Source organism: Empedobacter brevis NBRC 14943 = ATCC 43319, assembly GCF_000382425.1.
GTDB lineage: Bacteria > Bacteroidota > Bacteroidia > Flavobacteriales > Weeksellaceae > Empedobacter > Empedobacter brevis.
Genome location: NZ_KB908291.1, coordinates 230,685 through 461,370, shown reverse-complemented (window position 1 = coordinate 461,370; position 230,686 = coordinate 230,685). Strand labels below are relative to the sequence as shown.

Sequence of the window (230,686 nt, the reverse complement as noted above, 5' to 3'; positions counted from 1 at the left end):
ATATTCAGGATTTGCTTATTTTTAGCATCTTTGTTTGCATAAAAATCTTGAATTTTTTTTATCGTTTCGGGTTTCATTTCCCCTTCATCTGACTGTAATGCTTCGTCATAAAAATTATTAAGTAGAGTAAAAACAGTTTTGTCATTTCTGTCTGTTTTAGTATTTGTTTTTAATTCTTTAATGTAATTTATATAAGCTTCAGATTTTTGAGCAAATAAATTCGATGATGCTAGTAAGAAGAAAATAATTATTAAATTTTTCATATAAAATCTGTATTGGTTTTAATATCGAAGCAAAAGTCGGTTGTATTTACTAATTTAACAATAATAGGCTGTTGTAACAAAAAAAAGAGAAACTTTCTATTTCTCCTTTAAAGTATTATTTTAGTAATGTGATGTTAGCTAGCGTTATGTTTTTATTAATCTTGTTTTTGTTGTTTGCATAATTAATCGTTTCCCCTTATTTGTTTTTTCATATTTCTCCGTTCTGTAAAATTCAATAGTAAAGTCTTGCATATTTAATGTTTCGAGTATGGCCTTTGCCATTTGCCTAACATCTTGCCATTCTGAACTCGTTTCCAAGAGAAAGTCGTCCCAAAAATCAGGCGATTTATCACCACTTCGTTTTTCAAAATACCTGTCCAATTCTTTAAGTTTCTCAACTTGTGAACTCGTCAAAAGTCCACTTTTTAAATACTCGTGATATTCAAGGGTAAAATATGTATCAAAGTCAATTGCCATTTCATCGCAAGTTGCTCCAATGCCAATTATTTCTGTCTGTCGCTCTGCCTGACTTGAAAGAGTCACCAGGTTCTTTATAAGTTCACCAAATTTCCAGCGAATTAAATTGTCATCATTCGTAAGGTCGGTGTCTCCATAATTGAATGTTGGGTCAAACTGCATATATTCTTATTATAAGGTGTGTCTGTAATATGTCTCACAAAATACAGTAAATTAAAGTTTTGTAAAAAAAACTATAATTGTATTTTGTAAAGTCTCTTGCTAATATAATTAATTGTTTCATTATAGATTAAATAATTTTATGCATAGCAAAACCATTTAAAAAACGTTAGATTGAAATGTAACACCCTTTTATTTATTTTTGTTGTTCTTATATCGTTTAAAATGCTGCATAACGGGCTACGACTTGGTTATAGTGGAGGATAAGGAAGTCTTTCAATTAAGCACTTTGCCCCGCATTTCTCTAAACCGATGTTATATGACGGCTTTCTTTTGTTCGTATTTTTCAGCCCAATTTAATTCGTTTGGTAAGTCAATGTCTGAAAATTCGATATGAATTACTCTTCTTTTTTTGTTATTAGTTGTTTTGCTTGAACTATGTAAAATCAATGGTTTCATAATCATTATTCCTCCTTTTTCAACATTACAAGTTACTTCTTTTTCGGTTTCCCAATCTATTGTTTCCGGTCTGTAAATTTTCTTTAAATGTGATTTTTCGACAACTCTTAAAGCTCCGTTATTTTCGTCTGTTTCATCTAAATGAATTCTAATCGTAAAAATATTTTCCAAAATTTCGATAGGAGGTTGAACTGCAAATTGATTTTGTTTGGTCGTCCAAGGTGAAAAGTTTTCAAGTTCAATTTTTTGGTCAACAGAAATTGTCAAATCTTGATGATATGAAACGTACCAGTTTGAAGTTTCAGGTTTATCGAAGTAAATGCTTTTTACAACGAAGTAGTTTTGTCCGAAAAGTTTTTCAATTATTTCGTTCAGTTTTGGGTTGAAAATCAGTTTTTGAGTTTCGGGAATTTCCTTCAAAAATTGACGAATTGCAAAAAGGTCAGCGGATTTTCGGAATGTGTCTTTTGAAGTTTCAACTTGGTTTATGGTTTCTATTATTTTTTCAACTTCTTCGTCTGAATAGATGTTGTTAATCGTCGTAAATCCAAGATTTTCAATTTCACTTTTATGCGTATTCATAGCGTTCATTTTTTTCGGTGCGTGGGTTTGTGCGATGGCTTTTAAGCTGTCATATAACATTGTTTTTCACGAAACTAGGATACAAGTTTTGTAAAAAAACTATAATTGTATTTTGTAAAGTTTCTTGCTAATATAATTAATTGTTTCATTATAGATTAAATAATTTTATGCATAGCAAAACCATTCAAAAAATGTTAGATTGAAGTGCGTTCGTATTGCTTAAAATAGTTTATCAAATGTTTTCCCGTTGAATGTATAAACACCACCTTCTGCCATTCCAAAAAGCAAATTGTTTTTGTTGTCTTTATAAATCGTCCAAATCATCGGGTTAGATAGTTTGTCACTGTTTGAATAGTTTGTCAGGGCTTTACCGTCGTATTTCCAGGCTCCCGTATATACATCTCCAAACCAAATATTATCTTCTGCATCTTCTTCAATGGCAAAAGGGTGTTCCAATGTGCCCGGTTGTGATCGATCTCCTCTTCCTGTGCTTGCCGGGTGGATTACATTATTCTTTTCAGAAAAATTAAGGATTGAATTGCCTTCCATCAGCAAAACGCCAATTCCATTATTTCCTATCCAGATTCGTCCTTTTGAATCGGCTAATACGCTTCTTATATGCAAACGCTGATTCTCTTTCAGGTTTAATTTATCATGGTCAAAGATTGTTACCATTTTACCGTCATAGTTGAATAGTGCAGCATAAGTCGCTATCCAGACGTTACCGTCTTTATCTTTTGAGATACCGGTTACGCCATACGTATTATCAGCATTTTTATTTTTGGGTTTTGGGAAAATTAAATAGTGCCTATTCATACCGTCAAAACGATTTATTCCGTCTTCTTCCCACGCATAAAACCATAAATCGCCATTGGTTGCCTTCCAATCAACTATCGGGTTGTTGTTTTTGGATGGATAATGCGTAAACGTTCCGTTGTCGTATACACTTATTCCATTTGCGGTTCCAAACCAGATTTTTCCATTCTTGTCTTCCTGGATGGAACGGATTTGATTGTCGGATAAACCATCATTTGTTGTAAAGTATTCAAATGATTTTCCATCGTAAACACTTACGCCTTCGTTATGACTCCCCAACCAATAATTGCCTTTACTGTCCTGAAAGATAGCGCGTATTGCCGACGTAAATTTTAAGGTGTCGGTTTTTAAAGAAAGGACCGATTCGGTGTTCTTAACCTCTTTTTCGGTTGGTTTCTTTTCAACACAAGAAAGGTTCAGTGTTACGACCAGTAGTAGGTAAATCATTTTCAATTTCCTGTTCATTTCGGGTTGCTTTATAATGACGCATAACGGACCGCGGTTTGGCGAGCTTCTCACTTTGTCCCACGGTTTAAACCGTGGGTTAAAGGGTAAAGGGCAATAGCTTTTTAGTGTGTACTAAATGTATGAAAAAAGTTAATGTGACCGGCATGGGCGACAAAAAAAGGAGAAATGAAAAATTTCTCCTTTTTTTGTTGTTTTGGTAAATCCTAGTTAACTGTTCGGACAGGTTTCTTTTATTATGATATACTATTAGAAATAAGTTTTTTTAAATCAAAGTAACCTCTTTCGATAGAAGTGAATCTCCAACCATACCAAAAATTTTCAGGTTCTGATAATTCATTATTTTCGAGCAAATCATTTAATTTATCATTTAATTCAAATTTTTCTTTACTTGAATAATGACGTCCTATTCCGAAATAAAGATTTGGTTTATCACAATCGTTACACTCAATAATTGCTACAAATTTTTTATTTTCAATATTAAACTGAATACCTAAATTTATAATGTTTTGATCAATTTTAAAACTATCTCTTACAATCTGTTGATTTGGAAAATCTAATTGAAGCATTTCTTTCCATTCTATAAAAAGGTTTTTAATAATTTCCTTTTTGTAATTGCTTTTCAATTGTTGAATTTGATTTAGTATGCTGTTTAATTCGTCTTCTTTTTCAGATAGAATTTCAATTGATTCTTCAAGATTACTATCTTCAATTCCTAATTCTTGTTTTATAAATTCTTGTAATTTCATGTTCATTGGTTGATTAATTGTTCTTAAACTAAATATTCCTTCCAAGTGGTCAATGTATTGTTCAACAGCACTGTATAAGTAAATATTGTTTTTATTTATATGAGGCAATATTTCATATTTTAGCCAAGGATATATATTATCCCTGTATGATAAAGAGCGGAATCTGTTTGAGATTTTTTTTTTGTAAGAAAAATTGTTTTTATCAACCCAAGACTCACTGGATGGATTTCTTGTGAACTTTGGTGTATATACAACGTAAATTTCTTCTAGTTTTCTATTATAAATGTTTTTTAAAGTTTCAATATATCTTGCTAACTGTCCTCCATGTGAATTATTTTGGTCTGGTGCTTTGTCAGTAACTTTGTTCTCTATTACTACAACGTATTTATTGTCAAAAATTGGAATGTCGATACGTCCACAAGAATCAACTTTCTTAACTTCGGGTTTTTCAGTAGTCAAATCAAAAAGACAAACATCATTTAAAAATTTTTCTAAAAAAACGAATTTAGAATTTTCTTGATAACGTAAAAATTTTGCAAAAATTCGGCTATGAGCATTTTCATCTGCGTGTAGCTCATCAATCAAATTAATATGGTAAGGTAATTTAGCTAATTCTTCTTTATAGATGTGTCCAAAATTCTTTGTAAGTCTTATTAAAAAAGAAATTCCTTTTCTTCTCTTTTGCTCCAAAGAGTTGCTAAGATTTATAATTTCTTTAAATTGTTGTAATTCCAATTTTTTAGATTTCTAAAGTTGATGTGTATATTGTATGAAAGCTAACGGTTTAGGAATTTATGAAGTGGTAGATTAGAAGCGCAAATGTTGAAATTGACACTATTGTTCCACTTTAGCAAAACCTTTGTTAGGCGAATTTTCGGCTATTGCTTTCGTATTCTTAATCCTTGTTCTTGTAATTTTAAAAGTTTACAGATTTCGGACATATTTTTTCCTTGAGAAGAACAAAACTCAATCAAATCGTATTCAATTAAACGTTGAATATTTTCTGCATTATCCGAAATAGATTTAATTTTATGAAATAGCTCCTCCTTTATATTCTCAACATTTAAATTTTCTTCATTTCCACAGATAACTTTATGAACCAACCAATTTCTTTGCTTTAAAAAATCGTTTAGTGAATCTTGTAATGATGAACTATATAGTTGCTCTTTGATTGCAATTTTAATGGCATGACCGAAAGTGTAACTCTGGTTTTGTTTTAAAAACTCGTCAGCTCGTTCTTTTGTTTCGGCGGGATTCATTTTAAGAGTGATTGAATGGCTTAAAGCTTGTTCGGCCATTTGAGTTTTTAATAAAGCTTCTCCGAGAAAACAATACAAATTTATTTCGATATCGTTAGCTGGTATTTTTATAACATTGTCTTTCATATACTTTTCGTATTCGTAAAATTTCTCCTAATGTGCCGCTGGCTTTAAGAAATGGAGGGGATTTTGTTACTGATGTTTACAAATATACCGAAAAGGATTTAAGAAAATTTTGAAAAATGACACAGACTTTTTGTTCTCTATCGTTCCATTAATAAGCGGCGCCAACCATTTCTTAAAATAGCTGTTAGTGGTGGTTTTTTAACACCACCCATATTCTTCACATAACTTTTCTATCAGATCATTTAGGTCAAATAAATTGAATGCGCTTATTTGAAATCCATATGTTTTTAAAAAGGTCTCAATACTTTGTGTTGTTTGTTCAAAAAACTTTGCAAGAAGATCTACTATACCATTAAATTGATTATTTATTGCAGTTATTGCTATTCCAATAGCTGCGGCAAATCCATAGAGAAGTACCCTTAAAATTGTTTTACAAGCTAGACATCTAGAATATCGATTAAATCCATTTCTTGTTTTTTTTAAGAAATTACGAACTAAAGTACTGATTGAGCGAGACAATTGATTTAATTTTAAAAAATCCATTCTAGCTAATATTGATAATTTTAATCCTTGAAGAACTCCTAAAGGATTATCTCTTAGCTCTTGTAAATCACGAAGTTCTGCTTCTGAAAAATAACTTTCTAAAATTTCACGTGTTTCTTGAATTTCTAAATTTGTAATTCCTTTCATGTTTATTACCTATAAGTTCAGATTCGAGAGTTTTTTTATAACCGTTAACGAGCTGCGACTTGGCGATAGTGTCGGATTAGAAAGCCAAAGCTTTCAACCTTGCACTAACCTAAGCAACAGCCTTTTATTGTTTACTAAATTTATGAAAAAAGGAAGTATAAAAAGCTGTTGCGACTAAAATGCAAGAACTTTCTATTATTACCTTAATCCGCCATTTTGCAAAACCACTGTTGGCAGCAGTAGTTATTAAAATGGTAAATTGTCTTCTTCTTCGATTTTAGTTTTTACTAAAGTTATGAATTCAGGATTCCACTCTTCTTTTGTATAAATTTTCAGCTTTGAATCAGAATTAAAAATATCTTCGGAATAGGTTAGTTCATATAATTGTGAGTTTTTTTCCATTAACCACGTTTGTTTATCATCGAGAGGAAAATTGTCATTAGATTCTATAAAACCTCGAGCTTTGATTAAATCAAGAAATTCATCTTTATTAGTGAAAAAGACTCTGTATGGAATTTTTAACATATCTTTTATTTGTTCCATTGCTGGATGATTACTAAGTAATATCTCATTAATTGCGCTTTCAGAACCTCTTTTTTCCTCTGTAAGAAATGTTACAAGTTGGTTTAGAGTTTTAGCTGTGTTTTCTATTCCTTTAATTATATGAATCTCTTTACTCCTTGTTTGTTCTTGCAAAAACCTTTGAAATAGACCAGCCCACTGTTCTTTTAAAAACATTGTTATGTCTGAAGAAGTTTCAAAGCCGTGAATTGTATTATTGTTTGGCAATGATTCTACAAATTCTATAAACTGATGAATTTTAATATTATCGGCGTATGTATATTTTGTAGTTTCATTTTCTTTATTTTTTAAATAAAATTGATATTCATTATAAACACCTTTTTCTATAAAGATATAAACTTGCTTATTTAAATCAAATGCAGTTTTTAATTCCATTTGTGAAACAGAATGTTTTTCAATTTTACTTTCAGAACCATATCTGCCTCCAATTATAGAAACTAATATATCAACATTGTTTATTTCTTTATAGCAATATTCTTCTAATCTATCTTCTTTACCATAAGCAATGCTTCCTTGTTCGTTCAAAACAGGTTCATAACCTTGTTCACGAATAAATCTATCTATATCTGTTCTGATATGCCTTAAATCATAGTATGTTGAACTTACAAAAATTCTTGGTTTTGCCATTTATCGAAATTTTATTTTTTAGTCAACCTATTTTAGGACGACACGTTTTTTACTATTGTCACTAACACCTAAATATACGATAGTTTTTATACTGAGTATCATTTTCGCTTTTTTTGTTAAAATTAGCGTATGTTATTGTTTTTAGCGTAATCTCAATTGTGTGTTTTGTTAAAATTTATTGCTAATATAGTTAATTGTTTTATTATCATTAAATAATTTTTATGGATAGCGAAATCATTCTAAAAACGTTAGATTGAAATGCAACGACCTTTTATTCTGTTGTTCTTGTAACGTTTAAAATGGTTCATAACGGGCTACGACTTGGTGATAGTGAAGAGTTTGGAAGCTAAAATTTTCAATTTCTCCTTTAAATTGTTATTTTTCCAATACGTTGTTAGAGGTCCTTTTTTTTTAACTTTTTTAGCTATTTTTTTTAGGATCTTAATTTGTTTATTGTCTGTCAGATGATACTCTTTTAAAAAAAGAAAATAATTGTCTAGGTAGCTTGACTTTTTGGGACTAGTTAAAACCTGCTCCAATTTCTCATTATTTGTTATCTGAAAGTCATAACCATAGTTATTAAGGAACATTAAAATTGTCAAATGAAAAAAATGAAGTCTGTCCCAACGTTTTCTTTCTTCGTTTGGTGATAAACTGTCAAAGAATAGAAACAGTCTATTTATTTTAGGAGCAATATTATTAATGTCGTCCAAATACTCCGAAAACGATTTTACTCCTGTTTCTGTAATTAAGCTATCTGCAAATAGGTCGAATTCATTTCTGAAAAAATGATCGTCGGTTTTGTTTCCATTCGCATTAAGTCCTTCGATAAATGTTAGATCACAAAACATTCTTGAAAAGACATTTAGAAACTTTACAAACTCTAAATCAGCTTTCCCTGCGATAGTTGTATCAAGAAAAATCATTTCTTTCTGAATTTTCTTTGTCCACGCAAAAATCGCCAAATGTCTATACACAAATGAATCAAAATAATAGTGCTTATTTAAATAGTCGACATTAACTTCTAACCATTTTTCTTGATGCTTGTTGGAAAAGTTCCACATTCTGTGATTAAAGTCTTCACAAGCTGTCAATAGATGGACTTTGTATTTGGCAAGTACTTCTTTTATTTTTTTCCGTTGGTCAAATTTATGCTCTGTGTCAAGTTTAGAACGTAAAACTTTTGTTTCTATATAATTTTTTGTCAGAAGAGTCAGAAAGAAAACTATAATTGTTGTAACTGTACTAATTAATATCGGGAGAATTTTTTCATTAGTTAGAAAGTTGATAATACTTAGTAATATCATATCATTTGATGCTTGGTTAGGGTTCTTATTTTAAGTTAACCGTCATGAAACTAGTATACAAAAGTTTCGTAAAAAACTATAGCTGTATTTTATTAAAATTTATTGCTAATATAGTTAATTGTTTAATTATACTTTAAATAATTTTTACGGATAGCGAAACCATACTAAGAAACATTAGATTGAAATGCAACGTTTTTTTTGTTGTTCTTGTATCGTTTAAAATGCTACATAACGGAATGGGGTTTGGTAGTGGCGGAAATTGAAGCGAAAAGTTTCAATTTAGCGACACGGTAAGCAAAAGCCAATTCATTGAATAAATTTAAGAATAAAAGTCAATGTAATTGGCTTTTTGCGGTATAGAAAGCCGAAACTTTCAATTATCACTTAACTCGCCATTGCGCCAAACCCTTGTTAGGCACAGTTATAATTTATTCATGTCAATTTCGTAACCTGAATTTCTTAGCTCCTTAGCAATTTTAAGGTGCCACGCTTCATCTTCGTCCATTTTTACATAAACAACACCAGATATATCATTTGGCGTTTCAATTTCTCCTTTAACCAACGCACAAACATTCTCCCGGCCAATTTTACCAATCAAAAATCCATGCTCAAAAACAACATTTTGCCTTGCTCTGCTTTTATAATTTGGGTTTTCTTCTGCTTTCGCACCAATATCGCAGTTTGTGTATAGGATAATACCGAAACCAACATTTGAATAAGCTTCTATTTTCTCAATAACCGTTCTACTTCCACTTGCTTGTTCATGAAGAATTATTGACTTTAATCCTAACTTTTCAATAAATCGGGCTGTCTTAGTCTTTGCTTCATCGTCATGACCGTGAACAATAAAAACCTGTGATTTATCAAGTGTAATTGATTTTTCAGAAACATCCGATTTTTCTTGAATCGGCGATTTTAATAAATCTGTTTTTGCTCTTAATTTTTTCAGGTTGTCAAGTTTGGAATTGACTTTATTCTTGAATTTTGTAAGTTCTTCTGCGGGAGATGGATTTCTTCCGCCAATAATCCCAAAGAAAAAAGAACCAGCATCATCATATCGTTTTTTGTATTCGTTATATTCTTTATTGAAGGCATGCTTTAAGTATTCGGAATTGTAGTCATGCCAATTTGAGAAATCTTCTCGGTTTTTCTGGAAAGCCTCTTGAGTAGTGATTTGTCGATCATATAGTTCTTCCCCAATCTCAATTCTTTTGTCAAGTATTTCATTGAATTCCTCTTTAGAAGTAGTTAATTCAGTCGGAGTTTGGTCAACTGCTACCAATTGTTGTTTTTTTGCCATTTAAGTTATTTATGTATAATTGTGCCTAACACCCAAATATCCGAAAGTTTTTAAATTGAGTAACATTTTCGAATATTTTGTTACGGGTTACAGTTATTGTGCGAATATAATGGATATTTCTTAAAATAGGCAATAAATAACTGGTGTGCAGTAAAATAGATTGAATCTAAAATAACGTTTGTTGTGTTGTCGTGTCGTGGTTGGGTGGTGATAAAAAAGCCCATGGTTTAAACCATGGACAAAATATGTAACTCACGGGTTTATGTTGAAGGAGCCGGATGTTTGCGTGAGGGATAGCAGTGGCATCCTTTTGCGAAATGCAGTGGAGCAAAAGATACAGCGGATAGCCCGACCCGAAGGGACACGCCCAAAATAGGATGGTTGTTCCCCATCCTCAACCTGTGTTGGGCGTAACAAGTACTTTTTCAACACAGGTTTTGGGGTGGTTTCTTTGGTGTTTAAATGGTGTGTACCACTTCTTCGAGTTGAAACCGGTTTTTGGGCAGGTTGTCGGGATGTGCCCAGTCGCTGCGGTCTGCATATCCCACTGTTACGGCAAATAACGGGGCATAGCCGTCTTGCTGCAGGATGTGCTGGTAGGCTTTTCTGTCAATGCCTTCCATGGGTGTGGCGTCGAGTCCCATACTGGCGCAGGCGCTTAAAAAGAAGCCTAAAGAAAGGTACACCTGACTTTCCATCCATGATTTTACGGCATAGGGACCGTTCGATTTCACCAGCGGCTCATAGAAACCTGTTACCCAGGCTTCGGGAAGCACGGAAAGGTTGCGTTTTTCGAAATGGGTAATATCGTTCATGACGCTGAATACGACCAGGAGACGGACGTTGTTAATGGACTGTTCGTTCATATAGGAGTGGGAAGCCAGTTCTTTTTTTACGGCTTTGTCCGTGACAAACGTAAATTTCCACGGCTGGCTGTTGATAGAAGAGGGGCTTAACCGCAGGATTTCTTTTAACTCGTCGATTTGTTCGTTTGTCACCTGTTTTGTGGTGTCGTATTTTTTGGTCGCATACCTGGTTTTGGCAAGGTCTGAAAATTTCATATGGGTCGTTTTTAAATTAAACTATACTTTTTACTGTTGCAAAACTAAGTATAGTGATTTACCTTTGCAATAACGGTCAAAAATGATAGTTACAGATGTATAGTATAGACGACAAGCAGTATCCGTGCTGCACAAGCCTGACAATGAAATATATAGGCGGTAAATGGAAGGCGGTAATTCTGATTCATTTAATCGAAAAAAAACGGTACAGCGAATTGCGTAAGGCCTGCAAGGTGATTACGGAACGGACGCTGAGCCTGCAATTGAAAGAAATGGAACAGGACGGTTTGGTGAAACGTACGGTTCATACGAGCAAACCGCCGCTGAAAGTGGATTATGAGCTGACGCCGTTTGGCAAAACGCTGATTCCTGTACTGAATGCTATTGCGGAATGGGGGACGGAAACGGCGGAAAAGAACGAGAAGATAAAAAAAACGGAGAACTAAATCCGGCGGTTCTACTTTTTGTGTTGGGCAAAATACACGAAATGATAGTCGATGGATGTGTTCCAGTACGCGGTGTTGTGGTTGCCGGGCATGGCCATAAATGTTGCCGGAATGTGCAGCCTGTCGGTCAGTGCTTTTAAGCGGAGTGAGGCGGGGTATAAAATGTCGTCTGTTCCGCAATCGAAAATAAAGGGTTTATTGAAACCGGGTGTTTCCTGCAGTAAGGTTGAAATGCTGTAACGGTTCCAGTCTGTGGCGGCGGGGTTTCCGATGTGTTTTATCAAATCGTCTGTCATTCTGCTGGTCTGCCAGAAATGCTGACTGGCGTGCTGAAAGGCCGGATAATCTATTTCCAGCGCGCCGCTTGTGGCACCTGCCGTGTTAAAATAACCGGGATGTAAAATAAAATACCGCAACGCGCCATAGCCGCCCATGCTTAAACCGCTTATAAAAATATTTTTTTCGTCAATGTGAAAGGCCTGATGGACTTTCGGGACGAGTTCTTTAAAGAAAAAATCTTCGTAACGAACGCCTTTGTTTTGCGGGCTGTTGATGTAAAACGAGGTAAAACCATCGGGCGTTACAATAATGCAGTTGTAGTCGTCTGCGCGTTTTTGCAGGTCGGTTGTTTTTGACCACTGGCGGTAGTTTTCGCTGTATCCGTGAAGGAGGTACACGAGCGGATATTTTTCTGCCGGGTGGTAGGTTTTGGGTTTGAAAACAAAAACGGTGTCGGGACTCGTTAAATAGTCCGATTTTAGTACCCATTTTTCCTGTGCCTGCAACATCATGCTGCTGATAAGTCCGATTGCGATAAGGCATAACTTCTTCATATGTTGTATTTTTGTTGGTGTAAAATTCTGCAAGCATTTTGTCCTGTGCAATACCGAACAAAATTGTGAGTGGTTTAAAAAGACGATGATGCGTAAAGAAAATTCAACCAATACGATAAATGAACAGTTCCTGTTCCGGGTTTGTGAATTAAATTCGGCCATTGCGATGATTAGCGGACGCTGGAAATCACAGATTGTGTACTCTATTTCGCAGGGGAATAACCGTTTTCATTTGCTGAAAAAGGCCTTGCCGAATATTGCTGAACAGGTTTTAGGGCGACAGCTTAAAGAGCTGGAAACGCACGCTATACTGGTAAAAAAGGAACTTCCCGAAACGGTGCCTGCCGGCATTGAATATGTGCTGACCAACAAGGGACATGATTTGGTACCGATTCTGAAACAGCTTTGCGAATGGGGCAAAACCTATGCCGACGGCAAAGAGATTTCGGCTGACACAGTCTGATTAACGGACAGGAGGGAAGAGATACACAACGTAAAACTCCTTTCGTGCGCATGAGAATATGTTCAGGCGCGGATCAAAATTTCATCTACCAGTCCGAGTTCTTTCGCCACCGGGGCTGTCATCCAGTAATCACGGTCCGAAAGCTGCCTGATTTTTTCGATAGCGTTACCCGAATGGCCGGCAATGATTTGAAACAATTCGTTCTGCACGTTTAACACCTCCTGCAGGCTGATTTCCATATCTCTTGCGGTTCCCTGCGTACCGCCGGACGCCTGGTGAATCATCACTCTCGAATGTTTCAGCACCGCACGTTTCCCCTTAGCGCCCGCACAAAGTAATACCGCCGCCATAGACGCCGCCCATCCCGTGCAAATGGTGGCAACATCCGGACTGATATACTGCATGGTGTCGTAAATCCCTAATCCCGCATAAACAGCGCCTCCGCCTGAGTTGATGTAAATGGAAATGTCTCTTTTGGCATCGAGCGATTGCAGAAAGAGCAGCTGTGCCTGTATAATGTTGGCTACCTGGTCGTCTACAGCCTGGCCCAGGAAAATAATCCGGTCCATCATCAAACGCGAGAAAACGTCCATTTGCGCCACGTTCAGCGTTCTTTCCTCCATGATATAAGGTGTCATGGATTGGGTGATGTATTTTTCGGTGTTCACGGAATTTATGCCATGTTCCAGTCGTGCGTATTTGGTAAATTCGTGGTGGATGTTTTTCATCGTATATAAGTTAAAAAATGAGACAAAAGAAGGGCTGTTTCTTTTTTTTGAAAAGAAAGCAGAGGTGTCAATAAGAAGCACATCATGTGTTACAAAAACAGCTTCAGTATGCGGTTTTTCAGCGTATTTTTAGCATGGGGACAAAAGAGTTCATCATGCACCTCGTTTATTTCCTGCCGCAGTTCTCTTCTGCCTGCTTCCAGGATGAGATCAACCGCTTTTTTCTGATGTGCTATTTCCGATGCAAAATCGGCATCCAGAATAGTGTAGGCTTCCGCCAATGCTTTTTCCTCCGGCTGTAAAGCATCCGGACAGAAAAGCAGCTTTTCAATCAGGGCTGTTTTATTCAAAGAAACTCTCATAACGCAACGCATTTTGTTTCACGGTTTCCCGGATTTTTTCCAAACATTTGTATTTCTGTACTGCTGTTGAGTGGTGAGACGAAAAACCGAATTCCTCTTTTATCCGCTCAACATTCCGGTTGTCATAATAAAAACGCTGCAACAGTTTCATGCATTTTTCGCCTGCCGAATGCAACAGTTGCAAAAGGCGGTTATCGTCAACTGAAAGTACCGGCTCCTCGCTGACATCAGTCGTATCCTTCCGGAATTTAGACGCGTCGCCAACCTGCTTAAACCAAAGGTTCTTGCAGATACCAAACAAATACGCCGCTTCGTTTACAGGGCCTTCCCAGTCCTTTTTTTCGTACAGAATCACCAGGCCTTCCTGAAAAATATCTTTCGCATCTTCCAGCGTGCCGCCCCTTTTTGAAATAAAGGCTGCCACTTTCGGAAAATAAGCGTTGTACCATTGTGTAATGCGTTCCTTTCGTTCCATTTTGACACCTGTTTTCTTATACGTACTAAATTTAGGAATATAATCACCTTATCCGGTGCTATTTTTTTTAGCAATCGAATTTTTTGACGGATTCGAAACATAAAAAGTGCGGTACTGCTTTATGCTGACAGGAGGGGAGTCGGGCGTATCCCTTGCCTTTTAATCCCCCCGGTTTAAACCGGAGGCGAAAACGCAAAGGGTCGGGAGAACTTCGTTCGCAATTTTCATCAAAAGCAACATTTAGTTGCTTTTTTTTCACTTGTACTACAAGTCCTCGCTCGTTCCTCGCTGTGGGCTTTCCACTGCTATCCCTTACGCGGATTCTGGTTCATGGTTAAACACTACTTCGTTATAGATGCTATTCAATAATAGTATATTTACAAAAAGGTCGTTGCAATGCAACGACCTTTTTGTTTGTTATCATTTAATTGTGATTACGGTTTAAGTTTTGAGTTTTCACTTACTCCGCGTTTTGCAAAACTTTTGTTAGCGGTTTGTTATTCTCTATTTATTTCGTCCACAACTTCTTTAATTACTTTAATTGCCTTATCGTATTCAGTCTTGAAAAACTCTCTACGTGGGTCAACTCTATAAGCATCTAGTCTTAAATGAATTTCTTTTTCAGCCTTTATACAATCTTTTACATTCCATTCTTGCGATTTGTAAAATTTGTCAGGAACACTAGTTTTTGAAAGTTGTCTAACTCGTTCATCAACGTCATATCTTGTCAGTCCAATTTTGAAGATATTTTTTTCCATTATTGGATTTCTAAGAATGTATATGAAACCTGCATTCTTGTCTTTATATAATTCAGTTTCTTTTTCAACAATTAAATCGTCTTCTTTTGCTTCAAACCAGCTTAAACTTTGGTTTACCCAAGTCCTTCCGTGAATTGGATTTCCTTTTTTGTCCAACCCAATTTCATCAATAGCAATTTTTTTCCAATAACCACCACTTTGAACTTTAAAAAGGTCGTCTCGTAATTTGATTTTGTCTGGAGAAAAAACATTGTTTACGTCAATTGAATAAAGTGATTTAGTCGCTGATTTATAACCGAAAACGTTATTAAATTTTCTTTTAGTTAATGGACTACTAATTTGTTTTTTAAATTGTGTGTCTAATACTTCTTCAACTATTGCATCCTCTTTTGAATTAAAAAAATAAGGCAAATACAAGGATAATTTTATTACTTCAAAAATCGCATTAAAGCCTTCCACCTTTTGTTTACTACTTTCATAGGTTCTCTTCAAATCTTCGGATATAAAACTTCCTTTTCCATCCAAAAACCCGTCAATTTCATCTGTAACAACGTTAAACATTAGGTTAGTTTCTTCTGCTATATATCTTGCATCAATTGTCATTGTTTCCAAGTCAATTCTACTGGCAACTAAAACTTTTATATACTTTTTGTCGTTATCAAGATATTCATATTCAATCTCATTAGTTTTAAGGGTTTCTTTTATCTCATCAATAAGTTTCGTTTTGTTTGAGTTTTGTGTGTCAAATTTTAATGAACTTTTATCTAAAAAAATTTCAGAAGTCTTTTTCTTGCCTGTAATCATTAGAACTGTTATTTCATTATCTCTTCTGATGATTGAAACGCCTGCAATAATATATTCTTCATCCTCGTCATTTTTGAATTTAATTTCTTCAAGGTCTTTTCCAACGTTGAAGTTGTAAATAATGTCAGGTGTTATATTCTCATCAATTAGAGTTTTGTTGTCTTCAAATTCTTTGGAAGTTATATAGTCAATGAAGTCAAAAAACGATATCAAATAATTCTCTTCTTCTATAAGTTCAAAATAAATTTCGGGTTTCCTGTAATTGAAAAATGCCTCCATAATATTGAACATTACAGGCATACTTCTTAAACCGTATTTCCAAGCTCTATTATTAAACTCTTTCAAATAGTGACGAAGTGAATTTTCTGTAATTAGATCGCAGTTTGATAAATATTGGGCTTCTAATGATTTGATGACTTTTTCCCAACATTTTTTTATAAACTCTTGATGTTTTTTATCGTTTCCAAATCTTTCCTCCAATTTTTCAATGGTTTCAAAATAAGCTTTTGAACCACTAGGAGGTAGCACACCATCAAATATATTTTGTCGTCTTTCGATATTACTTTTCATTGGATTGTCTTATAGTGACGCCTGACGTTCGAGTGCTTTGTAAAGTGGCTGTAAATTGAAGATGAAAAGTTTCAATTTAGCGACACATTAAGCAAAAGCCAATTAATTTAATAAATTTAAGAAAAAAAGTCAATGTAGTTGGCTTTTTGCGATATAGAAAGCCTAAACTTTCAATTTAGTACTTAATCCGCCATTGCGTCAAACCTTTATTATGTGCAGTTATATATCATGAACATCAGTTATTTCAAAGTCATGAATGCCGTCTTCATCTATTAAAAAATTAAAATAAACTTTAAATTCGGCATCTTCTGAACCAATAAATGGAAATTTATCATCACCTGGATCGCGTACAGAATTATATCCATAACCTTGTATTTCACCACTAACTTCTAAAATTCCACTTATTATTGCATTTTCTTCTAATACTTCAATTTCAACTTCACTACAATTTCCCCAATGAAATTCATTGATTTCTGCATACCCCCCCATATTAATCAAATGACTTTCTTCAAAATATTTATCTAAATCAACTCTCTCAATGTAGTTTGAAATATTATCTGCTACTTTATCAATATAATTATCCCATAAAATATTATGTACATAGTCTTCGTTGATATTCTCTTTTTCAAGCCAAGAAATGAATTTTTGTTTGTTTTCTTCTTGTTGTTTTTCAAAATAACTGTTATGAATTTTGTGAATTTCTTTGAAGCTATTAATAAGAATTATTTTAGAACATTCCTTTTGGAGCTCAGGATGAATTATAAAAGTTTCATCTACTTGTTTTTGCCCAAAGTCATTAACATTTTGAGTTAATAAATAGCAATTTTCAAGTCTATTTTCATTTATGTGAGTTATGTAAGTCTGCCATATCAAAGCATCTTTTATTTCTGTTTTCTTTTCTGTAAATGGTTTTAATCTTTTTATTGCCTTTTCTAATACTATCGGTAAGAAATCATTATTAATTGGTAATATATGGAAAGAACTCAACTTTGATAAGTTTTCAAAAAAACTCTCTAATTGTTTTATCAAATTTTGTTTATCAGGAACAGGAAATCTATGAAAATCTAAAATTTGCTTACTGCTATTTATGTTTATGTTTTTAATATCAATTATTATTTTGTCTAAATTTTTCTCATAATTATGTAATAGCTCTTTTATTACAACTTCTGAAATAAAAATATTTACTCGCTTAAGTCTACATGCATTCAAAACCTCCTTTTTAAAAATTTCTTTAAAAAATGGATCTGTAAATAAAATGGATGTATCAATAAAAATGTTCATTGGATGTTACGGAGATTTGTATAATTGCCTATAACACTCAAATATACGAAAGTTTTTATATCGAGTAACATTTTAGAATAATTTCTCTCAAGAGAGAAATATTAAGACGTTTTTATTGTCTGCTTTTTATAAAGTAGTAAGAAATACAAGCAGAATGCCTATGCTGACGAAGGAAGGGGAAAAACAAGAAAGAATAATAACAAATGGCATCTAATTCTAGTAAAAAATCAAAAATTAAACGTTTATCAAGTAGTTGATTATCAATTTTAAATTTATATTTACGATAACCAAAATAAATCACTACTTAATGAAAAGATTATTATTACTGTTTATGGTATGCCTGTTAGCAGGTTGTACTCATGATGAATTTAATGAACCCATAAAAGATTCTGCAATGCCTGATGAAATTGTGCATCGTACCCTTTCGTTTGATGAATTTTATATTACCTTTTCCGGTAATGAATCGCTTTTAGGTAAGCAAATACAAGCCCTTGCCCAAACTAGAAATGGGAAGCTAAATAAATCAACCACTGAATCAGGTGGTACATCTGACGATGATGTAGAAATTATGGTCGATTACTATCATGATGCTGTTCATGGCAATGAAACCTATTCATTTGTAACCAAAGAATTTAAAACAAAAGGCGATTATTTAGAGAAATTTGTTGTAACCATAGAAAATGGTGTCAATAAATCAGGATATTTACGGTATTACCCGGAAGGTGACAAAATTGAAGAGCTTTTTACCGGAAGAGTAGAACTTACAAATGCCTCGCAAACCATTCGTTTTAGTAACTACTTTGTGAAAGGGGTTCGCGACGAAAGAACTACCTATGGCGTACAGAAAGACTGTACTATGGTATTTACATTCGGTTATACCAGATGCTCTCATAGTGGCAATCATGAATACGGAGAATCATGCAACAGAGGGCTGATAAACGACGCTTATTTATATGTATTAACTCGCGTTTTCTGTACAACCACAATAACCAGCGATATCCAGGAAATGCCTAACCAGATTATTGATATAAATCCCGGCAGAACCGGCGGGGGTGGCGGGACATCATCTTCTACCATAAAGTTCGAGAATTTTGTAAACATACTCAACACAGCAACCAAAAGCTGGTTATTGGAGAATTACGATATAAAACTGATTGTTTCAGGTTACCTGGTACAACAAAACTTTTCGGAAGAAAGCAAACAAACGGCTACCGCCTTATTAAATTTTATAGTTAATGATAATGTCCTGAAAACCAATAATAATAAATTAACAGAACATATAGTTCGCAGCAGCCTGATGGGTAGTGAATTTAGTGCTCAGCAGTTTATGACGTTTTGGAATAATTTAACCCAACAGGAAAAAATGATTTTACAAAATTATGCTAACAATGGGTTATCAGTAAATAATAGTTCCTTAACACCATCAACAACAACTTTTCTCTCTTCGTTTTTAAGTTTTAGTGTGCAAAACCAAAATATATCATTTAGTGACCTTTGGTTTAATCGGAATGAAAACATTGATTACGTAATTTCTGATTATAATAATAATACGATAGGTAACTATGATAACACTATATATCAAATAGTTAACATTCAACAAGATTGGACTAATGTTGGTCCTGTTATTTCTCCATCATCTTTTATTGGCTGGGGATATGGAAATTTAAAACAAGATTGTATGGTTTATTGTAAAGAGCAATTAAAGAATGTAGGCTTCCAGATTTCTAATTATTTTGCGAATGGGCAAACTTTTCAAGTTTATAAGGAAAGCGAGGGCGTTAATTTTGATGAATTAAAAAAAGGAATAAGTTATTTGAACTATGCTCTTTCAAATGGAATTCCAGTAATTGTAGGAGTAGATTTAAAGTCAGGACAATCAACTAATCCTAATACAGATGGTACCACGGACCATTTTATTGTAATTGTTGGAATGGGTCAAGATTCTTCAGGAAAATTCCTGAGATTTTATGATAACGCAACCAGTAATCAAAGTAGTGGAACACATGTAGACAATAAACTATATTATAATCCATCCTCTGGAAAATTGATTGGTTACAGTAAAGCTAGCTATGCTAAAGGCAAGTCATATACATTAACAATGATTAGAAAAAGTAAGTCGCTATGAAATTAATTTTTTTATCTTTTTTTCTTTTAATACTCAGCTGCAAAAGTATTAAAGAATACGAATATATAGCAGACATAAATGACAGTAAGTACATAGATTTTCTTGAACAAAGTGGAGAAAACGCCTATACAAATATAGTATTGAAAAATGGAAAATATTATTTGTACAAACCGTGTGATTTAGGGTATCGACAGTTCATATCTTTGGACAAAGACAAAGTCACTATCGAAACAGCAGAAACTGTTGAATATCGTATTCATCATGTAAATAGTTATAATAACGTGACAGTGTATGATGTGTATGATGACTTTGGAAAAGGAAAACTTTTAATGAAGACTCTTGATAATGACAAGACTATTTTTAAACTGGAATATGAAAACGTTACATCTTACTTTTTAATGACTTCCTTTTCTTCAGCTCAAAATTACACATTGATAATTCACAATTGTAAAGAAAAGAAAGCAGAAATGATTTTTGATGATATTGATTTGGAAAACATTTGGAACAATGGTTTCGAACAAAAATAACAGCCGATAATTATTGAGTCAACATCGGTTACCGACCGCAAAAAATTGTCGAGTATTCTTGCAAACGATTCATTTGAGAATAAAATCACCTTTTTTATTGTTGAAAAAAAAGATGATTATTACTTAATTAGAAGTGCCGATTATCGATTTAGACTTGAAGAGCATGATGAAAGTTTTTGGGAGAGATAAATTTCCTAAAACCAATTATTTTGGTGCAACAGGACATATTGATATTTTTGATGGTATTAAATGTAAAGTAAGCTGTCATTTTCAAGACGCCTTAGAAATTCATTTTTGGGAATTAAATTAAATGTTTAATATGAAAAAATTATACACCTTTATAATATTGTTAATTAATACTTTAGCTTTTTCTCAAGAGAATGATATCTACTGTGCTATTTTTGAAAACCCTAAAAACTTTGAATATTTAAATTTCTACAACCAGGACACGAAAAAAAATATGGATAAATTCAGGGTAATGGATTCTATATTTCTTATACGTGGCAAAGAGTTTAAATATGACGAGCAGACCCATTTTTCTGACAAATTAGGCGATAGCATTATTTCAGCAGATTCCTATCCCGGAGCTTTGTGTTATGGAACTCATATAAAAAAAATGAGTCTGCTTTTTACAGAGACAGAACGAGATTCATTATATTTCAGAGCCTTAAAAGCTGAAAAAAATACCGTTAATATAGTTAGCCCAAAAGTCGAAATGATTTCTACCATTCCTGAAAATAACTGGTATTTTTTAGTATCAAACATTATTTATACTACAGATAATAAAACAGCATTTGTAACGGTTTATACCCGTAATAACAGTGAAATGTGGGGAGACAGGTTTTACGGAATTTCATTTTTCATAATGACTTTGAAACATGGAAAATGGAAACAAACACATGCAGATGAGCAAGGTAATTTATAGAATAGTGCGAATAAAAAGTCAAGGGATTTTCCTTGCCTGCCTTTTATTATCAATTATTTACAGAGGATATTATAATTCCATTTTTGGAAATTAAACTAGCTGTATTATGAAAAAAATATGCAGTGAAATATCAATTTACAATTACATAGATACCTGAATATTATGAAAAATCTTGTTTTTATTTTAGTGTTCCTGCAACTATCATCTCACTGTTTAGATGGTAAAATTCTAAATGAATTTACTCAATCAAAAGAGGTGGAGTATTTTAACATTAAGCAATTTATTTTTATCGAAAATGGGTATTTAGATTATTTTGAAAATATAAAACAACAAAAAGCAATAATTATAATTTCCAAAGACAAAGTGACAGACAAAAAATATTTTGAAATATATAAAATCACTAAAGAGAAAGATAATGTAAAAAAAGTTTTTATTCGATATCAACATTTAAATGCCTATTTCATTTTAGAGTGTACACCGGACAGTTTGTTAAATATCGAGTCCGGGCAATCGTAACCTGTAACCAAACTAGTAGAATTTATAAATAATTTAATTAGTTTAAAAACCTGAAAAGATGAAAAAAATTAAACGAGTACAATGGTTAACTGTTCTGATTTTTATTTTGGGAACATTCTTTTCCTGTAGTGATACAGATATGACGGATATGGATTTATCAGCTGCGAATGATGAGTTTATGGTAAGCAAAACAACAGCAGAAAGCATTGCAAAGGGCCTGGTTTTAATTAATACAAGAGAAAACTTAACCAATAGACCTCTGAAAAGCGCTGCAATAAAACAGCAAAAAGAAATAGAATCTATTTTAGAGGTTCCGGACGAAAAAAAGAAAGCGGCTTATTTTATTATCAATTATAAAGAAGGAGGATTTGTTATTTTAGCCGGAGACAAACGCTCAGAACCTGTTTTGGCCTTTTCTGAAACGAATCGGTTTGATATTGATAATGACTACTTTCCGACAGGTTTGGTCAGTTGGCTGTATAGTTCCAAAGAGAATATCGAAAAAATCCGAAAGGAGAATCCTAAAAGTACGGTACAAATTGAGAATCAATGGAAAAACTTACAAGAAGGAGGCGCTGATGTTGTTTCCTATCGTATAATACCTCCGGAAGAGCCAGATTGTACACCGTATACCATACAAAAAGGTCCTTTTCTTCAAACAACCTGGGGGCAGGGGTGTGGATACAATTCACAAACCCCATCAATGTCTTGTGGTCCTTGCAGCCATGCCTGGACAGGTTGTGTTGCTACTGCTATGGCGCAGGTCATGAAGTACCATCAGTATCCGGCAAGTTACAGTTGGTCGGCTATGCCCGATTCGTATGGTACAGCTACGACTTCCGCATTAATGAGTGCTATCGGTGTTGCTGTTAATATGTCCTATGAATGCAACGGCTCGGGAGCTGATACGCAAGATGAAGTAGCGTCTTCTTTTAGGAACGATTTTGGCTACAGTTCTGCTACATATTCCGGTTATAACTATCAGACGGTTAAAAATGAATTGAATGCTAACCGGCCGGTTATCCTCAGAGGTGGCAGAAAATCGGGCTGGTGGATTTTTTCACAATACAAAGACGGCCATGCATGGGTATGCGACGGTTACCTAAACTATACTGACCCTTGCTGGGGTTCTATGTTAAAATACAATATGAATTGGGGATGGGACGGTACTTATAACGGCTGGTATAGTTTTAATAACTTTAATCCCGGAGAGCATACCTTCAATTATAAAACAGGTATGGTATATAATATTAAACCTTAAAATAAACATTATGAAACACTTACTTTTTTTCTTAACCTACATGATTATTACAGCTTGTCAGTCAGATGATAATAATGAGCAATTTATTGTAGACACAGCTATTAATATCGCTGTAAAAGATAATGACGGGAATGATTTGCTTAACCCAAATAATTCAAATGCTTTGAATCAAAATGAATTTCAAATCATTTATGAAATTGATGGTAAACAAACAGTGGTGAATGATAAAAACCTTAATTATCCGAACGGCTTTTTTGTTTATCCGCATGAAAAAGAATATAGAATAAGAATATTTCCTAACACCACTAAAAACAGTTCAAATCCAATAACCTATGTGAAATGGAATAAAACAGACACCGATACCATAAGGTGTGAAATTAACAGAAGCGGAAATACTGAAGTTTGTAAAAAAGTTTGGCTAAATAATAAACTGGTATGGGAAGCTTATGATACAGAAAGATTTTTTGAAATCATAAAATAAAGAATTCAGAAAATAGTATACTTATAAAAAGGTCGTTGCAATGCAACGACCTTTTGTTTGTTTATATTTAATTGTGGTTTAAGTATTGAGTTTGCTTGTTTACTCGCTATTTCATCAATACAATATTATAGTAGTTTTTTTTCAACTGTAATTAACCAACCGTCTCGAGTAGCTAAAAGTATTAATTCTTGCATATCTTCAAAACTTGGAATTCTAGCTTGTCCTCTAGCAGCTTGAAGTGTATTATCAGGTTTTCTCCAAATAAACCTATAGCCATTTTCAGTACTTCCATCATCATAAACGTATTCGCACCATTGGAAACACAGTTTCCATTCACCTGAAGTTCCATTTGATACTTCGTTAAGAATATTTACTCTCGCCATTTTTTATTTCTTTGGTTTCGGTGTCGATTTAGAAGGTTTTAATGATGGTGTATTTCCGGGTGTTCCTTTGTTGTCACGCTGACGTTGGTCTGGTTTCCCAGTTGACTCTGCAATTCTTTTTGGTCCTGGTTTAAGTGCCATAATGTTAATTTTTAATGATTAATTATTTAATTTACGTTCTGTCATTTCAATATTTGGTTTAACTATAAACTCTTAGAAGTTTCGTTTAATTTTCATAAACGGATATATTTTGAGAGTTTTCACAATAACCAATATAAAAAAATCCTTCACTATATTTTATCTCTTTTTGCACATCTAAAATGTTTTAACCAAACGAAGATATTTATAAATTCTACAAAGATTTAATTTAGTTATTGACATAACAATTTAAAATCCTTTTTTTTCGGTTTCTACACATTGATGACGCACAACACCCAAATATCCGAAAGCTTTTAAATTGAGTAATATTTTCGAATATTTTGTTAAAATTAGCGTATTTTGTTACGTGTTATAGTTATTGTGTAAATATAATGGATATTTCTTAAACTATACAATAAATAACTGGTGTGCAGTAAAATAGATTGAATCTAAAATAGGTTTTACAGAGTTATACTCCCTTGTTTATCTGGCAGCCAAGGGGTACAGGCTGACCTTCCAAATCTTTAAATACCTGCTGTAACCGTTCCAATACACTTTTGGTGCGGTTTTCCCAATGTGACAATATGTGGCTAACGGAAAAAGCATTGGCGGTAGTTAAAACTTTAACCACCATTTTTAGCAGGACTTAGTAAAATTATTTTTTCATATATATAATCTCTTTTACAGAGCAATAGAAATTAATCCTATTAACTGTTTTATAAAAATAGTTCTATTTCAGAATAAGCCTGATAATCTATGGATAAAAAGCACAATCTACGCTGTGTGTTTAAGATGCGTTTTTAAAGATTTTAAGTAGCACTTTTAGTAAAGTACAATCATAACAAATCACTGTATGGAGAATTATTATTAAAAAAAATGGTGGTTTTATATATTTTTGGTTTCTTTGAAAAAACACTACCCATGCAAAAACATAACTACGTAACACGTAAAACAGCTGTCGTACTTTCTTTATTATTTTCCGCCTTATTTTTTTCCTGTAATGAAGACGATTGCTATGAACCATCGAAAGAGATTATTTTTGAATTTGTCAACAGCAATAACGAAAACTTAATCGAAAACGGTAGTATAAATGCTTCCAACATTGCTATAAACAAAATAGTAAATGCGAATTATCATGTTGGCATCAACGGAAACAAGGTGGTAAACAATAGGGTAGTCTTACACCCAGCCATTAGCAGGTACGACGGTACTCAGGAATTTATGTTTATAACCAATCTAAAGCTTTTTAACTTTCATATTGCTTCCTCTAAAGTCGCCAACTGCAATGCGTATACGATTAACGACATCACTTTCGACAGCGTTAATTCTACGAAATACGAAGAGTATTACAAAATAACATTATAATGGTAAAAAGGTCGTTGCAATGCAACGACCTTTTTGTTTGTTTTTGTTCCTGTTTGTAAATTGGTAATAATAGGAGGGAAGGGTTTGCAAAATTTGAATTAAACCGCTATTTCGCTAATACCTTGTTAGCAGAAGTTATTTTACAAGTTCTGAAATCATAGTATCCTGCCTTTCATTAATTAAAGCAGGATTCCAATCAATTTGCTTTGTGAAAATTTTTCCACTTGGAAATATATCTATTCTGCCATTAAAATATCTATTCTTTTTTTCTGAAAAATCTAAGTTACTAAGTAAAGAATTCTTCTTTTTACTTATCAATATTAAATTACCTAATTTGTGGGTCAATTTCTCTCGATCTTCTTCATTAAATATTTTTTTCCATTCACTAGTTTCAACAGGATTTTGAGGTAAAATATGCTCTACACTTATTGTTTTATAGTTTGAAAGGTGAACAGTATTATCACCTAACAAATATTCATACTTCAAAAGTATATATCTTGTAAATCTCCTTCCATAGATGTCATCTCTAAGTATAGATTCCAAAGATTCTTTATTGACAGTAAAAAGCTTGCTGTTATTTAAAACTTCATCTGGAGTATTACTCAACTCGATGATTTTAAGTATCGAATTCATGTTATCAATCCTTTGTGTTGGAGTAAATTGCAGGATCCAATCAGAACTAAACTTGTAATCAACCTTTTTTAAAAATTCAAATAATTTATTATCTCCAAATTTTTTGAAATATAAAAGTACTGATGGAATCCAATCGCCAGATGGAAGTCCAATATCCATTATTGTTAGAAGATTTTTATATTCATTTGAAAGATTATCTGAGGTATTCAATTTAATGATTATATCATAAATATTTTTATACTCATTAACTAAATCAATAGTTTCTTTACCTTTCTTAAGAAATTCTTTTTTATAAATATTATCTTCAAATTCATCTAACAAATTTAGTCTGGCTTTTTCTTTGACAATTATTGTTCTAATAAATGATAAAAATCTATCAAAATCGTTTCCTAATTCTCCTTCAATTTCTTCCCATTTTTTTGCATATTTTTCTCTTTCTTTTTCATCTGAAATTTCTCCAATATTTATTGACTTTAAAATATCTGCACTTGTTAAAGGAATTCCTCTGTTATTTAAGATAGTGAACATTCTAAATGCATCTTCACGGTTTTCTGTGGAAACATATATGAAAATTAGTTTTAACCCTAGAAATACACCGAAGTCCTCAATTTCCTTTTCACTTTTTTCCTTAAAAAAAGTTTTCATAGTTTCTATAGCATTTGCCATATGTGAGATAGAAACATTTTTACTATCGATTAACGAAAGAATATCCTTTTTTAAAGTTCCTCCTTTCTCAAGTATATAATTTTTAATAAAATGATCTACATTATCTCTTATTTTGTATTCAATTCTAATACGTTCAGGAATCCCTTTATACTTGTTTTCTTTTTGGAAAATTCTATCTTGACATGCATCTTTCAAATCTTGATTGTTCGAAGAATCTCTTAAAACAGACATTAATATAAAGAAAGTTGTTAATCTTTGTTGACCATCTAATACTTCAAATTCATTAAATTTAGTTTCAGTAGTTTTCTTTAAAACAAGTGAACCTAAAAAATATTCGCTTTCCGATTTGTTTAAGTAGGCGAACCATAAATCATCTAGTAAATCTTGAATATTATCAGTATCCCATACGTATGATCTTTGATATTCTGGGATTAAAAACCAAAAATCTGAGAATATAAAATTTAACTCTTTTTTTTCTGCAATAATTTTGTTTTCTTTCATAAAAATGGTTAGTGTTCTTTGTTTTTATAATTTTTGCTAACGATTCGGGGATTTACGAATTGGTGGATATTGAAGCGAAAAGTTTCAATTTAGACTTAATCCTCCATTGCGTCAAACTCTTGTTAGGTGTGTTATTCTATAATTGCTGGTATTTCTAAATATGAAGTCCACGTGTTGTTTTTAATTATATCTTCTAACATAAGTTGATTATCCAACTTCATCTCATGCCAACGATTATGCCACGACTCCCATGCATGCCATGAATAGCCTTTGTATAATTTACGGCTAGAATAACTAAGTGAATACTTAGAAATTTCACAAAACTCTGTTTCATATTCAGTTCCTTTGATAAGAATAATTGAAGCAATTTCGATTAGCCAGTCTGCGAGGTGTTCGTATTGTACCCATGCATTATCTTCTCTAGTAAAATCTCGCTTCTTTTTCAAAAGTGTAAAAAGAGTTTCTATGAATTTTTTGTCTCTACTGTCAATGCCCATACTTGCAGCTTGTAATAGAATTGTTGTTAGTGATATTCTTAATTTTAAAAACTCATCAGTATAACTATGAGTTTCTGCCATAATATCTTTCAAATCTTCAACAGTATCAATTAGTTTTTTTGCTTTGTCATATTGCAAGTCAATATTGTCAAAAAAACTATCTGTCTTTGTGTTTTGAATAACTTTTATGCCATAAGTCATTGAATAAAATTTCTCAATCACATCAGGTATTTCATCTCTGGTTATATAATATATTTCTGTTCTTCGGAAAGACTCGTTTTTGGAGTTTTTAACCTCATTAAGAATAGAGTTTAAATTGAAGTCACCCAACGAATAACCCAAAATTGCTACTGTTGTTTCTTGGAGAAGCGTAAAAAATTTCCTAGAAAAATAATTGTTTGAATTTTGAAAGTTATAATAGTCATTAATAGTCAGAATTAAACTTTCAGGTCTGTTTGTACAACCGTGAATGTGATAGATATTTTGTCCTGAATTAAGTCTAGGAATAATACTTCCTTCAATTACTACTCGACTCGTAAACGGAATCACAAAGTCAGAAAATATTGTGTCGTAATTAGTAGTTACAATATTTATGTTTGGATGAGCCGAAAAAAAGTTTTGTAAATGTTTTAGTTTGTTTTTGTCAATTGTTTTTTCATTTATCCTTCCTTTGATAATTTTTGCTATTTCCTCCTTAATGTTTTTTCTTTTTTTAAGATACTCACCTTCAATAATCTGAGCACAAATCGTAAGGTCATAAATTGCTTCTTTTACTTTTCCCGAAGAGTCCGAATTAAATAATTGATTAAGTAGTTTGTCGTTTTTGTCGATAGCTTTTGTACAGTCTACTAAAAGCTCAAGCCAATTTGGGGCTTCTCCATTTGTAATGTATTTACTAAAACCCGTTCCAACAAATAGTGTTAGAGAATTTGTATGTAAAGATGTTGATATGTCTAAATAATCACTCATGTATTTTTGCTTTCAATCTAATATAATCGGATTTTCGTTTATAATAGCGCCTAACGGTTCGGCAGATTGACTAAGTTACATAAAAAAGCCAATGCTCACAGCATCGGCGGCAAAATATTACAAAAAGTTCAAATTATAACTTCTCCTCACATTTCGCCAAACCGATATTAGCAACAGTAATTATTCTATAGGTTGGCTAAAATTATTTTTAATATTCGGGCTAATTTCTATCCATTCATTTAAAATTATAAGACAACTTTGTAATAATTTATAATTTCTCGAGTTTTCTGGGCTAAAAGTTCCATTAAACTTTCCACCATGAAATAAATTATTTCTTACATCAGAAATATGCAGCCTTAATTTATTAACAATAGGAGTGCTCTGATCTAAATTTCTATCACTCCAAATTATACCATTTTCATTTATCGCTTGGATTTTGGGAGGGTTTTCAATAAGATAATTGACAGATTCTTGTAAAATTTCATTTTTTGTAGGATCAAATATACTTGAAATTGAAACTACATAAGCATCCCAGTTTCGTGTTATTCTATCATTTCCATTTATAAAATCTGAAGCTTTAAGAGCATATTCAAATCTTGAAAAACTAATAAAAAATTCTTGAATTAACTTTCTACCATTTTCATTAAAGGCTTGATTAAATTGTTCGATAAATTGAGTAGTATGCATTTTTTAAAGTTCTGTGATGTAATATTTCCCACAACACCCAACTATCCGAAAGTTTTTAAATTGAGTAACCTTTTCGAATATTTTGTTACGTGTTATAGCTGTTGTGCGAATATAATGGATATTTCTTAAATTATGCAATAAATAACTGGTGCGCAGTAAAATAGATTGAATCTAAAATAGGGTATACCGTGTTATTTTCCCTTGTTGAGCTGGCAGCGAAAAAGGGGTACAGGCTGACACCTTCCAAAATCGTTAAAATACCTGCTGTAACCGCTCCAATATACTTTTGTGGTGCGGTTTTTCTCAATGTGACGATATGTGGCTAACGGAAAAAGTATTGGCGGTGGTTAAAGTCTCAACCACCATTTTTCGTATTTTTCTTTCATTATAATATTTGCGGCTTCTTCTGCAGAAACGTTTTTCGTGATGTTCATATAATAAAAGCTCTTGTATATTTCTATTCCAAACTTTGCCATTCCGACAAAAATAAGGATTGCTAAAAGATGTTTTAATTTGATGGTTGTGTTTAAAAAATTTTTCATGGTATGTATTTAACAAAAATTATTAGCATTTTTTTTCTTCCGGGTTAATTGTTATCTACCATTCACGGCCGTAAATATTTCCAACGGAATCGGGGTTAATGGTTCTGAATTTAAAGAACTTTCTACCCTTTTTAGTGTCTTTTGGTTCTAAAAGCACCACAAAATCCAGTTTGGTACTTGTCAGTAGCTGATCAAAATTTCCTGAAATGTCTTTTGTGAGGTAATTGGGTAGTGTCTTTAAATGAACTTGGGTTAATTTGTCTTCAAATTCGACAAATGCGGTATCTTTTTTCCCGTTATCAAGTACGTGTATAACAGAAATAAAATAAGAGGTGTCTTGTAAGGTTAATGATTTTGAATGAAGATTGTAAACCAAATCGCTTTGCTTTTTTTGGAGTTTGGTACAGGATGCCAGGCATCCGAGGAGAATACAGCCAACAACAAGATGTAGTAGAATGATTTTTTTCATACGATTTAGGTGTAAGAGGTTATAGCTCAAATATATGTTTTTTCTCTTTATGTAGAGATATTTATATGAATTCTTTTCTAAGAAACGGGTGAGGGCACGAGTCTGAAAGTTCAACTGTATGAGGTTATTCTTTTTTATGGATTGTTCTCTGCTTCATCTGCGGGCTAACTTTTATCTCCCGCTGATGTCGCGGATTCTCGCTGATTTTTTCTTTATTCGCTGCGGGCTTTTTATTTCTCACAGAAAACAGAGACTTTCACAGCGCTAAAAATAGCTTCTTCCGTTAGCGCGAACTTCCAAATTTAAACCGTGTTGCGTGAGGGATAGGAGTGGAAAGCCCACAGCGAAGTGTAACGTAGTGAGGACTTGTAACGGATAGCCCGACCCGCAGGGGCACGCCCCAAAAAACATTGGTTAGAGAGATTTCTGACGTAAAAGTAGTGTTGTATATGAATTTATTTCACCATGGTGTGTAACCTTTTTATGGATGTGGCGTCTTATATTGAAAATACACTCTATTATGAAAAACAAAGTGCTGGCTGCGGCCTTTTTGATGTTCTCCTCGTTCGTATTCGCTCAAAACATCGCTTCAACTGAAGTCGATTTGGTCTATAATCAGAAAAAGGAACGTTTTAAGTCGGTTAAGAAAATTGTTGAAACGGTAAAAGACCGGACGATTGTTGCCCTGGGGGAAGGGACGCACGGAACGAAGGAATTTAATGTTATACGAAGTGAAATTGCAAAGGAGTTGATGACAAAACATAATGTTAGGCTTCTTGCTTTTGAAAGTGCTTTTGGGGATTCTTATTTTTTGAATAAGGGGATAAATTCTGAACAGGATATGAAACAGGTGATGAAGGACTATCTTTTATCGATTTGGCAGACAAAGGAATTTGAGGATTTGTTTTTATGGATTAGGGCGTATAACAAAAAGCATGATGACAAAATTGTGGTGACGGGTTTTGATATTAATTTCCTGACAAACAGTGCGGTTATTTTAGAGAACAATGCGCTGAAAAGTAACGGGGCGTATTCTTCTTTGGTTGACAATCTGAAAAACAAAGCGGGTGTTTTGGACCATGCCTGGACGCAGTCTAACAATCCATCGTACAGTCTGGATATGAAAAGCCTGATTAAAAATGGGGTAGAGGGGTATGATATTGTGAAAAAAATTGACAGTCTTTTTGCGGATAAACTGGACAGGGATGCGGTGTTGGCGCTTAAAAACCTGAAGTTGGGTTTTGAGAATTTTTATCGTGCCAGTAAAGAGGATTATACTTTTGACCGCGATGCGGCAATGGCTGAAAATATTATGAACATAGAAAGTGCTTACAACAAAAAAATGGTTGTGATTGCGCATAACGGGCATATTTCTTTGCAGCCAACTTTAATTACGGGTATGGGTGGTTTTTTAAAGAAAAAATACGGTGCTGCTTATTACGCCCTGGCAACATTTTCGTCTATGGGATCGTACAGTGCCATGACCGATAATGTGGATACGAAAAACAACTTGTTTAAACCGTATACTTTTCCTGCTGTTTTAGAGAATTCGTGGGAATTGAAAATGAGTCAGTCTGCTTTCGATAATTATTTTGTGGATTTTGAAACGGATAAAAGCAACCGGTATAATGAAGCATTGCGAATGCGTTTTATCGGGTATAATCCTGTTGTTGCCGGAAAAGAAACCTATACTATTGTGGAGCCTATACAGTTAAATAAATGTTTTGACGGGTTTGTTTTTATTAAATCGTCGAATGCTGCTGAGCATTTTTAAGATACTAACAAAAGCTTCTCAATTACGAGAAGCTTTTTTTGTAATTATTCTATTTTGTTAGTGCGGGCTTACGAGCTTGTGTGAGCAACGGAAAGCATTTATTTTCTTTTGTCAGTTGATAAAATGGCATAACCATAATTGTCTGACCATCCTGATTGTAACGGAAGTAATTTTCTGGTATGGGCTTCTCTTAACATGCCTACTTTTTCTAAAACACTTACAGAACCAATATTATCAATTGCACAACCGGCTTCTATTCGATGAAGTTTCAATTCTTCAAAACCGAAATCTAATATTTTATTTAAACTTTCTGTTGCATAGCCTTTGTTCCAAAATTTATAATGGAGTTGAAACCAGACTTCAGCGTTTTTATAATGTTCTTTTCCCAAATTCATTCCTATCAATCCGATAAACTGATTTTCATTCAGCAAATGGACAGCAAATGTAAATTGTTTGGCTTTATCTTTCTTATTTTCAATAATCCATTTTTCAACTGTTTCCTTTGTTTCCTCAATGGTTTCCGGAACTTTTGAAGTGTTAAACCGGGCTGTTTCTTCTAAAGATTGTAATGCGAAAATATCTTCAATATCCTTTTCTGAGACAGGGTTTAAATTTAATCTTTCTGTTTGTAAATTCATATTCATTTTTATTAATGCTCTATCCGCGATTTTTATAACAGGTTACCTAACGAAAAAATTTTACAAAGCCGTAAACTAAATCGAATTGAGCTTTGCTTTTAAACCAAACGCAGCCGTACAATAAAACTAACTTACAAAAATTTAAGAGAATGAAAAAATAGTGACGGCTAAAGGATACTTTTAGGAATACAAACAGAAAAGCTGTGCAGTAACCGGACGTCATGAGTCTTCCGAGCCCGTGCAGTTTCATCTATCCGATTATCCATTTATATTTTTTTAGTATTTATAATGGACACGAGCAAAACACTTGTGCCAGCAGGAAGGAACTTCGTTTTTGTACAAAATAGTAAATAAAAAAACTGGAAAAATCTAGGCGGTATATTTAATATACAGTAATTGATTAGAATTTACTATTGAAATCTCTTAATTTCTTTGCTGCCATTTCTTTGGTTCTCTCTACCATTTCTATATATTCAGATCTGTCAGCATCTTTTTCAAATACTATTGTGTTTTCATTAGCCTGAATACTTGATGCTGCTGTACATATTTCAATACAACCCCCTCCATCAAGACATTCAGCTGCAAAATCGGCAACTTTTTTACCATATGCCGCAGCACTACCTAAACCAGTAGGTCTGTCTAAAGTTAATGTTTTACTATCGTTAGTTCCCCCTACGCACTGATGTAGTAACTTTTCTTTTTTCTCTTCTGTATTTGTTTTGTAATCTAATGGATATGCTCCAATAAATGCAGCTAATTGGTCAAAGTTCATATCATCTAAATTAACCCTCACAAATTTTAATACGAGTTTTTTCTTTTCTTTATAATCATCAATACTGCTTCCGGCTACTTGGTATCTTGAATCGAAATCACTTTCATTGTATAAGTTGTTTAGGTAGTAGGTATTTAATTCATCTAACCTCGATTTTTTTTCTTCTGCCGATTTATAATCCACAACAACACTTTCCACTTCATAGAATGCGGCCTCTTTTTCAGGCTTATTCTTATTGGATTGAATTTTCTGTTCAGTTGCAGGCAGGTTGTTATTTTTGTCATCCGACAAACATGATACAAGGCTAAGGCTAAGTGCTGACATGGCGAATATAAAATAGAACGCTTTTTTCATTGTAAATAATTTTAGTTAAAATAGTGATAGTCAATATAATGATTAATTTTTAAAACTAAAAATTTTCGTGTCCTTTTATTATTTTCTGCCACCGCGAAATTCCGCTTGTACAGTATCACTGCTCATCGTTCACATGGTAATGGTCGCCGCAAGGTATTCAAAAATAAGGGGAACAGAAGAGAGACGGCTAATTTGCGGAAAACGTTTTTTTTGGTTGATGACTGCTAAAAGAAGTGTCCAAATCATAAAAACAAAAATAAACAACGGACTTATCGCCATAAAAAACAAACCGGCATAGCCTGAATTGTCGGGCAATGCCACGAAGGACATCAGCAACGTCGTTAACGTGGTAAGGGTTGCGGTTTTTATTTTTTATACATAGTAAGCTCAACAAGGTTTCTGTTATAAACTAATTGAATTACTTTATTTTTAACTTCCCATTCTTGCGTTCCATGATCTATAAGTTTAGGTTGACCTAACTTTTTGATGAGATATTTTGAGATTTCGTCAAACTTTAATTTGTAGTTGGTATTGTCTTCATTAATGGAGGTAATCCATTTGTCAGTAGTTTTATTTTCCGTCCATTCAAATTGAATCAGTTCAACTATTTTTTCTTTTGGAGAATAGTAATATGAAGTATTCAATTTCAATTCAGGTTCTTCATATTTTCTATAAAGTCTCGGAGTTTCAACCTCTTTGTCATCCAGCAGATAATGTGAAATTTTATGGTTTTGAGTCATATCGGTTGCCATGACCTTCATTTCAGCGGAATCAACTTTATCTAATTTTAATTTCTCAAAATTTTCAAAATAATCATTAAAATAATATTCAAACCATTGTTTCATTTCCCTTTTACTTAATACACTTTCTTTATAAGTATTCCGGAAAGTTGTTATAGTCAGAACATTATCTTGAATATCTACAATTCCATATTTATTCTGCTCTTTTGTGTAAAATTGAAACGACTGTGAGGTATTGTTTTGGATAGGTTGTCGCCAATCATAATTCCGGCGGATTGGTATCATTTGCTCTTTGAACTTATAGACAGGTTTTAAGTTTCCATTCTCGATTATTCCTATTTTAGTGGAAATACTGTCTTTGTAAATATTAAACAATTTATGATGTGATATAAAAGAAGTAGCGAATGAAAATTTTGGATTGAAATAGTCGTCATTTTTATATTTATAAATTGTTTTTGTTCCTTTTAAAGAATAGCTTCCTTCTCTGAAATACTTTTCTTGAAGAACAGCTTTTTTATAATCGTAAGGTTCTTTACTTTCTTCAAGCGATTGAGGATTTTTAATTTCTAAGATTCCATTTTCAAGTGTAATAAAATAGGAATTATTTAATTTGTTGATTATGGGAGCTGAAGCTTCAAATTCATATTGCTTCCCATTTTTTTTATCTTTAAACCAAGTAACTCCGCCCCATTCTCCAAAATCCAGAGAATAAACTTCATAATTATCGTCCTGATAATACAAGTCAATCCCTTTTTTTGTTTCTACCCATCTTTTATTTTTTTCGTCTAGGAAAAATGTATTCTGGTTATAGTATTCTGTTGTAAAGATTGTATCATTCTTTATATAAAGGTCATAATAAAAAGTCTGTAACTGTTCAGGAACTGTTATCCTAGATTCAATTTGTCCGTTTTTATTTAGAATGTAAAAATGATGGTTCGAACTGGAACTTAACTTATCATTGTCTGTTGTGAAATAGCAATAGAATTTTCCATTTTGTTTTAACCAGGGACCGGGATTACCCGGGATGCTAATTTCAAAATTTTCATAGTTGACATTGAAATCTTTTTCTTGTGATGAACAAGATGTTGTAAACAAAATCAACATTAAAGACAGGATAGCGATTTTCATAGAATTACGTATTTCATTACAGCTCTTTACGAATATACTTTATTTTCTCTAAAAAATGTAAAGAAGTAAAATCATCAAATAAATCCGTTTTGATTATATTTTTTTGATATACAAATTGTCCGGACAGTGTCTGGATTTTTGATATATGCCTAACGTTCTATTTACCCTTTACTCCGTCATTTCTCTACACCTTTGCCTGCTTTTTTTCTATACATCAGTATACTGAGTAAAGTACCGGCTATTAAACCCGTTAAAAGGTAGATTTCTAAATTCACTTCTTCAAACCGAATGCTTGGTATTTCGGCTCCTTCGGCAAATTCTGCCCGCTGTAACAGATCGTGTATTTTAGCCGCCTTGATTTTAAGATACAGTATTCTGAGAGCATAAAACAGTAAGCCGGAGGTAATGATTAAAGCTATTGATACATATTGGCTTGTCGGAGTGGTTAATTTACATACCTTTTTGACGATTAAATACAAAAAAGGAATTATGCCAAAAGAGAAAATAAAAACGGCTAACGGAAAGCTTTGATAGGGCAATTCCCAACTTTTGTCAAATAACATATTTTCGCCTGTTATGGCTGTCATGGAATAACTCAGGAAAAAATCCCGGGTTAAAAATCCGATGAAGCATAATAAAAATGACAGTCCGATTATACGTCCATTTCCTTTCATAACCTCCTTTTTATAAAATGAAATTTTTTACTTTCTTTTGTTTTTTATTTTTATAAAGGCGGAAAGAAAGTAAAACGACAGTATGACATTAATGAGGATGCCAAATATTTTTAAATAAGCTGTTCCGTTATGCTCGGGTAATCCGTTTTTAATCAGGTCACCACTTTCTATACCAGCTACTAATGCCAATAAGCAAAAGAACAACAGGTAAATTACCGGGTATTTTGTTAGAAATTTTCTCATCATTTATTCATCATCATCATCTCCTCCACAAGCCAGTCCAACAGATGCTGATGCTGCAATAAAGCTGGCAGCAGCAAGATAACAAGCAGTTCCAACAGTAGCTCCTAATGCTGGTGGATTACAAGCTATAATTAATGAAGCAGATGCAAGAGCCAACTTACCAAGAGCAAATGCACATTCCCAACCATTACTTTGTATAGTAAAGAAACCTTTATTTTGATACTCAATAAGTTTTACACCATTTACTATAGACTGATACTTTTCAAATTTAAAAACATCTATTTCTTGTTCAGACAATTCTTCTTCTAAAAGCAAAACAGCATCATCAAAACTCATTGATACTAAATTTGAACTAAAGTTAGTTAATATACTCACATCTACTTCATTAAAAGTAGTGTTCTTCGTTAACCAATTAAATATTTCTTTTGAAGATTTTGATTCTTTCAGACCTTTATCAAAATCAATAGCTGTATTGTAATGCTCGTTTACATGATTTAAAATAAAATTATTTTGTTCCAATCTCGTTGTATTTTGAGGGATGTCTAAATTATTTATATCTAACAGTTTCCCCTTGAATCTTTCGTAGGTATCAAAGCTAAACTTTACGTTGGCAATACTGGATTTTGAATTTAAATTTTCACTTTTGCTAATAGATTCTTTATCAATCTCATAATTATCACTAGCACAAGCATTAAATATTATTGCTAGAATTAGCATAATAAATGGCACGTATTTTCCTGTTTTTTGCATTTTAATAAATTTTATGTCATAGTACTTATGACTATTAAACGTATGATTATTTCATTGAATGAAAGACATCTTATTCTTTTGTTTTAGATAGATTTTACTTTATATACACTCTATAGAGAAGTGGGATTTAACCCAAGATTTTGGTTTTTAGCAGCTCTTTCTTTGATAAAATATAATAGCATTTTTCGACAAAATGCTTTCTTTTTTATTTTGTAAAAACTATTATCAGCTGTAAATCATAAAATTATTTGACTAATATAATTATTTTTTTAAAATAAATCTCTTTTTAAAGAATTAATAAAATAAATATGTTTATTTTTATATGTCTGCTTATCAATAAATTATATTTGTGATTATTCTTTTGAAGGATAAGCTTGGTTTATAAAATGGGAGTAAATTAATTAGATACTAATATTAACTATTAAAACTAACTTATTATGAAAATTTTTAAATCAAAAATGTTAATTGCGACATTCCTATCAGTGTTTTCGTTGACTTTATTATTTGCATCATCAACAGATTCTAAAGAACCTGCTGGTAAATTTTGGGGAACTGAGTGTCATACAGAAACAACAGGAGGAGGAACTAGTTGTACAGTCGTAACAGAGGTGTGTAATCACTATGTGTTTTGGATAAAGGTTCGTTCAACAGCAACAATATCGGATATCCTATGTTAAAAACATTAATTTTATGCTATTGAATTAAAATATAGGCTAACCTAATGGTTAGCCTATATCAACTTTTAAAAAATGAAGAAATTTATTATCAACAGTGCGATATTTTTAGGGAACCTGGCAGCATTCGGACAAACAGCGGACACGATACATCTTGCAGAAATAAACATGAAACCTTTTGAAAAAAACAAGATGTTTATAGAAAATAAAGGACGACTATCACAGGTAAGGGTGCATTCTGCCAGTTCAATTGCCACCTCGGTTTTATTAAAGAAGGATGTTTTACTAAGAGGGATTGAATTTTATTTCGGAAGTACAGATGTACAGCTGTGTGATGAGTTCGTGAGCAGGTTACTCATTTTTGATGAAAATTTTCTACGCATCATTCCCGATAACGACATTTATTATACAATAGATGCCTCTTTGGGGCAGAAAAAAATATTTAACGTAGAACCATATAACCTGAAATTAGAGAAAAATAAACGGTATTATATCGGGTTGCGATTTGAACCGAGTAAACACTGTAAACAATTTATTTTTCAGGCGGTAAACCATAAAAATATGAAAACAATTATAGATACCTACATAAGTACATCGACCCCTCAAAATACGTATAATGATGTAGGTATCCGGTATAAATTGTATTATAAATAGCTCACATAAAAAAATCACGACTTAACTGCCGTGATTTTTTATTGTATCTAAAATTGAGTGTTTTTATTTAGCGCCTTTAGCTGGCGTAAGCAGTGAAATGCATTTGCCGTACCCTTGTTTTTCCATTTCCTCTTTCAGGATAAATTTCAGCGATGCACGTTGATGCAATAACTGAGTCCGCCTTTGTCTTTAGGGCCGTCGTTAAAAACATGACCAAGATGCGCATCTCCCGTTTTACTGCGGACTTCTGTGCGCTACATGCTGTAAGAACGGTCGTTACAGGTGTTTGTTATGATTATTGAGATAAATATACCGTGCCAGAATAGCTATAGAAGAACAGGCAGTCCCAATGCCGAAGTATAGAAAAACATATACAAAAAATTCTCAAAAGACAGCTTCACTTTGCTCAAAAACAAGGCATTGTAGAAGTATGATAACAGGGAAATCAACACTAAAATCAAACCGGTTTTAAACAATTCCGAACCAAGTGTCCATTTTCTTTTCTGTTTCATTACGAACAAGTTGACACTACAAAATGAAAAAGCAGTGAAGAGCGCATACGGAAATAGGAGTAAATACTTATAGGCGTGTTCAAACTGACCGGTTCCGAAAGGTTGATAAACAATCAGGAAGAGGTATAATAATATTCCTACACATAAAGAGGTTAAAATAATCTCTTTTTATTTGACTCGCTGTCAGGATTACGCTTAATATCATTGTTGTGGTTCTTATAAATTCAATCGCAGCCCATGGTTTAAACCATGGGCTTGTGAGGCCATCATCACAATTTCCTCATAAAAAAAGCCCTTTACAGCATTGGTAAAGGGCTTTTAATTATTTGTAACGATTTATTCTTTTACAAGATTATACGCGTCACCCGACGTTTCTTTCGTTCCCATACTGCCGTTATGCACCTGTATAGTCGTTCCGTCAATAATAGAAAACGATGTCACACGGTCCATCAGGTTATCGTATTTTAAATAGACTTTTTGCGCCTCTTTATCATATTTCCATTGTCCTTTCGCATCAAACTCAGCATCTACCTTATTATCAGCCGTCAGCATTTGCTCTTTCAAGGCAAACGAAGAATCCGTGTTAAAAGTAATATGGTAGTTTTCTTTTCCGTTTTCGCCCACGGGAATAGTCCCTTTATACGTTCCCGTTGCAAATTCCGTTGACGTTGCTGCCTGCGTTGTTTCCGTTTCCGTCGTTTGTTTGTCCGCTTTATTCCCCGAATTGCAAGACATTAGTGCGCCGATAAACATCAGGCTGACACCGGTAAGTAAGATTTTCTTGTTCATCATGTTAATTTTTAATTGTTATCACTCCGGTAATGACGACAAGAACCTTGCCAGATTACCTATACCATCCGGTTACGAATACATTAGCAGAGCAGGAGGTAGAATTTATCCGTTTTTTGGCGATAAAACGTCCGTATAAATTTTTCCCCACTAAATTATTTCCGTACTTTGTACGCAGCAAATGACGTACAAAATGGCTACAGGAACAGAGAAAGCCGCTATGGCGGAAAAAACGGTGTATTTCAGTATTCTCGGAAGTTTGGGGCTCGCCATTATCAAATGGCTGGCGGGATTTTTCGGAAATTCCTTTGCCCTGATTGCAGACGCAATCGAATCGACAACCGATATTTTTTCCTCCGTTCTCGTACTGCTGGGTATCAAATACTCCAAACGCCCCGCAGATGACAACCATCCGTACGGCCACGGACGAATAGAACCATTGGTCACGTTTATCGTTGTTATTTTCCTCGTCATATCCGCCACTGTCATTGCCCATCAAAGTATCATCAACCTGAGAACCCCTCACGAACTGCCCGAAGCATGGACACTGTTTGTACTGGGCGCAATCATCCTGTGGAAAGAAATCAGCTACCATGTCGTTAACCGACGTGCAAAATTACTGAACAGCACCTCGTTAAAAGCCGATGCCTGGCACCACAGAAGCGATGCCATTACCTCAGTTGCCGCATTTATCGGGATATCCATTGCCCTTTGGCTGGGCAAAGGCTACGAATATGCCGACGACTGGGCCGCGTTGTTTGCAGCCGGTTTTATCCTCTACAACTGCTACCACATTTTCCGCCCCGCACTGGGTGAAATTATGGACGAAAACCTCTTTGAAGATATGGTAAGCAAAGTAAGAGAATTATCGCTGCACGTTGATGGTGTAATGGCCATTGACAAATGTTACGTCCGCAAAATTGGGATGTCGTTCCTAATCGATATTCACGCCGTGGTCGACCCGCAGCTAAATGTCAAACAAGGACACGAAATTGCCCATGCCCTGAAAGACTACCTCATACTGCATATGCCCGAAATTGCCAATGTTTTTGTGCACATCGAACCCTTTGATGAAAACAAAGCAAAATCATATTTAAATGACACAACAACTAAATAAAATACAAACCCTTTTTACCAAAAAATGAAAATAATTGACAAGCTCGCCTGGATAGAGCTGAAAAACAACACCATTCTTTCCACAAAAAGTTACGGCAAAGACAAATATTATATTCCCGGCGGAAAAAGAGAAACCGGAGAAACCGATGAACAGGCACTGCTGCGCGAAATAAACGAAGAACTCAGCGTAACCCTTGACAGCCAGACACTCCGCTACCTGGGCACATTCGAAGCACAGGCACACGGACACGCAGAAGGCATCATAGTACGCATGACATGCTACACCGCGGCCTACACGGGAGAATTAGAAGTCAGCGCCGAGATTGAAGAAATGAAATGGCTGCACCATTCCGATAAAGACAAAATCTCAGAAGTCGACCAGTTAATTTTTGACCACCTGAAAGAAAACGGTTTGCTGGACTGATGCCCTCCGCAAACAGAAACGTTTAATATTTTGGGCGTGTCCCTTCGGGTCGGGCTATCCGCTGTATCTTTTGCATCATTACATGATGCAAAAGGATGCCGCTGCTATCCCTCACGCAAACCCCTTTCGTTGAAGTTATCATTTTGTTATTTACTTAACTGAACCTAAATATTTTACTTGTATTTTTTGTAACTTGGAGAAGAAAGGCACATTTGCAAAACACAAAACACAAAACATGAACAGCGATAATGCTATAACACTTTCACTGACAGGGGCGGACAGTCACAAAGTGAAAATACAGGCCGGACAAGGTAGTTTTTCGATCGGACAGGCGGGTAGGGACAAGAAAAAATATGATGTACTGGTGGAAAAAGACCTGCCTGTTAACTGGAATGCGTTTGATGCTTTTACAACGCCTGCCGGCGGACTGTGGCCACGGTTTTTCTACTATTGGGGAAATGATACCGGGTTTGTAAAATGGTCGGAAAAAAGAGCTGTTGAAGATTTCTCATGGTGCCCGGATAAACCGGTTTCCATTGACCTGAGTGCGGCTCAGATTCGCAGTTTGTATATTACTGCGAAAGATACCCCGGTAAACGTTATTTTAGATCATCAAAACACCGCGCATTCGGGAATACAACGACTTGGTTTATTCGGAATTGTGGAACATTTTGATATTGCTGCCACACACGCCAATCCGTTTGTTATCATTAATCCGCAGACGAAAAAAGAAAAATCGGCCTTACCGTATCAGCTTCCGCATTTAAAAAGCCTGGCCCGCATTACTTCGCTCGATATTGCTGTTGAGCCCTTAGCACAGGCATTTGACTGCCAAAGCCTGCTTCAGTTTCCGCACCTTAAAAACCTGAATATAACCGGTAATATGGCAAACGTTGCTTGTTTAAGCAAATTGAAAAACCTGGAACGTATCGGGATACGCTATGCACCGGATATTGAACATTTTCCGGCTTTAAATTCATGGCCACATCTGAAATCGTTTATCGGGTGGAACATTGACAGCACAACGGGCAAAAGGCTCAGCACCGAATTAAAACAACTGGCAAAAGAAAAGGAACTGGAGTATTCTTCGGTATCTAAATTGCGAAGTGCTGTTTGGTTTACCACAGAATACGGTATTCCGTTTACAAACTGGGAACCTAAAAAGGCTAAAATTGCAACAAAAGCATACAAAACGGCTGTAAAAGAAATTGCAAAAGCCAAAACAGAAAAAGAAGTCAAAACGGCTGTTGCCGGGCTTATCAGTATCATCAACAACCTGCCGGACATTGAAACGGTAGAAAGAGAGGATACAGGCCTTGCGGTGAGCCAGCTTGTAGAAGTTTCGTCGTTAAACATTTCTCCTGAAACGGGGAATAAGTGGTTCGATGAGTTTCGCGATTTTTAGAAAATATATCAGGGAAACAATAGCCATATAGCAGAACCGAACAAACACCGGTGCCTGTGAAGTTGCATGAATAGCGTACCATTGAAAATCAAACGATAGTGTTATGAAAGAACATACCTACCAATCTAAAATTGAATGGACCGGCAATACCGGTTCCGGAACCGACCATTATAAAAACTACGAACGAAGCCATACCATCGCTGTTGAAAACAAACCTTTGATTCTGGGCTCGTCGGATCCTGCTTTTCGGGGCGACAGCACCCGGCACAATCCGGAAGATTTTCTTGTGTCGTCGCTTTCTTCCTGCCATATGCTGTGGTACCTGCATTTTTGTGCCGTGAACAACGTTATCGTGGAGGCGTATGTGGACACAGCGGAGGGAATACTGCGCGAGGAAAAGGACGGAAACGGTCGTTTTACCGAGGTAACACTGCATCCGCATGTCACGGTAAAAAGTGAAGACATGGTTGCAAAAGCCATTGAACTGCATACCAAAGCCCGCGAATTTTGCTTTATCGCGAATTCTGTCAATTTTCCTGTTAAGCATCAGCCGCTGGTTACTTGTAAAAGGAATTTTTAACTTACGGTTTCAAACTTGGGCAAAAGATTCTTTCCTAAAAAGTACCCGGAAAAGAAAAGAGAAAACAGCCATAGCAGTACTGTTTTTTAACCGGAAAATAACGGGAAAATAACCTGAAAAAAGTAGGAGGTTACGGCACGAATTCGTATCTTTAATTGCGAATAAAAATATTAAATATTATTTTGTTAAGTAGTTCTAAATTAGATTAAAATATGCTTTTTATTAAAGTTTAACATTAAGCTATATACTATTACAAACACAATCGTTTAATGATGATGGTAAACTTTACAGCATAACAAAAATACCCGTTAATATAAAATGCCTGAATCCAAACTTGCCGCTCCGGAATTCAGTATCCGAAGTACAGAACAAAAAGAAGCAGAAACAGCTGTTATTTCACCGCCATCTTTTTCAGAAGCCTTACGGTTCTGGTTTATTTTAGGGTGGATTAGTTTTGGCGGTACCACGGGGCATATTAGCATTATGCACGATTTTTTGGTGACCAAAAAACGATGGATCAGTAACAGCAAATTCTATCATGCCCTCAATGCCTGTATGATTTTACCCGGGCCCGAGGCGCACCAGCTTTCCATTTACATCGGGTGGAAACTCCACGGTATAAAAGGCGGCGTAGCTTCAGGAGTGCTCTTTGTGCTGCCTTCTGTTTGTATTTTACTCGGACTCAGCTGCATCTATTCCATTTATGGCAATACGCCTTTACTGCTTTCCGTTTTCGACGGGCTGAAACCGGCTGTACTCGCCATTATTGTATTCGCTACCTGGAAAGTAGGGCAAAAGGCACTTATTACCCCGGTTCATTACGGTGTAGCTATTGCTGCTTTTGTGTTGTCTTATTTTGTGCGTATCCCGATGCCGTGGATTGTTTTTTCAGTCATCCTGTTTGGCATCCTGGTTCACCTGTTTTTCCCCAAACACACCCGGTTGAAAAAGAAAAAAAAGGGAAAAGAAGAGCGGGAACAGGACTATTACATTCATTCGGAACAGCTGCCGCAAAAAATACCGGCTTCGCGTCTGGTAAAACAGTCCATCGTATTCCTGCTGCTGTGGCTGCTGCCGTTTATCGGAATTCTCTACTTTTTAGACGATGCCGCTTTCTGGCAAAAATCGTCGTTACTCTTTACACAAGCCGCGTTTCTTACCATTGGCGGTTCCTATACCGTTATTCCGTATGTTGCCCAGATGGTGACCAACAAACTGATGTGGCTTTCCAAAACGCAGATGGTTGACGGGTTTGCACTTGCCGAAACCACACCGGGACCGTTGGTTATTGTACTGGCGTATGTGGGTTTTATGGCGGGGTTCAATCATTTTAACGGATCCATTCTCATGGGAACTGTCGGCCTGCTCGTTGCCGCCTACTTTACATTTCTGCCCAATTTTATCCTGATATTTATGGGTGCTCCTTTAATTGAAAAAGCACAGGATTACCCTATGATTCAATATGTGCTTTCGCTTATCACGGCCACAGTAGTCGGGGTTATTGTTAACCTTGCGTTTTACCTGGGTGGTGAAATTTTGTTTAAATCGTCCGCTCTTTCATTTGCTGCCATGGACTGGGTAGCTTTAGGCTGGGTGTTTTTTTCCTTATTTCTGTTGATAAAATACAACATCAATATGCTTTACCTGGTACTTATCAGTTTAGCATTCGGATTACTGCGGTATTTTTTTCATTTTTAAACGCTTATCAAGCGAAGTTTTACTCAACACTTTGACAATTTAATACCCGGGACAGATACACCCCGAAAGGGGAGGGTTGTCAGTGTATTTTACTGTTTTTCAATAATTTAATTTGTTATAAAATGGACTGAAAAATAGTAGGTTCCAAGTGATTTATTTTTGAGATGAATTTGTATATTAACAAAAAATTTAACACATCAGAAATATGAATAACCACAACAGATTATCGGCAGTAAGCACCGAAAAACTAATTAAAAAAAGAGACCTTTTAAAAGGCGTTACGATAGGTTTCGGCATTGTTTTTCTGCTGGTCATAGCTTTTTTCAGTTATCTTTTTGCCACAAAAGGTCTCAAAAACGTTCCCCTGGCTACCCTTATTCCTGTTTTTACACTCCCCGTCATGTTTATGCCTTTACTGGCGAATCTGAGCCTCATAAACAAAGAAATAAACACGAGAAAACACAATCAAAATGGACGATAACTGCCTGAACTGTAACCAGACCATCACCGGGAATTTCTGCAGCAACTGCGGACAGAAAAAATACAAACGAATCGACAAAAAATACATTACCGACGAGATACAATACACCGTTTTACACACCAACAAAGGGTTTCTGTATTCTGTAAAAAACATTATCAAAAATCCCGGAAAAACCGCTCGCGATTTTATCGACGGCAACAGGGTAAATCATTACAAACCGATTTTACTGGCGTTTGTTTTAAGCGGTATTTCAGCGTTTATTTCCTATAAAATTATCGGGTTAAACGAAATAATGGGGGCGTATTATGCGAAACAACATGTGAATTCGCAGTTTATGAACGATTATATGACCATTACGTCGAGTTATAATTCGGTTATTATGCTGTGTTTAATCCCGTTATTTGCGCTTTTTACCAAACTCGCATTCAGAAAATGGGGACACAATTATTACGAACACATCGTGATGAATGCTTATATCCTGACTTTTTATACATTGATAAGCATTTTTGTTATTTACCCGTTTATGTATATTTTTAAAAGCAATGCGTCTTTCATCATTCCCATTGCGACCATTTATACGTTAATCATTCCGTTTATTTTAGTCTGGTTTTTCAAAGAATTTTACCCCGATAAACCGTTAAAAAGTATTATCGGACGTGTGCTTATAACCGTTTTACTGACATTGGCAGGATTCATTATCATCTTAATGATTTTGATGATTATCGGCGTTATTTTCGCCATGCTGAAAGGCCCTGAAGCTTTAAAATACGTACAACCGCAATAAAAAGACCCTCAATGACTAACAATAAACTGTCTGAACTGAGCGACGACGAATTACTGGAAAAACAAAAAAAGATACATGCAAACCGTATTCTGCACGCTGTTCTCATAGGGTTCCTAATAGGGATTTTAGTTGTCGCGGTGTATGGTGCCATCAAAAACGGATTTCGGTTTTTCACGCTTTTACCGGTTCTGCTGCTGGTTCCCATGATAAAGAGCCTCGCGGCAAATAATGCGGTAAAAAAAGAAATAAAATCGCGAAATTTGGAGTAAGGAAGGTTAATATGAAGTATAAAATGAAACGTAATATATATCTTTAGCCCATGGTTTAAACCATGGGCTAAAGATATCTTTCCGTGAATATCCGTGAAATTCGTGAGAGAAAAAGCGAATATAAATTACATCCGCTTTTTTTGTATCTTAGACATTCACTGCCCGTTATCATGTAACTTGAAGCGTGTCGTTTAGCCGGATGGTAAAACAATAATTGAAAAAGGATGGAAAATAAACTGATTAACAACTTTGTGCAGCAATTAAAAAATAACAATGAGGGAAGCAGCTGGCTGGACGAAAATTTCAGTAAAAAACTGGAAAACGTAAACGAAGAAAACGCTTTTATCAGGCCCCTTCCGGAACTTCACAGCGTGGCAGAACTAGCGGCGCATATCCTGATTTGGCGCATTGAAGGTATCAAAAAATTACAGGGCGTCAAATCATATGTTACCATGGACAGCCCCGAAAACTGGCGGACTAACGAAGAGCTGAAAACCATTGGGTGGGAAAAATTAAAAACAGACTTATTAGAAAGTCAAACCGAATTAGTGAACCTGCTGGCAGACAAAACCGATGCTTATCTGGAAGAAAACGATTACGTACCCGGTTATTCCTACAAATACCTAGTAGAAGGATTGATTCATCACGATATTTACCATTTAGGACAAATCGGGATTACACTGAAACTGTTAAATCAAAAAGAGTAATCCTAAAATATTCCACCCTGTAAAATGAAAACAACATGAAAAACTATAAACCCGAGCAGTACAATTCGCTTTCACCTTATTTAATTGTAGACAATGCCCTAAAGCTGGTCGATTTGCTGGTCGCAGTTTTTGATGGTAAGATACTGAGACGATTCGACCGTGAAGACGGAAAAATTGGTCACATAGAAGTAAAACTGGACGACAGTGTTATCATGATAAGCGACAGCACTGAAGAGTATGCCGCAAACAAAACCATGCTGCATCTATATGTCCCCGATGTTTTCAAAACATTTGAAAAAGCCGTTGAAAACGGCTGTGAACCTATTGAAAAACCAGGCGACCCCGACACCAGAGGAGCATTCTACGATTTTGCAGGTAACTACTGGGCGGTAAGCACACAAACAGATTGATATGAAAACAACGCCCGAACACGATGCGCGCATTGCGAAAATGACCTTTGCATCCGTATATCCGCATTATATCACCAAAGTAGAAAGCAAAGGCCGTACAAAAGAAGAGCTGCAACAGGTCATTGAATGGCTTACCGGTTTTGATGCGAAACAATTGCAAAAACTCATTGACGATAAAGCCACGTTTGAAACCTTTTTTGAAAAGGCTAAACTTAACCCCAACGCCAACCTGATAACAGGTGTTATCTGCGGCTATCGTATAGAAGAAATCGAAAATCCGCTGACCCGCCAGGCCAGGTACCTAGATAAACTGGTGGATGAACTGGCAAAAGGAAGAAAAATGGACAAGATCTTACGGCAATAATTTCAAAATCATGGCAAAAACTAAAACCACCTATACGGGACAGGACGTGACCGATTTTGTAAACACCTATGTTGACAACGACCAGAAAAAAGCAGACAGCTTCCGGCTGATAGAACTCATGCAGGAATGGTCCGGTGCTGCGCCTGCTATGTGGGGACCCACCATTATCGGCTTTGGCAATTACCATTACAAATACGCCAGCGGACACGAAGGAGATGCGCCCGTTATTGCGTTTTCCCCTCGAAAAGCCGCTTTTTCCCTGTATGTTTATTCCGACACAGAACGCAGTAAAGCTGTGATGGATCATCTCGGCAAATTCAAAATGAGCAAAGCCTGTATCTATGTGAAAAAACTGTCCGATATTGACCTTTCCGTTTTAGAAACACTCTGCAAAGAGTCTATTGCCTATATCAGTGCCCATTATGAATGCTCCTGCAGGGTGAAGTGACAATAATAACTCACAGACGAGACAGAATAACACAGATTTGTTTAGTTCTGTACACTTCCGTGAAATCAGTGAGAATAAAAATAAAGAAATAAATCAGCGGTAGAAAAATAATAGCCCGCAGATAAACGCAGAAAAAATGTGTAGGATAAAACGATCAGCGAAAATCAGCGACATCAGCGGGAAATAAATTTATGTGGACATCCTTGAAATCTGAGAGAGAAAAAAAATAACCATAACATTATCAAAATCAACTTAAAAACAACCATTATGACACAAGAATTAAGCAAAGAACCCGTTTTTGACGGCATCGGTTACGAACCATCACCGTTTTCGCGCTCGCAATTTGTAGCGGCTAAAACCGATTACGATTTCAGCAAGTATGACAACCCCAATACCGACAAGCATAAAAAAATAATGGTCGTGTGTACCGAAGAACGGTATATGACGATGAAAAACGGTAAAAAGTTCTCGACAGGAAACCATCCCGTAGAAACATTAGTCCCGATGCTGCACCTGGAAGCAGCAGGATTCGAAGCTGCTATTTTCACGCCTACAGGTGCTCCCGTAGCCATAGAAATGTGGGCAATGCCTTCGGAAGACGAAGCTGTAAAAAGCATTTTCGAGAAATATAGTACACAGTTTCAGCAACCAAAAAGCCTGGCAGATTTTGTAGCGGGCAATATGGAGTCCGATACCGAATATGTTGCGGTATTTCTGCCCGGAGGCCACGGTGCTATGCTGGGATTACCGGAAAATGACGACCTGAAAAAAGTCATCAACTGGTCCATTGATAGCGGTAAATTTATGCTGGCCATCTGCCACGGACCGGCCGCATTATTGGCTGCTGCGCATAACGAAGCACCCGAAAACTTCCCGTACAAAGGTTACCGGATAAAATCTTTCCCGGATGTAATCGATACACAAACACCCGGAATAGGGTATGTACCCGGTGAAATGCCATGGTTCTACGGCGAAAAATTAGAAGCCTTAGGTGTAGAAATTTTAAATAATGACATTTCAGGCGCCTGCTTCACCGACAGAAAGTTAATTACAGGCGACAGTCCTTTGGCAGCCAATAATTTTGGTAAAATGAGTGCCGAGGCATTGCTGAATGGATAAAAATAAGCGCAAAGAAAACACAGAATATATTGAACGGATATCTTTCGCCCATGGTTTAAACCATGAGCTAAAGATATCTTTCCGTGAACACTCCTGAAATCTGTGAGAAAAAACAATAAAACATGAACCATCAAACCAAACTGGCCAACCGGTTGCGCGAAGTCACCCTGAACGGCACCTGGATAGCCAATACAAATTTTAAAAACGAGCTGGAAAATATCGATTGGAAAACAGCCACGGCAAAATGTCAGGATGTCAATACCATTTCCCTGCTTGCACAACACATTCATTACTATATCAACGGGGTAAAAAATGTATTTCTGGGAGGAAACTTAGACATAAAAGACCAGTATAGTTTCGATTTTCCTCCGATGGAATCACAGGCACAATGGGAGGCTTTCCTTGCGCGCTTCTGGAAAGATTCGGAAGAACTCGCTCAGCTAATTGAAAAACTGCCTGAAGAAAAATTGCAGGAACATTTTGTAGATGAAAAATACGGCAGTTATCAAAGAAATATCGACGGTATGATAGAACACAGCTACTATCATCTGGGGCAAATTGTCCTTTTGAAAAAGATAGTGACAAATCTGACGTGAAAAACAGCAGATTTCCATATACATAAGTGAGGAAACAGCCCGCAGATTACGCAGATAAACGCAGAAAGAATGTGCAGAACAAAACAATCAGTGAAAATCAGCGATATACACGGAAAAAAAATAATAGCCCGCAGATTACGCAGATAAATGCAGACAGCAAATCTCTGTGCATATCCGTGAAATAAAAAAAGCAAAAGAGCAACCTATGTCAAGACTATTCATCCTTTTTATAACCATTGCATTGTTTTCATGCCGGGGACCTTCAGATCATAAAACCCAGCAGGGAACAGATACTGTCCATGCCGACAGTAAAATGGTACAAACAGCCGTTTCGTGTGAACAACTGTTGTCGAATCTTGTCAGGTCGAGTAATGCCGTTGCATTTACGCATTTTAACGATACGGTGGTACAAGCGCGGATTGCCTATCTGACACCTGAAAAAGCCACCATTAAACTGTATGTAATCAATGATATTTCCGAAACACCTTCCGAAAAAAGAGTAACAGAACATGCCGTAGGCTGGCTGGAACTTTACCGGCAGACAGGTAAACTGCTGGACATTACCAACGACCCGGATAATCCACAGGTTTTACAATACGATACAACCCTTCTTCAGAAAAACGACTGGTATAAGTTGTGCAATACCGGTGCACCCATTGCCAAGCCCGGCGCGGGTGCTGTCTCAAATGACGTAATGCTGGCAGAAGATATCCGCTTCAATGGTAAGCTGAAACGGTTTTTTACACGCCGTGACTTTGAAAAAGTTTTTGGTCAACCCGACAGCATAAAACGACTTTCAGAAGAAGCTCCATGTGTTACCATTTTCGATACCGAAGCCCCCGACGATACCTATTGCTATAAAAACGGCTCGCGTTTTGAAACCAGTAACGACAGCGTAGCGGTAGATGAATTCTGGTTTCGCAACGGTAATTTTATCACCTACAAAGGCATCCGCATAGATACCCATACCACAATGAATGCGATAGAACAACTGTTTCCGACTGCCGTAAAAGGAAGGTTGGGCATGGATAAAGAAGGAAAACTGTGGGTTATACAGTTAAAAGAAGATGAAAAAGGCATCTCCGACGGGCATATTAAACTATTTTTTAAAGACGGAAGAGTTTACTTTATGCACTGGTGGTTTCCGTGTTAACACAATAATAGCAACAAAAAAATACAAATGAATATCTTATCCTTACTAATTCTTGTGCTGACGATTACCTCTGGCTGTACGGGGTGCCATACAAATGATGATTCCCAAACAGACAAGAAAATCACATACAACATATACCAAAAAACAGGTGTACAGGATACCGATACACTCTGGGTTTCGCAAAATGATACTGCGGTTTTCCGGGCAGAAGAATACGTACAGCACCGACCATGTTCAAAAGCACAATTAGCCATGCGTTATGAACTGCGCAATCCGAAAGATGGCTCGTATTATTTTATCTATAACGATAAACAACAACTCATTCAGGAAGGAAAATATACCGCCAGCTACGTTTATGAAGGTAAAACCATTGAACAAGGCAATTTTTATAATTCAAAAACGTATTTTTATAAAAAGAACGGCAACCTGAGCAGCATACATTACCAGGAAGACGGCCGGAACCTTAAAACAGAGTTGTTCAACAGAAAAAGAATGGTCACCGAAATCATCTATTTCAATAAAAAATCGGGCGACAAAGAGAAAGTCGAAATCTATAAAAACGGTAAACGGAAAGAAACGCGTATTTACACCGCTTTTAACGTCTACCATACTATAAGAAAATGAAATCTATAAAAAAACTATCGGTCATTATCGTATTGACTACAGGAATCATATCCTGCAAACAGGAGATCAAAATAAATACCGTCAAACCATCTAATGAAACCCTGAATCCTAAAATAACGGCCACCGATACCGTTGCTTCGTCACATCCGCATCCGGTTAAAAAAACACTGCAAATAGAAAAAATAAGTGCAAAAGAATTTCATACTGCCCGTCAGCACGCCAAAGTAAATAAACCGTTGGAAAAGGTAACCGATTTTAAAACCGTGCAACAACAATTATCCGGGATAGTCGATTTTAAAGAAACGGGCAATTATTTAGGAATTAATGCAATCCATTTCAGAAACGGAATTTCAAATCAAAACGAAGTCGATGTAAGCGAATGTAGTTTTGTGGCATATTTTCCGGCTGAGGATGTGCTTTTACTCGAATGTGGCCATACCACCGATGTCAGCTTTAATTTAACAACCGGACAAGGCACCTATGCTATAGGTAACCTGGAACTGATTATAACATCGCCCGGCGAAAAATACAGACTCAATAAAGTATTTGAAGGGCAGGAGTGCTACTATTATTTTATCCAGGAAAAGAAAAACGGGACATTTCAAAAAGTATTCGAACTCGATAAAATGTTTAAAAAGCAATACAACCAGTGGCTTTGTACAACCGAAAAGGAATTCTGGACAGACGATACAACACTCTATTTCGGGGAGATTATCCAATACAAAGAAGATGGCAACGAATATGAGTATTACAAAGTAAAAATAACCGACAATCTTTAGCCCATGGTTTAAACTATGGGCTATGGGCGAAAAGAAAAGTTTAAACCTTGGACGAAAAGGTTAAACCATAGGCGAAGTTTTTCTATTTTTCATAACTTTAGACTGTTATTAAATATTTTTTATCCTTAACATGAATGCTGACCATTTAGTAAAACAAATAGCCTTTATTAAAGAGATTGACAAGTTAAAATACATGCTGCGCAAAACGAAATTATTCAATAGCGACAGGCACGAAAACGATGCGGAACATAGCTGGCATTTAGCCATGATGACTATTGTACTGGCAGAACATGCTGACCATCCGGTTGATGTGCTAAAAGTTTTAAAAATGGTATTAATCCATGATATTGTGGAAATAGACGCAGGCGACACATTTATTTACGACACTGCCAAAAACCATACAAATACAGACGAAGAGCTGAGCGCTGCAAAAAGAATATTCGGACTTTTACCGGCAGAGCAGGCGGAAGAGTTTATAACCATCTGGAAAGAATTTGAAGACGGTCATACCAATGAAGCCAAATTTGCAAAAACCATGGACAGGTTAGAACCGTTGCTGCAGAACACCTCGAACAATGGAGGTACATGGGCAGAATTTAATGTGCCGTATGAAAAAGTGTATGAAAAGAAAAAAGCCATTAAAGAAGGTTCAGCAACCATTTGGAAGTATGCAGAAAACCTGATGAAGGAAAGTATTGAAAAAGGAATTCTGAAAAAAGAAGACTAAAAAACGCCTTGACACTTAAAATGCAAAATTTCAATATTTACACCTTGCTTATAAGAAACATAAAAATAAATCCTTCGGTAAAACACCATTTGCTGATCGGAGTTTTTATCAGTTTCTGGTTCTTTATTTTCGCTTTTTTTATCCAGCCCTTTGACGACGGAACCATCAGTGCCAAACAATGGCTGCTTATAAGTGGCGGATTCAGTTTTATAGCTTTTCTGTGTTATGGATTAATTACTTTGCTTCAGAAAAAAGTGTACGACAAAATAGCAAAATGGAACATTGGATTTGAGCTCATCAGCCTATTGTCTTTTTACCTGCTTTTTTTGTTCAGCACCTATTTTTACTACAAAAGCCCTGTTTTAAATGGCGGCTATCGTTTTGTCGAGTTTTTAACGGTCATCATTTTAAAATCAGCACTCATTTCAACACCAATATTTCTGTTAGCCAGGCGATATTCGGTAAAACTTATTCCGGCCAAAACGGAGACTGCCACCATCAGTAATGATGACATCGTAATCAGGGGAGAAAACAAACTGGATATTCTGAAAATAAACCGGAATGATTTAGTCTGTATTTCTAATTCTCAGAATTATGTCGAAATTTTTTATACAGATGAACAGCAGCTCAAAACAAAATTAATCCGCAGTACACTTAAAAAAGTTCAGGAAGATGTTGATTTTTTAATTCAGATTCATCGTTCGCATTTGATAAATCCGACCCATTTTAAAGCCTGGAAAAATCAGAATACAATACTGTTGACGCAAATGGAACTCCCGGTTTCTAAAACGTATAAAGAACAATTATTGTCCTTATAATTTTCATCCCTAAAACAGCCCATTTCGTACCTAATCCCTGTTTTACAGCAGAATTCACATTTTCATCACCTTATTTTACATCACAATTAAAATAATAAATTTATGAAGAAAATGAGATTCAGAAAAGGGCTGTACGTAATGATGGCATTACTGGGTATTACTAGTTGTGTATTTTTCTGGGCAGATAATGAATTGAACAAAGTATTAGGCAAATCGACCGAAGTTATTTCCGTTTCTTCCATGGTTAAACAAGCTGAAACAGTCATCATAAAAAACACCAATGTACTTTCAGAAGATTGCAGCCACTTCATCAAAAATCAGGATATCGTTATAAAAAACGGAAAAATAATTCGTTTAGGCACACATCAATCCATTGAAAAAAATGCCGTTATACTCGACGGAACAAACAAGTATTTAATTCCCGGGTTTATCGATTCACACGTGCATTTAAAAGAAAGTAAAAACGATTTATTCCTGTATTTAGCCAATGGCGTAACTTCTGTGAGAGAAATGGCCGGAAGACCAATTACCTTAGAATGGCGAAAATCAATACAGGAAAACGGAATCGGACCACGGCTTTTTATCGCCTCTCCGCCCATATACAGCGAAAGCGGAATAAAGGGCTATTACTACCAGTGGACCCGGCAATCCATCAATTATGCAACTGAAAATAAGGCCGAAAAAGAAATAAAAAAACTAAAAGAACAAGGGTACGGCGCCCTTAAAATGTATGGTTTTGTTAATCCCGAAATGTTTAAAACAACAATCGATATTGCCCAAAAATACAATATTCCTGTTGTCGGGCATATACCATTAGTTAGCTTAGAAACATTTTATCCGTCAGGTCAGAAAGAAATGGCCCATATTGAAGAAATAACCAAAAAAAATATGGACGATTTTGGAAAATCAATTGCTAAAAACCCGGAAGAATACCTCAATTTCTTACAGGCACATGCCAATCAAATTGCGAAAAAAATAAAAGAAAACAATATCTGTGTAACGTCTACCATTTCAATCGTTGAAAGCTTTCCACGGCAGCGATTTGATTTAAAATCTGAACTGAAAAAAATAGAATTAAAATATGCGAATCCTAAAATTATTGAAGGAACACCTTTATAATGGTTCCCGGATTTTCGCTGCATGACGAATTACAGTCATTATCTGAATCCGGCATGACAAACGCACAGGCACTTTACGCCGCAACGGCAGAACCCGGCAGTTGGATGAAAAACAATACCGGGAAAATCAAAGCAGGCTATAATGCCGATTTAGTGTTACTTTCAAAAAATCCGTTAGAAGATATAAAGAACACAAAAACAATAGAATATGTTTTCTTTGGCAAAAATTGGATAGATAAAGTTCAAATCGCTGCTATACTGAAAGCCATAGAAGAGGCAAACAATGCCAACAGAAATATAAAAATTGATGAATATAATAGATGACAAGATAAATAATTTATGACCTAAATAATAGAAAGCCGGATATTTTGTCTTAAACAACTTTTTTAATCCTTAATTTTCAATCGATTATAAAAATAATATTGGTATATTTAATTGTTTCTTTCGCCCATGGTTTAAACCATGGGCTAGAAAGAAAAAATCAACCATAAAACCAATGATAACCAACGACAACAACCTCGAAAACCGTGTGAGAGAATACCTGAGCACCGTTCAGGATATAAAAATAGAAGAAAAGAAAATGTTTGGCGGATTAGCCTTTTTGGTTAATGATAAAATGTGCATTAATGTAAAAGGCGATATCCTGATGTGTCGTTTTAATCCTGAACTCACAGAACAGCTTTCCGAACGGACAGGTTTTCTGCCCACGATTATGAAAGGGCGCGAATACAAAGGTTATTGTTATGTAGAAGCAAGCGGTTACAAAACCCAAAAAGAGTTGGCGTTCTGGTTAAATCTCTGCCTCGATTACAATGAAAAAGCCGTAGCATCAGCAAAAAAGAAACGGAAGAAATGAGTATAAATTCTATATATCTGTAAAATATTTGAATAAAACAGTGAGCAAATCACGCACGACACAGAGAAAAGACATGAAAAAGCCCGCCAATAATAATGTTATCTACCATCATATCCCCCTTAAACTGGTTATCTATTCCCTAACAGCATTATTGCTGTTTGCCTGTAACAATCCTAAAACCCCGGACAAAAACTGTAGTTGTGAAAAAACCATAACAGCAGATTCCGTACTGTTTGCCACCAACGTTAGGTTAACAACAGAAGCGGGCAGGCGAGTGGTGCATTTTAATTGTGCAACGATAGAAACCGCCATAGCATCAGTCAGCGATGCAGAGGGCAACAACGAACAATGTACCAACCTGTACGACCTTAAATGTGTTTCCTCTCAGGAACATCGGTTGGACTTATCCGACGATTTTACCTATTTCACGACCAAAACAATACCACAACACCGTTTTTTTGAAACCCTCGAAAACGACAAAAACTCCTTTTTTGAATTCACCCTTGAAAAACAAAAAATCAAATCTGTTTTACAACTGGAAATGGGAGAATAACGAAGGTTAGCGGGTTAAAATACAATTAACTGTAAAATATATCGCATAGTTGTAGAATATGGATTATTGTGTATATTTGGGAGATAGCGGAAACATAAAAAGATACTTAAATGAATAGACCTTATACTCCATTTGATATAATTTGGGCAAAAAATATTACTAATTCAGACATAGGCCAAGCATATATCGACTTGGAAGACGAAGAATTTACTTTACACTTTCCAACTCATCATAAAGGGAATGTCTTGAGTCCTAAAATTGGAGAAATAATTCTTCTTCATCAAAACATAAATAAGAAAAAAGTTTTTACTCATTTAGTAACTCCTATTGACAATATTAGAAGAGAAGAAGATAGAGAAAATTATAAATACGGAAGAAAAGTAAAATTAATTGCTAAAACAGATGCTTCAAATGCCATTCCTGTTTCATCTACATTTTGGAGTAATGTGAATTTTCAAGGAATAAGCCAAGGAAACGCTTGTGAAATAGCAAATATTTCTAATGTAGAAAACTATGACATTTTACTAAAAAATATTTGGGATCAGTTTATACCATTTTTTAGAAAAGAATTTGAAACTTCTCCAATTTTTACAAGAAGTGTAGAAATTGAAATTGATAATAGTGATACATCATTATCTGTTATTGAAGGAAGATTGAGACTAGTAACTCATTTTGCAAGAGAAAGGGACAGAAATATTATTAAGGCTAAAAAACAATTAGCTATTCAGAAACAAAATTTAAAATGTGAAATTTGTGAATTTTCATTTATTGATAAATATGGGGTTGAATTTATAGAGTGTCACCATAATACTCCAATTTCAGAATCAGGGGTAACAGAGACAAGTTTGGATGATTTAAGTTTAGTATGTTCAAATTGTCATAGAATGTTACATAAACAATTTGATGGAAAATTTTTAACAATTGATGAACTAAAAGAATTACTAAACACACAAACTTAATGCTAAATTATTCAATCAATTGAATAACCTTTTATTACATACTTAAATTTTCCATCTGCTATGAAGATATTTTCGAATCAAATTGAACTACACTATTACTTCCATGATGAATCGCATGAAATTGATGCTTTTTTTAGAAATGAAAGTGAGAAAGAACTTTTAATACTTTTTCAAGAAATTATTAATGATTTAGATTTACGTGTAAGAATCGAATCTTCACCACCAAAAGAAGGTGGATTTATTGAAATTTGGAAATTTGTCAATGAAAATAACGAAATAATAAATCTTATTGTAAGTGTAGTAACACTAATTTTATCTAGATATCCTATTAAAGATAAAAGATTAGATAAGGCTCAAATTGAAAATTTAGAATTAGATAATTTACTAAAAAAAGAAGAATTAAAAAAACTTGGGATAAGCTATAAGGGCAATATTGATGAAAATACTTTCAAAAAAATTATAGATTTTCTTCTAAAGAATTATAAGATAGTTTGGAGAAGGTCAAATTTTTTCAAAAAACTTACATTAAATAAACAAATTAAGAAAATATCTATAAGAAAATTATACAATTTTACACCTACTACTAAAGAATCTGAATTAAGATTAGGTGATTACGAACAATTTATTTTATTTAATGAAGATATTCCTGATATTAAAGATAATGAAGTAACTATAGATTTGATTTCATCTGTATTAAAACAAGGTAATTTTAGATGGAGAGGTTTTTTAAATGGCCAGATAATTAATTTTGTAATGGAAGACCAAAAGTTTAAAAAGCTTGTATTTGATGGTTCAATAATTCATAATAACAATGTAAAATTAAAAGTAATTTTAAATCATTCTAGAAAAATTGATGAAGGAGGACAAATAAGAATTACTAAATATTATGTTACAAAGGTAATAAGCTATATTGTAGGAGGAAGAGAATACTTATTGACGGAATAACACTTATTACTATCTAATCACAAATTAATAATTGAAAGATTATATCCCCCTCGCTCGTGCTTATTGAATAATCACACTCACCAAAAACCTATAAAACCAACTATCTAAACAATTATTAAAACACGATAACATACCCTGTCGCAAAAGCCGTTTATATTTTTTTTGTAAATTAGTAGAGGACTTAGGTTAGGGAGTACAAAACAAAACGTTTAAATTTCTGCTGCCATAGCTACGTCCGGAATAGTTAAACCCAAAAAGCAGCCATGAGCAACATCACCATCAAAAAAGGCGACATCACAAAACTGGAAGCCGACGCCATTGTAAATGCCGCAAATACCTCGCTTCTTGGCGGAGGCGGAGTAGACGGTGCCATACATCGTGCCGGCGGTAGCGAAATACTGGAGGATTGCCGGAAAATCATTGCAAGGCAAGGAGGCTGTAAAGTAGGGAAAGCCGTCATAACAACAGCAGGAAAACTCAACGCTAACTATGTGATTCATACAGTAGGGCCCGTTTGGAACGGCGGTACAAAAAATGAAAATGAACTGCTTAGAAACTGCTATTTAAACGCGCTTAGCTTAGCTGCTGAAACCAATTGCAAAACCATTGCATTTCCAAGTATCAGCACCGGAATCTATAAATTTCCAAAAGAAAAGGCAGCACAGGTTGCCCTGCAGGCCATCCGTCACTTCCTGCAGTCGGAAAGCCCGATCGAAGAAATAATTCTCGTAAGTTTTGATGAAGACAATTTTAATATCCTGAAAAATGAGTTACAAACCAGTGAAAACTAAACAGGCAATCATTTCAGGAGCTGTGGTTTTATGCGTGATGTCCTCTTGCCAAAACCGGGAAAATCAACTTCAGGAAGGAGGCTTCTGGAAATATTCCGACGGATTTTACATAGGAGATGTACTCGACTTTAACAAACCGCTGAATCGTCTTAACAAAGACACGATTTATCAAAACGATATCCCTAAAGCGATTCTCGTAAATATAGAAACAAGAATACTCTCAGGAGACAAACGTTTGCATATAAAAGACCCGGTAACATCAAACACAGGAATATATGTATCAAAATAGCAAAAGCTTTGCCGTTGGTGCAAACGTCTGCTTGGGTTCCGTCAGAATTCATCAACCTTTTAACCATTAACCGAACCTAAAAAACATAACATAATGAGTGAAAATAAATTCAACATAGCCATTTTAATCGATGGCGACAATGCACAGGCAAAACTATTAAAAGAAACCATTGCGGAAGTTTCCAAATACGGAAAAGCTACCATCAGGAGAATATATGGCGACTGGACTTCGCCGGTGATGAATTCGTGGAAAACCTTAATCAATCAGCATTCAATTAACCCGATTCAAAAGTTCTCTTATACGTCTGGGAAAAATTCGACCGATAGTGCGTTAATCATTGATGCCATGGACATTTTACACAGTAAAAATGTAGAAGGATTCTGCATTGTTTCCAGCGACAGCGATTATACCGGCCTGGCAAAACGAATCAGGGAAGAAGGGCTGTTTGTCATGGGAATCGGCGAAAAGAAAACACCAGAATCTTTTGTTCAGTCCTGCGATATCTTTACGTATACCGAGAATATCACCCCTAAAATAATCGAAGAAAAAGAACCAAAAGAACCCGAACAGAAAACGGCAAGCAGGCGCAGAGCAACACTTAGTAAAACCGAAAAAACGGTTAAAAGAACGCCTAAAAAGAAAAGTTTTTTAACAGAAAAGGACAATGACACCATCTCAAAAGCCTTTGATATTTCAACTGACGATACTGAAATCGCCTACATTTCGACAGTCGGGGGAAATATTAGAAAAATAGATCCCAGTTTTGATACGCGGACCTATAACTTTGCCTCCCTGTCCAAATTATTTGAAAACCTGGACGAATACGAGGTTATCCGAAATCAGGTAGGTGCTTTAAATCATCCGTTGGTCAAAAGAAAATAATACCCAAGCCCATGGTTTAAACCATGGGCAAATCGTGGGTGAAGGGGTTTGCGTGAGGGATTGTAGTGAAAATCCTTTTTGTGAGGGACGCATAAAAAGATTGCAACGGAAAGCCCGACCCGCAGGGGCACGCCCGATAAATACCGCGAAAACAACATAGTCATTTATTTTGTATTTTAGTGCATCTCAAATCCAGACAATGAACCATTTTTTTACTTTTTTTGTTACGCTGATTATTTGTACGAACGTATTCGCTCAGCAGAAGGCAAATCCAGAACACTATACCGTTCCGATAAGAGAGGAGGAAGGCGATTTGAATAACGATGGTAAAATGGATAAAATAATCGTGCTGATGGATACCCTGAACGACACACGTCCGCTAAAACTGGAAGTATACCTTTCGCAGCCCAACGGAGAAGTAACCTTAGCTGTAGCCACTACTCAGCTGATTGAACCGCAATATCCTGTTGAAAAACAAGGAAAATTCAACGGTTACCAGATACCGAGTTTTTTTATTGAAGACGGTATTTTGCGTATGTGGCGGGAAACAAAAGGCGGAAATACCACGTATGATTTTAACTATCAAAACGGGAATTTTGAATTAGTTCGCGTACATGTGCTTACAAATAATGCAACCAAAGGCTATATTGAAGAAAGTACTACCTTTACAGAAATAGAAATTGATTTAGTGCCGGGAATCAGAACCGAAACGGATACACTGTCAGGTTCAGGAGAAATAGTAAACAAAAGAGAACGAACCGTTTTTATCAGGCCCTTGCCAAAACTACAGGAACTTCATTACAGTGAAACACCCAACCCATGAAACACATTCAACAAATCCAAACCATCTTGTATGTAAACGACCAGCAGGCGAGTACGGACTTTTATGCCCGGCTGTTCCGCCAGCCACCGGACCTGGATGTACCCGGCATGACGGAATTTAAACTGGCCGAAAACTGTAAACTGGGAATAATGCCCAATAAAGGTATTGCTAAAATCCTGTCCGATAAAACACCACATCCGGACGAAGGAAACGGTATTCCGCGATGTGAACTTTATTTTTATGTAGACAACGTCGAATTTGAATTTGAAAACGCCGTAAAAGCAGGAGCATGGTGTATCAGCCCGGTGGAAGACAGGGATTGGGGCGATAGAGCAGGTTATGTTGCCGATCCGGACGGACATATCATCGCGTTTGCTGAAAAGTTGTAAAATAAATCACAGCCAAATCCATTATATTTACGCTCTGGTACACAACAGCAAGCAATGGAAATTAATGCAGATAGCGGAATCGTCACACTAAAAAAATACAACCTGAAGTTCCGAAAAGGAATGTTTCTGGAAGACCTTCAGCAAACCGAATTTTATAAAAAGTATACTAACGGCATGCGCGATGTGAAGACAGGCTATTTCTGGTATTATTTTAAAGCGATTAACGTAGATGGGTATCAGCTGACCCTTGATCTATGCTTTTTGGGAAACCAGCTGGACCGGATTTTTATGAATACCCACGGAGAATCCGATGCAAAAACATGGGACGACTGGACAGAACAAAAAGAAATGAACGTCTTTCACCGAAATACTACCTTCTTATCGCACATACTGGGAATACCGCCAACACGAAAAAAGAAAACACCTTACCCAAGCTGTTCATTTCGTTTTTCATGGGGCAGTGTATGGTCGGTGTACGACCCGAGAAGCGCCAGCAGCTTTATGGGAATCAATTACGATGAATAAATTCATAGCCCACGATTTAAATCGTGGGCTATGGATATTTTTCGTATCTTCAACAAAACAAACGTTTTACAGCAGGATGTAGCAGTTTGCAACGCATATATAAAAAACAATCATTAATAGCATTAAAGTACCGTGAGCCTTTACCCGATACCATATCAATCTTTACAGCACAGCCAAAAGCGGAAAGTCATTTTCGGTGCCTGTCTGCTGGTACTGCTTACGGCGAATGTTGCGTTGGATTATATCTTTACCCTTTTTCGGAACTCTGCCTTTTACATTTCAGAATCCTTACTGTTCAGTACTGCCTATTGGTTTTTGTTTCTACCGTTGCTGCCTTTACAGCTAAAGCTGGTGGACAATACAAAGCACTCCGGGCTGAAATTTATTTTTACGGGATGCATTATCAGCATGCATTTGGCAGTATATCCTGCATTAATCTGGGCTTTATCCGGTATGTTTTACGAACATACATTTCCATACGGACAAACCTTTAGCTTTGGATTATCGGCTTATTTTCTGCAAACGCTTATCCTGTATAGTCTGACATTGTTAGCCGTCAAAAAGACAATCGCTCAACCTGTGATTCCCGTAATTAAAAAAGAAGAAAAGACTAAACAGTCTGTGGGTATCACAACCCTTCCGGTTACAGACCGTCACAACAGAAAAACACTCATCGCTGTCACAGACATCTTTTATTTTTCGGCCAATTCACCTTATGTAAATATTTACCACCTTTCCCGAAAATATGTGTATACCACAACATTGAAATCACTGGAAAATCAATTGGATAACAAGCAGTTTGTCCGCATTCACAAATCGCATATCGTCAACATTTCCACAATCGTTTCACTGCAATCACGACAAAACGGCGATTACGATATCACCCTTTCCAACGATACCCTTTTAAGAGTAAGCCGGAATTATGCAAAAAACTTCAAATCCAGGTTTTCAGAATACCATCAGCTTACATCAAAATAGACTCCGTTTACCACATTTCATTTGAATATCAGGTGGTTTTATCTTCATATTTGTTCTGTGAGGGAAAAAATGTCCCGCAGATCACACAGATCAACGCGGAAAAAAGATCAGCGAATATCAGCGCCATCAGTGGGAAAGAAAATTTCTGTGGACATCCGTGCAATCTCTGTGAGGGAAAAAATGTCCCGCAGATCACACAGATCAACGCAGAAAAAAGATCAGCGAATATCAGCGCCATCAGCGGGAAAGAAAATTTCTGTAGACATCTGTGAAATCTGTGAAAGTAAATACACCCACAAATATGATACATATGAAAAAAATAATGCGTTGCAACATCCTGTTGCTGTGCCTGTTGTTTGTAAGCTGCAACGGGCAGACCAGTGAAAAAGGACAAAAAGAAACGACAGTCCTTGTAGGAGGCGGCTGTGATGGCTGCGAACTGATGTATATTGGCATGCCTGAAGAAATTTCTTCTGTTAGCACAAGTCCCGGATGGAATGAAAAAGGACAAAAACTAATCGTTACCGGAACCGTTTTTCAACCCGATGGCAAAACACCCGCGCCAAATGTTATCCTCTATTACTGGCAAACCGATGCCGGCGGTTACTATACACCGAAACCCGAAATGGATGAAAGAACCAAACGACACGGCTATATCCGCGGTTGGGTAAAAACCGGTGTAAACGGAAAGTATACCATAAAAACCATACGTCCCGCGCCTTATCCGGATGAGGACTCTCCGGCGCATATTCACCTGTCCGTCAAAGAACCTGGTATAGCCAACGAATATTATACCGACGAAATCCATTTTGATGATGATAAATTACTCATTCCGTATAAAAAGAAAAACAAGCTCGAAAACAGGGGCGGAAGCGGTATTGTACGCATCTTGCTGCAAGACAGCCTGCAGATTGCCGAGCACGACATCGTGCTGGGTTTAAACATTCCGAATTATCCCAAAAATGAGAGCAAGTACAGTAAAAAGGCAAGGCAAAAAGAATTGGAGCAAATAGGAAAGGAGCTCAACATCAAAAACACAGCCCTGACGTTTGTGCCGTCCTTTTCGGATAAAGCAACCGAAGCCGACCTGAATAAAATCAATCCCGATGTACAAAATACCTTTATCATTTACAAACACAGAAGCATTGTAGACAAGTACATCAACCTGAAACCAACACATGAAAATTTCAACATGCTGTCTGATGCATTAGACCAAACACAAGGCGATTATTTCCATTTACCCGAGCCCGAATATCATTGAGAATTGAAAGGAATGTAATGTTATCCGAAGCCCACGGTTTAAACCGTGGGCGAATGATTAAACCGTGGGTGAAAGAAAAATGTTATTGGTTTGCGTGAGGGATAGCAGTGGAAAGCCCACAGCGGAGTGCAACGGGAGCGAGGACTTGTAATGGATAGCCCGACCCGCAGGGGCACGCCCAAATAAATATTCGAAATTATAAACTTCTTTCCCCCATATTTTAACCCATGGGCGAAAGAGAAAATCACAATATTTAGATTAAAGTAATACACGAAGTCATTTTAATTTAACTATTGATTAACAATATAATATAAATATAAAAATTATCGTTCCAGATTTCGGACACTCGGGATACAAACCACCAGCACAGCACAAAAACAAAGCGCCGCACCACCTGCAATATACACATTCTGCACGCCGAGTTTATCTGCAAGTTCCGCCGTAAACAGAAGGCCGATGATAGCCGGAACCTGGCAGATGCTTCCCATTAAACCAAATACACGGCCGAGATGCCGCGTTTCAAACTGCGTCTGAATCAATGCCGTGATAGACCCCTCGTACAGCGGAACTGCAATACCCTGAAAAACCGTTAAGGCCGCAAAAAGCGTAAAAAAACTCGGAGGGAGCAACCCGCAGACCATCAACGTCACCCCAAGTCCGATATAGCCCGCAATGGTAAGCGAAATTTTTCGGAAACGCTGATTCAGCAGTGCCAGTAAACCTCCGCCAGCGAGTAAACCAATCCCGAAAATAATCTCGACCAGGCTCACCTGGTAAGGCGTCCCCTTGTAATAGTTAAGCGTCAGAAGCGGCGTAACCGCAATAACCGGAAAAATAAAAAAGCGTGCTATAATCTCCGACAGCATAATCCACGACATCGGTTTGTTACGCAGCATAATTCGTCCGCCATCGACCATATCCTTAAAAACAGAAGCTGTAGACAGCTCCGTTTTTTCCGCTTTCGGAATATGCACAAAAGCCAGTGCCACACACGCCAGAAAAGCCCCGAACACATCAAGCAGCATAATCACACTCATGTTATACGTCAGCAAAAAATACGCCCCCAGCGCCGGGCCGCAAATCAGCGAAACCGACTGAATAATCTCGTTAATACCCGCTATCCGCACCAGCTGATTCTTAGGCGCCAGCAACGGAATAGCCGATTTCATGGCCGGCGAATGAAAAGCACCGCCAACCGAACGCAGCGCCAGCAACACGTAAATGGACCACAATTCCAAAAGATTCCAGTAAAAAAGCAGGGCAATAATCCCCGAACACAATGCCACAAAACTATCCGCGGCAATCATCGTCGCCTTTTTGCTCCACCTGTCCACAAACACCCCGGCAAAAGGCCCCAAAAGAATTTGGGGCAGCAAACCCGCAATGGTTGCATAAGCCAACACCTTTGCCGAGCCTGTTTCCATACCAATCCAAAGCACAAAAGCAAACTGCGCAATAGAACTCGTCAGAATCGAAAACAGCTGCCCCGACCATATCACCGCAAATTTCTTTCTCCAATCCCTTAAATCCGTACCCGTTGACATTGCCACAATAATCCGTTTAAATTTTGTGCAATACTAAGGCATCCCCATCCGGGAGCGGTTACCAAATGGTAACTTCAGCTATTTCGAGAAAATATCCTTGCGGATACGGCTCAGCGACTGAGGTGTAAGCCCCAGAAAAGAAGCAATATATTTCTGCGGAACCAGCTGAAACAACTCCGGGTCCTTCTCTAACATGGCCAGGTAGCGCTCTTTCGCCATCTGGCTCGACAAATCCACAGACGAATGCGTCACATCAAAATAAAACTTTTCAACGATAATGCGAATCAGGTTCGAAATCTCGTGCGATTCCAGGCACAACCGGTCCAGTTCCGTTTTCGGAATAACATACGCCTCGCTAACCCCGACCGACTCAATACAATAATTCGGAAAAACCTCACTGTACATCACATCGCCGTACCGCTCAAACCAAAGCGTAATCTCCGTCGTATCCTCCAGCCGGAACGCCCGCCAGATACCACTCGAAATAATATAATAATTCTGTTTTGCATGATGCGCATCCACAATCACCTCCTGATTGGCAAACGTCCGTTTGCTCATTTTAGAAAGCAAAAAAGCCATTGCCGATTCAGAAACAGCATATTTATCGCATAAAAGGGTCACAAGTTCATCCATCCCGGAAAAATTTAGCATCAGACCCAAAGATAAAATGAATTTTTTATCCATCCGAAATGCGATTCAATTAAAATAGAGGGTATGTATGGATAAGAATTGGAGGGCGTGCCCCTGCGGGTCGGGCTATCCATTACAAGTCCTCACTACGTTGTGGGCTTTTCACTGCTATCCCTCACGCAATCTCTTTCGCTATAAAGCATCAGCGGGAAAGAAAACATCTGTGGAATCCATGAGACAAAAACAGTGGGAGATAAAATAATTCCCGTTGCGAGCGCCTCGCTTGTGTCTATACAGGAATTTAATTGTAAGACCAACAAGATCACTACAACTTCAAGAAGATTTTGAACCGATTAAGCCAAATCAACTAACTTAGACAAAGAAACCTCCAAGGCATTTGCAATTTCCAGCAACGTATAAAGTGTCGGATTAACTTTTCCGCTTTCGAGTTTTTCCATAGCTTGACGGTCCTTATGACAGGCTCTTGCCAAGTCAGACTGACTCCAGCCTTTTTTCTCACGAAGCTCAACAATTCGTTTACCGAGTTCCTTTTTTTGCCCACGGTTTAAACCGTGGGTTTATTACAATTCAAATTCTTCTGAAACTATCGATTCTTTTTTACACTCTTGAGAACAATGAGAACAACTACAATTTCCTCCAAATATTTCAGCATTACAGCCGTGAGAACAATTGGTAGAAGTACATTTACATGTTCTGTCTTCGCTAATTAATGAAGTATTATCAGAATTTGTAGAAAAAATATGAGCAAGACTTACACCTTTATCTGTTTTAGCGTGTAAGACATAAAGAACTTTTAAACTATCTTCTTTCGACTTTTCAATATTTGTCAGTTTTCTTAAAGTAATATTCTTTAATTCCTCTTCATTATTAAGTCCGGCCTCTTTTTTTATCTTATTAATAATGTCATCTCCAGAAATACTTTTATTAGGATTTAATTTAGAAACAAAACTATTTTTTAAAGGCTCATCAGTATTAATGCTATTGGTAATATATTCAGTCGTTTGACAGGATATAAATAGCAGTAATAATGGAATAAAATATAATATTTTTTTCATAATCCATATTTTTTAATGTTAATACTTATAAATATATTAAAATAAATCATGAAAATCAAATACTTACTTCCTGTTCATGCCCACACAATCTTACAAAAAAAAACAGTTTGAGGTGGATTATTTTCTCACATTTCAGGTAAATGAACGTTTCCAGAGTTTATACAAAATACGTCGTTAAAATCACGCTGAAAAACAAGAATATACGCTAATTTTAACAAAATAGTACTCGATTTAAAAACTTTCGTATATTTAGGTGCTAGCTGTGATTTTAAACAAAACCCGATGAAAAGAATATTACTGACATTAACTTTTTCAATTTTAGCTTTTGGAAATTTATTTTCTCAAGAAATAAATTTAGATGAATATGAGATTTATGTAGGCGATACGTTAATTGCAAAATCTGACTTTATCAAAAATGGACAAAATTTACCGCCTGAAAAAGCAGAAAAACTTGAATTCAAACCAATATCTAACGGAAATAAAATATCTTATTATTTTAACGGAAATATTTATTCTAAAGGCTTAATTAAAAATTTTAAAGAAAATGGATTTTGGGAATATTGGCATTCTAACGGAACAAAAGCACGTGAAGGAAAATTTGTTGAAGGGAAACCAAACGGCACTCATAAATATTGGTATGAAAATGGACAATTAAGAGGAATTGGTAATTGGAAAAACGGAGTATATGACGGAAAATGGGAAATGTATAACGAAAATGGAAAAGAAAAAACAATCCAAAATTATAAAGACGGAAAATTAATTGAATAAAAAACCACAGTTAACATTGTGAAGACGCAATTGAAAGACTTGAAACTATCAAATCAAATTATGACAGCCACTAACATTGTATTTTCAAAATAGATATTTTTAATAATATCTATTTAACATAATAAAGATTATTTGCATTAATATTTTTGTAAAATATTAATTCTATAATATATATTATGTTAAATAAGAAATTATCTATGCTCCATAATAAAATAAGATATCGCTGTAAACGAAAGAATATTTTTTTGATAATTATTTGATTTCAATAAAAGCTTAAAAATAAAATAACCATCAACAAATAAATGATAAGAGATATACTGCTACACAAAATTTAATTTTATTTAACCACTTTAACGCCATTTTGATTGATTTGTATGTTTTTAATTTCCTTTGTTATTCCTGAGTTAGATTTTATCCATCCGCTATTATAAAGCTCAGGAGTAGTAAAATTTGTATTAAGTGCGGAAGATGCAGTAACTTTTTTATTAGAAGTACTCATGTAACTTCGATCTCTATTCATAAAAATATCGACATTATTTCCAATACTTGTAGATAAAAAATCAGCAATTGTATTACCTCCCCAAGCCATATTACATGTCATGAAAATATAATTTTTCCCATTGTTTACAGTTTTTCCCATAGAAACCAGATTTTCAATATTATTTTTTGTAACATTATTAGTTAATGTTTTTAATTGATAGGCTGTAATATCAGAATCCCAAACCCAATTTGTCATACTTTCATCATTTTTGTCTGAACTAAGAAATATTCCGTATTGCCCTGTAGGTTCTTTATCAATAGTCAGAGTACCTCCATGTGCTAGAACCATCAAATTGTTAAATGATTTTCCTTTTGTAGCTGCATTAGCCTCATCTGTATTGTTTACATCAATTACCTCCCACCCATTTTTCTTTAAATCAGCTTTATCAAAATCTCCAACTTCTTCTTTATGTAAGAAATTAATAATCGTGTTATTTGTACTTTTTCCTTGTATAGTTGTTTCAATAGCACTTGTACGGGCAATGCTACTATACGGAACACCAAAAGCCAATTTAGGATCAGGTGTTTCCCCTCCTTCTGCGTCAGCTCCGCTGGGATCTGCAAAATATACAGGGTTGTTATCAAAAGCGTTGTAGGTCGATTTGGTATAATGAATAACAGGATCTTGCACCATCCAACGGGCAAGAGCAGGATCGTACATCCGCATATTCATATCGTACCAATTCATTCCCAACTCACTTTGAAACTCAGCACTTCGTGCGGTATGTTCGTCAAAAGTTTATTTAAACTTTTTTCTTCATAATCATTATAATGGTAGGCATAACTTTCGATACCCGAATAACTCATACGTTCTGTACCAATATCAATGGACCTCAAAGCAGGTTATAATAATCCTAATAAATCCAATAGATATGCGCCTCCTAAAAATAATATACAAAACATGACAAGTCCTATAAATGCATTGTAAATGTCTTGTACAATATTGCTGTCCTCGTTTGTTCCGGTTAAATCTTCTTTTGTTAAGCGTTTATTAAAAATTTTTAAGAAATAATATCTGGTGTTTACCCCTAAAAACCTTATAATCAATCGCATGAAAATTATTTCAAATAGTACTTCCATTTTTAAGATTTTAAAGGTTACATAAGTTGAAAACTAATTTTTAAGCTTTATAAAAGTTTTAGTTCTATAACTATATAATACGCTTAAATTATTAGAGAATTTATAAATCATTTTTACATCATTCTCTTTTAGGCAATCATTATTAGTTGTACATAGAATATCTACATTTTTATTGATTTTTTTATAATCTGTAGCGTAATCTTTACTGTATAAAAAATTCTTTTTTTCTCTTAGGTAGAAATCATTTTTTATTTTACCTAATAAATTAGGAAACCTATTAGTTGAATACACAATTATTGTATAATCATTATCTAATTTCTGTATAGTAAAAACTTTTAATTTGTTAAGATTAATAACGATACTTATCGTGAATATTAATATAATATTTACGATAACTGTAAAAAAATTAATTTTAATTTCTTTTGTTATAATTTTATTGAAACACACAATCAGAATACAAACTAAACAAATTAATACAAAGTTGTGATTAAAATTATATTGCCATAATGTTGGTATAATGAATAGAAAGGATATTATTAAACCTAAAAGATATACTATTCTCATTTTTTTAAAATTTTACATATCTAAACGGGTATCTATATATTTAAAACTACTTTTTTTGATTTGAAAATTGTCGTCTTTTTTTAACTTTCGTCCATCAGGTAGATAAAATTCCAATTGGATAACTTGGGATTTTAGTTTTTCAAAATCCTTTTCGCTTTTTATTTTATTATATTTTATATAATAAAATAAATTTGAATTTGAATTTAAGAAATTCTCATGGTCATATTTGTTTAAATAAGCCCTTTGCTCCTTTGTATTATCTTCAAAGATTAAATGACTTGGAAAAAATATATCTTCGTTAAGAGGTTTGGCATATATGCATAACATTGATTGTATTGAATCTGTGAAGATAGTACTTTCCTCTATAGAAATTTCAATTTGAGAAATGATTAATTCTTCTTTGTTTTTACAATTTAAAAAAGTAAAAACTAACGCAAGTATAACAAAACTTTTTTTAAATATCATAGGTATTTATTTAAGGTTGAAATAGCTTATCTTATTCAATTGATTTGGGATCTGGGGGTGCATTCCACAAACGTATTAAGGATACAATTTCATAATTAGGATGTTTTTTGATAATAGCACCATTATAATTCTTTATTATTGAATTTTTGATTTTGCTCTGTAATTCAAGAGATGGATAATTTTTTTCAATAAAATTTGTAGAACTATTATATTCTATTTTTAAAGTTGATTTTTCGGGAATAATTTCTTCTGGTAGATGTCTAGATACTAATTCTATCGTATCTTTTAGATTTATTAGATAAAATTTACTGTATAATTTATTATGTATTGATATTTCCTTATTACTCTTATTTTCAAAGATCAATGTCGTAATTAAATTAACCTCAAACTTCTTATCACCCCTATTTATCGAATCATATAATAATTCTTGATGATATAGGGAAACATGAATGTTCTCTAATTGATCATTATTTATTTTACACGATATGATTACTATCGTAAAGATAGTATAAACAAAAACTCTAATTCTTTGCATATCTTTTTAGTTTAGAATTATTTCAAACCTTATCTTCAAGTTTATTTCATCGTTTTATAAATGTTAAGTAATCTAAATAATTTTTGATATTCACCATCCTTCTCTTATATAAATGTCATTGTAATCTAATACTTCTAACAACTTTCCATCTCTGTAGTGTTCTAACTTTAAACTACCAGAATCTTTAGATACTGAATCGCCAACTGATAATTTTTCCTCGCAATTAACAAAAGGACAACCAATTGATTTATTATTACCAGAAATAATTAATCCGTTATGTTGTTTTTTGACTCTGTATATAGAATCAATTTTTTCATGAAATTTATCTAAAATAACCATATCTAAAAATACTTCTTTATTGGTTCGTTTATCTGAAAAGGTTATATACCCTATATAGCTAAATAAACTTAATAGAGGCAATAATATTACTGCTAATAATGTCCACCATTCTTTTTTCATATTCACCATCCTTCTCTTATATAAATATCATTGTAATCTAATACTTCTAACAACTTTCCATCTCTATAATGTTCCAATTTTAAACTACCAGAATCTTTAGATACTGAATCGCCTATCAAAAACTTATGCTCCCAATTTGAATAAATTTTATATTTTTCATCATTTCTTTTTCCTTTTATAATTAATACATTATGATCCCTCTTCTCTTTATAAATGTTATTTATACTATTGTGAAAAGCTAATTTTTTAACATTATCCAAATAGATTTGTTTTCTTGTTCTTGTTTCTGTTAAATAATTGAATGTTCCTATTCCTATTATTAATCCCATAGGGAAAAGTATTATTATAATTAATATCCACCATTCCTTTTTCATATGACTTAATTTTTATTTTAATAAATATGTATGACTGTTTTGGTACATAACTCCTACTTCAAATTTTCCGCTTGGTCCTACACTTACTGATTTTTGTATATAACCTCTATCATTAGTTCCCCATTTTGATGGAGAAAAAGCTTTATCTTTTGGAAGTGTTCCTTTTCCAATACTTCCTCCATAATTATAACCTGCTCCACCAATTGGAGTTGTAAGTCCTATATTGTATGCAGAACCTTCTCCTTCCATATCATTTATACTAAATGCATTACCACTTGTTGTCTCAATAGTTCCAGCATCAAAACCTAGACCTCCTCCCCATCCAATGTTTCCATTAAATGAGAAGAAGAAAGCTGATTTCCCATATGTATCTTTCACTCGCCCAAATCTAAGAGATTTGGAATTTTAGTTCTGATATATTACTATTATTTTATCTCCATACTCCTTAAGAGCATGTAGATACTTTGTTGAAAGCTCTAACCTATTTTTAGTTTGAGATAACACGATTTGATTAAGTTCAATAGGTGAAAAAGGATGAAATAATACTCCATCGTTATAGAATAAATTCTCTTTAAATAAATACAATGTTTTTCCTCCATCTGTTACTCTATAATTCTTATATCCATATTCTGGAAATCCAATTAGATTTTTTTCAAGATTTATATGTAATCTCCTTTTGTAGTAATCATCGAATATAATAATATAAAGCATCTCATCTTTTTCTTTGTATAGTTTACAAGGAATAATTTCATTTTTCTCATTAACTACCTTATACGTTTCCATTTGCTCAAAACTACGAGCATTTGGAAAATAATATTGCTGCAATAAAAACAGAATTATTAGTAATAATATACTAAAACATATATACACAATTTTTTTCATAATAATAAATTAGTTTTTAAGGATATGCTCTCCAAGGGTTATTTCCTGATTTTGTAGAAAACACTGATCCAACATATCTTCTATAAACATATGTAGAACCGTCTGGAAGATGATTTTTATTAGAACCAAAATCTGTCACTGAAACTTTATTATATGTACCACTGGTTCCTATAGAATGTGTTTGAGAGATCATTATAGCTACATGGCCAGTTGCATCAGAATATCCATATTTATATGCAACTATATCACCAGCTTGAGGCTTTGAAACAACCTCCCAACCTCTTATAGTTACATCTGGATCTCCCCATTGACCAGCTGTTGGAGGCCCTCCCAACTCAAGAATACCTTTTAATCCACCCATATTAGGAACATTGATTCCTGATTTTTTAAGTACATCATATACGAATTTATTACATTTATTAGTGTTGACACCAAATTCATCTTTTAAAACATCATAGTTATACGCTGTGGAGTTCTCATTATCTTTTACATTTTTTACAATTTGTTCTCTTATTTTCTTAGGATCTCCATTTTGTGAATTTTTATCATCCTCTTTTTTATCTTTAGGAGTTGGATTACTAGTGCTAGTATTTCCTCCATATCCCGGAGCAGCGGTAGATTCTATTGCACCAACACCTGCTACATTTGCAAGAGTAACTCCAAATCCAAGTTGTACACTTTCTATACCTCCTCCTAGACAAGATTAATTTTTAATGTTTTTCAAATTTATTTATCCAACGGATGTCCCGTTTCCCAGTCAGAAAATGGACTATACATAAAAAGTAGCTTACAATTACTTGCTTTCACTTTAAAATTTGAATCTTCAAATAAATTAAAGAAACTTTCTATCGTTAGATTTTCAGGTTTCTCACGTATTTTTAATTCACAAGGTTTATCGACATCTTGAAAAATAATTTCTTTATCCATGTAAATGCTTGTTATTTCTTTAATTTTATAATCTTGCTTTAATAATAAGGGATTCAAAACTTTTGTTGTTGTTAAAGGCCCTGCATTATTTATATAAATTATATTCTTTCTTTTTATGATTGCATAATAATCATTCAGAATAAAAGCAATTTTTCTATTGTCCTTTTTAGATTCTATAATAATACGTGCCGGAATTGTATATAAATACCGTTCAGGTAAATTTGTAAGAAACCTTTTTTGGACTAGAAATTTGAAGATATATTCATCATCTTCTTTTATTTTATAATATTCATATCCGTCTACTTTAATCATTTCCTTTACATCGAATTCCATTTTATTAGGAATAGAATCGTTGTAGATAGATGTATAGTCAGATTCTTGAGCATGTATTGAAAATGATAAGAGATATACTGCTACACAAAATTTAATTTTATTTAACCACTTTAACGCCATTTTGATTGATATGTTTATTTATCCAATGGTTGATTTATTTTCCAATCGGAAAACGGTTGATAAATTAAAAGTAATTTGCAATCACTTGCCTTTACTTCAAAATTAGGGTCCGTAAATAATACAAAAATTTCTTCGATAGTTAAATCATTTACCTTCTTTCGAATTTTTATTTCACAAGGTTTATGCACATTCTGAAAATATAATTCACCTTTTTTAATAGAAAATCGGGTTATCTCTTTTATTTTTAGATTAGAATCCAACAGAAAAGGATTTCTTGCTCCATTAAGTTTAAAAACTTTTTTTATTGTTATTTTATTTTTTTGTCTTTCTATATAATAACGATCATCTATAACAAATGCTATTTTAATATCTGACGAATGAGAAACAATTAATACTCTCAATAATTCACCAGAACCTGTTTTGTCTTTCCACTTAGAATACTCTTTATGAGAACCCATCAGATAAATTGTATATCCTTTATTTTCTTTAATTTTATATAATTCATTGTTTTTTTCTAAAATAACTTCTTTTACATCAAATTCCATTTTATTAGGAATAGAATCGTTGTAGATAGATGTATAGTCAGATTCTTGAGCATGTGTTGAAAATGATAAAAGATATACTGCTACACAAAATTTAATTTTATTTAACCACTTTAATTCCTCCATTTTTATTAATTTGTAGATCTTTGATCTTCAAGTTTTAAGTACTTAATATTATACTTCTCAAATAGCTTTTTTATCAGTCCTAATTTATCTGAGCAATTATAACCTAAATTCATTTTTTCATTACTAAATTTCACGACACCACATTCAAAACAGATTTCAATATAATCACTAAGATAATCTTCACTATCTAAAAATAGAATAGCATTTTTGGGCATATAACATCCAGACGAAGAAACGGTTATATTTCCTTTATTATAGCCGTAATTATAAAACACATCTGTTAATTCATTAATATCTTCTTTACCAAGATAATAGGCCTCGTTAACATCTTCTGGTTCAAATTTTTTAGTTTTTTTATATAATTTTGATAAATACTTAGACAATTCCGTTCCTATAAGCCCTGGTTGTTTCTGTGTATAAGAAATGAATACAATGTTCTCAGAATTGTTAAAAGGATAGTTTTTTAATCTTTCTTCAGAAGAAAAATTAAAATTTTTAGGACAACCTTCCAATTCGATTCTATGTTTAACTGTACATCCATTAATGATTAACAACAATAAGCTAATCTTAACTATTCTACTTAATAACTTTAACGCCATTTTCATTGATTTGTATGTTTTTTATATTTGTTACATTTCCGGAATTTGCTTTTAACCAACCTTTTTCATAATGTTCAGATAAGGTCATATTTTTATTAAAAAAACTTTTGATTTCTACACTTATTGAACCTGTATCTAAATATGTGGTATAGCTACTTGAATATTTATCTCTATTCATAAATACGTCAACATTATTTCCTATACTTTGCGAAAAGAAAGCTGCATTTACAGTATTAGAATAAGCCATATCGCAAGCCATAAATATAAAATTTTTGCCATTATTTACAGATTTACCTAATCTAATTAAATTTTGAATTTCATATTTTGCTATAAAATTTGTTAAGACATTTAATTGGTATTTTGTTATATCACTATCTGTTACCCAATTTAATCTATCAGCCCATGTATTTTCGTCATTAATAGAATTTAAGAAAATACCAGATTCTGAAGTACCATCATCGAATCTCCATATACCTCCATGGGTAAAGAGCATTAAATTATTGAATTTTCTGTTTCCAATTTTGTCAACAGCTTCTTCTGTTGTATCTACATTTATGATATCCCAACCTGCTTTTTTAAAATCTTTTACATTAAACTTTCCTGAATCTTCTTTATATCTAAAATTAATAATAGCATTATTTGTACTTTTTCCTTGTATAGTTGTTTCTACCGAGCTCGTTCTCATGACACTGCTTAGTGGAACACCAAAAGCCAATTTAGGATCAGGTGTTTCCCCTCCTTCTGCGTCAGCTCCACTAGGATCTGCAAAAAATACAGGGTTGTTATCAAAAGCGTTATAGGTCGATTTGGTATAATGAATAACAGGATCTTGCACCATCCAACGGGCAAGAGCAGGATCGTACATCCGCAGATTCATATCGTACCAATTCATCCCCAACTCACTTTGAAACTCAGCACTTCGTGCGGTATGTTCGTCAAAAGTTTATTTAAACTTTTTTCTCCATAATCATTATAATGGTAAGCATAACTTTCGCTACCCGAATAACTCATACGTTCTGTACCAATATCAATGGACCTCAAAGCAGGTTATAATAATCCTAATAAATCCAATAGATATGCACCTCCTAAAAATAATATACAAAACATGACAAGTCCTATAAATGCATTGAAGAACTCCTTGTCAATTAAATAAGATTAGAGTTTTTAGGGTTTTTGAAATTTAATTTTGCCATGTACAGTTGTATTTGCATAATGTCAGATGATTACAGTTCAAATTTAAACCATTGATAGTGTATAATACTACAAATAATTCTAATACTTTGAATCATAACTAGTTTTGTGCAGTTTAAATCCATCTAAAATATACTCTTCCAATTGATCAAAATCACAATTTATAAAATTAGAAGATATTGATATAGGAGTCCCATAAGATCTATAATTTGCTTTAAGTAAGTTTGATTTTATTTTATTTGATGTCTTAATATAATTTTCTGGATTTTTAACATCTATAAGTAAAAAACTTGTTTTTCCAACGTTACTTTTCTTTATTGAAATTATATCTTCCCACTTAATTAAACCTACTGCTACAAAACTAGAATTATCAAAAATTCCTTTTTCATTTATTATAATTCCTAAATTTTTATCAAATAAAACTTTTCTAATCAAGGTAATTAATACAAAACCAAAAAATAGTGCTGCTATAATACCGATAAGTCTTATCAATAGGATATTCTTTACTAAAATTGTAGTAAATTTGTAGGGGAAAATTGTAAAAAGAATACCTAAAACTCCCAGTATCCCTCCTCCTAGTATCCATAATACGACTTTTTTATTACTGAACTTAATTATTTTTGTTTCCATTACTTTTTATTTATTTCTTAATAAGCGGCTTTAACTGCTGTTTCTCCAGCTTCTGTTCCTATTATACCTCCCACGATTCCACCTACAATACCTCCAATAAGAGCCCCAGGTGCTGCTCCTACACCACCAAACCAAACACCAACTCCAGCTCCTATTTCAGCTCCTAATACAGCTCCTCCCCAAGCTCCAGCAGCTCCTCCAGCCACTCCTCCAGTAGCTACTGCAGCATTTTGACCAAATGTACCTCCGTCTTCCTCAATACCATCAGCAATACTAATACTACCAAGAACAACTGTAGTTACTGCACTTCCTTTTCCTAGAACACTTCCGGCTCTATTCATATAAACAGGTTTTATATAAGTTTTTCCATTTCCATAGAATTTTGTAATCCCTAAATTAACAGGCTTACCTGGACGGGCTGTTCCTACAAATAATCTATTTCCGTTTCTACCATTATATGAAAGACCTCCTCCAAAACCTCCTATACCATCATTTAAATTTCCTATCCAACTAGGTGTATTTAGTCCTACTACACTTCCTGGATGATAAGTTGTATAAACTCTATTAATAAGAAGATACCCATCAATTTCAGCATCTAAATCATCACTACTATCTAAATAAAGATTTCCAGCATTTTTTAATTCAGGATCATCAACTCTTTCTAATCTACGGGTTACTGAAGTATACCCTTCAGAATAACTTTGATATCCAATTGCTCCGGGATGAGTGGCTAAATCAAACGTAATTCCTCCTACTCCGGAACTAATTTGTGTACTACTATTGCTACTCTCATTACTGCCTTCTGCAGTAGCTCCGCTAGGATCTGCAAAATATACAGGATTGTTATCAAAAGCGTTGTAGGTCGATTTGGTATAATGAATAACAGGATCTTGCACCATCCAACGCGCAAGAGCAGGATCGTACATTCGCAGATTCATATCGTACCAATTCATCCCCAACTCACTTTGAAACTCGTTACCGTTATAGTGGTACGCATAACTTTCGCTACCCGAATAACTCATACGTTCTGTACCAATATCAATACCCGGCAATGCCGCGGTTTTTGGATAAGAAATTTCTCCTTCATCTAAATCCCCTATAACTCTTCCTCCTTGGTAGCCGTTGTGTTGCAAACCGTAAGGATAATAATGGTTCTCCTCAATCGTTTTTAATTTATTTTCATGTTCGTCCCACGCATAACTGACACGTGTATTTCCCAAATGGTCTTTATAATTGTAAACGTAACTTAGTTTTTCGTTATTGTCTTTTACAATAACATTGACATAACCTTCTGCGGTAGGAAAAAACTGTAAACTTCCGTTTTTATACTGAAAACCATTTAAATAATCTGTCCGAACAGGAACAGGATTACTTCCCGGGTTGGTTTTAGAAACTTTTTTTTGTACCTTCTTCCCTGTTGCATCGTACACAAATGTTATGGTACTGCCATTTAACCAAATAACTTCTGTCGCTAAATTCAGGTGATTGTATTTGATTTCTATAATATCTTTACTGTGGTCTTTTTTCAGATTTCCGGCAGCATCATATTCGTATAAAACCCCTGTTTTGTTAGAACTAAATCCGGACGGATGAGCGGATGAGTCTGTAAGAGCAGAAAGTTTGTTGGTATTTGAACTATAAGTATAACGTAGATTATCAATAACAACAGGTGTAGAGCCGCTTTCGGTATCTCCGTTACGCTGCAATGTTGTGATGTTCCCGTTATGATCATAGGTGATATTTTCGTTGTAGTAATTTTTTGCATAAATCCCTGTTCCTTTGTAGAAAATAGCATCTGTCAATTGATTTATTCCATCATAGCTGTAATCATAGCTTCTTAACGTATTATTGGAAGAGGATTTCCAAAAAGTCTGGCTGATGTTCCCATTGTATAAACCGGTTGCAGTTGCAGCCCGTCTTGGTCCGTACTTCAATTGGTCATAACTTATTTTGAAAGCAAAAAGCCTGGTTGCATCCGATAAGGAAGCATCCACATTGTTCAGATCTGTCATCCATCCCCGGATGTTGTATTTATAATCAATGGTTTGCAATGGATTAACTTCTGTATTTCCTACTTTTTTAGACGTTAATCGGCCTAAATCATCGTACCTATTAACGGCCAATGTTTCCAGTTTTCCACTGTTAACCCGGTGTGTATGTTTAGTCAGACGCAATAAATCATCATAATCAAAATGTTCTTCTATTATTCTTTCGGCTTCCGATGAATTTGGACGTTTGTGAACAACTTTACTGTCAGTCGGCTGATCGACATAGTTCAGCTTAAAAAAACTTTTTGTATACCCGTTTCCAGGGTAATGAATTTCTGTTGCAACCGAACGCAGGTAATCCTGCTCATAAAAATTATAGGTTTTATTCCATGTCGTTGTCCCCAATATATTCACGAAACTCGTTGTCCCCAATCCTTTCAGTTTTTTTGAAGACGGATCATTTACAATGGTATGGTAAGCAGCTGTTGGAAATGTAACTCCTGTATTTTCGTACGTGTCATAATAATTGACAATCAATACCGTCATATTGGTTTTGGGAAATGCAGCATTGGTGTAGTAAATATTGTTTAGCCCATTGTTCTGAAAACTACCTGTTGATTTCTCTTCAAAATTAACTGTAGAACCATTCAATTCATTTTGTAAAGCAAGTCGCGTTGCGGATGAGGTATGCAAACCTGAATAAACGACACGCCCGTATTTATCGTATTTTATAAAACTCCACTCTTGGTTGGTTTGGTTGGCCGATTGTGTGTACACTACTCTATCGTTCTTGTCGTATACAATAGATTCCCACAATTTTCCCGGTTCCATTTTTTGAACCAGCCGGTTTCTGGAATCATAGCGGTACTGATACCCCAAATTGTTTAATAAAGTGGTGCTTATCGTTCCTTTTTCACTTAAAAGAGGCGGCAAAACATAGGCTAAGTTTCCATAGACATCGTAAATATAATAGGTATTTAAAGCGGTACCCTGGTTGAATTTTCGTTCCAACACCACCTGCCCTTCCTTATCGGTGTATTTTTCTGTCAGGTTATTGGTATTGCCGTCTGATGACTGCCAATTTTCGTTGCGAATAATAGTCTTGTACAACATATTTTGCGGATACACAGTTGGTGTTGCGGTTAAGCTATTGATGTATATTTTTTCTGTTGTATGATAAGTTGTCGATAAATCAAATTTCTTTACATGATCTGCTGCCGAATTGAAGGCATACTCATAACGGATTTCATGACCACCATCCATTTTCCAGCTTTCGCCTGGTGCAGAAGTTTTAATTTTGCGTTGCAAAGGATTGTTTTCAAATTTTGTTTCAGCATACACATAATTTGCATCCGTACCATATAAATTCAGTCCGTTGTAATACCCTTTTACAGCAGATTCATTCAACCCCGGTTGAAATTCAAGTGTTGAAGAAACCGCCATTGGTAAATATTCTCTTGCTTGTCTTCCCAGCGAATCATATTCGGTCAGGTTAACCAATGCCTTGAGATTTGGATTAAATGAGTTGGAAATGGATTGTATTTCCCGTCCTAATCCATCTAAGTATTTTATGGTTTGTATTTTTTCTGTACAATTGCCATTTAAACAAACGGTTTCCATCGTATAATTTTCCGTTTTCGTTTGAGCGAATGCGTTGACGGAAAATAAACTAAATAGTAAAAGTAACTTTCTCATCGGATTAATTTTTATAATTATACTCATTCGATTTCACCGTCGTTTTCACACCGTTGACGTCTTCTTTCATGACATTTAATAATCGGCCATACGCATCATAATTGTAATAAACAGAGGTTCCGTTAGGGTTGATCATTTGCTGAACACCCTTCAATGGCTCGTACACATAACCGGTTATCATGGCTGCCGAAGTCGTGCTAATCAGACTTTTTAATTTCGTTACCAATGTGGCATTATCTACAGCATCTTCAATTGCTTTGATGTCAGTTGCTGAGAAATCAGAAATCCTTGCACCTTCTATCTTCGCAACCGGATACGTTCCTTTGTATCCCCAAATAACACTTGTTGTGACATCTTTTACCGTATACTGTGTCAAATTCCCATACGTATCGTAAGCGTCAAATGTTATTTCCTTATCTATTGATGTGTCAATTGGCTGATTTCCTTTGTTGACATAAACAAATTGAGGTAAAACGAAATTTTTTGTGGTGAATTTACCATACGTACTTTTTGTTTCTTCTAGCTTTATATTTTTGGTGATATTGGTCGTTTTCTTTCTAACAGGCGCCGAATGAATATTCATCTCAATCAAATCCGACATATTCGTTTCACTCGGGTCATCCAACGGATAAGTTGTTTCCTGAACTATTTTTTCATTTCTACTGTTCAATGAACTGATTTTCCACGGATAAGTATGTTTTGGAGGAGATTTATACTCGTATGTTTCTTCTTTTACAATCTCCTGACCATTTAATTTTTCGATTGTCGTTTTCTTCAAAGGTTTAATCCAATAGTTTTTAACTGAAAATACATCAAAAATAAAGGGACGTTCATCTACCTTTGACCCATATTTAAGTACAATTCCGACATCTATGGCTTCTCCACCATTATTATTCAATAAACCTTTGTTTAGTTCTGTGCTGTAATCAGGTTCATAAATTTCTTTTTTCACCCATTCACCGGATGCATCATACTCAATCGTTTCTTTTAACTCTCCTCTTTGAAAACCATCCATTGGCCAAAAAAGTTGAATAACATGTCGGGGGCGGTATCCATAACCATTGTCATGTTCATTATCAAAACGGTATTGTTTTTTGAACGATATTCCATCGCCCTTATAAATTTCCTGCACATATTCGTACCCAATAGATTTTCCACGAACTGTAGAAGTCTGCCACCCCGGATTATTGGTGATAGAAAGCTTCTGTAAATAAGACGTGTAAAGGGTTGCTTCATCCGGTTTAAAAGGAATTTCATCATAAAGAACAGGATCAAAATAACTTTCTCCAAAATTTTTTCCCGAAGATTTACGGGTAACAGGATTTTTATACGTGAATTCTCTTGTGATGGTATGTCCTTTTGCATCCTCAGATTGTATACGCTGAACTCTTAATGTTCCGATAATTCCGGTATCTGAAGTTTCTTTTGGTATTTTTTCGATTGTTGTGAATTCAGCTTCGCACTCATAATTATACATGGTAGCAGGAAAAATAGCTATTCTATAGCTTCCGTCATTTACATCAGTTGACCAATTCCCATATTTATCAGATTCAAAAATAATCGAATTATTGGATAGATTTTTAATCTGGATTTTACATCCTCCATGTGCACTTGGCTCGTTTTGTCTTCCTATTACGTTAAAGGTTCCGCTTATTTTTTTCTCGAAATAGTGGGTGATATCAAAATCATAATTCAAATTAGAATCTGTACTCACATACCCGGGATAATCGATTATTTCATAATCTTCAGGCAAAGTAAAATCTTTAAAGAACTCATCATTTTCGTATTTTATTTCAGTAAATCCTTTCGTAGGATAAGTGATTCTTTTCAAATTCCCAATCACTCCATAAGTAAGATCTGGCTGTTTATTTGCGCCGGAAAAATTAAACAAAAAACCTTCTAATCCCACAATGTTGCGTACAGTAGGAATAGCTGTCGTATTTCCTTTTCCATTGTAAATTCCCCAATAATCCTGATCATTTGAAATTCGTGTGGGGTTCTTGGATCCTTCATAATAGTCTAACTTGTATACTCCTTTACTATTTTTTTCTTCTACAGAAGTCAAAAATAAACGATAGTCAATTCCTTTTAGATAATTTCGGTCAATTGGATATGTTTCTGTAGCTTGGACGTATTTATAATTCAATTCATAATTTCGAAGAAGAGCTCCTGCATTATTTTTAACACGAATTGTTTTTAATATTTTATCTCCGGGTAAATCCTTTCTATCTGTGTCTCCTTTGTTTAAGGTAGTAACATAAGTAAATTCAATGTATCCGTTTGGAAAATCTATTTTTGTTAAAATAGATTCCTTGTTCACAGAATAATTGTGACAAGTTTCTGGAGCTTGTCCAAAATTATTTGGTAAAGGTCCACTTCTATGAGTGGAAATCGTTTTTGAACTAGAAACAGAGGTCACGTACGTTGAATTCACGTATTCATTGTAGTGATACGTCACTTTATGCTGAGTTGGTGTAATGATTTGTCCTATTTTATAATTGGGATCATTGTATTCAAACCCAGCGTTTGTATTGCACGAATTAAAACTTTGAACCAATTGATCTGTTGTAAAATTGTGAAGAACTCCTTTGTCATTGTAAATTTTCATATAGTCCCATGATCTCCTTATTTTATCTTGATTCATAGGTATGGGAACGCCATCAATTCCATTTGAACGAACAATAAAATGCCCGCCACTCCCTACAATATTATACGAATAAACATCCGGTTGCAAATCTTGCGGTTTGGTGCTTCCCTGCATAATATCCAAGACCTCTCTTGCCAACTGTTTGTCATTCTCATTGTGAATAGGATCAAATGTTAGGTGATCTATAACAGGCCGGGTTCCTGTTCGTATAAAATCCGGTGTTCCAATTACTTGCTGCGAAAGTGAAGCTCCTGTGTCTAAACTCCATCCTAAACCTGTTCTTGTTGCAATTTCGCCTACCGTGACTCCTTTTGTTGAATAGCTTAGTTGGATTGGAATTTTCGTTCCGTTTAAATCGATTTCATAAAGTGGAATTGTAAAAGTAGCGACACCGGTATAATTTCCCGAAGGTATATCGACAAATTTGCTTAGCCCGTTTGCTTCCGGCGTTTTGGGAAACATGTCAGGAGTTAACGAAGATGTGTTACTTAATTCAGTCGGATTCGTTTGTGCGAAAGTAGGGCCGCTTAAGGATAAACACAATAATTGGAAGTATATTTTTTTCATGGCTTACTTTTTAAGAACTTTTATCGCGTGCGTTTGGTTATTCACAACAAATTGAAGAATATAAACACCACTCGGGTAATTTCTTAAATCTATTGCGGTTGTACGGGTCGTCAGTTTAAAATCTTGTAATTTTTGTCCTGCAAGAGTATAAACTGCTCCTTTCGATGGTTCAAATTCCTGTTGAATGAGTAAATTGACATAATCAGAGGTTGGATTGGGATAAATTTCAACCAATTCACGCGGTGCTTTGCTTTCTTTATTTCCTAATTTAATCATTCTAAAGTCTTGGTTAAAGGATGTTGAGGAATTCTTTGAATTAGAGTTCCCAATTAAAATAATTGATTCGTCTCGTGTTTGAATAGCAAATTGTAAATCATTAAATCCGGATTCTTTCAGTTCTTTTTTCCAATTTTCAGAGCCATTTTCATTCAGTGTAAATACCGTAAAAAAAGAAGTTGGTTCAATATTCCTGTCTTTTTTAAATCCTTGTTCACTTCCGGCAATTAAAAAGCTTCTGCCTTTTTGTTCAAAAATGTGATTAAGCAGAAGATTATTCTTTAATTCTTTTTTTATTTCTGTATGAGTATTGCCTTTTTCGTCAACCGTTAAAATGTGCAACATACGTTGTTCATTCTCTATACTTGAAATTAAAAGATTGAAGTGTTGTTCGTCATTCACATCAACAGCATGGAGTAAATCATCTTCTTCTGTAGAGACAAGTCGTTTTTTGGTTTGGACGTCTCCTTGCTGAGAAAGTAAAACCATTTCAACATCAAATCCCTTGTCTTGTTTTGTAACTGTTTCATCGATTGAATTGGTATTGCCTAATAAAAGATAGCCACCTTTTATTTCTTTGATGTATTTTACTTCTTCATTTAGATTTCCACCAATCGTTTTTTCCCATAAGACATTTCCTTTCGAGTCTAATTTAATCAGCCAATAATCAAAACCGCCGAAACCATCATCTTGTTTATCGCTACTTTTACCGGAATTTGATTCTCCTGCCAAAAGATAGCCGCCGTCTTGGGTTTTTATAACTTGACGTAAAAAATCATTTCCCGAACCGCCTAATGTTTTTTGCCATTGCAGGTGTTTTCCTGCATCTAATTTAATGACCCAATAATCGTGAAGTCCTTTAGAATTTTCCGTTTTATCTCGTCCTTTGCCGGAATCTGAAGATCCTGCTAATAATATTCCTCCATCTGGTGTGGAAACAGCAGCATAAAGAAAATCATTTCCTGAGCCACCAAAAGTGTGTTGCCATTCCTGTTTTCCGTTTTCATCAATTTTTGAGATAAAATAATCTAAATCTCCTTTGGATGAATTATTCTGAGTATTTGATAGGTCAGAACCCGAACTCCCTAAAATGATGAAACCATAATCAGGTGTTTGGATGGCGTTATACAGATATTCTGCCTGTTCTCCTCCAATAGATTTTTCCCATACAATATCATGCTGTGCAATAGCGTAAATGGAAAATAAGGAGAAAACCGGAAGTAGAGCTTTCTTCATATTGTTAAGTGTTAATTATTTCTAATATACTCATTTTCTTTTAATAAGAAAAATAATGCACGTAGAAATTTTGCTCTTCTCTGGAATTTAAAAAAATATTATCATAAAAAAAGCTCCCACTAGTGGGAGCTTTTTTTATGATAATATTAAATTTTTTACATCTTTGGCATTCCGGGGAATCCTCCGGCAGGCATATTTTTAGACATGGTTTCCATCATCTTTTTACCATTAGAAGAATTCATAAATTTCATCATTTTTCCCATCTCAGAGAATTGTTTCAATAGCTGGTTGACTTCCTGTAAAGAAGTCCCAGAACCGGCAGCAATTCTTTTCTTACGAGAATTATCGATAATCGTTGGATTCTGACGTTCTTTTTTGGTCATAGAATGTATAATTGCTTCAACACCTTTAAAAGCATTGTCATCAATTTCTACATCTTTTAATGCTTTTCCGGCACCTGGAATCATTCCAACCAAATCCTTCATATTACCCATACGTTTAATTTGCTGGATTTGTTTTAGGAAATCGTCAAAATCAAAACTGTTTTTCGCAATTTTCTTTTGTAAACGTTTTGCTTCCTCTTCGTCAAATTGTTCCTGAGCGCGTTCTACTAACGAAACAACGTCTCCCATTCCCAAAATACGATCCGCCATACGCTCTGGATAGAAAACATCTAAAGCTTCCATCTTTTCACCAGTCGAGATAAACTTAATTGGTTTATCGACAACAGTTCTAATCGTTAAAGCAGCTCCACCACGAGTATCTCCATCTAATTTTGTAAGTACAACCCCATTGTAATTTAAAACTTCGTTGAATGCTTTTGCAGTATTTACCGCATCTTGCCCAGTCATAGAATCGACAACAAACAAAGTTTCGGTTGGGTTGACAGTTTGATGAACGCGGCGAATTTCATCCATCATTTGCTCATCAATTGCTAAACGACCAGCAGTATCGACTATAATGACATTGTTTCCATTTTGTTTTGCTTGAGCAATCGCTGCTTGAGCAATTTCAACAGGATTTTTATTTTCTAAATCAGCATATACATCAACACCAATTTGCTCTCCTAAAACCTGCAATTGATTGATAGCGGCCGGGCGATAAACGTCACCTGCAACTAGCAATACTTTTTTATTTTTCTTCGTTTTAAGGAAATTAGCTAATTTTCCGGAAAAAGTTGTTTTACCGGAACCTTGTAAACCAGCAATCAAAATAATTGTAGGATTCGCTTCTATTTGAAGTTCTACTACCTCACCTCCCATTAATTTTGCTAATTCATCGTGAACAATTTTTACCATTAATTGTCCAGGATTCAGAGATGTGATTACGTTTTCTCCTAAAGCCTTTTCTTTTACCGTATTTGTAAAATCTTTAGCAACTTTATAACTAACATCGGCATCAACAAGTGCTCTACGCACTTCTTTTACTGTTTCTGCAACATTAATTTCAGTAATTTGTCCTTTTCCTTTTAAAGTATGTAGTGCCTTATCTAATTTATCCTGAAGATTTTGAAACATTTTGAGTCAATTTTATACCGCAAATATAAAAAATTTATACCGAATTATATAAAATTACACAATAAGGCTCTTAATTAAATTTTTATAATTAAATTGTGCACTCAAATTTTGGTTGAATGAAAAAAGGTTTAGTATTATTTCTATTCTTTGTTGCTGGGGTGGTTTTCAGTCAAACAAAGAATAATCAAACGTATTATTTTTTTTCCATTGCTTATGGACAAAATAATGAAGTTTTTGTAACGGATATTTATGAAGCAGATCTCGAAAGTAAGGAGATTTATGGAAAGTTGGCGGATAGGTATACAACATTCCAGAATTACTTGTTAAAGAACGGTTCGATCTCGTCTTTAAAAGAGATTCAGACGGGGTATGAGAAAAATTACCACAAAAAAGAGCAAGCTTTAGCCGAGCAAAAATATTTGCTTTCTACGTTAGAAAAACAGCAGTTTAGAACAAAAATGATTAGCTATACGCTTTAAAAAAAGAACCACTTTCAAAGTGGTTCTTTTTTCTTTATTATTATTCATTTAATAGTCGTGCAGCATCTTTTGCAAAATAAGTTGAAATCAAATTAGCTCCTGCTCTTTTAAAGCATGTCAATGTCTCTAACATTATTTTATCGTGATCAATCCACCCTTTTTCTGCAGCAGCCTTTATCATGGCATATTCTCCGGAAACCTGATAAACAGATACAGGAACTTGTAAATTATCTTTTATTAGTTTTACGATATCTAAATAAGCCATACCCGGTTTTACCATCAAAATATCAGCGCCCTCTTCTACATCAGCAATTGCTTCACGTAAGGCTTCCTCTGAATTATGAAAATCCATTTGATACGTTTTTTTATCTTTTGGGATATCTTGTGTATCAACAGGTGCAGAATCTAAAGCAGTACGGAATGGTCCATAAAAAGAGGATGCATATTTTGCTGCATACGTCATAATTCCAACATTATGGTAACCATTTTCTTCTAAAGCCATACGCATCGCTCCTATTCGTCCGTCCATCATATCTGATGGTGCAACAAAGTCAGCTCCGGCTTCAGCATGAGACAAGGTCATTTTTACCAACGCCTCAACTGTTTCATCATTGACAATTTCTCCGTTTTTGATGATTCCGTCATGCCCATAAATTGAAAAAGGATCCAATGCAACGTCAGGCATTACAATCATTTCAGGAACCGCATCTTTAATGGCTTTGATGGTATTCTGCATCAGTCCATTCGGATTCCACGCTTCTTTCCCAGTGTTATCTTTTAAATGATCGCTAACTTTACAATATACATTAACAGATTTAATTCCTAAATCCCAAATCTCTTTTACCTCCTTTACTGTATTATCAATAGAATGGCGGTAAATACCAGGCATTGCAGCAATTTCTTCTTTCACACCCTCACCTTCAGCCACAAAAATTGGTAAAATAAAATCGTTTGGTGATAAATGATTTTCACGAACCATACTACGAATAGATTCATTCTTACGAAGTCTTCTATGTCTGTTATATATAAACATTTTTTATAAAATTTTACTACAAATTTACTTGTTTTCATTTGATTTAGTCTAATGAATAATATCAATTCTATTTCATTTATTTAATGTGGTATTGATCTTCTAAATTGCATTTTTTTTTTATCTATCGTTTTTAAAAAATAAATACAAATTTGCGCAAACGTAGCTAAACAAATATCTTTGCAAGATGCGAATAGATATTATCACAGTTTTACCAGAATTATTGGTGAGCCCTTTTTCAGCCTCAATTATGAAACGAGCGCAAGAAAAAGGTTTGGCTGAAATTCATGTACATGATTTGAGAGAATTTGGCAAAGGCCGTTACAGACATGTTGACGATTATCCTTATGGAGGAACATCCGGAATGGTTATCATGTGCGAGCCTTTAGACAAAATGATTTCAAAATTAAAAGAGGAACATGAATATGATGAAATTATTTATTTGACACCTGATGGAGAAACGCTTAATCAAACGATTGCAAATGATTTATCATTGAAAGGTAATTTAATGATGATTTGCGGACATTACAAAGGGATTGATCAACGTATTCGTGATATGTATGTAACACGCGAAATTTCCATTGGCGATTATGTACTTTCCGGAGGAGAATTTGGAGCAATTATTTTAGCCGATTCTATTATCCGTTTGATTCCCGGTGTTATTGGAGATGAGACTTCTGCTCTTTCTGATTCGTTTCAGGATGATTTATTAGCGCCACCCATTTATACACGCCCGGCAGAGTATAAAGGCCATAAAGTACCCGAAGTTTTGCTGTCTGGTAATTTTCCTAAAATTGAAGAATGGTTACACGAACAAGCGGTTGAACGAACAAAAGAGCGCCGACCAGATTTGTTAGAAAAAAGATTAAAATAAAAAAAGCTTCAAAAAATTGAAGCTTTTTTTATTTTTCATACGATTACATCGGTTGCGCTTTATTTCCTTCGAAATGAATCATCCATGGAATACCAAATTGATCCACAAAAGATGAAAACAATTCAGCAAAAAACTGTTCACCTAAAGGCATTTCCATTACTTTGGCATTGACAGATAATCGATCGAATAATTTTTTTGCTTCTTCTGCAGAGCCAGTATCCAGCATAACATAAACATTATTTCCCTGCACATATTTTTGCCCAAATTCTTCAACAACATCAGATCCCATAATCATTGTCGATTCATTGATAAATAAAGCAGTATGCATTACCTTTTCTTTTGCACTTTCAGGTACTTGAAAATCTGGACTAGGTGGTATATCACCCATTCTATGCACCCCGGTATTTTGTGTATCAAAAACGGTTTCGTAAAACTTGAATGCTTGTTCGCAATCTCCGTTAAAATTTAAATAAGCGTGTACTTTAGCCATAACTTGTAATTTTTGTGATTGATAGTTTTAATATAATGGTTGACCATTTTCATCTGTGGTTAGCACTTCGGTCATATAATCTAAAAAGGGTTGAAGAACCTGAATTGATTTAACAACTTTTTGAGGAAAATCATGTGCTAAAACTTCATCATCAGTAAAATTTTTGATGAATAAATATTGCTTTTTTCTTAATAATTCGATGCGTTCATGCTCTTTAGAAAAACCTTTTGGAGCGGATTTTACTTCTTCTCCTTGCATCTCTCCAAATTCTTTTTGTATTGATTTTGATTGCAGAATTTTTTCCAATTCATCCGAAGCTTCAATGTCTTTTCTAATTCTTAATAAGTCATCTCGCTCCGGTCCCCAAAAACCAATACCAATAAAACAATGATCGGGTTGAATATGAAAATAATATCCGCCTCTATGATGAGGTTTTTTGCGCCCTGTTTGGGCAGAAAAATGTGATTTATATGGTGTTTTATCATGAGAGAAACGAACATCTCTGTAAATTCTGTAAATTTTTAAAGGTTCTAGTTCTTCCTTTTTACTTAATTCCTGATAAATTTTATTAAAAATTAAATCTGCTTCAGCCTTAGCTGTATCAAATTCAGGTTTATGTGCTGTAAACCATTCACGGTTATTATTTTTCTGTAATTTTTTTAGAAATTTCACTATTTCTGACATGCTTTATTTTTTTCGGGTAAGTAATACTTTTTCGTAATTATCTATCCATTGCTGCGGGGTAACTTTTGTTGCTAATTCACCAATTAAATCGAACGGAATTTTATCCGTCTTTTTGAAGCGAATACAGCTTTTTCCCATATCCAATTTTCGTTTCGAATGTTTTGGATATTCTTCAATAAACCAATTTAATAATTGATTATCCATGTAAATTCCCATATGATATAATGCAATGAAATTCTTTTGTGAAGCAAGGTTGATAAAAGGTAAAGGTAACTTTGGGTCACAATGATAACCATTTGGATAGAGCGAATGAGGAACAACAAAACCAATATGACCGTAACTAATTTCTTCTTGAAACCCTTTTGGCAAATTTGTTTTCAATGTTTCATACAATTTCTGCATTGTTTCCTTTCGATCTTCAGGAATATGTTCAAAATATTCTTCTAAATTTGGTACATCGTATTGCATTATTTTCTGTATTTATCATTCAACCCTTTTCCTTCTAAAATTAAGGGTTTTATTTTTTCTATCCGAGAAATTTTTGTTTTTTCTTGTTTGGCTTCTTCAATGTATTCGATGTATTCTTTTTGTTTTCCGGGAGTTAAAGTTTTGAATGAAGTAAATAGTTTAATGTCTTGATCTAAAGTATCTTTCAAAATGCCACTCACTTCTTTTGGAGCTGATTTTTCAGGTTTAATTTCTTTCCCTTCTTTCACTAACCGAATAGCTTCCAGTACATATTCTTTTACTTTTTTGACATCGATATCTTCTGCAGAATTGAAACGCCATTGACGCAAAGCTTTCGTTTTTGCTTCATTCGCATTCACCAACACATTGTAGGAATCCGTTAATAAGACACCATTATGAAACCATAAGGCAAAATGATGTTTAAATCCACTGAAAGCCAAAACATTTTTCTTGTTGAAGGTGTAGACATCTCCACCCCATTTAAATTCTTTTACCAATTCAGTTTCATTGACAATTTGTTGAATTTTCTCGTTGGCTTCTGTCCAATTTCCATTGTATTTTGTCCATTCTCCGGCTTTTTGATTTTTCATCAAATCGACTTTATACAGTACAATTTCCTTTAGTAATTTTTCTGGTAAAACTTTATTTAAAGGAAATTGGATGGCTCCTTTTGAGGTTTTATAACCGATTAAATCATGTTTAAAATGTTCTATTGCTTCGGCTCCGGGATAGATTCCTAAATGATTTTTAAATAGTGCAAAATGAATCAGATTCCCATTCAAACGAAATGTTGGCATTTTATAATTAATTGTTTCGTGTGCTTCGGGAGCTGTTTGATGGATAATTTTTCGGACATTTTTTAAAATTTGTTGTTGATCCTTTTCAAATCCGGCAATATATTCATCAATGGTTGCAACGTTTTCTGACATAAATTTTCACTAAATTAATCCTCACAAATTTCTTTTAAACTTCGCAATGCATTCAACCACATGTGTCTCATTTCGGTTTCTGAATCAATATTTTCATCAATTTGTACCGAACATGTTAGTCGAGTATGCCCTTCAACATTGTCAAATTTATAACTCTCTTCTGCGTTCTTCCATGAATCAATTTCAGGACCTTCATAAATTTCCCGTCCATTTTTTAGCATTCCGATATGGCGCATTTTGATGGACTCTCCTATTTTATTTTCTTCAATTTCTGAAATAATTCCGGAAGTTCCATGTTCATTTTCTGATGTAAAATAAACAGTTGATCCCTCCGACCAATCTCCTTTATAATCTGAAGTTTCACTAAAAGGTTTTGTCCAAATTCTATATGAATCCGGAGCTAACATGACTTTATGCACATATTTTGGCTGTGCATAAATAATCTCTGTGAACGATAATTTTTTCATAATTTTAGGTATTTGCTAATCCAAAAACAGCTCCTGCAGGATCTTCTACAATTACAAATTGTAATTTCCCTTCTTTATTCTTGATTTCATGAACAGATTTCCCTCCCAATTCTAAGGCTTTTTCCAAACTTTCCGACACATTTTTTACACTGATATACATAATCCATTGCGAAGGAATTCCTTTGTTGACACCTCGTTTTGTACATACTCCGCCGGCAGCTTCATCCTGCGATGACATCATTGCATAATCATTGTATTCGTCCTCACCATCTTTCATTGCTACATTTTTCACCTCCCAACCAATGACTTCTTTGTAAAAATCTTTTAATTCATCTGAATTTTCAACGGTCAGATCAGCCCAGACAACCTGACCAATTTTTGTTTTACTTTCTTCCATTTTTCTATTTTTTTAGCGCTTTTGATTCTACATAGCGTTTGAAGTTATCCAAAATAGCCTGCCAGCCTTGCTGTTGCATCTCTATTGAATTTTGATTTTCCGGTTCAAACTTTTCTGTGATTTTTGTCAAATTATTTTCTTCATGAAAATTAATTTCGACTTTACGTCCATCTGCAATGTAGTAGCGAATAAATTGATTTGGAATAATTTCGTCATATTTAGCTTCAAATTCAAATTGAAAACTTCCGTCCTTAGCAGCCATTGTACTCTTCAGATTTCCTCCAACTGCCAGATTATTTTCTGCTTTTGGGCAATGCCAATCATCCGAAGCTTGATTCCATTTTACAATATCTTCAGGAGAATTGAATGCCTGCCAAACTTTATCTATAGGTGCGTTTATACTTGTTTCGATTGTGATCATTCTTATCATTTTTAGTGGTTAGTTATTAAGAATTCATAAAATCAAATGCTCCTTTGCGTAAATTGATTCCATATTCGAGGTAAGCTTTTAAACAAGCTAAAAAATTTGCCCAACCTTCTGTTTGTCCCGTGGTTTGTTTTATTCCGGCTTCATCATCATTCATCTCATGTTCAATAACTTTGACAATGGTTGAGTCGTTTTCTCCTTTCTCCAGAAATATTTCAACCAGCATATCATCAATGCCTCCACTCCAATCAAACGAAATGTATTCGTCTTGTTTGATCTCTCCTCCCGTGACAGGAAAAATATCATCAAATTCAGGAAATTTCCATTCAATACTTTTACCCGTTTCAATCCTCCCGGAAGAAGATGCAATAAAATATTGATTCATTTGAGAAGGATTAATGATTGCTTCAAAAACTTCGCTTCGCGGTTTTTGAATTTGAATAGCAGCTTTTGCGGTTAGCTTCATGTGGTTATGATTTTGGCTAACTAATTTAATCAAAAAAATGGTTAGATTTTTTATTTCATTCAAAATAATCATCAAAAGTTTGTCGATTGATAAATCTTCTTAAGAAAAAAGCGTTATTTATTTATAAAAACGGAAAACTTCTTACATTTATAACATTGTAAAATTGAATAACACGTGAAGAAAATTACCCCAAAATTAACGCTGCTAAGTTTTGTTTTGATGAGTGGATTGAGCTTTGCACAAGATGTAAAAGCAGATTCTCTCTATGTGAGACAGCATTATGACAAAATCGAGCAATTGATTCCGATGCGGGATGGAACAAAATTATTTACAGCCATCTATATGCCAAAGGATAAATTGAAGAACTACCCGGTCCTATTAAACCGTACACCTTATACTGTTGCACCATATGGTGCCGATGCATATAAAAAATCACTCGGAAATTTCCCTGCTGAAATGCGCGAAGGGTTCATTTTTGTTTACCAGGATGTTCGGGGAAGATGGATGAGTGAAGGAGAATTTGAAGATGTACGGCCTGTAAATAAATCAAAAAGTAAAAAGGCAATTGACGAAGCGACTGACACCTATGATACGTTGGAATGGTTGTCAAAAAATATGAAAAATTACAATCAAAAAGCAGGGATTTATGGAATTTCTTATCCGGGTTTTTATTCGACAATGAGTTTAATTAATTCACATCCTACATTAAAAGCAGTTTCTCCCCAAGCTCCGGTTACGAATTGGTATTTAGGCGATGATTTCCATCACAATGGTGTATTATTTTTGAATGATTCTTTCAAATTTATGTCTTCATTTGGTGTTAAACGTCCGCAGCCAATTACACCGGATAAAGGACCAAAATCTTTTGAGTATCCGATAAAAGACAATTATCGTTTTTATTTGGAAGGAGGTTCTGTTAAGGAATTAAAAAACACTTATTTTCAGGATAACATAAAATTTTATAACGATTTATTTGCTCATCCGGATTATGATCAATTCTGGCAAGATCGAAATCCGTTGCCTCATCTTAAATATGTGAAACCTGCTGTAATGACAGTTGGAGGTTTCTTTGATGCAGAAGATGCTTACGGAGCGTTCGAAACGTATAAAGCAATTGAGAAGCAGAATCCTAATGCTACAAATATCTTGGTTGCAGGACCATGGTTTCATGGTGGTTGGGTTCGTGCAAAAGGAGATACCTTTGGTGATATGCAATTTGGTTCTGCGACAGGAGAATACTATCAACAACAAATAGAATTACCTTTTTTTAATTATTATTTAAAAGACAAAGGAGATTTTAAACCAACAGAAGCCCGGATATTTATCACAGGGTCTAACGAATGGAAACAATTTGAAACATGGCCTCCAAAAAATAGTTCAACAAAGAAAATGTTTTTGCAGAGCAATGGTAAAATAACTTTTAATCAAGCAAATACAGCTACTTTTGATGAATATGTTTCTGATCCAAATCATCCCGTTCCCTATCAAGAAGGAGTCTTAGAAACACGTTCGAGAGAATATATGGTAGATGATCAACGCTTTGCATCTACACGCCCTGATGTCATGGTTTACCAAACAGATGTTTTAACTGAAGATATCACAGTTACCGGTCCTGTTATTAACCATTTATTTGTATCATCAACAGGAACTGATGTAGATTATGTTGTAAAATTGATTGATGTTTATCCGGAAGATACTCCGAAGTTTAATGAAAAGTTAATGGCTGGTTATCAAAATTTGATTCGCGCCGAGATTATGCGCGGGAAATACCGTAACAGTTTTGAAAAACCGGAAGCCATGATTCCAAATCAGAAAATAAGTGTAACGTATACAATGCCTGATGTTGGTCACACGTTTAAAAAAGGACATCGTATTATGATTCAGGTGCAGAATACCTGGTTTCCTTTGGCTGATCGGAATCCGCAACAATTTATGAATGTGTATGAAGCCACAGCAAAAGATTTCCTGAGACAAACACAGCGAATTTACCATGATTCGTTTATCGAAATTCCTGTTTTAAATAAATAATAAAATCCAGCTTAAAGCTGGATTTTTTATGCTGAACGATTTGATAAAATTACTTTTAAGATCGATTTGCTACAAAAGGTTGAATGATCAGAATTTGTTCATTTCGTTGACAATACTTTCTATCAATTCTTTTGCATGATGATATTTTAATATCGGCGCAATTTGACCTGACCAAAATGATTTTAGTTCCGGATTAGACACCGTATTTGCAGGATATGCGCCCAATTGCCCTACGATTTTCCCTTGTAATGGATACGGAGCAAATTTATTTTGGAACTCTTTCAATTCTTCTGTCAATCTATTCTTGATTCCGCGCGACAATCTGCCTGTAAAGACTTTGGTCAATGTGGTGTAACGCGCTTCTTTGGAAAATAATTTTTCCCGGTGAATATGGCTTGTGCCGGATTCTTGCGTAGCCAAAAATGCAGTTCCTATCTGTACGGCGTCGGCTCCCAATGCAAATGAAGCCTTCACGCCTCGTGCATCTGCAATACCACCTGCGGCTATAATGGGTATCTTCACATGATCGGCAACCTGCGGGATCAGTGAAAATATACCGATCAGACTCTCCTCGGGATCTTCTAAAAATGAAACGCGATGACCTCCTGCGTCAAATCCCGTCGCAATTACCATATCTACACCTGCATTTTCAATCGCAATGGCTTCATCCAAAGTAGTTGCCGTACCCACAGTTTTAATGTTCAGTTTCCGGCATTTCTCTAAAATATCAGAAGAAGGAATCCCGTACACAAAACTAAAAACAGCCGGTTTTATCTCAAAAATAGCTTCGATCTGATTTTCAAAGGAAGGGCTCTCCGGTAAAGGAAATGTTGGAGCTTCTGCACCTGTTTCATCAAAATACGGTTGAAAGATTTGCATGACTTCCCGGAAAGCATTTTCATCAAAGTCTTCGACATCATCATCCTGATCTTTTACCCAAAGATTGAGATTGAAAGGTTTGTCCGTATTTTTTCGTATTTCTTTTGAAATATCAACCATTTCATTGGCATAAAAAGGCTGACAACCATAAGAACCTAATCCTCCAGAATTGGAAACAATGGAAGTCAATTTGACAGCAGAAATTTTTCCACCAAAAGGCCCTTGAACAATTGGCAGATCAATGCCTGAAAGTCGTGTAAATTTTGTATTTGTCCACATCGTTATTCCGTTTTATTTTTGACCCACTAATTTGAATTGTAACACAAACTCATCGTAAATTAATTTATCTCCCAGATTAGAAATAAATTTTCCCGATCCGTACTTTATATTGTACAATGTTCTGTCGATTTTGATTTCACCCAAAGCATGGACAAAATCGGTAAATATTTCGATGGTAGCCACAAATTTGACGGGATGTGTAATGTCTTTTATGGTCAGATCTCCGAAAATTTTATACTGTTCGTTTATTTTTTCACTATTTGTAATTTTTAGCGAAGCGGTTTTAAATTGATCAACGGCAAAAAAATCATCGTTGTTCAAATGGTCGAAAAACTCTTTGTAAACAGATTTATCTGCAATATCTGTAATGATGATGCTTGTCATATCAATCACAATTTCACCGTCATTCAACAGATTATTCTCAAAAAGAAGAAATCCGTTTTTGATATTAATTGTTCCTGTGTGTAGTCCTAAGATCTTTTTGCCCGTCCAATTGACGGTACTGCTCGCTGGCTGAATATTGAATGTTGTCATTGTCTTTTGTTTTTAATGTTGTACAAGTCAAAATTCTACATATTAACACCGAAAAGTAAGGACTTACCGCACAAAAAAAATGTGATGCAGATCAAATTACTTGGGGGAATAAAGCCGACTAAGTGTTTCGCGGGTAACGCCCAGATAAGACGCTAAAATGTGTTTTGGTAGTTTCTGTGTAAGGGACGGATACTCTCGGATAAATTTTTCATACCGTTCTTTGGCATTGCTACTAAGTAAAGAAAGGATACGGTTTTGTAAAGCGACGTTCCGGCGATTGGTTTTCTTTCTGAAAAAATGTTCGATCTGGTGAAACTCACGGCACAGTTTTTCCCTGTTGTCGTTGCTCAGACATAACACTTCTGTATCTTCTATACAATCAATATTGACGATCGCCTTTTTTTGGTTATAGTAGCCTTCGTAATCCGTAATCCACCAATCTTTTACTGCAAATAGTAAAATATGTATTTTCCCGTTTTCATCACTGTAATACGATTTCACACAGCCTGAAAGCAAAAAATAATCAAACATAACATCTTGCCCGTCCTGCACCAAAAACTGATGCTTCCTGAATTTTTTGTAACTAAAATGTCCCAAAATATAATCAAACTCTTCATCTGATATCCGGATGATTTTTAGAAATTGTTCTTTTAGAATTTCGCTCATTTGATTGAATAATTTTGAGACATCTGCTTTTTAATAAGTTAATTAAAATTTTAATTTTTGTTGAAATTATTTTCTTTAATACCTTGTAATCACACCAAGACCATTAAATTGATCCAATTTTCCTTTAGGTAAGAATACAACATCACCACCATAGTTCATATTAGCATCAATCAATTCACCATAAATATCGTCTATTACATTCGCATCTGTGAGACGTTCTCCGTTTACATAAGTAATCAAATCATTTTCTAATACTGCCGGTTGAAATTTCCCTTGTTCTACAAAAATAGTTTGTACTCGCCCTTGTTTAATGGCTTGCCAAATATCATTTGTATCACTTAAGAAGTTACCACTGTCCACCGCTTTTTCTAATTCATCCAAACGTGCATTATTGCTATCTGTTTTATCTTGCTTCACAATTTTCCAAGCATCTGATACGATCGCGTGCGCTTTTTGATCTAACCTGTTTCCATTCAGAAAAGTAGAAAAGATACTTTGCTTTTCATCCGCAATTTTAAGATATTCATAATATTGGGCTTCTTCGGCGCAAATTAATACAGGGTAAGGTGCTGTTTTTCGAATGTCGTTAACAATTTTGTCTATACGGTTGTAAAATTCTGCTATCAGATTGGTTTGTCGGTTGGCATTAGATTTTTCGGCCTTGCTGACAGGGTAAAACTGATCGTTTTCTATCGGGAACGAATTACTCTCTTCCGCTACTACTTTATCATTAAATGCTTCAATTAAGCGAGATTTTTGCTGACTGATTAATAAGACGAAATAAGAAGTATCCATTTGCAACGATCTTAACAGATTTCTGGTAGCAAAGGTCGTGTCAATTACGACTTGATCTTCTACTTCGACAGGTAATCTTATGTATTCAGCAATCGTTTCGTTTACAAAAAGAATCAGACTTTCCTGGTTGTGATTGTGGTCAATCGTATCCGTTAATTCATGGATACGACGAATGATTAGTTCTGCCTCTTTTTTATTTTGCTGAGCGAATAGCCGTTCTTCTGCCTCTTTTACCAGATTTTTAAGCAAAAGCGGATCTTTATTGTTATCCGGTCTTGTCCGATGTGTATGTAAGATAATCGTAACGCAACAATTTGAAGTGATGTTTTTGAGTTCTTTTAATTTAGTATTCATTTTTTATCTGGTTTTAAAATTTATTACTAAGTCATGGATATGATGACAGAAAAAACAATACAATTCATATAAAATAGGGTTGTCCATATTTCTCTGTCAATGACTAATATACTAAAAAAGACGGGTAAAAACAAATCGTTTGTAGACTCTATAATAAGGTTATTTATTAAGAAAATATATCAGAGCTCTAGTCATTTGTTAGCTGTTCTTCGCTTATCAAGCTATTCAGCACCGGTACATTTTCCACCCACGGTTTCACCCGCGGGTGGAAAAAATTATGTTCTTTTTAGGGAAATAAAGGTTTCTACTTCAGCCTGGTCGCCGTCGTGGTATTTTTTGCCGTGTACGGTAAAATCGGCATGATAGGCGCGTTTTTGGTTAAATGCTTTATCGCTCCATATGTCGAGCCAGGTGTTTACAACGGCTTCCGGCATTTTGCCTTTGGATGTAAATTGCTGGTAAACATCGGTTTCAATGGTTATGCCGGTCATGCCTTGGGGAATGTTGTCCAGTGTGCTTACCGGTAGTCCGATAAGGGTGGTATACGGCCGGGTGAAATCGCTTTCATAATCGGTGTACACGGCATAGATATCGTCGCTGATTTTGTTTGGAATCTGGTGCTGAATGTCTTCGCTCCGGAATTGTTGCCATAAGGCCTCAATATCTTTGGCTGCCTGTCCGTTTTCATTGGTTGTTCGTACGGAAATACCGACGATGTGCTGTGTTTTGATGGTGATGGTGTTCATGTTTTCTATTTTATTTTTTGATGAATTTCGTTGATTGTTTTTACAATTCGCTCTACTTTGGTTTTGTCTGTTTTTGCCGTATAAATCCAGTTGATGAGGGTCTTTTTTTCACCGTTGGAATACGACAAAAAAGCTTCGTAAACACCGGGAACATCCTGCAGGCAATGTTTTAGCTCTTCCGGTATTTCGGTCGGTGTGTTGTCTTCATACAGGATGATACGGACAATATCGCCTGCCTGTTTTTTGAGGGTATTGCGGATGCCGGCTTTAACGGGAAGGAATAACATTCCGTTTCCCATCGACTGTAAATGGTAGCTCCTGATTTTGTAATGGTCAATGGTACCGCGGACTCTTACCCAGCCAAAAGGACTGTTTTTTTTCGGCGCGATTTCGGGAAGACGTACAAAAGTCCACCCTCCTTTTCCCCTGAATTTTTCCAGTACAGCTGTTTTGTCTGTCAGTAGTCGTTCTTCGGTCATATCTGATATAATTTTTATGCCATCACGTACCAGAAATCAAGGTTCATGGTCTCTTTATCGGCTTTGTTCAGCAGTTCCATACAAAACGGGTTGTCGAAATACCCCATACAGATTTGTTTGGTTTGGGCAAGTGTCTGCCCTATGGTGATTTCTGAAAAGAGCTTATCGCCTACTCTGCCTGTAAAATGGGCTTTTGTGTTATGGAATTTATTAAGGTATTCTTTTTCGATATTTTCTGATAGGCGCGGCAAACTGTCAGCGTCTTCTTCTTTTACCAGCGTAAAGGTTCCTTTTTCGATACATGAAAACCCTTCCGGAACTTTAAAATTGTCTTGTTGTATTTCGTGGTATTCTATATGAACACTTTGCGGGTCTATCAGCTCAAAAAACCGGGTAACTTCGGGCAGATGTCCAAACGTATTCGCAAGGTTTTTAAGGTCTTGCAGTGACTCACCAAACAGGACGTTGGCGTATTCATTGTCGTAATTTCGAACCAGGCAGTGAAAAATCAACCCGCTTTGCGCGGTTATCGCGGTTTCAAATGCTAACGCGGCAAATAATAGCGCATCGTCTGTGACGGTTTCTTTTTTTCTGAAGTGTGTAAACTCCATGGCTTTTGCGCTCCGGTGACTTTTTCGAATCATTTTTTACTTTTTTTATTTGTTCTGATGCAAAAATAGACCCGGCAAAAGACAACCCTATGGCAAGGGTATCAGCAATTTTTGCTGACGCGTGCAATATAGTCTTCGAAAGTGATGGTATGTGGTTCAAATGTCTGGTGGAGTACGGATAAATTCTGAATACGGTCTAACCGGAATGCTCTGTAATCGTTTCTGAGCCTGCAGAATGCAATGAGCAGCCAGTTTTCCTGTGTAGTATAAATGGCAAAAGGTTCTACGGTACGTTCTGTGGTTTGGTTGTTGTCCGGGGAATAATAATGGAGTTTGACGAGATTGAAATTGGTCAGGGCCAGCTGAAGGGTCGAGAGGTTATTGCTCGTGGTCTGGTTGGCTGTATTTTGTCTCGACAGGATACGGCTCGACAGTAAATTGGCTTTGTCTTTGGTGTTGTGGCGCAATACGGATTTTATTTTGCTGATGGCATCGGTATAGGCTTGTACAAAAGAGGCATCTTTGTTTTTTACGACCAGCTGCTCTGCGGTAATCAGGGCATTGGCTTCGCTTTCGGTAAACATAACGGCCGGAATGCGGTAACCATCCATCAGGGTGTAGCCTTTGCCTTCTTCTGTCAATACGGGAACTCCGGCTTGTTCCAGTGCTTTGATGTCGCGGTATATTGTTCGTTTGCTGACGGAGAAGCGTTCGGCTAATTCGGCGGCTGTCAAAAGTCGTTTTGTCTGCAATTGGGTTAAGATTGCGGTTAACCTGGAAAGTCGTTTGGTATCGTTATCGGCCATGTTCTTGTTTTATGCTCGGGTCAAATGTACAAAATAGATTGGTCTCAGGATTTCGTGTGCGGGCTGTTATTTCTCTCCCGCGGATTCTCGCTGATGTTCATGTAAACAATTCTCTGTGTGGATGCGGGTTTATTGCGCACACTACCCTATTCGCAACCGTTCTTCTTCCAGGTCTAGTTTCAGAAGGTAATGCCGTACGATTTCTTCGTCTATTTTCGGATTGTTACGGTTTTCTTCGCGTAGCCATTTTCGTTGTTCTTCGAGTGTTTCGAAATAGATTTCTTTGGCTTCGTCCGACAGTTTATGTACTGAATCGTCTTTGTCTTCTTGTTCCAGGCGGTCCATCAGTTTGCGGAAATATTCATTTTCTTCTTTTCTATGGGTATGATGGGTATCCAGATGGGTAAATGCGGCATGACGTATTCCTCTTCTCAGCAGGTTTTCTGTTTCTTCTTCAGACAGATGGTTGTTGCTGTGTGTGGAAAATTTTAATTTTTTAATTAATGCGGGCAATGTCAGTCCCTGTACAATCAGGGTGACTAAGATAACGACAAAGGTGATAAAGAGTATGAGGTCGCGGTGCGGAAATGCCTGGCCGTTGTCCATGGTTACGGGAATGGATAAGGCTGCTGCTAATGAAACCACACCCCGCATTCCTGTCCAGCCTAATAATAACGGGGCTTTCATTCCGGGATTGGCATCGGCTACGTTGATGAAATTCCGCATGACCAGGGTCACAAATACGGCGGCAAAAGCAGCGAGAAAACGGACTAAAATCAATATAGCGGTTACAAGTAGGCCATAACCGATGGCTTGTGACAGGCTGATACCTTCGTTGCTTAATCCTTTCATAATTTCGGGTAAATCGAGTCCGATAAGCAGGAAGACGATTCCGTTAATCAGGAAAGCAAAGCTTTGCCATACGTTGGCTCCTCTTAACCGCGATTCGGAGCTCCGCAGGAATTCGTGTCGTCTTACGGACAGGAATAATCCGCCGCTTACCACGGCCAGTACGCCCGAAGCGTGTACTTCTTCTGCTGCAATGTACATGATATAAGGTGCCACAAGGCTGAGTACGGTATCCATGTTGACATCGGTGGGAAAGGTTTTATGGACTTTCAGGAAAATAATGGCGATAAGGACCCCTAAACCTATTCCTCCAACGAGCATCCAGCCGAAACTAAGTGCAGCATCCAGCCAGATGAATTGTCCTGTGGCAACGGCGACCATTGCGAAACGGAAAATAATAAGGGAGGAAGCGTCGTTGAAAAGGCTTTCGCCTTCTAATAGTGTCGCGAGGTTTTTGGGTACTTTGACGAATTTCAGAATGGCTCCGGCGCTTACAGCATCTGGCGGTGATACAATGCCTCCGAGTACAAAACCAAGTGCGAGCGAAAAGCCCGGGATAAAGGAATTGGCTACAAAGGCGACGGACAGGGCGGTAAGGAATACAACAACGAAGGCAAAATTGGTGATGATACGCCGTAGTTTCCACATTTCTTTCCACGAAACGGCAAAGGCGGCTTCATACAAAAGTGGCGGCAGGAATATGATGAAAATGAGTTCGGGTTCAATTTTTATAGCGGGAATACCGGGTATAAAGCTGATAAGTAATCCGGCGACTACCAGTAAAATGGGATAGGCTATTTTTAGTTTGTTGGCTAACATTATTGCTCCGATAATGACGAGTACTAATGCTAAATAGAATATGAAATGTTCTACCATATTTTTTTACTGTTTTTATTTTTTTTCCCGGAGTCCATGGTTTAAACCATGGGCTAACGATTGCGTTTATCTGCGTGATTTGCGGGCTATTTTTTCTCTTGTTACGTGACCTTGTGACAGCACCTACATTAAAATATTGTGTTCTGCTACGATGGGTTCGGGGAGTTCTTTTTCATCTAACATTTCTTTCATCTCGATTTCGAGCATCCGGCTGATTTGTGTCACGGGAATGTCATTGGCGCTGCCTTCAAACGGGTTTACGGAACTTTCGCCTACGGTATCTAATGTATGGAATCCCCACGTTATCATTGCGGAGAATGGGATATTGAGCCAAATGGTGTATCCTTCAAGAAAGGTTCCGTTTCCGAGTGCGCTGTATTCTTTCAGGAGTCCGAATGGCAACAGGAAAACGAAGACAAACATCAGATAGGTGGCTATGGATGCAAAATTGCGGGGATAGGGAAAATTTTTGATGCGTTCTGCTTTTCCCTGATCGTCTATCAGTCGTGTAATGCATTGCTGCAATTCCATCCATTGTATATCGCTGATGATGCCGTCTCTTTTTAATCCGGCAATGTTTTCGGATTGCAGGGCAATAAGCTGGGTTGCTCTGTTTTTTTTGGATAAAATGTATTGTAATTCGTCGTCTGACAGGTATTTTTTGAGTTCGTCGTCCAGCTTGGTTTCCCATTCGGGAATGCTGTACCGGCCTTTTTTAAATTTCCGGTTTTGTCTTCGGTTGGTATTTTCCCACGAACGTGCTTCTCTCAGCTGGAAACGAAGGGCTGTAAGCCATGCGAAATGACGGTAAAACATTTTGCGGACGGTTTTGTTTTCTTTGCCGCCTATGGCATCGCGAAGTGTAAAGGCAAAGCTGCGGCTGTCGTTAATCACGGCGCCGTATATTTGTCTTGCTTCCCATAATCTGCCGTAGCTGGCGTTGTTTTTGAACCCGACGATAAAGGCCAATGCGGTTCCTAATATTGCGACAGGCTGCCACGGCAGGGAAAGAAATGTCCAGCCAAAATAATACAATACGGTTGGCACGGCTGCAATGAGCAGCAGCCAGATGGTATCTTGAAGTGTCCATTTCATGAACTGCCAGGGGGTGTATCGTTTTCCGGTATGCATAGGTGTGTTGGTTTTTTAGTTTTTATTTTTTTCCTCTCACAGCCCATGGTTTAAACCATAGGCTAATATTGTGCATTAGTTATCTGCCGGGCTTTTATCATGGATTTTCTTTTATTTTGATAATGCTGCAATGTCTTTTACTTCCAGAACGGGTTTAGAATACCCGTTTGTTGTTGCTTTTATCATGGCTTTTCCGACTTCTTCCAGTGTCAGAAAATAGGTGGTACTGAATAATCTGAAAACGGGATATAGTGTGTTGATGACTTTGAAAAGTCCTTTGACGTTTTTTGCTCCTTTGGAGGGTTTCATAAAGGCGGGGCGGAAATTATAAACGGCTTTAAAGGGCAGTTGCATCAAATCGTTTTCTGTTTTTCCTTTTACGCGCGCCCACATTTGTTTGCCTTTTTCGGTGCTGTCTGTACTGGCACCGGATACATAGCAAAAGGTCATCTGCGGGTTGAGTGCTGCAAGTGTTTTCGCAAACCCCAATGTGAGGTCGTAGGTTACTTTTGTGTATTGTTCTTCGTTCATGCCGACTGAGGAGACGCCTGCGCAGAAATAGCAGGCATCGTACCCGGTTACTTTTTCGGAAAGGGACGAAATGTCGCTTAAATCGGGATGGATGATTTCTTCTATCTTCGGATGGGAATACCCGCTTGGTTTACGGTTAATCAGCAGGATTTTTTCTACTTCAGGGTTGGTCAGGCATTCTTGTAATATGCCCTCGCCTACCATTCCGGTTGCGCCTGTGATGATTACTTTAAGGGTTGATTTCATGTATCGGGTTTTATCTATTAAAAATAAAAAAATATTTTTTAATAATGATTTATAATCAATTGTATATCTCTTTTTTTTCAAATGTTTTACGGGTGTTTACGGAAAATATTCTCCCGCTGATGCCGCTGATTCTCGCTGATTTTTTTTTTTTTTCTCTCACAGATTTCACGAATGTACACGGAAATGATTAAGTCTGCGCTTATCTGCGTAATCTGCGGGACTTCTTTTTCTCCCGCGGATAGCGCTGATTCTCGCTGATTTATTTTCTAACGGATTCTACAGATATATTCAGCAGTCTTTTCTGTGCTTATCTGCGTGATTTGCGGGACTTATTTTCTCCCGCTGATGTCGCGGATTTTCGCTGATGTTTTTTTGCTTACAGATTTCACGGATGTACACGGAAATGATTAAGTCTGCGCTTATCTGCGTAATCTGCGGGGTTTATTTTTCTCCCACTGATTCTCGCTGATGTTTTTTTGCTTACAGATTCCACGGATGTTCACAGAAACGATTAAGTCTGCGTTTATCTGCGTAATCTGCGGGACTTATTTTTTTCACGGTGTTTATCTGCGTGATTTGCTACGGGGTACCTCATTTTATTGTGATAATTTTCATATATTGTAGTTATATAAATAATTATGAATTAAACAGATACTCATGGATTTTGAAAAGGCTTATGATATTGTTACGGATAAACTGAATCTCTGGCTACAGGATTTGATTGGGATGCTTCCTAATATTTTGCTTGCGGCTGTTGTGCTGGTTATTGGTCTCTGGCTGACGGCTCATCTTAAAAAACTGACGGAAAAGCTGATGGGCAAAATAATCCGTTATCCGAGTGTGGCGAATTTGTTTACGTCTGTTTTGTATGTTTTTTATGTCGGTATTGTTCTTTTTATTACGTTAAATATTCTTAATCTTCAAAAAGCGGTTACTTCTCTGCTTGCCGGTGCGGGTATTTTGAGTTTGGGGTTTGCGTTTGCTTTTCAGGATATTGCGGCTAATTTTGTTTCCGGTATATTTCTGACTTTTAACCGGCCTTTGAAAGTTGGTGATATTATTCAAAGTAATAACCAGATGGGGGTTGTTATGATGATTAATATTCGGAATACGATTATTCGTACTTTCCAGGGGCAAATGGTGATTATTCCTAATAAAGAAATTTTTCAGAATACGCTGATTAACTATACGACTCTGGGCCGGCGACGGATTGATTTGCAGGTGGGCATTTCGTACGGTGAGGATCTGGAACAGGTGGAGGCGATTACCAAAAATGCTATTGAAAAGGTCAGCACGTTAGATGCCAATGAACCTATCCATCTTTTTTATAATGCTTTTGGCGACAGTTCTATTGATTATACGATTTATTTCTGGATTACGGCTACTGACCAACCGACGTATCTTAAGGCGGTAAGTGACGCGATTAAATATATTAAATCGGCTTATGATGCCAATACTATTATGATTCCGTTCCCTATCCGAACGTTAGATTTTGGGATTAAAGGGGGTGAATCTCTTTCTGATGTATTGAAACAAAAGCCCATGGTTTAAACCATGGGCGAAAAGAAAAGGTTTAAACCGTGGGCGAAAGGTGTTTTATGGCAATCAGCTCATGTGTTTGTTTAAGAAAGCCAATGCTTTTTCGGGTGTTCTTCCGAAGTAATTGTACCCGTCTTTGAAACGCAGTGTGCTGTCTATCCAAATGAGTTCTTTGTCTTTTCCGGGAATGGCGTCGAATGTGGCCTGGTCTGTTTCCGGGTTTTTTGTCCATGTGTCGTGTTCTACCTGCCACATTAGAAGGGGCATGGTTACATTTTTCACGTATTTTTTAGGATCCATTTCTTCGCGTGAAAAACCACCTGCTTTTAATAATTCGAAATCAAGCAGTTCCATGTATTGTGATACGCCTAACGGTTCTGTGAAGGCCTGAAAAATGGCTGCCATATTCGGTACTAACGGACTGCAGAAGCATTTTACGTTTTTGAACAGTTCGGGATGTTTGTCTAAGGCTACCCATTGTGAAATGGCTCCTAAGCACTGGTTGAATAATGCTACTTTCATTTTGCTTAATCTCGGGTGCTGGTCGACATATTTTTTTACGCCTACGCAGTCACGCCATTCGAGCTGGCCGATACCGCTCATACCTCCGTTGGCTGCACCACTCTGGCCGTGGTTTCGTAAATCGTAGGCTAATACGTTATAACCGGTATCTGTCAGGATTTTCATTTGATAGACGAAGTCGATTTCGATATCTGTAAAGCTGCTCCATGGTAAGCCTAGGTGTCCCTGGAAACCGGCACGTGACATTGGCAGGGCGTGGTTGAAAATAATCAGTTTGTCGCTTTCGCCTCCTTTTGCCGGAATATACCAGCCGCTAAGGGGTACGCCATCGTCTGCCGGGAAATATATATCTTCCCACCCTGTCATGCCGTAATCGTCGGGTGTTTTGTGCAGGATGCTGCGCCATTCTCTTTTGCAGACATTGACCATGCCCATAATTTTGGCGTAATCTTCTTCTGAAATTTCGTCCATTTGTTTTTTGGCTGTTTCCAGTAGTTCTTTAGACATTCTTGCGGTAGCAGTTGGCTGATGTTCCATTCCTGCCAAATTGATTTGATTTTCCATTGTTTTCTTTTTTGTGGTGACTACTTTCTTATTTCTCTTGTTATTAAGTTATTACTTTTTTTTGATAGGTCAAAGGTAGTGTGGAGCTTCTTCCTGAAAAGGAGACATTTTACCCTATAAAAGAGACATTTTACGGATAGCGTTACAGGAAATAAAAAAGCAGCTTTTTGAGCTGCTTTTTTTAATGTATTTACTATTTTTTCAACGAAAATTTTTTGCTGATTTCTATCTGGCAGATTTTACGGATGTCTATTTTTATGGTTCAGATTATTTTGTTGTTATTTTAAATGTGTTGTAAAGAATGTTTCTAATTTGCTGAACGGAATACTAGTTACTTTATCGTATAAGTCTACGTGAACAGCTCCGGGAATAATCATGAGCTCTTTTGGTTCGGAAGCCATTTTGTAAGCGTCTTCACTGAAATAGCGGGAATGTGCATTTTCTCCTGCAATAATTAATATTGGTCGAGGTAAAATCTCTTTAATATAGGTTAAAATGGGCATATTCATAAATGACAATGGATTGGTTGCATTCCAAGCGCCTGTTGAATTTAATGAGCTTTCGTGGAATCCTCTTGGTGTACGGTAATAATCGTGATAGTCTTTTACAAATTGTGGTTCGTCGCCTTTTAGTTTTTCCGGATTTAATAGCTGTCCTGCGTGGAATGTTTCTGCTTCAGCATCTTTCCATCGTTGTTGACCTAATTGTACTAACATTTCGGTACGTTGTTCTAATGTTGTGGTATCGTTATAACCTTTTGACATAACGCGTGTCATATCGTACATACTTGTTGTGGCTACTGCTTTTATACGTTTGTCAATGGCTGTGGTATTCAGGGCAAAACCTCCCCAACCACAGATACCGATGATACCAATTTTGTTTCGGTCAACGTTTTTCTGTGTGCCCAGAAAGTCAACTGCTGCACTAAAATCTTCGGTGTTGATGTCGGGCGATGCAACGTTACGCGGTTCTCCTCCGCTTTCGCCGGTATAAGACGGGTCAAATGCCAATGTTATAAAACCTCGTTCGGCCATTTGATTAGCATACAAACCTGATGACTGTTCTTTTACGGCTCCGAAAGGGCCACTGATGGCAAGTGCCGGTAAAGGTTCATTATTTTGTTTTTTCGGAAGGTATAAATCTGCCGTCAATGTAATTCCGTAACGATTTTTGAAAGTTACTTTTTGACGTGTTACTTTATTACTCAACTCAAATGTATAGTGCTCTGTTTTTGTGGTGCTGTTCATGTTTTCTGTATTTTTGTTTTGTGCATAAGACTGTCCTGTAAACAGCAGGATTGCGATGGTTAATATGCCTAGTTTTTTCATTTTTTTAATGTGTTTGTGTTGTTATTTTTTTGCTGATGTTTCGGATTATCGCGAATTTTTACTCGTAATTTGCGATGATTAACGGGCGATGGTTTTAATGTTTTTTGCAGGAATACCACCAACAATGGTATTATCGGGAACGTCTTTTGAAACAACAGCACCAGCAGCTACTATGGCATTTTCGCCTATGGTTACACCTTGTAGAATAGTTGCTCCTGCTCCAATCCAGGCATTTTTTTTAATGTGGATAGGTTTTGGAACAAGTGCGTGCCTGTTTTCGGGGTTTGTGGGATGTCCTTCGGATAGCAGGCTTACTTTTGGAGCTATGAGTACATTGTCTTCTATGGTAATACCACCCAAATCTAAAAATGTGCAGTCAAAATTGATGAAGACGTTTTTGCCTATTTTGGTATGTTTTCCGTAATTGATGTAGAAGGGTGTAAACAAGGTAACGCTTTCATCAATTTCTGAACCTGTAATTCTGCTTATTATATTTCTTATTTCGTAAGGGTCGGCTGTATTGTTCATCTGAACAAGTAGTTGTTTTGTAGCAAAAGCGGCTTCGCGCATTTTATAGGCTTCGGGGTCGTTTGGTGAAATGGTTTCACCGTTTTGTAACCGTTTAAAAATAGAGGTTGTCTGCATTGTCTTGTTTATTTACATTTACGTTGTAAAATTAAAGACAAAGCTTCAAAACGGTTTTGTTGTGAGGCTCAAATTGTTTTGCTGTAAGGATCAGTATTAAATATCTGCAGGGGAAATACCGTATTGCTTTTTGAATGCGACAGAGAAATGTGAAAGGTTTTTAAAGCCGACTTCTGAGCAAACGTCCTGTACTTTTTTGTTATCTTCTTTTAGCTTGATATATGCCATTTCAAGGCGCTTTTTTATGACCCATTTTTGAGGTGTGAGGCTGCTTATTTTTTTGAAATCTCGTTTGAATGTGGCTAAGCTTCGTCCTGTGAAGGATGCAATTTGTGTCATTGTAAGGTCGTCTGTATAGTTATTATTCAGAAACTCTAAAATGTCTATTTTCCAAGGGTCGGTAAAGTCGAACAGTACCGGGTAGAGTTGTTCATTGTTGTTTAGCAGGGCGTGAATGCCTTCTAATAATTTTAGTTGTGTGACTGCTTCTGTTGGTTTTATATTGCTGTTAAAATAGGGAGTTAGTGATTGAAACAAGCTTTCTATCGCGGGGGTTGGCTGTAACCTGAAAACGCTTTTATCGGAAATTTTTACGTTGCCCGGAATTTCCGATTTGTTCATTTTACTGTAAAATTCCCGTAATATGTTTCGTTGAAAAACCAATGAAATGCCTTTGTACAATGCTTGTCCTTTACTGTTTTTGTACATTTTCAGATGGTGGTCGCGGCGGATAAAGGCGCATTCTCCTGCTTTTATCGTTATTTTTTTGTTTTGATCTACTATTACTTGTTCGCCCGAGTACAAATATAGTAAAACGTGTTCTGGTTTGGAATGCACGCAGTGTGTACCGCTTTCGGAAAAACACGAAAGGAATATATCGGAATAGCTGATGGTTTGTAAGGGTGCGTCTTGCTGTGTACTCATTTTTCTGTTGTTTTGCCTGTATACAAATTTATACATTTTACCGGTGCTTTACTTTGTTGTGAAGTTCAAATTGTTTTGTTGTGAAGTCCGTTATTCCGGTTTGCTGAAGTTTTTTTTCTTTCGCCCACGGTTGAAACCGTGGGTTAAAAGGGTTAAAGGTGTTGCGTGAGGGATAGCAGCGGCATCCTTTTGTGAAGCGCTGCGGAGCAAAAGATATAGCGGATAGCCCGGCCCTTTGCTTTTGGGGAACGGGTTGTTGTGCAGGTGCTGACGTGCAAAGGGACACGCCCTACTATGAGTGATTTATAGTCCTCTGAATGTTTTTGGCGACATGCCTGTTTTTTTGCGGAAGAAACGGGCGAAATAGTTGGGGTAGTCGAACCCTAGGCTGTAGGAGATTTCGCTGATGGATAGTGTGGTGTTTTTTAGTTTGTCTTTTGCCTGTTTGAGGATATAGTTGTGGATGTGTTCGATGGGTGATTCGCCGGTGAAGTGTTTGATGAGGTCGCCGAAATAGTTGGGCGACAGGTTGGCTTTTCCGGCAAAATAGGCCACGGAAGGGATTCCGGTAACGTTTTCTTTTTTGTCGAAATAGTTTTTCAGGGCGGTGTAGAAATTATCGATAACGGTGTTGTACATGCCGGTTCTGGTATCGAACTGGCGGTCGTAGAATACTTGTGTGTAGGACAGGATGAGCGCGATGTACGATATGATGATGTCTTTTGAATACTGGTTTTTCCGGAATTCGTTATAGGCTTTTTGGTACAAATCCCACAGGATGGCTTCTTCTTCGTGTGTGAGAAAAAGGGCTTCGTGGTTGTTGTAGTGGACAAAGTTATAGTCTTTGGCGAGTTTGTTGACGTAACGGGAACTGACGAGGATGTTGTAACCGGCATCGGGGGTGTTGATGTCCCAGTTGAGGTTGTTCTGCGGGCAGTCGACATACATATAGGATTTGGCCTGGTCTTCGAGAAATTGGGTGGTTTTGAATTTTCGTTCTAACGGTGGTTTTATGGCGAGCAGGTAAAAGTCTATGGTAACGGTATCGGACTGCAGGCGGATGTCGTTATAGTCTTCATAACTGATGATAAGCAGGTCTTCGTTTGCGGGTGCCGGAACGTTAAGGTAGGCGGCAAATTCTCGTATGCTGAATATTTTATGGGCCATTTTGGGTGTATTATGCTGCTACAAAAATAGGGGCTTTGTTTTTTTAAAGATAGAAACATTTTAATGAAAAACGGATACATTTTACTTTTCGCCCACATAGCCCACGGTTTAAACCGCGGGCTATGTGGGCGAAAAGTTTTATTTTAAATAATGGATAATATGGTCGATGCTTTTTAGTTCCAGGAAACGGTCGTGCTGTAGCTTGGGTTCGTGTTGTTCGTGTGTCCATGTTACGTGGTAGGGAATGTGTCCGCCAAAACCGCCGAGTTCGAGAATGGGCAGGATGTCTGATTTGATGGAGTTTCCGAGCATCAGGAAATGTTCCGGCCGGCAATCGAGGTGTTTCAGTAGTTTCTGATAATCGCCCGGTTTTTTATCGCTCATGATTTCGATATGATGGAAATAATTTTCGAGTCCGGAGTTTTTTAATTTTCGTTCCTGGTCGAGTAAATCGCCTTTTGTGGCTACAATGAGGTTGTATTTTCCTTTGAGTTGTTCTAATGTTTTTTCTACACCGGGAAGCAGTTCGATGGGTTTCTGAAGGAGTTCGTGCCCGATGGCAATGATGTTGTCGGCAAATTCCAGTGTCAGGGTTTGGTTTGAAATGCGGCTTGCGGTTTCTATCATGCACAATACAAAGCCTTTTATTCCGTAACCGTAAAGGTGCAGGTTGTTCATTTCGGTTTTAAACAGTTCTTGTGATATGGTATGCTGCGGCAGGTAATCTTCGAGTAAATGACAGAATTGTTTTTCGGCTTGCTGGAAATAGGGTTCGTTTACCCACAGGGTGTCGTCTGCATCAAAGGCTATGGTTGTGATTTTTGTTTTCATCTTGCTAATTATTTGGTGTTTCTTCTGTTTTTTTGTGTAAATTTCGGCAAGAGAAATACGTTAAAAAAGGACATTTGTCCCGGGAGAATATGTTACGAACGAATCAGTCATTTTTAGCTTATGCGGAAATGCTTTACGAGCAGCAGGAACGCAAAGAAGCAATTGTTATGAAGCAGTATGCCAAAGGACAGCGATTGCTGAACCAGGATGAGGCGGCGTCTAAAGTAATGCTTGTTAAGGAAGGAATTACGAAATGTTTTTTTACGGAGGGAAATGAAAAGGAGTATATACTGGAGTTTCTGGGCAAGGGTGAAATTATCGGCGAAATTGAATTTATCCGGAATATTCCCTGTCTGTGTACGATTGAGGCCATGACGGATGTAACGGTGTATGCGTTTTCGGTGTCTTATTTTGAGTCGCTTCTGAAAAGAGATATTGGACTTAACGGTATTTTGCTGAATGTTTTTGCGGAACGTATTGTGAATACGTCTAGCCGTGCATCGTACCAACAGCTGTACACAATTGAACACAGCCTGACTAAACTTCTGGATTTGCAAACGAAGCAGTCGATTAAACTATCGAAAGAGGATATGGCGGCTTATCTTGGGGTTTCGGTACGCAGCCTGAACCGGGGTTTGAAAAATATATAAGCCCACGGTTTAAACCGTGGGCTATGGACGAAAGGTTTACCGGTTTTAGCAATTCTATTTTTAGCTGTAGTATTTCTTTTTTAACCACAAACTTACTCTGACTAAAAGGATTAGTACGGGTACTTCTACCAATGGCCCGATTACACCGATAAATGCCTGTTGTGAATGGAGTCCGAATACGGCAATAGCCAGTTCGAAATTGTTTCCTGTGGCGGTAAAAGCGATGGATGCATTTTTATCGTACGGTACTTTCATGGATTTATTGATAAAGAAGCTTACCAAAAACATCAGTATAAAATAGATGATCAGGGGAATGGCTACTTTTAGAACATCCATGGGCAGTTCTAAGATTTTGTCGCCTTTCAGGCTGAACATCAGTACAATGGTAAACAATAATGCGTATAGTGTAACGGGAGCTATACGGGGTATAAATTTGCGGTTGTACCAATCTAAGCCTTTTCGTTTTACCAGCAGGTAACGGCTCAGAAAGCCTGCTAAAAAGGGAATTCCAAGGTAGATGGCAACGCTTTGTGCTACGTTTTTTATCGATACGCTGACATTAAACCCGGGCAGGCCTAATTTAGCGGGAATGACGTTGATGAAGAGCCAGACGAAAAAGCTGTAACTGATAACCTGAAAGATGCTGTTCAGCGCCACGAGTAAGGCGGTGTATTCCCGATTTCCTTTTGCAAGGTCGCTCCACACTATAACCATGGCAATGCACCGCGCCAGTCCTATCAGGATTAACCCGCTCATATAGCCGGGTTCGTTACGCAAAAATAAAACGGCTAACCCGAACATCAGCAGTGTGCCGATTATCCAGTTGAGCAGCAGCGAAATGCCGATGACTTTTTTATCTTTTAATGCTTTAGGCAATAAGCTGTACTCTACTTTTGCCAGGGGCGGGTACATCATCAGGATAAGCCCGGCAGCCAGCGGAATGTTTGTTGTACCGACAGATAAGCTATTGGTTATTTTTGAAATACCCGGAAAGAAATGTCCTAATGCCACTCCTACTGCCATGGCAAGGAATATCCACAGGGTAAGGTAATTATCGGGAAATTTTAATTTGGGCTGCATGGTTTAGGGTTTATTTGTGAAAAGACGTATATCATTTCTGCTGCTATCTGTAAACTTCGTTCTTCATATACTTTTGTTTGTTCGGGTGTATGGTCTGACATTTTCGGGTCGTCATACGTAATGGGTATCCTCTTCTCTGCTCCGGCAATAAAAGGACAGCCGTCGTCGGCCTGCGAACAGGTCATTACTGCTATAAATGCGGCTACGGGATTGAAAGAATGGTCGTACTTTTTGGAAAAACCTATGACAGGCAATGTGTTATCGCCATATTTGATGGCGTATACGGGATTATGTGTATCTGCTATTCCGGAAATTGTAAATCCCTGGCGGCTTAATGTTTCCGCTACTTTTGGAAATAATGCGGTTTCTTCTGTGCCGCCTGAATAACAGCAGACACGCGGAATATTGAAACAGGCTGCGGCTGTCTGCGCCCAAACCTGTGCCAGATGGCTTCTGCGGGAATTATGGGTACAGATAAAAGTAAGGTTGATGGTGTCCTGACGGTTTACTTTTTCCTGTATAATATCAATAAGCGGTTGCAGGGTCTTTTTACGTGTTTCGCTGACGGACTGCAATTTTAATTGTGCAATGGTTGCCGAGATAAGAGGGTACATATTTTGGTGGTTATTTTTTTCGGAAACTGCAAAACACAAAATCCTGAATGGTGTCGAATGGTGTGGTGTGTTGAACAGTGAAACAGTTTATTTTATCAAAAGTGTCCTGAAATAAACGGGTTAAGGTGGCTGCTGAATATTGTTTAATGTCAATACCGCTGCATTTTACCGGTCCCTGTTCCGAAAAAGTCCCGACAACCATGATACCGTTTTGGGCAACTGCTTTAGCCGTGACAGCGGTATAATGCGTTATTTCCTCCGCAGCGGTCAGAAAGTGAAATGCCGCCCTGTCGTGCCAGAAATCATACTGTTCTGCTGGCTGGAAATCCATCACATCGGTTACCACCCATTTTATTTTACCGGCGTTATGTTCCAGTCTTTTCTTTGCCCGTTCAATAGCGGCTTCGGAAATATCCAATACGGTAATATTTTCATAGCCCATATCAAGCAGGTAATCCGCAAAAAGGCTATCGCCCCCACCGATATCAATAATTTTAGCATCTTTCGGTAGTGCCAACTGTTTTACAAAATTCAGTGACGTTTCCGGGTTGGGCTGGTACCAGCTTACGGTTTCCAGCGGTTTGTTTTCGTAAATGTTTTCCCAGTGGGCTTTTCGGTTAAAATGTTCCATTTTGTCTTCTGTTTTAGGTTAACAACATCCGGAATCCGGTGTGCAGCACGTATTGTTCAGTTCAGATAATTTCACTTTTTGTTTAGCGGCAGGAATACCGCAGGCATCTTGTGCCAGGCAGGCGGTTTGCTTGTTTTTCAGCAGAAAATGTTTCCCGTTAAATTCCAAATCGTATTTCCCGATTGTTTCGCCCTGGTACTCTACTTCTATCTCTGCATCTTCTACGCCTAATTTTTCTTCAGACAGCCTGATGATGTTTAACAATTTGCCGGGTTTTAAGCGGTGTTCGAAATCGTCGGCATTCCACAACTGGAAGTTCACTACTTTTTCGGTACGGATTACGCCGCCGCAGTCGATAAAATGTTTGGTTATTTGTCCTACTTCTGTCACGTGAAAGTGTTCCGGTACGAATGTTCCGTTTTCGAACTGGAAATCTACACGGTCTGTAGTTGGCAGGATGGCTTTAATTTCTGATAGTTTCATATGATTATTTTGTATTGATATATTGCGATATAACGATATTAAAGGGTATAAAAAATGTGTTTAACAACATTTTTTTACGTTTACTTCCTGCTCAAAGAATGTATTGAAGAGGGTTTGTATTTCGTTCCATTTTTTTTCGTCGATACAGTAACAAACGGATTTTCCTTCAATGGTTCCCTGTATGATACCGGTGTTTTTTAATTCTTTCAGGTGTTGCGAAATGGTGGCCTGTGCCAAGCCTAATTCATCAACCAAATCGTTGCAGATACAGGTTTTCTGATTGATAATATATTGCAGAATGGCTATTCGGGCCGGATGTCCCAAAACCTTAAATAACGATGCCAGTGTATTTTGCTCTGCTGTGAATATTTCTGATTTTGTAAGTCCCATAGCGTTTGTATTTAACATCGCAATATTACGATATTAACTGGAGATGCAAAAATTTTTTGTGTTTTATTTTCTGATGGTGTTTTTTCACCCGCGCCCCTCTTTAGCCCACGATTTAAATCGTGGGCTAAAGAGGGACTTTATTTCTGCGTTTATCTGCGGGACTTCTTTTTCTCCCGAATGTCCACAGAAAAATCGTATTTTAGTTAATCTAAACAGGAAACTGAAAATCGCATGGTATGGAAGACCAGCTGAATTGTATTTACAGGGTGATTCATTTTGTGGAAAAACATTATGATCAGCCTATTGCGGTAAAGGATCTGGAAGCTATTTCCCATTATTCGTACCGGAATATTCAGCGTATTTTTAAATACAGCTGCGGCGAAACTATTGGTGCTTTTCAGCAACGGCTAAAGGTGGAAAACGCTTATAAACGGATTCTTTATACTAAAGAAAACCTTACGTCTATCGGTCTTGAGGTGGGCTTTGCTTCTATTGCTTCTTTTTCCAAAGCGTTTAAACAGCATTTTGGTATTTCGCCCAAAGAAGCCCGCGCCCATAAAGCGCAATTGCTGTGCGGACCTGAACTCGTTCCGACAACTTCCGAAAGCTTGCTACAACCCGAAATTGTTTATCTTGAACCTGTTGAAGTGTATTATCAAAGTATTCAGGCGGATTATGAAAATGAAGCTATTGAAGTATTATGGGAACGGTTTATGCAGTATGATTTTCCCGGTTCCAATGTAGCGTATTTTGGTGTGATAGCCGATGAGCCGCTGATTAAAACGGCTATCAACTGCCGGTACGATGCTTGTGCGACGATGCAGGCACGGCATAAAAAACTGCCGTCGAAAACGATACTGGGCGGGCGGTATGCCCGTTTTACGCATAAAGGGAGTTATGAAACCATAGATACTACGTATGCAAAGATTTACTCCCGCTGGATTTTTGATTCGGATTTAGAGTTCTCCCCTGCTCCTATTATTGAACAGTATGAAAAGTATGCTGCCAATAGTAGTGAACTGGAAACGCAGCTCACGTATATTTTGCTGCCTTTGCAGTAAGTTGTCAATTCCGGACAACTTTACAAAAATTTGACGGGCTACTTTTGTCCTGTCAAAAAACAAATGAATCATGCAAAAAAAGAAAATGATGATGTCCTTATTAATCCCTGCTATTTTATGTTCGTGTACGCCAACGGACCTAACGGATGGTACCGATACCATTCAACCCAACACCATTGTTTACACCATGCTCGAAGAATCGGCACCGCACGAAGGTACATGGCTGCAATGGCCGCATCAGTACCAGTACGGAACGGCTTACCGCAACAGTCTGGACCCGACATGGGTGGCCATGACAAAGGAACTGGTGACAAGTGAAAAGGTGCATATTATCGCCTACAACGAAACGGAAAAACAGCGTATTGTGAAGTTATTAAATCAGGCAGGTGTTGCATTGACGAATGTTGATTTTAAAATTTATAAAACGGATGATGTCTGGATACGGGACAATGGCCCGATTTATACAAAAGATGCGAGCGGTAACCTGGTGATCCAGGACTGGGGCTTTAACGGCTGGGGCGAAAAAACGGATGACGATTCGGGTTATCCTATCGGGTTTGAAAACTGTGACCTGATTCCGGCAAAAATCGGAGCTGACCAGAACAGAACGGTTATCAACCTGAACGAAACCATGATTAACGAAGGCGGAAGTGTCGAAATTGACGGTAACGGGACGTTAATGGCGTGTAAAAGCTCTATTCTGAATGCTAACCGGAACCCGGGAATGACACAGGCGGAAGCTGAAAAAATATTTACGAAATACTTAGGTGTTACGCATTTTATCTGGCTGGACGGCAAAGCCGGACTTGATATTACGGATATGCACATTGATGGTTTTGCACGGTTTGCCAACCCGACTACTATTGTTACGATGAACGACGATGACCTGGCGGAATGGCAGGTGCCGGACAGTGATATAGATAAACTTTATGCCGCAAAAAATAAAAACGGTATGCCTTACACTTTTTTAAAAATCCCGTTGACACAAAACAATGTGAAAAAGACGGACGGAACGAATTTGGGTTATAAAGGATCGTATATCAACTATTATATCGCGAATACGAAAGTACTGGTGCCGAATTACAACGACCCGAATGATGCGGTGGCTAATGCGATGATTCAAACATTGTATCCTGACAGAACGGTTGTAGGAATAGATGTCCGCAACCTGTATGAAAATGGCGGAATGGTGCATTGTGTCACGCAGCAGCAACCGAAATAAATATCTTGCCCACGGTTTAAACCATGGGCAAGATATTTAAACCATGGGCTAAAATTGTCCGTTAATATTTAAATCGTGGGTTTATAAAACGCTAAAAAATCCTGGTATTCCTGTTCAAAGGTTATTTTTCTGTGGTGTGCTTTCTGGTTTTTGATGTATTCAAATATTTTGTTTTTCACCGATTCACTTACCGAGAATGCTGCGTACCCTGTTTGCCATGAAAATTTTTCAGTCATAAAATTTTGCTGATTGATATAGTGCGATGTACTTCCTTTTACCTGTTTAATGACTTCTGCAATGCTTTTCGCGGGGTTCAGAAAAAACAAACAATGCACGTGGTCGGGAATTCCGTTGATAATGAGTGGCAGACAGTCCTGATTCGTGAACTGTTCTTTCATAAACTGATAAACCGTTGCTTCTATTTCGGGCCAAATGAAGGCCGCCCGGTTTTTTGTCGACCAGATGGCGTGAATCAATATTTTATGAAAAGAATGTGACATTATTTTCAGGCTTATCCCAAATTTACGCAAAAAATATTTAACCATAGCCCACGGTTTAAACCGTGGGCGAATGTTTAAACCTTGGGTTAAAAGAGGTTTTGGTAAATTAGCAGCATTAAATTTATCTAACCATTTAAGATGAAGAAAATTACAGAAACCAACCGGCTTTTTTTGAGGGAACTGCATCCGGATGATGCGGAAGACTTTTATAGGCTAAACCTGAATCCGAATGTCATAAAATATACGGGAAATGTGGCTTTTGAAAGCATAAAGGAAACCCGTAAATTCCTTGAAGATTATGAGGATTACAAACGAAACGGTTACGGAAGATGGGCTGTTATGGTAAAAGAATCGATGCAATTTGTGGGCTGGTGCGGACTGAAATATGACGAAATGGAAAATGAAACTGATATCGGATTCCGCTTTTTCGAGGAAGAATGGAACAAGGGTTATGCGACTGAAAGCGCACAGGCGTGTTTGGCTTATGGTTTTGAAACGCTTCATCTGAAACAAATTGTGGGACGCGCCATGAAAGAAAATACTGCTTCTATACATGTTTTGGAAAAAATAGGGCTCGCATATGAAAAGGATATTGAGCTGGACGGACAACCTGCCGTGAAATATAAAATTGAATCTTTAACCCACGATTTAAATCGTGGGCAAATGGACAAAAACAAAGAAACATTTGATACCTGGAACAAAATTGCTTCAGTCTACCAAAACAAATTCATGGACATGGATTTGTATAACGACACTTACGATTATATCTGTACTTCTGTTCACAAACAAAAAGCAAAATTACTGGAAATCGGCTGCGGTCCCGGCAACATTACAAAATACCTGTTGTCACAACGTCCTGACTTTGATATTTTCGGAATTGACATTGCGCCCAATATGATTGAACTTGCCAGGCGAAATAACCCTACAGCGCATTTTGCGGTTATGGACAGCCGGAATATACATACACTTGATACTAAATATGACAGTATTATAGGCGGATTTTGCCTGCCCTATTTGTCGCAAACAGAAAGTAACAAACTGATTGCCGATGCTTACAACCTGTTATACGACAATGGTTTGCTGTACCTGAGTTTTGTAGCAGGCAGCCCGGAACAGTCTGATTTTAAAACGGGTGTCGCCGGAAGAGTTTATTTTAACTACCATGACCTGAATGATTTGAAAACACAACTTATCAAAACAAACTTCGACGATATCAAAACATTCAGCGTGACGTATAAAACCTCAGAAACAGCATTTGAACTACATACCGTGCTGACCGCCAAAAAGAAAAACGGGTTCTAGCATCGCATTTATAAAACGAGATATTCAAAATAATTGTAAATTGGTCATTGGATTTTAATTGACAGGAACATCTTTAACCCATGGTTTAAACCTTGGACTAAAGATGTTTCATGCCAAAAGAATTACACGATATGAAATAACTTTTTAACCCAAAAAAATAATGAGAAAACAAACTTTTTTACTTCTTCTTTCCACGCTTGCAGCGGGTAGCGCTTTTGCACAAAATACGGTAAACGATACCATTCCGCTGGTTATTAACGAACACAATACCATTTATGTTAAAGCGGTTTTTAATAAGCTGGATACACTGAATCTTAACTTTGATACGGGGACATCTGAATTGGTGCTGACCAATGAAACCCTGAAAAACAAACTGAAAGCAGCACCCAAACTATACCATACGCTGTATAACCTGAACATTGGTAAAAGTGATTACCAAACAAAAGTGTACGATGCGCAGTTAGCGGGACACGGGACAGACGGTAGATTTGGCTGGGATTTCTTTAACGGCCAGATTGTTGAGCTCAATTACGATAAAAACATACTGGTGGTGGGCGATAAAATGCCGGATGATGTCGTAAACGACCCTACATATACAAAGCTCAATATCCACTTTTTTAACAATGTTTTCTCGGTAGAAAGTACCCTTATTCAAAACGGAGTTGAAGTCAAAAGTTCGTTTTTGTTCGATACCGGTTATCAGCGGACAGCTATGCTGGATGATGATTTGATGAAAGAAGGCAATTTTCCTTTCGAACAAATGGAAGAAATCAAAAAAGTCATCATGAAAGGCGCGCAGGGCAATGAAATACCTGTGATTACTTCTAACCTTGAACGGTTGAAAATCGGGGATTATGAACTGGAAAATGTCCCTGTTCAGCAGGTAACTTCCCACAAACCCATGAAAGGCGTTAATATTCATATTCTCGGCAATGAAGTTTTAAAACGGTTCAATACCTTTTTCGATTTTCAAAACAATGTCATTTACATGAAACCCAACAAGCTGTATCACGACGCCTATATCGATAAAAAGAAAAACGTGTAATACATCTGGCCCACGGTTTAAACCTTTAGTCCATGGTTTAAACCATGGGCTAAAGCCAATGAAATAAAACACCATCATGAAAAAAACCGTTCTTTTCAATCCAAAAAAAAGGTTGAAACTCCTGTTGAGAGCCATCCTCTTAACCCTGTTTTCAGGTGGTATGCTCACGATTATCCTGCTTACCAACCCGGTAAAAGTCACCTATGCCGTCCTGTTTAGCGGACTACTGCTTGCCGGGATTGTTCTGCTTATCGCCGGAATTCTGAACATGATGAGCAAAAACCGCACAGGACTCGAATTGGATAACAACGGACTGCTTTTCCTCGGTACTCCGCTTGGCCGTAAACTGGGCCGCGTTCAATGGCAGGACATACAATCCATTCAGCCCGCAAAAGTATACAACACCAACCAGCTGCTGATGACATTCACCGATCCGCAGCGCTATGCGGCTAAAGTGACCAATCCACAGTCCCGCAAAATTATCATAGAAAACGGTTTTCCACTGAACGCCGACGAACTCGACATCAGTTTTCAGGACATGCAAACCCTGGTGACGGAATATTATCATCGCTACCGTTCCTGAGAAATAAAACAGCATAAGCAGGCAAAGAAACATGAAATTTATAAAACTACTTTTCAGTAGAAACAACAAGCCGGGCAATAGCTGGCGGTTATTTAGCACTTCAAAATCAGAAGCGGCCGAATTATTTGTTTCTATGGGACAACTTACCATTGGAGATACCTTTTTAAAAATCGACAACTACCCTTTCGAGCCTTCTGTCGCGTATCAGCAATCCATTTTTAAAACAAATCAAATCGAAGACATCGACTACACCTCCTATCCGCCGACATGCAGACTTGGTAACGAGTTGATTTTTCTGCCTGCTGAAAAGAAAACGGAACTTAAAGAATTTGCGTCGAAACACAACATAAAAACTGTTGAGCGCCCCATGATTTGGGAATGGATACTTGAGCCGTTTTTAGACACCGAATTTACACCGGAAACAGACCATAAGTTGACAAAAATTTTAGAGAATTACGGGTTGACAGCTGACCAAATAAAATCTTTACGAACAGAAGTCGAAACGCAAATGCTCAAATACAACTTTGACACCATGCTCTGGGAATGGTGCGGATTTAACGCTTCAGACGTTCTCAGAGCAATGCGGACAGCATATAAAAAAGAAGCGTATGAAGACTTCTATAAACGAGTAATGGAAATCGCATTATTAACTAAAAAAGCAAGTAAATAATCAACCTTAGGGCGTGTCCCTGCGGGCCGGCAGAACTTCGTTCGTAACCTTCATATCAAACAACATTTAGTTGTTCGCTATTTGGTTATACTGTATCTTTTACTTCACTCCGTTTCACAAAAGGATGCCGTTGCTATCCCTCACGCAAACATCTTGCCCACGATTTAAATCGTGGGCAAGATGTTATGGCGTCAACCGCCCCTTTAAGGCATTTTTGTAATTGTTTATCACATTCGGATTATCCGGCGCCAGCTCATACGCTTTTTTAAAGTAGTAAATACTTTGGTTTTCATCACCCAAATCGACCGGAAGATGACTTTTAGCGGCACCTGCATTTAAATACCCCAGATAACTTTCCGGGTATAAGGTAATCGCATACTCAAAATAATTCAGCGCTTTTTTGTACGCTTTTTTGTGGTAAAAAGACAAACCCACATTGTTTATAGCCGCTTCACGGTAGGATTCATCTACAGTTGCCAAAAAACTGAATAGCGCATTTGAATGCGTATAAAATCCGTCTTTAAAATACGTTTTGGCGCGCTCAAATAAAGCGTCCAGCTCATCATCCCCTATCCGCTTCTTTTCATAAAGCTCTAGCAGTTCAATAGCCTCCCTGGTGGTCTCGTTCCGAAAAGCATCGTAGGCCTCATATTTCATAAAATCAGGGTCTAGCTTACTTCCGTCTTTCAGGCAGCTCAGCCGCTTATAAAACAATTGTAACAGAAACGTATAATGATACGCCATTCCCATTCTGGCCGTCCCATCCCCTGCAACCTCGTAACAAGGCGACGGATATTCTTCGGGTTTCCGGAGCATCTTGTGATAGACAGAGACCGAATCTACTACCGTATACTTATCGTACAATTCGCGGTACCTGCTACTTTTATTGGTAGCATAGTTTTGAAAATCGCGGTAGTAATCAAAATAAGGTTCCGTATTTTCCTTTTCGGTTTTTATATCCGTCTTTGGCGTCTGGCTGTAGACCGCACAAGAAATCACTAAAAACCCCATTAATGCAAACTTTTTCATATACTCCGGTATGAATTGGTCAGGTTGATATGCCTGATAATTGACAATCCCTAAGATAATTCAATTCCCAAAGAAATAATAAAAAAATAAATATTTTCTCGAGTCTTCATTCCCAGTAGGAATTTCAAAACCGGGGATTTTCCAATCCGTAGTTTGTCCTTTTTGTCTTAACATCTGATTACTGAAATTCCCGCGTCCACTGTTAATTCGGTTCCATGAATGTATGACGCCTCCTGCGATGCCAGAAATAAAACCGCATGGGCTATTTCGGCAGGTTCACCCAATCGTTTGAACGGAATAGTAGGAATAATGTTTTGAATAGCTCCTTCTATTTGTTCCGCATTCAACCCTGTATTGTTGAAAATATTGGTTTTGATGTGTCCCGGATTAATACCATTTACCCGAGAATGCCTTTTTCGGTAAACTCCGCAGCAAACGTTTTAATGAAGGATTGAACGGCTGATTTTGCGGCAGAATAAACCGCGAAATTTTGCATGCCCATTCCCGTTACCATCGAGGTATTGAATACAATTGTACTTCCTTTTTTCATCAGCGGCAGGATTTGCTGAACGGTGAAAAAGGGACCTTTTACCAACGTGTTAAACAGCTCGTCAAAAAGGGCTTCATCCGTAGCTTCAACCGATGCAAACTTTCCGTAACCCGCATTCACAAACAGCACATCAATGCTATCGGAGTATTGCTTTACCTGTTCCTGCAAAAGCAGTACATCTTTCATATTTCCTGCATTGGATACGATACCGGACGCATTTGTTCCTAAGCGGTATACAGCGTTGTTTACCGTTTCGGCACTTCGCCCCGTGATGATTACTTTTCCGCCTTCATGGATGAATTGCCGGGCAGTAGCAAACCCCATTCCGTTTGTACCGCCTGTGATAAGCGCGTACTTGTCTTTAAATCTTTGCATGGTTTTTTGTTTTAAAATTCTATTGCAAAGATTGGAATACAGGCTATGACAGAAAATCCGAAACGTGCGCTATTTCTAATCAGCGAAAATTTGCGCTATCAGAGGGAGAAAAATAATAGCCCGCAGATCACGCAAATAAACGCAGAAAAAATTGTAAAATAAAAACATCAGCGAAGATCAGTGGCATCAGCGGGAGAAAATAATGTACACAGAGACCGAAAAAACACGTGATAATTTGTACTTTCTGTGGGTTATTTCAGGTAAAAATAAACAGACAAAAACTACAACGCATTCAAAAAGTCAAGGTATTTGGGAACACTTTTTTCAATCCACTCCTCTGATGCGTTCAGCTCTATCCCGTAGTACGCAAAAAACGGACGGTAATCTGCTTTTATATATTCAAAAGTAAGTTCAAAAGGCGCTGTTAACTGCGCTAAAGAATAGTTGTATTTACCTGCCTGTCCATATTCCTTTTCATCAATTCCGACCGAGATTGCCAAAGCAATTTTCTTATTGGAAACCTTGTAACCACTTCCACTTCCGTAAGCCCAGCCATACGTCAGGACTTCATCTAACCATTTTTTGAAAAACGGAGGGCAATTGAACCAATAAAAAGGAAACTGAAACACGATCTTGTCATAGGCTTCTATCAATTTTTGTTCGGCGGAAACATCAATCTTTTCATCGGGATAAACTTTATGCAATTGATGCACATAAAATTTTTCAGGGTATTTATTCAGCACTGCAATCCATCGTTTATTAATTGCTGAATTTTCAATATCGGGGTGAATAACAATGACTAATGTGTTCATATTGTATCAAAAAAAGAATAACAAAACAAAAGTACTTCATTATACCTTATTTTTGTAGGTAAGCTACCTATTGTATGGTACTATAAAAAATGTAAGTAATGTCAAAAATAAAGAAAACATCAACAAATTATGCCAATAAGCTGGCGTTGACAGAGGAATGTCCGGAAGTATATGCTGCGAATATTATTGGCGGACAATGGACATTGGGAATTTGTTGTTATCTGTTAAACGGAAAACTACGATTTGGAGAACTCAGAAAGAAGCTTCCAACAATAACGGAAAGAATGCTGACACTTCAACTCAGAAAATTAGAAGAAAACAAAATAGTTAAACGCACTGTTTATGCAGAAGTACCGCCTCGTGTGGAATATGAGCTGACGGCTATTGGCTATGCCTTAAAACCTGTCATTAAAGAACTGGAAAAATGGGGCGAAGAACATCAAAAAATCTAATATCTCCCGATTTAAACATTCGCCCACGATTTAAATCGTGGGCTTACAAATACCCGTTTTCCAGGCTGCGTTTCAGCAGATCGAAACTGCTTTTCGACCGTGTTTTTTTCAGGATATTTTTGTGATGCGTCCGAACAGTATGGTACGACAGGAATAAGAGCGACGCAATTTCTTTATCAGAATACCCTTTCAGCAGCAGCATAAAGATTTCGAGTTCGCGTTTGGTCAGGCGCTCTCCCACGTTATCGGGAAGCAACGCCGGTTTAAGCGTTTCCTGGTAAAAATCTGTCCGCTGGTTAATCCCGGTTACCGTCACCGTATAATTATTTTTTTCCGTGATATGGTGAATATTGGTATGGATGTTTACGGCCTGCACCAGCTTGCCGTTATCGTCATGTGCCGTATGTATAGCCTGGTGGTGGAACAACTGGTAGCTGTCGTCTGCCGTTTTCATCCGGAAACAGTAGCCCGATTTCAGATTCAGCAGGTGTTCTGTTCCTATTTCGTTTATTTTTTTAAATGACCAGGCTTCGGCTTCTGTTACAAAGGCGAGGTCATCGGGGTGAATCAAATCAATAATTTCTTTTAAATGCAGGGGGTAACTTTCGAGACCGTGCAGTGCAAGTAGCTGCGGATGAAAATGACTCAGCGTACTGTTTACGATATCCAATACGTAATAATAATAACTGCCGGGCACAAAAATATCACCAAACAGCCGTTCCATATTGGGAACTTTTACGGCCTGGTAACGGTCTGCAATCGCATCCGGGTACTGGTCCCATATAGCATTCAGAATATGTTTTACGGGCTTCATAAACCATTGTTTTGAATCTTAAAAATAGTTAAAATAATCTTAAAAATACTACGATTGAGGTATTTTTTAATCGTTCCAAAATAGGGAACTTTATACAAAACAGTTCTGTAAAGTCCGGAAGGATGAACCTAAACCCCTTAACCATGAAAAAACTATTTCTTTTTTATTTCCTGTTGTGGGCAGCTTTTATGGTAAATGCCCAGACCTTAACCGCCGGACTTTATACCTCTGCCGATGGCTATTATACCGTTTCGGTAAGCCAGGAAGGAAACGACATCACGCTGACAGAACCCAATAAAGTGAACCTATACCGTAGTTCGGGCGGTAATATGTACTATCATACCGAACCCAAATATGCCGATTATTACCTGAAAGTAACGGGTGCGCAAGAATATTATACGGGTAAAAAAGGCGGGACAGAATACCAGTTTACCTATTCCGGGAATAGTACGGATGAAGTACTTGCGGACAGCATAGCAAATTGCCCGTTGTATACCAAATACCTTACGCTTTCGGGAGAAGACGAGCTCAATGCACAGGTATGGACATTCTGCGGTGCAGCAGCACTTGTAAAATGTACGTATAACGAACAGGGCGCCAACGAATATGTAGCAAGTGTGATTGTAACGCTTAAATCGTTTTTAGAAGATCCGTCTACCTGCCCTTGTACCGATGTAATTCCCCAAACTGTCTGGAATGCGCATTAGAATACGATAAAACATAATAACCTATAAAAATTAAAGCTATGAGAACACTTTTACACCATTTAGTATTGCCCCTTTTGTTATGTACAGGAGTGGCTTGGGGACAGGAACAAGTAGAGATAAAAGAAAAAGGAAATTACTATTTTAATAATATTTCTACGAATGTTACCAAAAAATTGAACAGTAATGCTGAATCATATAATGCTTCACTTAAAGAAAAGATAGCCTATTTATTGGAGGGAACTTCTTATTATATAAAAGTAAATAAAATTGAAAATGATACTGTTTTTTTTACTTTCGGACTATTCAAGAAAGAAGATGAAGAACGCCTAATAAATAATCACCAACTTAAAGAAATAGATAGTGCACACGTTAAATCTAATGACTCTTCTAATCCATCTAATAAAAGGCAAAAAATTAAAAACATACAGTATTCATTACCAAAAGATGTTTTTAGTACTAATGTTTCAATTCTTTATAACAGGATAGAATATAGAGTTGGTGTTTATACAATTCCTTTTAAACTTAGATTTAGTAGTTTTTCATTTGATGCCAATGTAAACCTTGGGGCTAATTTAGGGGCAAAAATTCGATGGAATAGAAAAATCGAAAATGGCTTTGCTTTAGAACCTATTCTAGGTTTTGGACTTGCAAGTATAAAATTAGACGACTCTAATAGTATTACACAAGAATCAACAAATGTAAGTGCATTTACGATTAATACAGGGTTATTAATCCACCTAACAGGAAACATAAATCTTGCCTTAACGTATGGTTTTGATAATATTAGTCAAAACGACCAGAATAATTATAAATGGAAATACCAAGGTAAAGGATGGCTTGGTATCGGTATAAATGTTTCATTTAACAATGGTAGCAGTAATACAAGTACTTTACAAAAGCAATAACTAAAAACCATGAAAAAACTACTCACACTACTCGTCTTATTTCTTGGATTGGGAATGGCGAATGCGCAGAATGAAAAATTTAATACCTTTTACATCTACAATTTTATCAATACTTCGGATGCGAAAACAGCCGTATTCACCCCTATTGTTACCATACAAGTTGAAAATGCGGATAACTCGGAAGTACGTCATGAGATACACAATCAATTCACAGCATATCTAAAAGATTACGTAAAAAAGAAAATGGGAATCGATGGCGTGGCAACATTTGGGAGAGGAGAAGTTTGGCTACGTTCAGTAGAGCTGGACAGAGAAGAAGAGCTGGCATATACAGCAAAATATCAAAAAGATAAAAAAATACTTTTTACCGGCTCTGATTTCGATTTTAAATTCGTTAATCCTAAAAAATAAAAATCATGAAACAATTCCTTATACTACTCGCTCTATTCCTTGGATTGGGAACAGCGAATGCACAAAAAATAAATAAAAAAGATTTTCTGAAAATTTTAGAAGTCCCCTACAGTACAATTGAAGACGGCGACAAAATACTCCGCGAACTGGGGTGTACGGAAAAAGATAATTCTATACCCAAGTACAATGATATGTTGGCGCTATATTTCCGCTACAATTGCAGTAAAATAAAGAACCATGACTATGTCCACTTCACGGTTTATTACAACCAGTTTCTTTCGATGGAAAAATTGCTGCTCGACGGGAATCAGTACGATGAAATAATACGGATAATGGAAGAACATTATGTATCACTTCCCGAAGAATCAAACGAAAAACAAAAAGTATATCGTTCCAGAAACAAATATAAAGATTACAGAAAAAATGAAGACTATCTTTATCTTTATGTGCGAAAAATGGATAATAATGTGCGGGTTGATGCGGTTAGACGTATTGGCGGCATAACGGTTGACTGGTAAAAAATATGTGCTGAATGAACCAACGCTTCACCGATCAGAATAAAACCCTTTCCTATTTCTATACAGAAGTCTGGGTGGTGTGTCCTGCCTGTGCTAAAAAAGCCATCGCGAAAGTCCATTACGAGGAAAAACAGGCACGTCTGTATTGTGACAGCTGCGGGTATAACAAACAAACCTCGACCGAAACTTCGGTATTCGGGGTAAAAGGGCACTGGCAAATGGCAGCACACGGCTATTTCGGAGCCGAACTGTGGTTGCAGCATCCGTTTAAAAATGACGTATTTTTTGCCTATAACGGTGAACACCTCGATTATCTCGAAGCCTATGTCGGAGCGACATTACGCGAACATAAAGACCGAACGCATTTTACACTGCTGGAAAAACTGCCAAAGTTTTACCACGAGGCCAAAAACCGGAAAGCCCTGCTCTCCCTTATTGGAAAATTAAAACGGAAATAGGTTTGCACCAGATATGATACAGAAAAACATTAATAATAAAAAATGCCTTAATTATAAGGCATTTTTCTAGTTAAATAAATTTGGGGTGTTTCCTGTAATTTTTCTGAAACTATATATCCAAATTCCTTGATATAATTTTGTTGATTGTGAAGATATAGACCTTCCTCATTTTCCCATATCTCATAGAAAATAAATTGATTCTTATCTTTTAAATCTTGATGTAAATCATACAACAAACAGGCTTGTTCTTTTCTGGTTTCCCGAACCATATTTTGTAAAACCGAATAAACTTCTTCCTGATGTACCGGTTTTGACTTAATAATTGCTGTAATGTAAATATGCATTGTTTAAATTTTTAATATTTATCCTATAACACGCTCTAAATGTGCTTTGTATATTTTTTCATAGGCATCTATTCTTTCGTGTGTCGCATTTTTTTCTAAATCATGAAAATGAAAACCATCTATTCTTTCTAAAGCTGCAAATTGATTCATTTTATGAAACCCAAATAAAATACCTTCATCTACCGAATGTTGATCAAAGAATTCTCCTTCCATTGTAAAAGCTGTTTCCGGAGCATTCCAAGTTGTATTTACCATATATTTTTTTCCGTGCATCAACCCTCCCGTTCCATAATTTATATCAGGATTTGTATGGGAACGTCCATCATTTTTATAAACGCCGTTGTTATGTCCGGCTGTAAAAACTTCATCGATGTAATACTTTAATCGATTCGGAACCTGAAACCACCAAACAGGAAAGTGATAAATAATGGTATCCGCCCATTTAAAGTTTTCGACTTCATCAAAAGCGTCAAATTCATCGTTAATATTCGTTACACGAAATTCTACTCCTTTTTCTTTCAAAAAATCTGTTGTCCAATTGTTCAGCATATTATTGAAAGCTCCACCGGAATGTGCAAATTTTTGACCACCATTGATAATAAATATTTTCATTTTGTATTATTTTAATTATTGACAGTACAAATTTCTATCATAATATTTAATTATAAAAATAATTTAAATTGTATATTTGTATCATAATAATTATAGAATGAGAAAACAGTATCATTTTCGGTTGATTAATCATCAATTGTGTGCGTGGGATGTTGATAAACTGATTTTACTTACACAAAATATTCCTCCACAAGAAATTAATTTAAATGATATTCGGAGAACTAGATGAATCATATTGGTACAATGATGACAAAGATGTTCCTACTTGTCGATCGATTTCAGAACATATGCGACTGGTCAACAAAGCTGATCTTGTTTATCCCATTATTATTTGTCCGGACGGAAAATTAGTGGATGGCATGCACCGGGTAGTCAAAGCACTTTTAGAAGGTTTGACGTCTATTCAGGCATATCACTTACCAGTGCTTCCAGAACCGGATTATATTGGTGTACACCCTGATGACTTACCATATGATGAAATATAACTCTACATTTTACACTTAAATATAAATAGAATATGCACTGGAATTTAGAATGGCTTCGAACTTTTAAAGCAATATACGAAACCGGAACATTATCGGCTGCGGCTCAAGAATTATTTATTTCTCAACCAGGTGTTAGCCTACATCTTAATTCTTTGGAAGCCTATACAGGATCCAAATTATTTGATCGTTCAGCACGTAAAATGGTACCAACAGAAAAAGGGAAAATATTTTATAATTTTATCATTGATCCGTTAACAAAACTAGAAAACGGTGAACAGCATTTTCATAAACGTTCACAAGATGAACGTGTCACAATAAGTGTCGGAATGTGTTTTGAAACTTTCCAGTACACATTAGAAGAACATATTGCAGAACTACCATTTAATCTGATTATAAAATTTGGCGAATATCCACAAATGCAGCACGATTTGGACAACGGATTGCTGGATTTGATTATTACACCACAAAAAGGAAATCAGCAAAATATTTTGTACGAACCATTCTCTAAAGAACGAATTGTTTTGATTGCAGGAAATAAAACAGATACTTCCGAACTTGAAAAACTAATGAAAAAGGCTCAAATCTCGGAAGCTGCTGATTTATTGAAGCAGCAATTATGGTACAGTACCGCTGCTGATATGGATCATTTAAGAAACTTTTGGACTAAAAACTTCGGAGAGCATCCTGATTTTAGCCCAAATTATATTGTTCCTAATATTAGTTCAATTATCCGATGTTTAAGTGATAATACAGGGTTTTCTATTGTTCCGGATTTTTTATGTTCTGATGCTTTGGCTAATAAAAAAATTAAAATCGTTTGGGAAGGTCAAAATCCTGTAGAAAATACACTTTATTTCGGTACACGCAAGAAAACTATGTACCAGGAAGAAATTGATCAGTTAGAGAAGTTATTGAAGGAAAAATGGTAAATTATTCATTTGCCAATAGCTTCAATTGATTTTGTATAAAAAGTTGGCTTAAAGTATTATTAAGTTCATTATAATTTGCCTGCAAAACTTGATTTTTAGCCAGTTTATAAACCGAAGCATCTACTCTATCAAATTTGTATTTTGTTTCTGTTGTTTCGAAAGATTGTTGGGATACTTTAACAATTTCTCGAAGGGATTCTGTCAAATTTTGCAGCAAATTCATTTTTTTTAATTCCATTTCAACTAAATCTTTCAAACGCTTCTCTTCTTTGTTCTTATATTCTGCATTCAGTTTTAACTCTATTTTTTTTAATGCTCGTTCCTGCATATTGTTTCCTTTTGAATAAATCGGAATAGAAAGATTTAAACCAACGTATTGGCTTTTATTGTCTTTTAATTGATTTTCAAATTGAAAATTTGTATCGGCTAAACTTTTAATTTTCTGTGCATAAAATGTTCCATACGAATAATTTAAAATTAGATTTGGCAAATACCTTCCGTACAATTGTTTATATTCTTCATTCAGTTTTTCTTCGTTGATATCATATTTAACAAGAGAAGGATAATTTGAATAAATGAACTCATCTTCCGTCATTTCTATTGACAACGGTTGCTGCAGCTCAATATTCTCCGGTTGACCTACTTTTATATTGAGTAATTGAATCAATTCTGTTTTGGCAATAATTTCTTCATTTTTTGATTTTTCTAAATCATTTTGTTCTTGCAAAAAAATTACCTGAATGTCATAAAAATCACTTTTCGGACGTTTCCCCTCTTCTACTTCTTTCGAAATTCTTGTCAATTGACTTTGGGCATTCTCCAACTGATTTTTCAAAACTCTTTGCCATTCTTGTAAAGCTAAAGCTGCCATGAATTTTCCTAAAACCAATAAATCAAATTGATTTTGAATGGTTTCTAACTCCGTTTTTTCAAGTTCGATATCCAAATTTTGAATCTTTGTTTGATTCCATTTCGAAAAGTCAAACAAGCTGACCTGTGCATTAATTGATAAATTATCTGACTGAATATTAGATGGTTCTCTTGTATTTGTTGAAGGATCAATTGAAGATCCAAAACTATACGCATGTGAAATTGAAGCATCAACATTCGGTAAAAATTGTGCTCCGAATGAGCGTTTCACTTTATTTTTTTGTTCAATTTTTATTGACTGAATTTTAAAATCAGGTTGGTTCTCCCTTCCTGATTCTAAACAATTTCCAAGGGTTAATTGTTGTGCTTTTCCCAAAAAAGAGAAAAACACAACCATTATTAAAATATATTTTGAAACCATTTTTGAAAAAAATTTACTCGTATTTTAAATAATTCAGAATGTTAATCCGTGTAGCAGCATATGCTTTTAACAAAACAACAATCAGCGTTAAGCAAAGTAGTAATACAAAGGCGAAAATGTAAACCCAGATCGAGATATCAATCCGATAAACAAAGTTTTCCAACCATTTTTGTACGAAAAAATAACTCGGAACCACAGCGAGTACAAACCCGATAATTGCAAAATAAACATATTGTTTCGATAAGATTTTAAGTAAAGAAGATGTTTCAGCTCCCAACACTTTGCGAATCGCAATTTCTTTGTATTTACGCTCGATGGTATAAGATGAAAGTGCAAACAATCCAAACAGAGCAATTGTAATGACAATTGCATTCAGAATCTTAAACATTTTTTCTTGTTTGGTATAATTCTCATACGAACGGGCAAATTGCTTGTCAACAAATTCATATTCAAACGGGTAATCATTATCAACTTTTGCTTTCCAAAACGTTTCAATGTTATCTATTGTTTCTTTTGTATGCTCCGTGTCTACTTTAATCAGGATATTTTGAAGATTGGAAGGCATCCACTGTACAACTTTAAAATGAAAAAACATCATTGGTCTAATCTTAGCCTGTGGCTCTCCCAAATTAAAATCTTTTGTTACTCCAACCAGTTTTAATTTTTGATTATTCCAATCGAACTCGTCATTTAACTTTAATGTTTCCCCAAAATGTTTTTTTGCCGTTTCATTAATAAGAACACTGGAAATTGTATCAGATGAGATTTTAGTATCTAAATCCCGTCCTTCTTTTACTTCAATTTTCATCATGTTTAGAAAGCCAAAGTCAATCGCCATATTATCCGTTACCAATTGTTTATCTTTTACTCTAAAACTTGTGTTGGATAATGCCCCTCCTGAACCAAACTTAAATGCCGTTGCATTAATGCCTTGTACGCCTTTAATTTTTGCTAAATCTTGCTGGAAACTTTTGTAAAAATTGAACTTATTTTCTCCTAAATCCTGTCTTCTAAACGGAATACTAATCACCTGATCTCCTGAAAATCCCAAATCTTTATTTCCTAAATATTGCATTTGTTGTATCACAATAGTTCCACCTACAATGAAAAAAGTAGCAATTGAAAATTGTAAAATCAACATAGCGTTTCGTAACCAAATTCCATTCTTACTTCTTGAAAAATTCCCTTTTAAAACGTTCAGCTCTTTAAAATTTGACACATAAATGGCAGGAAAAATTCCGGCAATCATCACAACTACAATGAAAATCGCAACAAGATATGGGATAAACGGGATAATTTCTATTTCCAGGTTTTTATCAATCAGCTGATTATAACCGGGCAAACCTACTTCAACCAAAGCCAAAGCAACCAAAAATGCCAAAACAGTTGTGATGGTTGTTTCTACAATAAATTGGACAACAATATTTCGTTTGGTTGCTCCAACCACTTTTCTGATTCCTACTTCTTTCGCTCTTCTAATTGCTTGTGCAGTGGAAAGGTTAATATAATTGATGATGGATAAAATTAAAATCAAATAGGATAATCCCAGGTTAATCTGTAAAAACAGTTTATTTCCCATTCCTTCCGGAAGTCTTGAAACTTTGGCATTTAACCTCGAATCTTTTAAAGGCTGTAATTGTACTTTAACAGGTTCGTATATCTTTGAAAATTCTTCTACTGAAACTCCTTCTCGTTGCGCATTTTTAACTGTATTATTCTCATAAAATAATTGTGTAGCCAGCTTCTCTACTTCTAGTTTGTCTGCAGGATTTTTAAGCTTTATAAATACTCCTGAACCATAATTTCCCCAGTTATCCTTAATATCCTCCAAACGTGAATAAATATTAGAAATAACCATTTTAGGTTGAAAGCTTGTGTATTTTTCTGCTTTAAAAACACCATAAACCGGCATCTTTCTTCCATCATATGTTGTCAAGATTTTCCCTACAGGGTTTTCTTTGCCAAAGATTTTGATTGCTTCACTCTCCTCTATTGCAACACCATATTGATTTTTTCGAAAATCAGCTACATTTCCTTTTGTGAATTTAAATGGAATAAAATCAAAGAATTTTTGATCTGTACTCACAATTCCTTCAACATAAACCTTCTTTTGTCCTATATGAAAAGTTTCCTGTCCATACCATCCTTCAAACCAGCAGAAACTTTCTATTTTATCCGATTTTTCCTTCAGGTAACGAGGCAATGGTTCTACACTCGTAGGCCACACTTCTCCTGCTACAGGAAATCCAGTTAACGTTTCAAAAATACGGTCCTTATTAGAGTTCCATTCATTATAACTGGTTTCATTTTTCCAGTATAATGTTGAGAAAATAACACCTGCAATTCCGATTGCTAAACCAAGAATAGTTAAAAAAGTAAATCCTTTGTTTTTGATGGCGTTGTGTACATATATTTTGAACCAATTTTTTAGCATAATTTAGATATTTTTCAAATTAATAAACGTCCCCATTTTCATTCAAAACCTTCGACAACTTATCCCGTTGAACTGTCAAATCAGTTGGTAACCCTTTTATCGTAACGTTGCTCGCTGTATTCGCATCTACTAAAAGTTTTTGAGACACCCAGCTTGCAATTGAAGAAGCATTACTTGCCACTAAGTTTGCTTCTGTTGTTTTCACGTTTTTTAAATCTGAATGAGAACCGCTTGTCGCTTTTATTGCCAATTGTTCCGTTTCTCCTTTTAAGGTAGCTTTTGCTCCGCTTGAAATGTTAATCGCTGTATATTCCGAATTTATTTTTGAATTCCAAACAGCACCTGAACTCATTTTAGATGAAATAGTAGTAGAAGAAAAATTTCCGTTCAATTGAGCACCTGACGACAAATTAATTTCTATTCCATTTGCTTTTATATCTTTAAAAACAACCTGAGCACCCGAAGTTTGCTTAATCTCAAGTTGATCAGTCTTCATTTTATCTTCAAAAGAAATTCTGGCACCGGCACTCATAGAAACTTTAGTCAACGACGGGCCATAAACTTTAATGTCAATTTTAGCAATCGTTATATCCTGTTGATTTTTAGTATCAACAGCTATTTCCAAAGTATTATTTTTTATAGCAGTGATAATGTAGTTCAAGTTCTCTCTTTTATCTGTTTCGACAATGACTTTTGGAGAATCGGAATTATAATAAATAATGTTAACACCTGATTTTCCAATAATTTCATTGAAAGTTGAAACATTTCGCGATTCCGTAATTTGAGCGTTTAATAAAATGGTTACCAAACTGAACAATAGAAACATATAATTTTTCATGATTTTTTTTAGATTTAAAGTTTACAATTCAGTCTTTTCAAAAACATTTACATTTTTTTGATTCATTTTCTCAGAAAGAATTTCTCCATCTTTCATCGTAATGATTTTCTCAGAATAAGCCGCATCATGAGCAGAATGTGTCACCATTAAAATTGTAGAACCCTGCGCATGCAAATCCATCAACAATTCCATTACTTCGTTTCCATTTGTACTATCCAAATTTCCTGTCGGTTCATCGGCTAAAATAATTTTAGGATTCATCACCAAAGCACGTGCAACAGCGACACGTTGTTGTTGTCCTCCTGAAAGTTGCTGCGGATAATGCTGCAAACGATGAACAATATTTAGTTTCTCTGCAATTTCCTGTACACGTTTTTTACGCTCAGTCCCAGCTATTTTAGCATAAATTAGTGGTAACTCGATGTTATCATAAACTGATAACTCATCAATTAAATTGAAATTTTGAAAAATAAATCCAATGTTTTCTTTACGGACGACGCTACGTTTTGATTCATTGGCAGTTGACATTTCTTGATTATTAATCTCATAGCTTCCTTCATTAAAAGAATCCAGTAAACCAATAATATTTAAGAGTGTTGACTTTCCACAACCGGATGGTCCCATTATCGATACAAATTCTCCTGAATTAATATTCATATTAATTCCATTTAATGCTCGTGTTTGAATGTCTTCTGTGACAAATATTTTTGATAGATTTTCTATTTTAATCATTGTTATTATTTTTTATCGTTAATTCTTGTACCTCTTTATAGTCTTCGTAATTGGAAATAATTACTTTTTCATTTGTTTTTAATCCCGAAAGGACTTCATAAACAGTTGGATTCTCTCGTCCTAACTCAATCTTTCGTCTTATAGCTTTATCATTTTTCACAACAAAAATCCATTTCCCTTGTGTTGTGGCATAAAAAGAACCTTTCGGAACAACCAGTTTCTTTTCTTTCTCCGATAATATCAGTTTTACACCAACGGATAAACCTTCTTGCAAATTTTCAGGAAGTTGGTCAATAAATTCCAATTCCGCTTTAAATTTTCCATTCTTAATTTCCGGAGATATTTTAGTGACTTTAACCTTAATGGTTTTTCCTTTCATCTCTATCTGTCCGTATTGATTTTCCTGAATTCGATCCAAATAATATTCATCTACCATTGCAACCAGTTTATAACCACTCAAAATATCTACTTTACCAATACTTTTCCCGGCTTCTAATGATTGACCTAAATTTGCTTCAAAAGAACTTAAACGACCAGTTTCAGGAGCTAAAACCAAAAAATTCTTTTTATTTTGACGAAGCGTTTTCAGGCTTTTTTGCATAATCCCCAATGCTTCATTGATTTGCTTTAATTGTATAGTATTTGATTCACGCTCTTTTATCAGACTTTTCTGAATAATCGCTTTTCTTTCCTGCTGGTAACGTATTTTTTCTTGTGTGTTTTCCCATTCATTCTTTGCCAGAACCTCTCGATCATATAATTTTTTATTCAATTCAAAATCTAGCTTCGATTGATTGTAATCGTGCTCAATTGCGACAAAATCTTTCGATAAATCCAATTCTTGATTTCGAATGGATAATTTCGATACATTCAATTGATTCATTTGTTCAATAATAGCAGTTTCCTGTGTCAAATAATTCAATTCTGTATTTGGATTATATAAACGTGCGATAGGTAAACCTTTTGTGACCATTTCACCATTCTCAACAAAGATTTCCTGAACAGACCCACCTTCAATCACATTAATTAAGATTGAATTAATAGGTTCTATTTGCGCCTGAAAAATCACAAAATCTTCGAAATTTTCTTCCGAAACATTTTTAATCCTCAATTCATTTATATTAACGGTTAACGTCCGAGGTCGTTTCATCAGATAAATACTCGACGCGCCGAGAACGACGACCGTTGCAACCAATAATCCGAAGCGTTTATATTTTTTATTTTTATGCTTGATTTTCGTATCCATTATTTCTTAAATTTACCAAAACAGCGAGGTGTTTTATTGTATTTCACTAATTATCAATACGTAATAAACGTGCCTGAAATTTATTATTTTCTAAAAGACTGAAACGAATTGCCTTAGAAAATAGATTTAACAATCAATTGTCCGATAATGAACACTTAATTGTTCAGGATTGAACACATGAACAAACAAAATATGAAGAAGACGCAAGCGACAATTTTAATATTAGACGATCAAGAAGAAATTTTAATCGCAAGTAAATTGCTTTTGAAACGTCAATTTGAAACAATTATTACCAGTTCTGATCCAAAAAAAATTCCTCAAATTCTAGTAGAAAATAAAATTGATGTGGTGCTTATGGACATGAATTTTAGAACAGGTTATGAAGACGGAAAAGAAGGTATTTTCTGGTTAAAAGAAATTCAACATTTACAACCCAAAACGAAAGTGATTTTGATGACTTCATATGGAAGTATAGAAACTGCTGTAGAAGGATTGAAATTGGGTGCAGTAGACTATTTATTAAAACCGTGGGATAACGAAAAGCTGGTTGAACTGATAAAAGAAGCCATCAAACAACACAGAAAAGCAATACAAACTTCTGAGACAAAGGAAAGACCATTATTTTTAGGGAATTCTCCTGCCATTGAAAAAGTATATAAAGTAACCAATCGTATTGCAAAGACTGATGCGACCATTTTAATTTTAGGTGAAAATGGAACCGGAAAATCTATTTTGGCAAAATCTATTCATCAAAATTCAAATCGAAATACAGCAAATTTTGTTCATGTAGATTTAGGCTCTTTAAATGAAAACCTATTTGAAAGTGAATTATTTGGTTATAAAAAAGGAGCATTTACAGATGCTAAAGAAGATACCGTCGGTCGTTTTGAAGCCGCAAATAATGGAACAATTTTTCTAGATGAAATTGGAAATCTCCCCCTTCATTTACAAGCTAAGCTATTGCAAGTTATTCAAAACAAAGAAATTATCCGATTAGGAGAAATTAAACCCCGCCAAATAAATGTTCGAATAATCGTCGCAACGAATACAAATTTAGAAGAAGCTGTCCATCAAGGTCGCTTTAGAGAAGATTTGTATTACCGTATTAATACTATTTCGGTGACCATGCCAAATTTAAATGACAGAAAAGAAGACATACAACCATTCATTCATTATTTTTTGAGTGTTTATGCCGAAAAGTATGAAATGGAGATTCCAACAATTGATGAAACAATTGTGAATCAATTAGAACACTATAAATGGAATGGCAATATCCGAGAGCTTCAAAATAGAATTGAACGAGCCGTTATCCTAACCGAAAACAATCAAATTTCTATTGAAAACCTAGGATTTGAGAATTTTATCCCTAAAAAAACGACAGAAAAAAGCCACAATTTGAATGAAATTGAAAAAACTAAAATCATAGAACGTCTACATTTTTTTGATGGAAATATTAGTAAAACAGCCGAAGATTTAGGTGTTTCCCGTGCCGCTCTGTATCGAAAATTAGAGAAGTATAACATTTCAAATTAAGAATTATGAAGCAAAACAGTTTCTATTTTTCATTGGTATACAGGATTGTTTTTTTAGCATTCTCCTTATTTTTACTCGCTTTATTTACCATCAAACAATATTGGTTTTCTGTAACTTTTATATGTATTGTATGCATGGGTTCTCTTTTTGAGATTATTCAATTTATTAAAAATTATCTCACTAAAAATCACAAAATTATAAATGCTTTATTACACAATGACTTTAGCTTAAATATTTCAAAAAATCAATTTAAAAAAGACAATTCGACGCTTAAATTATATTACAAAATAAAAGAGGAACACACATTAAATTCATCAAAAGAAATTTTATATCATCACCTGTTAAATGCTGTTTCATCCGGTTTTCTAATTTTAAAAAGAGAAGCAGATGATCGAAAAATTTTATTTATGAACGCCTATTTTCAAGAAATCTTTGGTGTTCCAAAATCAAGCTCCTGGAATTATTTAAAAAAATTTATTCCGCAATTTTGTGAAACGTTAGAAGAGAAAGAATTTGAGGATATAAAAACAACAATTGATATTCAAATTGACGGAGAAGAACGACAAACCTATTTAATTCAGAATACAAAAGCTCAAATCACAAATGATGAGTATGATATTATCTTTTTAGATTCTATACAACGTGTGATAGATTCTACTGAAAAAGAAGCTTGGATGAATGTGATGAAGGTTATCGCACACGAAATTATTAATTCGTTAACGCCTATTCATTCGCTTGCAAATACAACAAAAATGTATTTCGAAAATGAGAATTTGGATAAAAGCGATTATGATGATATCCGATTGAGTTTAGAGACAATTATGAATCGAAGTCAGCACTTGCAAACATTTGTAGAACAATACCGACAATTGACCATGTTACCAACTCCGATTAAATCTACTTATTATCTAAATGAAATTATTCAAAGTATTGAACAATCTTTTTCTCCTGAATTTCATCAAAAACAAGTTCTATTTGAAAATCATATTTCAACAAATGTCAAGGTAAATGTCGATCGAATTCAATTTGAACAAGTGATGATTAACCTGATAAAAAATGCCATTTATTCGGTAGAAAATGTAGAAACAAAATTAATAGAAATCTTCTGCAAACAAACAGAAAATCGCTTGCAGATAATCATTCAGGATTCCGGTCATTTAATTGATGAAGCTATTTTGCCGAAAATATTTTTACCCTTTTATACAACTCGAAAAGATGGTGCAGGGATCGGCCTGACACTTTCTAAAAATATTATCGAAGCACATAAAGGTTATCTATATTATCAACAAGATAAAGACGTAAAAAGATTTAATATTATTCTAACGTAATCATTGGTAAAAATGAGTCAAGTAAAAGGTGTAACTTTAACCTCAAATTATATAATACTTTCTTGCCCTAATCTTCTGAAATTTGTCTTATAAAATTACTGTTATGAATGCACAAACACTTTATATTCCTGTCCTTAATTTAGAGACTGAACAACAAGTCGCTAAATTAAATCAATTGATTTCTGAAATTGAAAATATTGATGATTTCTTCGTGGATTTAAAAAATAAAACAGTTTCAGTTACGGCAAAAAAAATGCCTAAAGCGATTGGCAAGGTCTATGAAATTTTAAAGCAAAATAATTTCAAAATTGATTCTATTGAAAAATCATATCCGGTTCTTAATATGACATGCGCTTCATGTGCAAGTAGTTCACAGGCCAATTTGAAACGTCAGCCCGGCGTCGTAAATGCGGAAGTAAATTATGGGAATGGAATGGGAAAAATTGAATATATCCCTACTCTGACTACCCCAGAGAATTTGAAAAATGCATTAATAGAAGTGGGCTATGATTTGGTTATTGATGAGTCTAAAAACCAAGACAAAGAAATTGAGCAACTTCATGAAGAAAAATATAAATCTCTAAAGAATAAAGTAATTTGGTCTTTAATTTTTGGTGTTCCCCTTTTTATCATCGGAATGTTTTTTATGAATATGCCGTATGGTAATTATATTATGTGGGCACTTTCTACCCCTATTCTATTCATTTTTGGTCAACAGTTTTTCGTTGGTGCTTGGAAACAATTGAAAAACAAATCGGCTAATATGGATACTTTGGTAGCACTAAGTACTGGTGTGGCGTATATTTTTAGTGTGTTTAATACTCTGTTTCCTCAATATTGGCACAGTAAAGGATTACATGCTCATCCTTATTTTGAGGCTGCCGGATTAATCATTGTTTTCATTTTAATTGGAAAATTGATGGAAGAGCGCGCTAAAGGCAATACTTCCGAAGCCATCAAAAAACTAATTGGTTTACAACCTAACACTGTTCTGATTTTAAAAGATGGAAATCAAATTGAAACTAAGATTGAAGATGTTCAGATTGGAGATTTGATCTTGGCAAAACCCGGAGATAAAATTGCTGTTGATGGAATTATCGTTTCTGGAGAATCTTTTATCGATGAAAGTTCATTAACAGGTGAACCCATTCCAGTCGAAAAAAGCATCAATGAAAATGTTTTTTCCGGTACATTAAATCAAAACTCTCCTCTTCAATACAAAGCTTTAAAAGTTGGAAATGACACTCTGTTAGCGCAAATTATTCAATCGGTAAAAAATGCACAAGGTAGTAAAGCTCCTGTCCAACAACTGGTTGATAAAATAGCTGGAATTTTTGTTCCTATTGTCATTATTATTGCAATTCTAACATTTGTTACATGGTTAATTTTAGGACAAGAAAATGCATTTACAATGGCACTTTTATCAATGATTACAGTTTTAGTGATTGCATGTCCTTGTGCGCTTGGGTTAGCTACACCAACTGCAATTATGGTTGGAATGGGAAAAGGTGCTGAACAAGGGATTTTAATAAAAAATGCTGAGAGTCTGGAATTAGCAAAGAAAATTGATACAATTATTCTGGATAAAACAGGGACGATTACTGAGGGAAAACCTAAAGTTCAGGAACTAATTTGGTTTGATGATTCAGTAAAAAACATCCTTTATACCATCGAAAGTAATTCACAACACCCATTGGCAAAAGCAATTACAGAACATATTGGAAAACAAGACATTTTACCTGAATTAAAAGTTGAAGATGTTTCTGGAAAAGGTCTGAAATCTAATCTATTAAATAAATCTTATTATGTTGGAAAAACAACTTGGATCAATGAATTGAACCTTCAAATTGATGAAGATGTCAATCGAGCTATTCAAGATTTTTCAAACAAAAATTATACAACGTCTTTCTTTGGTAATGATGAAAAAGTCTTAGGGTTAATTGGTATTTCTGACGAAATAAAAGCGACTTCTGTTGAAGCGATTAAAGCGTTTCATGAAAAAGGAATTGAGGTTTGGATGGTTACAGGCGACAATGAATTCTCTGCCAATGCCATAGCTAAACAAGTAGGAATTGATCAAGTCGTTGCCAATGCTTTGCCGAATGACAAAATGAATATCATCAAAGATTTGCAACAAAAAGGTAAAATTGTTGCGATGGTTGGTGATGGTATTAATGACAGTGCAGCTCTGGCGCAAGCTGATGTTTCAATTGCAATGGGAAATGGTTCTGATATTGCAATTGATGTGGCAGAAGTAACTTTGATCGGAGGAGATTTAACAAAAATTGATCATGCGATTAATCTTTCCATTCAAACTGTGAAAACAATTCATCAAAATTTATTTTGGGCATTTATCTACAATATAATTGGAATTCCGATTGCCGCAGGTGCCCTTTACCCTATCAACGGATTTTTATTAGATCCTATGGTTGCAGGAGCAGCAATGGCTTTGAGCAGCGTGAGTGTTGTAACCAATAGTTTATTATTGAAGTATAAAAAGATTTAATTTTTATAGATAAAGCCAAAAAATCGACTAATGTTTAGTCGATTTTTTGGCTTTATAATAATCTGTCATCCCACTGATAAACTTCAACTTCTTTAATTTTTACTTTTGTTGTAAAGTCCGGGTGTTTGGTATTAATTAAATAATTAAACTCTTTTGGAATAATTGATGAGGGTACTTTCATCACCAAATACTTCAACTCTTGGTACCAGTCAGAGCCTATTTCCTGTAATCTTGGATAAGCTTCTACCGACTGCCAGTTTTTAGGTAATTTGTTTTTTTTAACTTCAAAAACCTCATCTTCTTTACAGTCTATTTCAATAACTAATAATTTATATGAATTATCGATACGAATTGCGCTTCTATGCACCACTAATTCTAATGTTGATAACGCTCTCGAACTACCTGTATATATAACAAATTCATCATTTTTATTCCATCTGTTGGCAACTCCAGAAGCTTGTAATGATTTTGCATATTTAGCTTTACGAATATTGTAGACAAACATTCTTAGACGTTTTCTCCGTATTCCATAGCCGTTAAACGATTGTCAATGAATTTTAGACCGGAAACAGTATCTAAAAAATCCATTGGTGCTTTTTTATCCAATAAAATATTTGGAGCAGTTAGCCACTTTTCGAATTCTTCTTTCGTCTCAAAAACCTCTATTCCATGCTTATACAATGAAAGTAATAAAACGATATGTTCTTTTGTATTGTCTTTTAACGAAACATCTTTTGTTTTATAATTTCGGTATGTACGCGTGGTGATATTTAGCCAATTTGAAATAATTTCATCTTTCAAACCAGATAAATCATCCAAATACTTGATGTATTTTTGGTCAATATTATAGCGATTGACATAGAAATAAACGTTTGTAAAATCGTTTACTTCAGGAATTTCATCAATTATTTGCTTGTAATTTTTTAGTTTTATTGTTGCCATAATTTTAAACTTTTACTAAAGTTACATTTTTTCCACCTAATAAAGGAATTTTTTCTTAATTATTTTAAATGTAATCTATAAAAAAACAAAAAAAGAGATTGCTAAAGCAACCTCTTTTAATTCATTATATAAAAGAATTCTTATTTTAAAGAACCTACCATTTCTTCCGGTTTTACCCATTCATCAAATTCTTCAGCAGTTACATATCCTAATGAAATTGCAGTTTCCTTTAACGTCGAGTTATTTTTGTGTGCTGTTTGAGCAATCTCAGCAGCTTTATAATAACCAATCTTTGTATTAAGAGCTGTTACCAACATCAATGAGTTGTCAACCAATTCTTTGATACGCGTATAGTTTGGCTCGATACCTTGTGCACAATGCTCGTCGAAAGAAACACAAGCATCTCCTATTAATCTTGCAGATTGTAAGAAGTTAGCAGCCATAACCGGTTTGAAAACATTCAATTCATAATGTCCTTGAGTACCACCAATTGTAATTGCAACATCGTTCCCCATAACTTGAGCAGCAACCATTGTTAAAGCCTCACATTGTGTAGGATTTACTTTTCCTGGCATGATAGAAGAACCTGGTTCATTCTCTGGTATGTGGATTTCTCCAATACCTGAACGAGGACCAGAAGCTAACATACGAATATCATTTGCAATTTTGTTTAAAGAAACAGCCAATTGTTTTAATGCACCGTGAGTTTCTACAATAGCATCGTGAGCAGCTAAAGCTTCAAACTTATTCTCAGCTGTTACAAATGGGTGACCTGTAAATTCAGCAATATATTTCGCAACAACGACATCATAGCCATCAGGAGTATTTAAACCTGTTCCTACAGCAGTTCCCCCTAAAGCGACTTCTGATAAATGAGCTAATGTATTTCTTAAGGCTTTTAAACCATAATTTAATTGAGCAACATATCCGGAAATTTCTTGTCCTAAAGTTAATGGAGTTGCATCCATTAAATGAGTACGGCCGATTTTTACTACATTTTTAAACTCTTCTGCCTTTTTAGCTAAAGTATCACGCAATTGTTCAACACCCGGAATTGTAACCTCAACAACAGCTTTGTATGCTGCAATGTGCATACCTGTTGGAAAAGTATCATTAGAAGATTGAGATTTATTTACGTCATCGTTTGCTTTAAGTACCGGTTCACCTTCTCCAATTTTAAATCCGGCTAACACTTGAGCACGGTTAGCAACAACTTCATTCACATTCATATTAGATTGTGTTCCTGAACCAGTTTGCCAAATCACTAATGGAAATTGATCATCTAATTTTCCAGCTAAGATTTCATCACATACAGCAGCAATAGCATCTCTTTTCTCAACCGGTAAAACACCTAATTCTGCATTTGCGTATGCTGCAGCTTTTTTAAGATAAGCAAACCCTTCTATAATCTCATGAGGCATAGAAGCAGCAGGGCCAATTTTAAAGTTGTTACGAGAACGTTCTGTTTGAGCACCCCAATACTTGTCAGCAGGAACTTTTACTTCCCCCATGGTGTCTTTCTCAATTCTGTATTCCATTTTGTATTTTGTTATTTATAATTGTTAACTTATCTCACAAATTTAAGAAATCGTTTCATGAAAGAAAAGTGATTAATGTTAGTATTTCTATAATTTTTATTTAGTAAGTTTGTATCACATAAAAATAAAATCATGATTCAATTTTTAGGTTTCTTATTATTCTTAACAATCGCTTTATGCGGATTCTGGGGTATCATCTTCTTTGCAACGATGGCTATCTCTTGGATTCCATTTTGGGTTGCGAATTTAAGAAAAGAAAAAGCAGGAATAATAACAGCAGAAGATCCTCGTCCGATTTTACCAAATCAGGAAGGAATCACAGTATTATTCAAAAAATAATATGTTATTATAGAAAAAATAAAAGGAACTTGACGAAGTTCCTTTTTTTATTTACTCTACTTTCGAATCTTCTTCTGAATTTCCTTCCAAATAATTTTTCAAACTAATCCGAATAATTTCTGTCCAACCGGCTTCAAAACTCTCACGAGAGAAATTCTTATCATCCGGTGGAAAGGTTTCAATTCCTTCATGAATTAACGTCAATTTTGTTTGCGGACCAATTTCATCTGTCAATTCCTCTAATCTAAACGTCACAATAGAATTTCCTTCATAAACAGGATATTTCCATGTGTAAACTAGCTTTTTAGTTGGCTCTATTTCTACAATTTTACAATGATGTAAATATGATCCTCCATAAAATTCGAAATCAAAACCAACTTCAGGGACAAATGTTTCAATATCGAAATACCATTTATCAAAAGCAGATTTTGTCGTTAAGGCAGTCCAAACTTTATCTATTGAAGTATCAAAAATCTCAATTATTTCTACAGGTTTTGCACTCATACTTTTATTTTTTATGATTTTGTTTAATTTACTAATTTTTTTAATTATTATTTAAAATTGTGCCAAAAATTTATCATTACATTTGTTGTTGTAAAATTTTAAACATGAGATTTAATAAGACTTTTTTAAGTGTCTTAGGACTTTTTGCAGGCTTGTCGCTTTATGCACAACAAGAAGTTAATCGTCCTAAATTAGTAGTTGGTGTTGTTGTCGATCAAATGCGTTGGGATTATTTGTACCGTTATCAAGAGCGGTATTCTCAGGGAGGTTTTAACCGTATGTTAAACGAAGGTTTTAGTAACGAAAATACATATATTCCATATATTCCTACTTATACAGCAATAGGCCACAGTACTATATATACAGGTTCTGTTCCTGCTGTTCATGGAATCGCGGGAAATGATTTTATCATTCAAGCAACTGGCCAAGAAATGTATTGTACACAAGACGACGCTGTAAATGGTGTAGGAACAACTTCTAAAGCCGGAAAAATGTCACCAAAAAATTTATTGACATCTACCGTAACAGACCAATTAAAATTAGCAACTAATTTCCGCTCAAAGGTTTTTGGTGTTTCTTTAAAAGATCGTGGAGGAATCTTACCTGCTGGTCATTTTGCTGATGCTGCTTTTTGGTTTGACGGAGAATCCGGAAATTGGATTTCAAGTACTTTTTATATGAATGAATTGCCAAAATGGTTACAAAAATTCAATGATAAAAAAGTTGCTGAAAAATATTTAGATAAATGGAATACACTTTATCCAATTGATACCTATGTACAAAGTGAAAAAGACGGAAATTCCTACCGCGAAAATTATAAAGGATTGGATAAAATGCAATTTCCTTATGATTTGAAAGCATTAAAGAAAACGAATGGTTTAGGTTTAATTCGCTCTACTCCTTTCGGAAATTCTTTGACAAAAGATATCGCAATAGAAATTATTGATCAGGAAAAATTAGGTCAAAATGAGAAAGGAATTACAGATTTTCTAGCTGTCAGTTTTTCTTCTACAGATTATGTCGGGCACCAATTTTCACCAAACACTATCGAGACAGAGGATACTTATTTACGTTTAGATAAAGATTTAGAAGAATTATTTAATCATCTGGATCAAAAAGTTGGAAAAGGGCAATATTTAGTTTTTTTAACTGCGGATCATGGAGGCGCTCACAATCCTAAATATTTTCAAGATAAAAAAGGAAATGCCGGGTATTTTCCTACAGGAGAAGTAAAAAAAGCATTGAATTCTAAACTGCAGGAAAAATTTAAATCAGCCGATATTGTCCGTTCATTATCAAACTATCAAGTTCATTTGAATTATCAAATTATCGAACAAAATAAATTAGATGAAGAGAATATCAAAGAAGAAGTTGTTAAGTTTATGCAAAAAACAGATGGTGTTTCTTTTGTCGCTGATATGGACAAAATAGGAGAAGCTTCTATTCCTGCAACTATCAAAGAACGCATGATTAATGGTTTTAATCGCAAACGCAGTGGTGCAATAACATATATTTTGGAACCTCAGTGGTATGGAGGAAAACAAAATTCTGGCGGAACAACACACGGAACATGGGGATCTTATGATGCGCATATTCCATTTGTTTTAATGGGATGGGGAATTAAACATGGAAAAAACAATAACCGTGTTTTCATGACAGACATCGCTCCTACTTTAGCTGCTTTGTTGCATATTGAAGAACCAAACGGAAACATAGGAGAACCTATTTCTGAAGTAGTCAATCAAAAGTAATCTTCTCACAAATATATTTCTAAAACGCTCCCAAATTGGGAGCGTTTTTTTATTTTATGAAAATCAAGCAAAATCCATTTTTATCATCTTTTCATTGAGTTGAATTAACCATAAGCAAACGATTTTAAAATAGAGCGGTTAATGAGCAATAGTCTTTTTATTATTTTTATTGGATTACAAAAAAATGAATATTGCTAAAATAGTATGTTACAAAACAATTATAATACTTAAATTTATGCAAACAAATAATCCCGTAATAATGAAAAAGATTTTTTTAAGTAAATTGACTTTAACATTATTCTCTACCAACCTACTTTTTTTATTGTCTCCGAAACTTGATGCTTGTACAAGAGTTGTCTACAAAGGTCCGGACAATACAGTCATAACCGCTCGTTCTATGGATTGGAAAGACGAAATAGATGCGAATATTTGGGTATTTCCAAGAGGTTTGGATCGTACAGGAAATGTGGGAGATAATTCCGTTAAATGGACTTCAAAGTACGGAAGTGTCATTACAAGCGCATGGGATATTGCGACAACAGATGGAATAAACGAAAAAGGATTAGTCGCAAATGTTTTGTGGTTAGTAGAAAGTCAATACCCAAAATTTGATCCTAAAGGAGCAAAACCTGGTGTAACAATTGCAGCTTGGGCACAATATGTTTTAGATAATTATGCAACTGTAAAAGAAGCTGTTGATGATTTGAGAAAAGAGAAATTTGTAATTGTTTCCGATTATATTCCGGGAACTCAAAAATTTACAACTTTGCATCTTTCAATTTCTGATTCTAAAGGTGATAACGCTATCTTCGAATACGTCAATGGTAAATTAAACATTCATCACGACCCTTCATATACCGTAATGACAAATTCTCCCCTATTTGAGGAGCAATTAGCTATAAATCAATATTGGAAAGGAATTCCGGGAACAATTATGCTGCCAGGAACAAATAGAGCCGCAGACCGCTATGTAAGAGCTTCATATTATATTAATGCTATTCCGCAAACGACAGATACACGAATTTCTATTGCAAGTACATTTAGTGTCATTCGAAATGTATCTGTTCCATTAGGTATCTCGTCAGAAACAGAACCTAATATTTCGTCTACAAGATGGAGATCTGTTTCAGATCATAAAAACTTGGTTTACTATTTTGAAACGACTAAAACACCAAATACATTTTGGGTTGATCTTAAAAAAATAGATTTTAGTAAAGGTGCAAATACAAAAAGATTAAGTGTAAGTAAAAATGAAACTTATGCAGGCGAAACATCTCAGCTTTTCACAGCAACCAAACCATTTACTTTTGTAGGAATATAGTTAAATTTTATTTTATAGATAACTTTTATCAGATGAATTGATTCATCGTTCAGCTGATTCTAAACATTCCAAATACACCATGATAGCTAGGAAAAATCAGTTATTAATTGCCTTATTTCTTTTCAACTCAGTAATGATTCAAGCACAAGATTCAAATGATTCCATCAACATTTCATTCAAACCTTACACAAGTTTAAGAGGTCATCTTGCTGTTCATGATAACGTGATGGAATTACAAGAAAATGCTTCTCGAGCAGGACTTGAAGTTAATTTAAAAAAAGGAAAGATTGCTTTTATTGCCGGTTTGGAAATCCAGGTAAATATGTTCAAAGGAAATTCTGCTTTTAACGTTGATGGTAATTTAGGAAGTGATTTACTTACTATTGTATCAGAGCAAAAACAACAAGTTTTTGGAAGCCGTTTAGGTTATTTGGGATTAGATTTTAACAAATACGGTAAACTAACTATCGGAAAGCAATGGAGTGTTTATCGGGATGTAACAGCTTATACTGACCGTTTCAACGTTTTTGGAGCAAGAGCTTCTGCAACATTTACTGGCGGTACTGATGGTGGTGAAGTCGGAACCGGACGCGCAGATCAATCCATTATATACCGGAATAAGTTTAAAACATTCCATTTTGGCGCTCAAATTCAGACAAAAGGAGGAAGTAGTCAAAAAATTATAGATGGTTTTGGATTTTCGGCTCAATTGGAATTAAATGAAAATCTAATTCTAGGGGCTGCCTATAATAGGGCTTTTTTGAGTGATAATTTAATTAAAAGTGATAAAATTCTTGGTTTATCAGGGCATCCAACCTATTACACTTTGGGTTCAAAGTATACCGGTAAACAAGTTGATTTTAGTATAATTGGTGTTTTACAACAAAATGGAGATTTTACACCAATTTCTTTTCAATCAGAAAATCTATTGAACCCATCATATGTTTTTGACGCCAAAGGAATCGAAGCTTCTTTAAAATATAAACTAAACCAATTTTCTATTTTAACAGGTTATAATTTATACTTACCTGAAACGAAAAGACTACCTGAAAAAGTGATGATTGATAAGAACTTTAGAAGAAGTGACTGGATTACCGGACTAGAATATTATCCGATGAAATACGTTCAATTATACACAGAACAACGAATTTCTTTCGGAAGAAATTATTTAGGAAATAAAGAGCAAAGTGTCTTTACTCTTGGAATGAAAATAGATTTATCAAAACAATTCAATAAAAAACTTAGTCTATAAATCACCCAAACTAACCTCATCTTTTTTACTTTTTACTAACTCTGTACATTATAAAATAATATTTAATTCTAACACAAAACGGATGATGTTTAACTTTTTTCAAAAAAACATATGTTTAATTTTATTGGCATCAAGTATTCAAACTTTTGCTCAGGATTCAATCAAAACTGACCATTCCTGGAGTTACAAAGTAGAACCAAATCTGATGTTGCCTCATATGAAAGGAAAAGCAAGTGTTTCCTCTCTTCCTAACATACATGTAAGTCAATCTCCTTCCGATTTTTTCAATCATTTAAAATTCGCAGGAATGTTAACTTTTGAAGCTTCTAATAAAGATTGGGTGATTACATCCGATTTGATTTACGCTTCATTAGCTGCTCATGTAAAGAAAGATCCTCTGGTTTTAAACGGAAAATTAACCGCTAAACAATTTTCGTTTGAAGCTGGGTTATTACGAAAATTTACACCATGGTTAGAAGCCGGAATTAGTGTAAACCTTGTGAATCTTAAATCAGGGTTTGATGTAAATCTGATTAATCCTAAAACCGGACAGCCTCTCCACTTGGACCGTAGCGTTTCAAAAACGTGGGTTGACCCTATGTTGGTTGCAAGAACTAAAAACTTACCCGACAAAAAATTTCTATACACACTTACCGGAGAAATTGGTGGATTTGGAATTGGTTCTAAGTTAGCATGGCAATTAGAAGGTTTAGCCGGCTATCAATTTTCTGATCTTTTCTATGTCATGGGAGGTTATCAAATCATCAGTATGGATTATGAGAAAGGAAATAGCAATGCTAATTTTGTTTATGACATGGATATGTTTGGACCAATGGTAAAAGTTGGATTCAACTTATAATAAAATTTTTCGATGTAAAGAAAAAATAAATAAAAAGCGTGATCAAATTTGATGGCGTTTTTTTATTTTTATACATAACTTTTTTTGAAATGAAATTTAATCGTCCACTTATAACCGCGCAAGAATTACAACAACATATTCATCAACCTGATTTTATTCTTCTGGATTGTACCATTGATAAAGTTGGTCAATCTTTGAAAGAAGAAGAGCTACAATTAATTCCAACTTCTCTTTTTTTTGATTTGGAAGGCAAATTTTCTGATCATTCAAGCAATTTACCGCATACAATGATTGATGAAAATACATTTACACAGGAAGCGAAACAATTAGGAATTAATAAAAATTCTATATTGATTTGTTATGATCGTTGGGGAATTTATTCCAGCCCTCGCGTGTGGTGGATGTTCAAAACAATGGGCCATAATGAGGTTTATGTATTAGATGGAGGTTTACCGGAATGGAAAAAGAATCATTTTGAAATAGCTTCCGATTATTCTCAACCGTTAAAAAACGGAGACTTTATTGCTCATTTCCAAAAAGATTGGTTTGCTGATACACAAATTATGTTAAATGCCATACACGATCAGTCAAAAACAATTATAGATGCACGCTCAGAAGGCCGTTTCAATGGCTCTTCTCCAGAACCAAGGAAAGGTCTTAGAAGTGGTCATCTACCCAATTCTAAGCATCTATTTTTCGAAAATGTTTTGGATGATACAACATATAAATCAAAAGAAGATTTAAAATCAATTTTTGAAAAACTGACAAAAGAAAATCAAGAAAATATTTTTTCATGTGGATCAGGAATTACTGCTTCTATCCTGGCTCTTGCATCAACTGTTGCAGGATATAAAAATGTAAAAGTATATGACGGATCTTGGTCAGAATGGGGAGCAAATGAAAATTTACCTATAGAGAAAAATAGTTAGAAATTAAATCATTATTTTATAATGATAATCCTCAACATTTTTTTTGATTTCTGATTTTTTTTAATTCCAATTTAACTGTTCCGTTTTATGCGAAAATAAGCTCACCAATTCAAAATGAGGTGTAATAATTTTGTTCGGATTAAAACCATATTTTCAATTTGAATCAGTTGATTACTGGCTCTAAAGTTATTCAACGTTTTACTTTGAGGACATAAAAAATGAACTAAATCTAATTTTAATGCAATTTTTCGATTGATAATCTCTTCATTAAAACATCATAAGTCCTCCCTCCTAACATATCGGTTTCGTAAATAAGCGGTAAAAATTTTGGCTAATAATTAAATGTATAGATTCGATAGGAATTAGTTTTGCGGCTGCTTTTGCAATATTTTTATCTAATTCTTCACAATAACAAATTTAGGTTATATCGTTTTTAAAAGCTATAAACATCATTTTTGGTGAATATTTATTTTTTTGTTCAAAATGAAAAATAGGAATTATTATAAATTTAGTACTTTGTTTTGCATAGTAGTATTTTTTATATAGATTTGTATAAGTTATACTACTATAAAATAGTAACGTATTGATAAAAATATCACTTTAGTAGTGTAACTATTCACTGAAATTAACGTCTATAATAAAATTAACACTATGAAACACCTAATTTATATATCTGCATTATGTTTGAGTGGCATCGTTATGGCTCAGACAAAATTTTCGGGTAAAGTCTTAAATGGAAAAGATAGTAATCCAATTTCGTTAGCTGAAATTGTTTTATTGAATGATAAATCTGAAATATCAAATGTAACTGATGAACAAGGAAATTTTCTTTTCGAGAATGTAGAAACTGGAAATTATGATTTCGCTATTTTGGTAAATTTTGACACGATTTATAAAGAAAAAATTCAAATCAATGCAGATTTAACAAAATCATTCAAAGTCAATATGCCAAATATTGACTTGAAAGAAGTGGTGATTGCTAAAAAAGTTTTTCAAAAAAAAGCAGATCGTTTTGTTTTTGATGTTTCAAATTCCCCTGTTGCAAAAGGAAATGATGCATTTAATCTTCTTAAGCAAACACCTTTGGTTTCTTCTACTGATGGAAAAAATCTTAAGATTCTGAATAAATCAGACGTTATTATTTATATCAATGGTCGAAAATCTAACATGGATAACGAAGCCGTGATAGAGATGTTGAAAAATACACCTTCGGAAAATATCCAGAAAATAGAAGTTATTACCACTCCAGGAAGTGAATTTTCTGTTGAAGCAAATACAGGAGTCATTAATATTGTGATGAAAACAGCTACCACAAACGGTTTGAATGGAAATGTAAGATTTGTAGATCAACAAGCCTATTTTAATAGTCAAAGGTTAAATGCCGGATTGAATTATAGAAAAGATAAATTGGCAATTAATTCGGGAATTTATACAGGAAATAACAAATCGCGAGAAAAGAATATTTTATCGAATGGAAATGATCATTTTATCAACGAATCAAGAGGAATTGTAGATGACCCGAACACAAATATTGGTGGAAATATTGGGTTTGATTATGAATTAGCTAAAAACCAAAATATTGGTTTAACCTATAATTTCAGATACAATAAAAGTTTTGGTTCTAAATTTAAACTAGATAATTATTACAATCACGAATTTAAAAACCAAACCATTAACCTTGAAAATGCCCAAACAAGAAATCATTCATTTAACCTAAATCATGAAGTAAGAATAGATAGTTTGGGAAGTAAATTGGTGACAAACGCTTCTTTTCTTAATTATAAACGAGAAATGAGAAGTACAAATACGACAATTCCTGCAGACAATGAAAACATCGAAATTTTCAGACAAAATGTACCTCAAATTATCAATAATTTTAGTGCAAATGCAGATTATACTTTAAAAACAAAGAACGAAAACACATGGTTATTTGGAGGGAGTTATACGTTTACAAAAACAGATAATGATACCAAACAGGAAAATTTTGTAAACGAAAATTTTATCACAGATGAAACATTGAGTAATCATTTTTTATACAAAGAAAATATTGCCGGCTTGTATTTAACTTTTGAAAAACAAGTTTCGGAAAAATTTTCAGGAAAAATTGGAACACGATTCGAAATCACTAAAACAGATGGTGATATTCTTGACAAGAATAATTCATTCAAAAATAATTACAACAACATTTTACCTTATTTATCTTTGAATTATGCGGTTCATCAAAATCATAATTTAAGCTATTCTTTCTCAAGTCGTGTTCGTAGACCTGCTTTTTGGGAATTAAATCCATCGCGAGTCTATCTTACTCAAACAAATTATATTCAGAATAATCCGTTTATGATGAGTTCAAAATATTATAAACAAGAGTTCAATTATTTGTATAAAAACGCTTATTTCTTCAATGCAGAGTTCGAATATATTGATGATGCAACAAGTCAATTACCTTTACAAGGAACAGTCAAAAATCTTGAAACAGGAGAAACAACAGAGTTTTTACGCTACATAAGAATGAATTATGGAAACAAAAAGTCATTAAATCTTTCGGTTGGAATGAATAAAAGTTTTTATGACGGAATTTGGTCTACAAATTACATCTTAGTTTATATGTACCAAACGTATAGAGGAACAATCAATAGTGATCCGACATATATACCAAAACCAGGCTTTGAAGAAAATCTTTCGACTTATGTCGTGGACCGTCAATCCTCAAATATTTATTTCAAATTAGATAATACCTTACGACTTTCTTCGAAAAAAGATTGGTTTTTAGGAATTAATTATTGGTATTTATCACCTTTTGAAATTGAACTTGGAAAACTTGGAAAACAACATAGTTTTGATGTGAATATCAAGAAAATATGGAACAACTGGACTTTGATGTTTGAGGCGTATGATTTATTCAATACGAATATTACAACGATTAACGGAAAACAAGAAAATGGAAATTTTAACAATGTATGGCAACAAAGCTACAATAGAGAATTTTCTATTAGTTTATCTTACAAATTTGGAAACCAAAAACTGAAAAAATCAAGACAAATTGACGAAGCAAATAGTACAATAAAATCCAGATTGTAAACAAATGAATACAAAAAAAGACTGCATATCGCAGTCTTTTTTGTTTATCTAAAAATCAAATCCAAAGAGATTTACTACCTCCATTTATCCATTTCAAATCGTACAGAAAATATATTCGAATATAAACCCAAACCACTGTCTCCGAAATTTGTTAAAGCATAATCAATTGAAATTCCTTTGTATTTGAAACCAACTCCAACATTTGGTTGAATTTGCGTTTTTTGTTTTCCGTCAAATTGTTCTATTTTTTGCAGATTATTTAAGCCGCCACGAACAAAAACCATGTCTTCATAACCTAATTCCATGCCGACTTGGGGTGAAATGGAAAAACCTTTTCCGGAAATTGCTGCATTCGTTTGTTGAAATTCAATGTTCATATCAACTTCCCCTAACAAAGACCAACGATCATTGAAATCGAATCGTTTTCCTATACCGAATTGTAATTTAGGCATTGTCAATTCGATGTTCTCCCCCGGCAAATCATTCAAAATTGTAGGTCCTCCTTCATTACTAGGTTCATCTACAGAAATTTCTTTAACCTTTTCTTTGTTAATACTCCATGCATTAAATGTCGTGGTAATATCTCGAGCCATTAAACCAAAATACATTTTGTTGTCAGTGCGATATTGTAACCCTAAATCAATTCCAAAACCAAATCCTTGTGCAAATTTACCAATATGCCGATAGACCAATTTCGCATTTGCACCAAATTGAATATTCTTGTTATTGAAAACATTACCAGCATAAGACATTGTAAGTGCGTAATCGGCAGTAGAAAACTTAGATATTTTATCGTAATTAATGTTTCCTTGATTATCAATCAATTCCGTCGTATTCAAAATATCATCTACCCCAAAACGCATCAATGAAAATGCGATGGTCGAATTACTTTCTCTTAGCGGAATGGCCACTGCAGCGTAATCAAACTTGGCAATCGACTGAAAATATTCGGCATGCATTGCAGAAGCTTCCCAGTCGTATGTGATTTCTGTTAATCCTGCAGGATTCCAATATGCTGCATTCGCATTACCTATATTTGCTACAACCGCATTACCCATTGCAAATGAACGCGCATCTGCACCAATATTTAAAAACTCGTTCGAATATTTACGAGCAGTTTGAGAAAAAGCAACTTGACTTGCAAGAACAGATAATATGAGGAATGTTTTTTTCAAAATTGATGAATTACGAATATAAAAACTCAAAAATAGTGGTTTTATTGTGTGTAAAGAGGATTCAGATTAATTTTTGTTTGTACTTTTGTCTTGAAAAATTCATCTATGAAATTATTTACAATTCCAAACTTTCTTACACTTCTCAATCTTTCATGTGGTGTGCTATCAGCCATTTTTATGATTTCGAGTAATGCTCAAATTACAAGCAACACAGTTACAATTGTCATGGTTTTGATGTTAATTTCGTTGGTGGCAGACTTCTTGGATGGAATGGTTGCACGATTAATGAAAATAGGCAGTCCAATTGGTAAAGAGTTGGACTCTTTAGCCGATTGTATTTCTTTCGGAGTTGTTCCGGGATTGATGCTGTTTTCTATTTTTAATCATTTTTCAACTGATTTCATTTACGAAAATGAAAATCTTAAAATTTCTGCTCTATCATTATTTGCTTTTTTAGTTCCGGCTTTTTCAGCTTTACGTTTAGCTAAATTTAATTTAGATGAAGATCAAACAACATATTTCAAAGGGTTGGCAACTCCATCTAATACGTTATTTATTTTCTCATTATTTTCGATTTATTACAACAAAGGGCAAATCATTAATCCAGAAATTGATCCCTATGTATTAATCGCCGTCTCTATTGTATTTAGCATATTATTAATCATCGATTTACCATTATTTGCCTTAAAATTTAAAGGATTGGGTTGGGCAGAAAACTATTATAAATACATTTTCTTACTCCTTGCAATAGGATTAGTCATTTGGCTGCAAGTGGCTGCCATTCCATTAATTATTTTATTGTATATCATCATCTCAATCATTTTCAGAAAAGAAATTACAAAATGAAATTAACTAAAAATATCTGTTTCTTTGATTTAGAAACAACAGGAACAAATGTTTCAAAGGACCGAATCGTTGAAATCTCAATTGTTAAAGCCTTTACAGATGGTTCAAAAGAAGTGAAAACATGGAAAGTAAATCCTGGAATTCCTATTCCTCCGGAAACTACTTTAATTCATGGCATTTCTGACGAAGATGTAAAAGATGCACCTTCTTTCAAAGAATTAGCACCTTCAATTATGGAAATGATGAAAGATGCTGATTTAGCTGGATACAATTCAAATCGTTTTGATATTCCACTTTTGGCTGAAGAATTATTACGCAATGGGTTTGATTTTGATTTATCAAAACACCGCCCAATTGACGTACAGGTCATTTATCATAAAATGGAACCACGTAATTTAAGTGCCGCATACAAATATTATTGCGATAAAGAATTGGTTGATGCACATTCTGCAGAAGCTGATACAATAGCCACTTACGAAGTATTGATGGCACAAATTGAAAAATATGATGAGCTTGAGAATGATAATAAATTCTTAAGTGAATTTTCTTCTCAACGCAAAACTGCTGATTTGGCCGGATTTATCCAATACAATGATAAAGACCAGGAAATTATATCTTTTGGAAAATACAAAGGACAAATTGTTTCTGATGTTTTCGCAAAAGATCCCGGATATTATGCCTGGTTACAGAATGCAGATTTTCCATTGTATACCAAAAAAGTTTTTACACGAATCAAATTACAAAACGGTTTTTAAGCAATGAAAATAATTTGTGTCGGACGTAATTACATTGAACATGCGAAAGAATTGAACAACCCTATTCCGGATGTTCCAATGTTCTTTATGAAACCAGATTCTGCTATTCTTAGAAAAGGATTTCCTTTTGTGATTCCAAATTTTACAAAAGAAGTTCATTTTGAAACGGAAATCGTCATCAAAATTGACCGGGTTGGTAAAATGATTCAACCGCAATTTGCAGATCGTTATTTTTCCGAAATAGGATTAGGAATAGATTTTACAGCACGTGATGTTCAACAGGAACTAAAAGAAAAACGTTTTCCCTGGGAAATCGCCAAAGCATTTGATGGCTCTGCATTTGCTTCAGATTTTTATCCTAAAGAGAATTTTGATTTAGAAAATTTAACCTTCAAGCTTGATCGAAATGGGGAGAATGCACAAACAGGAAATTCAAAAGATATGATTTTTCATATCAATACATTGATTGCCGAATGTTCTAAATATTTTACGCTGAAAAAAGGTGATTTAATTTTTACCGGAACACCGGCAGGCGTTTCTAAAATCAATTCAAAAGATACGTTAGAAGGTTATTTGAATGAAGAAAAAGTTTTTGAAATAAAAGTTTTATAACCCCTATATTCTTCATGTATCAAATTAATGAAGAATAATAAGATAAAAGAGCGTATTTTTCGCTCTTTTATCAGTTTATAAACCAACTTTAAACCGAAATAAAATCAAGAATGGAAGAATACCTAAAAATTGAAGAAAAAGTAAATCATGATTTTATTGTTTTAAAATCCAAAAAGAACAAAATAAGTAATGTCAGACTTGTTTTTTTTATCATTTCTACTCTATTTTTCTTGCTTTATGTGACATCAAGTAATAATTATTATTTAATTATTTCTACCGTATTATTTCTGGTTTTTATCATTTTAGTAATCAAAACATCTAAAATTTCTGCCCAACTTACTTATTCTGCCCAAGCCTTAGAAATTATTTCACAAATAAAATCAGATGACACGCTCGATCAATTTCCTGAAGACAATCAATTGTTTACTAATATCTACAACAAGGATTTAGATATTCTAGAAGGAAACTCCATTTTTAATCGCATCAATAAAACACAAACTCGCATTGGTAGTTTACAATTAAAGCACTTTTTGTCTAATTTGATCGTAAATAGAGCTGAAATTATTGAAAGACAAAAAGCTTTTTCTGAATTAACACAAAAGAGGGATTGGATTGTAACGTTCTTAACTTTTACAAAACGATTAAAAATGAATCAATCTTCTATTTTCGTTTTTGAAAAAAGGGTATTCAACAGTACCTCGATAAAGATTATTCCAATTGCTGTTTCAATCATCAACATTGCTTGTTTTATCTATTTTTCAATAATTGGATTCCCTAAAGGTTTGGTCTTTTATTGGATTTTAGCTGCTGTATTTGTGTCGAGTACACTCACGTTTTTTTATAAACGACAACTAAAACGAGTTGCGGCATATACTACAATGAAAGCCGAAGAACTGGATAATTTATATGAAGTTTGTCTGCATATTGAGGATGAAAACTTTGAATCGAAACTCAATTCAGAAATACAAGCTACGTTTCAAATTCCATCGAAAGCCTCTACTTTAATCAAAACAATTTCTTCTACAAAAGAAACTTTAGATGCTGCAAATTTTCCGATTGTAGGATTTATACTAAATACATTTTTCTTGTGGCGATTGTATTATTCGATAAAATTTGAACATGAAGTTCAAAAAACTGTTCATCAAATTAAACCTTGGCTAGATCAACTTGCAGTTTTAGAAGCTTTTGTATCATTTGCTGTGTTTAATGATAAGTACACATCTTTTACTTTTCCTGAAATTGTAAACGAACCTTACGAATTGAAAATAATGAATGGATTTCATCCTTTATTAAATGAAGAAATTGTTGTAAAAAATAATTTCGAAACAAATCGCCCAAACAATATTGCCATAATTACGGGCGCAAATATGGCCGGAAAAAGTACTTTTCTTAGAACAATTGGAACCAATTTAGTTTTAGCAATGAATGGTGCAAAAGTAAGTGCAGAAAAAATGTCATTTTATCCTATGGATTTATTCACAAGTATTCGAACGGTAGATAACTTATCTTCCGGTGATTCGTATTTTAAAAATGAAATCAATAAATTGAAAATATTGGTCGAACGTTTAGAAAATAATCAACCTCAAATTATCATTTTAGATGAAATTTTAAAAGGCACAAATTCCGAAGACAAATTGATTGGTTCGCAAAAATTTTTAGAGAAATTAATCCTTTCTCCTACAAAATTGGTCGGATTTATTGCGACTCATGATTTAGAATTAACCAAAATGGAAAGCGAAAATCCGAATCATATTATCAATTATTGTTTTGAATTAAAAAATATCGATAATAACTATTATTCTGATTATAAACTAAGAAAAGGTACAACTAAAATAATGAATGCCATTTTCTTGATGAAACACTATAAAATTATCGATTAATTCAAAACAATTTACTGCAAACCGATTATATAAGTTGCATCAATCGAATTAAAATCGTCAACAATTGCATCCGCTTTGTCTAAATTTTGTTGTTTTGAATTTTTACTTTTATAACCCAAACAATACAACCCCGCACCATAAGCTGCTTCCACTCCATTTGTACTGTCTTCGATAACTATACATTCCGAATAATCAGATTTCGCTAAATCTGCTGCATGAATAAAGATTGCAGGATCAGGTTTAGATTTCGGAAAATTTTCTCCGGAAATTTTATGTGTAAAATATCGGTTCAGTCCAAAGCGATTAAAAACACGATCTATTGTACTTTTCGAAGCAGAAGAAGCTAAAATTAATTCTATTCCATTTTCATATAAATCGTTGATTAAATTTTCTACTCCTTCGATTAAGTATAAATCGGGCTTTGTATCAAATGCTTCATTAAAAATGGTACGTTTTCTTAAAACTAAGTCATTTACTTCTTCTCTCAAATCAAATTTATTCTTCAGAATCTGGTAAACATTTTTTGTGGATTGCCCCGTAAATGTAGCAAAAAGCTCTTCCGTGACAGGAATATTCAATTCTTTATAATGTTCAAAATAAGCATATTTGTGCACAGGTTCTGTGTCTACAATTACACCATCCATATCAAATATTACCGTTTTAATCATAATTTATTTTTAATAGATATTTTAAGGAAGTATACTTATTTTAAGGTAGTACTTGCAATGTTTTTGCAATATTATAGAAAGTTTTATAAAACACAAAACATGTGAAAACTTCTCTAAGTTTCGCCAAGTTTTCTCTTTGTTTCTTTTCAACAAAATAAGAAAAAATAAAATAGTGTAAAAACGTAAAAAATTCAAACATCAGTTAAAATTTTATTTATATTTATAAAAGCTCCTATTACTCATTTAAATTATAAACACTTTGAATTATCCGTTCATTTTTATGATGGAAATAATATATTAAAATGTCTACGATGAAAATAGAAGTTGAAGTTTTTTGCTTGGGAATAAAAAAATACCTGGGAGATGATGATTTAGTTACATTTCTACCTACTTATTACAATGTTTTTGGTAATTCTAATTTAATTGATGAATTCAATAATCATTTCACCATCGATTATGATTTTATCAATAACCTACGGTCTTTAGATACTTTTTTTCCTGAATGTTTAACGCCAAAAACAAAAAGAAGTAACTCACTTTATAATATGTTTCTAGACACTCCGCTTGCATTTGCTATCAATCAAAGAGAATGGAGGTCAAAAGACAGATTAGTGATTACACTCATTCCTTTTCATATTGATTTTAAAGGATTATTATTACAAGATATGCGTAATTTAAACTTTAGTCAATAAAATAATAATTTACGATTTCACATATTTTTTTCAATTGATTTTTTCTTGAAAACAAATTCGTAATCAAGTTTTTATTCGATTAGAAATGGAATTTATTTTTTAGAACAATTATAAACAAACTACTTATATCACTGTAAACAAATTCAATACATCTGATTTAATGTTTATTCTAAATGTTAAAATTTAACATTAAAGTAACATTTGCATACTTTTTGTAAAATTCATGGCATAACGTAATAGAACTAAAAAAATATAAGATGAAAAAAGTATTATTAGTTGCTGTAATGGCATTAGGAATTTCTCAAGTAAATGCTCAAAACTATAGAAATGCTTTAGGTGTTGTCGTAGATTTAGGAGATGGAGAAACCCTTGTAGGTCCACAATTCAAACACTCTTTTGATGGAAAAAATGCGGGTAATATACAAGTGATGTTTGGAGATCATATCACGGTTTTAGGTGCAGATTATACGTATAATCAACCTTTTTCCGGAACAAATGGATTGGGATGGTATGTTGGTGTAGGACCGCAATTATCTTTTGTTGACGGAGGTAAATTTGAAGATAAAACATATTTTGCTATTCGTCCGCAAGCCGGTTTAGAATACAAGATTCCGTCAGCTCCATTGGCTTTACATTTTGATTGGAAACCGTGGTGGAACTTAACAAACGATTCTAACTTTGAAGCCGGTCGTTTTTCTTTAGGATTTAAATACACTTTTAACTAATCAATAATAGAAAAAGAAAAAACCACTCGAATGAGTGGTTTTTTTATAAGTAATATCATAAAATCGGAGTATAAATTAATTTTATTCCTGTCAATTAATCGTTATTTTTGAATAATGAATGATTATATTTTGAATTTTTCTAAGACCAATTATAGATTAATGGTATAATTTGATTATTCAAGATATAATTCCGAATTTTAACCTATTATTAGATTTAATAACATTTATAGAAGATGAAACAATTAATTGGGACAGGAGTTGCTTTGGTTACACCTTTTCAACAAGATGGTACAGTAGATTATATTGCTTTAGAAAAATTAGTAAACTACAGTATCGAAGGCGGTGTTGAGTATTTAGTTATTTTAGGAACTACTGCTGAAGCAGCAACACTTACAAATGATGAGAAGAAACAAGTAATCGAAACAATAAAGAAAGCAAATGCCAACCGTGTTCCGATGATATTGGGTATTGGTGGAAACAATACTGCTGAAGTTATTAAAGAATACCAAGAAACAGATTTAAGTGATTATATGGCTATTCTTACTGTTTCTCCTTATTATAACAAACCAAACCAGGAAGGAATCTATCAACATTACAAAGCAATTGCAGAAAGTACAGATGCTAACATTGTGCTATACAATGTTCCTGGCAGAACGGGCTCTAATATTGCGCCGGAAACAACTATTCGCTTAGCGAATGAGTTCAAGAACATTATAGCGATTAAAGAAGCTTCTCCGAACTTCTTACAGTCAACAGATATTATTCGCATGAATACGCGCGAAGATTTTCATATCATTTCCGGAGATGATGAATTTGCATTACCAATGACTTTAGCCGGAGGTTCTGGTGTAATTTCTGTAATTGGACAAGGAATTCCTGTAATTTTTACAGATATGATTCGTAAAGCATTAAACAAAGAAGCAGATGCTGCTTACAGCGCTCATTACAAAGTCGTAGAAATTACACGTGCTATTTTTGAAGAAGGAAATCCATGTGGAATTAAAGCAGTTTTAAATAACAAAGGGGTTTGTCAACCATTCACAAGATTACCTTTAGTTCCTGCTTCAGAAAATTTAACAACCAAGATTAATCAATTATTATCAAACATCTAAAAAAATAAAACTATGATAAAAGATACCGTATTAAACGCACTGAATAAACAAATAAAATTAGAAGGAGATTCTTCTCAATTATATTTAGCAATGGCTTCTTGGGCAGAAGTGAAAGGTTTAGAAGGAACTGCAAACTTCTTATACTCTCATGCTGACGAGGAACGCATGCATATGTTAAAATTAATTAAATTTATCAACGAAAGAGGTGGAAAAGCATTTGTCCCACAAATTGAAGAACCAAAACAAGATTTTTCTACATTGAAAGATGTTTTTACTGCAATTCTAAAACATGAATGTTTTGTTTCTGATTCAATTAATGAAATTGTCGGATTAACATTAGAAGAAAAAGATTATTCTACGCACAATTTCTTACAATGGTATGTCTCTGAGCAAATTGAAGAAGAAAAATTAGCACGAAATATCTTAGATAAATTAGAAATGATTGGTTCTGATAAAGGAGGACTATATCTGTTTGATCGTGATGTCGTTACATTAAGCACAGACGCAACAGCAGAATAAATCAAAACTTTGAGATTTTATTAAGAGGATAAGAAAATATTTTTTTATACTTTAGTCCCCAAATTTTATTAAATTTGCAGAATGTTTAAAAAACTAAGCTTACTAGTTTTAATTGGCGCTTCATTAGTCTCTTGTAACAAGACCTACAACAAAGCGATGAAAAGTACGGATAAGGATGAGATCTTTGTATTGGCAACTCAGTTATACCAAGATGGTAAATATGACTTGGCAAACGAGTTATATGAAAAAATTTCAACCTCTTTCGTAGGAACGGAAAAAGCAGCTGATATTGCCTATAATATGGCAGAAGGTAATTTCAACGAAAAAAGTTATCGTTTAGCTGGCCATCAATTTAAGAGTTTCGCAGGAGCATATCCAATGGATGCTCGTGCAGAAGAAGCTTTGTTTAAATCTGCTTTTTCATATTACAACGATTCACCAAAATATGACTTGGATCAAACAAGTACATATACAGCGATTAGTGAATTGCAAGGATTTATCAATGCGTATCCTGAATCGACTCATGTTACTGATGCAAATAATTACATTACAGAGCTTAGACAGAAATTAGAAAAAAAGTCTTTCGAAATTGCAAAAGTTTATTACAAAACAATGAAATATAAGGCTTCCGGTGTCGCTTTCGATAATATGATTGATGAATATCCGGATTCTAAATTCCGTGAAGAGGCAATGATGTATTCATTGCGCTCTAAAACTGAATTAGCTTTAAACTTTTCACGTTTAGAAAATAAAGATTTACGTCTTCAAGACGCCAGAACTCAATATCTATTGTTAACAAGATATTATCCGGAAACTAAATTTAAAAGCGAAGCGGATAAGTTAATGGAAAAAATAGATAAAGATATGGCTGAAACTAAAAAAGCATTGGCTAGTTTAGAAGAAGCCCGTAAAAAAGTTGAGGCAGAAAGTGCTGTCGAAACTGCAAAAAGCAAAAATTAATAATAAAATAAATATAATTCTTTCATTATGAATTTCAAGGATATCGGTGCAGCACCAACAACACAAACTTATGATCGTAATAAAATCGATGAGAAAACAGGAAACTTATACGAATCGATTGTAATTATGGGAAAAAGAGCAGAACAAATCAACCAAGAAATGAAAACTGAATTAATTCAGAAATTGGATGAATTTGCTGCACACACAGATTCTTTAGAAGAAGTTTTTGAAAACAGAGAGCAAATCGAAGTTTCAAAATTCTACGAAAGATTACCAAAACCGACTTCTATTGCGGTTAAGGAATGGTTAGACAATGACGTATATTACAGAAATCCAAATGAGGATAAATAATGTCTGTTTTACATAGTAAAAAAATTCTTTTGGCAGTTTCTGCCGGAATAGCGGCCTACAAAGCCGCTTTTCTTGTTAGAGGACTTATCAAAAAAGGAGCTGAGGTCAAAGTAATTATGACGCCGGAAGCTCAAAACTTTGTTACTCCACTTACACTTTCTACCCTTTCCAAAAATCCTGTTGAATGGGAATTTTTCGGAGACAAAGGAGATTGGAATAATCACGTCGAATATGCACTTTGGGCAGATTATATGCTTGTTGCACCCTGCACAGCAAATACACTTTCTCACATGGCCGACGGTACATGTGATAATTTAGTTTTAGCAACCTACCTTTCTGCAAAATGCCCGGTTTATTTTGCTCCTGCAATGGACCTGGATATGTATAAACATCCTTCAACACTTGAAAATATTTCAAAACTAGAATCATTCGGGAATATTTGTATTCCTGCCGAAGCTGGAGAGTTGGCAAGTGGATTAGTGGGAGAAGGCAGAATGGCTGAACCTGAAAACATTATTGATTTTTTAGAACGTACAATTGCAGCGACTCTTCCACTTTATGGAAAAAAAGTAGTGGTTTCTGCAGGTCCTACATACGAAAACTTAGATCCTGTACGTTTTATAGGTAATTATTCTTCGGGAAAAATGGGGTTTGAGATTGCAAAAGCTGCAGCGGATTTAGGTGCAAAAGTTACCTTGGTGAGTGGTCCAAGTCATGAATCTGTAATGGGCTATCCGATTGAACGAATTGATGTTGTTTCTGCACGTGATATGTACAATGCAATGCATGCTAATTTTGCAGATGCAAATGTTGTGGTGATGTCAGCAGCCGTAGCAGATTATCGTCCAAAAGAAACAGCTGAACAGAAAATAAAAAAAGAGAATGATGATAATTTAATCATCGAATTGGTGAAAAATCCTGATATTCTAAAATCGTTGGGGGAAATCAAAACGCACCAACTATTGGTTGGATTTGCGTTGGAAACAAATAACGAAGAAGAATATGCAAAGAAAAAATTAGCCAAAAAAAATCTGGATTTTATTGTTCTAAATTCAATGCAAGACAAAGAAGCCGGTTTTCAGAAGAACACAAATAAAATTACAATTATCGACAAAGATTTATCCATGCAACAATTTGAAGCTAAATCAAAAGCGGATGTTGCAAAAGATATCTTGAATGTTATCTTAAATAAATTATAACAACAAATGAAGAAATTAGCCTCAATTTTCTTTTCAACATGTTTAGCTGTTTCAGCTTTTTCACAGAATCTTATCGCAGATGTGAAAGTTGATTATTCAATGGTTCAAGGTTCCAATACCCAAATTTATCAAACTTTGCAAAAATCATTGACTACATTTATCAATTCGACAAAATGGACAAACGACAGATTGAAAACCTATGAAAGAGTTGAAGCCAGTTTTGTCATTAATATTAAGGAGAGAGAAGGAAATAGATTAAAAGGTTCCATTTTAGTACAATCTCGTCGCCCGGTGTTTAATTCAACCTATTATACTCCTATCTTAAATTTGTCGGATGACAATTTTACATTTCAGTACCAGGAATTTGAAGAATTGATTTTTAATGACCGCAAATTCAGCGGAAAAAACCTGACAGATGTAATCACTTATTATGTTTATCTCGTTTTGGGGTATGACGCGGATACGTTTTCAAAAGAAGGCGGAACTGAATATTTTAAAATGGCTAAGAAAATTGCAGATTTTGGACAGGCAAACAATAATTTTTCGGGATGGAGTGAAATGGATGGTTTAAAATCCCGCACATCTTTAATTAATAATATCATAAAAGCAGATAATTCGACCTTACGCAATATCAGTTATCAATACCACCGAAATGGCTTAGATATTATGGCTGAAAATGAATTGAGAGGAAAAAATGCTATTGGAAATACTTTATTACAACTAGAGTTTTATCAAAGAGGAAATTTTTCTCAATTTTATCCATTGGAACTTTTCTTAACTGCAAAAAATAGCGAAATTAGTCAAGTGTTTTCTGGAGGACAAACGTCTACAGTAAATATTGAAAAATTAAAAGAAATTTTAAATTCTATCGCACCGAAATATGGGGATAGTTATTGGAACAAATTAAAAAAGTAAATGTTACGAACTCTTCGCGTTAATAATTTTGCAATTATCGATCAGTTAGAGATTGATTTTCATCAAGGTATGACTACCATCACTGGTGAAACCGGTGCTGGAAAATCGATTCTATTAGGAGCTTTGAAATTAGTTTTAGGAGAACGTGCAGACTTAAAGGCCTTGAAAAATGCCAATGAAAAATGCATTATTGAAGCTGTTTTCAACATTAAAGATCTTGAATTAAATCATTTTTTTAAAGAATATGATTTAGATTATGAAGATGAATCTATTCTTCGAAGAGAGTTGTTGCCATCGGGTAAATCTCGTGCTTTTATCAATGATACACCTGTCAAAGTTTCTATTCTACAAGAATTATCTGAACTTTTAATTGATATTCATTCTCAATTTAATACCCCTAAAATTTTTGAAGCTGATTTTCAATTGTCTATGTTGGATATTTATGGAGAAAATAAAGAATTAGTAAAGGATTACAGAAAGTCTTTTGACCACTATCTTTCGATTAAAAAGAAAATTAAAGAAGCCCAGAATTCCCTTGAAAACCAATCGCAAGATTTAGAATATAAATTACATTTATGGGAAGAATTGAACAATGCTTCTCTTAAAAATGAGGAATTAGAGGAATTAGAATTCGAAATTAAATCATTGTCAAATGTGGAAGAAATCATTTCTACATTAAATGAAACCTATCAATTTTTAGAACATCCTGAGATGGGAATTATTTCTCAATTGAACGAGGCAAGTAATAAATTGAATAAAATTTCAGATTACAATTCACATTATAACTCAATTTACGAACGGCTAATTTCGTCTAAAATTGAACTTCAGGATATTTCGGGAGAAATGAGTCATTTGATCGAATCTACAGAGATTAACCCTGAACGTTTACAGGAAATTACAGATCGTTATGATTTGATTCATCGATTATTGCGCAAACATAATGTACTGACGGTTGACGAATTGATTGTAAAACGAGATGAATTAGAATCCCAAACTTCTGGTTTTGATAATCTAAGTGATTTGATTATTCATTTGAATAAAGAATTGAATTCTATTTCTGAAAAACTTGAAAAACAAGCTCTAAAAATCAGAAAAAACAGAACCTCTACTCTTGAAATTATTCGAAAAAACATTTTGAATACCTTATCTCAATTGGGGATGGAAAATTCACAATTAACGATTCAATTGAACGAAACATCAGATTTTACACCTACCGGTAAAGACGACGTTTTATTTTTATTTTCTGCAAACAAAGGAATGGAACCTCGTATTTTCGAAAAATCTGTTTCCGGAGGAGAGCGCTCACGATTGATGCTCGCAATTAAAAAATTATTGGCAACGCATCAACATTTGCCTACTCTAATTTTAGATGAGATCGATACTGGTATTTCCGGAAAAGTAGCCAACGAAACAGGGAAAGTTATGCAATCTATGGCAGATAATATGCAGCTTTTAGTGATTACGCATTTACCTCAGGTTGCTTCAAAAGGAAATCATCAATTAAAAGTTTATAAAGAAGTCGTTGAGGAAACAACACAAACAAATGTTATTGAATTATCTCAACAAGAACGTTTAGAAGAAATTGCCCAAATGATTTCCGGATCTGAGTTAACAGATGCTGCTATCAGTCAGGCGAAAGAATTGATGAACTTGAATGAAATATAAATAAAAAAGTGCGAGAAATTCTCGCACTTTTTATGTTATAATGAAAATCAATTTACTTTGTTAATTTCTCCAAAGAATATTCAATCATTGCATCAACTGCTTTATAAGAATCTGCACTAAATTCACCTAAAATTCTATTCGCAACAATTGCATTTACAGATAAAGCCTCGTGTCCCATCATGGCAGCTAAACCATAGATTGCCGAAGTTTCCATTTCAAAATTTGAAATTCTCAATCCATCATAATTAAAAGATGTTAAACGTTCATTAATGTCTGCAGGATTTGGTTGCAATCTTAAAAAACGTCCTTGAGGTCCATAAAAACCACATGCAGTCGCTGTAATTCCTTCAATCGTTTTTTCTGATGCTAATGTATTCAATAACGATTCAGATCCTTTTACTAAATAGGGGCGAGATTTATTTACAGACCACTCAACATGCTGGATAAAAGCATCTTCTATTTCTTTATTCATCACGGCTTCACTGCCAACATAATAATGTAAAAGACCATCTAACCCTAAACCGTGAGAACCGATCACAAAACTATCAACCGGAATATCTGCCTGCAAAGCTCCTGAAGTACCTAAACGTACAAATGATAATTTTCTGAAATCTTTTTTAATCTCTCCGGTTTCTAAATTAATATTTGCCAACGCATCTAATTCTGAGAAAACAATATCAATATTATCTGTTCCCATTCCTGTAGAAATTACCGTTAAACGCTTTCCGTTCAACGTTCCTGTATGGGTTACAATTTCTCGTTTAGAAGCTTTATGCTCGATAGAGTCAAAATGTCTCGAAACTTTTTCGACACGATTAGGATCTCCAACTGTTATTACAGTATCTGCTAAATGTTCTGGTTTTATATTACAATGGTAAATGCTTCCGTCTGCATTTAAAACTAATTCTGATGCTGCTTTACTCATGATTTTATAATTAAAAATAAGGGAACAATATACAATGTTTATTTGTAAAAATGGCAAAGAAATTATTAACCACCTACTCTTTTCACTTTAAATCCTTTATCTTTCAGAAAAGTCATGATCTTATCACGGTAATCTCCTTGAATAATGATAGATTCATCTTTAAAGCTTCCTCCTACACCTAAAAATACTTTAATTTCTTTTGCCAATTGTTTGAAATCTTCATCTGCTCCTGTGTACCCTTCAATTACCGTTGTTGGCTTTCCTTTACGTTTTTCGTATTTACAAATTAACGGATCTTCTTGCATCCACAATTCATTTTCAACCTCTTGATTTTCTTCCGGTTCTGATACATGATCAGGAAATAAGTTTTTTAATTGATCGTGTAAATCATTCATTGATACCTAATATTATATTAAACAAAGATAATATTATCTTACAAGAAGACATTAGAAAACCTTTATTTTGTAATTTTACAACGTAAAGACAATCATCATGAATAAAGAGGAGATTTCGAAAGAAATTAATTATAAAGGACACACGAAAAAATTTACTGTTGCCATTGAACAATTACCCGCTTTCAATCCTGAAACGATGGACAAAGTAAAATATGAAGAAACGCAGAAAGCTTTATATTTATTAGCAGAAGAAAAGCTTGAAAATCAAAAATTTGAATGGATTTTTTCAATTGAGCAAGAATTACAACAATAACTGACACTTATAATATTGGCATGTACTTTGTATTACCTAATACGTTTTTAAACATATTTGGTAAAATGAAAAAATCAAAATTCTTTAAAGTAGCGGGAGCTGCAGCTATGGCTGCTCAGAAAGACAAATCTTTTTTTGAAAAGGTAAAAGCATTTTTCAGAATGTTAGGTGATTACAAAAATGGAAGTTATAAACCTGACAATATGAATTTGTTTATTGGATTTGTAGCAGCTTTGTATATTATTTCTCCAATTGATATCATTCCCGAAGCATTGTTTGGTCCTTTCGGATTGATTGATGACTTTGGTATTTTACTTTTTGGAATGAAATATTTTAATAAAGAAGTCATAAAATATTTGGCTTGGAAAGATATGCAAAAAGCATATACGAATATAGAGGATGCTAAGATTATTGAATAACAACAAATTAAATAAGTAACAGAAATCCGATTGAACAATTCAATCGGATTTTTTTGTATTTAAATGCATCTATCGTTTTATAAGTATAAATAAAATTTATTTATCTGCTGATTATTCATTAGATTTGAGCAAATAACATTACTAAAACTAAAACACCCGAAAATGGTAATTATTCATAATTTTGAAGAGTATAAAGCTTTTGAAGGAAAAGAAATCGGAAAGTCAGATTGGCATACAATTAATCAAGAACAAATAAATCGCTTTGCTGATGCAACGTTAGATCATCAATGGATACATACAGATCCTGAAAAAGCAGCTTCTGAAGGTCCTTTCAAGAAAACAATTGCTCATGGGTATTTGACTCTTTCTTTGATTCCTTATTTATGGGAGCAAATTGCAGAAGTTCGAAACATCAAGATGTTAATCAATTATGGTATTGAAAATCTAAAATTTGGCCAAGCTGTTTTAGTTGATAGTGAAGTTCGACTAACAGCAAAATTAAAATCCATTACGAATTTAAGAGGAATTGCGAAAGTTGTTATTGAAGCTAACCTAGAAATCAAGGACAATCCAAAACCTGCATATACTGCAGATGTCGTTTTCTTGTATCATTTCAACGATTAATTATAATTATATAATAGCATTCTACAAAGCTTCTATTTCCAATAGAAGCTTTTTTCTTTTTCACAAAATATCGAAGTATCTTGCACCCGATTTTATAAAACATGCAAAAAATTCAACAAAACAACACGTTGATTTCTATCGTTGGCCCAACTGCAATTGGAAAAACAAACCTGGCAATAGAAATAGCGAAACATTATCATTCAGAAATTATTTCTTGTGACAGCAGGCAATTTTTTAAAGAAATGAAAATTGGTACCGCTGTACCTTCTAATGATGAATTGAATCAAGTAAAACATCACTTTATTCAAAATATTTCAATCCACGAAAAATATTCAGTTGGAGATTTTGAACGAGATGGATTAACCTTTTTGGAGGAATATTTCAAAACAAATCACATTGGTGTAATGGTAGGCGGTTCGGGTTTATACGAAAAAGCAATCACAGTTGGTTTTGATGAATTTCCAGATGTAGATTCTTCAATCAGAGAGCAACTTAATCGAGAGCTTGAAGAATTTGGAATAGAGAAACTCCAAGAAGAATTGAAAAATGTTGATCTTAACTATTATGAAGAAGTTGATGTCCATAACAAACAACGTGTAATTCGTGCTCTAGAGATTTACAGATCTTCGGGCTTACCTTTCTCTCATTTCAGAAATCAAGACTTGAACAAACGTCCATTTAACATAATAAAGATAGGGTTAGAACTTCCACGTGAAGAAATGTATGATCGTATCAATCGAAGAGTTGACATGATGATGAATGAAGGTTTAGTAGAAGAAGCCAATTCTTTATTTCATTTAAAAGAATTAAATGCTTTACAAACTGTTGGCTACAGAGAATTATTTGATTATTTTGAAGGAAATATTCCACTAGATTTTGCCGTTGAAGAAATCAAAAAGAATACCAGACGATTTGCGAAACGTCAAATGACTTGGTTTAAAAAAGATAAAAAAGTGAATTGGTTTTCTCCCTTCGAAAAAGAATCGATTATCAATTTTATAGATACTGCATTATAAAGAATGGAAAATTTTGTCGCAATAGATTTTGAAACAGCAAATAATTACCGTAATTCTGCATGTGCTGTCGGAATAGTTACAGTAACAGACCATATCATTACAGACGAGTATTACACACTAATTCAGCCTCCTCGTAATCAATACAATTATCACAATATTTTGGTTCATGGAATTCGTCCTGAAGATACAATTGATGCACCTACTTTTGATGATGTTTATTTCGAAATAAAACACCGATTACAAAACCAGGTTGTTGTAGCACATAATGAAGCTTTTGACCGTTCTGTTTTAAAACATACAATGGAATTTTACGGTCTAAATTATTCTCAACTTAATCTTTCTGAACGTTGGGAATGTACCTATAAAATTTTCAAGCAAAAAGGGATCATTCCTACAAAATTATCTGATTGTGCACGAAAATTTAATCTTCAACTTAATCATCACGAGGCATTGTCTGATGCTAAAGTTTGTGCACAGTTGTACTTGTTAAAGTGATTATTTTTATCCATTATTATACTTAAGCATTTTTAATTCATTGAAGATAAAAGTATAAACAACTTATATTTAATATTTTAAACATTTTTAAATACTTACAAACGTTTACAAATATTTACAAATGATAAATTGAATGGTTATTGCTACAAACATTTAAACACAAAAAAATAATTATGTCTGTACAAAATTTCAGGGAATTACATAATCAGGATTACCCACTTGTTATTGCAAATGTTTGGGATGCAATAAGTACCAAAGCTGCCGAAAAAGCAGGTTTTTTAGCTGTTGGAACTTCTAGTCATGCCATTGCGAATATGTTAGGTTATGAAGACGGTCAGAATATTTCTTTCTACGAAATGTTATATATCATTGAACGGATTTCCAAGTCTACGTCTCTTCTTGTTTCTGCCGATATCGAAAGTGGTTTTACTGAAGATTTAGAAGCATTAAACGATTATATAGAGAAACTCGTAGATGTTGGAGTTGTCGGAATCAATTTGGAAGATGGAAATACTGATGAAGAAAAAAGAAAACTATCCAATCAGCTTGTTTTAGAAACCAAAATAAAATCAATCAAAGATGACTTAAAATCTAAAGGCAAAGATATTTTTATCAATGCCCGTATAGATACTTATACAACAAAATCCGAAAACACATTGGACGAAACAATACGAAGAGGAAAGTTGTATAAAGAGGCAGGTGCTGATGGAATTTTTGTTCCTTTAATTGAAGATAAAATGGAAATTGAAAAAGTTATCAATGAAGTTGGTTTACCCTTAAATATTTTTATCACACCTACATTAAATTCATATAAAACAATAAGTGAGCTGGGCGTACACCGAATTTCGAGTGGAAATAAAGTTCATCATAAAGTAACTGAATTTACCAATAATTTTTTCGAGGAGCTATTGGATTCAAAAGATTTCTCTAAATTATTATAACTCCCCTACTCTTTTTAAATGTTTCATACTATTTTAAATTATGCCTTGGAATCCTGAAATATACAATCATTTTAAAGATATTCGCTATCAGCCATTTTATGATTTGTCACATCTCATTTCGGCTGAACATCTCAAAAATTGTATTGATGTGGGATGTGGAACCGGAGAACAAACAGCTATTCTTGCAAATAAATTTGAACAAGCTCAATTCTTAGGAATTGATTCATCAAAAGAGATGCTGGAAAAATCAAAAGAATTTGATTTATCAAATCTTCATTTCAAACAACAAACAATCGAAGAATTTGCAGATTCTGATACAAAATGGGATTTAATTTTTAGCAATGCTGCCTTGCAATGGTCTGATGACCATCAGAAATTATTTCCTAAGTTAATTTCAAAACTGAATAAAAAAGGACAGTTTGCTGTGCAAATGCCTTGTCAGAAAGATAATATTTTGAATGTTTTGTTACGTGATTTAGTTAAAGAAAAACCTTATTCTGATTTCTTAAATGGTTTTTACAGCGACTCTCCTTTGCTAACCATAGATGATTATGCAAAAATTATGTTTGATGAAGGATTGAACGATTTAAATATCAGTGTAAGAATTTATCCTATTTATGGTAATAATGAAATCGATTTTTATCGATTCATTTCCGGTTCAGCTTTAATTCCTTATATGGAACGTTTGACACCGGAACAACAGGAACTGTTTACAACTGAGTATCAATCCCGAATAAAGAAGTATTTCACAACTTTCCCTGCCATTTATCCATTCAAACGAATTTTATTGTATGGTAAAAAAGTATAAAAAATAAAAAGAGCATCATTTAAATGATGCTCTTTTTATTTTTTATCTAATCTAAGTCATCTAAAACAGATTTCAAAATCTCACAACCTTTTACGATATCTTCATCAGAAATATTAATTGGAGGTGTGATGCGTAATGTTTCGATGCTGTACATTAACCAAAAAATAATTAATCCACGATTCATGCATTCTGCCGCAACACGCAATGCATAATCCACATCTTTCACTTCTGGTGCTAACATCAAACCTTTTCCATGAATTTTTTTAATTTTTGGATGTTGAAGATGCTCTCTGAACAATTGTTCTTTGCGGTCAATATCCTCCATTAACTTTTCATCTTCTAAAACATTTAATAGTTCTAAAGCAGCAGCTGCAATTACAGGATTCCCTCCAAATGTTGTAATATGCCCTAACTGCGGATTTTGTTTCAACGAACTCATAATCTTATCAGAGGTCATAAATGCCCCAACAGGTAAACCACTTGCCATTCCTTTTCCCATTGCAACGATATCAGGAACAATACCAAAATGCTCAAACCCAAAAAGTTTTCCGGTACGTCCAAATCCCGGTTGAATTTCATCCATAATCAATAAAGCTCCAACTTCTTCGCAACGTTTCTTCAACTTCATAAAAAAGTTGTTCTCCGGCAAACGGAAACCTGATGCTCCACGAATACTTTCAACAATAACTCCTGCAGTTTCTTTTGTAATTTTTTGTAAATCTTCTTCGTTGTTAAAATCTATAAAATAAACCTCAGGCAATAATGGTCTGAAAGCAGATTTTTTTCGTTCGTCTCCCGATACGCTCAATGAACCATGTGTATTACCATGATAAGCATTTCGAAAAGAAATCAACTGACGACGGCCAGTAAAACGTTTGGCTAATTTAAGAGAAGCTTCAATAGCTTCAGTTCCTGAGTTTACAAGATATACCTGATCTAAACCTTCTGGCGTAGAATCAACTAAACGCTTGCATAATTCTACGGGTTTTTCTTGTGCATATTCACCGTAAACTGCAACATGCATATATTTGTTAACTTGTTCTATAATTGCCTCATTAATTCGAGGATGGCTATGTCCAAGTGTATTCACTGAAACACCAGCTACAAAATCAAGATAGGCTCTTCCATCCTTTCCATAGATATAAGAGCCTTTTGCATAATCAACTTCAAAACCGGATGCAAAATTTGTGGTTTGTGCCTGGTATTTGAAAAATTCTTCTTTTAATGTTCCCATTTTTATTTTAATAATAAAAGTACAGCTGCTCCGCCCATTGCATAGGCAGCAACAGTTAAAGCATCTGATTTACCTTTTGAAAATTTTCTTATTTTGAATGTAGAAATATCGTCTTTGTGAAACTTCAACTCTTTTGCTGTTCCTTTTACAACCGCATACAAGGTATCAGCTTTCCATTGCTTTGCCTCTATCGTATACTCTTTACCTTGTGAATCAACTTTATAAAACTGATCCGGTTTAATTATATCCGTAATTTTAATTGTAGAAGGATCTATGATAGGCTTTTCTGTATCTTCTTTAGTTTTTTGAACAACAGGCCCTCCTTCCTCATCTATTGCAGTAGCAGAAGATCTACTTGCATTTTGATTGGAATTCATACGTTCTCTTCTTAATTCTGCGATATCAGATTTAGAACGACTTCTTTCTTTTAAATTAGTCGTTTGCTCATTTTTTTTCGCTAATTCAGCTGCATATTCTTCAGGATCAAATACTTTATACGTATAACAGCTTGACAATAATAAAAGAGATAATATGATAGATGTTGTTTTCATGAATAGTTTTAAAAATTAAACGATTAATTTATGAAAAGATTATTTCGCTTCGATAAAAATATCCCGCCATTTGTTTAAACGTTCAGAAATTCTCCACTTAAAATCAGGTAAATAACGCATTTCTTCAGGAAATTTAGACAAAGGATACATTTTTCCATCCGATTTTATACGACATCCCACCATTTCAACATCTTTTCCTACCACATCAACTTCTATAATACCACAATACGAAATGTTAACTCCATATCGTTCTTTTACTTTCGTTTTTTGATCTGTATCATCCATATAGGTCAAAGCGACTGCATTTTCTTCCACATTAATAAAATCTATTTTATCATCCTGAAACAAAACCGTTAAATATTTTCCTTTGATTTGATGAAATTCGTTCTCAGCAAGTGAATCTACTTTTGCAATCACAAATGCATTATTGAAAACTTTCATCGAATCTATTTTTTCCGTTTTGGCATTTGTATAAGCTTCAATAAAATCGCCTGTAACCTGATTATCTCCGGACCAAAGAATAGGATCTTTGTAAAACTGCATCAGTCCTTTCGTTTGATTATAAATCAAAGAATCTGCTTTACCATTTGCATTCGATTTATAAAAACGAGCTTTATGAAATGCTTTTACAAGAGAAGTTGAATCTACATCGTGACGTTTTACAGCTAATAATGTATCAGCACTAATGTATAGGGAATCTTTATCAAATGCTTTTACAGCATATGCATTTTTTGTAACAAAAGCAGAATCTAAATATTTGAATGCTTCTCCATAATCTCCTTTCAAGAATCTTTTTTCAAGTGGGTCATCTAAAAAAACATCTCCTTCTCCTTTTCCAAACCCGGTTTTGTCATTAAAATAAAGATTCTTAGCTGTTAGGGTTTTATTCTGATAGTAGACTTTTGAATTGCTTCTTAGCCAAGCTTCTCCTGTTTTTTTATTAAAGTCCCCATCAGAAGTGATAATATATTGTGTAGGATCGTTGCGGCGTGTAATTTTTGAATAATCACGAAATGTTGTGATTCCGGTGATATCATTCGTTGTCATCTTTCTCGAATAAATGGTATAGTCTTTATTCGTGATAAAAACTTCTGAACCAAAATTTGCCGATTTAGATTTTACATTGTACACCACATTCCGTCCTTCAACTAAAGTTCCGTCCGAACCAATTGTCTTGTACGTATCATTCACAATGATATTTCCTGTCAATCGTTCATAAATCATTTTTTCGGAACTGATTTGCTGTGTTGGCGTTTTCACCTCTACTTTCCCAATTCCTGTTGCAATTTCTGTTGTCCGATTATAATCCATATAATCTGCTGTAATACGAGAAGTTGGATCTGTCAATACCACATTTTTAAATGCTTTTGCAATGGTTGTATTTCCATCATATTCCATTTTGTCTGCAGAAATTGTTTTGTCTTTACTCACCAATTTAGCATTGGACCAAACAACCGCCAAATTTTTATCTTGGTACAAAACTGCACTGTCCGCCTGAACCAAATCTCCTTTATACTCAAGTACAACATTTCCTGTTAAGAACTGATTTCCTTCAAAACGATCGGGATAGCGTTCAACTAAATCAGCATGTTTCAGAACAACTTTTGCTTTTTTAGGTTTTTGCTGAGCAAAAATACTTAATGTCATAAAACATGAAAGTAATAAGGTCACTCTCATCTTTGTTTTCTGACTATTTATATAATTAATTAACAATTACTTATTTTTTTATTTGATCATTATTACACTTGTAAAAAGTGCTAGCCAAAATTAGTATTATTTTTTTAGTCCTAAAAATTATTTATACAGTTAAAACATGGCTGTTATACTTAAAATTTTCCTAAAATAAATACTTCTATCATTTAGTATTTTCAACCAAAATTCAATTAAAAAAATGCGCATTGTTTCTTTCATTCCGCTTTAAAATCATTAACTTCATACAAGATTAAATAAAGTAAAATGCCTAAACATCAAAATGTATTAGATTCTCCTAATACCAACACTGTTTTTATGGTTTGGAATTTCAAAGAAAACACCAACTATAAAGCTATCTTTAAAGACCTTTGTTCATTGGTTATCAATCTAAACCACACTGCCAATACACGATTTCCCGGAACACAATCTAGTGTCATTTTAGGAATTAGTTACGACGCATGGCTTAAACTTGATCTCCCTCAACCATTACCAAAAGAATTAAAACCTTTTCAGACAATTAAAGGAGAAAAACACCAAGCAATTTCTACAAAAGCAGATATTCACTTTCATATACGCTCTACTCATAAAAGTTATTGCATTGATATTGTTTCTAATTTAACCGATTTATTAAACGATGTTGCTATTTGCCAAGAAGAAATTCATGGCTTTAGGTATTGGGATGGGCGCAGTATTCTAGGTTTTGTAGATGGAACTGAAAATCCGCAAGGTGAAGAAAGAATAGCTTTTGGTTTAATTGGAGAAGAAGACATCAACTATCAAGACGGAAGTTATTTATTCGTTCAAAAATATATTCATAATATGCAAGCCTGGAAAAACTTAGCTGTTTCGGAGCAAGAAAAAGTCATTGGGCGAACAAAAACAGATGACATCGAAATGGACGATGAAGAGAAACCTTCTAACTCGCATTCAGCCTTAGCGAATGTTGGTGATGATAAAAAAATTGTTCGCGATAATATGCCTTTTGGCAATATGTCTACCAATGAAATGGGAACATATTTTATCGCTTATGCAAGAAAATTTAGTATTGTTGAAGAAATGTTAGAGCGTATGTTTATTGGAGAGCCTGCTGGGAACTACGACCGTATTTTAGATTTCAGCGAAGCTAAAACCGGAACTCTATTTTTTGTTCCTTCTTTTGATTTATTAGATGAACTATCCAATTAATCCCAATAAAAAAACCTTTTACTGAGAGTAAAAGGTTTTTTTATTATTTTTTATTTCGTGTACCATAAAAATACAACGAATGATTGTCTATTTTGATATCAAAAACTTCTTCTATGGTTTGTTTGATCGATTGAATTCTAGGATCACAGAATTCCAATACCTCTCCTGTGTCAGACAAAATGATATGATCATGATTTTTATCAAAATATGATTTTTCGTAATGTGCCTGCTGATCTCCAAATTGGTGTTTACGTACCAATTTAGCATCCATCAACAATTCTATCGTATTGTATAATGTAGCACGACTAACGCGATATTTCTTATTTTTCATTTTGATATACAACATATCAATATCAAAATGATCATCTGTAAAATATATTTCTTCTAAAATAGCATAGCGCTCAGGTGTTTTACGGTGGCCATGTTCTTCCAAGAAATTCGTAAACACTTGCTTTACTACTTCGTAATTACTTGATTTTACTGATTCATTTGTCATATAAAAAATTTGTGTAAATATACAGATTATTTCTATATTAAAATAACGATACGTTCTTCAATTGGTATGAATTTTCTATCTGTTTATAATATAATTTTATAATTACGCCATTTTATCAATACTCCTATTCTGAAAGACAGATAATCTTTTAAATTTATTTTATCCTTTTCAACACAAAGGTTAACTTTGCAAATGATGGAAGAAAATTATTTAGAAAAACTGAACGAACCACAGCGATTAGCTGTAGAAGCCACCGAAGGTCCTGTTATGGTAATTGCTGGTGCCGGTTCGGGGAAAACAAGAGTTTTAACCTATCGAATTGCTCATTTACTAAACAAAGGAGTTGATGCTTTTAACATTTTGTCATTAACCTTCACAAACAAAGCTGCACGTGAAATGAAAGAACGTATTGGACAAGTTGTTGGCGAATCAAATGCTAAAGCTCTTTGGATGGGTACTTTTCACTCTGTTTTTGCACGAATTCTTCGAGTAGAAGCTCCTTTATTGGGATACCCATCAGATTTTACAATTTATGATCAACAAGATGCTGTTTCCGTTATGACAAAGATTATCAACGAAATGCATTTGGATAAAGATATTTATAAGCCGAAACAAGTTTTAGGTCGTATTTCACAATATAAAAACAATTTGATTACTGTTCGTGCTTACCACAATAATCAAGCGTTAATTGAAGCTGATAATGAAGCCATGAAACCTCGTATGGGGGACATTTACAGAGCTTATGTGGACCGTTGTTTCAAATCCGGTGCAATGGATTTTGATGACTTATTGTTGCGCACCAACGAAATTTTGACCCGTTTTCCGGAAGTTTTAGCAAAATACCAGGAACGTTTCAAATACATTATGGTAGATGAGTATCAGGATACCAATCATTCGCAGTACCTGATCGTAAAAGCATTAGCTTCTCGTTATGAAAACCTTTGTGTGGTTGGTGATGATGCACAATCTATTTATGCGTTCCGTGGTGCAAATATTCGAAATATCTTATCGTTTAAATCAGACTACCCAGATGCTAAATTATATCCACTTGAACAAAATTACCGTTCAACACAAATGATTGTTGAAGCAGCAAATCAGATTATCAAACAGAATCAGGATCAATTAGAAAAAAACGTTTGGACAGCTAATGAAACCGGTGAAAAAATAGCTGTTTATCGTGGACTTTCTGACGCTGATGAGGCCCGTTATATTGCAACGCAAATTTGGGAAAGACAGATGAATGAACATCTTCAACCAAAAGATTTTGCCATTCTTTATCGGACAAATGCGCAATCACGTGCATTAGAGGAAGCCTTAAGAAAAAGAGGAATTCAGTACCGTGTTTATGGAGGAACATCTTTTTATCAGCGAAAAGAGATCAAAGACATGGTCGGTTATATGCGCTTATTGATTAATCAAAATGATGAAGAAGCTTTATTGCGTACAATCAATTATCCTGCACGTGGAATTGGGCAAACAACTATTTCAAAACTTTTGGTCGCTGCAGACCAGCATCAAATCAGTTTATTCTCATTGATAGAAAATATCGCAATGTACGCGCCAACAATTGGGATTAACGCAGGAACTGCTAACAAATTAAATGATTTTGTCTTGATGATTAAGCGTTTCCAGGTGATGTTAAAGTCGCATGACGTCTATGAAGTAACAATGGAAATGGCAAAAACAACACAATTGTTGAATGCGTTGAAAGAAGATTCTACTCCGGAAGGAGTTTCTCGTTTGGAAAATGTACAAGAATTATTAAATTCAATTCAGGGTTATGTAGAAGAACAACAACAATTGGATGAAGGAGACGCTTCTTTGGCCGGTTTCTTAGAAAATATTGCTTTAGCTACAGACGCAGATAACGAAGAAGACGATAATAACAAAGTTAATTTGATGACTGTCCATTTAGCAAAGGGGCTTGAATTTCCGGTTGTATTTATTGCTGGTTTAGAAGAAAATCTTTTTCCTTCGATGATGAGTGTCAATACTCGTGCTGAATTAGAAGAAGAGCGTCGTTTATTTTATGTTGCTTTAACACGTGCCGAAAAAGTAGCTTATATGACGTATTCTGTTTCTCGCTTTCGTTGGGGGAAAATTATCGATTGTGAACCTTCCCGTTTTCTAGAAGAAATCGATGATGATTTCTTAGAATGGAAAAATCTGAATATTTCTGCCAGAGCAAGTAATAATAGTGGTTTATCTGCAGATTTATTTGGTGATGAACCAACTCCTCAACATTATCAACAACGGGAAAAATCTGTCGCAAGACCAAATCCTAGAGCACGTGTAGAACCGGCTCAACCAAAAGCAAATTTTAAACCGGTTAATCAAACTAAAAACACCGGATCAGTAGCAAGCAACTCACAGGGTTTACAAATTGGCCAGGTTGTTGTTCATGATCGTTTCGGACGTGGAGTTGTAAAAGATCTGCAAGGAGAGCCTTCAGATATGAAAGCAATTATTCATTTTGATAATGCCGGAGAAAAGAAATTACTTTTAAATTTCGCAAAACTTAAAGTTATTCGTTAACATCAAATCAATAAAAAAGGCTGCATAATTAATGCAGCCTTTTTTATTGATTTTAAACATTTTATATCACACTAATTAAATAGTTCATTTAAATAGTATTAAAATTAAAATAAATTCTACATACATTTAGATTTTCTCTTTTTTTGAATAAATAGACATAATAAATATCATTATTAAGATTTTTTTAGCATTTTAGCAGAACAAATAAACACAAGAACAAAAAATTTTATACTCAAATGGATGATATCATCAATATCATAAGTAGCTACGTATGGTCGTATGCTTTAATTGGACTTTGCGCCTTAACAGGAATCTACTTCTCTATCCGAACAGGATTTTTACAAATTGTCTACATAAAAGATATGGTACGCCTTCTTTTTAGCGGGAAAAAATCTGCTAAAGGAATTACACCTTTTCAAGCTTTTTCTTTGGCCATTTCCGGTCGGGTTGGAACCGGAAACATTGTAGGTGTAGCAACAGCCATTGCGATGGGAGGTCCCGGAGCTATTTTCTGGATGTGGTTCATTGCTTTTTTAGGAAGTGCCTCAGCTTTTATAGAATCAACTTTGGGGCAGGTTTATAAACAAGAAATTGATGGCGAATACAGAGGTGGCCCATCCTACTACATCGAAAAAGGATTAGGAATTAAATGGTATGCTATATTATTTGCAATCATCACAATTATCAGTTGTGGGCTTCTATTACCCGGAGTACAATCGAACAGTATTTCTTCTGCTTTGAATAATGCTTTTGATGTTCCTCTCTATCACTTCGTTGGTATTCCAATCAACATTGTCGGTTTTATCATCATCGGATTATTGGCTTTAATTATTTTTGGAGGTGTAAAACGTTTAGGACAAGCTTCTGAATTTATCGTTCCATTTATGGCAGGTGCTTATATTTTGATGGCATTTATTATTATTGGGATGAACTTTCATCAAATTCCTTCTGTTTTAAAATTAATCCTTTCGTCAGCATTTAACCAAGAATCTCTATATAGCGGTGTATTTGGATCTGCAATCGCATGGGGAATAAAACGTGGTATTTACTCGAACGAGGCAGGACAAGGGACGGCTCCACATGCTGCTGCTGCTGCGGAAGTTAATCACCCTGCACAACAAGGTTTGGTACAAGCATTTTCAGTTTACATTGATACTTTATTTGTTTGTACAGCTACTGCTTTTATGATATTGTTTACCGGTAAATATAACGTTAGTCATCCTGAAAAAGCGGGTAGTTTTATCACACAAAATATTCCGGGAATTGACTACACAGGTTTTACTCAAGCAGCTGTTTCTTATCATTTTCCATCTTTCGGAAATAGCTTTGTTGCGATTGCCTTATTCTTTTTTGCTTTCACAACAATTATGGCGTATTACTATTATGCAGAAACGAATATTACCTACATTTTCAAAAAAGGAAACAGAAAGGTTTATGTATGGATTTTAAGAATTTGCTTTTTAGGAGCGACTTATTATGGAACCATCAAAACAGCTGAAACTGCTTGGGCAATCGGTGATATTGGTGTCGGCTTAATGGCTTGGGTAAATGTCATCGCAATTTTACTGTTAAGCGGAGTTGGTCTTAAAGTCTGGAAAGATTACAAGGAAAAGCGCAAAAAGGGAATTAAAAACCCCGGCTTTAATCCTAAAGAGATCGGAATTAAAAATGCCACTTTCTGGGAAAATAAAAACAAATAACATAAAAAAGCCACTTCAAGAGTGGCTTTTTTCGCTATTAAAAATTATAGATTATTGGGCTTGAGTAAACTCTAAATTTACCAATAATTTTACTTTATCAGAAACAACTAAACCTCCGGCTTCTGTTACTTGGCTCCACCCTAAACCAAAATCTTTACGATTGATATCGCCAGAAAACTCAAAACCGGCTCTTGTTAATCCGTAAGGATCTTTTATTACACCGCCAAAATCAGCTTCTAATGTAATTGGTTTTTTCTCTCCACGAATTTCTAGTGTTCCTTCTATTTTTCCATTTTTAATTCCTGAAGTACTTTCAAATTTTAATTCTGGAAATTGATCAGCTGCAAAGAAATCAGCTGATTTTAAATGACCATCGCGATCTGCATTTTTTGTATTGATTGAATCAATTTTCGCATCAAATTCAAATTTTGCATTCGAAAAATCGTCGCTATTGCTTTCTACATCAGCACTGAAATTATCAAAATTTCCTGTCACTGTAGAAATTACCATGTGTTTTACTTTAAATTGAACCTCTGAATGAGAAGGGTCTAAATTCCATTTTGTTGCCATAATGATTTGTTTTTATTGTGATTTAAATTGTTTAATTTATCCTATTTTAAATGATAACATTCCCAATGAGCCGTAAATAAGCTTGTCATTAAAAATTGTCACCTCTTCTTTTTTTCCTTGTAATGCCAATGCATAAACAGCAGGTAAATAATGCTCCATAGAAGGAATGGCCAGATTAAATGCGTTTCCTTTTTGTACAAAATTGAATAACTCATCATGATTCCCGGATTGCACAATGTTTTTGAAGCTATCATTTACTTCGTAAGCCCAATCGTATCCTGCGTTTGGCTCGTTCCAATTTAATGCTCTTAAATTATGAACAACATTTCCGCTTCCTACAATTAATACCCCTCTATGACGTAAAGCATCTAATTCTTTTGCCAGCTCATAATGTTCTTTTGGTGTTTTAAAAACATCCAAACTCAACTCTATCATTGGAACATCAGCATCTGGATACAAAAATTTAATGACACTCCATGAACCGTGATCAAAACCCCACATTTTATCCAGATCAATCGTTGTCGTTTTAATTAAATGTTTGACCTCTTCTGCCAATTCCGGACTTCCGGGAGCCGGATATTGAACATCGAATAAAGCCTGAGGAAAACCATAAAAATCGTGAATCGTTTTTGGTTGCTGTAAAGCCGTAACCTTCGTACCTTTAGTTTCCCAATGTGCCGAAATACAAATTATGGCATTTGCTTTAGGAATCGTTTTTCCAATATTTCTCCAACCTTCTACAAAAATATTTTCTTCGATTGCATTCATCGGTGAGCCGTGTCCTAGAAATAAAACAGGCATTTTTTCTGTTGCAGAAAAACTTGAAGTTATCGCTTTTAAAGTAGTATAATCCACTATTTTATGATTAATAATTTTATTTATTATTTTGCTTTAGGCGCAGCAAATTCTAAGTTTGATGTTAAGGTTACAACATCTCCTACAACAGCTTCCGGGAAGTTTCCTCCAATGTTGAAATCACTTCTTTTTACATCACCTTTCACAGTAAACCCATATGTTTTAACACCATTGTTATTAATATTTCCGTTATAAACCAATTTTAATGTAACTGGTTTTGTTACGCCATTTAATGTTAAATCTCCAATCATTTTAAATTGATTCCCTTTAACACGAGTAATACCTTTTGAAGAAAATTCTAATTTAGAATTTTTTGCAGTATTGAAGAAGTCAGGAGATTTTAAATGATTATCACGTGCTTCAATTCCTGTGTTAATCGAATTAACATCAGCAACTACATGAAATTTAGCATCGCTTAAATCTTCTTTTGTTAAGTTTAAGTGAACTTCAAAATTTTGAAATTGTCCCTCAATATCAGAAATTGTCATGTGAGAAACAGAGAATCCTAATTTTGAATGCGCTTTATCATTTGTATAATTTTGAGCAAATGCAGATAATGATGCTGCTGATAATATTAAAGTGAATAATAATTTTTTCATCTTGTTTAATTTAATCTTTTATTACTTATTGATGACACAAAGTTAGATGCTCAAAGAATGATTGCCATTGATGTAAATCAATAAATGAAATTTCTTTTGTTACAATTAAAATTCTAAGAAAAATCGTATCAATTAATATTCCAAAAAAGTAGACTAAACAATTTAATAACAATAAAAAAGCACTTCGTAAAAAGTGCTTTTAAATTATTTTATTGGGCTAAAATACCAATAAGTAGATGTTTTTTTATTTTCAACTTCCAGGTACTCCGGGAAGGCTTGTGGCAGTAAATTTAATTCCTCCGATTTTTTAAGATCAGTAAGAATCTGGCGCAAGGGATATCCTTTTTTACGATCGTGCGGAAAATACCCTTTCTCGATCAAAAAAGGCATCATGTCTTTCGTTTTAACACGCTCAAGGTTATTTTCTACTAAATAAGCCTGAATGTCTTCACTCATTTTTTTGACCACTTCGCGGTCAACTTTAATATATTCGTTTTTTTTCATATAATTTTACCAATTACCATTCATGTGGGTTAAAATCATAGGACCTTCAGAAGTTACCAGAACAGTATGTTCATGTTGTGCAAATACACCGGGATTATTTCCTATCATTGTCCATCCATCAGCTTGTTCAATTGCTTCATGAGAATTCTCTGAAATAAAAGTTTCTAAAGCAATAACCGAATTTTTTCGAAAACGACGTTTATCATACACATCTCTGTAGTTCAATAAATCTAATGGTTCTTCGTGTAAGGAACGCCCTACTCCATGTCCTGTTAAATTCTCGATGACATGGTAATGATGTTTTTTCGCTTCTTTTTCAATGATTCCACCAATATCAGCGATTTTTACACCTGATTTTACTGCTCCTATAGCTTTCTGTAAAGCAGAAATAGACGCGTCAACAATTTTTTGATGACCATTTACATCTTCTCCTACAACGATAGAACCTCCGTTATCTGCCCAAAACCCACCTAATTCTCCGGAAACATCAATATTGATTACATCCCCGTCTTTTAAGATTTTATCAGCACTTGGAATTCCGTGACAAATTTCTTCATTGACACTTAAGCAAGTATATCCCGGAAATTGATACGACTCATACGGTGCAGATTTACATCCAAATTTCTTCATGATTGCCGCTCCAAAATCATCCAATTCTTTGGTTGACATTCCTGGTTTCACATAATCTTTCATCTCTTTCAGAGTTACCGCTACAGCTTCGCTGACTTTTTTCATTCCGATTAACTCTTCTTCTGTCTCTATAATCATTGCTTATATTCTATTGATCTCAAAACTCTGAAATCGTATGCAAAAGTACAATTTCTTTGAATAGATTTGAAAAGAGTTCGGATTGAATTTTACGATGATAGTAAAAACAGGATAAACGAATAATTTTTCACCTAACGAAAGCGTTTAAATCAATTGAAAAATTACTATTAAATCTGAGATTATATAAAAAAGTAATATTTGCTTCCTATTGTAGTATTTTATATATTTTCAAAAAATTCAAGTATAAGGTAATATTTTCCTTTCGGAAGAATTTCTCCTTCCATAATCAACTCACGAGAATTCATATTATAACTTAAAACATTGTTTGTTATGCGTGTACTTTCTTGGTGAATTAATCGGACATTAATTATTTTTGTAACAGGTGATAGCTCAAGCTCTTTTGGAAGAACAATACTATTCTTAGAGTTGTCCAACGTAATTTCAGTTGTTAGTTCTTTAATCGATGCTCCATTCATCCATTTTCTTCCTGTATCTTGAAGTTGATTCGAATAATTTATTCTATTGTGACTGTCACTTTTTAACTCCGCTATATTTTTCCATTCTAACTGGGTGTATGAAGCACCAGATGGGATATCACCTACAACAAGTACTTGACCTTTTGTTCCAACTGTACGAGGAAACATATAACTGTCTGTATTCACTTCATTACCCGTTGCTCCATTTGTATTAAAATTAAATTTAATACCTCTTGCTCCATCTAAAATGATTTCTGATTTAAAATGATTTCCGGTCAGGATTGGAGAACTTGAAGCAATCGAATATAATGTCATTTCCTTACTGGATGGATTAAAATCAATATTCAGAAGTGATCTCAACGGACTTGCTACATCATTACGGGCTCCTACATTGAGGCGATTATCCAAAATACTTATAGAAGAGCCCAAAACAGAACTGCGTCCACTTCTCAGCGTAATATTACTTGTGGTCATGTCAAGAGTTGTTCCACGCCCCGATACCTGAGTATTTCTATTATATAAATTTACAGATTGGGAACCTGATACTGCACCAGATGTTTCGATTCCTACACTTTGCGCCACTCGTTCATAAGCTGTCTTAAAATCTCCTTTTATCTCCATTTGCTTACCAGAAACAGCATCCGTTTCTGTAAAACCGACTGCTACCTTACCTTGTTGGTAAATATTCTGGTCATTGGCAGTTGCAACATTGGTGGTATTTTGTATACGCCAAGGCTCTTCTTGACTTAGACTTAATCTAATCCATTCTCCCGTTTGTCCATCTTTTTTCAACCAATAATAATATCCTGGAAATACAGCATTTTTTCCAGAACCATTTTGAGCTGTATTGAAAATTAACAAAGAATTTTCAGGATTATTTATAGGAGTCGATAAATCGGTGGCAGTCAAATTAATTCTAGGAATTAAAACACCTGTATTTTGGCTGGAAATATCTAAAGATGAAGAAGGATTGGGGTTATCCGTTCCTATTCCGACTTGAGCATTAACACATTCGAACGAAGCAACTACAGAAAGAATAATCGCATATTTAAAAGGCAGGTTTTTCATAATAAAGAGTTTAGTTCATTAACAAAACAAATTGATAATTTTATCCCATCAATTTTGAGTTGCAAACTACAAAAAAAAATGAAAAATTTAGTTTTTTTCTCCTTTACGGATTTCTTTCTAAGAAAACTTCTAAACAATAAAAGTTAAGAGAAAAATCATGTTTTCACGAATTATTCTCTAAATCATTTCAAAAAGAGCTTTTAATCTGCATCATAGATTAAAACTCTCTTTGCTAATTTATTTGGTCCATTCAAAAATTCGAGATGTTGCGGATGTTTTTGATAAGCTTCAAATTGCTCCATTGTTTCAAAAGCTAAGAACAACGAGAATGAATAAGAAGCATCTATCACATCTCTTTCAATATTTGCAGGTGTTCCTACATGAAAAAAAGTTGATTCAGCAATTGGTTTTAAATCTTTCAAAGCTTGGTGAAATGTATTCATTTCTTCTTTTGTTACATCATCTTTCAACCAAAAAAACACATGGTGAGCTAGCATAAAATTATATTTTATAAGTTATTGATTAATATGCGATTTGCATTTTTACTTTCTTATTTTTTACTTTCTGTCCGTTTAGTTTCTTTAATAAATCAGGAACTTTTTTTCGGTTAATTGCAACATAAGAAGTCGTATCTTTTACTTCGATAATTCCGACATCATTTTTTTCTAGGTTTCCTTTTTTAAATAAAAATCCCACGATATCAACCTTGTTTACTTTATCTTTTTTTCCGGCAGAAATGTAAATCGTTTGAAAAGGTGTACGCTCAGGAATTTTATAAGTTCCTCCTACATTTTCGACAGGTAAATTTTCTTTAACAAAAGGGAAATGCTCTTCATTACTGATAATTAAATACACAAAACCTTTCGCATTCATTCTTGCAGTACGCCCATTTCTATGAATGAAAGCCGCTTCTTTTGCTGGTAACTGGTAATGAATAATTGAATCTACTTCCGGAATATCCAATCCGCGGGCTGCTAAATCTGTCGTAATTAAAACACGAACCGAATCGTTACGGAATTTCAATAAAGCACGTTCACGCTCATCTTGTTCCATTCCGCCATGAAAACTTTCACGGGCAATTCCTTTCTCATGTAACAAATTACTGATTCTATCTACAGCATCACGATGATTACAGAAAATCAACATTCGCTTACTCCCTATCTTGCAAATCAAATTGAATAATGTATCCAGTTTTTCTTCAGAAATCGTATTGACCAACTTCATCTGTAAATCAGGTTTTACCTCAATACTTTTTAAATAACTAACAATTTTCTCTTCTTTCAATCCTACAAATTCAGGAATATTTTCCATCTCTGTAGCAGAAGTTAAAATACGTTGTTGTAAACCTGAAAGTTGATCAACAATAAAACTCATATCTTCTTGAAAACCTAATTCCAACGCTTTATCAAATTCATCTAATACTAATGTCTGAATAGTCGAAGGATCAAAATTCTCGTTGCGTAAATGATAAGCTATTCTTCCGGGCGTTCCTATCAAAACTGCCGGAGCTTCTAACAAATTATTTTGTTCAACTCTTGTGTTATGACCACCATAGCAACATGTTACTTTATACTCGGATTTCATAGTTTTGAAAACCGTTTCTATTTGCAACGCTAATTCGCGTGCAGGAACCAAAATTAATGTTTGAACACCTTTTGCTTCATGTTTTAAATCTCGTAAAACAGGAAATAAAAACGCCAATGTTTTTCCAGAACCTGTAGGTGATAATAGAATTAAATCCCGTTGATTTTCGGACATTTTGAATGCAGAGCGTTGCATTGCATTCATTTCTTTAATGCCTAAATTTTTATAAAGTAAATCGATTTGCATAATGCAAAAATAGTGACAATTCGATAATATTTGAACATCAGATTTAAATTAATCTTCTTCTTCTTCTTCCGCTTCCGTTGTTAATTCAATATCAATAAATTGAACAACCACTTCACAGATTTCATTGTGATCATCAAATCCAAAATAAACAGGATATACCCCATCACCAAAACCACTTTGAATCATAGGAATACTTAAATTTGTATTGGGAATATCAAACCGTATCCAATCGCCTCCTTCTCGTTGAAAATCTGGTTTATCCTGATAACTTTGGGAAAAAAGTGCTGCAAAATAATCATCATAAATATTTCCGTCAGGATGATTCTTCTGCCATTCTTGTTCAAAAGCAGCATAAGCATCCCGCGTGGCCACATCAACAATAGTCGCCAAACCGGCATCTACGCTAAAACCAAAATATTCTCCATCTTCTACATCCTGTAATTCTTCATTACCAAGCAAAGCTTCTGTGTATAGAACAGCTTTCGTATCTTTTGTTTTCAATCTAAATCCTACATAACGATAATGATCTTCTTCAAATTGAACAACGAGAACAGTAATTGGAAAAACACCGGTTGGAATTGAAATAAAATAAGGATTTTCCTCTTTTGTCAAGTAAACCAAAGGATCTCTTACGAGAATTTCGCCGGTTGGAAAGGAATAATTTCCTAAATCTAAATGAAACAATCTTTTTCCACAAATTTCATCTGCAGAAAAATAAAGATTTAAATCACTTTGGGATTGTAAGTTACTTTTCTTTTCGTTGTACAGTTTTAGCCATTCTGTGGTTGGTTGATTGTTTTTCATCTTCGAATATTTTTAAAAGAAATTATCAATTTATCACGAAAGTATTAAAGATCTTCTGTTAAATTAGTCTTATAATCTTCCATAAATTCATCAAAATGATTCATAATCTCGAAATGATTTTGATCTAATGTATTGGCATCGAATGAGACTACTGCTCCATACATTTGTTGCCAGAATTTCATGCGGGTTTGTAAAAGCTTTTGCGATTCCTTTGATATAAAATTTTCCGCATCAACCACTTTTATATTAATTACCCGTTGACGAGGTAATTTCAATTCTTCAATTTCCAAGATCTTTCCCCATTCCATGTAATTAAGATTCTCAGAAGGTTTGTAGACAATCCCTTTCTTATCTATCAATAAAACCAATTGTTTTTTCTTTAATTTTTTAATGGAAATATAGATGAGTAATAAACTCGGAATGAATAGAATACCGCTTATAATTTGTGCAGTCAGAGGCGAATTCACCCGATCAGCATTTATAAATAGATAAATTGAACACATAAAAAATAAGAAACTTCCTATTAATAATCCCCAATTGCTCGTTTGTTTTGCGTATATTTTAATTGTATTCAATCTAGTTTGTTTTTGCAAAAATAAGGAAATTAAAAAGAGCTTTCAGATGAAAGCTCTTTTTATACTATTGATTAAAAATCTCCTGGTATTGCTTCTTGTATTTTTCCAAAATAATTTTTCTTTTAAACTTTAATGTTGGTGTTAATTCTCCTCCTTCCACAGTCATTTCATTTGGAATAATGGCTATTTTCTTGATTTGTTCCCAATGACCAAAATGTATATTGAGTTGATTAATTTCCTCCTCCAATTTCTTTCTTACCACTTCACTATTTTGAAAATCGTCGTGCGATAAGTTATCTATTTCAGGTGCATTTTGTTTCGCCCACTTCTTTAAATTAGAAAAACTTGGAACAACAAAAGCTCCGGGAAATTTCTCTCCTTCACCAACGACCATTAATTGTTCAATAAACGGAGACTCTATCATTTTCATTTCAATTTGTTGTGGAACAATATATTTTCCTCCGGAAGTTTTGTACATTTCCTTTTTTCGGTCAACAATTTTCAGGAATTTATCTTCAACCCATTCTCCAATATCTCCGGTATATAACCAACCGTCTTTAATTACTTCCTCTGTTTTTTCAGGTAAATTATGATACCCCATCATCACAATATCTCCTTTCACCAGAATTTCACCGTCTTCAGCTAATTTAACTTCAACACCATTTAAAGGCGGACCGACTGTCCCAATCTTTTTTCCTCTACGGTAGCAATTTACAGCAATTACCGGAGAAGCTTCTGTTAAGCCGTAACCTTCGTAAATTGGAATTTCAGCTGCTAGAAATACGCGTACGATTCGTTGTTGAATCGCTGCACTTCCGGTAACAATTGCTTTTAACTCTCCTCCAAGACCTTCGTACCATTTCTTCAGTACTAGTTTTCGGGCAAGTGTTAATTTGAGATTATAGTATATTGAACGTTGTTCTTCTTCCAAAACAAATTCATCTCCTACTTTTACTGCCCAATCAAATATTTTATGTTTAACACCTGTTAACTGCCCCCCTGTTTGCATAATCTTCTCATATACTTTCTCTATTACACGAGGTACAGCGGTTATCATATGAGGCTTAATTTCTTTTAGATTATCACCAATCTTATCCATTGATTCTGCAAAATAAATCGAGATTCCCATGTACACATATAAATACTGAATTGTACGCTCGTAGGCGTGACAAGCAGGTAAAAAAGTCAAAGCCCTGTCATAAGGAATAAGTGGTGTCGAATATTCACATGCGATCACATCGGCAATGATATTTTTATGAGACAACATCACTCCTTTTGGATTTCCGGTTGTACCGGATGTATAAATCAAGAAAGCTAAATCTTCATGACGAACGTTTGCAGAACGTTTGTCGATTTCCTCTTGCCCGATTATTTTCCCTTTTTCGATTAAAACATTCCAACTTTCTGTCTGGTCAAATGCATCAATTGAATACAACTGCTCTAATGATGGTAACTTTGTTTTTAAGTGATTGATACGGGTGTATAAATCTAAATTACTTGTAAAACATACTTTTATTGACGAATCATTAAAAATATATTCATAATCGTTATCTGAAATATTAGGATAAATTGCAACCACAACAGCTCCGATTTGCTGTATAGCATAATCTATCATATTCCATTCAACACGATTTTCTGAGATTAACCCCACTTTTTCACCCGGTTGAACTCCGCAGGCAATTAATCCTTTTGAGATCTCGTTGACATGCTCCAAAAAAGTATTGGTTTTCATTGGTTTCCATTCACCATTTTGTTTGGAAACAAACATAGGCAAATCGGGAAACTTTTCCAGCTGACGTTTTGGTAAATCAAAAATTCTGGTTGCTTCCATAGCGTACTTATAGTTTTGTAATTTTGAAAAGAATTCGTCGAAAGTAACGTAAAATGGTGAAAACTTCAAATATTTATTTTCTTTTAAAACATTTATCTTCGTTGGTAGAATTATTTAAACAATGAGATATATAGTTTTTTTATTTCTTTTATTATATTCTTGTAATTCTGATTTTAAAAAGTACCAAGATGTTGGAAAATTTAGATTATATGAACTACAATGTAATAATAAATATTACTTAAGTTTAGAAAATTGTGATTGTAAAAACTTACCAAAAAATTATTTTGTTCCTATTGGAGATACTAATGACCATTTTTTTAGTATTTATATAAAAGAGAGCAATGATAAATTGCAAGTAAATAGTTTGTATGAAGGCTTTAAAACATATGGAGTTGTTAAAGATAAAGTAGATTTCATTATTTATACTGATAATTCACGTTTTATAGATAATATAAAAAAGGAAAATTATAAGATACTCCAAGGATATTCAAACGGAACCATGACTCCATAAAAATCCCTCCATTTTTTTAAAATAGAAGGATTATATGAGAGAAGGATTACTTCAAATTCATGTATACTATATTCTTTTTTTCTGAAATTAACTTGTCTTATTGGTATAGTTCGTTTATTTGATTTTTATATTTTTCTGTTATGATTTTACGCTTCATTTTTAATGTTGGTGTTAATTCTCCACCTTCAATGGTAAATTCATACGGAATAAGAACAAACTTTTTAATTTTCTCCCAATTTCCAAAATTAATATTCAACGTATTGATATCATTTCCAATTAATTCATAAATTTTAGGATGCGATAAAAACTCTTCTCGAGATAAGTTAATTAAAGCTGTTTCATTTATTTTTGCCCAATCCAAGCAGTTTGCGTACGAAGGAACTACCAAGGCTGCAGGAAATTTTTGTCCTTCTCCAACAACCATTATTTGTTCAATATAACTAGACTCTGATAAAATCTTTTCAATTTGCTGCGGTACAATGTATTTTCCTCCGGAAGTTTTAAACATTTCTTTCTTACGGTCAATAATCTTTAAGAATTTTTCGTCCACCCATTCACCAATATCACCTGTATACAACCAATCATCTTTTAGGACTTCAGCCGTTGCTTCAGGATTTTTGTAATATCCTTTCATGATATTTTTTCCTTTGGCCAAAATCTCTCCGTCTTCAGCCAATTTTATTTCAATATCAATTAAAGGAATACCTACGGTCCCTATCTTCATTCCTCTTTTGATACAATTTACAGACAGGCAAGGACCGGCTTCTGTTAAACCGTAACCTTCGTAGATTGGAATTCCGGCAGCTAAATACAGTTTTAACAATCGCGTTTGTAAAGTCGCACTTCCGGATGCAATTCCTTTTACATTTCCTCCAAGCGCTTCTTTCCATTTTGAAAAAATAAGTTTACGTGCAATTCCTAGTTGAAATTTGTACCAAACAGAAAGTTTCGATTCATCCAAATCATATTGTTCGCCCAATGAAATTGCCCAGAAAAATAAAGCCCTTTTAATTCCGGTCAATTGCTCACCGGTTGCCATAATTTTATCATACACTTTCTCTAAAACACGGGGAACTGCTGAAAAAATATGCGGTTGTACTTCTTTCATGTCTTGTCCGATTGTATCCATCGATTGTGCAAAATAAACCGGTAATCCCATTTTGATATAAACATATTGGAAAACACGTTCGTATGCATGACAAGCAGGAAGAAAAGACAATGCTTTGTCATAAGCTTTCACCGGAAAAGAATATTCTGAACTGTTAACATCAGCCAATAAATTTTCGTGTGAGAGCATTACTCCTTTTGGGTTTCCGGTTGTTCCGGAAGTATAAATTAGAGTTGCTAAATCTGTAGATTTAACTTTATCCATCATCGTTTGTAATGTTTCGTCTGAAATTGAAATTCCTTTCGAAACGAGCTCTATCCAATTTGGTGTATGCGGATAAGTGTTAAATGTATAAACTTGTTCAAGTTTTGGAACAGTATCTTTTATTCCTAATAACCGTTGATAAAGGAGATCATTGCTTACGAAACAGAGTTTAATCTCCGCATCGTTTAGAATAAACTCATAATCATTATCCGAAATATTTGGATAAATTGCAACCACAACAGCTCCGATTTGTTGAATCGCAAAATCAACTAGATTCCATTCCAAACGATTTTCACTAATCAGAGCCACTTTATCATTTGGTTGAATTCCGTTTGCGATGAGACCTTTCGAGATATTATTTACCCGATTAATAAAATCAGTTGTCGAAATCCCTTTCCATTCGTCTTTTTCTTTGTAATTGAAAATTGAAATATCAGGGGTGTTTTTCTCTTGAAATCGGGGTAAATCGAATACTCTTTGTGGTTGTTTCATTCTCTTGAAATAAGGATACAAATTTCGACTATTTATCGGTTTTTGAAAAGAAAAACGGCTTTCTTTAATGAAAAAATAGAATTTATAGCCATTGTAAATAATAGAATGAATTGTAAATTAGACAAAATTTATCATCAAATGGAACTTGAACATTATAGAAATGAAGATGATTTCAAATTATTTTGTTTGGAATGTGTAGAAGATGTAGAGAGACAAGATAACTCACAGTTATTAGAATTTTTAACACATTTGACACGGGAATTTCAAATTACAAATGTTTATAAAACAACGGATAGTTTTGAAGGATTCGAAGAAAGTTTGAATAATTTGCTTTACCATGACAAACACTTTAAAGATTACAAAATCATTTATCTGGTATTTGAAGGATATGAAAATCAACTTCAAATTGGTGATTATTACTACAGTTTAGAAGAAATTGCAGAAATGTTTCAAGGAAAATTAACCGACAAAATTGTACATTTTGCCAATACAATGAAGTTGGATTTAGAAGATGAAAGTTTTCAGTATTTTATCGATGTGACGGGTGCAAAAGCCCTGTCCGGCTACATTAATCCATCGCCTATTCTTAGTACGATTCTGGATCAATATTATTTTTGCTTGGCCAAAGATATAGCTGACGAAGAAGAACTTGTACATGCTTTATTTAATAAACATGCGAATCTTGGTTTGAAATTAGGATTCCGATTATATCATTAGAAACAACAAACCCAAATACTATGATTTGGGTTATAATTTTTTTAAGCGATATCTCAATTAGATTTTACTTTATTCTATTGATATAAGCAATTACTTTATCATTAAATAGTTGAGGTTGATCAACATTTACGACATGCCCGCAATCATCAATTACAATTAATTCAGAATATGTTTTATGTGTTTTTATCAATTGCTGAATTGATGGTAAAAACATATGATCTTCAGCTCCCATTACATAAAGCGTCGGAATATTTAATTCAACTTCTCTGAACCATTTTAATAATGGATTGATATCAGCAGTTAGTTTAAACCATTTTAAAAACTCTTTTTGATACAGTTTCTTTGCTTCATTAATGAATAAGTTACGTGATTCTTTATGAGCACTTCTCGGCATAATTGCAAATGCAAAAATTCGATACAAAACAAGATATGGAATCATGTGTTTGAATAGGTTACCAACTGTCATTAAGAAACGACTTTGGTAATTCATTTTCATAATTGCGCCTCCCATAACCATCGATCGAAAACGATCCGAATAATCTTCTGCCAATTGTCGAATCACAATTGTCCCCAAAGACATTCCAACAAAATGGGTTTGCTTAATCTTTAAATGATCAAGAACCTCAATAACATCTTTTGCTACTGATTTGAACGTGTAACGTTTTTCGAACAACGACTTTAAGTTGTTTTTAGATCGCCCATGTCCTCTCAAATCCAATAAAAGAATATTAAAATGCTTACGGAATTCCCGAATTTGTTTGAACCAAATTGTCGAGCTTCCTCCTGCTCCATGAACAAAAGTTACCCATTCTGTACTTGTGGGATGAGTATATGTTGTGTGTGCTAACAATTTACAAGAATTAGTGATGCAAAAATAAACTAAAAACTATGCCAAGCATAATACTTTCTAAAATTTTAAGATATTTTTAATCGTCATCTTCTTCGTCATCAATAGCCGTATTTGTTTGTTTCAAATAGAACACATCATTCATCACCTCTGCTTTCACATAATTTCGTTTTTCTTGTTCTTTGATACGATCTGTAAACAACATTCCGATTAAATGATCATATTCATGCTGAAAAATCACAGCGGTAAAACCTTCAACAGTTTCATCATGAAAATGACCTTCCAAATCATAATACTCTAATCGAAGAACCAAACTTCTGTAAACTTTCCCAAAAATATCAGGAATAGATAAGCAGCCTTCTCTTCCATGACGAACAATTTCAGAATACCATGAAATTTTGGGATTAATAATAAATTCAAAAGGTTCCCCTTCTTTATCAAATCGTTGAACCCAAACAGCATTTCTATTTATTCCAATTTGTGGAGCAGCAATCCCTACTCCTTTGCTCGCTTCATCTTGTACAGTTGCATACATACGATCTGCTAACAATTTAATAGCCGGATCTTTGGGATCAATGTCTATTGATTGAGATTTTAAAATTTTAAGATCAGCTTCAGCAGTAGTTAATAAAACGCGAAAAGGTTCGTAAGCTTTCTTTTGTTTTATTAAACTAACTTCAGATTTTGATAAAGGCTTATATATTTTGTTCTTCATATCTTTAGATTGAGCAAATAATGTGGTTGAACAAATCAATAAACCGAACGTTATTTTTTTTATCATTTTTTAAGAATTAATCGGTCCAATGAATATTTTCCTGCACCTGATAAAAATAGAACGAAATAATTAATTAAATAGAATAATCCCAACTCTTTTTTACCAAAATCATCCCCTCCATGCACAATAAAAACCGCTACAAGCATTGTAATAATTAAAGGAATTGCAGCAAGTCGAGTAAAGATTCCGACTAAAACTAAGAAGGCACACAAAATTTCTGCAAAAACAGTCAATCCTAACGAAATTTCAGGTCCAAGCCCAATTGGGTCACCAAATTCGAAGTTACCATTTACTAATTTTTGCAATTTTCCAAAACCATGCGTAAACATAAATCCACCAGCAGCTAAACGGATTAACAATAAAGACAAATCTATACACGCAGGTTGGCTTCCCAATAATTTAAATTTTGTGCTCATTTTTTTTAATTTTTTCCAAATATAAGTGCAAGTTTTTACGTTCACATTTAAATAAGTCAAGAAATCAAGATTTTTCAATTAATTTTGACTAATCGTTCAATAAAAGAATAAAAAATACAACGTATGTTAAAAAAAATAACCTTAATTCCTTTACTTATTTCCGGATTTGCTTTTGCTCAGAAATCAGAATTAGAACAAAATGATATTATCGGACATCCTAATTATATTGAAGAATCGATGCAAAAAGCGCGAATTCGTGTTATGCATATCGAAGGATATGATTTAGAGTATTATACAAAATCTACTTATAACAAAGACGGGAATCCAGTAAAACGGGACTATTTTGACGAAGCAGGAAATACTACTTTTTCTGAATCATTTCATTACAACGAATCAAATAAATTAATTTCCAGAGAATTAAAAAATGAAGACGGAAGCCTTGTTTTTATATTTGATTATGAATATACAACTGATGGCTATATTGTGATAAAAAGTGAGAATGATGTAAATGTTTTGAAAACAGCATACAAATTGGACACGCATCAAAATGTAACCTATGAAAGAGAAACGAATTTATTAGAAGATACGGATGTTTTTATTGAAAAAAATTATCAGTATCAAAATGGTTTTTTGATTAAAACACTGGTAAAATATAACCAGGGTTCGTACACTTTAGATTATAAAAATGATGCGAAAGGCAATCCACTAGAGGAAGTATACACAAGTAAAGACAACAAACAAGTCAATAAATACCTACGAAAATTTGATGACAACAATAATATTATTGAGGAGACAACACTTGATGAAACCGGAAAAATAAAAAATGTTTCGACGATTAAGTATCAATACGACGAGCATAAAAATTGGACAAAACGCACACAATATGTGAAACACTTTGATCAGCCAATTTCCAATACAACAAGAACTATACGTTATTAAAATTTGAAAGAGCCGCTTAATTTGGCTCTTTTTTATTTGATTATTTAAGTAAATGTTCTTAATTTTAGTCTAATCAATCATTTATCTATTGCTATTATGATAAAAAATGTGCAAGAATTTAACCGACTTTTTCAATTGTATCAGAAGGATAATCGTTTCAATTTGTACATTAATGATTATCCTAAGAACGAATTTGCTTTGCAATTTTTTACCGATGAAATTGAAGAACTTACATTAGAATATATTGATTCTACTACTGATACGTTAAAAAAAATACACGATTATCGGGCTAAGCTAAGCGATTATTTTAAATCGGAGGAACTTGCAACTCTTGAAATTAAATCTATATCCGGGTATTTCAATCATTATGATTTTTACTTTTTAACAAAAAATCAGACATTCATCTTCAACTTTATTCACCGTGATTTCTTGTCTCAACTTATCGATATTCTATTGGCTGAACTGGATTGTAATTTTATCAGTCGCCTCAAAACAGAATTGTTAATTAATTTGGAATACGATTAAACTTTTTGTGTTAATCTTTTTCTGACGACACCTTATGGCTTTCTAACCAATTCTTTTTGCACAAAGCGAAGCAGAATGAATTTTGATAGGATAAATGAAAAATTGAACATCTTAGCTGATGCAGCTAAATATGATGTCTCATGTTCTTCAAGTGGGAGTAAAAGAAAAAACACCAACAAAGGACTTGGAAATGCTGCTATGTCCGGTATCTGTCATTCGTTTACAGAAGACGGCCGATGTGTTTCATTGCTCAAAATCTTATTAACCAATCATTGCATTTACGATTGTGCTTTCTGTGTTTCCCGCAGAAGTAACGATGTAAAACGTGCCGCTTTTACCGTTCAAGAAGTTGTTGATTTAACCATTAATTTTTATCGTCGGAATTATATTGAAGGTTTATTTCTAAGTTCCGGCATCTTCAAAAATGCTGATTTTACAATGGAACGATTGCTTTTGATTGCAAAAAAACTGCGTTTAGAAGAGAATTTTAACGGTTACATCCACCTCAAAACTATTCCGGGAGCAAGCGATGAATTATTGAAAGAAGCTGGTTTGTATGCCGACAGAATGTCCATAAATTTAGAAATACCAACAGAACAAGGACTGAAAATGGTTGCGCCTGAAAAATCGCATGAAGATGTAAAAAAGCCGTTGGGAGTTATTCAGCAGCAAATGAAAGAATTTAATGCGGAACGAAAATTAATCAAATCTACTCCCACATTTGTTCCTGCAGGACAATCGACACAAATGGTGATTGGGGCAACTCCCGAAAACGATATGCAGATTATGTACACGGCCAATCAATATTACAATGATTTTAAATTGAAACGTGTGTATTATTCCGGATTTATTCCAATTAACCATCAGGATAAAATGTTACCTTCTATTGGAACCCAGCCTCCTTTATTGAGAGAAAACCGACTTTATCAAACCGATTGGCTGATGCGTTTTTATCAATTTGATGTGCATGAAATATTGAATCAACAAAATCCACATTTGGATACTGATATTGATCCAAAATTAAGTTATGCGTTGAGAAATTTACATCTTTATCCAATAGATATTAATACCGCAGATTATCATTTAATTTTAAGAATTCCGGGAATTGGCGTGCAATCTGCAAAAAAAATCGTTGTTGCCCGAAAATTTGGAAAAATTTATTCTTATCAATTGAAACGTTTGGGAATAGCCTATAACAGGGCAAAATTTTTTATGACATGTGCAGATGATCAATACCAACAAAAAGATTTAATTGCACCACAAATCAAACAACGAATTTTAAGCTTTAGTAAAAGTAAATATCTCAAAAATCAACCCAATCAACTCAACCTTTTTGATTAATGGAAATCTATGTTTTTGATAATAGTTTTGAAGGATTTTTGACACTCATTTTTGATTATTACGTCCGTAAGCCTAAGCAAATAAAAGTTGTTGCAGAAAAATATTTTTTACCTTCTATGTTTGACGATATTTATACCGTGACGACAGATGATATGAAAGCAAAAAGAGTGCATAAAACGTTAAAAGGAAAATTAAATTCGACAAGTTATAAGGCATTTCAGGCGACATTTTTATCTGAAGAAGCTGAGGCATATGAAAAACTTTTTTATTATAGCCGCTTAATCATTAACGAGTCTTCTGCTATACAATTAAATTATGGGAATGAATTTGTTTTGTACGTCATGAAAATGTACCGATCTGTTCATCGTGAAAAGCATCACCATGAAGCATTTATTCGTTTTGAAAAAATTAACCAGGATTTATTTTTTGCAAAAACAGAACCCAAATACAATGTTTTACCATTAATTACAACTCATTTTAGAAAGCGTTATGCTGATCAGAATTGGATTATTTACGACAGCATTCGGAAATATGGGATTTTTTATGACAAAGAATTGAACCAGGTTCAGCAGATACAATTAAATTTCACTCCGAAATCGTCTACTGTTCCATCAACTTATCTTGATGTAGATGAGAACTTGTACCAGGAATTATGGAAATCATATTTTAATTCGACGACAATTGCTGCAAGAAAAAATTCAAGATTACAAATTCAGCTGATGCCCAAACGGTTTTGGAAATTATTGACAGAATATAAATAAAAATAGGTTACGATTTCTACGTAACCTATTCAACAAATTTATTTTGATTCTGCCAACTTCGCATCGCGTGTATTTTTCTGAACTGCAATTGCAGAAAAAACACTCAAAGCGAAAGACATTCCGTAAAATCCTTTTTCACTAAGAAGTAAATCTGCATTCCATAATCCAATAACCAACAAAACAATTGCTGCAATTGTAGCAAACCAGCTAAGTCCGTAATAAAGTTCTGTAACGGCCAATCCTTCAGACTTGTCTCGTACACTTTTTTGAACAGAAATCACCGCAAACAAACCAAATAGTAAAATGGTAAAATAATATCCTTTTTCATTCAGTTGCATGGCTGCATTCCATAATCCAACGCAATAACCAACTGTTCCTGCTAATAATGCTGTCCAAGATGCCCCAACAAATGCAGGTGTAGGTTTGTAAGGATTTGTCAGCGATTTATTTCTTTTTGACGTTTTTTCATTTAAGTTGTTATTGTTTTCTACTGTTTCCATGATACATTCGTTTTATAATTAATTTCTGTTACAAAATTCATTTAAACTTCCTCTTAAAACAAACAAATAATTAACATAAACTGACGATATATTTTTATATTTATTTTCTAAAAAAAGACGTCATGGATAGTTTATCTGAATTAATATCATTACTTAATGATAAAGACATAAAAGAGTTTATTAATTATTTAAAGCAAAACAATAAGCGAAATGACGTCAAAAATATTCAACTGTTAGAATCGTTAAAAACTGACGATATAAATAATTTCAAAAAAATATACCATAACAAACAGAATAATGATGCTTACCATGCTTTGAGAAAAAGATTACACGATAGTTTATTATTTTTTTTATCGAATAAAACATTTGAAGATAATTCAAATGAAGCCAACGAAGCGTTAAAATTATTAGTCGTTGGGCGGTTTTTATACGAAAACAATTTAGAAAAAGTAGCTTACAAATGTCTCTTAAAAGCAGAAGTCAAAGCAAAAAAACTTGAACAATTTAGTTTGTTGAATGAAATATACGCGACACGATTACATTATATTCATCTCAACAAAAAAGAAAATTTTAATGAATTAGCTTTAAAGCTCCAATCAAACCTCGAACAAATCAATCATGAAGTGAAACTAAATTTAGCTTATGCTTATTTGAGAAGAGAATTAGAGAAAATCAACAATCAAGGAAAGATTATTGATTTGAAGGTTTTGATTCAATCAACAATGACTCATTATAAGGTTTCATTAAATGAAATCATGACGTATAAATCGTTGGTGCAAATTTTATACATTGCAAATGAATATGCATCCATCCATCAAGATTTTAGATTAATCGAATCTTATATCAAGTCGAGTTATGAGTTTCTTGAAAACCAAAAACAAAATTCTGAACATCATTTATATTATCATATTCAAATCTTGTATTATTTAGCAAATTTCAGCTTTAGAAATTTAAAGTTTGAGCAGAGTTTCATTTATCTAAATGAAATGGAAAATTTAATGGAAAGACAGCATAAATTGTATTATTCCGTTTTTTATCCTCAACATCAATTAATTTTAGCTTTAAACTATCATTTTACAAATCAATCGATAAAAGCGATCGAGATCATCGAAAACGTCTTAATCCATTCAATAAAGAAAGCATCTTTATCAATTGTAAATGATTTACAAGCAACCTACATTATGTTTTTAGGACAAAAAGAACAGGTGTCTGCACTAAAGTCTCTTAGTAAGTTAATGCATACAGATAATTGGTATGAGAAAAAAATAGGAATTTTATGGACAATTCGCAAAAATCTAATGGAAATTTTGATTCACGCTCAATTTGAAAATATAGATTTTGCTTTAAATAGAATCAAAAGTTTCAAGCGTAGATACCGAGTATATTTGGAGAATGTAAACGAAGAAAGAGTATTGGATTATATCAATTTAGTTGAGAAATATTTGAATAAACCTGAAATTTTAGAAACCGATTTATTCCAAGAAAAATTAAATCAATTATTCGCAACTCATGATCAAGATGTTTTTATCTTAAGCTACATCGGCTGGCTACTCTCATTAAAATCTACAAAAAGTCCGTATGAAATCACGTTAAATTTGATAAAAAATAAATCCGAGTTTCCCCGGATTTATCGTTAGTTTATAGATTATTTTGTTGGTAAAAAGACTTCTGCCATCATACAGCGAGCACTTCCTCCTCCAAGTTTTTCAATCAAATCAATTTTAACAGGTAAAATTGGATTATGATTTTCAATCTTCGAAATTTGTTCTTCTGTTAATGAATTATAGGCTGTTTGAGACATCACCAAATAAGGTTGTCCTAAACCACCAACTTGCAACATATTACCAGCAAATTGATGCATTTGAGCTTCTGTTATTGTGATGATTTCTTTGTTTGTTTCCTTCAAATATTCACAAACTGCTTTCTTTTCTTTTTTATCATCAATCGAATCCAAACAAATAATCGCGTATTGATCTGCAATACACATCATTACATTTGTATGGTAAATTGGTTTTCGTTCATCATTTACCGTCTGATTGGCATGAAAAATAACCGGTGTATATTCTAATTCTTCACAAAACTCAATCAGTAAATCTTCATCGGTACGTTGAGAAATACAAGCATAGGCCAATTCATTTTCACGATCAAGAATAATACTTCCTGTTCCTTCTAAAAAAATCTCGTCTTCTTCTGCAGAAGAAAAATCAATTATATCATCAATGTGAAAACCTTTTTCTTCCAATAAACTTAACACATCTTCTTCCCGACGTTCCTCCCTTCTGTTTTTAGCAAACATAGGATACAATACCACATTACCGTTATCATGAAAAGAAATCCAGTTATTTGGAAAAATAGAATCCGGTGTATGAGGAGAAGCAGTATCTTTTATCGTAATTACATTAACCCCTTTTGAACGTAACGCAGAAACCATTCCCTGAAATTCTGCTAAAGCTTCTTTTTGGATCTCTTCTTGAGAAGCTGTTGTTTCAGTTTGAAAATAATTGTTAACAGCCGTTTCCGGATTGTAATAAAACGCTGTAGGTTCAACCATTAAAATAGTTGATGTATATTGTTTTTGTTTCATGTTATTTTCTGATTAATGGCATTGTTGAACATCTTAATAATCCTCCCATCTTAGACACATTTCGGTAATTGATGGCTTCCACTTTTATATTCCAGACATTTTCTAAATGATCATTCAAACGAGTAAAATTCTTTTCCGAAACAACCACTTCAGGAGAAATTGAAAATACATTTGGATTCATCCAAAACATTTCTTCCTTCGTTACTTCAAATAAATTTTCTTTTCCAAAGATATCTACAATCTGTTGATATTCGTGTTCAAATAAAAATCCGTCTTTGTAAATAATTGCTTTGTCATTTCCAACAGGATTAAACGTACAATCTAAATGTAAAATTCCTTCATACGGATCCTGGTCATTTTTTTTCAATTCAAAATCCAAGACCTTTTTATTTGGAAATCTGTCTTTAATATAATTGACAAATTCAACATTTGTACGTCCTGTTTTAAACGTTTTAAAATCGGGCTGCTTATATGTTCCGACAAAAATATAATCGTTATATAGAATCACATCACCTCCTTCTACGTAAACTTCTTCTGGCAACGCATTGATTTTATTCCCTTTAAATCTATGTTTAATTTCACGGTACGCTTGTAATTCTTCTAAACGATCCGGAATAATGTTCGCTATAAAAAACTCGTCTTCAATTACAAAACCGACATCGCGAGAAAAAACCTGATTACAATCTTCTATTAAAGTTGGACGTAAAACTTCTACATCATATTTCTTCAGAACTTGTTCAAATTCTGACATTTCAGCAAGTAAATCTTTTTCTTCCGGGTAATCGTTATTCTTGACAGATTCATAAGATTTTGCATCAAAAGTCTGATCAAGTGTAGGATTAGCCCCGTTAGACTCTGCTCGACCCAAGACTACAGTCTGTAGTTGAGCCGTTTCGTTCTGTACATTTAATCGCATAGTTTATTGTGATTTTTAATTTTGTTTTCCAAAAAAAATCTCGCAATTGCGAGATTTAATTTTGTATAAATATACATTTTATTTTTTAATTCCTAAAGCTTTCAAGCCATTTACTGTTGCAATATTCGAAAGTTGTTCCACATCATAGAAGTGACATGACTCTAACATTACACGCAATTCAGTCAACAAATGTCCGTCAGAAAAAGGTTTGTAAATATCATTGATATTATCTGTTCCAAAAGCTACATTAATTCCTCTTGGAATCATTTCGTCAACTGGCGTTACAGAATTGTGCGAAGGCGCCAAACGTTCTGTTCGGTTATGATCAATCCAAGCAGTTGGGCAAGAAACAATGTGCATATCTGCTTTTTTAATCAAATCGTATAATTCATAGCGGTATTTTCTAGGGTGGGCTGCTACTGAAATAGAGTGAACTGCAGAAACTTTTCCCTGCATCCCATGTTCAATTGTTTTCAATGCCAATTGTTCCGTTTCTTTTTCTTCATCTGTATTAAACTGATCCACATGAACATGAACCAATTTATTTTTTGCTTTCGCAGTTGATAATAAGATGTCTAAATGTTCTTCTTCTCTTCCAAAATCTTTTGCAGGCAATCCTCCGATAATATCAACAAAATCTGAGGACATATCAAACCATTCGCGAGCTTTAGGATCGATAACCCCTTTCAAAACCTGATTGGCAAATCGCATTTCGATATCTTTTCCATAGTTATCTTTTAAGCGTTGAGCTGCTTGTATACTACGATCCTCAATCACTTCATCCGCATCAATAAAAGAACCAATTGCTTGACAACCTTGCTCTAACATAAAATTAATTGCTTTTTCCATACGGAAATAAATGTCATCAACCGATGAATTACGTTTCATATCATCAACCAAATGCCATTTTTCTTTTAAGTATGAATTGGATAATGCAAAAGTGTCCGAAGTCAATGAATAAGCTCTGTCTAAATGTGAATGTGTGTTAACCCAACCTCCTTTTTCTTTGATTTTTTCAAGTACTTCTTCGATTGGATTATAGTTTTGTCTGTTCATCGCGAGTTTGTTTGTTTTCGGGATGTAAAATTAACAAGATTATTCAACAGAAATGAAGCCATATTATCAAAAAGATTTGTGTAACTTTGTGCCTTTGTTAGTAACCTCATCTAACAAAAAAAGCTCAACATGGTTGAGTTTTTTTGTTTCTATATTCTAGAAGCGAGTTCTATTTTACCATTTGGATATTTTGAATCATTCTTATATTGATTTAACAGAGTCAATCAACTTAAAAAAATTAATTTTTATAGGTTCTTTTTACGGATTGAATTCCTTCAATATTCTTAAGTTCCATCATTATTTTTTCTAATTCAGCTTTATTTTTCACAGAAACTGTTATTTTTCCATCAAAAATACCGGCATCTTCAGACAAATTGATACTATGCATGTTCAATGAATTGTTTTTTGAAATAACCAATGTAATATCACTCACCATTCCCGAACGATCTAAACCTTGTAACTCAATCAATGCTTTAAACTCTTGCTGAGAAGAATCAATCCATTTTGCTTTTATAATTCGATAAGCATAATTTGCCTGCAAAGAAACCGAATTAGGACAATCTACTTTATGAACCTTTATTCCTTTAGAAACCGTAATAAACCCATATACTTTATCTCCGGCAATAGGGTTACAACAACTAGCTAATTCATAATCTAAACGTTCTTCGTCATTTCCAAAAACAAGACTATCCAATTTTGTTTTATCAACCGGAAGATCTTCTTTCTTCGTCGTATTGAATGTTGATTTTCTAAAGCGATTGATTAAACCTGTAAAACCTGTGTTTCGCTCTGCAAATTTCCGTAAATCATTGTTATCAATGATTCCCATTGCCACATTGTAGAACAAATCCTGACTAGAACTTAACTTAAAGTATTGCTGCAATTGATTAACTGTATTTTCACTAAAATCAACTTTTAAGTGTCTTAATTTTCGTTGAATAATTTCTTTTCCTTCTTCTGCAACTTTACGTTTATCAGAATTTAAAGACGCTTTAATTTTACTTCTCGCTTTACTTGTCACAACATAATCTAACCACTCTAATTTAGGTTTTTGTTGAGTTGAAGTAATAATTTCTACTTGATCACCGCTTTGCAATTGATGTGACAAAGGATACAATTTTCCATTTACTTTTGCGCCCAAACAGTGGTCTCCGACATTGGTATGTATTGAGTAGGCAAAATCTAATGAACTTGCTCCTTTAGGTAAAGAATGTAAATCTCCTTTTGGCGTAAAAACATAAATTTCTTTTGAATACAAATTGAATTTGAAATTATCCATAAACTCAATTGCATCCTTTGTGTCCTCCTGCTCTAACATTTCACGAACCTGATGAATCCATTCATCTACTTTCGTTTCATCGTCCGTTACATTTTCCTTGTATTTATAATGCGCAGCAATACCCATTTCGGCTACTTCATCCATTCTTTCTGAACGAATTTGAATTTCTACCCAACGAGCCTGTGGTCCCATTACCGTAACATGAAGAGATTCATACCCCGTTGTTTTGGGTTGAGAAATCCAATCACGCATACGTTTCGGGTTTGGAATAAATAAATCTGTTACCAACGAATAAATTTTCCAAGCTAAGAATTTTTCATTCTTTTTATCTGAACGGTAAATGATACGAATAGCAAATAAATCAAACACTTCTTCGAAAGGAATTCCCTGATTAACAGTTTTTCTATAAATTGAATTGATTGATTTTGAGCGCCCTTTAATCTCAAACTCTAATCCTTCTGCCCGCAGTTTTTCAGAAATTGTTTTACAAAAATCATTGATATATTTTTCTCTTTCCGATTTGGTTTCCGTCAGTTTATGTTCAATATTGAAATAGGCATCAGGTTTCGTGTATTTCAAACTTAAATCTTCTAACTCAGATTTAATATTATACAATCCCATTCTGTGCGCTAAAGGAGCATAAATGAAAATGGTTTCTGAAGCAATTTTCAATTGTTTATCTTCACGCATACTTTCTAGCGTACGCATGTTATGAAGACGGTCAGCTATTTTAATCAAAATTACACGAACATCTTCTGATAAAGTCAGCAAAAGCTTTTTATAATTCTCGGATTGAATGGAAACATCCTGTTTATTTAAAACAGCTATTTTTGTCAATCCATCAATAATTTTTGCAATCTTTTTACCAAAAAGCTTTTCTATGTCTTCTAATGTGTACTCCGTATCTTCTACAACATCATGCATTAAAGCAGCAGCAATTGAAGTCGCTCCAAGTCCAATTTCATCCGCAACTATTTTTGCAACAGCTATTGGATGATAAATATAAGGTTCACCTGTTTTTCTTCGCTGATCTTTATGTGCATCAACAGCTAAATCAAAAGCTTTACGAACCAACTTTTTATCATCGTCAGATAAGGTTACATATGTATTCTGAAGCATCTCTTTATAACGTCTTGTTATCTCGATGTTCTCTTTCTCTAGTTGTTCGTTTGTTATAACGTGAGGTGTCATTTGTTGTAATTTTTGGTACTAGTTAAAAGCTATTCACTCCTTTGTTCATACGCTTTCTTTCAGGAAATAAATATACAATTTTTTCTATTCATGAAAATGATATTTATAGTCAAGATTTATAAACTTATAAATGATTAATTAGAATCATCTTGTATGAATCACCTACAGTTTACACTATCAATTTAATAATTTAAATCGTAATTATCTCCTATTAATTGTCATTTTCTCATAAAAGAAAAACAATTATTATATAAATCACAAATATACATCTTGACTTGAAATAATTAATTAAATACTATTTATTAAATCAAAACAATCTGTAAATTGACAAAACAAATAAGACATAACGCAATAAATGAATTACAAACTTTAGACTCATACATTGCCATCATAAATTCATGAATTTACACCAAAAAATATAGGCTTAGCCTTGTTTCTCCATAACTGTAAATTTATTTTTTCCATACACTATTCTTAAAAGCAGTAATTCCAGGATTACTGCTTTTTTTATTCAATTTTACACTAAATTTGATATAGAAATTTATTCATGTCAGATCAATCTCACACAAAATCATTAGAGGATGTCCACGAAAGTGTACAAATCAAGAAAGGAAAGTTTAGAAAAATATTAAGCTTTTTTGGTCCAGCTTATTTAATAAGTGTCGGGTATATGGATCCCGGAAACTGGGCGACTGATTTGGCCGGAGGCAGTCAATTTGGATATACTTTAATTTGGGTATTGCTAATGAGTAACATTATGGCATTGTTGTTACAAAGCTTATGCACACGATTAGGGATTGTTCGTCGAAAAGATTTGGCCCAATGTAACCGTGAAACTTATCCGAAAGGGATGAATTTCGTTTTATACATTTTAGCCGAAATAGCCATTGCTGCATGCGATTTAGCTGAGATTCTCGGAATGGCAATTGGATTAAATTTACTTTTTGGAATAGATTTAATATACGGTGTTTTAATCAGTTTTCTAGACACTTTCCTCCTACTTTATTTGCAAAAATTAGGTATGCGAAAAATGGAATTGTTTATTGTCGGATTAATTACAATGATTGGCTTATGTTTCTTAACCGAAATGTTTTTAGCAAAACCTGATTTTACAGAAGTCGCAAAAGGGTTTATTCCATCTATTCCAAATAGTGCTGCTTTGTATATTAGTATTGGGATTATCGGTGCTACAGTAATGCCTCATAACCTATACTTACATTCAGCCCTCGTTCAGACACGGCAAATAAAACGTGATGACTTTTCAATTAAAAAAGCCTTGAAATATAATTTTTGGGACAGCGCTATTGCCCTCAATTTAGCTTTTTTTGTCAATGCAGCTATTTTAATTTTGGCCTCTTCTGTTTTTCATAAAAATGGTTTCCATGAAGTTGCCGAACTTAGCGATGCCTATCATCTTTTGGGCACAACCTTAGGTACAGATTTAGCACCAAAATTATTTGCTGTTGCGTTAATTTTAGCCGGGCAAAGCTCAACTGTTACAGGAACATTGGCTGGACAAATTGTCATGGAAGGTTACCTGCATTTACGGATTAATCCTGTTTTAAGACGAATTCTAACCCGTCTCATAGCTGTTGTTCCTGCAGTTGTTGTTATTTTAGTTTTTGGAGAAAATGAAGTTGGATCTTTGCTTATTTTTAGTCAGGTTATTTTGAGTATGCAATTAGCTTTTGCTGTGATTCCACTTATACATTTTGTAAGCGATAAAGGAAAAATGGGAAATTTCGCCATCAATACGACAACCAAATTTTTTGCATGGACTATTGCCTTCATTATTTCGTTTCTAAATGCTCAATTGGTGTATGAAGAGTTCAATAAATGGATCATAGAAAGTGAATCTTATACCTTAAATATATTTTTAGTCGGATTGGAAGTGGGCTTGTTAATTTTATTACTCTTAACTTTTTTCATTCCGGTCTTTTTAAAAAAGAATGAAGAAAATCAGAAAGAAATACACGAGCCTTTCCAAAAATTTACATTAGAAGAAATTTCTCAACAACATTTCAAACATATTGTGGTGGCCTTAGATTTTTCTAAAACGGACAGAAAAGTAATCAATTATGCAACTCAACTAGCAACACCAGAATCTTCTTTAATCTTGGTGCATGTCGTGGAAAGTGCTTCGGTAAAGTATACCGGTGAACGGACAAATGATGAAGAATCGCAATCGGATTTGAAACGTTTGGAACAATATGCCGAAATTCTACGTCCTCTTTTCCACGAAACTAAAATTGAATTAGGTTATAACAATCGTGTTCATACCATCGCCGAAATTTGTAAAAAACACCAAGCCGATTTGATTATTGTCGGTTCTCATGGTCACCGTGGATTTATGGATTTTATTTTTGGTGAAACAATCAATAAACTCCGACACCGCGTTAATATTCCGGTCTTTATTGCAAAATAGTAAAAGCCATTCAGGTATTTTCTGAATGACTTCTTGATTAGATTAAAAATATAAATTTATTTATGTGATAATAACTCAATCATTTCTTTATTCTCTTGTAAAATAGCATGATCTAAAGCCGTTTTATTATTATTATCTTTAATGCTTAAATCCGCGCCAGCTTCAATCAATCTTTTTGCAATTTCATTTTGACCAAATGTTGCTGCAAAAATTAAAGCAGAAGCGCCATTAAAATTCACTTGGTTAACATCAGCTTTATTCGCAATTAGTAAATTTGCCATTTCAGGAAATCCTCTAAAAGCTGCGCCCATCAACGCATTATTTCCAGATAAATCTTGCGCATTAGGATTTGCCCCTTTTGATAATAATACTTTCGCAGCGTCTGAACTATTGTTATAAATCGCTAAAATTAAAGGTGTGAATCCGCGTTGATTTGCTTCATCTACATGCTTTCCATTCGAAACTAATTTTTCTATTTGCCTCACATTATTTTCTCTCGCCGCACTAAACAAATCTTGCGCATAAATTGAAGAAAAACTGAATAGAAATAAGGCAAAATATATATACTTTTTCATGATAATATTGATTTTATGAAAGTCATAGAGTCGAACTCAATCGACTCCAATCCAATAGAAATTATTTTGGTAAATATTGTTTTACATCGTTCATAGAAATATTTGTAGCCTTCATCAAACGTGTTCCATATTCTGTATTTGCTTGGTAAAAATGTGCAATCATTTTATGAACAATTACTTTATTTTTAACCGCATTCAAAGCTCCTGATAAATTTTTGATTAAGTTATCTTGATCTTTTTTAGAGAATGATTTGTACAAATCTCCAGCTTGCACAAAGTTATTTTCTTTATCAATGACGTGCTGAGTTGTTGTTGCTCCCGCAGGAAAAACAGATTTTGAATACTTGAATTTTGCATTATCTACAACCTCAGGAAGATTAGTTGAAGGTTGATAATTTACATCACCTTTTTGCTCTCGGATCGACATATAACCATCTTGATTGTATGTTTTTACATTGTTTTTTGGAGCATTTACAGGAATTTGTTGAAAATTACCCGTTAAACGGTGACGTTGGGTGTCAAAATAAGAGAACAAACGACCTTGTAACAATCTATCTTCAGAAGCTTCGATTCCTGGAACCAAAGTAGCTGGAGCAAATGCTGCTTGTTCCACTTGTTGAAAATAATTCGTTGGATTTTCATTCAATGTCATTGTTCCTACTTTAACTAATTTTGCAACAGATTCTGGCCAAATTTTTGTTACATCAACAGGATTGAAGTCTAATTTATCAAAATCTTCACGTTTCAATAATTGAACATATAAATCCCATTTCGGAAAATTTCCTTTTTCAATTTCATTACGCAAATCTAACGTTGCATGTTCTATTGCAGTCGATTGAATTTTATCCGCTTCTTCTTGCGTTAAATTTTTCGTTTCTTGTTGAGGAACCCATTTGTATTTCACATAAGTTACTTCACCTTTTGCATTTACCCATTTGTAAGCATGTACTCCATTTCCTTCCATTTGACGAAAATTTGCTGGAATTCCGTAATCTGAAAACAACCACGTTAACATATGCGTAGATTCTGGCAAATTAGAGAAGAAATCAAATACACGATTTGGATCAGATGCGCCATTTGTCACAGGAGATGGCTTGAAAGCATGTACCATATCAGGAAATTTGATCGCATCGCGAATAAAGAAAACAGGTAAATTGTTTCCTACTAAATCGTAATTTCCTTGTTCTGTGTAAAATTTAACTGCAAATCCACGTGGATCACGATAAGTTTCTGGCGAACCTTGTTGATGTGTTACAGTAGAGAAGCGTACAAATAATGGCGTTTTTTTACCAGCTGTAGACAAGAAATCAGCCATCGTTACATCAGAAAAATCTTTATCAGCTACAAATTCTCCGAAAGCTCCAGCTCCACGTGCATGAACAACACGTTCTGGAATACGTTCGCGATCAAACGCTGCTAATTTTTCAATTAAATGAATGTCTTCCAACAAAACTTGTCCATTGTTTCCAATTGTTTTAGAATTTTGATTATCTCCAACTGGAGCACCTGTGTTTGTTGTTAATTGTTGCGCAAATCCAATCGTAGAAAGGAATGCTAAACTTAATACTAAACTTCTTTTGATCATAATTATAGTTTTATTCTTTATTTATCATTTTAAGACAGAGCAAAACTAAATCGGACACAACTATAAATCAAATCTATAAAATCTATGAGATATAATTAATTTTTATAATAATTACAATTCAATTATTTAGAAGGAAGAATAAGACGATATATTATTTCGCAATAAATGAATAAATAAAAATGATAAAGAAGTTTAGAAATAAAAAAACCACTTATTAAGTGGTTTTTATATGATATTAATTTAATTTTATCTGAATCGTTGAAACGATACTGAAGGTTTTATTTTTACCGATTCATTAGTAATCAAGACCATTAAATTCAAATGTTGATTAAACTTCCATAATGAGTTTCCTTCAACCTCTATTCCCTGCGGAGTTCTGATAAGTTCTAAATTTGTGTACATCATAATCGATAATTTTTGGGGTTGACCTAATGTTTTGTTAAAAATAAATTTCAGCGTTAAAAAATTTTAACACATCTAATAAAATTAAAAGTTTCTAATAATAATCTTTGTTTTTGATTTAATTTTAAAATATCACAAATTATACCAAATTATTATCAAAATCTTTTCTTAATGTTAAATATTAGGAAATTTGGCTCCAACCTACTTTATCTTTATGATTATCAATAAAATATTTTTTTGTTGATTCATAAACAGGTAAAGAAAGTGAAGGATCTTGAGCAAGAATTGTTTCAACACATTTTCTAGCCGCATACAATACTTCCTTATCTTTTGCTAAATCGGCAATTTTAAGATTCAGCACACCACTTTGCTGCGTTCCCATCATATCTCCAGGGCCACGCAACTCTAAATCAACTTCAGCAACCTGAAAACCGTCATTGGTTTGGCACATGGTCTGAATACGGCGCTTAGAAACGTCATTCAATTTACCTCCGGTCATTAAAATACAATACGATTGTTCAGCTCCTCGTCCAACACGACCACGAAGCTGATGAAGTTGGGATAACCCGAATCGTTCTGAATTTTCAATAATCATGACAGAAGCATTCGGAACATTCACTCCTACTTCAATTACCGTCGTTGCCACTAAAATTTGCGTTTCATTGTTTTTAAAACGATTCATTTCAAATTCTTTGTCCGCAGGTTTTTGGCGTCCATGAACAATACTAATTCCATATTCAGGCAACGGAAAAGCGCGAGAAATACTTTCATATCCATCCATCAAATCCTTTAATTCCAATTTTGCAGATTCTTCGATTAAAGGATATACCACATAAACTTGACGCCCTTTTGCGATTTCATCTTTCATAAATTTAAAAACACTTAAACGATGAGCATCCGTTTTATGAATCGTTTTGATCGGTTTTCTACCTTTTGGCAATTCATCTATAATAGAAACATCCAAATCTCCATACATGGTCATAGAAAGGGTTCGTGGAATTGGTGTTGCCGTCATCACTAAAATATGAGGAGGAAATTTAGCTTTTCTCCAAAATTTAGCACGTTGAGCAACTCCAAAACGGTGTTGTTCATCAATAATAGTTAAACCTAAGTTTTTAAAGATGACATTATCTTCTAGTAAAGCATGTGTTCCAATGATCATTTTTAGATTTCCATTTTCCAAGTTCTCTAAAATTGGTTGACGTTTTTTCTTGGTCACTGAACCGGTTAACAATTCAACTGAAACATCCAAATTATTTAATAATTCAGTAATACTTTCGTAATGTTGTTGTGCCAGAATTTCGGTTGGCGCAATCAAAGCCGCCTGAAAACCATTATCAACTGCAATCAGCATCGTTAACAAAGCAACCATCGTTTTTCCTGAACCTACATCCCCTTGTAATAAACGATTCATTTGTGCCGGTTGCCTTAAATCTGAACGAATCTCTTTAATTACCCGCTTCTGTGCATTTGTCAATTCAAAAGGTAAATATTCGCTATAAAACGTATTGAAATAATGTCCAATTTCTGGAAAAGGATTACTTCTGTTTTTTTGCTTATTGACTGCTTTTTGAGACAAATTGGCAAGGTTTAAAAAGAAAAATTCTTCAAATTTTAAACGGCGAACAGCGGCATTTAGTTCTGTTAAATCTTTAGGAAAATGAATGGTTTTTAGGGCTTCATTTCTTCCTACTAATTGATAATGATCAAGAACATTTAGAGGTAAATTTTCGGGAATATCAAATTTTTCAGCAAAAAGATTCATCATCATTTTCTGAAGAACACGATTTGTAATTCCTTTCTTCGTTAATTTTTCTGTACTTGGATAAACAGGAAACAAACCTCGTGGAATATTCTTCGCATCCTCCAGTAATTCTATTTCCGGATGAGTAATACTAAAATTAGAATTAAACAAATTTGGTTTACCATAAATGACAACATCTTTGAAAAGATCATTTCTTAATTTTTCTTTCTGCCAAGAAGACACTTTAAACCAAACCAACTCTAACGTTCCTGTTCCATCCTGAAACTTTCCAATCAATCGTTTTACTTTTCCTTGATTTATTTCTTCTAATTGTACAATCTTTCCTTTTAACTGTATTTCAGCTGCAGTAGAAGAAATTTCGGAGATTTTATAGAATTTTGATTTATCGACATAACGAAATGGAAAATGCTGTATCAAATCTTCATATCTAAAAATTCTGAACTCACTCTGTAGTATTTTAGCCCGCTCTGGTCCAGCTCCTTTCAAATATTCTATCGTTTTTTTTAATGGATTTTGATACATTTTCCTGATTTAAAAAGTTGCAATTTACCATTTTTTAACGACAAACAACGTCATCATTGTTACAAAATACGCTAACAAAATTGCTTTATATTTGTATAAAAATTAAGAAACAAATGAATTTAGTAGAATACATCAACAAAGGATTAACATACGAGAACTACATTGTGAGAGTGGAAGATGATTTGGAAAACGAAATCGAGAATGATGATCCAAAAGAATATGTACAATATTATGCTTTAGGATTACAACGAATGAATAGAATTTTCAAAACATTCAAGTTAAGTCCCATACAAGAGAAACGTATTCAATCAACAGCCAATAATTTAAAATTTCTAATCATCACAGAAGGTTGGTGTGGTGATGCCTCTCAAATTCTACCAGTTGTAGAAAAATTAGCAAATGCTTTAAATAGTTCGACTCATTATATTTTACGTGACGAGAATATGGAGTTGATGGAAAAATACAAAACAAACGGAGCGTTATCCATTCCTATTATTATCGGTGTGAATGAACGTAACGAAGAAATTTTCCGTTTTGGTCCTCGCCCTAAAGCCGGAATGGAGATGTTAGCACGTTTTAAAAATAACCCTGATATTTACTCAGCAGATGATTTTCATGAAGACCTTCAACGTTACTACAATGAAAATAAAGGCGAAGATATTGTAAACGAAATTTTAGACTTGATTGATGAAAATTTGATTAATGAAACTATAGATTAAAAGTTAAAAAAAGCTTCAGTATTTCTGAAGCTTTTTTTATTATATTTTTTATTTATACCTTTGGTTATCAAATCTAAAACGTATGAATTTTAAATTAGTCATGTTGTCTTTAATTTGTGCTACATCATATGCTCAAATTAAGGTAACAAATGCAACTGATCAAACTCCAAATGCTGATGCTATTCTTCATCTGGAATCAAAAGACAATGATAAAGGGTTATTAATTTCAAGATTACCTCTTCAATCCACTATTCTTCCACAGCCCTTAACTGCTCATGTCAATGGCATGGTTATTTACAACACAGCAACGACAACTGGAGCTAACTATGTAACACCTGGACTATATTTTAACGATGGAACTAAGTGGATAAAACTTTCGAAGAGTAAAAATCAGTTTGGAGATATAAAAAATAGCTTACAACAAACGGATCATAATGGCTGGTATTTGTTAGATGGAAGATCGTTAACCAGTTTAAACAGTAATGCTCGGGCGATTGCTTCTAGCATAGGATTAGCAGGAAATTTACCAAATTCAACTGATCGTATTTTAAAAGGTATCAACGGAGGGGAAACTGTTAATACGAATGGTGGTAGCAATACCTTTACTATTTTAAAAGCAAATTTACCAAATATAAATTATACAGGTACTACTGATGCTACCGGTGCTCATACTCACACTTATCTCGATAATCCAGCAACTACAATAAACGTAGCGACAGGAACAAATAATCCTATTGCTGCACATAATGAAACTTCTAAGACAACTGCTAATGCAGGAAATCACACGCACAGCATTACGTTTGCATTAGGCGGAAATAATACCCCTGTTAATTCAAAACCTAAAAGCTTAATTACTAACACTTTTATCTATCTTGGACAATAATATGAAAAAATATTTAATTACTTTATCCCTATTAGTAAATTTTACACATTCGTATTCCCAAGTAGGAATCGGGACAAACACTCCTTCAACATCTTCAATTTTAGAAGTTTCAAGTTCTAATAAAGGCGTTTTATTTAATAAAGTTTCATTACAAAACATAACTTCTCCAAGTCCTTTAGCCAATCATCAACAAGGAATGTGGATTTATAATATTGCTAGTGCAGGAACTTACCCAAATAATGTTGTGCCAGGTATGTATTACAATGATGGGACAAAATGGATACTAATGACAATTGGTGAATCTTCACCTCAGATTGGTGATATAAAACCAAGCGTACTTACAAATGATCATGAAGGGTGGTATAAGCTAGATGGAAGACCAATAAATACAATTACCTCTAGTGTTGCCAGTCAAAACGCAATATTGATTGGTTTTACAACTTCCTTACCTAATTCAGCAGATAGAATGTTAAAAGGTAAATCTATTTCAGAAAATTTAGCAGCAATTGGAGGTAATAATTCTATTAATATAACCCAACCAAATTTACCGAATTATACCATTCAAGGAACTACTGCTTCAGATGGAGCTCATAATCACAGCATTACAACAACAGGAGCTAATTTATGGCATTATGTAGCGGGTAGTTCTCCAACTTATCGTTTTCTGGAAACTGAAACAAGAACAACTTCTAGTAGTGGAAACCATTCTCATACCATTTCTGTAAATATAGGAGGAACGAATACGCCTATAAGTAATTATCCCAAAAATACAACTACTCAATATTATATATTCCTTGGAAAATAAAAACCTATGAAATTTTCAACTTTTAAAATTCTCTTTTTAGTTATTCTTTGTAATAATCTAAATGCTCAGGTCTTAATTAGCGATGAAGCCAATCCTGCAGCAATAAATTCTGATGCAATGCTCGAGTTAAGAACACAAACCAATGCAAAAGGATTGCTTTTACCTAAAGTAGGTTTAACAGCTACAAATATATCAAGCCCTCTACCTTCACACTTTGAAGGAATGATTGTTTATAACACAGCAACATCTTCTACCAGTTCTTTAACTGCTGTTACTCCTGGTATATATTATAATGATGGGACAGCTTGGTATAAAATGGACGCCAATTTACCTAGTTTTGGTGATATAAAATACGCTAACATTAGTTCTGACCACGAAGGCTGGTATTTATTAGACGGTAGACAACTCAGCTCTTTAAGTAGTAATGCTCAATTAAATGCGACTAATCTAGGGTTATCAGGTATTTTACCTAATACTGCAGATACTTTCTTAAAAAGTAAAGACACGTCAGAAACTCTTGGATCTATTGTAAGTAATAATATGGTAACATTAATTAAAGATAATTTACCCAATGAATCCTATACTGCAAATGTTAACTCTGCAGGGACGCATAATCATCCATTCTTGGACAGAGGTGTAGGAACTTTAGTAAGTGGAGAATCAAGTGTTACAAATGTATTAGATGACAACAATACAACTACCAGAACAACTAGTACTGATGGAGCTCATACACATACATTTACATTAAATTCTGGAGGAAGTGATACACCTTTAAATATAACACCTAAATATTTGGCAACAAATATATTTATATATCTAGGAAAATAACTATTTTTTATCATTTGTAGAACTAGCTTTTTGTTTGCATCTTTGTATAAGATTTTATTGAGAGAAAGACATGAAAAAAAATAAGCAAATTATTTTTGCTACAATCGTCATTATAGGTTTAGTTGCTATAATGTTTACACCAATTGGAACTTTTTTCAAAAGTAAAATGGAAGATAACAGTCATATTGCAGGAGCTGATGTAGAGTTAACGGAAAGCGATTATGACATCGATTTAATTGGATACAATGGAGCCACAAATACTAACCTAATTGATTTTAAGAAAAGCGGGGAAGTGATCTTTCTTAATTTTTGGGGAAGCTGGTGCCCTCCTTGTGTAGCTGAAATGCCAACGATTCAAAAGCTATATGAAGCAAAAGGTCAAAAAGTAAAATTTGTATTAATTACAATTCAAGATAAACCAACGGTTTTTAATCCTTTTTTACAAAAGAACAACTATACTATGCCGGTTTACGAACCCAATAGCCCTATCTCAAATAATATGTTACCAAAAGTTTTCCCCACAACATATATTTTAAATAAAAAGGGAGATGTTGTCTTAAAAGAAACAAAAACAAGAGATTGGAATGATAAAGAAATTAATGATTTATTAGACAAATTACTTGCAGAATAAATGCATTACAACAAACAAAAATGTCATTAACTTATAGTTAATGACATTTTTTTATATTATTTTGATTGTCTTTTTTCAACTCAACATTACTAACTTGGCACCTATTATATCATTGGCAGATATGCTAAATTATAAAGATCTTAAAATTTTGCAACAATCAATCTTGTTTTAAGCGAATAATTGGATGTACTTTATTCTCTTTCTCTCATAAGAGCAAGTTGTAACAAAGCTATCGAAGTATTATGATTTCGTGTTGTAGCACTTACATTTAATTTATTTTCCAAAAAGTTATTGGTCAATTTTGTTTTACCATAGCCAGACGGACAGTATAAATAAACAACATCTGCTGTCATAAAATATTGCTCATCTTCCGCTTTATATGCATCTATTTTTTCAAAGTTGACTCCAGTTGGTTTATTTGACAAGAAAGTATAATACAGAAACTCTTTATCAAAATGCAACTCTTTTAAGAAGGGGTTATTTTCTATAATACTTCGAAGTTTTTCTATTGTAAGAATTAAAACAGGGACTTCAAAAGTTAGAGATTCAACTATCTTATCGTGAATTAAGTCCGATATTTCTTTAATATCAGTTAAACCTGATGAAAACACAGCATTTCCACTTTGAACGTAGGTTGTCACATTCTCAAAGGACAATTCTTCTAAAAGCCTGGTCAAAACATCCATTTTGATGATTTTCTTCCCACTTACATTTATACCTCTTAAAATTGCAATAAAAGTATTCATAACGTATTTCCTTTTGATGAAAACTATTCGAATTTATGAATTAAATATAAGATAAACCATATAAAAAAAATTCAAAAGCTTACAAGAAATAAAAAGAGTTTAATAGGATATTAAATAATCAATCTAAAATTAATTTTCAACTCCTAATAATTCATAAATTTAATGCGTTTACATGTTTATTAATAATTCATAAAAAATGACAACCAATCGATTAGAAGCATTCAGTGATGGAGTTCTTGCCATCATTATAACCATTATGGTATTGGATTTAAAAGTACCTCTTGGAGATAGTTTGATAAGTTTAAAACCTTATTTACCTAAATTCTTGAACTATTTGTTCAGTTTTATTTACATTGGGATTTACTGGAATAATCACCATCATCTTTTTCAAGCGATAGAAAAAGTAAATGGTAGTATCTTATGGAGCAATTTGCATTTACTTTTCTGGCTGTCTTTATTACCCGTTTCTACAGGTTGGATGGGAGAAAATTTTCATTCAACTTTTCCTGTAGCTTTTTATGGGTTTGTTCTTTTTATGAGTAGCATTGCTTTTATGATGATTGAAAAAGCTGCCGTAAAACAAGAAGGTAGAGAATCAATCATCGCAAAGTCTGTTAGCCGAAATATAAAAGAAATTGGTTCAAGCTTAGGTTACATTCTTGGATTTTCTTTATCGTTTTTAGAACCTATAATTGGTGTAATTATTTACGCTATTATTGCTCTAATTTGGTTGATTCCCGACCGAAGAATCGAAAAAATGGTAAAATAGTAGCTACAATTTTTCTACTGAATGAATTAAGTTTTGAAGAAGATTTGTAGTTGAATCTTCTTCAAAATGATGATAGGACTGCCCTAACCATAAATTAGTAAATTCAGCATTCTCTTTCATCTTCGATGCTTTTCTCAAGAAATTGGTCAATTTATTCTGGTATGGATATGGCAGAATAAAATCAGTATTTTCGATTAAATCAATAAATTCATTTCGAATTCCTCTTGCGTATCGTCCTGAAAAACTTTTTGTCAGAGTAATTTCATCTTCCCTGACATTCTCCAATCTGTCTTTTTCAAATCGTCTCAAAGCACTTTCTTGTGAACACAACAACAAACTCCCCACTTGAAACCCATCTGCACCTAGTGTTCTGGCTGCTAAAAGAGTTTGTGCATTGTAAATACCTCCGGCATAAATAAGTGGCGTTTTGACCACATCTCTGACATGAGGCAATAATGAAAAACCTCCAATTTGTGGTAATTCATTGGGATCAAAAGTTCCTCGGTGTCCTCCTGCCTCTATTCCTTGTACGCAAATGACATCAATCCCTGCTTTTTCAAGTTGAATCGCTTCTTCCACAGTTGTACAAGTTCCGACTAAACAAACACTATTTTCCTTTAATTTTTCAATAGAATCTTTATCTAAAATACCAAATATAAAGCTCAATATCCTACATTTTTCCTGTATTATCAGGTCAATCTTCTCTTTATACGCTTTCGGTTTCACCGTTTCAATCTCAGGAAAATCAACTTCAAAGTTTTGATTAAAAGCGATTTCTTTAAGATGCTTTCTTACTTTATTATACTTTTGTTTTAATTCCAAAGTAATTTCGGGAACATCATTCACAAAAATATTAACCGCAAAGGGTTTATCAGTAATCTTTTTAGTTTCATGAATTTTTTTCAACGCATCTTCAGCATCTAAATCAGCAATCGGCAAAGAGCCTAAACAACCAATACGACTCGCTCCAGCAACCATTTGTGGTGTTGTAACACCAAACATCGGTGCTTGAATCACTGGATATTTCACTCCAAATAAATCTGTTAAGTCATTTTGCCAAGTCATCTTCTTCTTATTTTAAAGATCCTTTCAATTTAGGCATAAATGTTTTTATCGCCGGAATTAATTCCTCAAATAATGGATGTTCTTTGTTTTTCATCACAACTTCCAAAAATAATTTTAAACCTAAGGCAAATTCAACTGACTGGTTTTCATCATCGAATGGATTTTTAGATTTTATCATTTCAATAATTTTAAAAATCTCGTCATGATTCATAAATTCTAAAACAATCGGGGTTTGTAATGGCGCTTTTTCATCTAATAATTTCGTTTGCTCCAATGTAATTTTGTAATGATTTCCTTTCTTCATCGTAGTTCATATTTTTTCAAAAGTAGAAGAATCAAATGATCAAAAACCTAAATTCCAATTCGATTAATCGATTGAATAAATCAATAATATTGATATAAATGGAGGATAAGTATGTAAATTATATCACTTTGTTTGAAGGAAGATTATTTAACAATTTCCTAAAGTTTGACCGTTGGTTTTTTGAATAATTTGTCTTAATTTAATTCTTATTTAACACAACTAACCTTATGAAATTACAAAAAGGAGTTACCGGATTTGATGCAACACCAAGTTATACAATAGATGATTTAAAAGAAATTTTGAACGGAATAAAATCCCCCTATTCGAAAAATGAAGCCGTTTTAAAACCAAATGATTCATCTAATTTTTACCAAATAAAAATTAAACAGGACAAAACAAAACAAGAGTTTTTCTTACTTGTAAACTCAACCTATTTGATATTTGCTTGCGTTGAAAAAAACAGGTGTTTTGATCTTAATTTTATTGAATTTCCTATCGATTTGATTACCCAATTAAAAGCTCAGGTCAACTCAAGTCTAATTCTTCTAAACCCAAAAGAATTAAACAAAAGAATGGATGCTCCAGATTTAGAATTGTTAGGCGAAACAGAATTAAAACAGATTAAATATTGGAAGAGTAAAGTATTGGGCGAGATTATTTTTAACTGTTTTGATTAAACTTTTTGTTTAATTATTTTTTTACGCTTTCTTTTCTTGAAGATAATTCTTATTAACCGATATCCATATGTAATTTTCTTATTTTTAGTAATAATCGGAAATGCCATTGTACACATCAAAGCAATGCATGCTGTTGTTCCTAATGCTCCTCCGTAGCCATTAAAAATTTTGCTTGTATAATGCAATAAAACGGCAAATAAAATTGGCGAAAATACCAATGAAAAATAACTAATATTTATCGTGGATGAAACCATGCCGATGAATGTTCCTCCAATGACATAAAGTGGAATATTTTTCGTGTAAAATTCAGGCAAAATCGTAGGAAAGAAATGGAAAAACCCTCCTACAAATAAAGCGATCAATGCCGAAGCTCGAACAGGACCTTGTCTAAATCTAATATTCAGTTCATACGTTGTGAGTGAAGCAACGATTGAACACATCATCAAAATAAGAAATTCAATTATCATTTAACCTATAAATAATTTAAACAACAACATACTCAATAGAACACCGATAAAAGCCAAGGTTCCTAATTTCCCTCCGACTCCTACAAATAAAGATTTTGTTGCAAAAAATAACAAAGCAGTAAAAACACCTGCTGTGATAATCATCCAGTATACATATTGAAAGTTAAGCGATGTCATTCCAATGAAAGCACCGCAATAGATAGGACCAGCTACTTGCTTTAAATATTCAGAACGAGGATTTAATTTCGTAAGAAATGAACCTAATGTACCTATTATTCCAGCCGAAAAAACACCTCCTAATCCCAGCTTATTATTAATCAAATACGTAATAATCGCTGCAACCGGAATCCATAAAACAAGCGTTTTTCGATCAAAAGAAAATTCATGGTGATGCAATGGAAATTTTCGGTAAACAAGTAATAATAAGAAACAAATCGCAACCACTATATATGGAACAAGATAATGCTCTATCCGTTCATTTATTATTGCAAATAAAAACAAAAATTGAATGACGAAGATAACCAGTATTGTAATAAATTTTATGACGCGTTTGCTTTGCACTTTTTCATTTAAAACTGCAAAGTTAATGACTCATTCTAAAAAAATACAATATTTTTTATTAATAATGCACCATCCTATTTTTTTATTCTTACAATAAAAGGATTTTAGTTACTTTTAACTGATGCATCGACTAAGTTTAAAAGCGATTCATACTACAAAGAAACAATTGATGAAATTAATCAACTTGAGAAATCAATTCAAAAAGAATTAAATCGTATAAATTAATGCAAAATGAAAAATATAATGGAAAATTTAAAATATCCAATAGGCCGATTTAAATTACCTCTTTCTTTTAACAAAGAGATCATCAACAATTGTATCCAAACAATTCAGGATTTCCCTGAACAAGTTAAAAATGAAGTTTTCAACTTATCAGAAACGGCATTAGAAAAACAATATCGTCCCGAAGGCTGGACAATTAGACAAGTTATTCATCATTGTGCAGATAGTCACATGAATAGTTTTATTCGCTTCAAATTAGCTTTAACAGAGGAAATTCCAACCATAAAACCTTACGAAGAAAGCCGTTGGGCTGAATTAGAAGATTCAAAAAAATTAGATATTACAATTTCTATCCATTTATTGCAGGCACTCCATCAACGATGGGTTGTGTTATTAAGTTCTTTGACCGATGCTGATTGGGAGAAACAATTTTGTCACCCTGAAACGAATCAATTCATTGACTTAAAAACAAATTTAGCGATGTATGATTGGCATTGCCGTCATCATTTAGCACATATTATCAATGCCAAAAAAAGTTAAACTATCTTTGTTCAAATATTCTTTTCAATATATGAAATACATCAATTATATACTTCTTGTTTTTTCTGCAATAATTAGTATTTTTTTATTTGTCGTGAGTGCAAAACAAATTGAAGTTGTTCCAAACAAAAATGCAAGTTACAAAAGTGAACAAATTATGATAATTGAAAAATCGAAGAATATACAGCAAATAAAAGGCATTGCTGAAAACTCTATCGAAAAAGAGAATATGCTTTACAATCAACTATCCGAGTTTGCTGCTCAAATCAATACATGGGTCATCTTATTATTTGTTTTACAATTGATCATGGGAATTCTTTTTTTTTTACAATTTCAAAAAAACAAAAAGAACCTTCAGTAAGTATTAAAAAATCCCAATTCAATA

At 34.4% G+C, this 230,686-nt stretch carries 253 protein-coding genes and 4 pseudogenes (1 of these 257 running past the window's edge); 119 read left to right on the top strand and 138 right to left on the bottom strand.

The annotated features are described in order from the left end of the window. The 11 genes from H277_RS0102430 to H277_RS0102380 form a co-directional block, all read right to left on the bottom strand. Positions 1–263: the 5' end (the start) of a hypothetical protein gene (locus H277_RS0102430; RefSeq protein ID WP_019973980.1), read on the bottom strand. The gene continues 340 nt to the left of window position 1, outside the view; only the first 263 of its 603 coding nucleotides appear in the window; the start codon lies at positions 261–263; its stop codon lies beyond the left edge, outside the window. A gap of 144 nt (positions 264–407) precedes the next feature. Further along, positions 408–902: a hypothetical protein gene (locus tag H277_RS0102425; protein ID WP_019973979.1), complete on the bottom strand. Its 495-nt coding sequence runs from the start codon at positions 900–902 to the stop codon at positions 408–410. Between the two features lie 312 nt (positions 903–1,214). After that, the gene (locus tag H277_RS0102420; protein ID WP_026357367.1) at positions 1,215–1,949 is read right to left on the bottom strand and encodes a phytanoyl-CoA dioxygenase family protein; all 735 of its coding nucleotides are present in this window, start codon (positions 1,947–1,949) and stop codon (positions 1,215–1,217) included. A gap of 210 nt (positions 1,950–2,159) precedes the next feature. Then, the gene (locus tag H277_RS0102415; RefSeq protein WP_019973977.1) at positions 2,160–3,203 is read right to left on the bottom strand and encodes a ligand-binding sensor domain-containing protein; all 1,044 of its coding nucleotides are present in this window, start codon (positions 3,201–3,203) and stop codon (positions 2,160–2,162) included. Positions 3,204–3,457: 254 nt separating this feature from the next. Further along, positions 3,458–4,705 (bottom strand): PD-(D/E)XK nuclease family protein, encoded by a 1,248-nt coding sequence (locus H277_RS0102410; protein ID WP_019973976.1) that lies wholly within the window; start codon positions 4,703–4,705, stop codon positions 3,458–3,460. 143 nt (positions 4,706–4,848) lie between these two features. After that, positions 4,849–5,355 carry a hypothetical protein gene (locus H277_RS0102405; protein WP_019973975.1) on the bottom strand — a complete coding sequence of 169 codons (507 nt, stop codon included), beginning with the start codon at positions 5,353–5,355 and terminating at the stop codon, positions 4,849–4,851. Positions 5,356–5,553: 198 nt separating this feature from the next. Further along, positions 5,554–6,045 carry a hypothetical protein gene (locus tag H277_RS0102400; protein WP_019973974.1) on the bottom strand — a complete coding sequence of 164 codons (492 nt, stop codon included), beginning with the start codon at positions 6,043–6,045 and terminating at the stop codon, positions 5,554–5,556. Positions 6,046–6,291: 246 nt separating this feature from the next. Next, the gene (locus tag H277_RS0102395) at positions 6,292–7,254 is read right to left on the bottom strand and encodes a DUF4062 domain-containing protein (protein WP_019973973.1); all 963 of its coding nucleotides are present in this window, start codon (positions 7,252–7,254) and stop codon (positions 6,292–6,294) included. Between the two features lie 314 nt (positions 7,255–7,568). Next, entirely contained in the window at positions 7,569–8,561 is a 993-nt protein-coding gene (locus H277_RS0102390; RefSeq protein ID WP_019973972.1) for a hypothetical protein, read from the bottom strand. Positions 8,562–8,982: 421 nt separating this feature from the next. After that, entirely contained in the window at positions 8,983–9,861 is an 879-nt protein-coding gene (locus H277_RS19915; protein WP_019973971.1) for a TIR domain-containing protein, read from the bottom strand. A gap of 458 nt (positions 9,862–10,319) precedes the next feature. Continuing rightward, positions 10,320–10,922 (bottom strand): NAD(P)H-dependent oxidoreductase, encoded by a 603-nt coding sequence (locus H277_RS0102380; RefSeq protein ID WP_019973970.1) that lies wholly within the window; start codon positions 10,920–10,922, stop codon positions 10,320–10,322. Between the two features lie 95 nt (positions 10,923–11,017). On the opposite strand from H277_RS0102380, the gene H277_RS0102375 reads away from it, so the two are divergent. Then, complete coding sequence (locus H277_RS0102375) at positions 11,018–11,368, top strand: winged helix-turn-helix transcriptional regulator (protein ID WP_019973969.1); 351 nt, start codon at positions 11,018–11,020, stop codon at positions 11,366–11,368. A gap of 11 nt (positions 11,369–11,379) precedes the next feature. Here H277_RS0102375 and H277_RS0102370 read toward each other — a convergent pair whose 3' ends face one another. Further along, positions 11,380–12,201 (bottom strand): alpha/beta hydrolase, encoded by an 822-nt coding sequence (locus H277_RS0102370; protein WP_146810334.1) that lies wholly within the window; start codon positions 12,199–12,201, stop codon positions 11,380–11,382. 85 nt (positions 12,202–12,286) lie between these two features. Between H277_RS0102370 and H277_RS0102365 the strand changes: the two genes are divergently transcribed. Then, positions 12,287–12,664 (top strand): winged helix-turn-helix transcriptional regulator, encoded by a 378-nt coding sequence (locus H277_RS0102365; protein WP_244874866.1) that lies wholly within the window; start codon positions 12,287–12,289, stop codon positions 12,662–12,664. Positions 12,665–12,726: 62 nt separating this feature from the next. Here H277_RS0102365 and H277_RS0102360 read toward each other — a convergent pair whose 3' ends face one another. The 5 genes from H277_RS0102360 to H277_RS0102340 form a co-directional block, all read right to left on the bottom strand. After that, the gene (locus H277_RS0102360; protein WP_019973966.1) at positions 12,727–13,392 is read right to left on the bottom strand and encodes an ATP-dependent Clp protease proteolytic subunit; all 666 of its coding nucleotides are present in this window, start codon (positions 13,390–13,392) and stop codon (positions 12,727–12,729) included. Between the two features lie 89 nt (positions 13,393–13,481). Next, entirely contained in the window at positions 13,482–13,754 is a 273-nt protein-coding gene (locus tag H277_RS0102355; protein ID WP_019973965.1) for a hypothetical protein, read from the bottom strand. Beyond that, positions 13,735–14,229: an RNA polymerase sigma factor gene (locus tag H277_RS0102350; protein ID WP_019973964.1), complete on the bottom strand. Its 495-nt coding sequence runs from the start codon at positions 14,227–14,229 to the stop codon at positions 13,735–13,737. The genes H277_RS0102355 and H277_RS0102350 overlap by 20 nt, the downstream gene beginning before the upstream one ends. Positions 14,230–14,726: 497 nt before the next feature. Continuing rightward, the gene (locus H277_RS0102345) at positions 14,727–16,361 is read right to left on the bottom strand and encodes a GIY-YIG nuclease family protein (protein WP_026357363.1); all 1,635 of its coding nucleotides are present in this window, start codon (positions 16,359–16,361) and stop codon (positions 14,727–14,729) included. Between the two features lie 219 nt (positions 16,362–16,580). Continuing rightward, a complete protein-coding gene (locus H277_RS0102340) occupies positions 16,581–17,642 on the bottom strand; it encodes a PIN domain-containing protein (protein WP_019973962.1) in 1,062 nt (353 codons plus the stop codon). 307 nt (positions 17,643–17,949) lie between these two features. Between H277_RS0102340 and H277_RS0102335 the strand changes: the two genes are divergently transcribed. From H277_RS0102335 to H277_RS0102305, 7 genes are all read left to right on the top strand, one after another. Then, a complete protein-coding gene (locus H277_RS0102335; protein ID WP_019973961.1) occupies positions 17,950–19,767 on the top strand; it encodes a C1 family peptidase in 1,818 nt (605 codons plus the stop codon). Next, on the top strand, positions 19,764–20,294 hold the full coding sequence (locus tag H277_RS0102330) for a hypothetical protein (protein ID WP_019973960.1): 531 nt from the start codon (positions 19,764–19,766) through the stop codon (positions 20,292–20,294). The genes H277_RS0102335 and H277_RS0102330 overlap by 4 nt, the downstream gene beginning before the upstream one ends. A gap of 163 nt (positions 20,295–20,457) precedes the next feature. After that, positions 20,458–20,604 (top strand): hypothetical protein, encoded by a 147-nt coding sequence (locus H277_RS20125; RefSeq protein WP_154652436.1) that lies wholly within the window; start codon positions 20,458–20,460, stop codon positions 20,602–20,604. Positions 20,605–20,613: 9 nt separating this feature from the next. Beyond that, positions 20,614–21,219 carry a hypothetical protein gene (locus H277_RS0102320; RefSeq protein WP_146810336.1) on the top strand — a complete coding sequence of 202 codons (606 nt, stop codon included), beginning with the start codon at positions 20,614–20,616 and terminating at the stop codon, positions 21,217–21,219. A 162-nt stretch (positions 21,220–21,381) separates the two neighbouring features. Further along, positions 21,382–21,735 carry a hypothetical protein gene (locus tag H277_RS0102315; protein WP_019973957.1) on the top strand — a complete coding sequence of 118 codons (354 nt, stop codon included), beginning with the start codon at positions 21,382–21,384 and terminating at the stop codon, positions 21,733–21,735. Positions 21,736–21,793: 58 nt separating this feature from the next. Further along, a complete protein-coding gene (locus H277_RS0102310) occupies positions 21,794–22,996 on the top strand; it encodes a C10 family peptidase (protein ID WP_019973956.1) in 1,203 nt (400 codons plus the stop codon). A 10-nt stretch (positions 22,997–23,006) separates the two neighbouring features. Further along, positions 23,007–23,477, top strand: a complete 471-nt coding sequence (locus H277_RS0102305) for a hypothetical protein (protein ID WP_146810338.1) — start codon at positions 23,007–23,009, stop codon at positions 23,475–23,477. A 125-nt stretch (positions 23,478–23,602) separates the two neighbouring features. Here the strand turns inward: H277_RS0102305 and H277_RS0102300 are convergent, their stop codons facing one another. Further along, positions 23,603–23,860, bottom strand: coding sequence for a hypothetical protein (locus tag H277_RS0102300; protein ID WP_019973954.1), 258 nt, complete (start codon positions 23,858–23,860; stop codon positions 23,603–23,605). 3 nt (positions 23,861–23,863) lie between these two features. Then, entirely contained in the window at positions 23,864–24,001 is a 138-nt protein-coding gene (locus H277_RS20300) for a hypothetical protein (protein ID WP_019973953.1), read from the bottom strand. Between the two features lie 918 nt (positions 24,002–24,919). Here H277_RS20300 and H277_RS0102290 point away from each other — a divergent pair. Beyond that, entirely contained in the window at positions 24,920–25,363 is a 444-nt protein-coding gene (locus tag H277_RS0102290; RefSeq protein WP_019973952.1) for a hypothetical protein, read from the top strand. 135 nt (positions 25,364–25,498) lie between these two features. Here H277_RS0102290 and H277_RS0102285 read toward each other — a convergent pair whose 3' ends face one another. The 5 genes from H277_RS0102285 to H277_RS0102260 all read right to left on the bottom strand — a co-directional run bounded on the left by H277_RS0102285 (position 25,499) and on the right by H277_RS0102260 (position 30,234). Continuing rightward, positions 25,499–27,163 (bottom strand): DUF262 domain-containing protein, encoded by a 1,665-nt coding sequence (locus H277_RS0102285; protein WP_019973951.1) that lies wholly within the window; start codon positions 27,161–27,163, stop codon positions 25,499–25,501. Positions 27,164–27,294: 131 nt separating this feature from the next. Continuing rightward, a complete protein-coding gene (locus H277_RS0102280) occupies positions 27,295–28,629 on the bottom strand; it encodes an SIR2 family NAD-dependent protein deacylase (protein WP_019973950.1) in 1,335 nt (444 codons plus the stop codon). A gap of 180 nt (positions 28,630–28,809) precedes the next feature. Continuing rightward, positions 28,810–29,316, bottom strand: coding sequence for a hypothetical protein (locus H277_RS18485; RefSeq protein WP_019973949.1), 507 nt, complete (start codon positions 29,314–29,316; stop codon positions 28,810–28,812). A 347-nt stretch (positions 29,317–29,663) separates the two neighbouring features. Further along, a complete protein-coding gene (locus H277_RS0102265) occupies positions 29,664–29,858 on the bottom strand; it encodes a hypothetical protein (protein WP_019973947.1) in 195 nt (64 codons plus the stop codon). Positions 29,859–29,913: 55 nt separating this feature from the next. Next, positions 29,914–30,234 (bottom strand): hypothetical protein, encoded by a 321-nt coding sequence (locus H277_RS0102260; protein WP_221406888.1) that lies wholly within the window; start codon positions 30,232–30,234, stop codon positions 29,914–29,916. 613 nt (positions 30,235–30,847) lie between these two features. On the opposite strand from H277_RS0102260, the gene H277_RS0102255 reads away from it, so the two are divergent. Next, complete coding sequence (locus tag H277_RS0102255; protein ID WP_026357362.1) at positions 30,848–32,101, top strand: erythromycin esterase family protein; 1,254 nt, start codon at positions 30,848–30,850, stop codon at positions 32,099–32,101. 98 nt (positions 32,102–32,199) lie between these two features. Here the strand turns inward: H277_RS0102255 and H277_RS0102250 are convergent, their stop codons facing one another. The 6 genes from H277_RS0102250 to H277_RS0102225 all read right to left on the bottom strand — a co-directional run bounded on the left by H277_RS0102250 (position 32,200) and on the right by H277_RS0102225 (position 37,400). Beyond that, complete coding sequence (locus H277_RS0102250) at positions 32,200–32,745, bottom strand: GNAT family N-acetyltransferase (protein WP_019973944.1); 546 nt, start codon at positions 32,743–32,745, stop codon at positions 32,200–32,202. Positions 32,746–33,139: 394 nt separating this feature from the next. Beyond that, complete coding sequence (locus H277_RS0102245) at positions 33,140–33,865, bottom strand: hypothetical protein (RefSeq protein ID WP_146810340.1); 726 nt, start codon at positions 33,863–33,865, stop codon at positions 33,140–33,142. 129 nt (positions 33,866–33,994) lie between these two features. Further along, a complete protein-coding gene (locus H277_RS0102240) occupies positions 33,995–34,195 on the bottom strand; it encodes a hypothetical protein (protein WP_019973942.1) in 201 nt (66 codons plus the stop codon). 35 nt (positions 34,196–34,230) lie between these two features. Next, entirely contained in the window at positions 34,231–35,733 is a 1,503-nt protein-coding gene (locus H277_RS0102235; RefSeq protein WP_019973941.1) for a hypothetical protein, read from the bottom strand. A gap of 176 nt (positions 35,734–35,909) precedes the next feature. Further along, a complete protein-coding gene (locus H277_RS0102230) occupies positions 35,910–36,407 on the bottom strand; it encodes a hypothetical protein (protein ID WP_146810342.1) in 498 nt (165 codons plus the stop codon). 246 nt (positions 36,408–36,653) lie between these two features. Continuing rightward, a complete protein-coding gene (locus tag H277_RS0102225) occupies positions 36,654–37,400 on the bottom strand; it encodes a hypothetical protein (RefSeq protein ID WP_019973939.1) in 747 nt (248 codons plus the stop codon). Between the two features lie 437 nt (positions 37,401–37,837). On the opposite strand from H277_RS0102225, the gene H277_RS0102220 reads away from it, so the two are divergent. Continuing rightward, positions 37,838–38,077, top strand: coding sequence for a hypothetical protein (locus tag H277_RS0102220; RefSeq protein WP_019973938.1), 240 nt, complete (start codon positions 37,838–37,840; stop codon positions 38,075–38,077). A 72-nt stretch (positions 38,078–38,149) separates the two neighbouring features. Next, on the top strand, positions 38,150–38,728 hold the full coding sequence (locus H277_RS0102215) for a hypothetical protein (protein ID WP_019973937.1): 579 nt from the start codon (positions 38,150–38,152) through the stop codon (positions 38,726–38,728). Positions 38,729–38,791: 63 nt separating this feature from the next. Here H277_RS0102215 and H277_RS19910 read toward each other — a convergent pair. Both H277_RS19910 and H277_RS0102205 read right to left on the bottom strand, forming a co-directional pair. Continuing rightward, a pseudogene (locus H277_RS19910) lies at positions 38,792–38,982 on the bottom strand (peptide-methionine (R)-S-oxide reductase); the annotation flags it as partial. Positions 38,983–39,576: 594 nt separating this feature from the next. After that, positions 39,577–39,975 carry a copper resistance protein NlpE N-terminal domain-containing protein gene (locus H277_RS0102205; protein ID WP_169337506.1) on the bottom strand — a complete coding sequence of 133 codons (399 nt, stop codon included), beginning with the start codon at positions 39,973–39,975 and terminating at the stop codon, positions 39,577–39,579. A gap of 247 nt (positions 39,976–40,222) precedes the next feature. On the opposite strand from H277_RS0102205, the gene H277_RS0102200 reads away from it, so the two are divergent. The 34 genes from H277_RS0102200 (at position 40,223) to H277_RS0102040 (ending at position 64,900) form a co-directional block, all read left to right on the top strand. Beyond that, on the top strand, positions 40,223–41,146 hold the full coding sequence (locus H277_RS0102200) for a cation diffusion facilitator family transporter (RefSeq protein ID WP_019973934.1): 924 nt from the start codon (positions 40,223–40,225) through the stop codon (positions 41,144–41,146). A 24-nt stretch (positions 41,147–41,170) separates the two neighbouring features. Next, positions 41,171–41,569: an NUDIX hydrolase gene (locus H277_RS0102195; protein WP_019973933.1), complete on the top strand. Its 399-nt coding sequence runs from the start codon at positions 41,171–41,173 to the stop codon at positions 41,567–41,569. 193 nt (positions 41,570–41,762) lie between these two features. After that, positions 41,763–42,974: a leucine-rich repeat domain-containing protein gene (locus tag H277_RS0102190; RefSeq protein WP_019973932.1), complete on the top strand. Its 1,212-nt coding sequence runs from the start codon at positions 41,763–41,765 to the stop codon at positions 42,972–42,974. A gap of 103 nt (positions 42,975–43,077) precedes the next feature. Further along, positions 43,078–43,554, top strand: coding sequence for an OsmC family protein (locus H277_RS0102185; RefSeq protein ID WP_019973931.1), 477 nt, complete (start codon positions 43,078–43,080; stop codon positions 43,552–43,554). A 318-nt stretch (positions 43,555–43,872) separates the two neighbouring features. Further along, positions 43,873–45,252, top strand: coding sequence for a chromate efflux transporter (gene chrA / locus H277_RS0102180; protein ID WP_019973930.1), 1,380 nt, complete (start codon positions 43,873–43,875; stop codon positions 45,250–45,252). Between the two features lie 205 nt (positions 45,253–45,457). Then, entirely contained in the window at positions 45,458–45,733 is a 276-nt protein-coding gene (locus H277_RS0102175) for a hypothetical protein (protein ID WP_019973929.1), read from the top strand. Beyond that, positions 45,723–46,517, top strand: a complete 795-nt coding sequence (locus H277_RS0102170; RefSeq protein ID WP_019973928.1) for a DUF3667 domain-containing protein — start codon at positions 45,723–45,725, stop codon at positions 46,515–46,517. The genes H277_RS0102175 and H277_RS0102170 overlap by 11 nt, the downstream gene beginning before the upstream one ends. A gap of 11 nt (positions 46,518–46,528) precedes the next feature. Then, positions 46,529–46,786 carry a hypothetical protein gene (locus H277_RS18480; RefSeq protein WP_019973927.1) on the top strand — a complete coding sequence of 86 codons (258 nt, stop codon included), beginning with the start codon at positions 46,529–46,531 and terminating at the stop codon, positions 46,784–46,786. Between the two features lie 224 nt (positions 46,787–47,010). After that, positions 47,011–47,493 (top strand): DinB family protein, encoded by a 483-nt coding sequence (locus H277_RS0102160; RefSeq protein ID WP_019973926.1) that lies wholly within the window; start codon positions 47,011–47,013, stop codon positions 47,491–47,493. A 35-nt stretch (positions 47,494–47,528) separates the two neighbouring features. Continuing rightward, complete coding sequence (locus H277_RS0102155) at positions 47,529–47,903, top strand: VOC family protein (RefSeq protein ID WP_019973925.1); 375 nt, start codon at positions 47,529–47,531, stop codon at positions 47,901–47,903. 1 nt (position 47,904) lies between these two features. Further along, positions 47,905–48,267 (top strand): DUF2200 domain-containing protein, encoded by a 363-nt coding sequence (locus H277_RS0102150; protein WP_019973924.1) that lies wholly within the window; start codon positions 47,905–47,907, stop codon positions 48,265–48,267. Beyond that, entirely contained in the window at positions 48,221–48,715 is a 495-nt protein-coding gene (locus tag H277_RS0102145; protein ID WP_244874865.1) for a DUF1801 domain-containing protein, read from the top strand. The genes H277_RS0102150 and H277_RS0102145 overlap by 47 nt, the downstream gene beginning before the upstream one ends. 267 nt (positions 48,716–48,982) lie before the next feature. Continuing rightward, positions 48,983–49,834 carry a glyoxalase III HchA gene (gene hchA / locus H277_RS0102140; RefSeq protein WP_019973922.1) on the top strand — a complete coding sequence of 284 codons (852 nt, stop codon included), beginning with the start codon at positions 48,983–48,985 and terminating at the stop codon, positions 49,832–49,834. A 122-nt stretch (positions 49,835–49,956) separates the two neighbouring features. Beyond that, positions 49,957–50,430: a hypothetical protein gene (locus H277_RS0102135; protein WP_019973921.1), complete on the top strand. Its 474-nt coding sequence runs from the start codon at positions 49,957–49,959 to the stop codon at positions 50,428–50,430. A gap of 205 nt (positions 50,431–50,635) precedes the next feature. After that, positions 50,636–51,583 (top strand): hypothetical protein, encoded by a 948-nt coding sequence (locus H277_RS0102130; protein WP_146810344.1) that lies wholly within the window; start codon positions 50,636–50,638, stop codon positions 51,581–51,583. A 27-nt stretch (positions 51,584–51,610) separates the two neighbouring features. After that, positions 51,611–52,207, top strand: coding sequence for a hypothetical protein (locus tag H277_RS0102125; RefSeq protein WP_081623182.1), 597 nt, complete (start codon positions 51,611–51,613; stop codon positions 52,205–52,207). After that, a complete protein-coding gene (locus H277_RS0102120; protein ID WP_019973918.1) occupies positions 52,204–52,986 on the top strand; it encodes a hypothetical protein in 783 nt (260 codons plus the stop codon). The genes H277_RS0102125 and H277_RS0102120 overlap by 4 nt, the downstream gene beginning before the upstream one ends. A 130-nt stretch (positions 52,987–53,116) precedes the next feature. Continuing rightward, the gene (locus H277_RS0102115; protein ID WP_019973917.1) at positions 53,117–53,713 is read left to right on the top strand and encodes an HD domain-containing protein; all 597 of its coding nucleotides are present in this window, start codon (positions 53,117–53,119) and stop codon (positions 53,711–53,713) included. 20 nt (positions 53,714–53,733) lie between these two features. After that, entirely contained in the window at positions 53,734–54,531 is a 798-nt protein-coding gene (locus tag H277_RS0102110; protein WP_019973916.1) for a LytTR family DNA-binding domain-containing protein, read from the top strand. Between the two features lie 102 nt (positions 54,532–54,633). Beyond that, positions 54,634–55,650, top strand: a complete 1,017-nt coding sequence (locus H277_RS0102105; protein ID WP_026357358.1) for an amidohydrolase family protein — start codon at positions 54,634–54,636, stop codon at positions 55,648–55,650. After that, the gene (locus H277_RS0102100; RefSeq protein WP_026357357.1) at positions 55,650–55,973 is read left to right on the top strand and encodes an amidohydrolase family protein; all 324 of its coding nucleotides are present in this window, start codon (positions 55,650–55,652) and stop codon (positions 55,971–55,973) included. Before H277_RS0102105 ends, H277_RS0102100 begins: the two co-directional genes overlap by 1 nt. Before the next feature lie 172 nt (positions 55,974–56,145). Further along, the gene (locus H277_RS0102095) at positions 56,146–56,505 is read left to right on the top strand and encodes a TfoX/Sxy family protein (protein ID WP_019973915.1); all 360 of its coding nucleotides are present in this window, start codon (positions 56,146–56,148) and stop codon (positions 56,503–56,505) included. A 73-nt stretch (positions 56,506–56,578) separates the two neighbouring features. Then, complete coding sequence (locus H277_RS0102090) at positions 56,579–57,058, top strand: hypothetical protein (RefSeq protein ID WP_146810346.1); 480 nt, start codon at positions 56,579–56,581, stop codon at positions 57,056–57,058. A 110-nt stretch (positions 57,059–57,168) separates the two neighbouring features. Continuing rightward, entirely contained in the window at positions 57,169–58,017 is an 849-nt protein-coding gene (locus H277_RS19585) for an HNH endonuclease (protein ID WP_019973913.1), read from the top strand. Between the two features lie 60 nt (positions 58,018–58,077). Continuing rightward, on the top strand, positions 58,078–58,962 hold the full coding sequence (locus tag H277_RS0102080; RefSeq protein WP_019973912.1) for a hypothetical protein: 885 nt from the start codon (positions 58,078–58,080) through the stop codon (positions 58,960–58,962). Positions 58,963–59,225: 263 nt separating this feature from the next. Beyond that, positions 59,226–59,753, top strand: coding sequence for an O-acetyl-ADP-ribose deacetylase (locus H277_RS0102075; RefSeq protein ID WP_019973911.1), 528 nt, complete (start codon positions 59,226–59,228; stop codon positions 59,751–59,753). Beyond that, the gene (locus H277_RS0102070) at positions 59,728–60,042 is read left to right on the top strand and encodes a hypothetical protein (RefSeq protein ID WP_019973910.1); all 315 of its coding nucleotides are present in this window, start codon (positions 59,728–59,730) and stop codon (positions 60,040–60,042) included. The genes H277_RS0102075 and H277_RS0102070 overlap by 26 nt, the downstream gene beginning before the upstream one ends. A 93-nt stretch (positions 60,043–60,135) precedes the next feature. After that, a complete protein-coding gene (locus tag H277_RS0102065) occupies positions 60,136–60,924 on the top strand; it encodes an NYN domain-containing protein (RefSeq protein WP_019973909.1) in 789 nt (262 codons plus the stop codon). Positions 60,925–61,123: 199 nt separating this feature from the next. After that, positions 61,124–61,747: a hypothetical protein gene (locus H277_RS0102060; protein ID WP_019973908.1), complete on the top strand. Its 624-nt coding sequence runs from the start codon at positions 61,124–61,126 to the stop codon at positions 61,745–61,747. After that, positions 61,744–62,136 (top strand): VOC family protein, encoded by a 393-nt coding sequence (locus H277_RS0102055; RefSeq protein WP_019973907.1) that lies wholly within the window; start codon positions 61,744–61,746, stop codon positions 62,134–62,136. The genes H277_RS0102060 and H277_RS0102055 overlap by 4 nt, the downstream gene beginning before the upstream one ends. Before the next feature lie 54 nt (positions 62,137–62,190). Beyond that, positions 62,191–62,661: a hypothetical protein gene (locus tag H277_RS0102050; protein ID WP_019973906.1), complete on the top strand. Its 471-nt coding sequence runs from the start codon at positions 62,191–62,193 to the stop codon at positions 62,659–62,661. A 23-nt stretch (positions 62,662–62,684) separates the two neighbouring features. Next, positions 62,685–63,155 carry a hypothetical protein gene (locus H277_RS20465; RefSeq protein WP_244874864.1) on the top strand — a complete coding sequence of 157 codons (471 nt, stop codon included), beginning with the start codon at positions 62,685–62,687 and terminating at the stop codon, positions 63,153–63,155. After that, the gene (locus H277_RS0102045; protein WP_019973905.1) at positions 63,070–63,639 is read left to right on the top strand and encodes a LytTR family DNA-binding domain-containing protein; all 570 of its coding nucleotides are present in this window, start codon (positions 63,070–63,072) and stop codon (positions 63,637–63,639) included. Before H277_RS20465 ends, H277_RS0102045 begins: the two co-directional genes overlap by 86 nt. A gap of 310 nt (positions 63,640–63,949) precedes the next feature. Beyond that, the gene (locus tag H277_RS0102040) at positions 63,950–64,900 is read left to right on the top strand and encodes a dioxygenase family protein (RefSeq protein ID WP_026357355.1); all 951 of its coding nucleotides are present in this window, start codon (positions 63,950–63,952) and stop codon (positions 64,898–64,900) included. Between the two features lie 323 nt (positions 64,901–65,223). On the opposite strand, the gene H277_RS0102035 is transcribed toward H277_RS0102040, so the two are convergent. The 4 genes and pseudogenes from H277_RS0102035 to H277_RS0102020 all read right to left on the bottom strand — a co-directional run bounded on the left by H277_RS0102035 (position 65,224) and on the right by H277_RS0102020 (position 68,150). Continuing rightward, a complete protein-coding gene (locus tag H277_RS0102035; protein ID WP_019973903.1) occupies positions 65,224–66,444 on the bottom strand; it encodes an MFS transporter in 1,221 nt (406 codons plus the stop codon). A 78-nt stretch (positions 66,445–66,522) separates the two neighbouring features. Further along, on the bottom strand, positions 66,523–67,128 hold the full coding sequence (locus tag H277_RS0102030; RefSeq protein ID WP_019973902.1) for a Crp/Fnr family transcriptional regulator: 606 nt from the start codon (positions 67,126–67,128) through the stop codon (positions 66,523–66,525). A 299-nt stretch (positions 67,129–67,427) separates the two neighbouring features. Next, a pseudogene (locus H277_RS18470) lies at positions 67,428–67,610 on the bottom strand (helix-turn-helix transcriptional regulator); the annotation flags it as partial. A gap of 45 nt (positions 67,611–67,655) precedes the next feature. Next, positions 67,656–68,150, bottom strand: coding sequence for a hypothetical protein (locus H277_RS0102020; RefSeq protein ID WP_019973900.1), 495 nt, complete (start codon positions 68,148–68,150; stop codon positions 67,656–67,658). Between the two features lie 282 nt (positions 68,151–68,432). Between H277_RS0102020 and H277_RS19580 the strand changes: the two genes are divergently transcribed. Further along, positions 68,433–68,918: a toxin-antitoxin system YwqK family antitoxin gene (locus H277_RS19580; protein ID WP_019973899.1), complete on the top strand. Its 486-nt coding sequence runs from the start codon at positions 68,433–68,435 to the stop codon at positions 68,916–68,918. A 337-nt stretch (positions 68,919–69,255) separates the two neighbouring features. Here H277_RS19580 and H277_RS0102010 read toward each other — a convergent pair whose 3' ends face one another. From H277_RS0102010 to H277_RS20460, 9 genes are all read right to left on the bottom strand, one after another. Further along, positions 69,256–70,152, bottom strand: a complete 897-nt coding sequence (locus H277_RS0102010; RefSeq protein WP_262487684.1) for an RHS repeat-associated core domain-containing protein — start codon at positions 70,150–70,152, stop codon at positions 69,256–69,258. Positions 70,153–70,301: 149 nt separating this feature from the next. Further along, the gene (locus H277_RS0102000; RefSeq protein ID WP_033422495.1) at positions 70,302–70,538 is read right to left on the bottom strand and encodes a hypothetical protein; all 237 of its coding nucleotides are present in this window, start codon (positions 70,536–70,538) and stop codon (positions 70,302–70,304) included. 576 nt (positions 70,539–71,114) lie between these two features. Beyond that, positions 71,115–71,567, bottom strand: a complete 453-nt coding sequence (locus H277_RS0101990; protein ID WP_019973894.1) for a hypothetical protein — start codon at positions 71,565–71,567, stop codon at positions 71,115–71,117. 31 nt (positions 71,568–71,598) lie between these two features. Continuing rightward, positions 71,599–72,102: a hypothetical protein gene (locus H277_RS0101985; protein ID WP_019973893.1), complete on the bottom strand. Its 504-nt coding sequence runs from the start codon at positions 72,100–72,102 to the stop codon at positions 71,599–71,601. A gap of 90 nt (positions 72,103–72,192) precedes the next feature. Further along, positions 72,193–72,561 carry a hypothetical protein gene (locus H277_RS0101980; protein WP_033422494.1) on the bottom strand — a complete coding sequence of 123 codons (369 nt, stop codon included), beginning with the start codon at positions 72,559–72,561 and terminating at the stop codon, positions 72,193–72,195. Positions 72,562–72,563: 2 nt separating this feature from the next. Beyond that, positions 72,564–72,935 carry a hypothetical protein gene (locus H277_RS0101975; protein WP_146810822.1) on the bottom strand — a complete coding sequence of 124 codons (372 nt, stop codon included), beginning with the start codon at positions 72,933–72,935 and terminating at the stop codon, positions 72,564–72,566. Between the two features lie 12 nt (positions 72,936–72,947). Beyond that, positions 72,948–73,313 (bottom strand): hypothetical protein, encoded by a 366-nt coding sequence (locus tag H277_RS0101970; RefSeq protein ID WP_019973890.1) that lies wholly within the window; start codon positions 73,311–73,313, stop codon positions 72,948–72,950. Positions 73,314–73,340: 27 nt separating this feature from the next. Beyond that, positions 73,341–73,817 (bottom strand): hypothetical protein, encoded by a 477-nt coding sequence (locus H277_RS0101965; RefSeq protein WP_019973889.1) that lies wholly within the window; start codon positions 73,815–73,817, stop codon positions 73,341–73,343. 16 nt (positions 73,818–73,833) lie between these two features. Further along, positions 73,834–74,319 (bottom strand): CHAP domain-containing protein, encoded by a 486-nt coding sequence (locus H277_RS20460; protein WP_260392658.1) that lies wholly within the window; start codon positions 74,317–74,319, stop codon positions 73,834–73,836. Between H277_RS20460 and H277_RS20455 the strand changes: the two genes are divergently transcribed. Further along, complete coding sequence (locus H277_RS20455) at positions 74,285–74,524, top strand: hypothetical protein (protein ID WP_019973887.1); 240 nt, start codon at positions 74,285–74,287, stop codon at positions 74,522–74,524. The genes H277_RS20460 and H277_RS20455 overlap by 35 nt on opposite strands. Positions 74,525–74,543: 19 nt before the next feature. Here H277_RS20455 and H277_RS0101950 read toward each other — a convergent pair whose 3' ends face one another. From H277_RS0101950 to ffh, 9 genes are all read right to left on the bottom strand, one after another. Next, entirely contained in the window at positions 74,544–75,197 is a 654-nt protein-coding gene (locus H277_RS0101950) for a hypothetical protein (protein ID WP_019973886.1), read from the bottom strand. 14 nt (positions 75,198–75,211) lie between these two features. After that, on the bottom strand, positions 75,212–75,865 hold the full coding sequence (locus H277_RS0101945; RefSeq protein ID WP_019973885.1) for a hypothetical protein: 654 nt from the start codon (positions 75,863–75,865) through the stop codon (positions 75,212–75,214). A 5-nt stretch (positions 75,866–75,870) separates the two neighbouring features. After that, entirely contained in the window at positions 75,871–76,470 is a 600-nt protein-coding gene (locus H277_RS0101940; RefSeq protein ID WP_146810821.1) for a hypothetical protein, read from the bottom strand. Further along, complete coding sequence (locus tag H277_RS0101935) at positions 76,442–77,362, bottom strand: RHS repeat-associated core domain-containing protein (protein WP_262487683.1); 921 nt, start codon at positions 77,360–77,362, stop codon at positions 76,442–76,444. The genes H277_RS0101940 and H277_RS0101935 overlap by 29 nt, the downstream gene beginning before the upstream one ends. Before the next feature lie 374 nt (positions 77,363–77,736). Beyond that, a complete protein-coding gene (locus H277_RS18460) occupies positions 77,737–78,285 on the bottom strand; it encodes an STM3941 family protein (protein WP_019973881.1) in 549 nt (182 codons plus the stop codon). A 17-nt stretch (positions 78,286–78,302) separates the two neighbouring features. Then, on the bottom strand, positions 78,303–81,968 hold the full coding sequence (locus H277_RS0101920; RefSeq protein WP_185150058.1) for a DUF6443 domain-containing protein: 3,666 nt from the start codon (positions 81,966–81,968) through the stop codon (positions 78,303–78,305). A gap of 4 nt (positions 81,969–81,972) precedes the next feature. Further along, on the bottom strand, positions 81,973–85,182 hold the full coding sequence (locus H277_RS0101915; RefSeq protein WP_146810310.1) for a hypothetical protein: 3,210 nt from the start codon (positions 85,180–85,182) through the stop codon (positions 81,973–81,975). 3 nt (positions 85,183–85,185) lie between these two features. Beyond that, positions 85,186–86,694 carry a T9SS type A sorting domain-containing protein gene (locus H277_RS0101910; RefSeq protein WP_019973878.1) on the bottom strand — a complete coding sequence of 503 codons (1,509 nt, stop codon included), beginning with the start codon at positions 86,692–86,694 and terminating at the stop codon, positions 85,186–85,188. A gap of 155 nt (positions 86,695–86,849) precedes the next feature. Continuing rightward, positions 86,850–88,211, bottom strand: coding sequence for a signal recognition particle protein (ffh, locus tag H277_RS0101905; RefSeq protein ID WP_019973877.1), 1,362 nt, complete (start codon positions 88,209–88,211; stop codon positions 86,850–86,852). 116 nt (positions 88,212–88,327) lie between these two features. Between ffh and H277_RS0101900 the strand changes: the two genes are divergently transcribed. After that, positions 88,328–88,690 carry a hypothetical protein gene (locus H277_RS0101900; protein WP_019973876.1) on the top strand — a complete coding sequence of 121 codons (363 nt, stop codon included), beginning with the start codon at positions 88,328–88,330 and terminating at the stop codon, positions 88,688–88,690. 40 nt (positions 88,691–88,730) lie between these two features. Here H277_RS0101900 and hemB read toward each other — a convergent pair whose 3' ends face one another. Continuing rightward, positions 88,731–89,723 (bottom strand): porphobilinogen synthase, encoded by a 993-nt coding sequence (hemB, locus tag H277_RS0101895; RefSeq protein WP_026357352.1) that lies wholly within the window; start codon positions 89,721–89,723, stop codon positions 88,731–88,733. A 184-nt stretch (positions 89,724–89,907) separates the two neighbouring features. Here hemB and trmD point away from each other — a divergent pair, with 184 nt between their 5' ends. Then, the gene (gene trmD, locus H277_RS0101890) at positions 89,908–90,594 is read left to right on the top strand and encodes a tRNA (guanosine(37)-N1)-methyltransferase TrmD (protein ID WP_019973874.1); all 687 of its coding nucleotides are present in this window, start codon (positions 89,908–89,910) and stop codon (positions 90,592–90,594) included. 43 nt (positions 90,595–90,637) lie between these two features. On the opposite strand, the gene H277_RS0101885 is transcribed toward trmD, so the two are convergent. The 8 genes from H277_RS0101885 to H277_RS0101850 are packed head-to-tail and all read right to left on the bottom strand — an operon-like array spanning position 90,638 to position 94,922. Then, positions 90,638–91,084 carry a VOC family protein gene (locus H277_RS0101885; protein WP_019973873.1) on the bottom strand — a complete coding sequence of 149 codons (447 nt, stop codon included), beginning with the start codon at positions 91,082–91,084 and terminating at the stop codon, positions 90,638–90,640. Positions 91,085–91,111: 27 nt separating this feature from the next. After that, a complete protein-coding gene (locus H277_RS0101880) occupies positions 91,112–91,768 on the bottom strand; it encodes a DUF2461 domain-containing protein (RefSeq protein WP_019973872.1) in 657 nt (218 codons plus the stop codon). A 3-nt stretch (positions 91,769–91,771) separates the two neighbouring features. Further along, the gene (locus H277_RS0101875; RefSeq protein WP_019973871.1) at positions 91,772–92,236 is read right to left on the bottom strand and encodes a DUF1801 domain-containing protein; all 465 of its coding nucleotides are present in this window, start codon (positions 92,234–92,236) and stop codon (positions 91,772–91,774) included. After that, on the bottom strand, positions 92,236–93,165 hold the full coding sequence (locus H277_RS20360; protein WP_019973870.1) for a DUF1801 domain-containing protein: 930 nt from the start codon (positions 93,163–93,165) through the stop codon (positions 92,236–92,238). The genes H277_RS0101875 and H277_RS20360 overlap by 1 nt, the downstream gene beginning before the upstream one ends. Positions 93,166–93,179: 14 nt before the next feature. Next, complete coding sequence (locus H277_RS19575) at positions 93,180–93,632, bottom strand: SRPBCC domain-containing protein (protein WP_019973869.1); 453 nt, start codon at positions 93,630–93,632, stop codon at positions 93,180–93,182. A gap of 4 nt (positions 93,633–93,636) precedes the next feature. After that, positions 93,637–94,029: a VOC family protein gene (locus tag H277_RS0101860; protein ID WP_019973868.1), complete on the bottom strand. Its 393-nt coding sequence runs from the start codon at positions 94,027–94,029 to the stop codon at positions 93,637–93,639. Between the two features lie 4 nt (positions 94,030–94,033). Then, complete coding sequence (locus H277_RS0101855; protein ID WP_026357349.1) at positions 94,034–94,450, bottom strand: SRPBCC family protein; 417 nt, start codon at positions 94,448–94,450, stop codon at positions 94,034–94,036. Positions 94,451–94,475: 25 nt separating this feature from the next. After that, positions 94,476–94,922, bottom strand: a complete 447-nt coding sequence (locus H277_RS0101850; RefSeq protein WP_026357348.1) for an SRPBCC domain-containing protein — start codon at positions 94,920–94,922, stop codon at positions 94,476–94,478. Positions 94,923–95,096: 174 nt separating this feature from the next. Here H277_RS0101850 and H277_RS0101845 point away from each other — a divergent pair, with 174 nt between their 5' ends. Then, positions 95,097–96,950 (top strand): CocE/NonD family hydrolase, encoded by a 1,854-nt coding sequence (locus H277_RS0101845; RefSeq protein WP_244874863.1) that lies wholly within the window; start codon positions 95,097–95,099, stop codon positions 96,948–96,950. Positions 96,951–97,037: 87 nt separating this feature from the next. On the opposite strand, the gene H277_RS0101840 is transcribed toward H277_RS0101845, so the two are convergent. From H277_RS0101840 to H277_RS0101790, 11 genes are all read right to left on the bottom strand, one after another. Further along, positions 97,038–98,108: an NAD(P)H-dependent flavin oxidoreductase gene (locus H277_RS0101840; protein WP_019973864.1), complete on the bottom strand. Its 1,071-nt coding sequence runs from the start codon at positions 98,106–98,108 to the stop codon at positions 97,038–97,040. Positions 98,109–98,120: 12 nt separating this feature from the next. Beyond that, on the bottom strand, positions 98,121–98,642 hold the full coding sequence (locus H277_RS0101835) for a YceI family protein (RefSeq protein ID WP_019973863.1): 522 nt from the start codon (positions 98,640–98,642) through the stop codon (positions 98,121–98,123). 96 nt (positions 98,643–98,738) lie between these two features. Beyond that, on the bottom strand, positions 98,739–99,308 hold the full coding sequence (locus H277_RS0101830) for a Crp/Fnr family transcriptional regulator (RefSeq protein ID WP_019973862.1): 570 nt from the start codon (positions 99,306–99,308) through the stop codon (positions 98,739–98,741). Positions 99,309–99,383: 75 nt separating this feature from the next. Then, positions 99,384–100,457: an AOC03_06830 family ribosome hibernation factor gene (locus tag H277_RS0101825; protein WP_019973861.1), complete on the bottom strand. Its 1,074-nt coding sequence runs from the start codon at positions 100,455–100,457 to the stop codon at positions 99,384–99,386. Positions 100,458–100,732: 275 nt separating this feature from the next. Continuing rightward, positions 100,733–101,203 carry a GyrI-like domain-containing protein gene (locus H277_RS0101820; protein WP_019973860.1) on the bottom strand — a complete coding sequence of 157 codons (471 nt, stop codon included), beginning with the start codon at positions 101,201–101,203 and terminating at the stop codon, positions 100,733–100,735. Positions 101,204–101,208: 5 nt separating this feature from the next. Beyond that, the gene (locus tag H277_RS0101815) at positions 101,209–101,682 is read right to left on the bottom strand and encodes a YdeI/OmpD-associated family protein (protein ID WP_019973859.1); all 474 of its coding nucleotides are present in this window, start codon (positions 101,680–101,682) and stop codon (positions 101,209–101,211) included. Positions 101,683–101,696: 14 nt separating this feature from the next. After that, positions 101,697–102,326 carry a hypothetical protein gene (locus tag H277_RS0101810; RefSeq protein ID WP_019973858.1) on the bottom strand — a complete coding sequence of 210 codons (630 nt, stop codon included), beginning with the start codon at positions 102,324–102,326 and terminating at the stop codon, positions 101,697–101,699. A 68-nt stretch (positions 102,327–102,394) separates the two neighbouring features. Further along, on the bottom strand, positions 102,395–103,099 hold the full coding sequence (locus H277_RS0101805; RefSeq protein ID WP_019973857.1) for a helix-turn-helix transcriptional regulator: 705 nt from the start codon (positions 103,097–103,099) through the stop codon (positions 102,395–102,397). Positions 103,100–103,240: 141 nt separating this feature from the next. Continuing rightward, a complete protein-coding gene (locus H277_RS0101800; RefSeq protein WP_026357345.1) occupies positions 103,241–104,824 on the bottom strand; it encodes a Na+/H+ antiporter in 1,584 nt (527 codons plus the stop codon). A gap of 123 nt (positions 104,825–104,947) precedes the next feature. Further along, entirely contained in the window at positions 104,948–105,955 is a 1,008-nt protein-coding gene (locus tag H277_RS0101795; RefSeq protein ID WP_026357344.1) for a bestrophin family protein, read from the bottom strand. 111 nt (positions 105,956–106,066) lie between these two features. After that, the gene (locus H277_RS0101790; RefSeq protein ID WP_019973854.1) at positions 106,067–106,732 is read right to left on the bottom strand and encodes an NAD-dependent epimerase/dehydratase family protein; all 666 of its coding nucleotides are present in this window, start codon (positions 106,730–106,732) and stop codon (positions 106,067–106,069) included. A 657-nt stretch (positions 106,733–107,389) separates the two neighbouring features. Between H277_RS0101790 and H277_RS0101785 the strand changes: the two genes are divergently transcribed. Further along, positions 107,390–108,283: a mechanosensitive ion channel family protein gene (locus H277_RS0101785; protein WP_019973853.1), complete on the top strand. Its 894-nt coding sequence runs from the start codon at positions 107,390–107,392 to the stop codon at positions 108,281–108,283. A gap of 54 nt (positions 108,284–108,337) precedes the next feature. On the opposite strand, the gene H277_RS0101780 is transcribed toward H277_RS0101785, so the two are convergent. From H277_RS0101780 to H277_RS0101745, 6 genes are all read right to left on the bottom strand, one after another. Next, positions 108,338–109,357, bottom strand: a complete 1,020-nt coding sequence (locus H277_RS0101780) for an alpha/beta hydrolase family protein (RefSeq protein WP_019973852.1) — start codon at positions 109,355–109,357, stop codon at positions 108,338–108,340. A 278-nt stretch (positions 109,358–109,635) separates the two neighbouring features. Then, positions 109,636–110,685 (bottom strand): alpha/beta hydrolase, encoded by a 1,050-nt coding sequence (locus H277_RS0101770; protein ID WP_019973850.1) that lies wholly within the window; start codon positions 110,683–110,685, stop codon positions 109,636–109,638. A 78-nt stretch (positions 110,686–110,763) separates the two neighbouring features. Further along, the gene (locus tag H277_RS0101765) at positions 110,764–111,330 is read right to left on the bottom strand and encodes a sugar O-acetyltransferase (protein ID WP_019973849.1); all 567 of its coding nucleotides are present in this window, start codon (positions 111,328–111,330) and stop codon (positions 110,764–110,766) included. A 96-nt stretch (positions 111,331–111,426) separates the two neighbouring features. Then, entirely contained in the window at positions 111,427–112,254 is an 828-nt protein-coding gene (locus H277_RS0101760; protein ID WP_019973848.1) for an AraC family transcriptional regulator, read from the bottom strand. Between the two features lie 303 nt (positions 112,255–112,557). Continuing rightward, entirely contained in the window at positions 112,558–113,421 is an 864-nt protein-coding gene (locus tag H277_RS19895; protein ID WP_081623180.1) for a helix-turn-helix domain-containing protein, read from the bottom strand. A gap of 138 nt (positions 113,422–113,559) precedes the next feature. Then, positions 113,560–114,252, bottom strand: coding sequence for an HAD family hydrolase (locus H277_RS0101745; RefSeq protein ID WP_019973845.1), 693 nt, complete (start codon positions 114,250–114,252; stop codon positions 113,560–113,562). 89 nt (positions 114,253–114,341) lie between these two features. On the opposite strand from H277_RS0101745, the gene H277_RS0101740 reads away from it, so the two are divergent. Beyond that, positions 114,342–114,902 (top strand): Crp/Fnr family transcriptional regulator, encoded by a 561-nt coding sequence (locus H277_RS0101740; RefSeq protein WP_019973844.1) that lies wholly within the window; start codon positions 114,342–114,344, stop codon positions 114,900–114,902. 60 nt (positions 114,903–114,962) lie between these two features. Here H277_RS0101740 and arsB read toward each other — a convergent pair whose 3' ends face one another. From arsB to H277_RS0101715, 5 genes are read right to left on the bottom strand one after another with little or no spacing between them, the layout of a single operon-like run. Beyond that, positions 114,963–115,982, bottom strand: coding sequence for an ACR3 family arsenite efflux transporter (arsB, locus tag H277_RS0101735; protein WP_019973843.1), 1,020 nt, complete (start codon positions 115,980–115,982; stop codon positions 114,963–114,965). Next, positions 115,967–116,596 carry an arsenate-mycothiol transferase ArsC gene (locus H277_RS20450; protein ID WP_019973842.1) on the bottom strand — a complete coding sequence of 210 codons (630 nt, stop codon included), beginning with the start codon at positions 116,594–116,596 and terminating at the stop codon, positions 115,967–115,969. The genes arsB and H277_RS20450 overlap by 16 nt, the downstream gene beginning before the upstream one ends. Positions 116,597–116,606: 10 nt before the next feature. Continuing rightward, a complete protein-coding gene (locus H277_RS0101725) occupies positions 116,607–117,227 on the bottom strand; it encodes a class I SAM-dependent methyltransferase (protein ID WP_019973841.1) in 621 nt (206 codons plus the stop codon). Positions 117,228–117,245: 18 nt separating this feature from the next. Next, positions 117,246–117,710: a DUF6428 family protein gene (locus H277_RS0101720; RefSeq protein ID WP_019973840.1), complete on the bottom strand. Its 465-nt coding sequence runs from the start codon at positions 117,708–117,710 to the stop codon at positions 117,246–117,248. Between the two features lie 60 nt (positions 117,711–117,770). Further along, positions 117,771–118,100: an ArsR/SmtB family transcription factor gene (locus H277_RS0101715; RefSeq protein WP_026357343.1), complete on the bottom strand. Its 330-nt coding sequence runs from the start codon at positions 118,098–118,100 to the stop codon at positions 117,771–117,773. A gap of 236 nt (positions 118,101–118,336) precedes the next feature. Between H277_RS0101715 and H277_RS0101710 the strand changes: the two genes are divergently transcribed. Next, complete coding sequence (locus H277_RS0101710) at positions 118,337–119,161, top strand: AraC family transcriptional regulator (RefSeq protein WP_019973838.1); 825 nt, start codon at positions 118,337–118,339, stop codon at positions 119,159–119,161. 70 nt (positions 119,162–119,231) lie between these two features. Continuing rightward, a complete protein-coding gene (locus H277_RS0101705; protein WP_019973837.1) occupies positions 119,232–120,383 on the top strand; it encodes an agmatine deiminase family protein in 1,152 nt (383 codons plus the stop codon). A gap of 68 nt (positions 120,384–120,451) precedes the next feature. Here the strand turns inward: H277_RS0101705 and tnpA are convergent, their stop codons facing one another. Then, positions 120,452–120,883, bottom strand: a complete 432-nt coding sequence (gene tnpA / locus H277_RS0101700) for an IS200/IS605 family transposase (protein ID WP_019973836.1) — start codon at positions 120,881–120,883, stop codon at positions 120,452–120,454. Between the two features lie 138 nt (positions 120,884–121,021). Here tnpA and H277_RS20350 point away from each other — a divergent pair. The 5 genes and pseudogenes from H277_RS20350 to H277_RS0101675 all read left to right on the top strand — a co-directional run. Then, positions 121,022–121,513, top strand: a pseudogene (locus tag H277_RS20350) (GNAT family N-acetyltransferase); the annotation flags it as partial. A gap of 33 nt (positions 121,514–121,546) precedes the next feature. After that, a complete protein-coding gene (locus H277_RS20345) occupies positions 121,547–122,185 on the top strand; it encodes a class I SAM-dependent methyltransferase (RefSeq protein ID WP_026357382.1) in 639 nt (212 codons plus the stop codon). 160 nt (positions 122,186–122,345) lie between these two features. After that, complete coding sequence (locus H277_RS0101685) at positions 122,346–123,230, top strand: pepsin/retropepsin-like aspartic protease family protein (protein WP_019973834.1); 885 nt, start codon at positions 122,346–122,348, stop codon at positions 123,228–123,230. 76 nt (positions 123,231–123,306) lie between these two features. Continuing rightward, entirely contained in the window at positions 123,307–123,813 is a 507-nt protein-coding gene (locus tag H277_RS20120) for an STM3941 family protein (RefSeq protein ID WP_146810308.1), read from the top strand. A 31-nt stretch (positions 123,814–123,844) separates the two neighbouring features. After that, positions 123,845–124,483, top strand: a complete 639-nt coding sequence (locus tag H277_RS0101675) for a DUF7079 family protein (RefSeq protein WP_033422492.1) — start codon at positions 123,845–123,847, stop codon at positions 124,481–124,483. Between the two features lie 183 nt (positions 124,484–124,666). On the opposite strand, the gene H277_RS0101670 is transcribed toward H277_RS0101675, so the two are convergent. The 3 genes and pseudogenes from H277_RS0101670 to H277_RS0101655 all read right to left on the bottom strand — a co-directional run bounded on the left by H277_RS0101670 (position 124,667) and on the right by H277_RS0101655 (position 127,249). After that, complete coding sequence (locus H277_RS0101670; RefSeq protein ID WP_019973831.1) at positions 124,667–125,512, bottom strand: tetratricopeptide repeat protein; 846 nt, start codon at positions 125,510–125,512, stop codon at positions 124,667–124,669. Between the two features lie 167 nt (positions 125,513–125,679). Beyond that, a pseudogene (locus H277_RS19450) lies at positions 125,680–126,437 on the bottom strand (SDR family oxidoreductase). Between the two features lie 281 nt (positions 126,438–126,718). Then, positions 126,719–127,249 carry an NAD(P)H-dependent oxidoreductase gene (locus H277_RS0101655; protein WP_019973829.1) on the bottom strand — a complete coding sequence of 177 codons (531 nt, stop codon included), beginning with the start codon at positions 127,247–127,249 and terminating at the stop codon, positions 126,719–126,721. Positions 127,250–127,347: 98 nt separating this feature from the next. Here H277_RS0101655 and H277_RS0101650 point away from each other — a divergent pair, with 98 nt between their 5' ends. Then, a complete protein-coding gene (locus H277_RS0101650) occupies positions 127,348–127,701 on the top strand; it encodes a winged helix-turn-helix transcriptional regulator (protein WP_019973828.1) in 354 nt (117 codons plus the stop codon). Positions 127,702–127,744: 43 nt separating this feature from the next. Here the strand turns inward: H277_RS0101650 and H277_RS0101645 are convergent, their stop codons facing one another. After that, entirely contained in the window at positions 127,745–128,515 is a 771-nt protein-coding gene (locus tag H277_RS0101645) for a response regulator transcription factor (RefSeq protein ID WP_019973827.1), read from the bottom strand. Between the two features lie 299 nt (positions 128,516–128,814). Here H277_RS0101645 and H277_RS0101640 point away from each other — a divergent pair, with 299 nt between their 5' ends. The 5 genes from H277_RS0101640 to H277_RS0101620 are packed head-to-tail and all read left to right on the top strand — an operon-like array spanning position 128,815 to position 131,514. Next, positions 128,815–129,222 (top strand): hypothetical protein, encoded by a 408-nt coding sequence (locus H277_RS0101640; RefSeq protein WP_154652435.1) that lies wholly within the window; start codon positions 128,815–128,817, stop codon positions 129,220–129,222. Between the two features lie 38 nt (positions 129,223–129,260). Continuing rightward, positions 129,261–130,127, top strand: a complete 867-nt coding sequence (locus tag H277_RS0101635; RefSeq protein ID WP_146810305.1) for a hypothetical protein — start codon at positions 129,261–129,263, stop codon at positions 130,125–130,127. A gap of 9 nt (positions 130,128–130,136) precedes the next feature. Further along, the gene (locus tag H277_RS0101630; protein ID WP_019973824.1) at positions 130,137–130,538 is read left to right on the top strand and encodes a hypothetical protein; all 402 of its coding nucleotides are present in this window, start codon (positions 130,137–130,139) and stop codon (positions 130,536–130,538) included. Between the two features lie 5 nt (positions 130,539–130,543). Beyond that, a complete protein-coding gene (locus tag H277_RS0101625) occupies positions 130,544–131,056 on the top strand; it encodes a hypothetical protein (protein WP_019973823.1) in 513 nt (170 codons plus the stop codon). A 14-nt stretch (positions 131,057–131,070) separates the two neighbouring features. Next, positions 131,071–131,514 carry a hypothetical protein gene (locus H277_RS0101620; RefSeq protein ID WP_019973822.1) on the top strand — a complete coding sequence of 148 codons (444 nt, stop codon included), beginning with the start codon at positions 131,071–131,073 and terminating at the stop codon, positions 131,512–131,514. 47 nt (positions 131,515–131,561) lie between these two features. On the opposite strand, the gene H277_RS0101615 is transcribed toward H277_RS0101620, so the two are convergent. Further along, positions 131,562–131,858, bottom strand: a complete 297-nt coding sequence (locus H277_RS0101615) for a putative quinol monooxygenase (protein WP_019973821.1) — start codon at positions 131,856–131,858, stop codon at positions 131,562–131,564. A gap of 18 nt (positions 131,859–131,876) precedes the next feature. Continuing rightward, positions 131,877–132,470 (bottom strand): NAD(P)H-dependent oxidoreductase, encoded by a 594-nt coding sequence (locus H277_RS0101610; RefSeq protein ID WP_019973820.1) that lies wholly within the window; start codon positions 132,468–132,470, stop codon positions 131,877–131,879. A gap of 287 nt (positions 132,471–132,757) precedes the next feature. On the opposite strand from H277_RS0101610, the gene H277_RS20395 reads away from it, so the two are divergent. Together H277_RS20395 and H277_RS0101600 are read left to right on the top strand one after the other, a co-directional pair. Next, a complete protein-coding gene (locus tag H277_RS20395) occupies positions 132,758–132,955 on the top strand; it encodes a hypothetical protein (RefSeq protein WP_221406887.1) in 198 nt (65 codons plus the stop codon). 32 nt (positions 132,956–132,987) lie between these two features. Then, positions 132,988–133,884 carry a LysR family transcriptional regulator gene (locus H277_RS0101600; protein ID WP_019973818.1) on the top strand — a complete coding sequence of 299 codons (897 nt, stop codon included), beginning with the start codon at positions 132,988–132,990 and terminating at the stop codon, positions 133,882–133,884. Between the two features lies 1 nt (position 133,885). On the opposite strand, the gene H277_RS0101595 is transcribed toward H277_RS0101600, so the two are convergent. Genes H277_RS0101595 through H277_RS0101575 form a run of 5 tightly spaced genes read right to left on the bottom strand, consistent with a single transcriptional unit; the run spans position 133,886 to position 140,425 of the window. Next, positions 133,886–135,175, bottom strand: a complete 1,290-nt coding sequence (locus H277_RS0101595; RefSeq protein ID WP_019973817.1) for a TolC family protein — start codon at positions 135,173–135,175, stop codon at positions 133,886–133,888. Positions 135,176–135,188: 13 nt separating this feature from the next. Beyond that, positions 135,189–137,609: an ABC transporter permease gene (locus H277_RS0101590; protein ID WP_019973816.1), complete on the bottom strand. Its 2,421-nt coding sequence runs from the start codon at positions 137,607–137,609 to the stop codon at positions 135,189–135,191. A 19-nt stretch (positions 137,610–137,628) separates the two neighbouring features. Continuing rightward, on the bottom strand, positions 137,629–138,447 hold the full coding sequence (locus H277_RS0101585) for a GIN domain-containing protein (protein ID WP_019973815.1): 819 nt from the start codon (positions 138,445–138,447) through the stop codon (positions 137,629–137,631). Between the two features lie 21 nt (positions 138,448–138,468). Continuing rightward, positions 138,469–139,179: an ABC transporter ATP-binding protein gene (locus H277_RS0101580; RefSeq protein WP_019973814.1), complete on the bottom strand. Its 711-nt coding sequence runs from the start codon at positions 139,177–139,179 to the stop codon at positions 138,469–138,471. After that, a complete protein-coding gene (locus H277_RS0101575) occupies positions 139,172–140,425 on the bottom strand; it encodes an efflux RND transporter periplasmic adaptor subunit (RefSeq protein ID WP_019973813.1) in 1,254 nt (417 codons plus the stop codon). The genes H277_RS0101580 and H277_RS0101575 overlap by 8 nt, the downstream gene beginning before the upstream one ends. A 192-nt stretch (positions 140,426–140,617) precedes the next feature. Here H277_RS0101575 and H277_RS0101570 point away from each other — a divergent pair, with 192 nt between their 5' ends. The 3 genes from H277_RS0101570 (at position 140,618) to H277_RS0101560 (ending at position 145,792) form a co-directional block, all read left to right on the top strand. After that, positions 140,618–141,958, top strand: coding sequence for a sigma-54-dependent transcriptional regulator (locus H277_RS0101570; protein WP_026357342.1), 1,341 nt, complete (start codon positions 140,618–140,620; stop codon positions 141,956–141,958). A gap of 5 nt (positions 141,959–141,963) precedes the next feature. Next, positions 141,964–143,286 (top strand): sensor histidine kinase, encoded by a 1,323-nt coding sequence (locus tag H277_RS0101565; RefSeq protein WP_026357341.1) that lies wholly within the window; start codon positions 141,964–141,966, stop codon positions 143,284–143,286. 103 nt (positions 143,287–143,389) lie between these two features. Next, positions 143,390–145,792, top strand: a complete 2,403-nt coding sequence (locus H277_RS0101560; protein ID WP_019973809.1) for a heavy metal translocating P-type ATPase — start codon at positions 143,390–143,392, stop codon at positions 145,790–145,792. 52 nt (positions 145,793–145,844) lie between these two features. On the opposite strand, the gene H277_RS0101555 is transcribed toward H277_RS0101560, so the two are convergent. The 3 genes from H277_RS0101555 to fumC form a co-directional block, all read right to left on the bottom strand. After that, complete coding sequence (locus tag H277_RS0101555; protein ID WP_019973808.1) at positions 145,845–146,297, bottom strand: RES family NAD+ phosphorylase; 453 nt, start codon at positions 146,295–146,297, stop codon at positions 145,845–145,847. 2 nt (positions 146,298–146,299) lie between these two features. Continuing rightward, on the bottom strand, positions 146,300–146,734 hold the full coding sequence (locus H277_RS0101550; RefSeq protein WP_019973807.1) for an antitoxin Xre/MbcA/ParS toxin-binding domain-containing protein: 435 nt from the start codon (positions 146,732–146,734) through the stop codon (positions 146,300–146,302). Positions 146,735–146,874: 140 nt separating this feature from the next. Continuing rightward, positions 146,875–148,272 carry a class II fumarate hydratase gene (gene fumC, locus H277_RS0101545; RefSeq protein WP_019973806.1) on the bottom strand — a complete coding sequence of 466 codons (1,398 nt, stop codon included), beginning with the start codon at positions 148,270–148,272 and terminating at the stop codon, positions 146,875–146,877. 132 nt (positions 148,273–148,404) lie between these two features. On the opposite strand from fumC, the gene H277_RS0101540 reads away from it, so the two are divergent. Continuing rightward, entirely contained in the window at positions 148,405–148,611 is a 207-nt protein-coding gene (locus tag H277_RS0101540) for a hypothetical protein (protein ID WP_019973805.1), read from the top strand. A gap of 51 nt (positions 148,612–148,662) precedes the next feature. Here H277_RS0101540 and H277_RS0101535 read toward each other — a convergent pair whose 3' ends face one another. Beyond that, on the bottom strand, positions 148,663–149,115 hold the full coding sequence (locus H277_RS0101535; RefSeq protein ID WP_019973804.1) for an SRPBCC family protein: 453 nt from the start codon (positions 149,113–149,115) through the stop codon (positions 148,663–148,665). Positions 149,116–149,219: 104 nt separating this feature from the next. On the opposite strand from H277_RS0101535, the gene pafA reads away from it, so the two are divergent. The 6 genes from pafA to H277_RS0101505 all read left to right on the top strand — a co-directional run bounded on the left by pafA (position 149,220) and on the right by H277_RS0101505 (position 158,305). Beyond that, the gene (pafA, locus tag H277_RS0101530; RefSeq protein ID WP_019973803.1) at positions 149,220–150,866 is read left to right on the top strand and encodes an alkaline phosphatase PafA; all 1,647 of its coding nucleotides are present in this window, start codon (positions 149,220–149,222) and stop codon (positions 150,864–150,866) included. A gap of 259 nt (positions 150,867–151,125) precedes the next feature. Beyond that, the gene (locus H277_RS0101525) at positions 151,126–152,187 is read left to right on the top strand and encodes a linear amide C-N hydrolase (RefSeq protein ID WP_019973802.1); all 1,062 of its coding nucleotides are present in this window, start codon (positions 151,126–151,128) and stop codon (positions 152,185–152,187) included. 79 nt (positions 152,188–152,266) lie between these two features. Further along, positions 152,267–153,439, top strand: a complete 1,173-nt coding sequence (locus tag H277_RS0101520) for a porin (RefSeq protein ID WP_033422527.1) — start codon at positions 152,267–152,269, stop codon at positions 153,437–153,439. A gap of 124 nt (positions 153,440–153,563) precedes the next feature. Continuing rightward, positions 153,564–154,298 (top strand): hypothetical protein, encoded by a 735-nt coding sequence (locus H277_RS0101515; RefSeq protein ID WP_146810303.1) that lies wholly within the window; start codon positions 153,564–153,566, stop codon positions 154,296–154,298. An 89-nt stretch (positions 154,299–154,387) separates the two neighbouring features. After that, positions 154,388–155,227, top strand: a complete 840-nt coding sequence (locus H277_RS0101510) for a sulfurtransferase (RefSeq protein ID WP_026357340.1) — start codon at positions 154,388–154,390, stop codon at positions 155,225–155,227. 651 nt (positions 155,228–155,878) lie between these two features. Next, positions 155,879–158,305 (top strand): outer membrane beta-barrel family protein, encoded by a 2,427-nt coding sequence (locus tag H277_RS0101505; protein ID WP_146810301.1) that lies wholly within the window; start codon positions 155,879–155,881, stop codon positions 158,303–158,305. A gap of 74 nt (positions 158,306–158,379) precedes the next feature. Here H277_RS0101505 and H277_RS0101500 read toward each other — a convergent pair whose 3' ends face one another. Beyond that, the gene (locus H277_RS0101500) at positions 158,380–159,480 is read right to left on the bottom strand and encodes a putative type IX sorting system protein PorV2 (protein ID WP_033422525.1); all 1,101 of its coding nucleotides are present in this window, start codon (positions 159,478–159,480) and stop codon (positions 158,380–158,382) included. Positions 159,481–159,585: 105 nt separating this feature from the next. Here H277_RS0101500 and H277_RS0101495 point away from each other — a divergent pair, with 105 nt between their 5' ends. The 4 genes from H277_RS0101495 to H277_RS19570 all read left to right on the top strand — a co-directional run bounded on the left by H277_RS0101495 (position 159,586) and on the right by H277_RS19570 (position 163,573). After that, on the top strand, positions 159,586–160,326 hold the full coding sequence (locus tag H277_RS0101495) for a CDP-alcohol phosphatidyltransferase family protein (RefSeq protein ID WP_026357339.1): 741 nt from the start codon (positions 159,586–159,588) through the stop codon (positions 160,324–160,326). Further along, a complete protein-coding gene (locus tag H277_RS0101490; RefSeq protein ID WP_019973794.1) occupies positions 160,323–161,081 on the top strand; it encodes a 3'-5' exonuclease in 759 nt (252 codons plus the stop codon). The genes H277_RS0101495 and H277_RS0101490 overlap by 4 nt, the downstream gene beginning before the upstream one ends. A 3-nt stretch (positions 161,082–161,084) precedes the next feature. Then, on the top strand, positions 161,085–161,693 hold the full coding sequence (locus H277_RS0101485; RefSeq protein WP_019973793.1) for a fumarylacetoacetate hydrolase family protein: 609 nt from the start codon (positions 161,085–161,087) through the stop codon (positions 161,691–161,693). 110 nt (positions 161,694–161,803) lie between these two features. After that, positions 161,804–163,573, top strand: a complete 1,770-nt coding sequence (locus tag H277_RS19570; protein ID WP_019973792.1) for a MutS-related protein — start codon at positions 161,804–161,806, stop codon at positions 163,571–163,573. An 11-nt stretch (positions 163,574–163,584) separates the two neighbouring features. Here the strand turns inward: H277_RS19570 and H277_RS0101475 are convergent, their stop codons facing one another. Continuing rightward, the gene (locus H277_RS0101475) at positions 163,585–164,241 is read right to left on the bottom strand and encodes an HAD family hydrolase (protein WP_026357338.1); all 657 of its coding nucleotides are present in this window, start codon (positions 164,239–164,241) and stop codon (positions 163,585–163,587) included. A 311-nt stretch (positions 164,242–164,552) separates the two neighbouring features. Here H277_RS0101475 and H277_RS0101465 point away from each other — a divergent pair, with 311 nt between their 5' ends. From H277_RS0101465 to recN, 9 genes are all read left to right on the top strand, one after another. Then, positions 164,553–164,933 (top strand): hypothetical protein, encoded by a 381-nt coding sequence (locus H277_RS0101465; protein WP_146810299.1) that lies wholly within the window; start codon positions 164,553–164,555, stop codon positions 164,931–164,933. Positions 164,934–165,190: 257 nt separating this feature from the next. Further along, complete coding sequence (locus H277_RS0101460) at positions 165,191–165,658, top strand: hypothetical protein (protein ID WP_019973788.1); 468 nt, start codon at positions 165,191–165,193, stop codon at positions 165,656–165,658. A gap of 233 nt (positions 165,659–165,891) precedes the next feature. Beyond that, positions 165,892–166,770 (top strand): 4-hydroxy-tetrahydrodipicolinate synthase, encoded by an 879-nt coding sequence (gene dapA, locus H277_RS0101455; protein WP_019973787.1) that lies wholly within the window; start codon positions 165,892–165,894, stop codon positions 166,768–166,770. A gap of 12 nt (positions 166,771–166,782) precedes the next feature. After that, positions 166,783–167,289, top strand: coding sequence for a ferritin (locus H277_RS0101450; protein ID WP_019973786.1), 507 nt, complete (start codon positions 166,783–166,785; stop codon positions 167,287–167,289). 81 nt (positions 167,290–167,370) lie between these two features. Then, complete coding sequence (locus H277_RS0101445; protein ID WP_019973785.1) at positions 167,371–168,249, top strand: outer membrane protein assembly factor BamD; 879 nt, start codon at positions 167,371–167,373, stop codon at positions 168,247–168,249. A 27-nt stretch (positions 168,250–168,276) separates the two neighbouring features. Then, complete coding sequence (locus tag H277_RS0101440; protein WP_019973784.1) at positions 168,277–168,600, top strand: DNA-directed RNA polymerase subunit omega; 324 nt, start codon at positions 168,277–168,279, stop codon at positions 168,598–168,600. Continuing rightward, on the top strand, positions 168,600–169,799 hold the full coding sequence (gene coaBC / locus H277_RS0101435) for a bifunctional phosphopantothenoylcysteine decarboxylase/phosphopantothenate--cysteine ligase CoaBC (protein WP_019973783.1): 1,200 nt from the start codon (positions 168,600–168,602) through the stop codon (positions 169,797–169,799). The genes H277_RS0101440 and coaBC overlap by 1 nt, the downstream gene beginning before the upstream one ends. Positions 169,800–169,805: 6 nt before the next feature. After that, entirely contained in the window at positions 169,806–170,714 is a 909-nt protein-coding gene (gene porD / locus H277_RS0101430) for a type IX secretion system protein PorD (protein WP_019973782.1), read from the top strand. Beyond that, complete coding sequence (recN, locus tag H277_RS0101425; RefSeq protein ID WP_019973781.1) at positions 170,715–172,379, top strand: DNA repair protein RecN; 1,665 nt, start codon at positions 170,715–170,717, stop codon at positions 172,377–172,379. It abuts the gene before it with no gap. A gap of 52 nt (positions 172,380–172,431) precedes the next feature. On the opposite strand, the gene H277_RS0101420 is transcribed toward recN, so the two are convergent. Both H277_RS0101420 and H277_RS0101415 read right to left on the bottom strand, forming a co-directional pair. Further along, positions 172,432–173,304, bottom strand: coding sequence for a nucleoside phosphorylase (locus tag H277_RS0101420; protein ID WP_019973780.1), 873 nt, complete (start codon positions 173,302–173,304; stop codon positions 172,432–172,434). A gap of 65 nt (positions 173,305–173,369) precedes the next feature. Beyond that, a complete protein-coding gene (locus tag H277_RS0101415; protein WP_019973779.1) occupies positions 173,370–173,699 on the bottom strand; it encodes a translation initiation factor in 330 nt (109 codons plus the stop codon). Between the two features lie 97 nt (positions 173,700–173,796). Here H277_RS0101415 and H277_RS0101410 point away from each other — a divergent pair, with 97 nt between their 5' ends. From H277_RS0101410 to H277_RS0101380, 7 genes are all read left to right on the top strand, one after another. Further along, positions 173,797–174,012, top strand: coding sequence for a hypothetical protein (locus H277_RS0101410; RefSeq protein ID WP_019973778.1), 216 nt, complete (start codon positions 173,797–173,799; stop codon positions 174,010–174,012). A 65-nt stretch (positions 174,013–174,077) separates the two neighbouring features. Beyond that, positions 174,078–174,431 carry a YkvA family protein gene (locus H277_RS0101405; protein WP_019973777.1) on the top strand — a complete coding sequence of 118 codons (354 nt, stop codon included), beginning with the start codon at positions 174,078–174,080 and terminating at the stop codon, positions 174,429–174,431. 162 nt (positions 174,432–174,593) lie between these two features. Beyond that, a complete protein-coding gene (locus tag H277_RS0101400; RefSeq protein ID WP_019973776.1) occupies positions 174,594–175,055 on the top strand; it encodes a MaoC family dehydratase in 462 nt (153 codons plus the stop codon). 101 nt (positions 175,056–175,156) lie between these two features. Beyond that, positions 175,157–176,071, top strand: a complete 915-nt coding sequence (gene miaA / locus H277_RS0101395) for a tRNA (adenosine(37)-N6)-dimethylallyltransferase MiaA (protein WP_019973775.1) — start codon at positions 175,157–175,159, stop codon at positions 176,069–176,071. A gap of 3 nt (positions 176,072–176,074) precedes the next feature. Next, positions 176,075–176,566 (top strand): 3'-5' exonuclease, encoded by a 492-nt coding sequence (locus tag H277_RS0101390; RefSeq protein WP_019973774.1) that lies wholly within the window; start codon positions 176,075–176,077, stop codon positions 176,564–176,566. Positions 176,567–176,739: 173 nt separating this feature from the next. Further along, on the top strand, positions 176,740–177,507 hold the full coding sequence (locus tag H277_RS0101385) for an isocitrate lyase/PEP mutase family protein (RefSeq protein ID WP_019973773.1): 768 nt from the start codon (positions 176,740–176,742) through the stop codon (positions 177,505–177,507). 40 nt (positions 177,508–177,547) lie between these two features. Then, on the top strand, positions 177,548–178,315 hold the full coding sequence (locus H277_RS0101380; RefSeq protein ID WP_019973772.1) for a methyltransferase domain-containing protein: 768 nt from the start codon (positions 177,548–177,550) through the stop codon (positions 178,313–178,315). Between the two features lie 46 nt (positions 178,316–178,361). On the opposite strand, the gene H277_RS0101375 is transcribed toward H277_RS0101380, so the two are convergent. The 3 genes from H277_RS0101375 to H277_RS0101365 are packed head-to-tail and all read right to left on the bottom strand — an operon-like array spanning position 178,362 to position 181,777. Further along, complete coding sequence (locus H277_RS0101375) at positions 178,362–179,549, bottom strand: aspartate aminotransferase family protein (protein ID WP_019973771.1); 1,188 nt, start codon at positions 179,547–179,549, stop codon at positions 178,362–178,364. A gap of 2 nt (positions 179,550–179,551) precedes the next feature. Then, entirely contained in the window at positions 179,552–180,100 is a 549-nt protein-coding gene (locus tag H277_RS0101370) for a hypothetical protein (RefSeq protein ID WP_019973770.1), read from the bottom strand. 39 nt (positions 180,101–180,139) lie between these two features. Further along, the gene (locus tag H277_RS0101365) at positions 180,140–181,777 is read right to left on the bottom strand and encodes an OstA-like protein (protein ID WP_146810297.1); all 1,638 of its coding nucleotides are present in this window, start codon (positions 181,775–181,777) and stop codon (positions 180,140–180,142) included. Positions 181,778–182,056: 279 nt separating this feature from the next. Between H277_RS0101365 and H277_RS0101360 the strand changes: the two genes are divergently transcribed. Next, positions 182,057–182,977 carry a Dyp-type peroxidase gene (locus tag H277_RS0101360; RefSeq protein WP_019973768.1) on the top strand — a complete coding sequence of 307 codons (921 nt, stop codon included), beginning with the start codon at positions 182,057–182,059 and terminating at the stop codon, positions 182,975–182,977. A gap of 43 nt (positions 182,978–183,020) precedes the next feature. Here the strand turns inward: H277_RS0101360 and H277_RS0101355 are convergent, their stop codons facing one another. Then, positions 183,021–183,473: a Fur family transcriptional regulator gene (locus H277_RS0101355; RefSeq protein ID WP_019973767.1), complete on the bottom strand. Its 453-nt coding sequence runs from the start codon at positions 183,471–183,473 to the stop codon at positions 183,021–183,023. Positions 183,474–183,668: 195 nt separating this feature from the next. On the opposite strand from H277_RS0101355, the gene H277_RS0101350 reads away from it, so the two are divergent. Together H277_RS0101350 and H277_RS0101345 are read left to right on the top strand one after the other, a co-directional pair. Then, positions 183,669–186,008 carry an ATP-dependent helicase gene (locus tag H277_RS0101350; RefSeq protein ID WP_019973766.1) on the top strand — a complete coding sequence of 780 codons (2,340 nt, stop codon included), beginning with the start codon at positions 183,669–183,671 and terminating at the stop codon, positions 186,006–186,008. A gap of 236 nt (positions 186,009–186,244) precedes the next feature. Further along, positions 186,245–187,708, top strand: a complete 1,464-nt coding sequence (locus H277_RS0101345) for an alanine/glycine:cation symporter family protein (RefSeq protein ID WP_019973765.1) — start codon at positions 186,245–186,247, stop codon at positions 187,706–187,708. A 51-nt stretch (positions 187,709–187,759) separates the two neighbouring features. Here H277_RS0101345 and H277_RS0101340 read toward each other — a convergent pair whose 3' ends face one another. The 11 genes from H277_RS0101340 to H277_RS0101290 all read right to left on the bottom strand — a co-directional run bounded on the left by H277_RS0101340 (position 187,760) and on the right by H277_RS0101290 (position 197,588). Then, on the bottom strand, positions 187,760–188,278 hold the full coding sequence (locus H277_RS0101340) for a YceI family protein (protein WP_019973764.1): 519 nt from the start codon (positions 188,276–188,278) through the stop codon (positions 187,760–187,762). A gap of 36 nt (positions 188,279–188,314) precedes the next feature. After that, the gene (ygiD, locus tag H277_RS0101335; RefSeq protein WP_019973763.1) at positions 188,315–189,133 is read right to left on the bottom strand and encodes a 4,5-DOPA-extradiol-dioxygenase; all 819 of its coding nucleotides are present in this window, start codon (positions 189,131–189,133) and stop codon (positions 188,315–188,317) included. A 26-nt stretch (positions 189,134–189,159) separates the two neighbouring features. Then, the gene (locus H277_RS0101330) at positions 189,160–189,732 is read right to left on the bottom strand and encodes a YceI family protein (protein WP_019973762.1); all 573 of its coding nucleotides are present in this window, start codon (positions 189,730–189,732) and stop codon (positions 189,160–189,162) included. 204 nt (positions 189,733–189,936) lie between these two features. After that, a complete protein-coding gene (locus tag H277_RS0101325; RefSeq protein ID WP_019973761.1) occupies positions 189,937–190,236 on the bottom strand; it encodes a hypothetical protein in 300 nt (99 codons plus the stop codon). 6 nt (positions 190,237–190,242) lie between these two features. Next, the gene (gene map / locus H277_RS0101320) at positions 190,243–191,004 is read right to left on the bottom strand and encodes a type I methionyl aminopeptidase (RefSeq protein WP_019973760.1); all 762 of its coding nucleotides are present in this window, start codon (positions 191,002–191,004) and stop codon (positions 190,243–190,245) included. A 218-nt stretch (positions 191,005–191,222) separates the two neighbouring features. Continuing rightward, positions 191,223–192,548, bottom strand: a complete 1,326-nt coding sequence (locus H277_RS0101315; protein WP_019973759.1) for a hypothetical protein — start codon at positions 192,546–192,548, stop codon at positions 191,223–191,225. Between the two features lie 200 nt (positions 192,549–192,748). Then, entirely contained in the window at positions 192,749–193,045 is a 297-nt protein-coding gene (locus tag H277_RS0101310) for a Dabb family protein (protein WP_019973758.1), read from the bottom strand. 25 nt (positions 193,046–193,070) lie between these two features. After that, positions 193,071–194,378, bottom strand: a complete 1,308-nt coding sequence (locus H277_RS0101305; RefSeq protein WP_019973757.1) for a DEAD/DEAH box helicase — start codon at positions 194,376–194,378, stop codon at positions 193,071–193,073. 48 nt (positions 194,379–194,426) lie between these two features. Continuing rightward, positions 194,427–195,182 carry a DUF4241 domain-containing protein gene (locus H277_RS0101300; protein ID WP_019973756.1) on the bottom strand — a complete coding sequence of 252 codons (756 nt, stop codon included), beginning with the start codon at positions 195,180–195,182 and terminating at the stop codon, positions 194,427–194,429. Positions 195,183–195,226: 44 nt separating this feature from the next. Then, the gene (locus H277_RS0101295; protein ID WP_019973755.1) at positions 195,227–195,757 is read right to left on the bottom strand and encodes an STM3941 family protein; all 531 of its coding nucleotides are present in this window, start codon (positions 195,755–195,757) and stop codon (positions 195,227–195,229) included. A 64-nt stretch (positions 195,758–195,821) separates the two neighbouring features. Beyond that, positions 195,822–197,588 (bottom strand): AMP-dependent synthetase/ligase, encoded by a 1,767-nt coding sequence (locus tag H277_RS0101290; protein WP_019973754.1) that lies wholly within the window; start codon positions 197,586–197,588, stop codon positions 195,822–195,824. 121 nt (positions 197,589–197,709) lie between these two features. Here H277_RS0101290 and H277_RS0101285 point away from each other — a divergent pair, with 121 nt between their 5' ends. Next, positions 197,710–198,099: a hypothetical protein gene (locus tag H277_RS0101285; RefSeq protein ID WP_019973753.1), complete on the top strand. Its 390-nt coding sequence runs from the start codon at positions 197,710–197,712 to the stop codon at positions 198,097–198,099. Positions 198,100–198,196: 97 nt separating this feature from the next. Here the strand turns inward: H277_RS0101285 and H277_RS0101280 are convergent, their stop codons facing one another. Further along, entirely contained in the window at positions 198,197–199,963 is a 1,767-nt protein-coding gene (locus H277_RS0101280; protein WP_019973752.1) for an AMP-dependent synthetase/ligase, read from the bottom strand. A gap of 105 nt (positions 199,964–200,068) precedes the next feature. Between H277_RS0101280 and H277_RS0101275 the strand changes: the two genes are divergently transcribed. Beyond that, positions 200,069–200,680, top strand: coding sequence for a DUF6642 family protein (locus H277_RS0101275; RefSeq protein ID WP_244874862.1), 612 nt, complete (start codon positions 200,069–200,071; stop codon positions 200,678–200,680). A 64-nt stretch (positions 200,681–200,744) separates the two neighbouring features. Here the strand turns inward: H277_RS0101275 and H277_RS0101270 are convergent, their stop codons facing one another. The 3 genes from H277_RS0101270 to H277_RS0101260 all read right to left on the bottom strand — a co-directional run bounded on the left by H277_RS0101270 (position 200,745) and on the right by H277_RS0101260 (position 202,718). Continuing rightward, positions 200,745–201,530 carry an alpha/beta fold hydrolase gene (locus H277_RS0101270; protein ID WP_019973750.1) on the bottom strand — a complete coding sequence of 262 codons (786 nt, stop codon included), beginning with the start codon at positions 201,528–201,530 and terminating at the stop codon, positions 200,745–200,747. A 76-nt stretch (positions 201,531–201,606) separates the two neighbouring features. Further along, on the bottom strand, positions 201,607–202,242 hold the full coding sequence (gene def / locus H277_RS18425) for a peptide deformylase (RefSeq protein ID WP_051094523.1): 636 nt from the start codon (positions 202,240–202,242) through the stop codon (positions 201,607–201,609). Between the two features lie 62 nt (positions 202,243–202,304). Further along, complete coding sequence (locus H277_RS0101260; RefSeq protein ID WP_051094522.1) at positions 202,305–202,718, bottom strand: DoxX family protein; 414 nt, start codon at positions 202,716–202,718, stop codon at positions 202,305–202,307. Between the two features lie 123 nt (positions 202,719–202,841). On the opposite strand from H277_RS0101260, the gene H277_RS0101255 reads away from it, so the two are divergent. From H277_RS0101255 to H277_RS0101240, 4 genes are all read left to right on the top strand, one after another. Beyond that, complete coding sequence (locus H277_RS0101255) at positions 202,842–203,657, top strand: hypothetical protein (protein ID WP_019973747.1); 816 nt, start codon at positions 202,842–202,844, stop codon at positions 203,655–203,657. A gap of 96 nt (positions 203,658–203,753) precedes the next feature. Continuing rightward, entirely contained in the window at positions 203,754–204,182 is a 429-nt protein-coding gene (locus H277_RS0101250) for a hypothetical protein (RefSeq protein WP_019973746.1), read from the top strand. Between the two features lie 75 nt (positions 204,183–204,257). Then, the gene (locus H277_RS0101245) at positions 204,258–205,523 is read left to right on the top strand and encodes a putative DNA modification/repair radical SAM protein (protein WP_019973745.1); all 1,266 of its coding nucleotides are present in this window, start codon (positions 204,258–204,260) and stop codon (positions 205,521–205,523) included. Continuing rightward, a complete protein-coding gene (locus tag H277_RS0101240; RefSeq protein ID WP_019973744.1) occupies positions 205,523–206,284 on the top strand; it encodes a TIGR03915 family putative DNA repair protein in 762 nt (253 codons plus the stop codon). Before H277_RS0101245 ends, H277_RS0101240 begins: the two co-directional genes overlap by 1 nt. A 38-nt stretch (positions 206,285–206,322) precedes the next feature. Here the strand turns inward: H277_RS0101240 and yiaA are convergent, their stop codons facing one another. Beyond that, on the bottom strand, positions 206,323–206,784 hold the full coding sequence (gene yiaA / locus H277_RS0101235) for an inner membrane protein YiaA (protein ID WP_019973743.1): 462 nt from the start codon (positions 206,782–206,784) through the stop codon (positions 206,323–206,325). A 122-nt stretch (positions 206,785–206,906) separates the two neighbouring features. Between yiaA and H277_RS0101230 the strand changes: the two genes are divergently transcribed. Next, entirely contained in the window at positions 206,907–208,421 is a 1,515-nt protein-coding gene (locus H277_RS0101230) for a hypothetical protein (protein WP_019973742.1), read from the top strand. Positions 208,422–208,429: 8 nt separating this feature from the next. Here the strand turns inward: H277_RS0101230 and ctlX are convergent, their stop codons facing one another. The 4 genes from ctlX to H277_RS0101210 all read right to left on the bottom strand — a co-directional run bounded on the left by ctlX (position 208,430) and on the right by H277_RS0101210 (position 213,810). Then, positions 208,430–209,368, bottom strand: a complete 939-nt coding sequence (ctlX, locus tag H277_RS0101225; protein WP_019973741.1) for a citrulline utilization hydrolase CtlX — start codon at positions 209,366–209,368, stop codon at positions 208,430–208,432. 1 nt (position 209,369) lies between these two features. Then, positions 209,370–210,284: a dimethylarginine dimethylaminohydrolase family protein gene (locus tag H277_RS0101220; RefSeq protein ID WP_019973740.1), complete on the bottom strand. Its 915-nt coding sequence runs from the start codon at positions 210,282–210,284 to the stop codon at positions 209,370–209,372. Positions 210,285–210,362: 78 nt separating this feature from the next. Then, complete coding sequence (locus H277_RS0101215; RefSeq protein WP_019973739.1) at positions 210,363–211,340, bottom strand: amidohydrolase family protein; 978 nt, start codon at positions 211,338–211,340, stop codon at positions 210,363–210,365. Between the two features lie 238 nt (positions 211,341–211,578). Then, the gene (locus H277_RS0101210) at positions 211,579–213,810 is read right to left on the bottom strand and encodes a RelA/SpoT family protein (RefSeq protein ID WP_019973738.1); all 2,232 of its coding nucleotides are present in this window, start codon (positions 213,808–213,810) and stop codon (positions 211,579–211,581) included. 547 nt (positions 213,811–214,357) lie between these two features. On the opposite strand from H277_RS0101210, the gene H277_RS0101205 reads away from it, so the two are divergent. Beyond that, positions 214,358–216,235, top strand: coding sequence for an Nramp family divalent metal transporter (locus tag H277_RS0101205; RefSeq protein ID WP_019973737.1), 1,878 nt, complete (start codon positions 214,358–214,360; stop codon positions 216,233–216,235). A gap of 56 nt (positions 216,236–216,291) precedes the next feature. Here the strand turns inward: H277_RS0101205 and H277_RS0101200 are convergent, their stop codons facing one another. The 4 genes from H277_RS0101200 to recG all read right to left on the bottom strand — a co-directional run bounded on the left by H277_RS0101200 (position 216,292) and on the right by recG (position 221,084). Then, on the bottom strand, positions 216,292–216,810 hold the full coding sequence (locus H277_RS0101200) for an ankyrin repeat domain-containing protein (RefSeq protein ID WP_019973736.1): 519 nt from the start codon (positions 216,808–216,810) through the stop codon (positions 216,292–216,294). Between the two features lie 61 nt (positions 216,811–216,871). Further along, positions 216,872–218,395, bottom strand: a complete 1,524-nt coding sequence (locus H277_RS0101195) for a catalase (RefSeq protein WP_019973735.1) — start codon at positions 218,393–218,395, stop codon at positions 216,872–216,874. Between the two features lie 246 nt (positions 218,396–218,641). After that, positions 218,642–218,800, bottom strand: coding sequence for a hypothetical protein (locus H277_RS20115; protein ID WP_154652433.1), 159 nt, complete (start codon positions 218,798–218,800; stop codon positions 218,642–218,644). Between the two features lie 178 nt (positions 218,801–218,978). Next, positions 218,979–221,084 carry an ATP-dependent DNA helicase RecG gene (gene recG / locus H277_RS0101190; protein WP_019973734.1) on the bottom strand — a complete coding sequence of 702 codons (2,106 nt, stop codon included), beginning with the start codon at positions 221,082–221,084 and terminating at the stop codon, positions 218,979–218,981. A gap of 113 nt (positions 221,085–221,197) precedes the next feature. On the opposite strand from recG, the gene H277_RS0101185 reads away from it, so the two are divergent. The 5 genes from H277_RS0101185 (at position 221,198) to H277_RS0101165 (ending at position 224,950) form a co-directional block, all read left to right on the top strand. After that, positions 221,198–221,803 carry a thioredoxin family protein gene (locus H277_RS0101185; protein WP_019973733.1) on the top strand — a complete coding sequence of 202 codons (606 nt, stop codon included), beginning with the start codon at positions 221,198–221,200 and terminating at the stop codon, positions 221,801–221,803. A gap of 100 nt (positions 221,804–221,903) precedes the next feature. Continuing rightward, positions 221,904–222,686 (top strand): hypothetical protein, encoded by a 783-nt coding sequence (locus H277_RS19565; RefSeq protein ID WP_146810295.1) that lies wholly within the window; start codon positions 221,904–221,906, stop codon positions 222,684–222,686. Between the two features lies 1 nt (position 222,687). After that, complete coding sequence (locus tag H277_RS19560) at positions 222,688–223,491, top strand: hypothetical protein (RefSeq protein ID WP_019973731.1); 804 nt, start codon at positions 222,688–222,690, stop codon at positions 223,489–223,491. 117 nt (positions 223,492–223,608) lie between these two features. Continuing rightward, positions 223,609–224,319 (top strand): hypothetical protein, encoded by a 711-nt coding sequence (locus tag H277_RS19555; protein WP_146810293.1) that lies wholly within the window; start codon positions 223,609–223,611, stop codon positions 224,317–224,319. Between the two features lie 70 nt (positions 224,320–224,389). Then, entirely contained in the window at positions 224,390–224,950 is a 561-nt protein-coding gene (locus H277_RS0101165) for a TlpA family protein disulfide reductase (RefSeq protein ID WP_019973729.1), read from the top strand. A gap of 191 nt (positions 224,951–225,141) precedes the next feature. On the opposite strand, the gene H277_RS0101160 is transcribed toward H277_RS0101165, so the two are convergent. Beyond that, on the bottom strand, positions 225,142–225,696 hold the full coding sequence (locus tag H277_RS0101160; RefSeq protein WP_019973728.1) for a DUF1697 domain-containing protein: 555 nt from the start codon (positions 225,694–225,696) through the stop codon (positions 225,142–225,144). Positions 225,697–225,892: 196 nt separating this feature from the next. Between H277_RS0101160 and H277_RS0101155 the strand changes: the two genes are divergently transcribed. Further along, on the top strand, positions 225,893–226,465 hold the full coding sequence (locus tag H277_RS0101155; RefSeq protein WP_019973727.1) for a TMEM175 family protein: 573 nt from the start codon (positions 225,893–225,895) through the stop codon (positions 226,463–226,465). Positions 226,466–226,468: 3 nt separating this feature from the next. On the opposite strand, the gene H277_RS0101150 is transcribed toward H277_RS0101155, so the two are convergent. Further along, positions 226,469–227,530: an NAD(P)H-dependent flavin oxidoreductase gene (locus tag H277_RS0101150; protein WP_019973726.1), complete on the bottom strand. Its 1,062-nt coding sequence runs from the start codon at positions 227,528–227,530 to the stop codon at positions 226,469–226,471. Between the two features lie 7 nt (positions 227,531–227,537). After that, on the bottom strand, positions 227,538–227,834 hold the full coding sequence (locus tag H277_RS0101145; RefSeq protein WP_019973725.1) for a DUF3861 domain-containing protein: 297 nt from the start codon (positions 227,832–227,834) through the stop codon (positions 227,538–227,540). 227 nt (positions 227,835–228,061) lie between these two features. Between H277_RS0101145 and H277_RS0101140 the strand changes: the two genes are divergently transcribed. Then, a complete protein-coding gene (locus tag H277_RS0101140) occupies positions 228,062–228,511 on the top strand; it encodes a hypothetical protein (protein WP_019973724.1) in 450 nt (149 codons plus the stop codon). On the opposite strand, the gene H277_RS0101135 is transcribed toward H277_RS0101140, so the two are convergent. Together H277_RS0101135 and H277_RS0101130 are read right to left on the bottom strand one after the other, a co-directional pair. After that, positions 228,508–228,978, bottom strand: coding sequence for a hypothetical protein (locus H277_RS0101135; protein ID WP_019973723.1), 471 nt, complete (start codon positions 228,976–228,978; stop codon positions 228,508–228,510). The genes H277_RS0101140 and H277_RS0101135 overlap by 4 nt on opposite strands. Next, positions 228,979–229,539, bottom strand: coding sequence for a hypothetical protein (locus H277_RS0101130; protein WP_026357334.1), 561 nt, complete (start codon positions 229,537–229,539; stop codon positions 228,979–228,981). 243 nt (positions 229,540–229,782) lie between these two features. On the opposite strand from H277_RS0101130, the gene H277_RS0101125 reads away from it, so the two are divergent. Further along, positions 229,783–230,301 carry a YfiT family bacillithiol transferase gene (locus H277_RS0101125; protein ID WP_244874861.1) on the top strand — a complete coding sequence of 173 codons (519 nt, stop codon included), beginning with the start codon at positions 229,783–229,785 and terminating at the stop codon, positions 230,299–230,301. Between the two features lie 31 nt (positions 230,302–230,332). Beyond that, positions 230,333–230,662 carry a hypothetical protein gene (locus tag H277_RS0101120; RefSeq protein ID WP_146810291.1) on the top strand — a complete coding sequence of 110 codons (330 nt, stop codon included), beginning with the start codon at positions 230,333–230,335 and terminating at the stop codon, positions 230,660–230,662. Positions 230,663–230,686 lie beyond the last annotated feature (24 nt).

Excerpts from the sequence above, each read along its gene's own strand:
- H277_RS0102425 (WP_019973979.1), bottom strand. The coding sequence starts at position 902 with ATGCAGTTTGACCCAACATTCAATTATGGAGACACCGACCTTACGAAT.
- H277_RS0102420 (WP_026357367.1), bottom strand. The coding sequence starts at position 1,949 with ATGAACGCTATGAATACGCATAAAAGTGAAATTGAAAATCTTGGATTT.
- H277_RS0102415 (WP_019973977.1), bottom strand. The coding sequence starts at position 3,203 with ATGATTTACCTACTACTGGTCGTAACACTGAACCTTTCTTGTGTTGAA.
- H277_RS0102405 (WP_019973975.1), bottom strand. The coding sequence starts at position 5,355 with ATGAAAGACAATGTTATAAAAATACCAGCTAACGATATCGAAATAAAT.
- H277_RS0102400 (WP_019973974.1), bottom strand. The coding sequence starts at position 6,045 with ATGAAAGGAATTACAAATTTAGAAATTCAAGAAACACGTGAAATTTTA.
- H277_RS0102395 (WP_019973973.1), bottom strand. The coding sequence starts at position 7,254 with ATGGCAAAACCAAGAATTTTTGTAAGTTCAACATACTATGATTTAAGG.
- H277_RS0102390 (WP_019973972.1), bottom strand. The coding sequence starts at position 8,561 with ATGATATTACTAAGTATTATCAACTTTCTAACTAATGAAAAAATTCTC.
- H277_RS19915 (WP_019973971.1), bottom strand. The coding sequence starts at position 9,861 with ATGGCAAAAAAACAACAATTGGTAGCAGTTGACCAAACTCCGACTGAA.
- H277_RS0102380 (WP_019973970.1), bottom strand. The coding sequence starts at position 10,922 with ATGAAATTTTCAGACCTTGCCAAAACCAGGTATGCGACCAAAAAATAC.
- H277_RS0102375 (WP_019973969.1), top strand. The coding sequence starts at position 11,018 with ATGTATAGTATAGACGACAAGCAGTATCCGTGCTGCACAAGCCTGACA.
- H277_RS0102370 (WP_146810334.1), bottom strand. The coding sequence starts at position 12,201 with ATGAAGAAGTTATGCCTTATCGCAATCGGACTTATCAGCAGCATGATG.
- H277_RS0102365 (WP_244874866.1), top strand. The coding sequence starts at position 12,287 with ATGATGCGTAAAGAAAATTCAACCAATACGATAAATGAACAGTTCCTG.
- H277_RS0102360 (WP_019973966.1), bottom strand. The coding sequence starts at position 13,392 with ATGAAAAACATCCACCACGAATTTACCAAATACGCACGACTGGAACAT.
- H277_RS0102355 (WP_019973965.1), bottom strand. The coding sequence starts at position 13,754 with ATGAGAGTTTCTTTGAATAAAACAGCCCTGATTGAAAAGCTGCTTTTC.
- H277_RS0102350 (WP_019973964.1), bottom strand. The coding sequence starts at position 14,229 with ATGGAACGAAAGGAACGCATTACACAATGGTACAACGCTTATTTTCCG.
- H277_RS0102345 (WP_026357363.1), bottom strand. The coding sequence starts at position 16,361 with ATGAAAAGTAATATCGAAAGACGACAAAATATATTTGATGGTGTGCTA.
- H277_RS0102340 (WP_019973962.1), bottom strand. The coding sequence starts at position 17,642 with ATGAACATTTTTATTGATACATCCATTTTATTTACAGATCCATTTTTT.
- H277_RS0102335 (WP_019973961.1), top strand. The coding sequence starts at position 17,950 with ATGAAAAGATTATTATTACTGTTTATGGTATGCCTGTTAGCAGGTTGT.
- H277_RS0102330 (WP_019973960.1), top strand. The coding sequence starts at position 19,764 with ATGAAATTAATTTTTTTATCTTTTTTTCTTTTAATACTCAGCTGCAAA.
- H277_RS20125 (WP_154652436.1), top strand. The coding sequence starts at position 20,458 with ATGATGAAAGTTTTTGGGAGAGATAAATTTCCTAAAACCAATTATTTT.
- H277_RS0102320 (WP_146810336.1), top strand. The coding sequence starts at position 20,614 with ATGAAAAAATTATACACCTTTATAATATTGTTAATTAATACTTTAGCT.
- H277_RS0102315 (WP_019973957.1), top strand. The coding sequence starts at position 21,382 with ATGAAAAATCTTGTTTTTATTTTAGTGTTCCTGCAACTATCATCTCAC.
- H277_RS0102310 (WP_019973956.1), top strand. The coding sequence starts at position 21,794 with ATGAAAAAAATTAAACGAGTACAATGGTTAACTGTTCTGATTTTTATT.
- H277_RS0102305 (WP_146810338.1), top strand. The coding sequence starts at position 23,007 with ATGAAACACTTACTTTTTTTCTTAACCTACATGATTATTACAGCTTGT.
- H277_RS0102300 (WP_019973954.1), bottom strand. The coding sequence starts at position 23,860 with ATGGCGAGAGTAAATATTCTTAACGAAGTATCAAATGGAACTTCAGGT.
- H277_RS20300 (WP_019973953.1), bottom strand. The coding sequence starts at position 24,001 with ATGGCACTTAAACCAGGACCAAAAAGAATTGCAGAGTCAACTGGGAAA.
- H277_RS0102290 (WP_019973952.1), top strand. The coding sequence starts at position 24,920 with ATGCAAAAACATAACTACGTAACACGTAAAACAGCTGTCGTACTTTCT.
- H277_RS0102285 (WP_019973951.1), bottom strand. The coding sequence starts at position 27,163 with ATGAAAGAAAACAAAATTATTGCAGAAAAAAAAGAGTTAAATTTTATA.
- H277_RS0102280 (WP_019973950.1), bottom strand. The coding sequence starts at position 28,629 with ATGAGTGATTATTTAGACATATCAACATCTTTACATACAAATTCTCTA.
- H277_RS18485 (WP_019973949.1), bottom strand. The coding sequence starts at position 29,316 with ATGCATACTACTCAATTTATCGAACAATTTAATCAAGCCTTTAATGAA.
- H277_RS0102265 (WP_019973947.1), bottom strand. The coding sequence starts at position 29,858 with ATGAAAAATTTTTTAAACACAACCATCAAATTAAAACATCTTTTAGCA.
- H277_RS0102255 (WP_026357362.1), top strand. The coding sequence starts at position 30,848 with ATGAAAAACAAAGTGCTGGCTGCGGCCTTTTTGATGTTCTCCTCGTTC.
- H277_RS0102250 (WP_019973944.1), bottom strand. The coding sequence starts at position 32,745 with ATGAATATGAATTTACAAACAGAAAGATTAAATTTAAACCCTGTCTCA.
- H277_RS0102245 (WP_146810340.1), bottom strand. The coding sequence starts at position 33,865 with ATGAAAAAAGCGTTCTATTTTATATTCGCCATGTCAGCACTTAGCCTT.
- H277_RS0102240 (WP_019973942.1), bottom strand. The coding sequence starts at position 34,195 with ATGTCCTTCGTGGCATTGCCCGACAATTCAGGCTATGCCGGTTTGTTT.
- H277_RS0102235 (WP_019973941.1), bottom strand. The coding sequence starts at position 35,733 with ATGAAAATCGCTATCCTGTCTTTAATGTTGATTTTGTTTACAACATCT.
- H277_RS0102230 (WP_146810342.1), bottom strand. The coding sequence starts at position 36,407 with ATGAAAGGAAATGGACGTATAATCGGACTGTCATTTTTATTATGCTTC.
- H277_RS0102225 (WP_019973939.1), bottom strand. The coding sequence starts at position 37,400 with ATGCAAAAAACAGGAAAATACGTGCCATTTATTATGCTAATTCTAGCA.
- H277_RS0102220 (WP_019973938.1), top strand. The coding sequence starts at position 37,838 with ATGAAAATTTTTAAATCAAAAATGTTAATTGCGACATTCCTATCAGTG.
- H277_RS0102215 (WP_019973937.1), top strand. The coding sequence starts at position 38,150 with ATGAAGAAATTTATTATCAACAGTGCGATATTTTTAGGGAACCTGGCA.
- H277_RS0102205 (WP_169337506.1), bottom strand. The coding sequence starts at position 39,975 with ATGTCTTGCAATTCGGGGAATAAAGCGGACAAACAAACGACGGAAACG.
- H277_RS0102200 (WP_019973934.1), top strand. The coding sequence starts at position 40,223 with ATGGCTACAGGAACAGAGAAAGCCGCTATGGCGGAAAAAACGGTGTAT.
- H277_RS0102195 (WP_019973933.1), top strand. The coding sequence starts at position 41,171 with ATGAAAATAATTGACAAGCTCGCCTGGATAGAGCTGAAAAACAACACC.
- H277_RS0102185 (WP_019973931.1), top strand. The coding sequence starts at position 43,078 with ATGAAAGAACATACCTACCAATCTAAAATTGAATGGACCGGCAATACC.
- chrA (WP_019973930.1), top strand. The coding sequence starts at position 43,873 with ATGCCTGAATCCAAACTTGCCGCTCCGGAATTCAGTATCCGAAGTACA.
- H277_RS0102175 (WP_019973929.1), top strand. The coding sequence starts at position 45,458 with ATGAATAACCACAACAGATTATCGGCAGTAAGCACCGAAAAACTAATT.
- H277_RS0102170 (WP_019973928.1), top strand. The coding sequence starts at position 45,723 with ATGGACGATAACTGCCTGAACTGTAACCAGACCATCACCGGGAATTTC.
- H277_RS18480 (WP_019973927.1), top strand. The coding sequence starts at position 46,529 with ATGACTAACAATAAACTGTCTGAACTGAGCGACGACGAATTACTGGAA.
- H277_RS0102160 (WP_019973926.1), top strand. The coding sequence starts at position 47,011 with ATGGAAAATAAACTGATTAACAACTTTGTGCAGCAATTAAAAAATAAC.
- H277_RS0102155 (WP_019973925.1), top strand. The coding sequence starts at position 47,529 with ATGAAAAACTATAAACCCGAGCAGTACAATTCGCTTTCACCTTATTTA.
- H277_RS0102150 (WP_019973924.1), top strand. The coding sequence starts at position 47,905 with ATGAAAACAACGCCCGAACACGATGCGCGCATTGCGAAAATGACCTTT.
- H277_RS0102145 (WP_244874865.1), top strand. The coding sequence starts at position 48,221 with ATGAACTGGCAAAAGGAAGAAAAATGGACAAGATCTTACGGCAATAAT.
- hchA (WP_019973922.1), top strand. The coding sequence starts at position 48,983 with ATGACACAAGAATTAAGCAAAGAACCCGTTTTTGACGGCATCGGTTAC.
- H277_RS0102135 (WP_019973921.1), top strand. The coding sequence starts at position 49,957 with ATGAACCATCAAACCAAACTGGCCAACCGGTTGCGCGAAGTCACCCTG.
- H277_RS0102130 (WP_146810344.1), top strand. The coding sequence starts at position 50,636 with ATGTCAAGACTATTCATCCTTTTTATAACCATTGCATTGTTTTCATGC.
- H277_RS0102125 (WP_081623182.1), top strand. The coding sequence starts at position 51,611 with ATGAATATCTTATCCTTACTAATTCTTGTGCTGACGATTACCTCTGGC.
- H277_RS0102120 (WP_019973918.1), top strand. The coding sequence starts at position 52,204 with ATGAAATCTATAAAAAAACTATCGGTCATTATCGTATTGACTACAGGA.
- H277_RS0102115 (WP_019973917.1), top strand. The coding sequence starts at position 53,117 with ATGAATGCTGACCATTTAGTAAAACAAATAGCCTTTATTAAAGAGATT.
- H277_RS0102110 (WP_019973916.1), top strand. The coding sequence starts at position 53,734 with ATGCAAAATTTCAATATTTACACCTTGCTTATAAGAAACATAAAAATA.
- H277_RS0102105 (WP_026357358.1), top strand. The coding sequence starts at position 54,634 with ATGAAGAAAATGAGATTCAGAAAAGGGCTGTACGTAATGATGGCATTA.
- H277_RS0102100 (WP_026357357.1), top strand. The coding sequence starts at position 55,650 with ATGGTTCCCGGATTTTCGCTGCATGACGAATTACAGTCATTATCTGAA.
- H277_RS0102095 (WP_019973915.1), top strand. The coding sequence starts at position 56,146 with ATGATAACCAACGACAACAACCTCGAAAACCGTGTGAGAGAATACCTG.
- H277_RS0102090 (WP_146810346.1), top strand. The coding sequence starts at position 56,579 with ATGAAAAAGCCCGCCAATAATAATGTTATCTACCATCATATCCCCCTT.
- H277_RS19585 (WP_019973913.1), top strand. The coding sequence starts at position 57,169 with ATGAATAGACCTTATACTCCATTTGATATAATTTGGGCAAAAAATATT.
- H277_RS0102080 (WP_019973912.1), top strand. The coding sequence starts at position 58,078 with ATGAAGATATTTTCGAATCAAATTGAACTACACTATTACTTCCATGAT.
- H277_RS0102075 (WP_019973911.1), top strand. The coding sequence starts at position 59,226 with ATGAGCAACATCACCATCAAAAAAGGCGACATCACAAAACTGGAAGCC.
- H277_RS0102070 (WP_019973910.1), top strand. The coding sequence starts at position 59,728 with ATGAGTTACAAACCAGTGAAAACTAAACAGGCAATCATTTCAGGAGCT.
- H277_RS0102065 (WP_019973909.1), top strand. The coding sequence starts at position 60,136 with ATGAGTGAAAATAAATTCAACATAGCCATTTTAATCGATGGCGACAAT.
- H277_RS0102060 (WP_019973908.1), top strand. The coding sequence starts at position 61,124 with ATGAACCATTTTTTTACTTTTTTTGTTACGCTGATTATTTGTACGAAC.
- H277_RS0102055 (WP_019973907.1), top strand. The coding sequence starts at position 61,744 with ATGAAACACATTCAACAAATCCAAACCATCTTGTATGTAAACGACCAG.
- H277_RS0102050 (WP_019973906.1), top strand. The coding sequence starts at position 62,191 with ATGGAAATTAATGCAGATAGCGGAATCGTCACACTAAAAAAATACAAC.
- H277_RS0102045 (WP_019973905.1), top strand. The coding sequence starts at position 63,070 with ATGCATTTGGCAGTATATCCTGCATTAATCTGGGCTTTATCCGGTATG.
- H277_RS0102040 (WP_026357355.1), top strand. The coding sequence starts at position 63,950 with ATGAAAAAAATAATGCGTTGCAACATCCTGTTGCTGTGCCTGTTGTTT.
- H277_RS0102035 (WP_019973903.1), bottom strand. The coding sequence starts at position 66,444 with ATGTCAACGGGTACGGATTTAAGGGATTGGAGAAAGAAATTTGCGGTG.
- H277_RS0102030 (WP_019973902.1), bottom strand. The coding sequence starts at position 67,128 with ATGGATAAAAAATTCATTTTATCTTTGGGTCTGATGCTAAATTTTTCC.
- H277_RS0102020 (WP_019973900.1), bottom strand. The coding sequence starts at position 68,150 with ATGAAAAAAATATTATATTTTATTCCATTATTACTGCTATTTATATCC.
- H277_RS19580 (WP_019973899.1), top strand. The coding sequence starts at position 68,433 with ATGAAAAGAATATTACTGACATTAACTTTTTCAATTTTAGCTTTTGGA.
- H277_RS0102000 (WP_033422495.1), bottom strand. The coding sequence starts at position 70,538 with ATGGAAGTACTATTTGAAATAATTTTCATGCGATTGATTATAAGGTTT.
- H277_RS0101990 (WP_019973894.1), bottom strand. The coding sequence starts at position 71,567 with ATGATATTTAAAAAAAGTTTTGTTATACTTGCGTTAGTTTTTACTTTT.
- H277_RS0101985 (WP_019973893.1), bottom strand. The coding sequence starts at position 72,102 with ATGCAAAGAATTAGAGTTTTTGTTTATACTATCTTTACGATAGTAATC.
- H277_RS0101980 (WP_033422494.1), bottom strand. The coding sequence starts at position 72,561 with ATGAAAAAAGAATGGTGGACATTATTAGCAGTAATATTATTGCCTCTA.
- H277_RS0101975 (WP_146810822.1), bottom strand. The coding sequence starts at position 72,935 with ATGAAAAAGGAATGGTGGATATTAATTATAATAATACTTTTCCCTATG.
- H277_RS0101965 (WP_019973889.1), bottom strand. The coding sequence starts at position 73,817 with ATGAAAAAAATTGTGTATATATGTTTTAGTATATTATTACTAATAATT.
- H277_RS0101950 (WP_019973886.1), bottom strand. The coding sequence starts at position 75,197 with ATGGCGTTAAAGTGGTTAAATAAAATTAAATTTTGTGTAGCAGTATAT.
- H277_RS0101945 (WP_019973885.1), bottom strand. The coding sequence starts at position 75,865 with ATGGAGGAATTAAAGTGGTTAAATAAAATTAAATTTTGTGTAGCAGTA.
- H277_RS0101940 (WP_146810821.1), bottom strand. The coding sequence starts at position 76,470 with ATGAAAATGGCGTTAAAGTTATTAAGTAGAATAGTTAAGATTAGCTTA.
- H277_RS18460 (WP_019973881.1), bottom strand. The coding sequence starts at position 78,285 with ATGGAAACAAAAATAATTAAGTTCAGTAATAAAAAAGTCGTATTATGG.
- H277_RS0101920 (WP_185150058.1), bottom strand. The coding sequence starts at position 81,968 with ATGAGAAAGTTACTTTTACTATTTAGTTTATTTTCCGTCAACGCATTC.
- H277_RS0101915 (WP_146810310.1), bottom strand. The coding sequence starts at position 85,182 with ATGAAAAAAATATACTTCCAATTATTGTGTTTATCCTTAAGCGGCCCT.
- H277_RS0101910 (WP_019973878.1), bottom strand. The coding sequence starts at position 86,694 with ATGAAGAAAGCTCTACTTCCGGTTTTCTCCTTATTTTCCATTTACGCT.
- ffh (WP_019973877.1), bottom strand. The coding sequence starts at position 88,211 with ATGTTTCAAAATCTTCAGGATAAATTAGATAAGGCACTACATACTTTA.
- H277_RS0101900 (WP_019973876.1), top strand. The coding sequence starts at position 88,328 with ATGAAAAAAGGTTTAGTATTATTTCTATTCTTTGTTGCTGGGGTGGTT.
- hemB (WP_026357352.1), bottom strand. The coding sequence starts at position 89,723 with ATGTTTATATATAACAGACATAGAAGACTTCGTAAGAATGAATCTATT.
- trmD (WP_019973874.1), top strand. The coding sequence starts at position 89,908 with ATGCGAATAGATATTATCACAGTTTTACCAGAATTATTGGTGAGCCCT.
- H277_RS0101885 (WP_019973873.1), bottom strand. The coding sequence starts at position 91,084 with ATGGCTAAAGTACACGCTTATTTAAATTTTAACGGAGATTGCGAACAA.
- H277_RS0101880 (WP_019973872.1), bottom strand. The coding sequence starts at position 91,768 with ATGTCAGAAATAGTGAAATTTCTAAAAAAATTACAGAAAAATAATAAC.
- H277_RS0101875 (WP_019973871.1), bottom strand. The coding sequence starts at position 92,236 with ATGCAATACGATGTACCAAATTTAGAAGAATATTTTGAACATATTCCT.
- H277_RS20360 (WP_019973870.1), bottom strand. The coding sequence starts at position 93,165 with ATGTCAGAAAACGTTGCAACCATTGATGAATATATTGCCGGATTTGAA.
- H277_RS19575 (WP_019973869.1), bottom strand. The coding sequence starts at position 93,632 with ATGAAAAAATTATCGTTCACAGAGATTATTTATGCACAGCCAAAATAT.
- H277_RS0101860 (WP_019973868.1), bottom strand. The coding sequence starts at position 94,029 with ATGGAAGAAAGTAAAACAAAAATTGGTCAGGTTGTCTGGGCTGATCTG.
- H277_RS0101855 (WP_026357349.1), bottom strand. The coding sequence starts at position 94,450 with ATGATCACAATCGAAACAAGTATAAACGCACCTATAGATAAAGTTTGG.
- H277_RS0101850 (WP_026357348.1), bottom strand. The coding sequence starts at position 94,922 with ATGAAGCTAACCGCAAAAGCTGCTATTCAAATTCAAAAACCGCGAAGC.
- H277_RS0101840 (WP_019973864.1), bottom strand. The coding sequence starts at position 98,108 with ATGTGGACAAATACAAAATTTACACGACTTTCAGGCATTGATCTGCCA.
- H277_RS0101835 (WP_019973863.1), bottom strand. The coding sequence starts at position 98,642 with ATGACAACATTCAATATTCAGCCAGCGAGCAGTACCGTCAATTGGACG.
- H277_RS0101830 (WP_019973862.1), bottom strand. The coding sequence starts at position 99,308 with ATGAGCGAAATTCTAAAAGAACAATTTCTAAAAATCATCCGGATATCA.
- H277_RS0101825 (WP_019973861.1), bottom strand. The coding sequence starts at position 100,457 with ATGAATACTAAATTAAAAGAACTCAAAAACATCACTTCAAATTGTTGC.
- H277_RS0101820 (WP_019973860.1), bottom strand. The coding sequence starts at position 101,203 with ATGAACACCATCACCATCAAAACACAGCACATCGTCGGTATTTCCGTA.
- H277_RS0101815 (WP_019973859.1), bottom strand. The coding sequence starts at position 101,682 with ATGACCGAAGAACGACTACTGACAGACAAAACAGCTGTACTGGAAAAA.
- H277_RS0101810 (WP_019973858.1), bottom strand. The coding sequence starts at position 102,326 with ATGATTCGAAAAAGTCACCGGAGCGCAAAAGCCATGGAGTTTACACAC.
- H277_RS0101805 (WP_019973857.1), bottom strand. The coding sequence starts at position 103,099 with ATGGCCGATAACGATACCAAACGACTTTCCAGGTTAACCGCAATCTTA.
- H277_RS0101800 (WP_026357345.1), bottom strand. The coding sequence starts at position 104,824 with ATGGTAGAACATTTCATATTCTATTTAGCATTAGTACTCGTCATTATC.
- H277_RS0101795 (WP_026357344.1), bottom strand. The coding sequence starts at position 105,955 with ATGCATACCGGAAAACGATACACCCCCTGGCAGTTCATGAAATGGACA.
- H277_RS0101790 (WP_019973854.1), bottom strand. The coding sequence starts at position 106,732 with ATGAAATCAACCCTTAAAGTAATCATCACAGGCGCAACCGGAATGGTA.
- H277_RS0101785 (WP_019973853.1), top strand. The coding sequence starts at position 107,390 with ATGGATTTTGAAAAGGCTTATGATATTGTTACGGATAAACTGAATCTC.
- H277_RS0101780 (WP_019973852.1), bottom strand. The coding sequence starts at position 109,357 with ATGGAAAATCAAATCAATTTGGCAGGAATGGAACATCAGCCAACTGCT.
- H277_RS0101770 (WP_019973850.1), bottom strand. The coding sequence starts at position 110,685 with ATGAAAAAACTAGGCATATTAACCATCGCAATCCTGCTGTTTACAGGA.
- H277_RS0101765 (WP_019973849.1), bottom strand. The coding sequence starts at position 111,330 with ATGCAGACAACCTCTATTTTTAAACGGTTACAAAACGGTGAAACCATT.
- H277_RS0101760 (WP_019973848.1), bottom strand. The coding sequence starts at position 112,254 with ATGAGTACACAGCAAGACGCACCCTTACAAACCATCAGCTATTCCGAT.
- H277_RS19895 (WP_081623180.1), bottom strand. The coding sequence starts at position 113,421 with ATGGCCCATAAAATATTCAGCATACGAGAATTTGCCGCCTACCTTAAC.
- H277_RS0101745 (WP_019973845.1), bottom strand. The coding sequence starts at position 114,252 with ATGAAAACAAAAATCACAACCATAGCCTTTGATGCAGACGACACCCTG.
- H277_RS0101740 (WP_019973844.1), top strand. The coding sequence starts at position 114,342 with ATGTTACGAACGAATCAGTCATTTTTAGCTTATGCGGAAATGCTTTAC.
- arsB (WP_019973843.1), bottom strand. The coding sequence starts at position 115,982 with ATGCAGCCCAAATTAAAATTTCCCGATAATTACCTTACCCTGTGGATA.
- H277_RS20450 (WP_019973842.1), bottom strand. The coding sequence starts at position 116,596 with ATGTACCCTCTTATCTCGGCAACCATTGCACAATTAAAATTGCAGTCC.
- H277_RS0101725 (WP_019973841.1), bottom strand. The coding sequence starts at position 117,227 with ATGGAACATTTTAACCGAAAAGCCCACTGGGAAAACATTTACGAAAAC.
- H277_RS0101720 (WP_019973840.1), bottom strand. The coding sequence starts at position 117,710 with ATGAAACTATCAGAAATTAAAGCCATCCTGCCAACTACAGACCGTGTA.
- H277_RS0101715 (WP_026357343.1), bottom strand. The coding sequence starts at position 118,100 with ATGGGACTTACAAAATCAGAAATATTCACAGCAGAGCAAAATACACTG.
- H277_RS0101710 (WP_019973838.1), top strand. The coding sequence starts at position 118,337 with ATGGAAGACCAGCTGAATTGTATTTACAGGGTGATTCATTTTGTGGAA.
- H277_RS0101705 (WP_019973837.1), top strand. The coding sequence starts at position 119,232 with ATGCAAAAAAAGAAAATGATGATGTCCTTATTAATCCCTGCTATTTTA.
- tnpA (WP_019973836.1), bottom strand. The coding sequence starts at position 120,883 with ATGTCACATTCTTTTCATAAAATATTGATTCACGCCATCTGGTCGACA.
- H277_RS20345 (WP_026357382.1), top strand. The coding sequence starts at position 121,547 with ATGGACAAAAACAAAGAAACATTTGATACCTGGAACAAAATTGCTTCA.
- H277_RS0101685 (WP_019973834.1), top strand. The coding sequence starts at position 122,346 with ATGAGAAAACAAACTTTTTTACTTCTTCTTTCCACGCTTGCAGCGGGT.
- H277_RS20120 (WP_146810308.1), top strand. The coding sequence starts at position 123,307 with ATGAAAAAAACCGTTCTTTTCAATCCAAAAAAAAGGTTGAAACTCCTG.
- H277_RS0101675 (WP_033422492.1), top strand. The coding sequence starts at position 123,845 with ATGAAATTTATAAAACTACTTTTCAGTAGAAACAACAAGCCGGGCAAT.
- H277_RS0101670 (WP_019973831.1), bottom strand. The coding sequence starts at position 125,512 with ATGAAAAAGTTTGCATTAATGGGGTTTTTAGTGATTTCTTGTGCGGTC.
- H277_RS0101655 (WP_019973829.1), bottom strand. The coding sequence starts at position 127,249 with ATGAACACATTAGTCATTGTTATTCACCCCGATATTGAAAATTCAGCA.
- H277_RS0101650 (WP_019973828.1), top strand. The coding sequence starts at position 127,348 with ATGTCAAAAATAAAGAAAACATCAACAAATTATGCCAATAAGCTGGCG.
- H277_RS0101645 (WP_019973827.1), bottom strand. The coding sequence starts at position 128,515 with ATGAAGCCCGTAAAACATATTCTGAATGCTATATGGGACCAGTACCCG.
- H277_RS0101635 (WP_146810305.1), top strand. The coding sequence starts at position 129,261 with ATGAGAACACTTTTACACCATTTAGTATTGCCCCTTTTGTTATGTACA.
- H277_RS0101630 (WP_019973824.1), top strand. The coding sequence starts at position 130,137 with ATGAAAAAACTACTCACACTACTCGTCTTATTTCTTGGATTGGGAATG.
- H277_RS0101625 (WP_019973823.1), top strand. The coding sequence starts at position 130,544 with ATGAAACAATTCCTTATACTACTCGCTCTATTCCTTGGATTGGGAACA.
- H277_RS0101620 (WP_019973822.1), top strand. The coding sequence starts at position 131,071 with ATGAACCAACGCTTCACCGATCAGAATAAAACCCTTTCCTATTTCTAT.
- H277_RS0101615 (WP_019973821.1), bottom strand. The coding sequence starts at position 131,858 with ATGCATATTTACATTACAGCAATTATTAAGTCAAAACCGGTACATCAG.
- H277_RS0101610 (WP_019973820.1), bottom strand. The coding sequence starts at position 132,470 with ATGAAAATATTTATTATCAATGGTGGTCAAAAATTTGCACATTCCGGT.
- H277_RS20395 (WP_221406887.1), top strand. The coding sequence starts at position 132,758 with ATGCGACTGGTCAACAAAGCTGATCTTGTTTATCCCATTATTATTTGT.
- H277_RS0101600 (WP_019973818.1), top strand. The coding sequence starts at position 132,988 with ATGCACTGGAATTTAGAATGGCTTCGAACTTTTAAAGCAATATACGAA.
- H277_RS0101595 (WP_019973817.1), bottom strand. The coding sequence starts at position 135,175 with ATGGTTTCAAAATATATTTTAATAATGGTTGTGTTTTTCTCTTTTTTG.
- H277_RS0101590 (WP_019973816.1), bottom strand. The coding sequence starts at position 137,609 with ATGCTAAAAAATTGGTTCAAAATATATGTACACAACGCCATCAAAAAC.
- H277_RS0101585 (WP_019973815.1), bottom strand. The coding sequence starts at position 138,447 with ATGAAAAATTATATGTTTCTATTGTTCAGTTTGGTAACCATTTTATTA.
- H277_RS0101580 (WP_019973814.1), bottom strand. The coding sequence starts at position 139,179 with ATGATTAAAATAGAAAATCTATCAAAAATATTTGTCACAGAAGACATT.
- H277_RS0101575 (WP_019973813.1), bottom strand. The coding sequence starts at position 140,425 with ATGGATACGAAAATCAAGCATAAAAATAAAAAATATAAACGCTTCGGA.
- H277_RS0101570 (WP_026357342.1), top strand. The coding sequence starts at position 140,618 with ATGAAGAAGACGCAAGCGACAATTTTAATATTAGACGATCAAGAAGAA.
- H277_RS0101565 (WP_026357341.1), top strand. The coding sequence starts at position 141,964 with ATGAAGCAAAACAGTTTCTATTTTTCATTGGTATACAGGATTGTTTTT.
- H277_RS0101560 (WP_019973809.1), top strand. The coding sequence starts at position 143,390 with ATGAATGCACAAACACTTTATATTCCTGTCCTTAATTTAGAGACTGAA.
- H277_RS0101555 (WP_019973808.1), bottom strand. The coding sequence starts at position 146,297 with ATGTTTGTCTACAATATTCGTAAAGCTAAATATGCAAAATCATTACAA.
- H277_RS0101550 (WP_019973807.1), bottom strand. The coding sequence starts at position 146,734 with ATGGCAACAATAAAACTAAAAAATTACAAGCAAATAATTGATGAAATT.
- fumC (WP_019973806.1), bottom strand. The coding sequence starts at position 148,272 with ATGGAATACAGAATTGAGAAAGACACCATGGGGGAAGTAAAAGTTCCT.
- H277_RS0101540 (WP_019973805.1), top strand. The coding sequence starts at position 148,405 with ATGATTCAATTTTTAGGTTTCTTATTATTCTTAACAATCGCTTTATGC.
- H277_RS0101535 (WP_019973804.1), bottom strand. The coding sequence starts at position 149,115 with ATGAGTGCAAAACCTGTAGAAATAATTGAGATTTTTGATACTTCAATA.
- pafA (WP_019973803.1), top strand. The coding sequence starts at position 149,220 with ATGAGATTTAATAAGACTTTTTTAAGTGTCTTAGGACTTTTTGCAGGC.
- H277_RS0101525 (WP_019973802.1), top strand. The coding sequence starts at position 151,126 with ATGAAAAAGATTTTTTTAAGTAAATTGACTTTAACATTATTCTCTACC.
- H277_RS0101520 (WP_033422527.1), top strand. The coding sequence starts at position 152,267 with ATGATAGCTAGGAAAAATCAGTTATTAATTGCCTTATTTCTTTTCAAC.
- H277_RS0101510 (WP_026357340.1), top strand. The coding sequence starts at position 154,388 with ATGAAATTTAATCGTCCACTTATAACCGCGCAAGAATTACAACAACAT.
- H277_RS0101505 (WP_146810301.1), top strand. The coding sequence starts at position 155,879 with ATGAAACACCTAATTTATATATCTGCATTATGTTTGAGTGGCATCGTT.
- H277_RS0101495 (WP_026357339.1), top strand. The coding sequence starts at position 159,586 with ATGAAATTATTTACAATTCCAAACTTTCTTACACTTCTCAATCTTTCA.
- H277_RS0101490 (WP_019973794.1), top strand. The coding sequence starts at position 160,323 with ATGAAATTAACTAAAAATATCTGTTTCTTTGATTTAGAAACAACAGGA.
- H277_RS0101485 (WP_019973793.1), top strand. The coding sequence starts at position 161,085 with ATGAAAATAATTTGTGTCGGACGTAATTACATTGAACATGCGAAAGAA.
- H277_RS19570 (WP_019973792.1), top strand. The coding sequence starts at position 161,804 with ATGGAAGAATACCTAAAAATTGAAGAAAAAGTAAATCATGATTTTATT.
- H277_RS0101475 (WP_026357338.1), bottom strand. The coding sequence starts at position 164,241 with ATGATTAAAACGGTAATATTTGATATGGATGGTGTAATTGTAGACACA.
- H277_RS0101465 (WP_146810299.1), top strand. The coding sequence starts at position 164,553 with ATGAAAATAGAAGTTGAAGTTTTTTGCTTGGGAATAAAAAAATACCTG.
- H277_RS0101460 (WP_019973788.1), top strand. The coding sequence starts at position 165,191 with ATGAAAAAAGTATTATTAGTTGCTGTAATGGCATTAGGAATTTCTCAA.
- dapA (WP_019973787.1), top strand. The coding sequence starts at position 165,892 with ATGAAACAATTAATTGGGACAGGAGTTGCTTTGGTTACACCTTTTCAA.
- H277_RS0101450 (WP_019973786.1), top strand. The coding sequence starts at position 166,783 with ATGATAAAAGATACCGTATTAAACGCACTGAATAAACAAATAAAATTA.
- H277_RS0101445 (WP_019973785.1), top strand. The coding sequence starts at position 167,371 with ATGTTTAAAAAACTAAGCTTACTAGTTTTAATTGGCGCTTCATTAGTC.
- H277_RS0101440 (WP_019973784.1), top strand. The coding sequence starts at position 168,277 with ATGAATTTCAAGGATATCGGTGCAGCACCAACAACACAAACTTATGAT.
- coaBC (WP_019973783.1), top strand. The coding sequence starts at position 168,600 with ATGTCTGTTTTACATAGTAAAAAAATTCTTTTGGCAGTTTCTGCCGGA.
- porD (WP_019973782.1), top strand. The coding sequence starts at position 169,806 with ATGAAGAAATTAGCCTCAATTTTCTTTTCAACATGTTTAGCTGTTTCA.
- recN (WP_019973781.1), top strand. The coding sequence starts at position 170,715 with ATGTTACGAACTCTTCGCGTTAATAATTTTGCAATTATCGATCAGTTA.
- H277_RS0101420 (WP_019973780.1), bottom strand. The coding sequence starts at position 173,304 with ATGAGTAAAGCAGCATCAGAATTAGTTTTAAATGCAGACGGAAGCATT.
- H277_RS0101415 (WP_019973779.1), bottom strand. The coding sequence starts at position 173,699 with ATGAATGATTTACACGATCAATTAAAAAACTTATTTCCTGATCATGTA.
- H277_RS0101410 (WP_019973778.1), top strand. The coding sequence starts at position 173,797 with ATGAATAAAGAGGAGATTTCGAAAGAAATTAATTATAAAGGACACACG.
- H277_RS0101405 (WP_019973777.1), top strand. The coding sequence starts at position 174,078 with ATGAAAAAATCAAAATTCTTTAAAGTAGCGGGAGCTGCAGCTATGGCT.
- H277_RS0101400 (WP_019973776.1), top strand. The coding sequence starts at position 174,594 with ATGGTAATTATTCATAATTTTGAAGAGTATAAAGCTTTTGAAGGAAAA.
- miaA (WP_019973775.1), top strand. The coding sequence starts at position 175,157 with ATGCAAAAAATTCAACAAAACAACACGTTGATTTCTATCGTTGGCCCA.
- H277_RS0101390 (WP_019973774.1), top strand. The coding sequence starts at position 176,075 with ATGGAAAATTTTGTCGCAATAGATTTTGAAACAGCAAATAATTACCGT.
- H277_RS0101385 (WP_019973773.1), top strand. The coding sequence starts at position 176,740 with ATGTCTGTACAAAATTTCAGGGAATTACATAATCAGGATTACCCACTT.
- H277_RS0101380 (WP_019973772.1), top strand. The coding sequence starts at position 177,548 with ATGCCTTGGAATCCTGAAATATACAATCATTTTAAAGATATTCGCTAT.
- H277_RS0101375 (WP_019973771.1), bottom strand. The coding sequence starts at position 179,549 with ATGGGAACATTAAAAGAAGAATTTTTCAAATACCAGGCACAAACCACA.
- H277_RS0101370 (WP_019973770.1), bottom strand. The coding sequence starts at position 180,100 with ATGAAAACAACATCTATCATATTATCTCTTTTATTATTGTCAAGCTGT.
- H277_RS0101365 (WP_146810297.1), bottom strand. The coding sequence starts at position 181,777 with ATGAGAGTGACCTTATTACTTTCATGTTTTATGACATTAAGTATTTTT.
- H277_RS0101360 (WP_019973768.1), top strand. The coding sequence starts at position 182,057 with ATGCCTAAACATCAAAATGTATTAGATTCTCCTAATACCAACACTGTT.
- H277_RS0101355 (WP_019973767.1), bottom strand. The coding sequence starts at position 183,473 with ATGACAAATGAATCAGTAAAATCAAGTAATTACGAAGTAGTAAAGCAA.
- H277_RS0101350 (WP_019973766.1), top strand. The coding sequence starts at position 183,669 with ATGGAAGAAAATTATTTAGAAAAACTGAACGAACCACAGCGATTAGCT.
- H277_RS0101345 (WP_019973765.1), top strand. The coding sequence starts at position 186,245 with ATGGATGATATCATCAATATCATAAGTAGCTACGTATGGTCGTATGCT.
- H277_RS0101340 (WP_019973764.1), bottom strand. The coding sequence starts at position 188,278 with ATGGCAACAAAATGGAATTTAGACCCTTCTCATTCAGAGGTTCAATTT.
- H277_RS0101330 (WP_019973762.1), bottom strand. The coding sequence starts at position 189,732 with ATGAAAAAATTATTATTCACTTTAATATTATCAGCAGCATCATTATCT.
- H277_RS0101325 (WP_019973761.1), bottom strand. The coding sequence starts at position 190,236 with ATGAAAAAAAACGAATATATTAAAGTTGACCGCGAAGTGGTCAAAAAA.
- map (WP_019973760.1), bottom strand. The coding sequence starts at position 191,004 with ATGATTATAGAGACAGAAGAAGAGTTAATCGGAATGAAAAAAGTCAGC.
- H277_RS0101315 (WP_019973759.1), bottom strand. The coding sequence starts at position 192,548 with ATGAAAAACCTGCCTTTTAAATATGCGATTATTCTTTCTGTAGTTGCT.
- H277_RS0101310 (WP_019973758.1), bottom strand. The coding sequence starts at position 193,045 with ATGCTAGCTCACCATGTGTTTTTTTGGTTGAAAGATGATGTAACAAAA.
- H277_RS0101305 (WP_019973757.1), bottom strand. The coding sequence starts at position 194,378 with ATGCAAATCGATTTACTTTATAAAAATTTAGGCATTAAAGAAATGAAT.
- H277_RS0101300 (WP_019973756.1), bottom strand. The coding sequence starts at position 195,182 with ATGAAAAACAATCAACCAACCACAGAATGGCTAAAACTGTACAACGAA.
- H277_RS0101290 (WP_019973754.1), bottom strand. The coding sequence starts at position 197,588 with ATGGAAGCAACCAGAATTTTTGATTTACCAAAACGTCAGCTGGAAAAG.
- H277_RS0101285 (WP_019973753.1), top strand. The coding sequence starts at position 197,710 with ATGAGATATATAGTTTTTTTATTTCTTTTATTATATTCTTGTAATTCT.
- H277_RS0101280 (WP_019973752.1), bottom strand. The coding sequence starts at position 199,963 with ATGAAACAACCACAAAGAGTATTCGATTTACCCCGATTTCAAGAGAAA.
- H277_RS0101275 (WP_244874862.1), top strand. The coding sequence starts at position 200,069 with ATGAATTGTAAATTAGACAAAATTTATCATCAAATGGAACTTGAACAT.
- def (WP_051094523.1), bottom strand. The coding sequence starts at position 202,242 with ATGAAGAACAAAATATATAAGCCTTTATCAAAATCTGAAGTTAGTTTA.
- H277_RS0101260 (WP_051094522.1), bottom strand. The coding sequence starts at position 202,718 with ATGAGCACAAAATTTAAATTATTGGGAAGCCAACCTGCGTGTATAGAT.
- H277_RS0101255 (WP_019973747.1), top strand. The coding sequence starts at position 202,842 with ATGTTAAAAAAAATAACCTTAATTCCTTTACTTATTTCCGGATTTGCT.
- H277_RS0101250 (WP_019973746.1), top strand. The coding sequence starts at position 203,754 with ATGATAAAAAATGTGCAAGAATTTAACCGACTTTTTCAATTGTATCAG.
- H277_RS0101245 (WP_019973745.1), top strand. The coding sequence starts at position 204,258 with ATGAATTTTGATAGGATAAATGAAAAATTGAACATCTTAGCTGATGCA.
- H277_RS0101240 (WP_019973744.1), top strand. The coding sequence starts at position 205,523 with ATGGAAATCTATGTTTTTGATAATAGTTTTGAAGGATTTTTGACACTC.
- yiaA (WP_019973743.1), bottom strand. The coding sequence starts at position 206,784 with ATGGAAACAGTAGAAAACAATAACAACTTAAATGAAAAAACGTCAAAA.
- H277_RS0101230 (WP_019973742.1), top strand. The coding sequence starts at position 206,907 with ATGGATAGTTTATCTGAATTAATATCATTACTTAATGATAAAGACATA.
- ctlX (WP_019973741.1), bottom strand. The coding sequence starts at position 209,368 with ATGAAACAAAAACAATATACATCAACTATTTTAATGGTTGAACCTACA.
- H277_RS0101220 (WP_019973740.1), bottom strand. The coding sequence starts at position 210,284 with ATGCGATTAAATGTACAGAACGAAACGGCTCAACTACAGACTGTAGTC.
- H277_RS0101215 (WP_019973739.1), bottom strand. The coding sequence starts at position 211,340 with ATGAACAGACAAAACTATAATCCAATCGAAGAAGTACTTGAAAAAATC.
- H277_RS0101210 (WP_019973738.1), bottom strand. The coding sequence starts at position 213,810 with ATGACACCTCACGTTATAACAAACGAACAACTAGAGAAAGAGAACATC.
- H277_RS0101205 (WP_019973737.1), top strand. The coding sequence starts at position 214,358 with ATGTCAGATCAATCTCACACAAAATCATTAGAGGATGTCCACGAAAGT.
- H277_RS0101200 (WP_019973736.1), bottom strand. The coding sequence starts at position 216,810 with ATGAAAAAGTATATATATTTTGCCTTATTTCTATTCAGTTTTTCTTCA.
- H277_RS0101195 (WP_019973735.1), bottom strand. The coding sequence starts at position 218,395 with ATGATCAAAAGAAGTTTAGTATTAAGTTTAGCATTCCTTTCTACGATT.
- H277_RS20115 (WP_154652433.1), bottom strand. The coding sequence starts at position 218,800 with ATGATGTACACAAATTTAGAACTTATCAGAACTCCGCAGGGAATAGAG.
- recG (WP_019973734.1), bottom strand. The coding sequence starts at position 221,084 with ATGTATCAAAATCCATTAAAAAAAACGATAGAATATTTGAAAGGAGCT.
- H277_RS0101185 (WP_019973733.1), top strand. The coding sequence starts at position 221,198 with ATGAATTTAGTAGAATACATCAACAAAGGATTAACATACGAGAACTAC.
- H277_RS19565 (WP_146810295.1), top strand. The coding sequence starts at position 221,904 with ATGTTGTCTTTAATTTGTGCTACATCATATGCTCAAATTAAGGTAACA.
- H277_RS19560 (WP_019973731.1), top strand. The coding sequence starts at position 222,688 with ATGAAAAAATATTTAATTACTTTATCCCTATTAGTAAATTTTACACAT.
- H277_RS19555 (WP_146810293.1), top strand. The coding sequence starts at position 223,609 with ATGCTCGAGTTAAGAACACAAACCAATGCAAAAGGATTGCTTTTACCT.
- H277_RS0101165 (WP_019973729.1), top strand. The coding sequence starts at position 224,390 with ATGAAAAAAAATAAGCAAATTATTTTTGCTACAATCGTCATTATAGGT.
- H277_RS0101160 (WP_019973728.1), bottom strand. The coding sequence starts at position 225,696 with ATGAATACTTTTATTGCAATTTTAAGAGGTATAAATGTAAGTGGGAAG.
- H277_RS0101155 (WP_019973727.1), top strand. The coding sequence starts at position 225,893 with ATGACAACCAATCGATTAGAAGCATTCAGTGATGGAGTTCTTGCCATC.
- H277_RS0101150 (WP_019973726.1), bottom strand. The coding sequence starts at position 227,530 with ATGACTTGGCAAAATGACTTAACAGATTTATTTGGAGTGAAATATCCA.
- H277_RS0101145 (WP_019973725.1), bottom strand. The coding sequence starts at position 227,834 with ATGAAGAAAGGAAATCATTACAAAATTACATTGGAGCAAACGAAATTA.
- H277_RS0101140 (WP_019973724.1), top strand. The coding sequence starts at position 228,062 with ATGAAATTACAAAAAGGAGTTACCGGATTTGATGCAACACCAAGTTAT.
- H277_RS0101135 (WP_019973723.1), bottom strand. The coding sequence starts at position 228,978 with ATGATAATTGAATTTCTTATTTTGATGATGTGTTCAATCGTTGCTTCA.
- H277_RS0101125 (WP_244874861.1), top strand. The coding sequence starts at position 229,783 with ATGGAAAATTTAAAATATCCAATAGGCCGATTTAAATTACCTCTTTCT.
- H277_RS0101120 (WP_146810291.1), top strand. The coding sequence starts at position 230,333 with ATGAAATACATCAATTATATACTTCTTGTTTTTTCTGCAATAATTAGT.